The sequence below is a fragment of the Campylobacter gastrosuis genome (assembly GCF_030249845.1).
GTDB lineage: Bacteria > Campylobacterota > Campylobacteria > Campylobacterales > Campylobacteraceae > Campylobacter_A > Campylobacter_A gastrosuis.
In genome coordinates this window covers 204,562-385,311 of sequence record NZ_JANURM010000001.1, presented here as the reverse complement: position 1 = coordinate 385,311, position 180,750 = coordinate 204,562, and the positions used below count along the sequence as shown (strand labels likewise).

Sequence of the window (180,750 nt, the reverse complement as noted above, 5' to 3'; positions counted from 1 at the left end):
TTAGGTTGGTTCTTAGCATATTTGAGATTTCATCGCCAAGGGCGTTTGTAACCATTTCAACCTCGCCTTTTGGGTTTTGGATTTTGCTTGTGAAATTTGAGTTTCGGTAGCTGTTAAAGACCTTTTGGATCTCGTTTAAATCAGAGCCGACTTTAAGTTCAAGCGTATCAAGCATCTTATTTAGGACATTTTTAAGCTCAATTAGCTCCGGATTTGCTGGGTTTTGAGTGATTCTAGCTTTTAGGTTGCCATTTTCAATTTGTTTTGCGGTATCAACCGACTGACTTACGGCTATGTTATCCTGATTTGTGGATTGTTCTACTTTGGCGATGTTTTCGTTGATTAGGGTTGCCATTACGCCAAATTCATCTTGTGTGGCTACGTTTGTTTTTACCGGCTCTTTTGTTTCGTAGTTTAGGAATTTAAAGAATGATTGTAAGCCAGTTGAGATAGCCGAAAGAGGGCGTAAAAAGAAATTTATAGCATAAACTAAAACGCCAACGATGATTACGATAAATGCAAGTGAGAATAGGCTTTGATCTCTTATTACCTTATTTAGGGCTTCATCGTAGTCGCTTAGCTCGTTTGCTGAGCAGATTAGCCAGTTGGCTTCATCAAATTTCTGACAAGCTGCGATTTTATTAACGCCGCCAAATTTATATGTAAAGCTCTTTGTGCCGTTTTGATTGTAGGCGTCGTTAAAACTTGCGATTAGGTCTTTTACGCTTTGTAAATCTGACATAACGTAATCTTTATTTGGGTGGTAGATTATGTTTTTGCTGACTAAATCAATAACGGTGCTAACGCTTGTTTTGCTGTCTTTCATTTCGCCTATTTTTTCAAGCTCATTTAAGAATACATCGGTTACGACCACGCAAAGTAGTTTGCCATTTACATAAATTGGATTTGCAATGCTAATTACAACTCGTTTTGTAGTTTCATCAACGTAAGGCGTGATGAATGACATTTTGCCGTTTGCTACGGCTAGTTTGTAGTAGGCTTTCTCTCTGCCGTCGTAGTTGTCTTTTGCGACTGAGTAATGAACTGGCTCTAATTTGCCATCGCCAAAGTTATCAACGCCAATTAAGTCGCCGTTATCGGCTCTGATGATATAAATGCCGTTTGAGGCTGGTGAGGTTGAAATTTTAGTTAGCTCCTCGTTTAGTCTATCTAAATCATTGATTAAACTCGGGTCTTTTTGAATCACTTGACTAAAAGCCGCAACGGTTTTGATGTTTGGCGTGAAATAATTTTCAACAAACAACTTAATTGAGTATGATGAGACGACCTTAAAATCCCTTTGAATGCTCATCATAGAAGACTCAGACTCTTTATAGCTTATGAACGAAAACGCCCCAAAAGCCAAAGTAAGCATAACTAAAATCACCACTGCGATTTTATTTGCAACCTTTTTCACGTTTTTCTCCTTAGAAATTTGGTTTAAAATCGCTAATTATACTACTAGAATTTTAAATATGTTTTTAATGTATTATTTTAAAATCAATGTAAAAAAGATAAGGTCTTGATAGATTTGGAATTTTGCGTTTTCGGCAACGCTCTTTAAAAATTTTATCCATTTTTGTCTTTACAAATGGCGTGATAAAAATTAGGTCATCTCTAACGCCAACTGCCATTTTACCGCTAATAACGCAGTCGCTTAGGCAAATTTTTCTTTGATTCTCACTCATTAAAATGCCAAAAATTTTAGCCACTTTATCAATGCCACGAAGTGCGTTTTTGTCATTTTTAATGAGATAAAACTGCTCTTTTACTCGCTTTATTTTTGGCTCTAAATTCCTAGCGTCTTCGTTTAAAAACTCAAAGCTTTTTTTAACGCCACTTTTAAATTTAGCCAAAAATGGCTCGCTAAATTCGTGCCTGAAAAAATTTCGTTTATAGTCTGTTTTTAGGTTCGTTTCATCAACAAAATACTCTAAATTTCGCCTGTTTAAAAAGCCTAAAAGCTCATCTTTGCTAACGCCTAAAAGTGGGCGAATTAGCGTGAAATTCTCACGCCTCTCACACTCTTTCATACCGACAAGCTCGCTAAGCCCAGCTCCTTTGCTAAGTTGCATTAAAAACCACTCAAAAAGGTCGTTTAGCTGGTGCGCTAGGATTAAATTTGTATATCCGTGAGTTTTGCAAAGCTCATTAAAAAAGGCGTAACGCTCATCGCGTGCGTTTTTTTCAAAATTTGAACTGCCTAAAAAAACGCTTTTTGTGTGGCAGGTTTTATTAAATTTCAAGGCTAATTTTTGTGCTTTTTTAACTTCATTTTTACTCTCATCTCTTAGATTATAATCAACAATTGCGATGTCAAAATTTATGCCAAACTCATCTAAGATATAAAAAAGTGCCGTGCTATCAACGCCGTGAGAAAAGGCGAGTAGGTTTTTACCGCCTTTTAAAAGCTTTATAATTTGTGCTGAAATTTCTATCTCGCACAAGGCTAATCTGCCATTTTTAAAATGGTCGCAACTAGCTTATCGCCAAGTGATTGCGTGATTTTGCAAACATAGCGTTCGCCAATTTTTAGGTCGCTAACTTCGCTCTCGTTTATTAAAATTTCGCCGTCAATATCCTTATCCCAAATGTCAAGCTTAGCCGCATAAAACATCTCGCCCTCGCTACTCTCGCCTTCAAGCGACGCCACACACAAGCGATCTATCATCGCCTCAAAGCTCTCATTTATAGCAGTTTTGATGACTTTTTCAATGACGCTTAAACGCTTTGAGATCGTTTTTGTAGGCACCTGCGTCATCTCGTAAGCCTTGGTGTCCTCTTCTTTTGAGTAGGCAAAGGCTGAAATTCTATCAAATTTAAACTCGCTTAGAAATTTCACAAGCTCGTTAAAATCATCATCGCTCTCTCCGGGGTGTCCTACAATCACGCCAGTTCTTAAAAATGAATTTGGTGCGTTTCTCATTAGGCTTAAAAGCTCTTTAAGCTTAGCCTCGCCACTGCCACGACGCATAATTTTAAGCATATTTTCGCTTATGTGCTGAATTGGCATATCAAAGTAGTTATGAAAGACTTTTGAAGCGATGATTTTTTCAATTAACGCCCTACTCGTCGTGCTTGGATAAAGGTATAAAATTCTAGCACTCTTTACGCCATCTATCTTTTCAACTTCATCTATTAAGCTTATAAGTCCGTCGCTAACGCCAAAATCACGCATATACGAGCTAGAATCCTGCGATAAAAAGCTAAAATCATAATACCCTTTTTGCACGAGTTTTCGCACTTCATCTACGATATTTTCAAGACTTCGCGACTTTAAACGCCCCTTAAAAGTAGGTATGGCACAAAAGCTACATTGTTGATTGCAACCCTCTGAAATTTTAATGTAAGCGTGATAGTTTGAGCCAGTTATCACGCGCTCATCGTTGCTTTGTAGATAGGTGTCTGGACTAAAAAGATTTGTCTTTTTAAGTAAAATTTCATCAATCTTATCATAATCGCCCACACCAGTAAATAAATCAACCTCTGGTAGCTCGCGCATTAGCTCGTCGCGGTAGCGTTGCATTAAACAGCCAGTAACGACAAGCGTTGCGTCCGATTTTTTTGCGTCTGCTATCTCTAAAATCGTGCGAACGCTCTCCTCTTTTGCAGAGGCGATAAAACCGCAGGTATTTACGATTATCACATCAGCTTGCGCGGCGTCATCTGTAAGCTCGTAAGCCTTTAAGCGACCAAGCATTATCTCGCTATCAACTAAATTTTTGTTACAGCCTAGTGAAATTAGATGAAGTTTTGCCATTTTTAAACCCAAAGATTATCAATCAAACGCGTTTTGCCAACGTAAGCGGCGACTAGGATTATCGTATTACCAAGCTCTACGGCGCTTAGCTCTTTAAAATTTCTATCAACTACCGCAACATAATTAACCTGCAACGGCTCTAACGTGCCAAGCATTTTTTCTTTAATCTTTTTAGTGTCAAACTCGCCAGATTTTATTAGGTTACTTGCGTTAAAAAGCGAGCGTGAAATTCTTAGAGCGTTGCACTTTTCTTCTTCACTTAGGTAGGCGTTTCTGCTTGAAAGTGCTAGTCCGTCGCTCTCTCTAACGATCTCGCAAGGCACGATATTTAAAGGCATAAACATCGTTTTTACCATATTTTGCACGATTACTAGTTGCTGGGCGTCCTTTTTGCCCATATAAACGTTATTTGGCTTTACTAAATTAAATAGCTTTGTTAAAACCCTTAAAACGCCGTCAAAATGCCCCGAACGCGTCTTGCCCTCTAAAATATTAGCAAGTCTAGCAGGTGCTACGACTAATGGCTCATCGTCAAAATAAAGCCCATTTTCACTTGGCATAAAAATCGCTGCCGCACCGCAAAGTTCGCAAATTTTAATGTCCGCCTCCTCGCGTCTTGGATACTTTGCCAAATCTTCGCCCGGTAAAAACTGAGTTGGATTTACAAAAACCGAAACGATGACATTTTCATTTTCGCTAACTGCACGTTTTATAAGGCTCATATGCCCGTCGTGCAAAGCCCCCATTGTAGGCACGAAGCCGACACTGCCGTTTAAACTCGCTCTAAAATTTAAAAGCTCATCTACACTTTTTAAAACTACCATTTTTACTCTTTTTCAAAATTTTTAACCGACCATTTTAGCAAATATAAGATAAATTTTGATAAAATCTGCCAAAAATTTAAGGATAAAATGTGGATAACTACGAATACACCGAACTTTTAAAGAGCCTAAATACAAAGGTAAAAAACATAGCCGGAGTTATAAAACCTGATGAAATTTCAAAAAGACTTGATGAAATTTCAGAGCTTGAAAACGACGTGAGCTTTTGGCAAGATATCGCAAAAGCTGGGGCGATCGGCAAAGAAAAGGCGAAGCTAAATGCGATGCTTGAAAAATTTAACTCCGCAAAAAATGCGCTAAATGACGCAAAAGAGCTTTATGAACTTGCAAATTCCGAAAACGACCTTGATACGATTGAGATTTTATTTAAAGAAGCGGGCGAGCTTGAAGATAAGATCGTAAATTTAGAAATTTCAATGCTACTTAGTGGCGAAGATGACGCTAAAAATGCGATAGTTAGCATACATCCGGGCGCTGGCGGCACGGAGAGTAACGACTGGGCGAGTATGGTTTATAGAATGTATTTGCGTTTTTGCGAAAGGGAGGGCTTTAAGGTTGAAACGCTTGACTTTCAAGAGGGCGATGAGGCTGGGCTTAAAGATGTAAGCTTTATCGTAAAGGGCGAAAACGCTTATGGGTATTTAAAGGCTGAAAACGGCATTCACAGGCTTGTTAGGACAAGTCCGTTTGATAGCGCTGGTCGCCGCCACACTAGCTTTTGTAGCGTTATGGTAAGCCCTGAGCTTGATGATGACATTGAGATTGAGATTGACGAGAAGGATTTAAAGATAGACACGTATCGCGCGGGTGGCGCTGGCGGTCAGCACGTAAATAAAACCGAGAGCGCGATCAGGATAACGCACGCTCCAACAGGCATAGTCGTGCAGTGTCAAAACGACAGAAGTCAGCACAAAAACAAAGCCACAGCGATGAAAATGCTAAAATCGCGCCTTTACGAGCTTGAACTTATGAAGCAACAAGAGGCGAACGCAAACGTAGAAAAGAGCGATATCGGCTGGGGTCATCAGATACGCTCATACGTGCTTTTCCCTTATCAGCAGGTTAAGGACAACCGAAGTGGCGAGGCTTACAGCCAAACCGACGCCATACTTGACGGGGATATAAAAAAGATGATTGAAGCGGTTTTGGTAAGTCAAAAATCAGCAAATAAATAATAAACACAGAATAAACAAAACGCTGTTTTAATTATTTTTAATGCGTTTTTAGCTAACATAGGCAGATTTTATTTTTAGGAGATTTATGAGCTTTTCTATCCGCCGTATATTTTCAAATCTATTTTTAAGCGTGGTTATAGAAGGTTCAGAGTGCCTATTTTATGGGCGTGTGTTTAAAAATAACAAGGTCATAAAAACCCTAAACGCAAAATTTACCGAGATAAATCCAAACGAGATTGATGATAAAATTTTAGCCTACATAAAACGCCAAGAAGAGGCTTATTACGCCGTTTATATCTCGCTTTTTTACACCGACAGCTTTCAGGGAGCCTTGCCTACCTTAAACAAAGATGAGTTTAAAAAATACAACATAAAGACCGAAAATACGCTAATTATTAGCGTGAAAAATTCTAGCATTTATGCCGATAGTATCGCCGTTGCAAGGGCTAGGGATACCTTTGGCGAATACAGCGTTGATCTGCTTTACTCGCCAATTTCGCTTATGTTTTATGAAATTTCAAAAAGTGGCGCTAGCGATAAGACCACGCTGTATCTTTACACTCATCAAAGCAATGTCGCGCTTGCGATTTTTAAGGATAAAAAGCTGAAATTTGCGACATTTTTTAAGCTTGACACAAAGGCTGAAACGACACCAGCCGATGTGCAAAATTTCAAAAAAGAGGACATAACCGACATTGATAACCTAATCGTAAAAGATGAGAACGAGATGAGCTCGCTTGATGATTTTAAGAGCCTTGATGAGCTAATGGGTAGCGAAAAACCAAAGGAATTTGAGGACTTAGGCTATGATATAAATATGCCTACTTCAAGCGATGTCGCCACCTCTGTTACGATTTTTGGCAGGGATATGAGTATGTATAGATATATCTCATCGGCGATTAAGGAATTTTACACAAATCAAATTTACGCTGGTGATTTTATAGAACAGGTCATTATTTTTGAAGGCACAAAGACAAGTGCGACCTTTTTACAATACCTGCAAACCGAGCTTTTTGTAGATACCCAAGTCGTGCCGGTGGATACATTAATGATTATGAACGAGCTAATGCACGAGGAGATTAAGCTATGAGTTTAAGCCTAATAAAGCCAGAGCCTCGCCCAATTTTTAGCATTTTTAGCAAAATTTGGCTAATTTTAATCGCATTTTTAATTATTATTTTAACAGCTATAAATTTATTTATAATCTATAAAAACTACTCACTAAAAAACCAAACGCAAGAGTTAGCCACGACGCAGATAAGCTTAGGCGAAGAAACCGCAAAAATAGATGAAATTTCAGAAATTTTAGGCAAACAAATTGAAATTGCAAGTGGCATAAACGCCTCAAATGCCATTTTAAAGCAGAGTTTGCATAATCTTTTTGACCTAGTACCAGATAGCATTACGCTTGAAGAGGTGCTAATGGATAGGACATCTCTTATCATTCGTGGCGTGACACCGACAAAAGATGTCTTTAATCAGCTCCTAGCATCGCCGCTAAAATCAATCTTTAACACCTCAAACAACAGCTTTTATCAGATAAAAAACGGCTGGTATGGCTTTGTTAGCACAAATAAAATGGATAATTCAGAGGGCTACAATGAGTAAGAAAGATACGAGTTTAGAGCATATTGACCCAGTTAAACTGCTACTTTTTATCTTTATCTTTGCTATCGTTTGCCTTGTGATGATTTTTGCTTTTATCGTGCCAAATATTAAAGAGTATCGTGCCATAAACACGCAAAATCGCTCACAAATGGCATCTTTTGCAAAGGTAAAGCAAATTTATGACACAAAATCAGAAGCACTCTCATCGCTAAAAACAAACAATCAATTTATCCTAAAATCATATGAAACGAAGTTTGATAAGAAAAAATTCATAGACTTTGCTTCTAAATTTTTTCAAAATGTTTCATTAAACGAGCTTGAAATAGAAAATCAAAACGAAGAGTATTTTTTATACGAGCTAAACGTAACAAGCTCTGTTAAAACACCTACAAATTTTTACGATTTTTTAGACGCTCTAAGCAAATATGAGAGCATAATAAAGGCTGAATTCCCAATAAAAATGAAAGGCGATGAGAAAAACATTCACACCACCTTTAACATTAAAGTTTATGGCAAAAAAGATTAACTCTCTTTTACGAATTTTGTAGCGATCAGATCAGCTTTTGCCTTGTCGCTATCCTTTTTTACAGACCTGTAAATTTTATTCATATAATTTTCTAAAATTTCGTGGCTGTTTATGGCGTTTTCGCCCGCTTTTACCTTCTCGTATTCGCCACTATTTGTAAGCTCAAACGCCAAATCATTATCGCTTAATTGAAGCTCTAAAAGCTCTAAGAGGCGATTTTGCAGTCTTTGTTCAAAAATCGGCGTCATAAGCTCTAATCTACGCTCTAAATTTCGTGGCATCCAGTCAGCCGATGAGATATAAATTTTTGGCTCGGCGTGTTTAAAATACAAAATTCTTGCGTGTTCTAGGTATTTGCCAATAATTGAGCGAACACGGATATTTTGGCTTTTGCCAGCGACATTTGGTCTTAGACAACACACGCCACGCACGATTAAATCAATCTTAACCCCAGCATTTGACGCCTTGACAAGCTCATCTATCACGTCCTCATCAACAAGTGCGTTCATCTTTGCTATTATCCGCCCAGCATCGCCCTTACTTGCCTCAAAGCGAATTTTTTCAATTACACGCTCTTTTATCTGAAAAGGCGACATTGAGAGCGTTTCTAGCCTACGATTTTTATTGTATCCAGATAGAATGTGAAAAAACGTAGTCGTATCACTAGCAAACTCATCACGACTGGTAAAAAGGCTAATATCGGTGTAAATTTTAGCCGAATTTGCGTTGTAGTTGCCAGTGCCAAGGTGCATATAAAATTTCAGCTTATCGCCGACTTGACGGATTACTTGGCTTACCTTTGCATGCACTTTAAAGCCAGTGATACCATAAATCACGTGAGCACCAGCATCTTCAAGCGCCTTTGCCCAGTGTAGGTTATTTTCTTCATCAAACCTAGCCTTTAACTCAACCATAACGGTTACTTGTTTGCCGTCGCTAGCAGCATCAATTAAAGCCTGAATTATCGGCGAGTTTTTATCAACCCTATAAAGCGTCATACGAATTGAGATGACTTTTGGGTCTTTACTAGCTTCTTTAATAAACTGAATAACTGGGTCAAAACTCTCATAAGGGTGCAAAAGCAACACGTCCTCTCTGTCAATAACATCAAAGATATTAAAGCCATTACTAAATGGTGGCAGGGTCTTTGGTGCATAAGGTGCTAGTGCTAAGTGGCTAAAATCCTTATTTGTGGCGATCTCCCAAAGTGAGCTAAGGGTTAGCGGGACGCTTGAAAAGTAGATATCTTTGTGAAAAATTTTCATATGTGAGTTTAGAAATTCTAAGATATCAGGGTCGGCGTTTTTATCTACTTGCAAACGCACAAAAGCCCCTTTTCGGCGTAATTTTAGCCCTTGTTCTAGCATTAGCATAAAGTCATCAGCCTCTTCTTCTTCAATCACAATATCAGCATTTCTAGTCACTCTAAACACACACGAGCTAATTAGCTTATAGCCCGGAAATATCTCTTCTGCGTGACGATGAACAATCGTTTCAATCGGCACATAAACATTCTCACTAGCCTGTGTAAATCGTGGCAGGACGCGTGAAATTCTTATCATACCATACTTTAAAATTTCAGGGCGATTTATATCTGAAAGCTTAACAGCAAGTGAGAAGCTAAGGTTGTTTAAATGCGGGAATGGGTGCGTCGCATCAACGGCGATAGGCACGATAACTGGCAAGATGTTTGAGAAAAAATACTCATCGCATTTTGCCTTTAAACTTTTATCAAGCTCATCGTAGTTTTTGATAAAAAGCCCCTGCTTTTCAAGCTCATTTTTTGCGTTTTTGTAGTGCTTTTCAAGGACGCTTTGCTCATCTTGCAGATACTTTCTAATCTCCCTAAGCTGGTCAAGCGGACTCATTTCATCGCTGCCGATATTTGTAAGTCCAGCCGCAAAAAGTTGCTTTAACCCAGCAATCCTAATCATATAAAACTCATCTAAATTCGTGCAGTAAATGGCTAAAAATTTTAGCTTTTCAAGCAGTGGTATATCTTTTTCACATTGTGCTAAAACACGTGAATTAAACCTAAGCCAACTAAGCTCCCTGTTTATAAAAATGCTCTTATCCTCTGCCATACGCTCTCCTTTGTAAATATTTTATAAAATTCTAGCACCTAAAAGCTTACTTTGTTTTGAAAAATTATATTTTTTTGTTAAAATACAAGTTTTAGTTACAAAAAAGGATTAAAATGAACGATTACATTATACTTACAGCTGTGTTTTTAGTGTTTGTGGCGATTTTTGCCATTATCAAAAAGATCTCATTTTAGTCCGATTTTTTAAGCTCATTTATCAAAACACAAGCCTGTTTGTATTCAAGCTTACAGCTTTTATTTAGCAAAATTATGCTCTTTTTTAAAGCTATTGCTTTTTTATCACTCGGTGCGTTTTGATAGGTCGCTAGGGCTATGTTATAACAGCCCACGCCGTCGTTATTTTCACACGCTAATGTATAAAGCGAAAGTGCCATATTTATGTCAGTTTCGCCGTTTAAGCCCTTTTCGTAAATTTGCCCCAAATTCGCACACGCTGTGGCTAAATTTAGCTCACACGCCATTTTGTAAAACTCGCTTGCGTTGTTAAAATCCTTGTTATTTGCGTATTCGTAAGCTAGATTGTTGCACGAAACTGCGTTTTTATCTGCACACTCTTTGCTTAGAATTTGCGTCTTTTCATCATCGCCTAAAAGCCCAAAACTAAGCGTATTTAACGAAACACAACCGCCAAAAACAAGCAAAAACAGCAAAAGTGCAAAATTTCTCATCAATTAACCCCAAGCTTCTTGCCAAGTCGCTTCATATGGGGACAAGACTTGTTAAAGCCCCTAAAACACGCCACTTTATAAATTTCATACGCCCTTAGCTCATCTTTATCAACCCCAAGCCCCTCTTCATACATCGCACCGATATTTGCACACGAAGGCACATCTTCAAGCCTGCACGCATTGACATAAGCATCCATAGCAGCCTTGTAATCTTGCATAACAATCTCACCCTTTCGGTAGGCGTTTGCTAGATAGTAGCAAGATAGTGCGTCACTTTTATTGCAAGAGTTTTTATAAATTTCAATCGCTCTTTGTCCGTTTTTAGCCACGCCAAGCCCCTTTTCATAAAGCATACCAACACCAGCACAGCCCTGTTCTAAGCCCAAATCACAAGCCATTTTATAGCTTATAAGGGCGTTTTTATAATCCTTAACAAACTCATAAGCCACGCCAAGGTCATTACACGCACCGCTATTTTTTGCTTGACACATAGGCGTTAGCGTGTAAATTGTGTTGTAAGCCATTTTGTTATTTATCTCATCTATTTTTGCGTCGCTTTTTTTCTCTTTTTTTGGAGTTGGATCTACAAAATCTGGCTCGGCATTAAAACAACCAGCCACCAAAAAAGCCAAAACTACGCACGAAAAAATCTGTTTAAACATATCTACTCCTTTAAGCTGATTTTACTAAATTTTGCTATAAAATCGGCTAAATTTTAAAGGATAAGCGATGAAAAAACTACTATTTTTACCACTTCTAGCACTTTGTGATAGCTACGAGCTTGAAATTTACAAAGATATAAGTATTTTAAACCAAACATTAACAAACAGACCAAGCGAATTTAAAATAAAAGTCCCAAGCAGTTTAAATGAAAACTCGTTTGAAATTTCAAGCGATTGTGGGCTAAAATCAAAAAATTTAAGCAAAAATATCACGCAAAATTCGGCTTTTACAGATGAAATTGCAAAAATCAAAGATGAAATTTTAACACTACAATTTAGCAACGAAATTTTAAAAAATGTCCAATTTGAAGCTAAAAATTTAGATGAAATTACTAAAAATACCGCTTTGATATTTGCTAAAAATTTAGAAAATATTAATGAATTAAATAAAAAATTAGAGAGATTAAACGAGTTTGAAAATTTAAGCTTTAAAGAGCTTGATTTGAAATTTTACTGCACTCCAAAAAGCGTAAAAATCAGCTATCAAAGCGACTTTTTAAAAGAGCTAAATACGCTAGTTTTAGGCGACACAAAGGCAAATAACGTGCAAATTAGGCAAAATTTAAAGCTAAAAAACAACCTTACAAACGATATTTCGGACTTAGAGATTAAAATTTATCCAATTAGCTTTCATCAAATCATCGCTCCAAGCCCATTTGAGCCAAAATATCTAGGCGATGAAAAGCGGATTTATAAAGCCAGTGTTATGATGGATAGGAGCGTTGGATTTGTGGAGCAAAACGCATTTTTAAACACACACACAATTAAAAACGTAGCAATAAAAAGTGGCGAGGAGGTAGAAATTTTATACCAAAAGCAAGATTTTAGTGCGAATTTTGATATTTTTATTGATGGATACAATGACGCAAACGCCTACACGAGGGCAGTTTTAACCCCAAACTACTCGCTTAATGCAAACGCAATCTTTAAGCTTGACGGCGTTAAAGTCGGCGAATTTGCTCTAAATTTAGAAAAAGATAGGCAAAGCGAGCTGTTTTTTAGTAAAAATTTACTGATAAATGTCAAAAAAGAGAGCTCAAAAAGGTTTGCTGATGTTTCATTTTTTGGGCAAAAAAGCACAAAAGAGTGGATTTATGAGATTAAAAACAACGCAAAAGTGCCTTTAAATGTCGTTTTAACCGAGCGTCTGCCAATATCTGCAAATAGCGATTTTAAGGTAGCTATGCTTAAAAACTCAAAGCCAGATTTTATTGAAGCAAAAACTGGCAAAAGTGAGTTTAAATTTAAACTAAATCCAAATGAAATAAAAACGATTGAGTTTGGTTATGAAATAGATGAGCCAAAAAAATAACTCTCAAACATCTACCACTTGGGATAGCAACGGCAATATGCAAACAAATGTAAGAACGCCAAACGGCTATATCACAAACGATAGCAACGGCATTTCTAGCCAAACATTCACAAACGGCAACAGCCAAACGACTTACAACAGCGATGGCAGTTTGCCACTATGTATTTTACAAAATAGATAAAAATTTCTAGGCTTTAAGCCCACAAAAACGTGGGCTAAAACTGGCTAAATAGGTCGTTTAACGCCTCACTCGTGCTTGGATGAGTAAAAATCTGCCCAGCCAAATCACTAGCTTTTGCCCTAAATTTCATCGCAATGGCAATCTCGTTTATAATCTCGTGAGCATTAGCACAAATAAAACTAGCACCCAAAATTTCGCCACTTGCCTTATCGCAAATCGCCTTTAAAAAGCCCGTGTCGTTGCCTAAAATTTTCGCATTTGGCACGTTTTGCATCATCACTTTTAGCACCTTTACATTTTCACCCGCCTCACGCTCACTTAGTCCGATTTTAGCAAACGGCGTGTCGGTAAAAAGCACCTTTGCATAAGGACTTCGGTTATTTTTCGTGCGAGTTTTATCGCCAAAAAGATAGGAATTTACAATCCTAAAATCATCAAGACTAATGTAGGTAAAAAACTCATCGCCCCTAGCATCCCCAACGGCAAAAATATCTGAAATTTCGCTTCTTAAACACTCATCTGTCGCCACGCCACCACGCTTATTTACTAAAACCCCAGCGTTTTTTAGCTCTAAATCATCAATATTTGGCGTCCTACCAAGCGAAAGCAAAAATGCGTCCGCTTCTAAAAAGCTATCGTTAAAGTAAATTTTATCGCCATTAATCTCACTGATTTTGGCATTTTGTATGAAATTCACACCCTGATTTTCTAGGTTTTTAATAAGCACCTCACGCACATCATCATCTTCGTTTTTTAAAATTTCAGAGCGTAAAACAACGCTTACTTTTGAGCCAAAATTTGCAAACATTGAAGCCATTTCAAGTCCGATAAATCCGCCACCAACGACAACTAAGTGCTTTGGTAAATGCCCCAACTCTAAAATCTCATCACTTTGATAAACGATATCGCTTTTGACGCTAAAATTTGGCTTAATGCTCTTTGAGCCGGTGTTTATGATGATTTTATCAGCTGTGATTTTTTCGCCACTTGGGCTTAATAAAATGGTATTTTTATCCACGAAACTAGCCGTTTGCGTGATGACTTCAACGTTTTTTAGGCTATCAAGCATCGCAAAATTTTTAGCCCTTAACGCCAAAATTAGCTCATTTTTTAGCCCCACTGCCTTTTTGAAAAATTCATCTTTATTTTCGTGAAATTTTGCCATTTTGCTAAGCGTGATTAGCTTTTTTGTCGGGATACAACCGACATTTATGCAAGTCCCACCATACATTTGTGCCGATTTTTCAACGACTGCCACGCTTTTATTTAACGCATTTGCCCTAACTGCAAGGGTTTTACCAGCCTTACCAAATCCTAAAATAGCAATATCATAGTGTTTCATCGCTCAACTCCTAAAATGTAAAAAGTCGTTTCATTTACCTTTTTTAGCCCCATTTTGTGCTTGTTTGCCCAGCCTAAAATCATCTCATCAACAGCATTTTTTATCTCGCCACTGGCTACATTTTTAATCTTTAAACGATCTTCGCTACTACTCATAGCAACAAAGCAAAGATGCGGTTTTAAGCGGTCATTTAGGGCGATTACATCGTTTGGATTTAGCCCGTCGGTGTTGTTTAAAATCCGCCTCATTTGTGCTAAATTTGTATCATCAGCGTTGTAGCCAAGCTGAACTAAAAGTGCGTTGTAGTCCATTTTTTCTCCTTAAAAGTTTGTAAATTTCTAAGATTATAAGCAATTTTTAACTAAAATCGCCTAAATTTTAAAGGTAATTTTATGAAAAAACTTCTATTTTTTGCACTTTTACTCACTTTTTTTGCTGGTTGTGGTTTTTTTAACAAAGAAATTTTAGTAACAAATCCAAAGGTAAATGAAATTTACAAAGGCGTTTTAGCCAAAGAAAATGGCGAATATAAAAGGGCGTTTGATATCTTTGAAAAAGCCAGTAAAAACGGCAACGAAATTGCAATGTACGAGCTTGGCAGGCTCTATTTTAACGGACTTGGGACGCAAAAAGACTACAAAATGGCACTTTATTACTTTAAACTTGCAGGCTTTAATCAAAATTCAGACGGACTTAGGGCAGCTGGGCAGATTTACGAGCTTGGGCTAGGCACGAGAAAAGATATAAAAAAGGCGATAAAATTTTACGAACTCGCCCAAAAAATGGGCAACAACCTAGCAATTTACGACCTAGCAAACCTATATCTTGACACAAACGATATGCCAAATGCGAAAATTTACTTTAAAATGGCGTGTAAAAGTGGCGTAAAAGAGGCGTGTGAGCGTATAAAATAAATTTGTTTCATTTTTAGCAAAATAGCTAAAAATTTCGCCTTTTTGCGATTTTATCGCACTTTTGAGTAAAATTTTAAAACCGCACTTTTTTGATAAAATCAAACAAAAATTTAACAGGGCAAAAATGAGTAAAGAGTATTTTGTAAATGACGATGATTTTTTGGTCTCAAAAACCGACACAAAGGGCATAATCACCTACTGCAACGAGCCGTTTATAAATATCGTAGGCGCAAGCCAAAGCGAGCTACTTGGCAAACCACACAACATAATCCGCCACCAAGATATGCCAAAAGTCGTATTTTGGCTACTTTGGCAAAGGGTGCAAAGCAAGCAAGAAATTTTTGCCTACGTTAAAAATAGGCGATTTGACGGCGGATTTTACTGGGTTTTTGCAAACGTAACCGCCTCGCTTGATGAAAACGGCAAAATCATCGGCTACTACTCGGTAAGACGTCGCCCAAACAAAAAGGCGATAAATTTCATATCGCCTATCTATCAAATACTCTTAAACGCCGAAAATTCAGGCGGTTTGGAGGCATCAAAAAGGCTATTAGAGCAAATTTTAAAGGATAAAAACATAAGCTACGATGAGCTAATCATTAACCTTCAAAGAGGGCTAATTTAAGGCTTTTTCAATCCTTAAAAACCCCTCGTTTATCTCTTTTTTGCTGATATTTAGTGGCGGTAAAAGCCTAAGCGTCTTTGCCCCAGACCTAAGCACCAAAACGCCGTTTTCTAGGCACTTTGATACGATTTTAGAAACATCAATATCATCATTTAAAACAGCCCCAAGCATCATACCAAGCCCCTGTTTTTTGGCAAAAATTTTTGGGAATTTTGCCACTAATTCATCAAGTTTTGCGTTAAAAATCTTTGAAATTTTATCAAGTTCGCCACTTTTTTTAAGGCGTTTTAGCTCTTTTAGTGTCGTATTTGCTACGGACGTGGCTAAGAAATTACCGCCAAAAGTTGAGCCGTGATCGCCCTTAGTAAAAATGCTCTTTTGGCTCACACAAGCACCAATGCTAACACCGCCGCCAAGCCCCTTTGCAAAGGTTATGATATCTGGTTTTATGCCGTATTTTTGGCTTGTTACAAACTCGCCAGTCCTATAAACCCCACACTGAACTTCATCTGTAATTAGCAAAATTTCACGCCTTTTTAGCTCATCTGCTAGGCGTTTTACCTCGTTTTTACCAAGTGCTTTTATCCCACCCTCGCCCTGCACTAGCTCAATAATCACGGCCGCTGTGTTGTCGTTTAAATTTTTAATCACCTCATCAATCGTGTTAAAAAATTTAAAACCATCAATGTAAGGGGCAAAAATTTCAGGATGAAATTTATCCTGTCCAGTCGCACGAAGCGTGGCAAGGGTGCGTCCGTGAAATGAGTTGCCAAGCGAGATTATCTCGTAGCGTTTTTGCTTAAAGTGCGTTGTGCCGTATTTTCTGGCTAGTTTTAAAGCGCATTCGTTTGCTTCTGCACCAGAGTTGCAAAAAAATGCGTAAGTTTTAAAGCCAAGCAGCTTTGATATGCGTTTGGCTAACTTCTCTTGCGGTTTTATGCGGTATAAATTTGAGGTGTGAAGTAGGTTTTTTGCCTGATTTTTTATCGTTTTTACGATTTTTTTGTGTGCGTAGCCTAGCGAATTTACGCCAATACCAGAGGCAAAATCCACATAATCCCTGCCATTTTCATCAAAAAGCGTAGCCCCAACGCCACTTTTAAACGCAACATCAAACCTAGCATAAGTATCCATTAACATTTTAATCCTTTAACGCTGGTAACGACCAGCCTTTGTAATAAGCAAGCATTCGCACCAAAATCCCAAGTCCAAGTAAAAGCATCGTAAAAAATATGCCGTTTAATCCGAGTAAATTTAAAAAATAATACGCCACGCCAACGCCAAAACTAATAGTCCCATAAAGTCCAGTGCGTAAAAACCAAGGCACTTCATTTAGCAAAATATCTCTTAAAATTCCACCGCCAACGCCGTTAAAAAACGCCAAAAACGCCACGCCAAAGACATTGTAATCAAACTCAATGGCGACCATAGCACCAACGATAGAAAAGCAAATCACATCAATGGCGTCCGCAAAAATAAAGATGAATTTTTTCTCTAATTTTTCACGCTTTGTGTGTAATTTTGTAAATTTTGAAACAAAAAGCATTAAAATCACGATAATAAGTGGCATATAATGTGTAAATGAATAAACTGCCCTGCCAACAAGCATATCGCGTAAAATTCCGCCGCCAAGCGCCGTCAAAAACGCCGATAAAAATATCCCAAGCCAATCACAGCCCTTTTTAACCGCAAACAAAAATCCACTCAAAGTCGCCGAAGCGATACCCAAATACTCAACGTAAAGTAAAAAATCCATTATCCAAACTTGCAAAAATTTCTAACATTTTATAAATAATTGCCATAAATTTAAATAAAAATTTTACAAATTTATCTTTTTTTATTTAAACTTATAATATAATCAGCCAAAAATTTCACAAAAAAGGTGCTTAAATGAGATCTATTTGCAAAATTTTCTTTGCAGTTTCACTGCTTTTTGGTGTTTTAAATGCCGATGTTACGCAAAATCAAATGGTAAAAAACGCCATTAACATAATGAGTGGATTTTTACAAAACGTGGATAGCCAGAAGCTAAAAGACGTCAAAGGCGTGATTGTTATACCTGATTTGGTTAAATCTGGCATTGGCTTAGCACTTAGCAACGGCAAGGGTGTATTTATCGCTAAAAACGATGATGGTGGCTGGTCATCGCCGTTTTTTATTGATTATCACGGCGTGAGTGCTGGGATTCAAGCTGGTTATTCATCAACGGATGTCGTGATTTTACTTAGAAATTCTAGGGCGTATAAGAAAATTTTTGAGGGAGATGACACGATAAGTCTAAAAGCCACAGCCGCTATCATAAACAAAGGCGAAAGTGCAGCTACGACTACAAATCTACCTGAAATTTCAGCCTACATTTCAGAGCGTGGCAAGAGTGCTGGTGCTTTTGTGGGCGCTAGTTTGGATATTGCAAGAGTGAGCATAAATAGACAAGACACAAACGACTACTACGACAGAATGTATGACTATCAAGATCTTTACTCAAACAGCATAAAAAACAGCAAATACACCACAAAACTACACGAAATACTAAATTTCTAACACTACGGGTTAAACCCGTAGTTTATTAAACTGCTCAATTACATTTTAATTTATTTTGACTTTTCTTGCTTTAATAAACAGCTAAATCACTTAATTTTTCTTAGCAATTAAAGTAGCTAAACCCCTGATTTACAGAGTTTTAATGAGCTAGAATTTATATCCGTTGTAGTATTTCTTGCCACTTCTTGCTTTTACACCAAAGTTTTGAGTTACTAAAAAGTCAGAAAACGACTAAAAATAACAAAATAATTTAGCTTTTTGCTTTAATAAAACAACTACCTAGCAATTAAAAAAGTGGTATAAAAAAGTAGATAAACCCCTGATTTACAGGGGTTTAGTGAGTTAGAATTTATATCTAAGTCCAAGTGTGCCATTGTAGTATTTCTCGCCACTTCTTGCTTTTGCACCAAAGTTTATGTTTGTTGATAAATTTGGAGTTATTGCAAAATCAGCACCAGTTTGAATTACAGCATAGCCGTGTTTTTTCTCGCCAGAGCCTATGATTATATCGTAATCTGAACCGACATAATTTAAGCGAAGGTCGTTATTCTTTTTGTAAATTTCTTGCTCGTAAGCTGGTGTGATATAAAGATAACTACCATCAGCTACGTATTTTCTTAGCTCTACACCGGCTTTAAGACTTAGAGATTTTTGTGTATTTTTACCCCACTTTATAGCAAATGTACCACTCTCATCAAACGCCTTGCTTGAAGCGTATGTGTAAGCAACACCAGCTAGTGGTTTAGCATAAATTTCACTACCTAAATCAAAAATGTAGCCGTATGTAAGCTCTGCTGCAAGGAATTTTGTATCATACTTGCCTGTTTGTTCGCTTTGATTTTGTATCCTTTTTAGCTCATTTTTACCGACGCCAAATGACAATTTCGCGTCTATTTCGCTATTTTGGATAAAGCTTCTTGAATAAACTCCAAACTGATAATTATCGGCCTCGTTGTTGATTATGCTATTGTTTGCCTTTGTTTTTGCGTATGTTAGGTATGAGCCAACAATTGTGTTATCAAAGGTTTTATCATAGCCTATATTAAAGCCGTATAGTTTGCTATCTACGCCGTTTTTAACGCTACTTTTTGAGCCGACAAGTGTCGCCCAAAGGCTGTTATCGTGGCTAAATCTATTTGTATAGCCTCTTACCACGCTTGATAGACTATCACCACCATCAGCAAATGCCTCGCCTTTTAAATTTGAGATTGCATAAGCTAGGGCTAGGTCATCGTTAAATGGATTTGATAGCTTTGCTAAGCGTGTATTTGTCGCTATATCGGCTGAGAATTTTATAATATCAGTGCCTACCTTGCTATTTAACGTCTCAGAAGCTGTCTTTACAGAATTTACAGCGTCTTTTACGGCACTTATTATGCTATCTTTATCGCCTAATAAAAGCTCTGCTACATCATCTTTTGACACTATACTTGCTAATGCTAGTGCGACTGATTTTTCGGTTTGTTCTAGCTTGTTAGCTGAGTTGTTTGTGATAGCTTCTATTTTTTTCTCTATGGCTTTATTTTGAGCCTGTTTAGCTTCATTTAGTGCTGTTTGTTTCTCTTTTACGAGATTTTCAAGCTCTGTTTGTTTGGCTAGGGCTTGTTCTTTTTGCTCTGTTGTAGCGGTTGGGTCTGCGTTTATTTTTATTACATCAAGCTTTGCTTGTGCTAGATTATTTTGGGCCTCTGCTACTTCGCTTTTTATCCCGTTTGTCTTGCTTACAGCCTCATTTGCACTATTTATGGCTTCTGTTTCTGCCTTTGCTTGTTCTTGTGGGGTTACTGGGTCTGTTGTAGTGGTGCCACTTAGAATTTTATCAAGCAAACTCTTATATTTTTGCTCATCAGCCAAAGCCTCGTCGCTATCTTTTACGTAGGTTTCATAGTTTTGTTGCTCTTTTTCTAGCACAGCTAAGATTTCATTTAAATCATCATCGCTTATGCCAGTGGCTGCTTTACTTACATAACCATCTATTAAGTATTTATTATGTACTCCAAATGAGAAGTTATTTTCTACCAAAAATTTATCAAGCTCTTTTAGCTTTGCACTCTTATCACCTGATATGTTTTTTATCTCGTTTAGTTTAGAGATAGTCTCCTTTATCAGCTCTAAATACTTTTTATCTCTTTGAGTGTTTGATTTTAGAGCGTTTAGGATATCTTGTGAGTCGCCAAGTTTTTTGATATCTTCAAGTATAGCTTTAAATTTCGCATTATCTTTATACTCACTCTCATCTTTTTCAACAGCCAAATCTAAAAGACCATAATCAAGTATGCGGTTTTTAAATCCATCCACGCTACCTTTTATGCTACTCTCTACCAAACCTGCTAATTTTACTAAATCATTTTTGCTTAGACCGCTTTTAAAGATTGTATTTGTTTGAGCATTACTGCCTTCGCCATAAGTGTTTGCAACTAACTTTCCATCTTTGCTTAACTCAATTAAATTGCCCTCACTATTATCAATCTTAATGAAAATGCGACCGCCACTAGAACTTATATTTACATTTCTGCCGTCCTCTGTGGTAAATGTAAGTGCCTTTGCGATGCTTACCCAGCCACCACTTTCTATGTCTGTTGGGTCATCAAGTTCATCGTATGAGCCTATGCTACCTTCAAGCCCTGCTTTTGCGTAGTTATCTAAAACAAATTTAAACATATCGCCAAGCACTTCATACTTACCGCCAGTATTTAGCTCATCACTAGTTACATTTTTTATATCGCCATTTATCTTGCCTAGCTCTTGTGCTATGTTGGCTGAATTGTCTTGTAGGCGGAGATAAAAATCATTGTAAGCTTTTAAATTTTTTTCTATCTCATCAAGCTTTTGGCTTACTGAGTATCTAGGTGGCTGTAAGTTAAAAAATTTATCAAGCATAGCTTTCATATCATTAGAAGCCATATAGTCTTTGCCGAATTTTATATCCTCTTCATAGTTTTTTTGCTCTGCTTTTAGCACATTTAAGATTTTATCTAAATCATCATCGCTTATGTCAGTGGCTGCTTTATTTACATAACCATCTATTGAGTATAGTTTATCTACTCCAAGTGAGAAGTTATTTTTTACCAAAAATTCATTAAATTCTTTTACTTTTGCACTCTTGTCGCCTGATATATTTTTTATCTCGTTTAGTTTAGAGATACTATCTTTTATCAACTCTAACTTTCTTGCAGTTGCTTCATAAAATAGATCCACAGATTTTAAGACATCGTCTGAGTTGCCAAGTTTTTTAATCTCATTAAACATAGCTAAAAATTTCGCATTATCTTTATACTCACTCTCATCTTTGTCCGCAATAAACGTTGTCAAACCATCAACAAGCGTTTGAACTTTAAACATATCTACACTATTTTTTACGCTATTTTCTACTAAACTTGCTATTTTAGCTAAATCATTTTTACTTAAACCGCTTTGAAAGATTGTGTCGCCACTAGAAGATGAGCTTGCATATAGCTTTCCATCTTGACCTAAACTAATTATATTCTGCTCGCCGTTATCAAACTTAATCTGAATATTATCATAATAACTTATACTTACATTTCTACCATTTTCAGCAGTAAATGTAAGTGCCTTTGCTATACTTGTCCAGCCACCGGTATCTCTGCCGTCATCTTTGTAAAGGTCAGGGTTCTCATCATCGTAACTGCCAATACCTACTTTAAGCCCTGTTTTTGCGTAGTTATCTAAGACAAATTTAAACATATCGCCAAGCACTTCATATTTACCGCCAGTATTTAAATCATTAGTGGTAACATTTTTTATATCACTTTCTATCTTGCCTAGTTTTTGTGCCATATCAGCCGACTTATCTTGCAATGGTAAATAAAAATCGTTGTAAGCTTTTAAATTTTTATTTATCTCATCAAGCTTCTCATCGACTGAGTAACCAAAAGTAGAGCTAACACTAAGCGAAACGCCAAATAATGTAGCACATACCACACGTGAAATTTTCATTATTTTCTCCTTTAAAAAAATATGCAGGTCATTATACCCCCCCCCCTTAAATTTTTACTTAATTATTTATTAAATATTAAAAATTATTTTTATTTGTATAAATTTTAAATATTTTTATTTATGAAGTGTTAGATTAATGGTTAAAACCTATCAAAAAATAGGTTTTAACTCTTTAAGAAGTTATTTTAAAAGTCCAGCTTCTTTAAATACGGCTTGTGCTGCTGGATGAAGTGGAGCTGATAAGCCTTCAAGTAGGCTCTCTTTTGTTACGGCTTTTAGTGCTGGATGAAGAGTTTTATACTCGTCAAAATTATCAAGTATCGCCTTTACTACAAGCTTTACCGCTTCATCACTTACACTATCATTTGTAACAAGCACGGCTTTTACGCCAACACTTTGCACATCTTTATCCACGCCTTCATAGCTACCTTTTGGTATCACGCCCTTAGCAAAATATGGATTTTTAGCGATTAATTCATCTATTTTCTCACCGCTTATATCAAGTATATCTATTGGCAATGAATTTGCAGCGTCTGTGATATTTGCTGTCGGATGTCCGACCATAAAGCTATATCCGTCTATCTTTTTATCTTTTAGTGCGTGTGGGCACTCTTGCACGGTTAAAACGCCACGATGACCAAGACTTGCCACGTCAAAGCCAACAGCGTTAAATACCGCCAAAGTCGTTACTTCATTGCCACTGCCCGGGTTGCCTACGTTGTATTTTTTACCTGCTAAATCAGCGATCTCTTTAACCCCACTCGCTTTTGATACGACAAAGGCTAAAAGCTCTGGATATATTGATACCACCGAACGAAGCTTCGTGTCGCCCATATTGTTAAATTTACCTACGCCGTTGTATTTCTCATAGACCACGTCGCTTTGCACGAAGCCAAAGGTTAGCTCGTTTTTTAGGACATTATTTACGTTATACACCGACCCGCCAGTTGATTGGACTGAGCATTTTATCTGTGGATTTTTATTTACCAAGCGACAAATCGCGCCACCTATTGGATAGTAAGTCCCAGTCATACCGCCAGTGCCGATACTTACGAATTCTTTGGCATTTAGCGAAGCACTTAGCAAGAGTGCTGAGATTAAAACACTGCTTTTTTTCATCATCTCTCCTTTAAAATTTTTGTCATTTTTGCATTTTTGTATTTGTAATTTGTTTAATGTGTAAAAATGTTTTAAATTTTAAATAAAAAATGTATAAAAATGAAACACTTGCAATTTTAAAGCCTTATTTTTATATTTTGTGATATAATCGCTAAAAATTCAAACTATGGGAGTTAATTAATGTTAAATCCGCGAAATTCTACGCTTAAAAGGGCTGTTGTCCTTTTACTCGCCACAGCGTTTTTTAGCACGAGTGCTTTTGCCGAGTGTCAAGTCATAAACGGCGTTAAGGCAATTAGTGGGCTTAAAATGTTTGTTTATAAAGGTCACAAAGATATAAATAATTTAAACAATGTCGCCTCTTGGACTGACAATATTCAAACAACCATAAACACAACAAACCAAACAGCCAAAAATTTATATTTAAGCGATACAAACCGCCTAAAATCATACCCTGACGCAAATAAAAACGGACAAAGATTTTACGTCGGCAAGGATACAAGATTTTCATTTACCCAAAATTTCTTTGACCTTTACCCTGAAATTACTGGCGATTTTACGATTTACCTTGAAGGTAATATTCAAATACCAAATTATATGTTAAGAGCTGGTGGCACAAACGGCACTTATGTTTATGATTTTAGAAACAGCAAGCAACACGTAAGCTCTTTAAAATACAACACTTCAAAAAGCTTTGATGATAACGTTAAAGATATGCTAAAAAATGTAACTACTTCATATACTTTAAGCCAACAAAATATATTAAATATTTTTCAGCAAAACATTTATGCACTTCATTCAAATTTAAACGGCAACTATAAAATTTTAATTGATGGACAGCAATTTGTGTGTAGTGGCATTGACTGCAATAAAGACATATCATCAACAGAAAAAGGCAAAGACGGCGAAACAAGAAGCATTACAAGAGATATTTTAAGACACAATCACCCTATGGTGCCGGGCAATTATAAATTCCAAATAGCAATCAAAAGTAGCAAATCAGCAAATAGCTACTTCGCCCTAGCAATGCAACAATCAATGGGCGATTCAGCTATCCCAAATACAAACTTTTACTCGCCTAAAACTGACGGCTTTTGCACCGAAGAGCCAAAGGCTGGGGTAAAATACAAGATAGCAGATAAGGAATTCCTAGACGCATTTAAAAGCGGTGGCAAGAGCCTTGACTGGCTTTGGGGTAGTCCGCTAAGAGCTAGGCAGGTGGGTAAAAGTGGGCAATTTTGCATAATCGCCAAAGATGAAAATGGTGGAACAAGTCTAACAAGTGGCGATGAGCCAGTCATCGTAGCACTAAAATATAACGCAAAATACTCAGATGAAAGCGATGAAAACAATCCGATAAAACACGAAACAAACGAATACGACTTCATCTACGGCACAGGCAACCTACCAGTAATAAATGTCCCACAAGGCGGATACTGCTTTGATATCCCAAATATGGATAAAAAGCTAACGACAAAGGCACAATTTTTCATCTATCCAGCCACGAATGGGCAGTTTAATAAAAACGTGATAACTGGCACAGCCGTAAGCGAGTCAGATACATTCTCAATCCGCCCAGCAAATTTATCGTTTAATATTTACAATAGAGACCAAAATGGCAAACTACCAGTAGGTAACCCACTTGATAAAATGAAGCTAATCGCTGGTAAAACCTACTATTTTAGTATAAAAGCAATGGGTGCAAACGGCACTGCCCTACCAGTCAAGCACGATAATCAAACGCACGTAGCACAAGGCTCGTTTGATTCAATTAGAACTGGCAAATACGATAAAGAATACAACTTCCCATTCTCAACCAAAAAGCACCAGCCTGATTGTGCTAGCACAGCCGTGCCACTTAACGATCATAATAAAATAAATTTCACAAACAACGAAGCAAGAACTGGCGTGTTTAGCTACTTTAATCTAATGGAATTTGGACTTAGGGTGCTTGACCAAGAATGGACTGGCGTAGATAACAAAGGCACATCTCAATACGGCGGAGAGTGTAGGCGTGGTGGCGGTGCTCAGCCATTTAATAGGGATTTGGTTGATTGTGACATTGAGCTAGCCGATACATTAAAATTTATCCCAGCTGGTATAAAAGCGACATTTAATGGCATTACAAATGCAAACAACGGCTACACGTATTTAGATGATTTTAACGCAACTTCAAGCGATGAGAGCTTAAAGCAAAAAGCCACGCTAAATTTAAGCATAAAAGCAGTCGCCCAAAACGGCACAGAATTATCAAATTTCACAACCAACTGCTACGCCGAGCCAGTTAGCTTTACGCTTAACTACTCAAACGTAGGCGATATAAACTCAACCGACCCAACACTAAGAAGCAACATAACCGCAAAACGCACACGCATACCATTTATAGATAACTCGCCAAACAAAGACCAGCCACTAGCTAAACGCATAGCACTAGCGACAAACACGACTGGGCTAAATTTAGATGATACAAGCACAAATTACAATGAAGCAAATAAACTACGTGGCATAAGCAACGGCTATTCAAAATTCTATCCAACAGAAAACAAAAACAAAATGCCACTAAAAGCCGAAACTGCCTTTTTTGACACGGCTTCAACGGCAAATATATACATAAACGTAAGCCCACGTTACAGACAAAATCCACAAACCCCATTTGTCATCTCATCGCAAGAATTTTTCATCAGCGACTTAAAGGTAAATGGCTCGGCTGACTTTGAAAAAGATGATGGCACAAGACAAGCCTACACGCTCTCAAACAGCTACTCGCAAACCACAGCCAACATAAACACAACCCACGACGCCCTAATGATACAAGGCAAACTCTACGCACCTTACTACGAAGGTCCGTCAAGTGGCTTTGACGCTAAGCTTTATTATGGATTTTACTGCAAAGACTGCCAAGCAAACGGCACACTAATGAACGACCTAAGCACAACCGGGCTAATCCTAAACTCAACGCCAGAGTTTGCAAGTGAGAATTTAAAAGATTGGTTTGTAAATCAAGCTGAAAACAATCTAGACCCAAGAGCTTACTGGACAGACCAAAGAGCCCTAAACACCGCTAGAATAAGTGGTATCGGTGCCGTAAATCAGGGCAAACAAGACATCAGACTATCAAGCAACAAAGGCGGTAAGGATAAAATTTTCATCAAACTTGGCGACATTTCGCCGTATCTGTTAGATGAGAGCAACGTCCAAAATGGTGGCATAGGTGAGAACGTCCTAGAAGTGAATTTCTACGGCAAATCAAGCAACTGGGGCGGCAGAAGCTACGATAAAAATGGTAATAAAACCGATGTCGGACAATTTGTCATTGACACCGATAATGTCTCAAACCGCACAAACCGCCGAATTGATTGGTAAGCAGATGATAACCAAAACAATGTTACGACATTGTTTTGGTGGTCTGTGAAAGTGTAAAAAATTTGTGGTTTGTGAGTTATAGCGGAGAGAAAGGAGTGACCCTATTCGCTTTGCTCGTGATAAAAGCAAAATACAAAAGAAGCACTCAAAATAAAATGCAAAATTCTACTTCAAGCCACAGAATTTCTCAAAAAACAGCATATTTTTTAGACTAAAATTTCAAAAACACTAGAACGTAAGAAGACTAAACTAGCGAACGCCGACTTTTAATCGGCAGGTGTTCGCACGATAGAGCGTTGTCGTGGGGGAAGCAAACGAAAATCAAAACAATGTTACGACATTGTTTTGATTTTTTGCGAGTTATAGTTAAGGGAGAAGGGGTACGACCCTACTTCGCTTCGCTCGTAGCTGCAAGCAGAACACAATTCAAGCCCCCTTCTCCCTTAAAATAGAGTGAGCGACACTCAAAATAGAATGCAACGTTCCACTTCAAACCACAAAAATTTTTATCAAAAACAGCATAATTTTTTAGTTTAAAATTTTAAAAACGCTAGAATGTAAAAAAATAAAACTAGCGAACGCCGACTTTTAATCGGCAGATGTTCACCACCTTAGAAGCGTTATCGGGGATAAGGGTTGTTAAGGGAGAAGGGGGTGACTTCGCAATTCAAGCCCCCTTCTCCCTTAAAGAAAAACAAATGGCACTTTTTAAATTTCAAGCAACGTTCTATTGCAAAATAAACAAAATTCTGTTTGTAAGTTATGGCAGGGGCGACCCTACTTCGCTTTGCTCGTTCTAAAAGCAAAACGCAAAAGAAGCCCCCCCCTTTTTTTTAACAAAATACGAAGTTCTACTTCAAATCAAACAAATTTTTATCAAAAAACTGCATAATTTTTTTGGTTTGTAAGCTTGTTTTTTGAGATAAAATACTTTTTAAACGTTAAAGTCAAACAATTATAATTTTGTTATAATATCCAAAATTAACAAGGACAAAAATGCAAACATTAAATGAAGCAAAAAGAAAACTAACTATGCTTAAAGTGTGGCTTGTTGTAATTATTGATGCTTTTATTGGGGTTATTATTTGGGCAGTGGATAAATTTGAGATTAGCGAAAATATCTTAATAAGCCTTGTTTTTTGTCTGCTTATAATTTTATTATTGATTTTTATTTTTCTCGTAAAAAAAGCCAACAATATAATAAAAGAAATCGGCAAAATATAAATCATTTATCGGCTTTATGATTAGCAAAATCATAAAGCCAAATATTTAATCAATAAATCTTTTAGTTAAACCAGCGTAGTTTTCAATCCGCCTGTCGCGTAAAAATGGCCAAATTCTACGCACATTTTCGCTTCGTTTCATATCAATATCCACCAAAAAACACGCCTCATCTTGCTCGTTTGCCCTAAAAATTTGCTCCCCTTGTGCCCCAAAAACAAAGCTATTACCCCAAAATCTAATGCCTTTGCTAACCCCAGAGCTATCAGCTTCAAAGCCAGTGCGATTTACTGCCACGACAGGCACGCCATTTGCCACGCTATGACCGCGCTGCACAGCGACCCACGCTTCTAGCTGACGCGATTTTTCAGCATCTGTATCTTCATCAAACCAACCTATCGCCGTTGGGTAGATTAAAATTTCAGCCCCTTTTAACGCCATTAAACGAGCCGCTTCTGGATACCACTGATCCCAGCACACCAAGACGCCAAGTTTGCCAACGCTCGTTTGTATCGGCTCAAAGCCTAGATCGCCCGGTGTAAAGTAAAATTTCTCATAAAACTGCGGGTCATCAGGTATGTGCATTTTGCGGTATTTACCAGCCAAAGTCCCGTCACGCTCAAAGATAAAAGCGGTGTTGTGATAAAGTCCGGCGGTGCGTTTTTCAAACAGCGAAGTGACCAAAACTACGCCATTTTGCCTTGCCACATTTGCCCAAAATTTCACATCACTCTCCCAGTCATTTGCCAAATCAAAAAAGCCCACGTCCTCGCTTTGACAAAAATACTGCGTTTGATGAAGCTCTTGTAAAATCACAAGCTCTGCCCCGCCCTGCTTTGCCTGTGCGATTAGCTCGCAAGTTTTAGCTATCGTGGCTTCTTTTGTGCCGTGAAATTTCTGCTGAATTAGTGCTGTTTTCATTTTTCTCCTTTATTTGATATTACGCAACGCTCGTCGTTGCCGTGATTTTCGCCACCGCTATCATCAACTGGGTCAAGCTCTGGCGTGATTATCCAAATTTTATCATTAAACCTAGCTTTTATCTCTTTTGTGATCTCATCTGAAATTTCGTGCGCCTTTAAAAGCGAAAAGTTGCCGTTAAAAACTAGGTGGTAGCTTAGATATGTGTAAGCTCCGCTTTGGCGACTTTTTAGGTAGTGAAAGCTTGAAATTTCAGGCTTTGAAAGGATAATTTGCACCACTTCGTTTATGATCTGGCTAGGCAGGGCAGCATCAAGCAAAATTAGCACCCCTTCGCGTATGAGCGAGATTGCCGAGTAGATGATATAAATGCTAATTACTATGCCTAAAATCGCGTCAATTAATACAAAGCCAGTAAATTTTATCACGATTAGAGCGATGATGATGGCTAGGTTTGAATAAAAGTCGCTTTTGTAGTGAAGTGCGTCTGCTTTGATAATTAGGTTGTTTGTTAGGGTTGCGATTTTGTTTAAAAATAGTATCAAAGCACCAGTTAGTATGAGCGAAACTAGCATAACATAAAGTCCGATACTAACATCAAAATTTTGCTCTGGTATAAAAATTTTCTTAACGCTTTGATAAAGGATAAAAAGTCCGATACCAACGATAAAAACGCCCTCAAAGAGCGATGAGAGTGCTTCAAGTTTGCCGTATCCGTAGTTAAATTTCGCATTTGGCGCATCGCTTGATTTTTTAAGTGCTAAGAAATTTAAAAACGAAACCAAGCAATCAAGCATAGAGTCAATGGCTGAGCTCATCACCGAAACCGAACCGCTTAAAAATCCGGCTATAAATTTAAAAATCGCCAAAATTACAGCGGTAAGTCCGGCCGTAATCACGGCTATTTTTTTAAGCAAAAATGGATTTGTTTTGGCTAATTTCATCTTGCAAATCTATTCTCCCGCTTCGCTAAAAACCTGCCTGTCGGCACCGCTTCGCTTGTTTTTCGCTTCGCTAGAAACATTTTGCTTCGCAAAAGCGTGATACTTGTTTTGTGACGAGCAGTGAAGTGAGCCGTTTTGGCGGACAAAAACGAGCGAATTTACGCCAATTACCTTGTGATTTGGCAGGGCATTTTGCAGTATTTCAAGCACGATTTTATCGTTTTTATCATCGTAAGTTGGCACGATTAGAGCGTTGTTTATAAATATAAAATTTGTATAGGTGCAGCCAAGCCTTTTATCATCATAAAATTTCGGGCTAGGCAGCGGCAGAGCAAGTAGCTTAAAGCCGGTATTTTCAAGCTCGGCTCTCATCGCATTTAGCTCGTTAAAATGCTCATCAGCACGATCATCGCAACTTGCGTAAGCTATCGTATCAGGCGTGATAAAACGAGCCAGTGTATCAATGTGATGATCGGTATCATCACCCTTTATGAAGCCATTTTTTAGCCAAATCGTGCGTTTTAAGCCAAAAAGCTCACTTAATTTTGCTTCAATTTGGCTCTTATTTAGGCTTGGATTGCGATTTTCATTTAGCAAACAATGCTCAGTCGTAAGCAAAACGCCCTCACCGTTAAAATCCACGCTACCGCCTTCAAGCACCATATCAACGCTTTCTAGCTCGCCCTTAAAATGCGCGTTTAATGCAGTATTTACGGCATTATCGTTGCTACTTTTAAATTTATTACCCCAAGCGTTAAAGCTAAAATCGTAGCTTTTTATAGCGCCACTACACAAAACATCAATCATACCATAGTCCCTAATCCACGTATCATCGGTGGCAATCTTTAAAAATTCGCAGTTAGAAAATTTCTTAAAACGCTCTAAAATTTGCGTATCCGGACAGATTAAAACGCACTTTTGATATGGCGTAATAGCCCCTACAAGCTCTTCGTAGCTAGCTAAAATTTCATCTAAATATGGCTGCCAATCGGTGTTTTTATGCGGTAAAGATAAGAGTAAGCACTCTTGCTTCTCCCACTCGCCAAATGCTCTAATCATCGCTTTATCCTTTGTTTGTAAATTTTAAAAATCCCAAAAATTGTTATAAAAATCCAAAAAACTTCAATCAAAAATGACCCAAGATTAAAATGCACTAAAAGCGAGATGATGAGTAAAATCGCACCAGCCAAATTTATGTATTGATAGGCTAAATTTTCTGCATTAATCTTGCCAAGTTGAAGCAAAAAATACGCCCCAACAATACAAAGCATACCCAAAAATCCGATAATCTGAAAAATATCCATAAAAACTCCAAATTTTAAAAACGCTCATTTTAGCATAAATTAGCATTTTTTAGCTACAATCACACTTTTAGAAAATTTAGAAGTGGAATTTTATGGATTTTGAGTTTATTAGCGAGTTTTATCCTATGTATGTTAAGGCTGGGATTTTAACGCTCAAACTTGCATTTTTAGGGATTTTCTTTTCAATCGTAATAGGCATTTTTTGTATGTCGGTGCGGTATTATAAGGTAAAATTTCTAATCCCGCTCGTAAATGGCTACGTTGAGCTAAGCCGCAACACACCGCTTTTAATCCAGCTTTTCTTTTTATACTACGGACTGCCAAAGCTTGGCGTTAGCATTAGCTCGTTTAGCTGTGCTGTCATCGGTTTAGCGTTTTTAGGCGGTAGTTATATGGCTGAGAGTTTTAGGCTTGGGTATGAGGCGGTTAGAAAGAGTCAGATTGAAGCTGGGCTTAGTCTTGGGCTAAATCAGGTGCAAATTTTATACCACATAATCACGCCACAAGCGTTTAGCGTTTCGCTACCTAGCATCGCTGCAAACGTGATTTTCTTGCTTAAAGAAACCTCAATCGTTAGCATTGTCGCCCTTGCTGATTTGGTCTATGTTGCAAAGGATTTAATCGGGCTTTATTACAAAACGGACGAGGCGTTGTTTATGCTTGTTATTAGCTATCTAGTCATCATTTTGCCAATTTCGCTGGTGCTTTCGCTACTTGAAAGGAGAGTTCGTGCAAGATAGTGTGCTTTTTAACGCCCAAAATTTGCTTAGACTTGGCGAAGGACTTCTCATAAGCCTTGAAATTTCAATCCTTTCAATCATCATCTCAGTTTTTGGCGGACTGATTTTAGGCGTTTTAATGAGCCTAAAAAACCGATTTTTATACGCCACTCTTAAAATTTGCCTTGAAATCGTGCGGATAATGCCAACAATCGTCTGGCTTTTTATATTTTATTTTGGTTTAGCACGTGCGTTAAATTTGCATTTAAGTGCATTTGGTGCCTCGCTTGTCGTGTTTAGCATTTGGGGAATTTTTGAGATGATGGATATCGTTAGAGGTGCCGTCGTTTCTATACCAAAGCACCAGTTTGAGAGCGCGACTTCGCTTGGGCTAAACAGGCTTCAAATTTACATTTATATCATCATACCACTTGCTACAAGGCGCTTGGTGCCGGGTGCTGTAAATTTGCTTAGCAGAATGATAAAAACAACCTCAATCGTGGTATTAATCGGCGTAATTGAAGTCGTAAAAGTCGGTCAGCAAATCATAGAAAGGCACGTTTTTAGCGATAATCTAGCACCTTTTTGGATTTATGGCTTTATATTCTTTTTATATTTTATAATTTGCTATCCGATATCAAAATTATCGCAAAAGTTAGAGCGCCGTTGGGAGTAGAGATGAAAATTTTAGAGTTAAAAAATGTAAATAAATTTTATGAGCAAACACAAGCCTTAAAGGATATAAATTTAAGCGTAAATCGTGGCGAAGTCATCGTCTTGCTTGGACCCTCAGGCTGTGGTAAATCAACGACTTTACGCACTATAAACGGACTTGAAAATATCCAAAGTGGCGAGATTGTAATTGACGGCGAAGTGGTTACAAAGGACTATAAAAACTGGACAAAAATGCGTCAAAAAGTCGGTATGGTCTTTCAGCATTACGAGCTTTTTGAGCATTTAAATGTGATAGAAAATATCATTTTAGCACCACTAAAAGCACAAAAACGAAACCGTGATGAAGTGGAGCGTGAGGCTGATATGTGGCTTGAAAAGGTCGGCTTAAAGGATAAGAAATTTGCACGTCCTCGTGAGCTTTCAGGCGGTCAAAAGCAACGAATAGCCATTGTTAGAAGCCTTTGTATGAAGCCAGAACTTATGCTATTTGACGAGGTCACAGCAGCACTTGATCCAGAGATCGTGCGTGAAGTTTTAGATGTGATTATAAATTTAGCAAAGGACGGGATGACTATGCTAATTGTCACTCACGAGATGGGCTTTGCACGTGCGGTTGCCGATAAAATCGTATTTATGGACGCTGGACAGATTGTAGAAATTAGCACACCAGATGAGTTTTTTACCAGCCCCAAAAGCGAAAGAGCAAAGAAATTTTTAAATCTATTTAGTTTTTAAAAGTCCGAATAAATCGGACTTTTAATGATTAATCAGAGACTTTCAGCGTCCCACCAGCACCAAGACCGCCTTTTACGCTTTGTGCTTTGTAGTTTTTGACAGCCTTAATTAGGTTATTCATAGAATCTGTAAATGCAGCGACTATGACCTTACCTTGTGGAGTTTTTGAGTAAGCACCAAGTGCACCACCTGCACTGCTACCAAACAGTCCACCAAGACCTGCAAAGTCCATATTGCTTGCACTACCCTCAGCTGCTGCTAATTGAACACCTGATCTGTTTTCTATAAGTGTTAAAACAGTGCCAGCCTCAGCAGTTTGAACGCCACCAGCGACGGCACCAGCAATACCGCCAAATAAAGCACCAACAACACCGCCTATACCGCCTGTGTTGCCTGAACTAAATGTTATGCTTGGAGTAACCGTGTAATCAGCCGCTACCATTTGTCCTTTTTTAAAATTTGAGTTCTTTCTAAGTTCGCCAGATTTCATCAAAGCACGCTCCTCCATCATTTGGTTCATAGCCTTGCCACGCTCAACTATAACAAAACAATTTGACTGCTGTGCTAAAAGCCTAATAACTGGCACGGTTGAAGTTAAGCGATAATCTCTTGTTAATACGCTATACCAGTCAGAATCCCTATCTTCGTATATTGTTAATGTCCCCAATGATTGAGAGCATCTTTCAAGTTGAGAATTTGCATTTTGTGCATTCTCGCCACCAGCTGAGCCAGTAGCGACAGTTTTACCGCCACCCATATTCATTGAAGACATACAGCCACTTAACATAGCCATTAAAGATAGACCAGCAACGGTTGCTTTTACAGATAAAGACATTTTTACCCCTCGTTTAAAATAAATTTTGACAATTTTAACTAAAAAAACTAAAATTTTGCTTTTGTTTAAATGATATTTTATTTACATAGCAATAATATTTAAAAATTTTCTTTACAAGGAGCAAAAAATGAAAATTTTCTTAGTCGCAATAATGCTTTTTACATTTGGAGTGGCATATGATGATTACCGAAACGATGACACGATTATTCTCGTGCCAAAAAAGAAACATTATAAAAAAGATAGATATAGCTATTACAACGATGATAGGCGTCAAAGTTTTTACGATGATGAGTATAATGGCGATATAAATTCAAGATTTGATACATATATCGTAATCAAAGAGCCGTTTAGAGATAGTGGTTACAAGCGTAGGGATTATTTAAGAGATTTTAGAGATAGTGGCGATTATGAGCTAAGAGATGAGCCTGAAATGGTTATTAAAATAAGATAATTTAAAAAAGGCTCATTTTATCTTATTTTTATAAAATTTAAAGTATAAATCAAATCCCATTTTATTTTAAAAGAGAAAGAGTGAAAAAGTTTTTTTCATTTTTGGCAATCATCGCTGCCGTCTTTCTAACGGGTTGCGGTGAGGATAAGGTCGCTGACGCTAAACAGCTTGATAGCGTGGCTAAAATCAAAGAGCAAGGCTTTGTTCGTATCGGCGTTTTTAGCGATAAGCCACCATTTGGCTTTGTGGATAAAGATGGCAAAAATCAAGGCTATGATGTCTATTTTGCAAAGCGTATCACAAAGGATTTGCTTGGCGATGAGAGCAAGGTAAAATTTGAGCTTGTTGAGGCTGCTAGCAGGGCTGAATTTTTAGTCGCAAATAAGGTTGATATAATCTTAGCAAACTTCACGCAAACCCCTGAGCGTTCAAAAATCGTTGATTTTGCGCTGCCTTATATGAAGGTTTCGCTTGGCGTGGTAAGCCCACAAAATGGCGTAATCACCGACATTTCACAGCTTAAAGGCAAAAAGCTAATCGTAAATAAAGGCACGACAGCAGATGCGTATTTTACGAAAAATCACCCAGAGATTGAGCTTGTGAAATTTGATCAAAACACTGAAACCTTTGCTGCCTTACTTGATGGCAGAGGCGACGCTTTATCGCACGATAACACCCTGCTTTTTGCGTGGGTTAAAGAAAATCCGGGCTTTAAAGTCGGCATTGACAGCTTTGGCGATAAGGACGTCATCGCACCAGCCGTGCAAAAGGGCAACAAAGCACTGCTTGACTGGCTAAATAACGAAATTATTGAGCTTGGCAAAGAAAATTTCTTTCACAAAGATTACGATGCTACGCTAAAAAGCGTCTATGGCGATGATATTGACCCTGAGTCAGTTGTCGTTGAAGGCGGTAAAATTTAGTGAAATTTTCAAGGCTTTTTGCCTTGAAAATTCACGCTTTTTTCAAAAAATCAGCGACTAAAAATGCAAGTTCAAGTGCTTGGTCTGCATTTAATCTTGGGTCGCACTGCGTTTCATATCGCTCTTTTAGGCTCTGCTCTGTTACGTTAAATGCGCCGCCTGTGCATTCTGTCACATCTTGACCGGTCATTTCAAGATGAATTCCGCCCGGATAAACACCCTCGCTTCGTGAAATTTCAAAAAAGCTTCTTACTTCGCTTAAAATTTTACCAAATTCACGCGTCTTGTAGCCATTTGTCGCCTTTGTCGTGTTGCCGTGCATTGGGTCAATGCTATAAACAATATTTAGCCCCTCGCTTTTTAGCTCTTTTAGCAGATTTGGCAGTTTATCGCCTATCTTATCAGCACCCATTCTGATGATGATATTTAGCCGTCCAGCCTCGTTTTGCGGATTTAAAATTTTAGCTATTTTTTTAATATCATCAGCACTTGCACTTGGTCCGATTTTAACGCCGACTGGGTTTTTAACCCCACTTAAAAAATGCACGTGAGCGTCATCAACCCCACGCGTCCTTTCGCCTATCCAAAGCATATGTGCCGAGCAGTCATACCACTCGCCACTTAGGCTATCCTCGCGAGTAAGTGCCTCTTCGTAAGGCAAAAGCAAGGCTTCGTGCGATGTGTAAAATGACGTTTGGCTTAAAATTGGCGTATTTTCAGATGTCATACCGCAAGCTTGCATAAACGCCAAAGTCTTGCTTAAACTATCGGTTAGCTCGGCGTATTTTTCATTAATCTCAGCCCTTTTTGTAAAGCCTAAATTCCACTTATGCACTTGGTGTAAATCAGCCAAACCACCACGCGAGAATGCACGAAGCAAATTCATCGTAGAAGCTGATTGATAATACGCATCAATCATACGTTTTGCGTCTGGGACACGGGCATTTTGGCTAAATTCAAAGCCGTTTATAATATCGCCCCTGTAACTAGGCAAACTAACCCCATTAATCTCCTCAAAATCGCTACTTCTAGGCTTTGCAAACTGCCCTGCTACACGTCCGACCTTGACAATTGGCATACTGCCACCAAAGGTTAAAACGATAGCCATTTGAAGCATTACCTTAAACATATCTCTTATGTTATTTGCACTAAAATTTGAAAAACTCTCGGCACAATCGCCACCTTGAAGCAAAAACGCCTTGCCCTCACAAACCCTTTTTAGCTCCTCTTTTAGCCTTCTAGCCTCGCCTGCAAAAACAAGCGGTGGTAGCGATGAGAGCTTGTTTTCAATCTCTTTTAGCTCATCTTGATTTACATAAGTCGGCTGTTGTAAAATTTTGTATTTTCGCCAACTATCCTTGCTCCAACTCATAATTTTACCTTTACTTAAAATTTATAAAAGTTGCGATTATATCATTAAAAGCTTAATTTTTATGCTTTATTAAACAAGATAAAACTATAATCAGCCTTTTATTTTTAAGGCGTTTGATGAATTATAAAGATGAAGCCACTAAGGGCTTTTTTTTAGCTATCGGTGCTTTTGTTATTTGGGGCGTATTTCCGATATTTTTTAAGCTCTTTCAAGGCGTATCGGCGTGGGAGATACTAATTCACCGAATAATCTGGTCAGTCGTTTGTATGGCGATGTTTTTTTATTTTACTGGCGGTTTTGAGCAGATTAAGGCGTTAATTTCAAACAAAAAAACCCTAAATTTACTATTTTTAAGTGGCGTAATGATTAGCTTAAACTGGCTAATTTACGTCTATGCAGTAAGTAACTCGCGAATTTTAGAGGCAAGTTTGGGCTATTTTATGAATCCACTTGTTAATATTTTTGTCGGATTTTTAGTCTTTAAAGAGCAAATCACACCTTGCGGTAAGGCTGGAATTTTCATCGTGTTTTTAGCGATTTTAACGCAAATTTATGGTATCGGCGACTTGCCATTTATCTCGCTTATGTTGCCACTTTCGTTTGCCATTTATATCGGCATTAGAAAATTTATAAAAGTTGCGGCTATGCAGGGGCTTTTTATTGAAACTCTGCTAGTTTTTCCCATTTCAATGGCGTATTTTTTCTATCTTTTTGCCATTGACCAAAACCACTTCAAAGCCGATTTTAACGGCTTTTTGATGATTTGTTCTGGCATTGTTACGATTATACCGCTTGTAATGTTTAATGCAGCCACGACAAGAATGAAGCTAACCACCCTAGCTTACGTTCAGTATCTTTCGCCGACTTTAAGTATGCTAGTTGCTGTCGTGATTTTTAATGAAGAGCTTCAAACTTACAAGCTAATCTCATTTTGCCTAATTTGGACAGCAATCGCCCTAATTAGCATTGAGAGTGCGATAAATTTAAGAAAGGATAAAAGATGAATGAGATAACAATGGCGTTTGTAATCTGCCTAGCCGTGGGCTTTGCACTTTATATGCAGATTACAAAAATGACGCAAAATATTGATAAAAACGAGGCGTTAAAAGATGAAAATTTAGAGCCAAAACGCCAAAATTTAGTGCTAATTAGCGATGATAAAACGCAAAAATACAAGGAATTTTGCGATGAGATTGACGCGCAAATTAGAGCGTTAAGGCAGTTAGCAAACGATGAAAATTTAAAAGATGAGAGCCTAAAAGATGAGTTTTTAGCCGAGCTTTCGCAATCTAGCAGAAAGCTTACTTTTATTCAAAATATGAACTCAAAAAAAGATGAAACCACTTGGGAGAGCGAGCTTTTTGAAATTTTAAGCAGTATTGAAGGTTCGGTCGAACGCTCGCTAAAAGATAGCCAAAATATCAACTACAAAATGCGTGAGAGCCTACGAGAAAGCTTTGCAAGGATTAGGTCGTGAAGGGCATTATTTTTTTAGCCATAATCCTTGCTGTCGGGCTTTATGCCTATTCGTGGCACTTTTTTGTTACGATTTTTATCATCTCGTTTTTGGTATTTTTTCACGAGCTTGGACATTTTTTAGCGGCTCGTTCGCTCGGCGTTTGCGTGCTGACATTTAGCATTGGTTTTGGCGATAAAATTTTCGTTAAACGCATTAAAAACACCGATTATTGCATTAGTGCAATACCACTTGGCGGATATGTCCAGCTAAAAGGGCAAGATGACGCTGACCCAGCCAATAGAAACTATGACGCTGATAGCTACAACACCCTAAGCCCGATAAAACGCATTTACATACTCTTTGCTGGGCCGTTTTTTAACATATTTTTAGCATTTTTGCTTTACATTTTTATTGGAATTTTAGGCGTTGAAAAGCTCTCGCCAGTCGTTGGCAAGGTGCTTGAAAACTCAGCCGCTATGAGTGCAAAAATCGCACCAGATGATAAAATAACTGCAATAAATGGCGTGAAAATTTCAGAGTGGGACGAGATAGCAGAGCTTGTAAAAACCGAGCCAACGACGCTAGAAATTGAGCGAAATGGCGAAATTTTAAATATAACTCTAACCCCAAAAATCGGCGAAAGTAGGAGCATTTTTGGCGAAGTAATCCAAAAACCGCTCATTGGAATTTCGCCAAAGGGCGAGTTTGTAAAAATTTATCACACCGGCTTTGACGCCCTAAAATACGCATTTTCGCAAACAATTTGGGCTTCAAAGCTCATATTTTTAAGCTTTGAAAAGCTGGTGCTTGGTATCGTGCCGATTAAAGAAATGGGCGGGATTGTCCAAATTACTGACATTACTTCAAAGGCTGCAAAGAGCGATTTTGTCGTGCTTTTAGTCATCACAGCACTAATTTCTGTAAATCTTGGCATACTAAATTTACTGCCAATCCCAGCCCTTGATGGCGGTCATATCATCTTTAACGCCTACGAGCTGATTTTTCGCCGTGAAGTAAGCCAAAAGGTCTTTGTGTGGCTTACATACGTTGGCTGGGCGTTGCTTTTAATGCTAATGCTCGTGGCGACTTTTAACGATATTATGAGATTAAGCGGGGTTTATAAATGATAGTTTTAAGCGATTTATTAGATAAAATCAACGCCATTTCAAGTGGTGTCAGGCTTGTTGCAGTGAGTAAAAACGTAACACAAAATGAGGTTAGAAATTTATACTCACAAGGACAGATTGACTTTGGTGAAAACAGAATCCAAGAGATGGCAAAAAAGCAGTCCGAACTTGCCGATTTGCCCATAAAATGGCATATGATAGGGCGACTTCAAGATAATAAAATCAACCAACTAATCGCATTAAAGCCTATTTTATGGCAGAGTTGTGATAGCTTTGAGCGTGCGGTGGCTGTTAATAAACGGCTAAATTTCAAGCTTGACACGCTTTTACAAATCAACTCGGCAAACGAAGATACAAAGCAAGGCGTGAGCGTAGAAATGGCAGCTGAAATTTATCACAAAATCTCGCAAGAGTGCGAAAATATCAACCTTTTAGGCGTGATGAGTATCGGCACTCACAGCGATGAAGTAAGCAAAATTTCAGCTAGTTTTGAAGCTACTTATAAAATTTTTAGCAATTTAAAAGGAGCAAAAATCTGCTCAATGGGTATGAGTAGCGATTATGAAATTGCCATAAAATCTGGCTCAAATATGATACGACTTGGCTCAATTTTATATCTTTAATTGTGTAAAATTGTAACACTTTTAAGAGCAATTTTTTGTAAAATTTTATGTAAAATTTTAAGGATTTTAATGGATGCATTTTTATCTGGATTTGGCACTGGTTTATCGCTTATTTTAGCCATTGGGGCTCAAAACGCCTTTGTTTTAAAGCAAGGTATTTTAAAACAGCACGTTTTTATCACGTGCCTAATTTGTGCCGTGTCTGACGCTTTGCTTATTTTTAGCGGTGTTTTAGGGCTTGGCTACGTTGTAAGTAAATTCCCAGCGATAAAACAGATAGCAATTTATGGCGGATTTTTGTTTCTTTTTTGTTATGCTTTAAGAAGTTTTTGGACAGCATTTAGACAAAATCACGCAATGAAAATTGATGAAAAACCAGCCCAAAGCCTTAAAAAAACGATACTTCTAACACTGGCTTTTACTTGGCTAAATCCGCACGTTTATCTTGACACTATGCTTCTTATCGGCTCAGTTTCTGCTAAATTTGCAGATAAAAATATCATTTTTGGCTTTGGAGCAGCCGCCGCTTCATTTGTGTTCTTTTTCACGCTCGGATACGCTTCAAGAGTGCTTTTGCCATTATTTAAAAAACCAATTTCGTGGAAAATTCTAGAAATTTTCATCGGATTTTTAATGATGTTCTTAGCATTTTTACTGCTTTTTAGCAAATTTTAAAAACAAACCTCTTATCTACTAACCCAAACTTTCATAATTTTTTACTAAAAACAAAAACCAACAGGTGCTTTAAGCACCTATTTTAGCGGATTTTTTTAAAGGTATAAAATTCGGCTAGTTCGCCACTGACTTCATCGCCCTGAGAATCAAGCATTTTTAACGCCCCATTAACAATCTTATACATTTGCTTCTCTTTGTATAAATTTTCAGTCGTTAAAATATCGCCAGCAACGCTATAAACTCCGCTTTGATTATCCGTGTATTTTTGCTGATTTTCATAGGTCATAATGTATGAAAACCTCTTATCGTCTTTTAAAATCAAAGTCGCTTCAATCCCGTCACAATCCGCACACGGCAGAGTGGTTTTATAAACGCCAGTAAGCTCATTTTTCATCTCGCACTTTTGTGCTGTGCTTACGCCACAAGTCCCATTTGGCAGGGCATTTTGCGTATTTGCACACCCAGCAAAAGCCAAAACCGCAAGGGCTAAAAAAACCTTTTGTTTAACTTTCATATATCTATCCTTTATCATAAATTTAGTGTATAATATCAAAAAAATATAAAAAAGGGGTAAAAGTGCAAGACAATGAAATTTTTATCATAATGGCATTTTTGGTTGTGATTTTAGTGGTCGTGTTTTTAAAACTAGCCGTTAAAATCGTCTCACAATCAGATATTTATATCGTTGAGCGACTCGGCAGATTTCACAAGGTGCTTGACGGCGGATTTCACATTATCATACCTTTTATTGACCAAATCAGAGACGAGATTACGATACGAGAACAGCTTGTAGATATTACAAAACAGCAGGTTATCACAAAGGATAACGTAAATATCAGCGTTGATGGCATCGTGTTTTTAAAGGTCACGGATGGCAAAATGGCACTTTATAACGTTGATAGCTACAAGCGTGCGATCGCGAATTTAGCAATGACTACGCTTCGTGGCGAGATAGGCGCTATGAATCTTGATGACACACTAAGCTCACGCGACCGCCTAAATAGCGCACTTCAAGTCGCACTTGGAGATGCTGCAAATAACTGGGGCGTTAAGATTATGCGTGTTGAAATCTCTGAAATTTCAGTCCCTAGCGGGATTGAGGAGGCTATGAATTTACAGATGAAAGCCGAGCGTGAAAAACGTGCCATTGAGCTAAAAGCCGAAGCTGAAAAAGCGGCTTTAATAAGAAACGCAGAAGCCCTAAAACAAGAAAAAGTCCTTCAAGCAGAGGCGATTGAGCGTATGGCTGATGCTAAAAAATACGAGCAAATCGCCCTTGCCACCGCACAAAAAGAGGCTATGGATATGATAAATGCAAGTATGAGCCAGAACCAAAATGCGGCTGAATTTCTACTAGCAAAGGACAGAGTTATGGCGTTTAACGAACTAGCCAAAAACACGAGCAAAGATAAAATTTTAGTCCCTTATGAAGCTAGCGAGCTAATCGGCTCACTAAGTGTGCTAAAAGAATTCCTAGGCAAGAAACAATGAGCTTTTTAATCGCTGGTATCTGCCTAATTTTAGCCGAGCTTATGTTTGGCTCGTTTTATCTGCTCTTTTGTGGGCTTGGCTTTTTAGCGACTGGAATTTTAAGCTTTTTTATTGATTTTAGCTGGTATTTTGGGCTGATTTTATCGGCGATTTTTTCAATAATTTTGATATTTGCTCTAAAAAAGCCATTTAAAAAGAGCCAAAAAAACGAGATAAAAGATGACTTTTTAAACGAGCGTGGCTTTGGCGTGATTAAAAACGATATGGTATATTTTAAAGGTACTTTTTGGCACTTTGATGAGGGGCTAAAATCAAAGCTAAAAGACGGCGACAGGGTAGAAATTCTAAGCACCAAAGATAATTTTGCAGTGATAAAATTCTAGGGGCAAAACCCCCTAAAATTAGTGCTTGTGTTGCATATTTTGATGCATTGGGCAGCCTTGCATTGGCATTTTTTTATCATTCATACCGCAGCCCTCGCCACATTTTTGCATTTGCATACCGCAGTTTGCACTACAACCTTGCATTTCGTGTTTTTTTGGTTCAGGGTTTTTAGCACAACCAACAAAAAGTGCAACACTTGCAATAAAAATTAGAAATTTTTTCATCTTTTCTCCTTTAAAAATTTCTAGCTATTTTACTAAAATTTACTTTTTAAAAGCTAAATTTTGATACACTCACACAAAAATTTAAAAGGTAAAAACTTGAAAAGACTTAGTGTTGATGAAGCGGTTGATTTGATAGAAAACGCCGAGCTTACCGAGCTTGGACGACTAGCACTCGCAAGAAAGCGTGAGCTTCACCCTGATAAAACGACAACTTTTATCGTAGATAGAAATATAAATTACACAAATGTTTGCTGGGTTGATTGCAAATTTTGCGCATTTTACCGCCACGCAAAAGAGGACGAGGCTTACGTTTTAAGCTTTGATGAGATAGGCAAAAAGATTGATGAGCTTTTAGAGATCGGCGGGACGCAAATTCTCTTTCAAGGTGGCGTTCATCCAAAGCTTAAAATCCAGTGGTATGAAGAGCTTTTGGAATTTATAAGTAAAAACTATCCTAGCATTGACGTGCACGGCTTTTCGGCAGTCGAGATAGACTACATCGCAAGAGTGTCAAAAATCTCAACCCTTGAAGTTTTGCAAAGACTAAAAGCAAAGGGACTTTACTCAATACCGGGCGCTGGGGCTGAAATTTTAAGCGATAGAGTCCGTGATATCATCGCTCCAAAAAAATGCGATACCGCTACTTGGCTAAAAATCCACCAAGAAGCCCACAGCGTGGGGCTAAAATCAACGGCAACGATGATGTTTGGCACGGTTGAAACCACACGTGAGATTGTAGAGCACTGGGAGCATATTAGAAATTTACAAGACATTACTGGCGGATTTAGGGCGTTTATTTTATGGAGTTTTCAGGGGCTAAACACAAAATTAATGGCAGAACACCAAGAGATAGTAAAGCAAAGCTCAAATCGCTATCTTCGCCTACTTGCCGTTTCAAGGCTGTTTTTAGATAACTTTAAAAACATCCAAAGTAGCTGGGTTACGCAGGGTAGCTACGTGGGGCAACTTGCCTTGCTATTTGGTGCAAACGATTTAGGCTCAACGATGATGGAGGAGAATGTCGTAAAAGCCGCAGGAGCAGAGTTTAGAATGAATCAAGCACAGATGATAGAGCTTATTAAAGATATAGGCGAAAATCCAGCAAAACGCAATACAAACTACGATATTTTAGAGAGATTTTAGATGAAAATTTTAGATTTAAACGTTAAAAACATAAAAATTCCAGTCGTTTTTGAGAGCCAAAACTCACTACCGATAGTAAGCTTAAAGCTCGTATTTAGGGCTTCTGGCGTGTGTAGTGAGCAAAAAAGTGGTGTGGCAAGAATGTGCGCACTTATGCTAAATGAGGGCGATAAAATTTTAGGCTGGGAGGGCTTTGCAAAGGAGCTTGAAAAAAGGGCGATTAGCCTAAATGTGAGTGCTGGTTTTGAGACATTTTTAATTGAGCTAAACTGCCTAAAAGAGCATTTTAGCTTTGGCGTAAATATGCTAACTAAACTGCTAAAAGAGCCAAATTTTAGCGATGAGATCCTAAAAAAGTGCCAAACTATCACGCTTGGCGATATCGCAAGTAATCAAAATGATAACGACTACCTAGCAAAGTGGGGTTTGTTTGAAATTTTATACCCAAAAACAAATCTAAGCTACCCAAGTATCGGCACAAATGAGAGCGTAAAAAGTATAAATTTAGATGAGATAAGGGCGTTTTTTAGCCAAAATTTGGTGTTAAATAATCTTTTTATCGTCTTTGGTGGAGATGTTAAGGCAAGCGAGCTTGAAATTTTAAAAAGTCCGCTTGAAATTTTAAAAGAGGGCGTAAAAAACGAGCTAACAAGGCTAAAAACAAGCCAAAACGAGCAACTAAAAGAGATAGTAAAACCAAGCGAACAAGCATACATTTATTTTGGTTCGCCATATAATGTAAGCGATGATGAGCGTTACAAGGCTAGTGTGGCGACCTTTGTGCTTGGCGAGAGCGGTTTTGGCTCACGTTTAATGGAGCAAATCCGCGTAAAAAGGGGCTTAGCCTACTCAGCATACGCCAAAAACGTGCTAAATTTAAGCCACTCACAAATTTTTGGCTATCTACAAACCAAAAACGAGAGCAAGGACGAGGCGGTTAGCGTCGTTAAAGATGAGTTTAGCAAATTTATAAAGTCTGGCATTAGCAAAAATGAGCTAGAACAGGCTAAGAAATTTTTAGTCGGCTCACTGCCACTTCGGCTTGAAACGCTATTTCGTAGGCTTGATATCGCTTATGGCGAATTTTACAGGGGCGTAAAGCTAGGCTCATTTTTAGACGAGCTTGAAAAGATAAAAAGGCTAAAACTAAACGAGATTAACGATTTTATCGCCTCTCACGATGAGATTAGTAAGCTTAGCTTTTGCATTTTAAGAGATGAAATTTGAGCCAACTGACAGAGCCGATTTAGCTAAAATCGGCGTCATCTCACTGCTTGATTTGGCACTTTTTTTGCCAAAAAGCTTTGAGGATAGCACTATCTCAAACGAGCCAAAAAATGGCGATGTCTGCGTGGCTGTAAAGGTTTGGCAAACAAGACGGGCTAACGGCGGACTTTTGATAATTAACGCATTTTGTCAGACGTGGGATGTGCAGATTAAAATTGTCATTTTTAACGCAAAGCCTTGGCATTACGGCGTTTTTAAGCGTGATAAGGAGATGATTTTACACGGCAACTGTACGTTTAATTACGGCTCTTATCAAATTACAAATCCAAAAATTTTAACCAAAACAGGGCAGATTAAGCCAAAATTTAAAGCCGATTTAAAAGATGAAAAAATCGCAACTTTAATCGCAAAATACGTAACAAAAGATAATCTTTTGGGCGAGGGATTAAATGAAAATGAAGCCGATTTTTTGCTAAATTTTCAAAAAGCAGATAGTGTGAGCGTAGATATGCTAAACGCTCTAAAAAGCCAAAACGCTGGGCTAGAAACGCTAAAATTTGTTGAAATTTTTAACTACATTAAAAAGCTAAGCGGTAAAAAAACGCACTTTTTAAATAAAATCACAGAGCTTTTTAGCATAGATGAGTGGCTAAGCACCCTGCCATTTACGCCTACAAACGACCAAAAAAACGCCATAAACGACATTAGAGCTGATTTAGTTAGTAGTGAAGCCAAACGCCGTGTCGTAATGGGCGATGTTGGCAGCGGTAAAACCCTAGTGATTTTAGCAGCAGCCCTAAGCGTGTATCCTAAAAAAGCCATTTTAATGGCACCAACTAGCATTTTAGCCGAGCAAATTTACACAGAAGCCATTAGGTTACTGCCAAAATTTATGAAAATTTTACTCGTAAAAAGTGGCGATAAAAACGTAAATTTAGACGAGCCTTGCTTTATCATCGGCACTCACGTGCTTTTGTTTAAGGAGCTACCAAAGGCAAATATCATTATGATTGACGAGCAACACCGCTTTGGCTCAAACCAAAGAGCAAAGATTGACGAGCTGGTAAAAGACGGCGAGAAACGCACAACTTTCGTGCAGTTTTCTGCCACGCCAATACCAAGAACACTAAGCCTAATCCAGTCATCGCTTGTAAATTTTAGCTTTTTAAAACAGATGCCTTTTAAGAAAAACATTAAGACGCAAATTTTACAAAACAGCGGATTTAGCGCATTTTTAGCACATTTAAGAAGCGAAATTTCAAAAGGCAATCAAGCAATCATCGTCTATCCGCTGGTTGAGAGCTCAGAAAATTTTAACTACCAAAGCCTAAGCGAAGCTCAAAATTTTTGGCTAGAAAATTTTAAAAACGTCTATATCACGCACGGCAAAGATAGGCAAAAAGAGCAGGTTTTACTTGATTTTAGGCAAAATGGCGACCTGCTTTTAGCCACGACTATCGTTGAAGTGGGCATCTCACTGCCTCGCCTTAGCACGATTTTAGTCGTTGGGGCTGAGCGTTTAGGACTTGCCACACTTCATCAGCTCCGTGGTCGCGTGGGGCGAAATGGTGGGGACGGCTACTGCTTTTTATACACAAAGCTTAAAAATCCGCCGGAGCGTTTAGTTGAGTTTTCAAACACGCTTGACGGGTTTAAAATCGCCCAGATTGATCTAAAAAACCGCCAAAGTGGCGACATACTTGATGGCACAGCACAGCACGGAGCGACGTTTAATTTTTACGAATACGAAGAAAATTTAGCTGGGATCGCAAAAGATAGACTTGAAAGCTTAAAAAATAAAACTAATTAAAATTAGGCGATTTTTTAAATTTTAAAAAAACAAATCCAGTTAAAAGCGTAGCAAATTAAAGCGGTGCAAGAGCCTAAATATCACAGAAGCAAACCGCAACAGCCATCAAGCCATAATCGTGCAGTGGCACGACAGCAAAGAAGGCAAGGATAAGCAGGTAAAAGTAGGTAGTGCGGAGGGCGCAGGGAGTGGTAACTCAGGCTTGCTGGGCGGATTTTATTCGCCTGCAAAGTCATAAATAACCTATAAATTAAATATCCCAGAGCCAAAGAGCGACAACGAAGCCTTTAAAAAGGGCGAAGCCAAGCTAAACGAGCTACAAAGGGGCGGTATAAATGGGAGTTTAAGCATTGCTGGGCGTGAGATTAGAGCTGGTGGTAAGCTAAAAATTTAGGCGTAGCTGGGCTTGAAAATATAGAATTTAGCATTAAATCAGTGTCACACAACCTAAACGCTACAAGCTACAAAATAGATGTGGAGTTTGAGGGGTGAGCGAAGGCAAATTTTCAAGGCTACAAATTAGCCTTGAAAGCCGTAGCGAAAAATGTTATAGCTTTGCGAAAAATGTTAAAACGCTAAAAATTAGCCTTGAAAGCCGTAGCGAAAAATGTTATGGCTTTGCACAATAAAAAACAAACAACATTACAGGTAAAGCGTAAATATAAGCTCTCAATACGCCCAAGAGATTATAAATTTAAAAGGTATTTAAAGGCATAAAATTTACATTAGAAATCAAAATGAAAAATAGCTCACTTTAATTTAAAAAGCAATAATAAAAATTTAAAGGGGGCAAAACCCCCTTATTTATAGACTTGCGATATAGGCGTAAATCATTAGCCCTAAGAAAACAAGTCCAGTTAAAAGCATAGCAAAACCAGCAAATTTTGCCAGTGGTTTATACCAAGCGTAGTTCTCGTTTGTGTGGTATAAATTTTTAATCTCGCCGTTTTTAACGAGCCTTTCATACCATTTTGCACGCTCTTGCTTAATCTCTTCTTCGCTTAAAGTCCCGCTAAAAATCACCATATCCATTGGGAAGCGGTCAGCCCTAAAATGCGTGTTAAAGAAGTGAATCGCAAAGATAAATCCAGTCGCAAGCAACGCCTCATCTGAATGCACAAGGGTGCTTAAATTTATCATCCAGCCCGGCATAAAATTGGCAAAGAATGTTGGAAACCAAAGCACAAGCCCGCTAAATCCGATGATAAACATACCCCAAAATACCGCTAAATAATCAAACTTCTCCCAGTAAGTCCAGCGGTCAAACTGCGGTCTTTCGCCCCTGCCGATAAACCACATAAAGTGTGCTTTCATATCCTTAAAGTCCTGCCACCTTGGCATTAGCGAATCAGCATCAAACAGGCGTTTAAAAAATCCCTCACCTTTGCGTTTTTGCACCACAATAATCTCAGCAATATGGCTAAAAAACACGCCAAACATCACAACAGCTGCTACGTGGTGAATTAGCGTTGCCATCTCAATACCACCCATTAAATCAATCATCTTAACAGCCCAAGGCGCTGTGTAAAATTTCTGTGGCAAACCAGAAAACGCTAACGCTAAAAATGACGCTGCCATAAAGAAGTGTTGCACCAAGTGAAGTGTGCTAAACCGCTTAATAGTCGTCTTATCAGCGTGTGCTTTGCTTCTTGCCTCGCGCCACTCTTTTGGATATTTTAGTCTTACGCTTATTAGTTTTATGCTCCATAAAAGCGTGTGAAGTCCAAAAAACGCAAACACCGCAATAACAAGCCCAGTCATAAAGATATAAGCAGCGTGTAAAACTGGGTAGTTTTGGCTATCCGTGTGGTCAGCGTGAGCGATGAAGCCGGTGAAATTTAGATTTGAGTTAGGGTGGCACTCACCGCACGTTTTGACACGATTATTTACGTGAATTGTCGAGCGTTCATTTTGCATTGGCAATACATTATGTGTGCCGTGGCAATCAAAACACGCCGCAACCCTAATCGCATCGCCTTTTTTGTTTAAAAGCAATGCCTTGCCGTGAAAGGTCTCGTGATAGAGCGACTGCTGTTTTTCGTGGCAAACACCGCAGTTTTCTTGGCTTAGCTGTTTTAGCTCTTTATGCACCTCGCCACTTTTATTTGCAATATGCACTCCGTGGCAATCAGTGCAGTTTGGTAGCTCCCTATTTGGCTTTAAATCAGTCGTAACAAGCGGACTATGCACACTCTTTTCAAAGTGCGTTTTCTCATCTTTATGACAGCTTTTGCAGTTGTCATTTACAAAAGCCTTGTCCTTAAACAGCTCATCTTTTTGCTCTTTTGAGGCAAAAACGACCTTTGGCGAAGTGTGGCAGTCCCTACACGCTGGGATATTTGCAAACCACAAATGCTCGTGAATGCCGTCTTTGAAATTCTCTATCTTTTTATCTGTTAGCTTTTTTGAGGTAAAAAACGCACTTTGCGTCTGTCTGCCAGATATCGCCCACGCATCAATGCCCTCGGTCATATAAAACAGATTTTCATAGCCCTCATCTTTTAGCACCTTTGCGATGTTTGTCGGCTCACGTGAGCTTGAATTTAGCCCATAGATTACTATCGTGGCGTTTTTATCGCTAGGTAAAAAGCTTAAAACATTGTTTAAATTTACATTTATCGCCCCAGCAATGTGTCTTTGTTTGTAAATTTTCTCATCATTTGTGTCTAAAAAATAGGCAGTTTTGCTTAAATTTTCAGCCTGAGATAGACTTATGGGGCGGACGCCGTCTAAATCTAAATTTACATCCATAGGCATAGAGGCAAATGTCGGTAAAGTCGCCAAAGCGATAAAAGCTAGAATCAATTTTATAAATTTTAACATAGCCTTCTCTCCTTATTTAATATAAAGGGGGAGTTTGCCCCCTTAGTTTTTATTTGCTCTTGCCAGTTGCTATATCTTGTGCTTGTTGTGCGTAAGTTAGCGCCTCATCTACTAGCTTAGCTGCGTATTTTGGTCCATGAACGCCCCAAGAGCCATCTTTTTTAAGCCTATCAAGAATATCTTGTGCCTGTTTTGCAAAGCTTAAAGCCCTTGATTTTGCGTCTGTTGAGAGTTTTTTATTCTCAGCTAAACTCTTATCAACCGAGCGTAAAATTTTCTCAATATTAGCGTAGCCGTCTTTTACCGGTCTTTGCCACTGCATTACGGCTTCATAGATTGTGGCTTGGTCTTTATAGTGAAGCTCTTTTGGCAAGGTTGATTGAATCACACTATGGCAGCCACTCGCACCCGGTTTTACTAGATTTGGGTCTTCAAATGCAGTTCTACCGCAACTCCACATTAAATCCACAAAGAAGCGTCCATCTTCACGTGCTAAACGCCAACCTTTCTCTTTTGGATTTCTATCTTTGCCCGGAGGTGGGTTTAGTGATTTTTTATCTTTATCAACCAAAATTTTCCAAATATGCGAAGCCCTTACGTTATCATAACCAGCCTTATCAGGGTCTTGAATAGCGGCAAAATTTTCACAGCTCATCATATTTGGCATATGACAACCCGTGCAGTTATCTTTTGCGTGTGGGCCACCGAATTTAAACATCTCTTTTTGTGGCTCGTGGCAGTCCTCGCAGGTCTTTTTAAGCCCTGTTAGAGTGTAGTGGTCGCGCCAGTCGTTTGCAGTAACCTCGTGTGGGTCGTGGCAGGTATTACACCTTAAACCTTTATCGTAATGCACTGAGTTATAAAGCTGAGCACCCTCTGTGCCACAAGATGGACAGCTTGACTTAAAGTAGGCGTTAAACGGCTTTCGTGGGTTTAGCTTACCATCATCTTCGTGATACTGAAATCTTTGGTGACAGCGTTCGCAGTTGCTAGCCATACCAGCACCTCTTGCACCATAAAGGTGAGCTCCGGCTCCGTGGCACTCCTCGCAAGAAATTCCCATATTTATAGCGTGTTTTCTAAGCTCTTTTGGTTTGCCAAGTGCGCTTAAAAATTCCTCTTTTGATTTAAAATCAAACTTAAACGAGTGGCAGACTTCGCAGTAAGCACTTGCTGGTTGAAAGCGGAATTTTTTCTGATAGGTAGCACCATAAGAGTTCATACCCCACATATGTGAGCCAGAACCGCCAAATCCAGCCATATCGGTCGGGAAGTTTGGCGAAATTTCAGCCTGAATGCGTTTTGCCACCTCTGGGGTTAAAAATTTTGTCCAATTGACTGAAAACTGGTTACCACCAGCTACGATTTTTGAATTATTATCATCAAGTGTGCCGTCAATTACGTGATACGTGCCACGAACTAGCCATTTATCCAAAAATCCATACTTCGTGCGTGGTGTGCCTAGAATTGCAAATGTATCATCAGGGCGAATGCCAGTCGTTAAAATCGGCACATTTGTGCCATACATACCCTGTTTTGGATCGCCATTAACTTCATCTAAATCCTCTGGGAAGCGGATAGTTTTAGCGTGGCGAGAACGCTCCCACTGGGCGTATTGTGCTGGGTGGCACTCGCCACACTTTGCCGAGCCTACGAATTTATTTGGGAAGTCAAGAAAGCTCTCATAAGCCAAGCGGTAAGTTACAGCCGTTGGGCGACCGACCTTTTGGGCGTATTTTTTACCGCCGCCAAAATCCACAAACTCCTCTTGGCGGTCTGAAAGTGCGTATTCGCCGACAAGTCGCCCCTCTTTTTCAAATTTAAAAATCGGGTGATTTTCTCTAAGATAATCCCAGTAATACTTATCCGCTTCAACGGTGTCAAGCAACGTTCTAGGCTTAAAGCCATCATTTTGAAAGGTTTTTGCAACCTCTTTTTGTTTGCTTTTTGCTACCTCATCGTCTGTTGGCGGATTATCAGCGTGTAAAACACCAAGCGATAAAACCGCCAAAATACAGGCTTTTGATAGCATTTTAAATGAAAAAGTTTTCATTTTTTGCTCCTTTGTTAGGCTAAGCCTAAATGTTTTTTAAATACTCGCAAAAGCTTTAATGCTTTATTAACGCCATTTTAATAATTTCGTTTAAAAATAAACTTAATGAGATTTAATTTGTATGATTATTTTACCTATTTATGGGGCTGTTTTTTAGTTTAAATTTACATTCGCTTTATTTACTTTTTACTTTAATTTTAAAATTTCGTATATTTTTGGTTTAAAATTGAAAATTTTTACTTTGAGTTTATAAACTAAATTTTCTTGATTTAAATCAAGAAAATTTAGCGAGTGTGTAAAAATGTAACACTTTTTAAAATTTTAGCTTAAAATTTTACTTTAAATCTGCCCAATTTTTTGCAATATTTAGCGAGGTTTTTAGTGGGACATTTAGTGGATAGATGTTTTGCATTATCTGCTGTGCGTTTTGACTAAACTCATCAACAAACTCATCTTTAACCTCAAAAATAAGCTCATCGTGAATTTGAAGCAACATCTTTGCATCGTCGTTTAAAATCTCTCTCATCTTAACCATTGCTAGTTTTATGATATCGGCTGCCGAGCCTTGAAATTTCGTATTTACCGCCTCTCTTTCATACATTGCAAGTTGCATTGGCGTGGCGTTTATAAAGTCAAAATATCGCTTTCTGCCAAGCAAAGTCGTAACAAATCCGTCCGATTTTGCCTGTGTTTTTAAGCTATCTAAAAATTCCTTAATGCTAGAAAACGCCATAAAATAACGCTCAATGTAGCTTTTTGCCTCAGCTCTGCTTACATTTATCTGCTCGCTTAATTTACTAGCCCCCATACCATAAATCAGACCGAAATTTATGCTCTTTGCCACTGCCCTATTTTGCGGGTTTAACTCGCCAAAGATATTAATCGCACTTCTAGCGTGAATGTCCTCATCATCAAAAAACGCCTTAATTAAGGCACTATCCTTGCTAAAATGAGCAAGCAGTCTAAGCTCAATCTGCGAATAATCAAGCCCAACAAAGCTAAATCCGGGCTTTGAAACAAAGGCAAGGCGGATATCCCTTGAAAGCTCGCTTCTAGCTGGGATATTTTGCAGGTTTGGATTTTTACTTGAAAGTCTGCCAGTGCTTGTGCCAGTTTGGATAAAATTTGTATAAATTCGTGCGTTTTTATCGCTATTTGCAAGGGCTAAAAGTGGCTCACAATAGGTGCTTTGAAGCTTGTAAATTTCTCTATAATCTAGTAGTTTTTCAATCACTGGATGTGCGTCTTTTAGCTCATTTAGCACGGCTTCATCGGTGCTGTAACCAGTTTTTGTCTTTTTCTTAACTGGTAGTTTTAACTTCTCAAAAAGCACGACTCCTAGCTGTTTAACCGAGTTTATGTTAAAATTTTCGCCGACTAAATCATAAATTTCGTTAGTTAGTTGCTTTAATTTCTCATCGTTTTTAGCGATTAAATAGCGAAGCCTAGGTTTTTCTACACCTATGCCTTCATTTTGCATATCAAGCAGAGTTAGGATAAATGGGAATTCAAGCTCGTCAGCTAGTTTTAGCAGATTTTTATCAAGCAGATTTAAAAAGCTTTTATAAAATTTAAGCGTAATCCAAGCGTCCTCGGCTGCGTATTTTACGGCATTTTCAAGGCTTACGTTAGCAAATGTTTCGCCCTTTTTTACCACGTCTTCAAATTTTATCGTCTCATAATCATAAAGTCGCTTAGCAAGGGCGTCCATACCAACGCTAAGGCTAGGCTCGCTAAGCCACGCTAAAATCATCGTGTCCTTAAAATTTTTAGGCGGATTTAGCCCTAAATTTCGCCTAATAATCTCAAAATCATACTTTAAATTTTGCCCGACAACACAGCCTTTGTAAATTTCGCCCACTGCCCACGTGGCAAACTCAACGCTAATTTGTGCCCCAACGCCAAGATAGCTGTGAGCTATTGGGACGTAATACGCCTCGTTTTCGTTAAAACAAAACGAAAAGCCAACAAGCTTTGCACTTTTTGCGTCAATGTCGGTGGTTTCGGTATCAAAGCTAATTAGCGTATTTTCATCAATGCCGCCTAAAATTTGCTCAATTTGCTTTTCATCATTTAGCAAAATCGCATTAAATCCGAGCGAAATTTTTAGCTCATCTGCCTCGTTTTTTAGGTTTTTTAAGATACGATTCAACTCAAATTCACGCAAAATTTCACTAATTTTTAAAAGCGGATTTTGCTCTGGGAATTTTGCCTTTAATAAATCAATCTCGCTGAATGCATCATTAAAAAGCGTAACTAACTTTTTGCTTAAAAACGCGCTCTCCTTGCCATCAACAAGCATATTTCTTATGCGTTCGTTTAGCACGAGCGATAAATTTTCATAGATATTTTCAATACTGCCTAGCTCATCAAGTAGCTTTTTTGCACCCTTTGCACCGATACCTTTTACGCCGGGGACATTATCTGAGCTATCGCCTGTTAGGGCTAAGAAGTCGCGAATTTTACTTGGCAAGACGCCATATTTTTCAAGACAGCTTTGGCTATTATGCTCAATCTTTGTTTGAGGGCTATAAATGCTAACTTTGCCGTCATCAATGAGCTGATAAAGGTCCTTATCGTGAGTAACAACTCGCACGAAAATCCCCTGCTCTTTTGCGATTTTAACAGCCGTAGCGATGATATCATCAGCCTCGTATCCCTCGCGGCTAATCGCACAAAGCCCCATTTTTTCAATCATATCAATGCAAATTGGCAGCTGTGCTTTAAGCTCTGCTGGTGGCTCGCTTCTGTTTGCCTTGTAGTCGCCTAAAATTTTATGCCTTAGCGTCTCGCCCTTGCTATCAAGTGCGAAAATTATGTAATCACTTTTAAACTCATCGTTTAAATTTGCGATGAAATTTGCAAATCCGCTAATCATACCGCTTGGTTTGCCATCTTTGTTTTTAAGGTTTGGCATAGCGTAATAAAGGCGAAAAAAGAAGCCAAAAGTATCAATAATAGTAAGAGTTTTCATAAATATCCTTTTTTAGGATATTGTAGCTAAATTGGGTTTAATTTATTAAGTGGTTTAATTAAAACCACTTAATTTAAATTGCCTACGCCTTTACTTCGCCAATAACATCAGCTAAAATTTGCGTATCAAAGCCAAAATGCTTAGCTGTATTTATGGCTAACTCAATGCTTTTTTGGCTTAGCGGGTCTTTTACACCGCATAAAATTCTTAAAACATAAAGTGCGGCTGCCACCTTTTGTCTATCATCTGGGGCTGCGCTTGGGTCGTCTGAGTGTCTAATAAAGTCAATCATATTTGGCTCAAAACGCCAGTGGTCAAAAATATCAGCGGTTAGCAAAACGCTAGTCGTGCCAAAATAATCACGCTCAGCCTCGCTCACGCTCATCACGCCAAGGTCGCCCTTAAACCTATCTACGGCATTTTCTCTAATTATCTCATCAGCTAAGATAATCTTGCCAGTATCTTGAAGCAAGGCACACAAAAACAGCTCCTCAACTAAACTTGGCATTATCCTTTTAAACCACCTTTTTGCGATAGCACTTTGCAAATTTGAGATATTTACAAACTGCTCTGGCGTAATGCCATAAGGGCGGACGTCAATCTTTAAAAGCCCTTTAATTGTGGAGTTCATAACGAGTGATTTTGTCATAGTTTTGCCAAAAAGACTAACGGCTTGAAGGACATTTTTGATTTGGCGGTTAAAACCATAAAGCGGAGAATTTGCAGTTTTTAAAAGGTCAGCAACCACCATAGGGTCGCCCTCAATCGCCTTTGCAACCTCATCAATCCCACCATCGCCCTCACACGCTTGTCTGATTTTTTGAAAGCTCTCTGGTAGCGGTGGTAGCGATTTCACCCTAGTTTTTAACTCATCTGTCATATCATCTCCTTAAAAATTTAGCGTGATTTTATCCAAAATAGATTTAAAATTTTATTTTAATCGGACTTTATCTTAAAATTTTGCGTTTTTAAATTGGCTAATTTTTTGTGGCTATAAGTGGCAATATTGTTGAATTTAGGTTAGTTTGTTAAAATGCCAAAAAGTGTTAAAATTAAAAAGTGGCAAGAGTTAATCATAAATGCTTTTATGAATCTAAGTATTGCTCTTATTGCAGGTGGTATATTAAAGTTGGTGCTAGATTTACTAGCATTATATCATCAGTTACGATAGTGTTTTTTGGGGCTTATACTTTGCTTATAACAGCACTCACAGCTAAATACATAGATGAAAGGGGTTGATATGGACACATCAGCATACGTTGCACTAGGTATCGCAGTAGCTGTTACCATCGCACTTTATTTTATAAGAAAAACAGCAAAACCACAACACTAATTTAAATAACTTACCGCTTTAAAAATAAAATTTAAAGGCGGTATTTTGCTTAATCTCTTTCGTAATAGCCATTGTCTTACGGCTTTTGCAGCATAGCCGATAAATTCACTATAAACAAATACCAAAACAAGCGAAGCGTTTTTTGCGGAGCAAAAATGTTTCTTTAAAACAAGCGAAGCGTTTTTTGCAAAGCTTAAATGTTTCTATAAAACAAGCGAAGCAGTGCTACGAAGTAGCAGGTTTCTATAAAACAAGCGAAGCGTTTTTTGCGGAGCAAAAATGTTTCTATAAAGCAGTTTGCGTTCTATTAGCTTCGCTAATTCTTCGTTCGCTCAGTTTCTTCGTTCGCTCAGATTAAATGACAAGACATTGTCGTTTAATTCCTTCGCTCATACTCCTCATATCCGAAATTTCGGATAGTTTTTGCGTTGCCATTTTGGTCTAAATAGACTAAATCAGGTAGTTTTACGCCGTTAAAGGTCGTGTTTTTTACGATTGTGTAGTGAATTTGATCTTCAAAAATAATGCGGTCGCCAACTTTTAACGGCTCATCAAAATAATAATCAGGCAAACCAGCACTAAGTCCCACAATATCCCCAGCCAAGCAGGTGTGTCCGCCAAATCTATAACAAAACGCCCCACTCTCACGCTCTCCACGCACAGCAGGGCGGTAAGGCATAAGCACAGTATCTGGCATATGAGCCTCGGCTGAAACATCAAGTATTGCGATATTTTTGCCGTTTTTAACAATATCAAGCACAGATGCTACAAGATAGCCAGTCTGCCAACCAACCGCCTCACCCGGCTCTAAAATCACGCTCACGCCGTATTTTTGCCTAAAATTTTTAATAAGCTTTATAAGCAAATCAACATCATATCCAGCCCTTGTGATATGGTGTCCGCCACCAAAATTTACCCACTTCATACCCTTTATAAACTTGCCAAATTTTCGCTCAAACTCGCCTAAAACACGCTCTAAACTACTAGCACTCTCCTCGCAAAGTGCGTGAAAATGCAGTCCGCTAATGCCTTTAAGCTCGTTTGGGTCTAAATTTTCAAGCGTAATGCCAAGTCGGCTAAACTCGCCACAAGGATTGTAGGCATCAGTTGGCGAAGCCGAGCTTTCTGGATTTAGCCTAAGTCCGCACTCAACGCCCATTTTTAGGGCTTTATCTCTAAATTTAGCCCACTGGGTGTGGCTGTTAAAGATGACGTGATTTGAGAGCGATAAAATCTCATCAATCTCATCATCTTTAAAGGCTGGCGAGTAGGTGCAAATCTCGCCTTTTACGTATTGTTTTGCAAATTTTGCCTCATAAAGCCCACTGCTTGTAGCTCCGTCAAGATACTGGCTTACAAGCCCCATAGCACCGCTAAATGCAAAGCCTTTTAGGGCGATGAAAATTTTAGCCCCACTCTCATCTTTTACGCGCTTTAAAAGCTCTAAATTCTGCCTTAACTTCGCCTCTTCGCACACGTAGGCTGGGGTTTTGATATCACACTCTCTCATCACAGCCCCATTTTGCCCGGATTTAAGATATTGTTTGGGTCAAATGCCATTTTTATCCGCCTAAAAAGGTTCATCTCGGCTTCATTAAACGCAAGTGGCATAAATTCAGCCTTGCTAATGCCAATGCCGTGCTCGCCACTTAAAGTCCCGCCTAAATCAACGGCGATTTTAAAAATTTCTTCAATAGCTTTGTGTCCGTTTTCTACCTGTTTTTCATCATTTTTATCAACGACCATTACGTTTGTATGGACGTTGCCATCGCCAGTGTGACCAAAACAAGGCACTTTTATGCCGTATTTTTGGCTTACCTTTTCTATCTCATCAAGTAGCTCTGGTAGTTTTGAGCGTGGCACGGTTATATCTTCGTTTAATTTTAGCGTCCCATAGCAGTTTATCGCTTGCGAGCAGTTTCGGCGACTAAACCAAATATCAGCCGCCTGTGCCTCATCTTTTGCTACCTTAAAATCAATCGCCCCATTTTGCATAAAAACATCCCTAATCACGGCTAAATCGGCGTCAAGTTTAGTTTCTGTATCGCCATCAACATCGCTTATTAAAATCGCCCCAGCCTCGCTTGGCAAACCTTTATTAAAGCGGTCATTTACAGCCTTTATGCAAAGCGCGTCTAAAAACTCCATAGCCACTGGCGTAACACCAGCTGCCATTGTCTTATAAACGGCGTTCATTGCCGTTTTTACATCGGCAAAAATTCCCATTGCAGTCTTGCTCATCTTTGGCTTTGCGATTAGTTTTAGCGTGATTTGCGTTATCACAGCCAAAGTGCCTTCGCTTGCGATTAAAATTCCAGCCACGTTATAACCAGCGACATCTTTTATCGTTCGCTTACCAGCTCTAATAATATCGCCATTAGGCAAAACAGCACGAATCGCCATAACATAATCTTTTGTAATGCCGTATTTTGCCGCTCTCATACCGCCAGCGTTTTCGCTTACGTTGCCGCCGATTGTAGAGTAGTCTTGACTAGCAGGGTCTGGCGGATAAAATAGCCCCACAGCCTGCACCGCACGCTGTAAATCCATATTTATAACGCCCGGCTCAACAACTGCGACCATATTTTGCATATCTATCTCTAAAATTTTATTCATATGCTTTTCAAGTGCTAAAACCAAACCGCCATTTACGCTTAAAGCACCGCCAGTAAAGCCACTACCAGCACCACGAGCTACGATTGGGATTTTATTTTCGTTGCAGTATTTTAAAATTTCACTCACATCATTTTCATCTCGTGGGTATAAAACTCCATCAGGCAAGTGGCGTTTTTTAGTAGCGTCATAGCAGTAAGCTAGGCGATGAGCGTCGTCAAAATGGGCATTTTCATCGCCTAAGAGTGATTTAAAAAATTTTATGTGCTTTTGCATTTTACTGCCCTAAAAGTCTATCGTAATGTGCGTCGTAATTGTTTATGTGTTCGCTATTTAGCTTGTAAAAAATGGTGTCAATATCACGCACACGAGTGTAAAATGGTAGCTGATAGCTATCAACCTCGCCAGTTTCAAACTCTTTTATGACCTTAAAACTCTGACAATCAGCAAAGACGCTTTTTTTATCCATACCGATAAAAATCAGCCCAGCCGCACTTTGTGAGCACATTTTACGAAAATCATCACGGCTTGGGTTTGGCTTGTATTCATAGCTTAAATACGCCCCAACAATATCTGGATGAATAAACATAACATCTTTAAACGCCGACACGACCTCATCGTAAATTTCTCTATTTGGCACGACAATTAACGCCCTATCATACAAGAAATTTAAAATCGCCAAATCGCCACTTTTTGGCTCAACGCCGGGCAGTGGCAGGGCTTTTTGCTCTAAGCTATCAAAGACCTCAAACTGCAATTTAGCAAAGCCACCGCCCTTTGATATGACGCTCACACGAGCGATGATTGAGCTATCGCCAACACCAAACTGACGCATAACAACCCCACTTGAACCAACCACAATCTCTGGGCTATCAACAATAGTCGCCGACCCATCATCATCAATGCTAATTAGCGGAGTTTTGTATTCTTTCATACTAAAACTAGCACCAAAAGCAAAGCTAAACATAAGCATAAAAACAAGCAAAAACTTTCTCAACGCACAATCCTTTAATTTGAAATTTTTGGCGATTATAGCCTAAAATGCTTTATTTTTTGCAAAATTTAAAGAAAATTTTAGTAACATTAGGGCTATTTTTTTACAAAGGATTTTAATGCCAAAGGTGCTACTTCTCATACTTTTAACACTAAATTTATATGCGTTAAAACCAAGTGTTGAGGAGCTTAGCTGGCCTAGTGGCACACCTTTTTTAAATTTCTTAGAGAGCAACCGCCTGCCACTTTCGCTATTTTACAACCTTTCTGGCGAAGATAAAGAGCTAGCAGAAGAGATTTCAGCTGGGATAAAATATCAGGTTTTAAGAGATGATAAAAACAGCATAAAGCAAATTTTAATCCCAGTAAATGATGAGCTTCAAATGCATATTTTTTTAGATGAAAAGGATAATTACAAGCTAGAATTTATACCTATTTCATATCAGGTTGAAGATAGAGTTTTAAACATCAAAATTGAACGCTCAATCACAGAAGATATCTATGACTACACCGGCTCAATGCAACTTGCCGTGAGTTTTAGGGACGCATTTAAAAACGAAGGCATTGACTTTAAACGCATAAAAAAAGGCGATAGAGTAGTCATAATCTACACGCAAAAAAGGCGTTTAGGCAGAATTTTTGGCACACCAGATATTAGTGCGGCTATGTTTATTACAAGGGATAAAAAGTATTCAGTTTATAAATTTAACGATAAATTTTACGACAGAAGCGGTAAAGATAGAGAAAAGGTGGTCTTTATTCGCCCACTTGCAAATGCAAGAATAACATCGCCATTTACCCTAAAAAGGTGGCACCCAGTCTTGCAAAGATACAGGGCTCATCTTGGCGTTGATTACGGCGCACCTCGTGGCACACCAGTAAAATCATCTGGCGATGGCGTGATAAAATTTGTAGGCACAAAGGGGGGTTATGGCAAAACCATAATCGTATCTCACAGCGGTGGTTACGAAACGCTTTATGCGCATTTAAACGGCTTTGCAAAAGGGATAAAAACTGGGCTAAAAGTCCAGCAAGGCAAACAAATCGCATATGTAGGCAATACCGGTATGAGCACCGGCCCGCACCTGCATTTTGGTCTTTATCGCGGGCAAAAGCCACTAAATCCAGAGAGTATGATGAGAGTTATAAAAAGCGTTCTTGAAGGCAAAGAAGGGGTGAAATTTAAATCTATCGTGCAAAAATTTGATGGTGAGCTAGGTAAAATTTTAAACAGCAATGAAACTAGTCAAAAAGAGGAGAAATTCCCAGATGTCGTTAGCTTTTAGGAGCAAAAATGAGCGTTGATTTAGAAACGGCAAAAGAGCAACTTGACCTGCACCTTGATGAGAATTTAGAGAGCGACCTTACAGCTTACGATATCGCTCATCACTTAAAGACACTAAAACACCACGATGACGAGCTTTTTAACGACTACGTAAAGCAACTTGACCCTGAAACGCTAGGCGACGTGGCTATGGAGCTACCTGAGTCGCTTTTAAAAGACGTGATTGAAAATGTGCCATCAGAGCAAATCGTAAATGCCCTTGCCGAGCTTGAAAGCGATGACGCAACCGACCTTTTACAGCAGATTGAAGAGATTGATGAAGATAAGGCAAGGGAGATTTTTGATAGGCTTGACAAGGACGATCAGGCTGATATTTTACGCCTTAGAAGCTACGATGAGAACGAAGCTGGCGCATATATGCAAACCGAGCTATTTAGTGCAAATTTAGCCGAAAGGCTAGGCGATGCTGTGGCTAGACTTCGTGAGCTAAAAGCCGCTGGGGAGCTTGAAAACATCTCACAGCTTTTTATCGTGGATAATCATCACATTTTAAAATACGCAATCCCGCTTGAAGAGCTGATTTTATTTGATTTTTCAAAGAGCCTAAGGGCGATTATTGATGAAAAAGAGCCAGATTTTTACAAGCCCCACACCGCACTTGATAGCGATAACATAAAAGATGTCGTTGGTATCGTGCAAGATTATGATTTAAACGTAATTGCTGTTGTTGATTCTAGGGGCGTTTTGCTTGGGCGTATCACGGCTGATGATATTCACGATATTATTGAAGAGAGTGCGACCGAGCAGATTTATAACCTAGCTGGTGTTGATGATGACGCCGAGGATGAAGAGACGCTAGTAAAGGCTGGCAAGGCGCGTGCTATTTGGCTACTTATAAATTTATTTACCGCTATTGTCAGCTCTGCAATAATCGGACTTTTTGATGAAACAATAGCAAGTTACGTAGCACTTGCTGTGCTAATGCCAATAGTTGCTTCAATGGGCGGTAACACCGGCACACAAGCCCTAACGGTAACGGTTCGTAGGCTTACTCTTGGCGAGATTGAGTTTAAGGACGCAAAGCACGTTTTAAAGCGAGAGGTCGGAATTTCAATGATAAATGGCACGATTTTTGGCTTTGTTATGGGCGTGATTGCGTGGTTTTGGTTTGATAAGGCACTCCTTGGCGTTGTGATTGCTGGGAGTATGGTTATAAATTTAAGCCTAGCTGGGTTTTTTGGCACGATTATACCGCTTACATTAAAGCGTTTTGGCATTGACCCAGCAGTCGGCTCGGCTGTGGTTTTAACGACCTTTACCGATTGTATCGGATTTTTTAGCTTTTTAGGACTTGCAAAATGGATACTATTATAACTGACCTTGAAATTTTACCCTTTGTCGGCTCAAAATACTTAGAGCCATTTACGATGAGCTTTAAACAAAACGGCAAAAGACGCACTTGGGACTGCGTAAAGGTCTTTAACTGCGTTTCAATTTTTATGTATCACAAGCAAAAGGACGCATTTTTATTTGTCAAGCAGTTTCGCCCAGCTGTGTGGTATTCGCAAAAAAAGAGCGGATTTTTTAGCGATGAGCCTGGCTATACTTACGAGCTTTGTGCTGGGATTTTAGATAAAAATTTAAGCGATGAGCAAACCGCACTTGAAGAGGTCATTGAAGAAACTGGCTATAAACTGCCAAATTTAGAGCGAATTAGCCGAAACTACGGCTCACTTGGCTTTGGTGGCAACACGCAAACTATGTTTTACGGCGAGATTGATGAGAGTATGAAAGTCAGCGAAGGCGGTGGGATAGATGATGAGAGCATTGAGCTTGTCTTTATCAAACAAAAAGATATGCAAAATTTCATCTACGATGAGAGCAAGGTTAAGGGCTTTGGGCTTATGTTTGCTTATTTGTGGTGGAGAGAATTTAAGGGGGCAAAGTGAGAAATTTTCTACTTTTTTTAGCTATTTTTAGCGTGGCTTTTGGCGGTGGGAGTGAGCAATTTACTGGTGGCGTAAAGCCAAGTGGCGAGGTCATACTTGAAAACGAATACGCAAAATCGGCTAAAATTTTCAAAGAGAGTTGCGAAAAAGGACACGCCTACAACTGCTATAACTTGGCTGAGTTTTATGCAAAGGGGTTAGGCGTGATAAAAAGCGATGAAAACGCCTTAAAATACTACCAAATTTCGTGCGATTTAAAGCTGCCTTATGGCTGTTTTAAGGTCGCAAATATCGCCTTAGAAAAGGGCGAAAATCAAAAGGCGTTGCGTGATTTTACGGCTTCTTGCGAACTTGGCGATGATATGGGCTGTCTTTGGCTGTCTAAATTTTATGAAAATAGCGACAAGCAAAAGTCATCAAACTACACCCAAAAAGCCTGTCAAATGGGCAACGATAGTGCGTGTGCGAGTTTAAAGTAGATTTTTTAGTATAAAATCTATCTTTTTAGCCCTAAATTTTCGCTCGTTTTTTAGGGCTAGGATTTTATCATTTAGGGCTAAAATTTTGCCGTTTAGCTCCAACTCTTTGGCTTTTAAAATTTTAAAAAATGAGCGTCTGAAGTGATTTACTAGCGCCGTTTTAAAAATTCTTGCCGTATCTTTTTTGCTCTTAAAAATAGTGTTGTTTTTGATAAAAACTTCAACTAAAAATATCTCATCAACGCTTTTAATCCCCAAACGCCCCAAAGAAATCTCTAAAATTTTAAGCCTTCTAAACTCGCAAAATGCCTTAGATTGTTTAAAAGCTCATCTTGCATTTGTTTATTAAAAATATATTTAAAAAAATACAAATCCGTTTTTAAGGCGTATAACTTTAAGTTTGCAAAGTCGTAAAATATGCTTTTTGACTATTTTTTGTTTTAACTTAATGTGTTTTGAGATTTGCTTTAATGTGCGTGGGCGTGACAAAAATGCCAAAATTTTATCACATTTAGTCATAAATTTATGTGATGCTGTTTGCAAAAACTCCATCTTTTTTTCTCTACTTAGTGTGATATAAGTGCCTACTTTTGACATTATAGCGATAGAACAATCATCACTTGTAGCCATTGAAACAACATTTTCAAAGCTCTGTTTTAAGCCAATTTCTATCTCTTTTGTATCCACATATTTTAAAGCATTAACAATACCCAAAAGTGCCGTAGCTAGGCGTTTTTCTCTTTTGTGATAAAGCGAATGCTCTGCTCCATCAGATAGCAACAAAAATCCATCAATGCCGTTTAATAGCTCTCTTTTTACTCTCATCTCATCAATGGCATTTTTAGAGCTTAAAAATGTAGTTTCATTGATAAATTCTCCATTTTGTGGTGTGCTTAAAACGTATATGTCGCCATTTTTTGTGTATCCTATCACGCCATCGCCAATATGAAGCATAATAAACCTGTCATCTTTAACCCCAATCGCTAAAAGTGTGCTAGTCAAGTCCTTTAAATCGCATTTTAGCTCATCTACCTTTTGATGTAATGTCTCTAAAAGCACAGATAAAATTTGCCTTTTTACATCACTTTCATTGTCATTAAAAAGTTCATCAAAAGATGAAGCTAAAATTTCACATATTTTATCAGTAACAATATCAGCTCCAAAATGCGATAATCTAGCCGAACCAGCACCATCAGCTAAGCTAACCACGCTTACGCCGTTTTTAAAAAGTGAGCTAGTTTTATCCTGAGATGGTAAATTTTTAGCAACGTGTGCTCTCCCAGCAACTACACACGTAGCCATAGCCCAGCTATTTTTAAACTCAATCATTAAATTTCGCCCCACGAATTAATCCCGTCAGTATCAAGCCTAACCTTCTCGCCCGGCGTTGAGGCTGATACTCTTGATACGCTCTTACTAAGCCACGAGAAAAACTCACGAAAATGTAGCCCTTTTAATTTTAGCGGTTGGCGTTCTGGCGATAATTTTGCTAAAACATTCATATCAGCTGCCTCGCCAATACCGATAGGAAATATCGTAAGTTTTCTTTGCTTAATTAGGCTATTTGTGCGTTCTATGGCTCTTTCAAGCTCCATTTTATCCCCATTTGGTGCACCATCAGTCATCACGACAAGCCAAGGCTGGTAGTAATCCACCCCGCTATCACTATACTCGCTTTTTCTACGCTCTAACATATCAAGTGCTAAATTTACAGCCTCACCAAGTGGCGTGTAGCCGTCAGCCACTAGCGTTGGGGCATTTGGCTCTAAGGTCAAGCTTGAAAAATCCTGAATACACTTAGCCCCACCTGCTCCAAAGCTAACAATACTAATCTCAGCCGAATAAAACGCTATTTCATCGGCTTTTATAGCCTCATAAAAAAGCCTAACTCCTTCATTTAGAAAGTAAATTTGAACTCATTTTTTCTCCTTTTTTAAAAAATATTTATCAATACAAAAATAAAGAACAATAACGCTATACTCCAAATATAAAATCTATAATCTTATCTATAATACTAGGTTTATTTGTATTATCTCTACACGTTTCGCAACGCTTTGGCATATCATAGTTTTTACGCCTATAAAATTCATATTTGCCCTTAGTTAGCGTTAATTTTTTGCCACAACCAGCACAAACTCCTTGCCAAACTATATTATTTTTTGAGCTGTTACATTCAAGGCAGATATTAAATTTTGGTTGTTTTAAAATAAACCTTTGATAATTTGTATAAAGCATATCCTTATTACATATTTTGCATTTATATGGCTCACCTTTATCATACAAACAGGTGTTACAAATCCCCATTTTAGCGCTATCTTCTTGGACTTCATTACCACAAAGAGAGCATTTTATGTAGTTAAAGTCTTTATGTTTTTTATGCCTTGTCGGATAAATTTCATTACTCATCTCATCTGTATCAATAAGTTTATCAAACATTTTTTGATAATCTTTAAAAATTTCTATCCACTTATCAACATTTAAACGAGTATTTTCATAACTATATTCTTCACCACTTGCAAACGTTTTATAAAACGCCTCTTTTAAGCGATAAGGTAAGTGAGACCATATAAAACGCCAAGGTCCATCAGGCGTTTTTTTATTAGAGTTATCGCCAAATGGATATGAAAAGTCCATATTTGTTATATTTTTTGCTGGGTCACCACCGCCTTGCTGTGAATATGGCGGTTTGCCCGGCACCATTATCATAAAAAGCAGTGTTGCAAGAGCGAAATTTTCATTGCCTTTTGTTCGTAAAAAATCAGGGTAGTGTTTGCCTTGAATTTCAGGAGCTGTATAATTAATTGTCCCGACAGGACAAGGGAAATTTTCAATCTGATAGCTGTCCGTATCTACAAAATATACCTCATTTGGCGAAACGAGCAGGATATTTTCAGGATTTATATCGCCTAAAATAATATTTTTATTGTGTAAATAACGTATTTTTGTGAGTATATTAAGACAGAGATTTACCATATCTTGCTTTTTAAAATTTGGAAAATTTTTAAGAAAAAGAGGCTTGGCTGCAAATATGCTTCTACCGAGTGTCTTACCGCTTGCCTTTGGCATTAAATAGCCTACAAATTCGCCATTTTGATTATACAAAAGCCTTGTTGGATAGCAAATTCCATTAAAAGATATATTTTTGCTAGTCATTAATTTTAGCTTTTCAAATCGGCGTTTTGTGTTTGAGTGAGCATTGTAAATTTTTGCTACCTCATCTTTAAAATCTATCTCATAAACAGCCCCTTCGCCACCTTCTGCTAATTTTTTAACAAGTCTTATTTGTTTGTTATCGCTAGTTATTACAATCTCATTTTGGCTAGGTATTTGGCTTATGTTTAAAGGCGTATCAACTACATTTGTTACATCAGAGCAGATTTTAAACGGCAACTCTTGCTTATTGTGAGGGGGGGGGTGCAGTCTGTTTTTAAAATCGTAGTAGGCTCAACTTTTTTACATTCTTGTGCTTCAAAGTTAAACTTAGCTAAAAAACCATTTTTTGGATCTATTCGCCTTACAAAAATTTTATGCCCTTTGACCGATTCGTTTTCATTTTTACTTAAAATCTCTTTGGCAAGTTTATTATCCTGAGTGATTAAAAGCAGTTTATGTTGTATCCTAAATTTTTCAAAAACGTAATGAAAAACAGCATCAGCAAAGGGGTCATTTTTCTCTCCGTGAATTTTAATAAGACCTTCATCTTGTAAATTTGGCAAAATTTCATCAAGCATTTTTATAGCGTTTTTAGCTAGTTCTTCTTTGTTTGGTTCGCTATTTTTAGAGTGTTTTTCAAGCTCCTCAATCACCTTTAATGAAATTATGATTTGATTATTGTTGGCTTTAAGACAAGGCTTTATATTTTTTAAAAATATGTAAGCCTTATCATCTAAAAGCGAACAGGTGTCAATGAAAATTTTAAACTCTTTGCAAAAAAATTCTAAAACATTATAGCCTCTATTCTGCATAAAACCAACTTAAATAAGAATTAAAGCTTTGCAAAAAACTGCCTTTTAAAGTAGGCAAAAATGCTAACGCCAAACATAACGGCGAAAATCACGTAAATGTAGTTTGGTATCGGTAGCGGGTCGCCAGCAGCGTATGAATGCATACCAGAAAGGTAAAAATTCACGCCAAAATAGGTCATAATAATCGCCCAGTAAGCAAACATTGAGCTAACGGCAAAGGCGTATTGCGAGTTTAGCTTTGGGATAAATCTAATGTGAAGCACGGCTGCATAAACTAGGATTGAAACCAACGCCCAAGTCTCCTTGCTATCCCAGCCCCAGTAGCGTCCCCAGCTCTCGTTTGCCCACACACCACCTAAGAAGTTGCCAAGCGTAAGCAGTGAAAGCCCTAAAATCATTGCCATTTCGTTTATTCTAGTCGCCTCTGTTACGTTTCTTGAAATTTCAGCACTTGGCGATTTTTTCTTTTGCAAAATCATAAGCACAAGAACAAAAAATCCGAGCAATGCACAAAGCCCTAAAAATCCGTAACTTGCCGTGATAACAGAAACGTGGATTGTAAGCCAGTAGCTTTTTAGCACCGGCGCAAGCGTGGTAATTTGTGGGTCAAGCCAACTAAGATGAGCCACAAATAGCGTAACACCAGCTAGGATTGAGGTTAGTGCCATTGCAATTGGGCTTTGCTTTGAAAACACTATGCCAGAAAGGCTTAACGCCCAAGCGATATAGACCATAGACTCATAGGCATTGCTCCAAGGGGCGTGCTGGGCGATATACCACCTAAGCCCAAGTCCAGCGGTATGGACTAAAAATGCTAGGATATTTAGGTAATAAATCGCCTTAAACACGGCGTTTATATTTGATTTTGGCGATAGCATTTTAACAAAAACAAATATTAAAAGCACAAATCCAGCGATTAGATAAAGTGGCGTTAGGCAGTCAAAAATTTCAAGCTTGTTAAATAAAATTTCTGTATCAATGCGTGATTTTGGCGGTATTATCGCCGCTCCAAATTCTCTTTGATAGCTCTCAATCACGCCAAGTGCCTTATCCGCCTTGCTCCAATCGCCACTAACTATCGCATCATCAACGGCGACAAAATAATCTCTCATCATCACAGCAATGGCGTTTGCTTCATCGCCTTGCATACTCATAAGTGCCGAGCCCGGCGAATACCACGTGTTATTTGGGTCGTCCTTTTTTGGGAAAATTTTAAAAATTTCGCCCATAAAAACCATATAAAACACATTTAAACGCTCATCAACCTTAATCACCTCTTTATCAAAAGTCCCACGAGAGCCGGGGTGTTTGCGGTTTGCAATCTCTGTAAAACGTGTCAGTTTATACTCGCCACCCTTATCATTTGTGGTAAAAAAGTCGTTAAAATTTGCAAATTTAGCACGCTCATCAATGCCAAGCTCACGCTTTAACTCCTTGCTCTGACCAACGGCGATGATATTCTCTTTACGCCAAAATGGCGGGTCTAGCATAATTGAAAGCACGGCTTGATTTGAGTTAAGCTCGCCAATCGTATCTTTTCTGTGAATTTTATTTAGCACCTCTTTGCTTATCGTATCAAACGGCTCTATCCTGCCATCAGGGCTTTGCACAAGCAAACGCCCAAGCCTATCGGCGTGCGTCTTATCAATCTTAGGCAAAAAGTCATCAGCGTGTAAATTTGTAACACCAAACGTAACAAAACTAGCCACAACCAGCAAAATCACGCTCTTAATGCTATCTTGATTTATCTTTTTAGCAAGTTGTCTAAACCTTGAATTTGGATTTATTAGGTTTAAAATCAGCCCAAGCCCGAGCAAAAAGTAGCTAATGTAGGTAGGAATTTTGCCCGGGTCTTTATTTACAGATAAAATCGTGCCACGCTCATCTTGATCATACGAGCTTTGAAAAAAGCGGTATCCGGCGTGATCTAGGACGTGATTCATATAAATTCTATACTCAAATTCAGGCATATTTTTATCCTTTACAATAACATCACTAGCATAGCTCATCGGCGAGTTTGAGCCGGGATAGCGAAGTAGCTCAAAGTCCTTTAAATAAAGGCTAAATGGCATTTTAAGCTGCATAAAACCCCACGAGGCACTAAACACCTGAGCACCGATTATCGCCTTTGCTGGTTCAATTAGATTATGAAAAAGCACCATCTCTTTTTTCTCGCCCTTGTAGCTTAACTCGGCTACAATAGCATCAAACTGGCTCTCTTTAACTGGCACTAGCTTTCTAACGGCACTTGTTGATAGAAATTTAGCCGAAAAATTTACCCCATTTATCGTGAAAAGATGAAGTGGGTCAAACTGGGCTGTGGCGTTTGCTTCAATGGTTGATTTTACATTATCAGCCATTGCAAACTGCGAAATTTGCGTGTTTGAAGTGAGTGTGAATTTATTGTCATTTAGACTAAAAAGCACATATTTTGTGCCGGGGCGTGGGGTGGCGTTAAACAAAAAGCTGACGTTACCAGCGATGACCTCCTCGCCGTCAAGCAAATTAACCTCTTCTCGCTCGGTAGCATTTGAAAGCACAAGCTCAATGACTGGCTTACCGCCCTCGCTATTTACGAATTTATAATCTGCGTTTGGGACGTATTCAAGGTATTTAAGCCTTGCTTCGCCCTCTGGTAGTTTTAGAGCTAAATCAAAGCCGTTTTTACCAAGCACTTCAAGCTCACGAGGGATTGAAATTTCATACTCTTTGCCATCAAATTTGGTCGCAAAATTTATAAATGAGCCACGAGTTGTGATGATATTTGTTTCGCTATTTTCTCTGATATGCACATTACCCTCAAAGCCAAAATAGCGAGTTAAAATTGAGCCGATTAAAATCCCAATAAAACTAAGATGAAAGAGAAAAACGGGCAGTTTTTTTAAATTTATAAGCCTGTATGCGTAGATATTGTAGGCTAAATTTATACCCAAAAGTAGCTGAATAAGCCCAAACCAGCTCGTGCCATAGACATAAGCCCAAGCCGTATCAGTGGAGGTTTTGCTCTCAATTATCGTAGCCACTCCGCTAGCAACGGCAAAAATTAAAAATAAAATAATTGCCGATGTCATACTAAGAAATTTCTTTAAAACCATAGATAACCTTTGAATTTTTTGCGTTGATTATATAATAAATTTATTAAAAAGTAACCCAAGAATGGGCGTGAAGCTTAAAATTTCTAAATTTACTTTAAGCTTACTATCTGTTTATTTTAAGCACCAAGATATTTTTTCTTAATATCTGGGTTGTTTATCATCTCTTGTGCATCGCCTTGCATTACGATCTGACCGCTTTCAAGCACATAAGCGTAATCACTGATTTTTAACGCCCCATAGGCATTTTGCTCAACCAAAAGTATCGTAATGCCCTCGTGTTTTAAACGAACGATAATATCAAAAACTTCGCCGACGATTTTTGGTGCAAGCCCAAGACTAGGCTCATCAAGCATCAAAAGCTTTGGTTCGCTCATTAACGCCCTTGAAATGGCAAGCATCTGTGCCTCGCCACCGCTTAACGTGCCAGCTAGCTGATTTTTCTTGCTCTTTAAGCGTGGAAATAGCTCATACATCGTATCTCTTAAATGCTCATAATTCTCATCGTTGTTAAAAGCACCAATTCGTAAATTCTCCTCAACGCTTAAATTTATAAACACTCGCCTACCCTCAGGCACGAGCGAAATACCCATTTTAACGAGAGTGTGAGTTAGGTGCCTTCTTGTATCATAGCCTAAAAAATTTATCTCACCAGTGCGTTTTACAGCGTTAATTAGAGCATTTAAGGTTGAGGTTTTACCAGCACCATTTGAGCCTAGCATTGATACAATTTGCCCAGTTTTTACCTCAAAACTAATATCTTTAACCGCCCGAATAAGCCCATAATAAACACTTAAATTTTTAACACTAATCATTTAAAAAATCCCCTAAATAAGCCGTTATAACCTCGCTATTATTTATCGCTTCGCTTGGTGTGCCGCTAAAAATCACACGTCCATAATCAAGCACTAAAACCCTATCGCAAAGATGATTTACAAATTTCATATCGTGCTCAATCAATAAAATACTCATATTTCGCTTATCTCGCAATGAAAATATAAGCCTAGCTAGCTCATCGCTCTCGGTGTGATTCATCCCAGCAGCTGGCTCATCAAGCAAAAGAAGCTTTGGATTTGTAGCAAGTGCTCTTGCTATCTCAACCTTTCTTTGCTGTCCGTAGCTTAAATCAACTGCCATTTCGTTTGCAAACTGGCTAATACCAAGCTCATCAAGCAAAGCCATAGCGTCATCGTGAGCCTTTTTTTCAAATTTTTTATATCTGCCAAGGTGCAAAAACGCCTCAATTGCCGTGTATTTTATGGCGTTATCAAAGCCGATAAGGACATTTTGTAGCACACTAAGTGAGCTAAACAGGCGGATATTTTGAAACGTCCTAGCAATGCCAAGATGAACGATTTTATTTGGTTTAAGATTTGTTATATCTTTGCTATCAAAAATCACCTTGCCACTGCTTGGGCTATAATTGCCAGTGATTATGTTAAACATTGTCGTTTTGCCAGCACCATTTGGTCCAATAAGACCAAAAATTTCGCCCCTTTTTATCCCAAAAGATGTTTGGCTAATCGCATTTACGCCACCAAAATTTTTACTAATATTTTCTAAACTAAGTATCATTTTTTAGTCCGTTTTTTAAATTTTAGCTCCGTTAGCTCACGTTTGCCCATTATACCCTCTCTTGCAAATAGCATTACAAGGATTAAAATCAGCGAGAAAACGACCATTCTAAGCCCCGGCAAGGCTGGTGTAGTGTAGCCAAAAAGGCTCATCGGCTCATCTAAAAATCTAAGCCACTCGCTACCACCCATAACCAAAATCGTCCCGATAACAGCACCAGTTGTAGAGCCAAGTCCGCCAAGCACGATGATAATAAGAAGCTGAAATGTAAAGAAAAATGTAAATTGATCTGGCGAAACAGAGCCTAAAAGACAGACTAGCAAACCACCGCCAACGCCCTCAAAAAAGGCACTCGTGCAAAAAGCAAGGGTTTTAATCTTAAACGTGTCAATCCCCATAGCAAGAGCAGCATCCTCATCATCTCTAACCGCCTTCATAGCACGACCAAATTTTGAATAAATAATGTTTAAAATAGCCACAACAGCGATAATTGCCACGCCTCCGGTGTAGTAGATATTTGAGTGCTTTGGGACTTCGTTTAAGCCAAGCGAGCCGTTTGTAAAGGCTGGGAAATTTATGGCAATTATTTGAATGATAAAACCAAATCCAAGCGTAACAATGGCAAGATAATCGCCCCTAACTCTAAACACTGGATACGATAAAATAAGGGCTAAAATCGTTGAGGCAATACCAGCACAAATCAAGGCTAAGATGAAATTTGGCAGATAAAAAGCCAAAATAACCCCAGCCGGATCTTCAATATCAAACTGCGAAATTTTAGCATCTGGACTAAGAAGCATAAGGGCTGTTACATAAGCACCAAGTGCGACAAAGCCGTTTGGCTCTAAGCTAAACTGCCCAGTAACGCCATTTATGAGATTGTAGCTAACGGCTAAGATGATAAAAATTGCAATATTATTAACAATACTTAAATGATACTCATCAAAGATAAAATTTGAAGCATAAACAAAACCAACAGCCAAGGCAAAAAATATCACGTGTAAAATTTTCATCTTAAAACCTACTTCTTTCGTAATTTATGCCTAAAATTCCAGTTGGCTTAAATAGTAAAACAAAGATTAAAAATACAAAGGCAAAGGCGTCCTTAAACCCTGCCATATCGGGGAAAAATGCGACCACGACAATCTCTGTAAAGCCGATGATAAATCCGCCAATCACAGCCCCACCGACTGAGCCAATGCCACCAAGCACCGCTGCTGCAAAGGCTTTTAAGCCGATTAAAACACCCATTAAAGGCTCAACCGATGGATAGCTAACAGCCCAAAAAATACCAGCAATGGCAGCTAGTGATGAGCCAAGTGCAAAGACAATTGCGATGATTAAATTTGCATCAATCCCCATTAAATGAACAGCCCCAATATCAAAAGCAAGCGCGCGAATTGCCATACCATATTTTGTTTTATAAAGGATAAAAAGCACAAAAAGCAGTAAAACAAGTGTTAAAATCGGCACGATAATGGTCGTTAGCGTAATGCTAATCTCGCCAAAATTTATCACTTTTTCTAAAAATTCTGGCACCAAAAATGGTCGTGGAGTGCCGCCAAAGATGACATTAAATAAATTTTCAAGCAAAAAACTAACGCCAATTGCGGTGATTAAAAGCGAAATTCTAGGTGCTTTTCGCAGTGGTTTATACGCCACTCTATCAATGCTAATGCCTAAAATAATGGCTATTGTAACGCTAAAAACTATGGCAAAAACAAAGGGCAGATGAAGGCTAGTCATCGCAAAAAGTCCGACATAAGCACCCACCATCATAATATCGCCGTGAGCAAAATTTATAAGTCTTAAAACCCCATAAACCATAGTATAACCAATAGCAATGAGTGCATACATAGACCCAAGGCTAAATCCATTTACCATTTGTTGTAAAAATATTGAACTATCCAAGAAAACTCCGATGAAAATTTTAAATTTAAAAGCACAAAATGCGTTTAAATTTAAAATTTGCCCCAAAATTTTGGGGCAAAAATTATGGATTTACGATGTCTTTGTAGGCTGGTTTTAAATCTTTTATCTCTTTAATAACAACCGAACGTGTCGCATTACCGCTAGCGTCAATGCTAATAACACCGCTTACACCCTCAAAATTTGAAGTGGCGTGAATTTTCTCATTTACACAAACGCTATCACTTGGGTCGGCACACTCATTCATCGCATTTACCATTATAAAATAGGCATCAGCACCAAGTGCGGTAAAGCTAGCGATTTCTCTGTTACCCTTTTCTTTTTCATAAGCTGCTAAAAACTCCTCTGAACGTTTTGTCGGCGGTCTTGTGTAATCAAAAGTGTCGGTAAACATATAATCATTTACCGCCTCGCCACCAAGGTCAATGAAGGTTTGATTAGCCACGCCGTCGCCTGAGCCAAATTTTGAAGTAACACCGACCTGCTTAGCTTGGCGGACTATCATTGATGCTTCTGGGTGGTAAATTGGCATATAAACCACATCGGCATTTAAGCTTTTAAGCTGTGCTGCAACCGCCTTAAAATCCTTATCGCCAGATGTTATATTTAGCTTTTTAACGACCTTACCGCCCTTTTGTTTAAATTCTTTCTCAAACGCCTTTGCAAGTCCAAGTGAATAAACTTGAGCTTGATCTACCACCAAAACTGCCGTTTTTGCGTTTAGCTTATCGTAAGAAAATGCCGCAAACGCCGAGCCTTGAAACGAATCCATAAAGCAGACCCTAGCTCCAAATTTCTTGCCGTCAAATAGCTTATCAGCCGTGGCTGCTGGGGCGATGACTGGGATTTTTTTCTCCTCTGCTATGCCTAGGACTTGCTGGGTGTTGCCAGTGGTTAGTGCGCCGATTATGCCTACTACTTTATCGCTTGAAATGAGCCTATTTGTCGCAGTTGCTGTCTCTATTTTATCGCCCTTTGTATCAACCAAAACAAGCTTAATCGTATCGCCATTTTTTAGCTTTGGCTCTAAGATATTTGCCATTTTTACGCCCTCATAGGCTGTTTGTCCGTAGGCTGCTATCGCACCAGTAATTGGCATTGGTAGTCCAATAGCTATCTCTTTTGCGTAGCCAAAAGTGCTAATTAACGCCAAAGATGAAGCTAAAACGCTAAATTTTTTCATTTTTACCCCTTTTTTTATTTAGTAAGTTTTGGATTATACAAAAAATTTTTAAAATTTTAATAGATTTTTAATCATAAATTTACAAAATGTTACTTGAAGTAATGAAAATTTAAAAATCTTATGCAATAATTTAGAAAAATTTTTAAGGTAAATAATGAAACAAAACGAGATAGATAGCCTTAGCCTTTTAAAGGCATACGAGCTTTTTGAAAGTGGCAAGATAGACGAAATTGAAGTTGGCACGTTTAAAGGTTTAAGCCAAATTCACGGCTATATTTTTAAGGACTTATATGATTTTGCAGGTAAAATTAGAGAGGTAAATATCTCAAAGGGCGGTTTTAGGTTTGCAAATTCACTCTATTTAAAAGAAATTTTACCAAAAATAGAGGCTTTAAGTGAGCAAAATTTTGACCAAATAGTTGAAAAATACGTTGAGATGAACATAGCGCACCCATTTTTAGAGGGCAACGGCAGAGCGATGAGAATTTGGCTTGACTTAATGCTAAAAAACAGGATAAAAATGCTCATAAACTGGCAAAATGTAGATAAATTTAGGTATTTACAGGCAATGGAAAGAAGCCCAGTAAATGATCTAGAATTAAAAACGCTTCTAAGGGCAAATTTAACCGATAAAATAAATGATAGAGAGATTATCTTTAAGGGCATAGAGCAGTCGTATTTTTACGAGCAGTAGCTCTACTCCCTTGAAAGTGCGTCTATCGGGTTAAGGCGTGAGGCGTTTCTTGCTGGGACAAAGCCAAAGATAATGCCTATCGCCATTGAAGTAACGAGTGCCACCACGATTGAGGCGTTTGAGAAAATCATCTTAAAATCGCCAAAGTTATTAAACACATAGCCAATAGCATACGCCAAAGCAACGCCGATAGCACCGCCGATGATACAAAGCAAAACCGCTTCAATCAAAAACTGCTGTAAGATATTACTCGCCCTAGCACCGATCGCCATTTTTATACCGATCTCCTTTGTGCGTTCAGTTACCGAAACTAGCATTATATTCATCACGCCAATACCGCCAACAACTAGCGAAATAACAGCAATTGATGAGATTAGAAGCCTCATAGTGCCAATAGTTTCTTCAATCGTCTTTTTAATGCTGTCAGAATTTCTAGTAAAAAAGTCCTTTTTGCCGTGCTTTGCGGTAAGTAGCTCAGTTAGACTCTTCTCAGCCACCTGTGCATTTACGCTATCTTTTACCCTAACGGTTATGTAGCGGATAATCTTATCGCCAGTGATTTTATTTATCACGCTTGAATATGGCGCATAAAGCCTAAGCACACTTGGGTCGTCAAAGCCATTATCGGTTGGCGCGACAACGCCGATGATTTTTAGCGGTTTTTTATCAAAAAGCACCACTTTGCCGATAGGATTTTCGTTTTTAAATAGCGTTTTTTTGGTATTTGCGTCTATTAAAACGACACTTGCTGAGCCTTTAATCTCATCATCATCAAACACCCTGCCCTGCTCAACCTTTAAGCCATTTACATCAAGTGTGCTAGAACTACCGCCACGAAGCGAGGCAGAAAATGATAAATTTTTATAAGTAAGTATGCCAGAGCTTGAAGTGTTTGGGGTTACGGAGTCTAAAAATGGCTGTTTTTCAAGGAATTTCGCGTCGCTTACGCTTAGGGTTCTAACGCGGTTTGATCTCATATCGCCAAAGCCTTTGCCAGGCAAAATATCAATGGTATTTGTGCCAATTTTGCTAATACTTGAAAGAATTTGCTCTTGTGAGCCTTTACCAAGTGCGACCACGCTAATGACCGCTGCTATGCCAATTATTATACCAAGCATCGTTAGCATTGATCTAAGCTTATGCGAAAATATCGCAGATACCGACATTTTAAAGCTCTCAATGAGCTGGTCTTTGTAGTAGTTTAATAGGCTTTTTTCTGGCTGTTTTGCTTCGTTTAGATTAAAAATTTCATCTTTTTTTTGCGTGTCGCTTATGATATCGCCGTCTTTTATCTCAATGACTCTGTTTGCGTGAGCAGCGATGTTTGCGTCGTGGGTTACGATGATTATAGTGTGCCCCTTTGCGTGAAGCTCTTTTAAAATTTTCATCACCATTTGCCCGCTCTTGCTATCAAGCGCGCCAGTTGGCTCGTCAGCTAAAATTATCTCGCCGCCGTTTATTAGGGCGCGCGCGATACTTACACGCTGTTGCTGTCCGCCACTAAGCTTGTTTGGATAGCTTGAAATTTTATCCCCAAGCCCAAGTCCGCTTAAAATTTCACTGGCTAGTTTCTCTCTATCTTTTTTAGCCACACCAGCATAAATGCTTGGCAGTGATACGTTTTGCAGGGCGTTCATACTTGAAAGCAGGTTGTATCTTTGAAAGATAAAGCCAAATTTCTCACGCCTAAGCTGTGCTAACTCGTCGCTTTTAAAGTGCGTGATATCCTTGCCGTTTAAAAGATACTCGCCACTGCTTGCGTTATCAAGACAGCCAAGGATATTCATAAGCGTTGATTTGCCAGAGCCTGATTGTCCGATGATCGCGATAAACTCGCCCTTTTTTATGCTTAAATTTATGCCGTTTAAAACCTGTATATCATTATCGCCGACACGAAATTTTTTAACAATATCTTTTAAAACTATCACTAAAATTTCGCCTTTTCTACCATTTTAGCGATCTCTTCGCTGCTACCTTGCGCCGTGATTATCTCGTCATTTTCGCTAACACCGCTTAAAATTTGCGTATTTATGCCATCACTTATGCCGACTTCTACCTCAACCTTTTTTGGCGAGTTTTCAGATAAAATTTGCACAAAATGCTTTTTGCCGTCTTTTTTTACGGCGATACTTGGCACGATGATTGCGTCTTTTGCCTCGTCAATTAGGAGAGAATTTTGCGTTGTCATACCGATTCTTAAAATTCCGTCTTTATTATCAACTATGCTTTGGGCGTAGTAATAAACCGCCGAGGTTGAACTGGTGCTTGAAGTGCTGGTGCTTGTGTATTTGCCGTCGCTTAGCGTGGTAAGACCCGGGTCAATTGAGCTTACGACCGCATAGAATTTCTTATCATCTGAGAGAATTTCATACTCAACCTTTGTGCCGACCTTAATTTTTGTGATATCGCCCTCGGCAATTTGCATTTTAAGCTTGACACTGCTTAAATCAGCGATATAAACGATAGTTGGCGTGGTTTGATTTGCGTTTATGGTTTGCCCCTCTTCAACTGGCACAGAGACCACAACGCCGTTTCTTGGGGCTAAAATTTTGGTGTAGCCAAGATCAATTAACGCCGTATCAAGTGCGATTTTAGCCTGATTTATCTGTGCATTTAACTCGCCAATTTTTGCCTTGGCACTAGCCATAGTGTTTTTTGAATTTTCGTAGTTTTGCTTTGAGGTTGCGTTTGCTTTAAAGAGCGAATTTTCACGCTCAAACTGCGATTTTGCAACCTCATAAGCCACTTTTGCGCTTTCTAGCTGAGCTTCATAGATTAAAAGCTGAGCGCGTCTATTTTCAACGTTATTTTTTTGCGTTTCATCATCTATTTCAGCTATCATATCGCCCTGTTTTACGCTATCGCCTAGCTTTACGTAAAGCTTTTTAATCTGACCGCTAACCTGAGCTCCCACATCAACAAGCTCGGTCGCAAAAATTTCGCCATTTGCTTCAACCTTTTTTGCCAAATCGCCCCTGATTGCCTTTTGCGTGATATACTCGGTCTTTGGCTTTGGTTTTAAAAACTCATAAGCAAAAAATCCAGCCACCAAAACAGCCACAACAAAAATAATTTTTTTCATAATCTATCCAAAATTTTAAGTCTTAAAAGTGTAATTTTAGTAAAAAAATATAAATTAAAAGTTATAAATGATAAGGATTTTTAAATTTGGCAGGATTTACCTGCCAAATTTTAATAGACTACAACGTAAGCAATCTGTGAGCCGTGAACTCCAAGCACTGGCACAAGCTCAATGTCAGCCGTCCTTGAAGGGCCAGCGATAAAGACAACGTTTGTTGGTAATTTACCGCCCTCTTCTTGCTTTATATTATTTAGGGCTGATGAGATTGACTTTGTGATTTTCTCTTTATTAACAAGCATTATGCAAACCTTTGGCGTTAGGCTTAAAAGGCGAGGCTGCTCTTTTGAGCTAGCAATACAGCAAATGCCGTGTGAGCTAACGGCGTGTCTAGCGTTAATAACCGAAACATCGTAGTCAAATACATTCTCTTTAAAGCCATCAATTGGTGTGTCAAACTTAAATTTACCAGCAATTTTTAACGCCTCAATATCAACTGGCAAACCCTCTGGGTAGATTAAATTCTTAACACCCTCTTTTTCAAAAATAGCATTGATATCGTTTGCTAAATTTTCAAGACTGCTCTCTATCACATTTGACTTATGCTCGGCTGAGCGAGTGATGAATTCTTTATACAAATTCTCATCATCTTTAATGTGTCCGACCGGGTCAATCGTAGGGGTGCCGTCTGCACTCTTTATCTTTTGACCCCTTGTTCTAATTGCGTTTAAAATGTATTCTTTACTACTCATATCTCACCCCCGGCATATTTTTAACGTTTTCATAGGTATTAAAGTCAAGATTTTCTAAATCTTTAAACTCAAACCAGTTTTTAAGCACTGGAATTCTCTTACCTTGCGACTGGATTAAGCCGTTGAAGTGTCTTGCGTTGCTCATACCAAGCTTCCACAATCCGCCGTGAGTTGCAACGTAGGTAAAGCCAAAGAAAATGAGCTTTTCAATGGTGTTGCTCTCTAATTTTTCAGTGCCGTGTGGTGGGTTTTTACCCTGTCCGATTTTATCGCGTCTTAGCTGTCTAATCATCTCAGCGAGTGGAATTTTAACCGGACAAACCTCAGAACAGCGACCGCAAAGCGAACAAAGCGTAACAACATCGCCGTGCTTATCCATACCAAAAATTTGTGGGCTAATTACCTCGCCAATTGGTCCTGGATATACAGCCTGATAGCTATGACCGCCGATTTTATCATAAACTGGGCAGAAATTCATACAAGCACCACAGCGGATACAGCGTAAAGCACCATAATAATCCTCGTGTGCTAAAATATCGGTTCTATGATTATCAAGCAAGATAATGTGGCACTCTTTTGGTCCGTCAAGCTCGCCTTCACGGCGTGGACCTGAGATTATGTTGTTGTAGTTTGTGATAAACTGACCAGTGGCTGATGGCACTAAAAGCGTATCAGCAGTAGCAGCGTCTTCAAAGCACTCAACGACCTTTTCAATGCCACAAATGCTAACTAAAACATCTGAAATGGTGGTGCACATTCTACCGTTGCCTTCATTTTCAGCAAGCCAAATCGCACCCTCTCGTGAAAGGGCAAAATTCGCACCACAAAGCCCCATTTTAGCGGTCTTAAACTCGCCTCTCATATGCTCTCTTGCGATTGCATTTAACTTCTCTGGCTCGTGCTCTTTTGGAGCGTTTGGAATTTTCTCGTGAAAGAGTTCGCCGATTTCATAGCGGTTTTTGTGAATTGCTGGGACAACAATATGCACTGGCGGCTCGTGAGCTAGCTGGATAATCACCTCGCCTAAATCCGTTTCAAGTGCGGTTAAACCCTTATCTTCAAGATAGTGATTTAGGTGAATTTCTTCACTTGCCATTGATTTTTGTTTTAAAATTTTATCAATGTTTTTCTCTTTCATAAGATTATAAATAATATCACAGGCCTCTGCTCCATCCTTTGCCCAATGGACTTTAAAGCCGTTTTTAGTGGCGTTTTTCTCAAACTCTTCAAGGCGGTCAGCAAGTGTGTTTAGGGCGTTATCTTTTGCCTTTTTTGCCTTGCTTCTAAGCCCCTCCCAGTCGTTAAATTTGTTGTTAAGCAAATTTTTTCTGTTTGTTTGAAGCGTGTGCATCGCCGAGAATAGGTTGTTTCTTAGCTGTTGGTCTTGAAGTTTTTCACGGACGATTTTTTCGTGTTTCATAGCCTCTCTCCCTCAATTCTTCTTAAAATAAAGTCATAAAGGTGCATACTTTGTGTCTTTGCGTTTTGTCTTTTTAGCGTGCCACTGATATTTAATAAACATCCGCCGTCGCCAGAAACGACATATTTTGCACCAGCATTTTCAATATCTTTTACTTTTTCAACCGCCATAGCATTTGAAATTTCAGGCTCTTTTACCGCAAAAGTGCCACCAAAACCACAGCACTCCTCTTCATATTTTAAATCCACAAGCTCAACATTTGCTAGTTGTTTTAGTAAATTTTTAGAGCTTTCAATGGTTTTTGAAACCCTAAGTGCGTGGCAATTTGTATGCCAAGTGATTTTTAGTGGGTCACCCTTATCTTCGTATTTTACGCCTAAATGCTTGTCTAAGAAAACGCTAAGTTCAATGATGCGTGAGCTAAATTCCTTCATAAACGCCTCATCTTTATCGCCGTGAAATAGCTCGCCATAATCTTGCACCATCATACCAGCACAAGAGCCACTTGGCACGATGATTGGGTAGTTTTCGCTAAATTGTTTAGCGTTATAAAGAGCTATTTTCTTAGTCTCTTCAAAGTAGCCAGTGTTATAGCTAGGCTGACCACAACAGGTCTGTTTCTCTTTATAAATCACCTCAATGCCTTCACGTTGAAGTAGCTTAATGGCACTTACAACGGTTCTGCCCATAACAGCAGAACCAAGACAAGTGGCAAAAAAATAGACTTTTTTACTCATCTTTTCTCCTTACTTTAAAGTAATATAATACCGATACAAACTGCTAATATAACATAAAGCAAACAAGGCAATATATTATATGTAAGCAACCTACTCTCGCCCTTACCAAGAAGTCCGACCGTAGCACACACAGCGACGATATTGTTTATACAAACCATATTGCCTATCGCTCCGCCGACATTTTGAAGCGCAACGATAACCTGTGTAGGCAGTCCAACTAAAAATGCCGTTTCGTATTGAAGTCCGGCAAATAAGAAATTTGAAACGGTGTTTGAGCCTGAAAAGAACGAGCCTAAAACACCAACCAAAGGTGCGACCACTACGTAAGCCTGACCTGAAACATCAGCAAAGAATTTTGCCATTAGTTTTAGCATTGAGTAGTCTTCACTATCTACCTTAACGCCAACATTTAGCATAATCTGCACGAGTGCTAAACCAGCAGCAAGCGGTATAGCAGCCTTTGAAACCTGTGTAAATGTCAGCGACCAGCTAGTTTTTACCTCTTCAAATTTCATCTTGTGAAGCACGATTGTAATTATAGCAACTAAGATAAATGGGATAATGCCCGGCAAATAGCCATAAGCAAAGCTGTAAGCCGTGCCAGAAACCCCAAAAATCGGCTCAAAGCTTAGTTTTAAACCAAGCAAGATTTTCTTTAATCCAAGTGCTGGAATTCTTGTAAGAACCAAAATCACAGAGATTAAAATATATGGTAACCACGCCATAAATAGCGACATTTTGGCGCTTTGAGCGGTGGCTGTGTTTTGCTGTGTTTCATTTTGTGTTGAGCCTATCCAGTAGTCAGCCCAGCTATCACGTGGTGCAAAATCCCAGTTGTCTTTTGGTGTTAGAAAATTTTTCTTTGCAGCTAAAACCAAAACTCCAAGCGAAACAAGTCCGCCAATTAGGGCTGGTAGCTCAATGCCAGTAAATTTTGCCGCTAAAAAGTAAGGCACGACAAAGGCGACTGATGATAATAACGCAAAAGGCAGAACGCCAAAAGCATCTTTAAAGCTTCTATTTTTACCAAAGAGCTTTGTCATCATCAAAACCACTAAAAATGGGATAATCATCGCTCCGATTGAGTGGATTGTGGCTGTGTAAATGCTAACGGTGTTTATATATTCGCCTAAATTTAGTCCATCCGCTTCAACTAGCTTTTGCACGGTTGTTTGGATACCAAAAGTCGGTGTGCCAACAGCACCGTAGCTAACTGGCGAGCTGTTTAAAATAAGCGTAGCAAGTGCAGCTGATAGTGCTGGAAAGCCAAGTCCTACAAGTAGCGGTGCTGCTAGTGCTGCTGGCGTGCCAAATCCAGCTGCTCCTTCAATAAACGCACCAAAAGCCCAGCCGATGATGATTACTTGCACACGGCGGTCGGTTGAGATTTGGTTAAAGCCGTTGTTTATAACCTGCATAGCGCCTGAAAATTTCAAGGTATTTAGAATCAAAATAGCACCAAAAATGATGACTAAGATGTCAAACGCCTTTAAAAAGCCGTAAAGAACATAAGCGCTAATGCTTGTTGGGTCAGCATTTACATTAAATGCACCAAATGAAATGACTACTGATAAAATCATAGCCACGCTAAGCGAGAGCTTTGAGCTCTGCTTAAAACCTATCATCATCACCAAAATAACGATGATAGGCAAGAAAGCTAAAAATGAGTGCATAGCCTTTCTCCTTTGTTAAGTTTTTTTCTTTTCAGTTAGATTGTAATTTAAAAACCTAAAAAGCTACAAAGTAAATTTAAATTATATATTATTTAAACAGCTAAGTGTGTAAAATCGTAACATTTAGGGGTTTTTGCAATTTAGATTTAAGAAAATAAAAAATGCCAAAACAGCCCAAATTTAGGCTATTTTGGCTTAAAATTTTTAAATCGCTGGGATTAGCGATGGGAATAAATTCACAAATGACCAAGTGCAAATACCCATTAAAATTATGAAAATTAACGAGTATTTTAATGTAAATTTAAACAACTCACTCTCGCGACCCACAAGTCCGACAGCCGCACAAGCGATTGCGATACTTTGAGGGCTTATCATCTTACCAACCACGCCACCAACGGTGTTTGCGGCTAAAAATATGACTTCATTAATGCCAAGCTGATTTGCCGTAACTTGCTGTAAAGCACCAAAAAGCAGGTTTGAGCTAGTGTCAGAGCCAGTTAAGAACACCCCAAGCCAGCCAATAACCGGCGAGAAAAACGCAAACGCACCGCCAGTGTTTGCCATTGCTAAGCCCATAGTTGCGGCTTGTCCGCTGTTTTTTGCAATTGAAGCGTAAGCCACAACAAGTCCAACGGTGATAATAGGTATCATCATCTCATTAAAGGTCTCTTTTGCAGCACCGATTACCACTTGCGTTTTTAATTTTAAAGCAAAAATCGTTAAAACAGCAGCTAAAAGTATCGCTGTGCCAGTGGCTTTTAAGATATCCCAAGTATAAATCGCCGCAATTGCCGTATCTTTTGCCTTTATCGGCGCTACTTCAATGACAGCTTTGTGAAGCATAGGTAGCTCAAAGGCGATGTTAAACGAAGTAAGTGCAGTTTTTACAGCCGGTATCGCCCAAACCACGATACAAGCGATTAAGAAAACAAACGGCAGCCACGCATTTACCAGCTCTTTTGTTGGAATTTTTTCGGTGTTTGAAAAATCGGTCGCCCCGTCAAACCTAAATACATTTTTAACCTTATAAAATTTTAAAAATATCGTTGTTAGCGAGATTGAAACCAGTGCCGAAGTGATATCTGGTAGCTCTGGTCCAAGATAGACAGCTGTTAAAAACTGCGTAATTGCAAAGCTAGAAGCAGCGACTAAAATCGGTAAAAACGTCTCTTTTACGCCCTTTACGCCGTCAATTAAAAATACGATAAAAAACGGCACAAAAATGGCAATCGGTGGCAACATATAGCCTGAAAGCTTTGAGATTAGGTTTGGATCAACGCCAACAGCCTTGCCAAGTGCGATGATAGGAATTCCAACCGCTCCAAACGCCACTGGTGCGGTGTTTGCTATCATACAAAGTCCGGCTGCATAAAGCGGACGAAGTCCAAGCCCCATTAAAAGTGCTGCTGAAATGGCAACTGGTGCACCAAAACCTATCGCACCTTCTAAGAACGCACCAAAACAAAAGCCGACTAAGATAACCTGAATTCTGTGATCTGGCGTAATGCTCATAATGCTCTTTTTTAGAATTTCAAAATAGCCCGATTTAACGCTAAGTTTATAAAGAAAAATCGCCGCTAAAATAATCCAAGCGATAGGCCAAAGCCCTGTTAAAAAGCCCTGCGTGAAGCTCATTAGCGTAAGCGACACTGGCATTTTATAAAATAGTATCGCAATGAGTGAGCTTAGTGTTACGGTTAGTAACGCCGCTAGCCAACCTTTAAGCTTAAAAACAACAAGCGAAACCAAAAATAAAAATATCGGCAACGCTGCAACTAACGCACTCAAAAAGATATTTGAGAGCGGATCATACACCTGTGTGTAGCCCATAAATTCTCCTTAATGTGGTTTTACGAGTTAAAATCTATTAAAAAAAGCTTTGTGAAATTTAAAAATAAAAAAATTAAAAATTTTTTTTAAATAGTTTTTAAACTAAAAATAGATGAGAATTTATAAAAACTGCCCTATTTTTGGGCATTTATGAATTTTAAGTAAATTTTTGGCAATAAAAAATAAATTTTTAGAGTTTTACAAAAAGTAACATTTAAGAGCTATTTACTCTCATAAATTTTCATAATTCTCTTATGAATTAGCAAAGAGGCATAAAGCAAAACCGCTCCTAAAATCAGCCTAAACACATCGGTTGGCTTATACCAAAAGAATAAATTTACGATGATTGCTGCTGGGATTAGGGCGTTATTCATAATAGCTAAAACACCGCTATCAACGAGCGTTGCACCGCTATTCCACAAAAAATATCCCAGCCCACTAGCGACAACGCCAAGCCAAAAAAGAACGATGATTTGAGTTAAATTTGGGCTAATCTTATCAAAATTGCCAAAGGCTAAAAATGCAAAAAGCACCACAAAAAACGCACCAAAATGAAAGTAGCCAAAAATTTGCTTTTGATTAATTAACGGCTCTTTTTCAAGCAGAAATTTATAAGCACTCTGCCCTGCCCCAAAGCATAAATTTGCCCCTTGAACTAGCAAAAATCCCTTTAAAAAATCGCCATTTAGCCCTGAAAATTTTATCACCAAAGCACCAAGAACAGCCACGCCAACGCTAATTAGATAAAGCGGTCTAAATTTCAGGCTAAACAAATCATAAACAATCGTAACATAAAACGGCGTAAATATCGTAAATAACGCAACCTCTGCCACGCTAAGATACAAAAATGAGTTATAGTAAAATAGATACATTAGCCCGATTTGCACCGCACCAATAAGCATAATTCTAAGTGCAAATTTCACGCTAATGCCTTTAAATTTCGTAAATGGCAAAAATATCAAAGAGGCAAATAAAACTCGCACAAATACCGAAAAATAGCTATCAATCTTACCAGCTAAATACTCGCCAATAAGACTAAAACTAAATGCCCAAATAAGTGTAACAAGAGCTAAATTTTTCACTAAATCGCCTCTCTTTCATAAAATTTTCTAAACCAGCTATCAAGCCAGTAAGCCGTGCTAAATAGTGCAGGTATGACAAGGAGTGTAAGGATAGTAGAGCTAATTAGCCCAAAAATAATCGCCGTCGCCATTGGCGAGTTTGCCTCGTATCCAGACCCACGAGAAAGTGCAAGTGGGAGCATCGCAAAAATCATAGCAAATGTTGTCATTAAAATGGCGTGAAGTCTTTTTACACCAGCCTTTTTAACCGCCAAATCCGGACTAAGCCCCTCTTTTGCGAATTTATTTGCAAAATCAAGCAGTAAAATGGCGTTTTTACCGACCATACCAAAGAGCAAAATCGCCCCAACCATAACAAAAAGGCTAAATGAATTTGAGCTTAAAAACAGCCCCAGCCCAACCCCAGCAAAGGCAAGTGGCAGCGAAAGCATAATCACAAACGGCAAAATAAAACTCTCATAAAGTGCAGCTAAAATCATATAAATTAGCACAGCACTAAGCAAAATCGTAAATACAAACGCCCTGTTTGTGTCGTGCATAAGCTCAACCTGCCCTGAAAACTGATAGCTATAACCACTAGGCAACTCTAAATTTTGCGATATAAACGAAGCCACATCGCCAAGCGGTCTATTATCAAGATTGGCTAGGATTTTTAGCTGATTTTGGCGGTTATGGCGTGGGATTAGTAAAATTTCACGCTTTTTTGTAAAGGTCGCAAAGTCGCTAAGCATAAAACTCTCGCCCTTGTTGTTTTTTACCTTTAAATTTTTAAGCCTGTCAATGCTGTCTTTTTTATCAAGGCTAACGGCGATATCATATTGATTTACCCCATCATCAAAAATGCTAACTAAAACCTGCGAAAACGACGAATTTATCGTATCTGCCAACGCTTTTTCATCTATGCCAAGAAGCTTTGTTTTTTGCCTATTTAGGCTAAGTGAAATCTCATAAATTCTATCCTCGTTTGGACTTTTAATATCCACAACACCGCCAAATTTCATTAAATCTTGCCTGATTTTGGCATAAATTTCATCAAGTTTAGCAAAATCATCGCCCTTGATAATTAACGAAAATGGCTCGTTATCGCCAACATCAACGACTGGCAAAGAAGCCACGCTCACGTTTAAATCGCTAAATTTCAGGGCATTTCTATACTCGCTCATAATTATCTTTTGCCTATCATTTCGCTCATTAAGGCTTTTTAAATGAACGTAAATTTTGGCTTTATAGGCTGATTTTGCATCATCATAGCCGATTAATAAAAACGCCTTATCCACCCTTTTATCGGCGTTAATCTTAGCTAAAATCGGCTCTAAACGCTCACTCATTTTGCTTACGCTAATGTTTGGGTCGGCTTTAAAAAATATGTTAAATTCGCTGTTATCTTCACTTGGCATAAAGTCGCCTCCGACCTTTAAAGTAAGCGATAAACAAAAGGCAAAAATCAAAAAAGAGATGAGCAAAAAGCTCTTTTTAAACCTTAAAACAAGCTCTAAAATTCGCTCATAAAAGCTATCAAGCTTAGCAAAAAATGGCTCAGAAAGCACGAAAAATTTACCCTTTTTTGTCGTTAAAAAACGTGCTAAAAGCGTTGGCGTTAGCATTATACAGACAAAAAACGACACCACCACGCCACCAGCCACGCTTAAAGCAAATGAGTAAAAATACCGCCCAACAATGCCCTGCATAAAGGCAATCGGCACGAAAACACAGAGCAAAACAGCAGAGATAGCAAGGACGCTAAACGCTATCTCTTTAACGCCTAAAAAACTAGCCATAAGTGCGTTGTTTTGCGTGTCTAGCTTTTTTGTAACATTTTCAATTACAACAATAGCGTCATCAATAAAAACGCCAATGCCAAGCGTTAGTGCAACAAGTGTCAAGCGATTTATGTCAAAACCGAGCAAATTTATTATAAAAAACGTCCCAATAATGCTAATTGGCACGGCAATTGTTGCAATGATTGTAGCGCTTAAATTTCGTAAGAATAAAAATACGATGAGTGCCGTTAAAAAAATGCCTAAAATCATATCAAAACTAGCCTGTTTTACGTGCTTTAAAACAAGCTCGCTCTTATCATAAACCACGCTTATTTGATAATTTTTATCCAAAATTTTAACTAAATTTTCAAGTGAAATTTTAAGCCGTTTTATCACTTCAAGCGTATTTGCAAAGCTCTGCTTTTTAACTTCAAGCAAAACTCCGCTTTTACCCCCAAAAATCGCTAATGTATCGCTATCAAGCCCTGCAAAATCAACACTGGCTACATCTTTTAAAAACACGCCATTTTTTAGCCTAATCTGCCTTAACTCATCTAAATTTTTAGCGTCAAAGTCCGAAATTATGGGCGTTTGGCTCTCATCTGATTTGATTTTGCCAAGCGGGGTTTTTAGGTTTTGCGTGGCGATTATGTTTGAAATCTCAGCGGTGTTTAGATCAAACTTATTTAGCAAAAAGTTATCAAATTTCACATCAACCACTGGCTTTAAAAATCCGACCTCATCAACGCCTAAAACCCCATTTACACGCTCTAAATGGTTTCTTATCACGTTATCAATATCCTGCATTAAAGCCGTTTTATTCTCATCAATCCTGCTTATAAAAACGCTAAAAATCGGCTCATTTGCAGCACTGATTTTTTCTGTTACACTCTTAAAAGCTAGGTTTGCCTTTGAAATTTTATCCCTGACATCATTTAGGGCAACCTCAATGTTTTTATCTAAATTAAACTCAATCAAAATCACGCTAAGTCCGTTGTAGCTGTAAGAATTTAGATTTTTTATCCCGCTAATACCACTGATTTCATCTTCAAGCTTTTTTGTAATTTTTGAGTTTATAAACTCCTTGTCGCCGTTTGCGTGAGTGGTGATTTTAACGAGCGGAATTTCAATCTCGGGGAAGAGATTTACGCTCATTGATTTAATCGCAAAAAGCCCAAAAATCACGAGTGCCATAAAGAGCATAAGCGTGGCAATTGGGCGATTTATCGCTATTTTATACACTCAATTAACCCCTCGCCGTATCGTCCGACCTCTAAATTTTCGCTCATCGCTTCGGCTCTAAATTTTTTCGTTTTTTCATTAATTGTCGGATAAATTAACGAAATTTTTGCCGTTTTATCTATGTCATCAAGTCTAAATTTAAACAAATCGCCCTTTTTAACGCAACCCAAAAAGCTCTCATCAATGTTTAAAACCAGCCTAACTTTTGGGTAGGCAATGATTTCTAAAACCTTTTGATTAAGTGCTACAACCCCACTTGCAATCTCAACATTTTTTTGCGTAATAATGCCGTCATATGGGGCTTTAAGCCGTTTTTTCTCTATTTTATTTTCTAGCTCCAAAATAGAAATTTCAGCGCGATTTTTTGCCAAAAGTGCCTCTTTGTATTCGTAATTTACGCGCTCAAATTCCAACTTTGAAATTTCATCTTTTACAAGCACAAATTTATCCAGCGTGCTTTTTGCAAAATTTAGTGCATTTTTTGCATTTTCAAGTGCGTTTTTTGCCATTTTTAGGGCGATTTGCTCATCTTTATCATCAAGTGCGATTAAAATTTCGCCCCTTTTTACAACACTTGAAACATCAACATTTATAGCATTCACAACACCAGAAATTTCAAAAACAAGCTCTGATTTTTTATCCGCCACGACATTAAAATCAGCGTAAATTTCATCGCCAAAAATGCACTTTAAAACGCAAAAAAGCACGAAAACTTTTCTCACTCATCTATCCTTTTTAAAATTTCAATGCCACTTTTTAGGTAATACCTAGCCTTTTTTATCTCAAAATCGCTCTGTGAAAACGCCAAGGCACTCTTAGCGTCAAAGTCGTTTAAAAGTGCAAGTAAAAACTCGCTATAACCAACAAGTCCAGCGTGATATTTTTTGCTAATTGAGCTTAAAGCGGTGTCTGCTGCCTTGACAAAAAGCTCGTTTGCAGCGATTTTTTGGCGTGAAATTTCTATCTCATTTTGTAAATTTTTAAGCTCAATCTCATTTTCACGTTTTTTGTGATTTAGGTTTAAAATGGCTTGATTTTGCGAAATTTGTGCGATTTGAACGCCCTTTGAAGTGGCAAAAAAGTCAAAAATAAGCCACTCAAAGCCGAGCATAAATTCGTTTTGTTCTGACCTTTTTTGGTTAAAAAACTGCCCAGCATAGCTTCTAAACGGCTCATTTATATCATCAAATCTATTTTTATAAACCGAAAATTTATTGCTTAAAAAAATGCGTGGATAGTGGCTACTTTTGGCTTCATCAATGGCACTTTGGCTCTTTTTAATATCAATTTCTAGCCCTTTTAGCTCGTAATTTTGAGCTAAATTATCAAAATCTGGCATTTTTAGACTTGAAACATTTAGGCTATCTAAATTTTCATTTGCATAAAGCGAAATTTCGTTTAAAATTTTAAGCCTATCTTGTTTTAAAGATAGAAGCTCACTTTGTGCTAGATGAGATTTTGCTAAAATCAGGCTAAGCTCATCGTTTGAGGCAAGTCCAGCGTTTTTTAGGGCATTTAGGCGTTTTAGCTCGTTGTTTAAATACTCTTTTTGTGAAATTTTTGCGTTGATTAGATTATCTGTTAAAACGGCGTTAAAATAGAGCGTGGTTAGCAAAAATGCAAGCTCATTTTTAAACTCGTCGCTCTTTAAAAAATCCTTTTGATTTTCGCTATCTAAAATTTCACGCCTAGCCTCTTTTTTAAAGCCGTCAAAAAGCAGGTATTCAAGCCTAGCATAAACTGCCCTAGCCTCTTTTGGCGAGATTAAAAAGTTATCTTTATCTCGCCTCTCATAGCCACCACCAAGCGTGAGCTGGGGCAGATACTGGCTGTCTAACTGCTCTTTTTTTAGCGATGATTTTAAAATTTCTTGCTCTTTGATTTTTACCAAATCATTTTGGTAAGCTAGTTTTATGATATTTGCTAAATTTTGGCTAAAAAGTGGCAAAACCATAACAAAAATTATGAGAATTCTAAACATTAATGAAAGCTTTTTACGAGATTGCCCACCAGTAAATTCCAGCCATCAACAAGCACGAAGATTAAGAGCTTAAACGGCAGCGAGATCATAACTGGCGGTAGCATCATCATACCCATAGCCATAAGCACGGAGCTTACGACCATATCAATGACTAAAAACGGCAGGTAGAGCAAAAATGAAATTTCAAAGGCAGTTTTTAGCTCGCTTATCATAAAAGCAGAAACCAAAATGCTAAGCGGGACCTCATCAATGTTAGCTGGATTTGACATATTTCTGATACGAAAAAATAGTGCTAAATCCTTCTCTCTCGTGTTTTTTAGCATAAATTCTTTAAACGGCTTTACGGCGTTAGTAAAGGCTTGTTCGTAGCCGATTTGCTCGGCTAAATAGGGCTTTACACCCTGTTCGTAGCCCTGTTTAGCAACTGGCTCCATTATAAAAAATGTAAGCACCATTGCAAGTGAGATTAAAAGCGTAGAAGGTGGCATTTGCTGTGTGCCCATAGCTTGCCTTAAGAATGAAAACACGATGACAAGGCGTAAAAAGCTAGTCATCATAAAGATAAGTCCCGGCGCTAGGGTTAGGATTGTTAGGGCGATTAGGACGTTTAGTGAGGTTACCAGCTGGGTTGGGCTTTCAGGTGCGCTTAGGCTTAAATTTATCGTTGGGATTTGGACATTATCGGCTGCAAAAACCGACACGCCAAAGACAAAAATCAAAGCAAAAATTCTCATCTCACGCTCTCATCAAGCACACTCTTTCTAGTCGCCTCTTTTTTATCCTTATCAAGCGAAACAAAGCGTATCTCAACCCTGTTATTTTGGATATTAGCCTCGTCGCTGCTGCCTAAAACGGCTGGTTCAAACGAAGCCCTGCCAGAGGCGATTAGCCTTTTTGCATCAACCCCGTCCCTTAAAAGCTCAGAAACTACACTTATAGCACGTGCTGATGAGAGTTGCCAGTTATCTTTATAGATTGAGTTTATATCCGGCATAGTGCTATCTGTGTGTCCGACCACATCTAAATCAACCTCTGGGGCTAGTTTTGCTGCTATCATCGCTATTCGTTTTAAGAATAATTTTGCATCATCGTTTGAAATTTCAGCACTGCCTTGCTTAAAAAGCAGGCTAGCTGGCAGCCTAATAATAAAGCCATCCTCGCTGTCTTTTAATGTCACCTCAGGCGAGCCAGATGCGTTTAAAAGCTCATTTATCGCCTTTACGGCTTGTGAAATTTCATCTTGTGATTTTGACTGAATTTTCTCTTTTTTTATGCGTGATTGAAGCTCGGTCTCTTGCTCGTTTTGCACCTCTGGTCTAGCACCGCCCTCTAAAACGCTTAACGCCCCAGCTAGCGAGCCAACTGCTGTTTCAAATTTCTTAGCGTCCATTGTGCTCATTGAGAGCAAAAGCACGAAAAAACAGAGCAAAAGCGACATAAGATCGCCAAAAGTGGCAAGCCAACCTGGCATACATTTAGGGCAATCTTCTGGTTTTATTAGCTTTGCCATTTACTGCTCAAATTGAGATTTTCTATCTTTTGGTGCTAGATAAGAAAGAAGCTTACTTTCAAGCGTTCGTGGGTTATCTCCTGCTTGGATTGACATTATGCCCTCTAAGATTATCTGTTTTTCTAACATTTCGCCGTCATTTCGTATTGATAGGATATTTGCTACCGGAGCACCTAAAATATTACCTATCATCGCCCCATAAAGTGTCGTAAGAAGTGCAACCGCCATTGAAGGACCAATGGCACTAGGATCTGACATATTCATAAGCATAGCAACAAGACCGATAAGTGTCCCTATCATACCCATAGCGCCGGCAAATCCGCCCATTTGATCAAAAATTTTAATATTTGCGCCGTGCCTTGAATTTGTCTGGTCTATGTCAATTTCAAGCAACGCCCTAATCGCATCAGGCTCGTTGCCATCAACAGCCATTGAAAGCCCTTTTTTTAAAAATAAATTTGGCTCGTTATTCACATCACTTTCAAGGGCTAAAATTCCATCACGCCTTGCCTTTGTGGAGTAATCAACTATCTTTTTTATTGTTTCTGGTAGGTTAATTTGTGGCGGTTTAACGGCAATGCCGTAAAATTTACCAATGCCCTTTAAGGTCTCCATTTTAAAGCCGACCATTAAAACACCAATTGTGCCACCAAAAACAATCATCACAGATGGGATATCAATATAAGGTCCAATACCAACGCCAATCGCCATAGACCCAAGCAACAAGACCATAGTTAGCACCCAGCCGACAACGGTTCCTAAATCCATACTCGCTCACTTAATTTTAAAATAGGGTTGTATTTTATTAGTTTTTAGTTAAAAATCTGATAAAATCCTAGCCAAAATTTTAAACAACAAGGCAAAAAAGTGAGTGAAATTTCAGTAGTTATCCTAGCCGCTGGGCTTGGCACGAGAATGAAGTCAGATACGCCAAAGGTTATGTTTAAGCTAAGTGGTGTGAGTATGATTAGACACGTTTTAGCTCGTGCTTATGAGCTTACAAATGACGTTAGCGTCGTGCTTTTTCATCAAAAAGAGCTGATAGAAAAGCACATTTTAGATGAGTTTAAAGATACTAAAATTTACACTCAGGATTTAAAAAACTATCCGGGCACCGCTGGGGCTTTAAAGGGCGTGAAATTTAGCGGTAAAAAGGTGCTTGTAACTTGTGGCGATATGCCCTTAATCACGACTGATGAGCTTAGAAATTTATGCGAGATAGACGCTGATATAGCGATGAGTTCGTTTATAGCAGATGATCCTTTTGGCTATGGCAGAGTGATTGAAGAAAACGGCAAAGTAACTGGCATAATAGAGCAAAAAGACGCAAACGAAGCCCAAAAGCAGATAAAAAGAGTAAATGCAGGCACTTACTGCTTTAAGCGTGAAATTTTAGAGCTTATTTTGCCAAAAATTGATAACAAAAACGCACAAAATGAATACTATCTGACAGACACGATAAAAATCGCAAACGAGCTTGGCTTAAACTGCGTTGCTAGCGATGTTTGTGAGCATAATTTTATGGGGATAAATGACAAATTTCAGCTAAGCATTGCTGAGAGTTTAATGCAGGATAAAATCAAGCAAAATTTAATGAAACAAGGCGTTTTAATGCGTCTAGCAAATACAATCTACATTGACGCAAGGGCGGAATTTGCAGGCGAGTGCGTGATAGAAGAAAACGTAAGCATAATCGGAGCTTGTAAAATCACAAACAGCCACATAAAAAGTGGTAGCGTCGTTGAGAGTAGCGAAATTTCACACTCTGACATCGGACCACTAGCTCACATAAGACCAGATAGCAAGATAACAAACACGCACATTGGTAATTTTGTTGAAGTTAAAAAGGGCATTTTAGACGGCGTAAAGGCTGGACATTTAAGCTATCTTGGCGACTGCGAAATAGCAAGTGGCACGAATATCGGCTGTGGCACAATCACTTGCAACTATGACGGCATAAAAAAGCACAAAACAATCATTGGCAAAAACGTCTTTATAGGCTCAGACACACAGCTTGTAGCGCCCGTAAATATCGGCGACGATGTGCTAATCGCCGCTGGTAGCACAATAACATCTGACGTGCCAAGCGGCGCCTTAGCCATTAGCAGGGGCAAACAGCAAAACAAAGAGGGCTTTTTTTATAAATTTTTTGGACACAAAAATGCTTAAAGACAAAAAAATTCTGCTCGCAGTTTGTGGCTCGGTATCGTTTTACAAGGCTTATGAGATACTCTCACGCCTTAAAAAACTAGGTGCTGACGTGCGTGTAATGCTAAGCGACGGAGCATTAAAATTTACAAATCCCCTAAGCTTTGAAGCACTCACAAACCACCCAATTTTATACACTGGCAATGAAGACTGGCAAAATAAAGTAAGCCACATAGAATACGCAAAAGCCGACCTAGTCCTAATCGCTCCAGCCTCGGCAAATACGATAAACTGCTTAGCAAACGGCGTCGCAACTAGCGTTTTTATGCAGACTTTGCTTGCAACCGACGCTAAAATCCTAATCGCACCAGCTGCAAACAACAAAATGCTTGAAAATTTCGCCACACAAAGAAGCTTTGAAATTTTAAGACAAAATGGCGTTAAAATCATTGAGCCACTGACTAAAATTCTAGCTTGTGGCGACCTTGGGCGTGGTGCGTTAGCAGACGTAGATACAATAATTTACGAAGTAAAAAGAGCATTGTGTGAGACCAAATTTCAGGGCAAAAATGTCGTAATCACTGGCGGCGCAACGAGTGAAAAGATTGATGACGTTAGAGCTATTAGCAATTTTTCAAGTGGCAAAATGGCAAAGGCATTAGCGGACGCATTTTATTTTTTAGGAGCCAATGTCAGCCTAATTTCAAGCGTAGTTTATGAAAATTTGCCATATAAAACCAGTAAATTTACAAGCACAAAAGAGCTTTTATCACTTTGTAAAGATGAGTGCGAAAATGCCAATTTGCTCGTGATGAGCGCGGCGGTTAGTGACTACGTAAGCGATAAAATTTTTAGCGGTAAGCTTAAAAAATCAGAGCTTGGCGATGAGTGGAGCTTAAAGCTTGTTAAAAATTTAGATATTTTGAGCGAATTAAAAGGCTTTAAATGCCAAAAAATCGGCTTTAAACTTGAAACAAACGCACAAAACGCAGAGCAAAACGCCAAAGATATGCTAAAAAACAAGGGGCTAAACGCCGTTTGTTTAAATATTTTGGGTAGTCAAAACGGCTTTGGTAGCGATAAAAACGAAGTGAAATTTATCACTCAAAATGAGAGCGTTGATTTAGGGCTTGATGATAAGTCAAATATCGCTTTAAAAATTGCAAATTTGGCTAGTAATTTATGATAAATGCTATCTCAAAGGTGCAAAAAGTAGCCACAAATCAGGCAAAAACGATACATTTAAACACATCTTTGCCAGTTAGCATACTTGTAAGCGAGAAAGTCGGATTTAACCGCTATATCTTAAAATTTGCAAACCAAAGTATCAGCACAAGAAGCGTAAAATCGCTAAATGTAGGGCAAAACTACTGGGGCGAAATTGAAAATGGCGCTCAAAATATCGTAATTAGCAACCTTTTAGAAAAGCCAAAATTTGATAGCTTTGTCTTAAACGACGGGCTTAGTTTGATTGAAAGGCTAATTAACGAGCCAGATACCGCTTGGTTTAGTAATTATTTAAAAAATGCACTTATTAACTCAAACTCAAAGCACGAATTTAGCGGATTTAGCAATATGCTTTTGGCTTTATCAAAAGGTATCATTTACATACCATTTATTTATAATGAAAATTTTGGCATTTTTGAGCTAAAAAATGGGGCAAAAAATAGTGAAATTTACCTAGTTTTTTCAAATTTTGCCCCGCTTCTTTTTACTTTTAATGCTTCTAATTTAATAAGCATTAAAACTCCATTTAAAAAAGTAGCAAGTTTGTTAAGTGCTGAGTTTAACCTAAATGTAGAAATTTCAAATGTCTTGCCACTTTTAGGTAAAAATGAAAATTTGATTGATTTTAAGGGCTAGTAATGAACGAACTAAAACACCTAGCAATCATAATGGACGGCAACGGCAGATGGGCTAAAAAGCGTGGCTTTATCCGCACAAAAGGACACGAAGTGGGTGCGTTGGCGGTTGAGGCGATGTGTGAGTTTTGCATAAATAATGGCATTGAAATTCTAAGCCTTTATGCGTTTAGCACCGAAAATTGGAAGCGTCCAAAGAGTGAAGTTGATTTTTTAATGAAGCTTTTAAAAGAATTTCTAATCTCTAGACGCGAAAAATTTGTAAAAAACGGGATTTTTTTTAATGCAATCGGCGACATTACGCCTTTTAGTGATGATTTAAAGGTTGAAATTTTAACGCTAAAAGAGCTAACTAAAACAAATAATAAACTAAAATTAAACCTAGCGATAAATTACGGCAGTCGTGACGAGCTGGTTCGTGTTATAAATTCATTAAAAAATAGCGAAATTTCAGAAAATTCTATCACAAACGCCCTTGATGAGAGTGCTGATATTGACCTTTTGGTTAGAACTGGTGGCGAAAAAAGGCTTTCAAATTTTATGCTTTGGCAAGCAAGTTACGCCGAACTCGCCTTTACAGACACACTTTGGCCTGATTTTAACCAAGATGAATTAGCAAAAATCGTAAGCGAATTTAAAGGCAAAAATCGCCGTTTTGGCGGGATTTAGACAATAAAAGCAGATAATTGCTAACAATTCTAATCACACACCAAAGCGAGCAAGTCACTAAACAGACAATTTAATAAAAATTTTATTTTAATGGCTTGGTGCTTTGCTAAATTTTATCCCTGTTAAACCTTAGATTTTATATTCTCTCACTTTTGGTAAATTTTACCAAACAAAAACAATAACTTAAATTACACCCCAAACACCCCAAACACCCCAAAGCACTTCTTATTTAAATTTAATATTAATTTAACTACAATAACCGCTTAACAAATTGTAAAAAGGATATAAAATTTACATTAAAAATTTAAAAGGATTTAAGTATCCAGATGCCGAGCTTATTAGATATTTTTTTAAAAATAATCTTGATAAAACACCGCAAAAAGTCCTAGAATTAGGCTCTAATAACGGCAACAATCTCTCGCTTTTTGCAAGCTACGGATACGAAACAATCGGCGTTGAGCTAGACGCGACAAATATAAAAAATGCAAATTTTAACTTCAAAAACATATATAAATTTAAAAATTACAGCTTCATTAACGCCGATATGAGAGATTTTGCAAGAAACACAAATGGCATAAAAGCCGATATTTTACTAATCCCAAACGTTATAAACTACATTACAAAGCACGATTTTACCGAGCTTTTATCAAACCTACGCCAAAATCAGGATATGGGGGGGGTAGCAGGCTATTTTTAAGAGCAAGAAGCACAAAAGACCATAGATACGGACTTGGTAAGATGATAGAAAACGGCACGTTTTTGTTAGATAGCGATGAATTTAGCGGCGAAAATGGGCTGATTTGTGCTTGTTATAGTCAAAGTGAGCTAGTTGAGATTTTAAAACAAAAATTAAACCTTAGAAATTTCACACTCATAACAAGCGAAAATTTAAACGTAAAAAACGGCGTTTATATCAAAGATAGCGACATTATAATCTACGGAAAAATCAACTAAAAGGGAGAAAAATGTATAAAAATTTAAAGGGTCTAAAATTCCCAGATAGTGCAATCATTAACTTTTTCTTTAAAAATGGTTTGCAAAATCTAACAAATCAAAACGTCCTAGAACTAGCGTGTAGCAACGGCAACAACCTAAGTCTGTTTTCAAGCTACGAAAACCGCTGTGTTGGAGTTGATATAAATCCGATTAACATACAAAATGGCGAATATAATTTTAAAAACGTCTTTGGCTACAAAAATTATGAATTTCACGCTTGTGATATGTTTGATTTTGTGAGCAAAAATGCAAATTTTAACGCCGATATTTTACTAATCCCAAATGTCATAAATTACTTTTTAAGAGCCGATTTTATAAGGCTTTTAAGGCTATTAAAAGAGAATAAAATTTACAAACCAAACGCACTATTTTTTCTAAGGACAAGAAGCATTAGGGATTTTAGATATGGCATTGGCAAAATGGTTGAGAAAAACTGCTTTAAAATGGCTGATGACTACGATATCACTGGCGAGGCTGGGTGTTTAAACACGCTTTACCAAGAGCACGAATTAGTTGAAATTTTGCAAAATGAGCTGTCGTTAAATGATTTTAAAATTTTAACCTATGAGAGTTCAAATATAATGAAAAATGAATATTTAATAAACGATAGCGATATTGTAATTTATGGGAGAATTTTATGAAAATAGCCATTATGCAACCAACTTTTTTGCCTTGGCTAGGCTATTTTTATATAATAAAAAGCGTTGATAAATTTGTATTCTTAGATAGTGTTCAGTTTGAAAGGCGAAGCTGGCAAAGTAGAAATAAAATTAAGCTAAATGATAAGGAGTTTTTCTTATCTCTTTGCTGTCAAAAATCTCCCCAAAAGACCCAAATAAACGATATTTTACTATCAAAAGAACCAAAATGGCGAGAGAAAATTTTAAATACAATTCATCACACCTACTCAAAATCAATAAATTTTAAAAATTACTTTGAATTTTTAAAAAATGAGCTATTTGTAAATGAAAATTTATCCGATTTTAACATAAATCTTATTAAAAAATTTATGAGTGATTTAGGTATTTATACTCCTATTTATCGTGCTAGTAAGCTAAATTTGTCAAACGCAAAACGTGAGGATTTGCTACTTGAAATTTGTTTAAGTTTAAACGCAGATAGCTATCTTTCGCCAGAGGGTTCAAGAAACTATCTCCAAAGCGAGCATTCAAAACAAATTTTTAACGATAATAAAATCAAAATAGAGTATTTGAATTTTGCTCACCCAATTTACAAACAACAAGGTAAAAATTTTGTGCCGTATTTGGGTATTATTGATTTTTTATTTAATATAAAAGATCCAAAATCGGCATTTAATGAGGTATTTTTACAAAATGGGGGGGGGTCGGACGACTTTTTAAAATCACACAAGGAGGCGATTTAGCTAAATTTGCCTCTTAAAACTCGCTTTTACGTTTAAAATTTATACATTTTTTAAACTATTTAAAAGTCAAAATTCTAGATTTTATAATAAAAATTATCCAAAATGGGCTTAATTAAAAGTTCAAAACCTTTGCTAAACCAAAACAAAATGCAAAAACTTATCAAAATATAAGGCTAGAAAAACTAAACTTCGCTAAAAATTATAGGATTTTACTTGCAAAAATACATTTTACTACTTAAAAAAGATAGAAATTTTCGTATCATCAGCATAGTTCAGCTCATCTGCTACTTTGCTGCTTGGTTCTCTCACACAGGCATTTTTACGCTACTTATCAAGCTTAATGCCCCCATTTGGGTTATTACGATAAGTGCGGCGATGGCGTTTTTGCCGGGCATTATTTTAGCCCCATTTAGCGGGATTTTAATAGATAAATTTAGCCCAAAACCAATGCTTTTGACGATGACGCTGGTTGAAGCCATCTCGGTTTTAATGCTACTTTTTATTGACAGCCTCTCGCTTTTGTGGCTACTTTTGACGCTGATTTTCATTCGTATGGGCGTTGGAACGATATATTTTCAAGCCGAAATGAGCCTGCTACCAAAAATTTTAAACGAAAACGAGCTAAAACTAGCTAACGAAATCCACTCAATCATCTGGGCAGTCGCATATTCGGCTGGTATGGGTTTGGCTGGGATTTTTATCCACTTTTTTGGGATAAAAATGGCATTTTTATTTGATTTTTGTTTATATCTTGTTGGCTTTTACTTTTTGTTTGGTTTAAAGGTGCCTAGCCTTGTTAAAAACGCCCCACAAAAGGCAATAACTATGCTAAAAGAGGGGCTAAACTACATCAAAAAACATAGGCTAATCTTGCACCTGCTCGTGCTTCACGCCTTTGTTGGTATTACCGCTTATGACGCTCTCATCGCGCTTTTGGCTGATTATAAATACGCTCATTTACTTTCTGTTTCGCTTGTTATCGGACTTACAAACGCTTCAAGAGCAGTGGCTTTGATGATAGCACCTGCGATTTTAAGCCGTTTTATCACAAAAGAAAATTTAAGCTACTTCTACGTTTTTCAGGGGCTTGGCATCATTATTTGGGCGATTTTGCAGTTTAATTTTTACAGCGGATTTATCGGTATGTTTTGCGCTGGATTTTTCACATCAACGCTTTGGAGCTTCACTTACACGCTGATTTTACAAAACTGCGATGAGAAATTTTACGGACGAGTTATCGCTTATAACGATATGATTTTTCTTGCGTTTAGCACTCTCACTTCACTTTTTATTGGCTTTTTGTTTAAAAATGGCATTGCACTTTGGGCGATTACAGCACTTATGGGCGTTGCGTTTTTCATTGGGGCGTTTTACTATCATAAAATTTCAAAAATTTATGATATAAAGGGCTAAATTTTGGCGTTTAATGCCCTTTCTCGCTCTTTAAAATCGGGCATAATTTTAGCGATAAAATCATAAAATTCACGCTTATGATTTGCATAAATTAGGTGAGTTAGCTCGTGTAAAACCACATATTCAATTAGCTCTTGTTTCTTTTCTATTAAATTTAGATTTAAATTTATATAGCCCTTTTTTGTGTTACAGCTCCCCCAGCGAGTTTTCATACTTCTAATCGTAACGTGGCTTATATTTTTTCTAACAAATGGCAGGAATTTTTGGATATAAATATTAAAAATTTCACTAGCCTTTTCACGCCTAAATCTCTCCCAAGCATCTAAACTTTTAGCCAAAATTTCATCATCTTTTATTAAAATTTCATTTAGACTTTTGCTAAATTTTAGCTTGTAAATTTTACCAAGATAGCTAATTTCATCATCTTTTAGCTGATTTTTTAAAATTTTCTCACGAGTATTTTTAAGCCACAAAGCGTGTTTTTCTAAAAACTCAAACGCCACTTTTTGCGTGGCATAAAAGGGCAAAGTAAGCGAAATTTCGCCCCTAACATCTACTTTTAGGCGAAAATTTTTAACACCACGCCTGAAATTTACCCTGATTTTATAGTCAAGAAAGCTTAAACTAGCCGTTTTGACTGCCATTTTCTGCTTCTCCAACGCCAAGTATTTACAAGCCCCCTAACCCACTCATCAGCACAAAATCCAATCCAAACGCCAATAATCCCATAACCAAGATGAATGCCTAAAAAGTAGCCAAGTGGCAGGCTAAGCCCCCACATAAAGGCGATGCCAGTCATCAGCGGATACCTAGCGTCGCCACTTGCACGAAGGGCATTTACTATTACGATATTAAACGTCCTGCCGATTTCAAGAACGATTGAAAGAGCAAAAAGTGGCAGCATTATCTCTTTTAGCTCGCTACTTAAACCAAGCTCAAAGACGATTAAATTTCTACTAAAATAGACCACAAGCACGACCACAGTAGTGGCGATAACGCCGTATTTTAGGGCGTCAAAGGCTCTTTTGTAAGCACTCTCAAACTCCCTTGCGCCCACCAAATGCCCAACGATGACCTCGTTTGCCACGCTGATACTTGCCCCACAAAGCATAATTAAAAGCGAAATTTGAAAGTAGATAGTCTGCACCGACAAGGACGCCTCGCCCATTGAGGCAACAAAGCTAAATGCGACCATATATTGAGCCATCCAAAGCAGATTTTCGCCAGCACTTGGCAGACCGACGTGTAAAATTTTACGCAAAATATCAAGTGGTAGGCTAAGTAGCCGTTTAAGGTAAATTTGAACTTTTGCAAGGTGTTTTATCATAAAAAATAGCACGATTAGCCCAACAAATCGCCCTATCATAGTAGAAAACGCAACCCCAATTAGCCCAAAATTTGGCAGCCCAAACCAGCCAAAAAGCACAATGGCATTGCCAAAAAGCGTGATTAAATTCATCAAAAGCGACACGCACATCACAGCCGTAGCTCTGTTATAAACCCTTAAAATCGCAGCCATAACCATACCGATGCCGTCAAAACACAACGCCCAGCCAAGAATGTGAAGGTAGTTAAAGCTGTCGCTTCTAAGCTCACTTGGCACATTTAAAAGCTCTAAAATCTCCTCGCCAAAAAAGTAGATAAAAAGTGCCGAGCTAACGCCAAGAAGTGTGTTAAATGCGATACTTGCGTGTATTGCACGTTTTGCTAAGTGCTGATTTTTTGCACCCAGTGCCTGAGCGACCACGATAGAACACCCAACGCTTAAAAAGCTAAAAATAGTCATAAAAAGATCCATTACTTGATTGCCAGCACCCATAGCACCGACAAGATGAATGCTTACCTTTGTAACCATATAGGTGTTGATAATTAGTGTCAAAAAGTGCAAAAGCATATCAATAAAAATAGGCAAAGTTAGCTTTTTAAGGGATAAATTCATACGTAACCTTTCGTTTAAAAGTGGCAATTTTAGCCAAGTAGTTTAAATTTTTTCTCTTAAATTTGCTAAACATAAGTTTTATTAAGTATAATCTAACGAAAATTTTAATTAAATGGATTACAAATGGCAAAACACTCTTTCTCATCTGGCTGGGCTTTTATCATCGCTTCTGTCGGCTCAGCAGTCGGTATGGCAAACGTCTGGGGCTTCCCATACAAGCTAGGCACAAACGGCGGCGGCGCATTTTTGCTAATTTACGTTTTTTTCATCGCTCTTTTTGCCTACGTGGGTCTTTCGGCTGAATATGCTATTGGCAGAAGGGCAAAAACTGGCACACTCGGCTCTTACGAATACGCTTGGAGCTCACGTGGCTTTAATAAAATCGGCAAAATTATGGGCTACTTGCCACTGGCCGGGTCAATGTGTATAGCAATTGGCTACGCTGTCATCATCTCATACGTGCTAAAAGCCCTATTTTGGGCGATTGACGGCTCTTTAATGAGCGTAGATACTGCCACTTGGTTTGGCTCATTTGCCTTTAAGCCCTACTCTGTCGTGCCTTTTCACGCTATCATCATCGTAGGCACACTTTTAACGCTACTTTTTGGTGCAAAAAGCATTGAAAAAACGAATAAAATAATGATGCCACTATTTTTTATTTTATTTGCGATTTTAGCCATTAGAGTTGCCTTTTTTGATGGCACACAAAAGGGTTATGAATTTTTATTTATCCCTGATTTTAGCAAGTTAGCCGAACCTATGGTTTGGGTTAGCGCTATGGGTCAGGCGTTTTTCTCGCTCTCAATTACCGGCTCTGGTATGATTGTTTATGGGGCGTATCTTTCAAAAAAAGAAGATATCGTTGATAGTGCTAAAAAAACGGCATTTTTTGACACGCTAGCGGCACTTATTGCAGCACTTGTGATTATCCCAGCCGTTTTTGCCTTTGGCATTAGCCCAAATGCTGGCCCCGGACTGCTTTTTGAGACGCTACCAAAGGTGCTTCAACAAATGCCCGGCGGACAAATTTTTGCCATTGTTTTATTTACCGCTGTCGTTTTTGGCGGTATCACTTCGCTTCAAAATATGCTTGAAGTGGTCGCTGAGTCAATGATACATAAATTCCCAAATTTCAAACGCAAAAACGTGCTAATTTTGCTCTGTATCATCTGTTTTGGGGTTGGCATCACAATGGAGAATATCCAAAAATGGGGGCCGTGGATGGATTTTGTGGCAAACTACATAATCCCAGTCGGTGCGGTTTTAGGTGCGATTTCGTGGTTTTGGGTAATGCGTAAAGATGAAATTTTAGACGAGATAAACACCGGTGCAAAGAGCAAAATGGGCGATACTTGGTATCAAATCGGTCGCTTCATCTACGTGCCTATCTCACTTGCTGTTTGCATTTTGGCATTTGTGTTTGGGTTTTAGAAAAAATTTTAAGCTCTTTTGGCTAAAATTGTATCTTTAATTTTGTAGGATAACAATGAATAAGAATTTACAAGAAATCATTAAAATTTACTCAACAAAAACGCATATAGACTTCTCATCAGCTTTATTAGGGCTATCAAAAGACAGCCTGATTGCACTTTTTAGTGACCTTTTAACAATATATATAAACGATAAAAACAGCTCAACTATACGTGAATTTCTAACAGTTAGCTTAGCCGGATACACGCACAATACTAAAAAAATAGACTTTAATGGCTTTAAACAAATCACAGCAGATAAAGCTATAAACTGCGAAGCAAAGCCAAAAAATTTACAAACTTCTGATTTTTTAGAATACAAAAATGGTTTAAGAAAAAATGCACCTTCAAAGCTTAATGGTGGCGGAAATTTTACAGATTACACTTGGGCTAGATTTTTAAAAGATAAAAACTCAAATTTAAATATGCTCACTAGTGGTTTTATAGATGGTCAGTTAATTTATCTGCTGGAATTTAGCTTTAACGACCAAAACTTTACCAATAATCTAGAAAAACAACTAAATAAAAAATTCCCGAATGGAGATGTTAGCGGATATTATCTTAGAAGTGCCAGTTTTTCATTTAAAAACTATCAAAACGCAGATATAAAAATTATTTTTAACCAAAGCAAAGAAGTTTTAAATGCAAATAAAGAGTATATTGATAAAATTTTATTTGATTTCTTATATCAAAAGGCTGATTTATGCTAATTTTGGGAAACACATTAGATGAGCTTAAAAAATTAGCCGATGATAGCGTAGATATGGGTGTTACCTCGCCACCATACAACAAACAAGAAAATAAAAAAGGTTGGCTTGTTAGTAACATAAAATATGCAAACGTAACAGATAAAAAACCAGAAAATATCTACCAAGAAGAACAAATCTTAGTCTTAAATGAGCTTTATAGAATTATAAAACCGGGTGGAAGCTTTTTTTATAACCATAAAGTTCGCTGGGAAAAAGGCATTATGCTACATCCTTACGCTTGGATATCAAAAAGTAAATGGAACATAAGACAAGAGATAATTTGGGATAGAGCAATTGCTGCAAACATAAGAGGTTGGCGTTTTTGGCAAATTGAAGAGCGTATTTTTTGGCTACATAAACCAAAAGATAAAAAAGATTTAATCGGCAAAGAATTACTTTCAAAACACGCACTGATGACCTCTATTTGGCGCATTAGACCAGAAGGCAAAAATCCACACCCAGCACCATTTCCACTAACACTCCCTACAAGGTGCATTTATAGTATTTTAGAAAATAATGGTGTTGTTATAGACCCATATTGCGGTAGCGGAACAACATTAGTTGCAGCCAAACTTTTAGGACATAAATTTATAGGCATAGATATTTCAGAGACATATCTACAGCAAGCAAAAACTAGGCTAGAAAATTCTCAAAATGAACTAAAAATCATAGACGATGAAAAAAAATTACACTTTGTAGCGGAAACCTTTTCAGAAAAAAAGGCACGCGGAATGCACAAGAAATTCACACAAAAACAAAAGCTATTATTTGAATAATCCCTAAAAATAGGGATTATATTTATTTTAAAAGCGATTTGAAAATTTCAACGCTATCAAGCTTCTCCCACGGATATTTTGCATTGCCAACTTGTCCAAGAGCTGCTACTTTTGCGTATAAAAATGTATCTTTGCTCGGCTTGTCAAGTCCGAATTTTTGCGTTATCCACTTTGGCGTGAGCGGGAATTTATCCATTACAAATTTTGAGAGCATATCATCATCAATCCCGCTAACTTGCGTCCCCATCGTATCAACGCTAACTGATGTCGGTCTAGCCACGCCGATTGCGTAGCTTAGCTGGACTATGCACTTTTTAGCAAGTCCGGCTGCTACGATATTTTTAGCGATATACCTTGCAGCATAAAGTCCGCTTCTATCTACCTTTGTGTAGTCCTTTGAGCTTTGAGCGCCACCGCCGATTGGAGCGTATCCGCCAAAGCTATCTACGATTAATTTTCTGCCAGTTAGCCCACTATCGTGAAGTGAGCTGTGATTTACATATCTACCAGTTGGGTTTATGTAGATTATGGTTTTATCTTTGTTGTATAAATTTTTAGGCAGTCCGGCATCGTCAATTAGATCCTGAATGAGTGCTCTAAGCGTCGCAATATCCATACTCTGCACGCTTGGGGCTGAAACGACTATGGTGTGAATGCTCTGCGGATGGCAGTTTTCAAAATTCTCTTTTGTGCCATAATCAATCGTAACTTGCGTTTTAATATCCACGCCAAGCTTATCTGGATTTGCTTTTGCAAATTTATAAACCTTATCGCAAAGCATTCTAGCATAAGTAATGGCAGCTGGCATAAATTCCTTCGCCTCAGAACTAGCAAAACCAAACATAATGCCCTGATCGCCAGCACCTATCTCGCCATCTTTTTGATCTACGCCCTGATTTATATCTGGACTTTGCTGATTTATACAGACCTTAACCTCAATGTCCTCAGGGTGCAAGCACTGCTCTTTTGTAAAATATGGCAAACCTTTATAGCCAATGTGAAATAAAGCACTCTCAACAATCTTAGCGTAATCGCCAAAAGATAGCTTGACCTTTGAGTTTATCTCGCCACCGATGATTATATTTTTACCGGCTAAAAAGACCTCACTTGCTATCCTTGCGTTTGAATCTTGCATTAAAATCGTATCAACAATGCTATCAGCAATAATATCAGCACACTTATCAGGGTGACCCGGGCTTACGACCTCAGAAGTAAATAAATACATAAAATTCCTTATTTTTTAAATTGTAGGCGTTATTATAGTTTTTTTAGTTAAAATTTAGGTAAAAATGTAGTTTGCAAGGTGCAAACTACTCGGATTTAAAATAGTGAATTTACACTCTCATTGTGATAAACTCGCCTAATAACCTCGCCAAAAAGCGAAGCCACGCTTAAAACCTTAATGCAACCTAGCTCCTGTTTTAGCGGTATCGTATCGGTTACGATAAGCTCATCAAGATAGCCTTTTGCTAAATTTTCATAAGCAGCACCGCTTAAAACTGGGTGCGTACAAAATGCAATCACGCTTGTTGCGCCCTTTTCTTTGAAAATTTTAGCCGCTTTTACAATCGTCCCAGCCGTGTCAATCATATCATCAACCAAAATCACGTCCTTGCCATTTACGTCGCCAATAACATTCATCACTTCACTCTCGTTTGCCTTTTCACGGCGTTTATCAACAATAACCATATCAAGCCCTAAATTCTTAGCCAAAGCCCTAGCCCTAGCCACTCCGCCTACATCCGGACTTGCCACTATCGGATTTGCAAGGTGCTTTGACCTAACATAATCTGTAAAAACGATACTGCCATAAAGGTTATCTACTGGGATATCAAAAAAACCCTGAATTTGCCCAGCGTGTAAATCCATAGTAATAACCCTATCAATCCCAGCCGTTTGCATCATATTTGCGACTAATTTTGCCGTTATTGGCACTCTTGGGGCTGCCTTTCTATCCTGCCTAGCGTAACCAAAATACGGCACCACAGCTGTGATAGAACTAGCACTGCTTCGCTTTAAGGCGTCTGTTAAAATCAAAAGCTCCATTAAATTTACATTCGCTGGCGCACAGGTCGGCTGAACGACAAAAACGTCCTTGCCACGCACACTCTCGCCTACTTGCACGCTTATCTCGCCATCACTAAAACTCTTAATAATCGCCTCGCTAAGCGGGAGCGAAAGATACTGAGCCACACGCCTTGCAAACTCAACATTTGCATTGCCAGAAAAAATCTTATAACCTCTCATAAAACCGACCTTAGTTTAAAATTTTTGCGATTTTAGCCAAATTTGGCTTAAAATTTTAAATACCGCCTAAACACCAAATGCGTCAAAAATATGACAAAAAAGAGCTGAAAAAACAGCCCAACAATCGGCAAAAGCGATACCAAATAAAAAGCAAACGAAGATAAAACAAACCCGACTCCGCCACCTTCAATCAAGCAAAGTTCAAATTTAGTTTTACCCAAAATATTTGACGCAACATCAACTAATAAAAATTTATAATAGATATAAAAAAACGGGATAATGCCAACAAAAAAGTGCAAAACTGGCACAAATAAAAGTGGCAGACAAACTAATAAAATGCCAAGAAATTTTAAAATCTCAACAACCATTATTTTTGTGATAAAAACAAGCGAAACGTCGTTTTTTAGGATGATTTTGTAGTGGCGTTTATTTATCTCATTTACCACAATCGGCGTTAAAAACCCAGCCACAAAGAGTGCAAAAAAGACGCTTAAAATCACGACCAAATACGCCCCAAAGGCATAAACAAAGGCGTTTATTAGCCAGTTAAAAAGCTCATTTTGCATTAAAAATTTAACTATCTCATACTCGCCAAAATAGCCATTTATGGCATCAAAAATGGCTAAAACGGCTGGTTTTGCACCCAAAAAAAGAGCAAGGCTAAGCATAAAAATGCTAAAAAATAGTGGCAAAATCGCTAAATATATAAATTTTTTGCTCCAAAAATCAGCAATACTTAGCCTAAAAATCTCTATCACGCCCTTTCATACTCCGCTTCTAGGGCAGCATAAATCTCATCAACGCCCCTAATGCCCCTGCTTAAAATCTCGCTCATCACGGCGTTATCTTCACGTCCAGCCCAGATTTTTTTATACTCGCCCTCTTTATAGCCATTATCTTGGCGAAAGCGATTTAGGACGTTTTTAGCGATATAGCACTCATAAAGCGAGTGTAAATTCACGCCACATTTTAGGGCTAAGGTGAAGTAAATTTTTAAAATATCAAAAATTTCATACTCAAAGCCACTGCAACGATTTATCATCATCTCAATATCATTCATAATCTCATAAATGCTCTCGTTTGCCACATCAAACGGCTCTTTGCAAAACTCGGCAAATCCACTTGCTACGCTTATATCATCGGCTAGTTTTTCAAGTCCGCCAAGCCCATTTACGTGGTATTTTTCAAGCATTAAGCTCATCACAAAGTGCCAAATATCAACGACCTCAATGCGTAAATTTTGCTCATCAGTCGGTGCTGTGATATTTTTCCAATGCTTCCAAGCAAAGCTATCAATAAGCTCGGCACACTCCATATAAATGCACCTTCGCCAGCTAATTAGCTTATTTTTATTTGTATATCCATTCTCCCAGCCAGCTCCGTTTGTCTCATCGTTTAGGCTTTGTTGCATTTTTAGCATATCAAAAATCAAATCCCTATCTCTCATCATTACTCCCTTAAATTTTTGAGTGATTTTATCAAAATTTTCTTATTTATTGATATAAATCATCGCAAATTTTAAAGCTTTTTGTATAATTGCCGAAATTTTTTAAGGAGATAGTTATGAGAGATCAAAATTTAGTAGTTTGTAATGTCTGCGGGCTAAAAAGTAGCGAAGATAGCAACGCCGTTTTTATCCGCGCTCACAAAAATGGCGAAGAGGTTGATATTTGCACGAGCTGTGTGCCTAGCGTGATTCACGGCTCTGGTATGGTCGTAAAATCAAACGAGCAGATCAAAGCAGAAGTAGAGTAAGCCATTTTTGGCTTACACATAAAGTGAAAATTTGTTTGTCTGATTTAAGAAATTTTCAAACAATTTATTTGTCTTTAAAAGTAGCTCCCGACCAGCTTTGTTTTGTTCTAAAAGCTTGTCAAACATCTTTAAAACTCCGTCGTTTATAGCGTTTGCGTGATTTAGGTCTTTTGGCTCTGGCAGTGCCGATTTTAGGCTGTTTGCTAGGTTTGAAATTTCTGGATTTGTGTAGTTTTTACCCTCGTTTATATTTTTCATAAAATCATCAATTTTTGGCTGTATCTCTTTTAAGGCTTTGTTAATCTCGTCAATATCATTTTTATCAAGTCCGTTGCCCTCGTATAAGAAGTTATAGCCGTATTCTTGGGTTAGAGTTAGCGTTTGAATGCTTGAATTTTGCGTTTTGGCACTTGCATATTCAATGCTTGTGTTGTTATACATTGAAAGATTTATCTTATCGCCGCTGCTTGTTTTAAATGAAAAGTCAAGGTTGCTAAAATTCTGATTTGAGTAAAGATTTGTTTGCATTTTTTCTCCTTTGATTTTTGCCAAATCGGCAAATTTTTAAGAGTTTTTAGGCTAAAATCGCAAAAATTTTAAAGGTTAGCTATGTGTTGCTTTGGCATTCGGGTCTTTTTGCTATTTTTTATCACGATTTTAAGCTTTATTTTAAATAGATTTTACACACAAATTCCAGTCGTTTTTTTCTATTTTTGCCTAGCAAATTTGCTTAGTTTTATTATGCTTTCGCTCTATTTTAAGGCGTTATTGCCAAATTTTGTAAAAGAAAACTCAATCCATTACTTTTCGCTAATTGGTGGAATTTTTGGCTCACTTTTTGCGATGATGATTTTTAGAAATTTTAGCTCTAAATTTTTACTAATCCAAATTTTTTTAAGTGCTTTTTGGCTGATTTTAACGGCGATTTTATGGCTAAATTTCGCTGAAATTTCAAGCTTTTTAAAAGAGTTTTTAAATGCTTGATGAGAGAATTTTAAAATTTATAAAAAAAGAGCATTTAGCCTCAATTTGCGTCATCAAAGATGATGGCACACCGCACGCATTTAGTGCATTTTACGCATTTAATAGCGATGAAATTTCACTTTTTATCGCAAGCGATGAGAGCACAGAGCATATTAAAGCGATAAAAAATCGCCCTGAAATTTCAGGCACGATCGCCTTAAATACGCTAATTGTTGGTAAAATTAGAGGCGTTCAGTTTAACGGCACAATAAGCGTGGCAGAAGATGTAGAAAATTATTTTAAACGCTTTGTTTTTGCCAAATCAATGAATGCTAAAATTTATAAAATTTTATTAAAAAGTATAAAATTTACAGACAACACACTTGGTTTTGGCACAAAAATTTTATGGCAAAGGAGTTAAGATGACAGAGGTTGATAAGCTAGAAAATGGCTTGGAATTTTGCTTTTACGATTGTGGCGTGGCAGCTAGAAAAGCACGTGCCGTTGGGCTTTGTGCGAAGTTTAACAAAACCGACGCGAGCGATAAAAAGGCTTATAAAAAGGCGTTAAAAAAGCTTTTTGGCAAGGTCGGTAAAAATCCGAGCGTAGCCCAGCCATTTTACTGCGATTATGGCTTAAATATCAGCGTTGGCGATAATTTTTTATCAAATTATAATGTTACGATCCTAGACGTCGCAAGTGTTACGATTGGTAACGATTGTATGATAGCACCAAATGTGATAATCACAAGCGTAACCCACCCAACTTCGCCAAATTCACGACTAAAACACACCGCAATCGCAAAGCCTGTTACAATTGGTAACAACGTTTGGATTGGTGCAAATGCGACAATTTTACCCGGCGTAACAATCGGCGATAACGCCATAATCGCAGCCGGAGCGGTCGTAAATAGCGACGTAGCACCAAACGTAATCGTTGGTGGCGTCCCAGCAAAAGTGATAAAAAAGCTAGATTAAATCTAGTAAAATTTTATCATTTTGTTCATAAAATTTATAAATTTTACCTGCACTTTTATAGCTAATTTGCCTTTTATTTTGGGTATTTTGGCTGATTTTATCAAGCATTTTGTTTAATTCACGTTTAATTAATGTTTTTAAAGACATATCCATCCCGTGTTCTAGCTTTTTTATGAATTTACCATCAACTTGATTTTCATCGGTAATTGCGTAAAGCGTGGCGTCATAGCCAAGATTTTTAAGCTCATTAAAAAGTGCCACCTTATGCTCAAAAGGTGCGATAAAATCGTTATTGCAGTGATAGCTGACAAAAATTGGTTTATTATATTTTGCCATCTCTTTTAGGTGTTCTGGCTCGTAAATATCCCTGATTTTCTCAGCCGATTCGCTAAAATAATGGGGCGATTTTGGATTTAGCGTCCAGTGGGTTTTATCAAAAAAATAGCCCATAATGTGATTAAAATTCCCCTTTAACGCCGCACACGGATACTTAATGTAATCAATCTCCTTGCCAAAACCAATGCTCTGCCACGGCAAAACCGCATAAGCACTATTATCAATCACACCACTAACTAGCCACGGAGCCATTTTAGCAGCCATATACGAAACATAAGCGCCGTGAGAGCTACCTAAAAGCACGGCTGGAATTTCGCCGCACCCCCCCCCATTTTGGCTAAAATTGACATTTTTTCTGATAAAAAGCAGGGCGTTTAAAAGGTCAAGTCCTTGCATTACGCCAAAATTTTGATACTCGCCGTTTGTTGGATAAACCGACATTGAAATTCTTAACAAAAAGTCGTCATTTAGGGCATTTTGACGCTTTTTAATGCTAAGCTCCTCATCAAGATAAAAGAGCAGATTTTTTGCATTTACTGGGTCGTTTAACGCACTAAAAATTCGCTCATCAAGCCAAATGCCAACCTCATCGCACCTTTGTTTTAAAATTTTACAATCAAACTCATCAAAAGCGATACCAGCGCCAACTTGCGGGCGATTGCCAATGCAGTGATAATTAACGCTAACAACGCCCACATCGTAGTTTGAAGCGACAAAACCGGCTAGATTATCTTTGTAGTTACTATCAGCGTCCCCGCCAAGCCCCGGCGTGATAAATAAAAGTGCCTTAATCTGCCTAGTATCATCGTGAGTTATGCGAAATTTCAAAAGCGAATCTCGCCTGATTTTTAACTCGTAATCATCGCACGATGAAATCTCAAAATCTCTATTAATTAACATTCTTGCCCCTTTGTTTGCTAATTATATAAAAATTTTAATTATTTTTTAACTAATACTAACCCCAAACGCCTTAGTGCTTAAAATGACCTCGTCGCCGACCTTGAAATTTCTAGCTTCAATGCTACTTAAAACGACCTTGCAAAGCTGATTTGATACCAAAACAAGAGCGATAAAAACGCCATCATCTTGCGTTAATTCTAAAATTTTGGCGTTAAATGCCAGTTTTTGCGAGCCACGCTGTTTTAAAAACAGCTCCTTTGGCGTGGCAATATCAGAAATTTTGCCCTCATTTAGCACAAAAACAAGCGAAGCTAACTTATAAATCTCGCTAATATCGTGGCTTACGATGATTGTCGTGATTTTTAGCTCGGTGTGAATTTTAAGTAAATAATCTTGCAAACGCTCTCTCATACTAAGATCAACCGCACTTAACGGCTCATCAAGAAGCAGAATTTCAGGGCTTCTCATCAAAGCCCTAGCTAGTGCCACACGCTGTTTTTGACCGCCTGAAAGCTCAGAAATTTTGGCATTTTTAAGTGCATTTAAATCCATAATGTCAAGAAATTTATCTGCCAAACGGCTATCATTTTTGGCAAAAAGCAGGTTTTTTAACACGTTCATATTATCAAAAAGGGCATAATCTTGAAACAAAAATCCAATATTTCGCCTTTGTGGGGCAAGTGAAAATTTCTCGTTACAAAAAAATTTATCGCCGACTTTTATAAATCCGCTACTAGCCCTTTCAAACCCAGCAAGTAGCCGTAAAATCGTGGTTTTACCGCTGCCACTTTTGCCGTAAATACAGACAAAATCGCCACGATTTATCCTAAAATCAACGTCAAGCAAAAACCTACCAGCCGAGCCATTTAGCTCTTTTTTCACGCAAACCTCAATCATAAAATTTCACTTATAAAAATTGAAGTGGATTTAATGTAGGCAAAAACCTGCTGGTTTGGTGCTAAATTTAGAGCTTTTGCCGAGCTTGTTGAGATTAAACTCTCAAACTCAAAACCCCTAAAATCTAGCAAAATCGTCGTTAAAATTTTACCCATTTTTAGGGCTTTTATCTTGCACTCTAATGCGTTTTGCACCGAAAAATCGGCTAGTTTAGAAGTAGCGATGCTAACATCTGAGCTTTTAAAGCCTAAAATCACCTCATCGCCGACATTTAGGCTTAAATTTTCAAGACTAAGCATTGAAAAACTAATCTCGTCAAGCCTAAAACGCACGTGGCTTACGTAGTTTGAGCTTGAAATTTCGCTGACTTTTGCCCTTATCATTTTGGTGTGTTGTATCCAAATTCTCTAAAAATCGCCTTTGCGTTATCGCTTAAAATAAAATCGTAAAACGCCCTTGCCTCAGCGTTATTTTCTGCTCTTTTTAAAAGCACGATACCTTGGTCAATTGGCGTGTAAAGCGCTGGATTTACAAAAACGTAATTTTTGCCCAATTTATACTTTGCCATTTTCTCATCAAACAACGCACTACCAGCGATAAAACCGACATCAGCAGCACTTAGAGCTTGTGAGAGTGTCTCTGAAATTTTTTGTGTATAGACTATGTTTTTTTCTACTTTTTCAAATAAATTTGCATTTTTTAACGCCTCAATGCTTGCCTTGCCATAAGGTGCTGTTGTTGGATTTGCAATTGAGATTGACTTTAAGCCCACAAGTTCGCTTAAATTCTCATCAAGCCTAACGTCCCTAATGCTAAAAATCGCAAGTGCGCCCTGTGCGTAAATAACTGGGCTAGTCACTGCAAATCCAGCATCATAGACCTTTTGTGTAAAACCCATATCAGCTGCCATAAAAATATCTGCTGGTGCGCCGTTTTGAATTTGCGTGGTAAGCCCACCGCTAGCACCAAGACTTAGGCTGATTTTTGTATCCGGATTTGTTTGATTAAATTTTTTAATCAATTTAGAAAATGCATAAGTCGTGTTTGCCGCTGCAAATACGACAACATCGCCACCAAAAGCCAAAACCGCACTAACTGCTAGTGCAAAAAACGCCTTTTTCATTTAAACTCCTATAATGATATCAGATGATTTTACTATCGCTTTTAATCTATCACCAACACCGATTTTTAGGCTCATCACGCTCTCTTTTGTGATGATTGAACTTATCGTTTGATTTTCGTTTAAAGATAGCACGACCTCGGCATTTACAGCACCTACTTTTACCGAGATGACCTCGCAAGAAAGCTCGTTTTCTTCGCTGATTTTTAGCTCATCGCTAAAATTTGAGAGCATTACAGCAGGGGCTTTAAAGATAAAAACAACCCTTTTGCCAACGGCTAAATTTAGCGATTTTTCGCTTTCAAGTGTGATTGTTGCGTTTAAAATTTTGCCGTTGTTTAATTTTGCACTAATTGTTGAGCTAACAGCACCCGATTTAATGGCTACAATCTCGCAGTTTAGCTGGTTTCTAGCACTTAAATTAAGTCCGAGTCGTGAAAAATTTACAATTTGATCTGTTGAAATTTCTAAATCCACGCACATTTTGTTTAAAAATTCACGCTGATTTTGCAGTAAATTCTCATAAATTTCTATCATTTTTTTGCCGTATTGAGTTAGTTCTGAGCCACTATTTTTTTTATTGCCACTAGCCCTTGAAATGAGTGGTAGGTCGCTCTTGTTGTTTAAAATATCAAGGCTATCCCACGCATTTTTATACGAAATCCCAACAGCCTGTGCCGCTTTTGTAATGCTTTTTGTCTCATCAACCGCCTTTAAAAGCTCAATGTGCTTTTTTAGCACCATTACGCCACTCCCTAAAAATAGCTCTAAATTTACATCAGCCTTCATTTTCTCCCCTTAAAATCGCATCGTGTTTAAAAATAATTTTGTAAAGTATAATAAATTATATATATAAAAATCCTTAAAATTTTAAATTTTTTAAGTTTAAAAAAGATAAAATCAGGCTTTTATTTTATGAGGACTAGATGAAATTTTTATCCGTTTTACTGCTTGCATTTTCACTCACTTTTGCCACGCAAACAGCCGATGAGAGTGATGAATTTGAGAGCGAGTTTAAAAGCACGAGCGAGGTTTTTGACCCACTTAGTGGCTACAATAGAGCGATGACAAGTTTTAACGATTTTATGTTTAAAAATGTCCTAGACCCCGTTGTGAGTGGTTATAGATACGTTATGCCAGAAGAGGGCAGAAGTGCCGTTGGCAATTTTTTTGATAATCTTTTATACCCAGTTAGGCTAATTAACAACCTTTTACAGCTAAAATTTAGAGCCGCTGGCGATGAGACGCTTCGTTTTATTGCAAATACAATTGTCGGATTTGCAGGCATTAGCGACGTTGCAACAAAATATTACAACATACCACGCCACGATGAAGATTTGGGGCAGACGCTTGGATATTGGGGCGTTGGGAGCGGATTTCACATAGTTTTACCATTTTTTGGACCTTCAAATTTAAGGGATCTTGTCGGTATGAGCGGAGATTACTTTGCAAAACCGCTAAGTTACGTTGATCCAACATCAGCCGAACTAGCCCTAAAAAGCTACGAAGAGGGCAATAAACTCTCGCTTAATCCAGATATGTATAAAAATTTAAAAAAAGACGCTGTTGATTTGTATCCATTTTTACGTGACGCCTACGAACAAAGGCGTGAGCGACTTATTAAGGAGTAGTAATGAGAATTTTTTTAGCGATTTTAATGCTATTTTCGTTTGCTTTTGGCATTAACAAAGACGAAATAAAGGGCGTTGTAGAGAGCAAGACAAACGAGGCCTTAACGCTTTTAGATGACAAAAATTTAGATGAAAATGCAAAATTAAACCGCCTTTTTGCGATTTTTGACCCACTTTTTGACTACAAACAAATGGCAAAAATCAGCCTAGCAAAACGCTTTAACAACCTAAGCCAAAGCGAGCAAGAGCAGTTTAGCAAGGCGTTTGAGATAAGACTTAAAAATTCTTACATTGATAAAATCAAAAGCTACTCTGGCGAAAAAATCATCATCAAAAACGCCACCGAGCCACAAAAAAATCGCTATTTTTTAAGCGGAGAGCTAGTTAGTGGCGATAAAACCTACGATTTTGTCTATAAATTTTATGATGCAAAAGAGCGTGGTTGGCTAATTTATGATATTGATATCATCGGCGTTAGCATTATTCAAACGTATAGAAGTCAGTTTGCTGATATGCTTGAAAATGCGGACTTTGCAACACTTATGGCAAAACTAAACGAGAAAAATTAACTTGCTTAAAAAGATATTTAAATTTTTAGTCGCCTACCCAAAATTTATCCTAACTGCCCTGCTTTTTTTAAGCCTATTTTTTGGCTACTGGGCGACTAGACTTGAAATAGACGCTTCTAGCGAAACGCTTTTAATTGAAAACGACAAGGATTTAGCCACTTGGCGCGAAATTTCACAGCGTTACAAATCGCCAAATTTCTTAGTCGTAGCCTACACGCCAAAGGGCGATATTTTAAGCGATGAGAGCCTAAAATTCATAGATGATTTAAGCAGCGAGCTTGGCAAAAACGAGCTTGTAAATAACGTAATTTCTATCCTAAACGTCCCACTTTTAAAGAGTGTAAAGGGCGGAATTTCAGCCATTCTTGATCACACGCCGACCTTAAAAGACGCTGATATTGATAAAAATTTAGCACGAGATGAGCTAAAAAATAGTCCGATTTACAGCCAAAATTTAATCAGCAAAGATTTAAAAACAACCGCAATCGTGTTAAATTTAAAGACTGATGAGCGTTTTAACCAGCTCTTAGATGAAAGAAACCACCTTTTAACGCTTGAAAATAACGCCACAGCAGTAAAAAAACTTGAAGAAATAAAGAGCGAATTTAAGGCTTACAGGGACGCTCTTAGGCTTAAAGAGCATAAAAATTTAGACGCTATAAAAGCCACGCTTGCTAAGTTTAACAGCGAAGAAAACGCCCTATTTTTGGGCGGTGCGATGATGATCGCTGATGATATGGTCGGCTTTGTAAAAAGCGACATTAGCACTTATGGCGTGAGCGTGGCTCTGCTTTTAGCACTTAGTTTGTGGCTATTTTTTAGGCAGGTTCGCTGGATTTTGCTGCCGATTTTTATCTGTGTTTTAAGCGTGTTTTTTTCAATGGGGCTTTTTGGCTTTTTTGGCTGGGAGATCACGGTTATTTCATCAAATTTCATCTCTTTGGTGCTAATTATTAGCATATCTGTTGTCATTCATTTAATCGTTAGCTACCGAGAATTTTTTATAAAATATCCGCATTTTTCGCAGCGACAGCTCGTTTATCTAACGCTTCTTGATAAGGCGAGTCCATCTTTTTGGGCGATTTTTACGACTATTATTGGCTTTATTTCGCTAATGAGTGCCGATATTAAGCCAGTTTCAATGCTTGGACTGATGATGAGTGCTGGCATTGGCGTGTCGCTTATTTTGGCGTTTGTCATCTTTTCAAGCGTGGTTTGTCTGCTTAAAAAACTCCCACCAAAACGCACTTTTGAGGATAAATTTAGCTTTACAAAAAAATGCGCAAATTTTGCCATAAACGACAAAAGGCTAATTTATACCGCCTCGTTTGTTCTAGTTTTATTTGGAATTTACGGCATTTTGGAGATTAAAATTGAAAATAGCTTCATTGGATATTTTAAAAAAGATACCGAAATTAGGCGTGGTATGGAGGTTATTGATAATAAACTTGGTGGCACAATCCCGCTTGACATAATCGTGAAATTTAAAAAAACCGATGAGAAAAATGATGAAATTAGCGATGAGTTTGAAGATGAGTTTAACGCCGATAAAAACGACAGCAAATACTGGTTTAACAGCTATCACACGCGTGTAGCAGAGAAAATTCACGACTATCTAACAGGGCAAAATTTCGTAGGTCAAGTAAGCTCGCTAGCAACTCTAATAAAGGTCATAAAAGAGCTAAATAACGGCGTTGTTGATGATTTTTTACTAGCTGCTATGTATGAGAAACTACCAGAAAATTACAAAGAAATTTTGCTTAGCCCTTATGTTATGGTTAGCGATGATGAGCTTAGATTTTCGCTTCGTGTCGTTGATAGCGATGAGCGTTTGCGTAGGGATAAATTTCTAAAAGAGCTAAAAAGCGGACTTGAAAATTTAACGCAAAATGACGGCGTAGAGATACAAATCGCCGGTATGATGGTGCTTTATAATAATGTTTTACAAAATTTAGTAAGCTCGCAGGTTAAGACCTTTGGCGTTAGCGTTTTGGTGCTTTTTGTGCTATTTTGCCTGATTTTTAGGGATTTAAAAATCGCAACAATCGCAATTATGACAAACCTTGTCCCACTTTGCGTGATTTTTGGCATTATGGGTGTTTTTGGCATACCGCTTGATGTGATGAGTATTACCATTGCAGCCATTAGCCTTGGCATTGGGGTTGATGATATTATCCACTACACGCACCGATTTTTGCAAGAAAGACGCACAAATGGCGTCATAAAAAGCATACAAAACAGCCACGCAAGTATCGGCTATGCTATGTATTACACGTCCTTTGGCATTGTGCTTGGATTTAGCGTGATGATGACTAGCAACTTTATCCCGACCATTTACTTTGGGCTTTTAACCGACCTTGTTATGGGACTTATGCTTTTATCAGCCCTTGTTTTAATGCCAAGATTAATAATTAGCACATATTTAAAGGATAAAAGATGAAAAAATTTGCATTTTTAGTGGCTTTTTTGGCTATGATTTTGGGCTGTTCTAGCGAGAATAAAACACAAACGATAAAAATAGGTGCCACAGCTGGGCCTCACGCTGACGTAGTAGAAGCCGTAGCAAGAGAGGCTAAAAATCACGGCATTGACATTAAAGTCGTTGAGTTTAGCGACTATATCACGCCAAATCAGAGCCTAGCTGACGGCGAACTTGATATGGTAAGCTACCAGCATGAGCCGTTTTTAAATAACTTTAACGCACAGCGTAAGACAAATTTAAAAAATATCGGCCGCACAATCCTAATGAGAATGGGAATTTACAGCGATAAATTTAGCTCACTTAATAACTTGCCACAAAACGCCGTCGTAGCCATTCCAAACGACCCGACAAACGAAGGCAGGGCTTTGGTGCTACTACAAAAAGCAGGTCTAATCACGCTAAAAGCAGGGCTTGGCTTTAAAGCAACACTAAGTGATATTGAAAATAATCCAAAAAATTTGCAGTTCTTAGAGCTAGAAGCCGCGCAGCTTCCACGCTCACTAAGTGATGCTGATATAGCGGTGATTACGATGAATTACGTGTATAGTGCTGGGCTTGATGTAGCAAAAACTGGGCTATTTTTTGAAAGCGACGATGAGCCATTAGCGGTGATGATTTTAGCGGTTAGAGGCGAGGATGAAAAGAGTGAAACCTATCAAAAAATCGCTAAATTTTTTGGGTCAAAAAGCGTAAAAGATTATATTGAAAAAACCTACAAAGGCACGATAACTTCGGCTATAAAATAAAAATTTTGCTTTGTTAGCGGCTTGATATGGCTACCAACAAAGCAATAAATTTAAATTAAATATAAATTTTAAAACTAATTTTTCTTTCTAATTTCATTTTTTTTTTTTTTTGATATTATCGCCTTTTTTGGAGCGATAAATGCAGATAAAAGTAAATAAATTTGTTAGAGAATATTTAGAAAATTTTAATGTTTTACTAACCTATCCCAATGGCAAAATTTCAAGATTTAAAGATGATGAGATTATAAACGTCCCACAAAATGGTTTTATGGAGGAGTTTTCAACCATAAATAAAGGCACAAATATCTGTGCTATGGGTAGTTTTAGCTACTCAAATGCTATCATCCCAAGCATTGAGATTAAAATTGGCAGATATTGTTCTATTGCCAACGGATTTAGCCTAATAGCTACCAAACATCCGCTTCAAACAATCAGCACATCAAGCTTTACGTATGACCCAAATTTCTACATTTTTAAAGATGGTGCTATCAATAAAATCGGCAAAAGTTTTGAATTTATCCCACATAACAAGCTAGTCCCACCACCAACACCGACCATCCTTGAAAACGACGTTTATATTTGCACAAATGCCCTTATTAAGCCTGGTATCACGCTTCACACTGGATGCGTCGTAGCACAAAACGCTATCGTTACAAAAGATGTCCCACCATACGCCGTCGTTGGTGGAAGTCCAGCAAGAATTTTAAAGTATAGATTTGATGAAAGCACGATAAAAAGACTTTTAGCGTTAAAATGGTGGGAGTATCATTTTGCGGATTTTAATGGCATTAGTCTTGAAAAAAATATAAATTTTTACCTTGACGAGTTAGAAAAGAAAATCTCAAACAAACAAATCACGCCATTTAAGGCACAAAAAATGGATTTTAGTGAGCTAATAAATAGAAGCAAACAGCAAATTTTAACGCCAATAACAAAACCAGCCCCAACGCCAGAACAGCTAAAAATAACCAAACTAGAAAGTGAGAATCTAGCCTTAAAAGATGAAAATTTAGCCCTAAAAAACGAGATTAAAAAGCTAAAATTTAATCTAGAATTTGGCACGGCAAAAGATAGGATAAAAAATCATCTCTCATATAAACTCGGTTTTGCCATACAAAACTGCCAAAAAAGTCCATTTGGCGTCATCAAAATGCCATTTATATTAAGCTACATAACTGCTCTACACAAGAATGAAAAACCAGCAAAAAATCATCCAAAGCTTAATGAGTATCCAGACTACAAAGAGGCATTAAAAATAAAAGATACAAAGACTTATAAAATCGGACTTAGGCTAATCAATATGGGTAAAAGTGGCAAAATTTGGGGCTAAAAACAGATTTTTATCAGCTTTAAAAACATATTTGGTTAAATTAAGCACGTCAAAGCCTATTTTTGCACTCGCTATCAAGTAAAATAAATTTTTAAAATTAATCTAAAATTTTTAAAAACGAATAAACATCAGCCACGCCCTGCGTGTGTCTAGCATACCAAATGGCGTGCTCTTCTTGCTTAGCGTCAGCTATCACACCGCTAAATACCACATCACAGCCGACCACGCTCACACGCACATTTGTGCCTTCTACACTGCTATCGCTAAATAGCTCACGCTTTAAATTTGCTAGGATATTAAAGCCGTTGCAAGGATACTCATCTTTTTTTATCTTTAAATATGTGTAAATTTTCTTAACGCCGTCAGTCGTTTTTGCGATCTGAACTATCTTTTTTATCATCTCATTATCTTTAACAAGTCCGATTAAATAGACATCGCCATAAAAGCTCTCAATCTCAATGTCCATAAAGCTTAAATCCTTATCAAATAGAATTTTTGACTGGATTTTAGTTTGGATTATCTTATCTTTTGTGATTGAGTAAATTCCACGCTGATCCCTTGAAATTGAGTATGCATCATAGATATTTATTGCGTTTGAAATCGGCGTTAAACGAGCCACGCAACCAGTAAAAAACAGCAAAAAAACTAGCAAAACAAATCTCAAAACGGCTTCTTTTTTTCTAAAATTTTTAAAATTTTAACCGCTTTGAACTAAAATTCAGATAAAAAGGTTATAATGTCAAACTTTTGGAGAGTAAGGTGATCTGGTGGCACTCGCGGACTTCAAATCCGATGACGGGGCGGTTGACCGCTTTGTGGGGAGTTCGATTCTCTCACTCTCTCGCCAAATTATCTTTTTATATTTATCTCGTTTAAAGCACCTTTTATCAAGCTTGTTATAAAATATCAAAAAATAATTTAAGGTTGCAAATGCTTGATTTAACCCCATTTTATCTCTCGCTAAAACTCTCGCTAGTTACGACCATTTTGCTATTTTTTATCACGTTGCCACTTGCTTATTTTATGGCTCGTTGCAATTTTAGATTTAAAAGCGTCCTTGAAGCCATAATCTCACTGCCACTTGTCTTGCCTCCAAGCGTTTTGGGCTTTTATTTGTTGCTGTTTTTATCGCCCTACTCGGCATTTGGTAAATTTATAGAAAGCACCTTTGATATTCGCTTGGTTTTTAACTTCACTGGACTTGTCATAGCAAGTTGTATTTACTCACTGCCATTTATGTTTGCTCCGTTAAAATCGGGCTTTGAGAGCCTTCGCCCTAGCCTTTTTGAAGCCAGTTATTCGCTAGGTAAAGGTAGAATTTCAACCCTATTTTTTGTAGCCCTGCCAAATATTAAGCCAAGCCTGATGAGTGCTGTTGTGATTAGTTTTGCTCATACTATGGGTGAGTTTGGTGTAGTTTTGATGATTGGCGGTAGCGTTGGCGAGCAAACCAGAGTAGCTAGTATTGCCATTTTTGAAGCGGTTGAGATGCTTGATTACGAAAAAGCACAAATTTACTCTGGCATTATGCTACTTTTTAGTTTTAGTGTGCTATCTTTGCTATATTTTTTAAAGGATAAAAGATGAGAGAAATTTTAAAACAGGGCGATTTTGTGGTATTTGTCTATCCAAAAATGGGTAAAAGTGGCGAGTTTTTACCGCAAATTTTAAAGGACAAGGCTGGGCTTACTGGATGTTCGGCACAGACTAAGGGTTATGAAAATTTACAAGCTGAGTTTAACAAACTTGGCTTTAAAATCATCGCTTTAAGCTCACAAAAGTTAGCCGAGCAAGAGCAGTTTAAAGCCGATACAAACGCCACTTTTGAGTTTTTTAGCGATGAAAAATTCAGACTTAAAGATGAGCTTGGTTTAAAAACATTTAAAACAGATGATGGCAAGGAGTTTTACTTTCGCCAGACTTTGATTTTTAAAAACGGCGTTTTAGCCCACAGCCACAAGGTTGCCGAGCCTGAAAATGACGCAAAAAACACGCTAGAAATTTGTAAAAATTTACGTTAAAATCCGCACTTTTTTATTGCGTCTAGCACCATTTTTGGCGTTAGATTTTTCATACATTCGTGCGTTTTTAGGGGGCAAACACGCTTCATACAAGGCATACAGGCTAAATTTAAGCGTAAAATCCTAGCTCTTGGATTACCCCAAGGGCTGGTCTCGCTCCATTTTGTTGGACCAAAGAGCGCTATTGTAGGCACTTTAAAGGCTGCTGCTATGTGCATAGGACCGCTATCATTTGTGATAAAAAGCCCAAGACCACCGATATATTCGCAAAGTTCTTTAATGCTAGTTTGTCCGCAAAGATTTGTAAATTTAATCCCATTTTGGCTTAAAATTTCTGCGATTTTAGTGCAAATTTCACTCTCGTTTTGACCGCCAAAGATAAAAAATTCACGCTCACTAAGCGACATTGCAACACTGGCAAAATACTCTGGATACCACCTTTTTGCAGCCCCATAAGTTGCGCCCGGGTTTAATCCGATAGCGTTTTTTAGCGGTTTTGGCGTGAAATTTAGCTTTAAATCATCGCACACCTTATCAAGCTTTAAAGCCAATTTTATAAAATCAAGATATTTTAGCACCTGATGTTTTTGCTCTTGTGTTTTTTGAAATTTAAAGCTGTTTTTGCTAAGCAAATTAATTAAAATTTTGCTATAAATTGAGCTACGAAAGCTAATAGCAAGGTCAAACTGCCCCAAATTTTTTGCCATTTTATATAGATAAAATAGGCGAAATTTTGCCTTTTTACTCTCATCAACGACGACAAATTCGCAATTCTCGTGCGTTTTAAGAAGCTGTGTGCTTACAAACGAGCCAAAAAAAACAAACCTAGCGTTCTTGTATTTTTGCGCGATACTCTCAATCGCTGGGGTCGCCATAACGCAGTCCCCAAGCCAAGTAGGCAGCTCTATAAAAATTCTCATCTTAAAACACTTTTAACAAGCTCTAAGCTCTCTTTTGCATTTTTTTCTATGCTAAAATTAGTTGCGATTTGGTAGGATTTTTCTTGCTGGGCTTTTAAAATTTCAGGGTTTGTAAGCAAAATTTCAAGCGTGTTTAAAATGCTCTTATCGCTTGGATTTTTCATCACAAACTCTCTACCTAAAATCTCACTCGCACCATTTTGTGCGGTCGTAAATACCACGTTTTTAAAGCTAAGTGCTTCTAAAACGACATTTGAAAACGGCTCGTAGCGAGTTGGCAGAATAAAAATATCAGCCGCCTTGTAATAGTCGCTAACACCATTTTTTGCGCCTAAAAACTGCACTTTTGCGCTTAAATTTAGCTCATTTGCTTTTGCTTCGTAGCTTTTTGCATTTTTGTCTTTGCCGATGATTATGGCGTTAAATGGGGCTTTAATGAGTGAGATTAGCTCTAAAAACTCTGCCACGCCCTTTCGCTCAAATCCGCTACCAACAAACAAAATAAGCGGTAAATTTTCATCACAAACTGCCCTTTTGCTCTCATTTTTATCAAAATTATCTGGGATTTTTACGCCGTTATAGATGACTTTTATCTTTTGACTTGGAATTTTATATGTGTTTATGATTTGATTTTTTACGAAATTTGAGTTTGCAATTATCATTTTTGCGTTTTTAAAGCACCGCTTTTCAAGGTAGCAATAGACCGCATTTAGCGGGTTTAGACGGCTCTTTTTCTCGCTCATATAAACCCTATGCACCCCGTCCCCAGCCCTGTAAATATCGGCGCTACTTATGCGTTCAAGCGAGAAGTAAAAGCTATCTTTTTTAGTGATTTTTGCGTAGGCATTATAGATGAGTGCTTTTATCCACGAGCTTATAAATTTTGGCATTTTTAGGCTTTTTATCTCGCACTCAATGCCCTCGTTTTTAAGGGTATTAACTAGCCTTGATAGATAAATTTCAGCCCCGCCAAGGGCTTTTGGATTAGCGCGTAAGAAGGTGATTTTTTTCATAGGGCAATTTTAGCCAAAATCACAAAAAAATAAAATAAATCCAAATTTATTCATTCTAGCTTCATTTTGTGGTTTTATAATTCGCTCATCCAACTTAAAACAAAGGATTAAAAATGAACAAACTACTAAGCTTTGCTGTTTTAGCAGCAGTTTTAGGCACGACAGGCTTGCAGGCGGCTATCACATACGATGAAGCCCTAAAAATAGCGCAGAAAAACCTACCGGGTTCAAGCGTCAAAGACATCTCAATAGATGTAAAAAACGGCACGACATTTTATAAGGTTGAGTCTTTTAAAGATGACATAAAGCAAAAGATAAAAATTGATGCGACAAATTCTCAAATCGTAGAGCAAAAGAGCAAAAATAAAAAGCTCCTGCCAAGCGAGGCGATAGATTTTTCAAAATTCTCACTTAGCATTGATGAGGCGGCTAGTAAAGCACTAGCGCTTGAAGCTGGCTGGAGTCTTGATGAGGCAGATCTTGATAATAAAAACGGCACTTGGATTTACAAAATAGAGCTAAAACGTGATAAAAGCGAAAGAAAGGTGATCATAAACGCACAAACAGGCGAGATAATTAGCAACCGCACAAAATAAAATCAAAAAGCTAAAATTTGATAAAATAACACGCAAATTTTAGAAAGGCAAAGATGAAAATTTTAGTCATAGAAGATGAGATAGACCTAAATAACGTCATCGTAAAACACCTTAAAAAGAGCGGATATAGCGTAGATAGTGCATTTAACGGCGATGAGGCTATGGACTTTATCGCCGTAGCACACTACGACCTTATCGTGCTTGATGTTATGATGCCAGTAATGGACGGGCTTACATTTTTAAAAAAAATACGCACTAAAAAGCTTGATACTGCTGTGCTAATACTAACGGCAAAGGACGAGATAGACGATATTGTGGGCGGACTTGACGCTGGAGCTGATGATTATTTAGTAAAGCCATTTGATTTTAAAGAGCTTTTAGCAAGAATAAGAGTGCTAATAAGGCGAAATAGTGGCAACGCCGATAATGAAATTTCAGTAGATAGGCTAAAAATCAACCTTCTAAAAAAATCCGTAAAGCTAGATGAGCAAGAGATAGAACTAACCGCCAAAGAGTATGAAATTTTAGAGTTTTTGACACTAAATAAGGGCAGAATTTTAAGCAGAGATCAGATTAAAGAGCACGTTTGGGATTTTGACTACACTGGTAGTTCAAATATCATTGACGTGCTTGTAAAAAACATAAGAAAAAAGCTTGGCAAAAACGAAATAATCCAAACTAAAAGAGGACTTGGCTATGTTATTAAGGATTAAACAAACGGTTAAAAATATCCCAATTACTGCGCGTGTAACGCTTTGGTATTCATTTTTCATTATCGTTTTAGTAACGGCACTTATCATCATATCAGCACTCATAGCAGATGAAATTTTTAAAAGCACCGGTCAGAAAAAACTAGCAAAATCAGTTACAAAAATCGCTAATGATATGAGGGAATTCGAGCCTTATGATGACGGGATATTTTTTATAAAATACGGCGCAAATGGTAGTGTGGTGGGTGGTTTGGTGCCTAAAAATTTTGACGCCTCACTTAAAAAAGATAGCGCAGAAATTAGACTTTATGAGAACAATAAAAACCGCTTTTACTACTACGATATCGCTACAAATGATAGCGGTATTTGGATTAGAGGCGTTATAAATATAGATAATTTTTTTAAAAAAGACGGGCTGTTTTTACTAGCACTTGGCATTTTTGTGCCAGTTTTGTTTATATTTGTACTTTATGGTGGCTATAAAACCATAAAAAACGCAATGAAGCCAGTATCTACAATGTCAAAAACCGCCCTTGATATCGGACACAACAAAGACTTTTCAAAGCGTATAAAACTGCCAGAGGGTAAAGATGAGCTACACACACTAGCAAGTGTTTTTAACCTAATGCTAGACTCTCTTGAAAGTGCCTACAAAAGCGAAAAACAGCTCACATCTGACATCTCCCACGAGCTACGAACACCGCTATCTGTTATCATCGCCGAGAGTGACTACGCAAAAAATTATTCACAAAATTTAGATGAAGCAAAGGAGTCGCTAGACATCATCATAAGGCAATCTAAAAAAATAGCCTCATTAATAGATCAAATTTTAGAGATTTCACGGCTAGAATCAGGCAGAAATTTGCTCCTAAAACGCATAAATCTTAGCTTAGTTTTAAAAAACATTGCCACGGATTATGAAAAATTAGCTGGTATTAAGGGGATAAAATTTAGCCACAATATCGCTGATAATGTAGAAATTTTAGGCGATGAGCTGATGATAATTAGGCTGGTTGATAATTTTTTAAGTAATGGGCTAAAATTTAGCACGAGCAAGATTGAGCTAAATCTAAGCACTTCTAAAACACGGGCTTTACTAAGCGTCAAAGATGATGGGGCTGGAATTTTGCAAAAAGATACCGAGCTAATTTGGCATAAATTTTACCAAGCCGAGAGTTCAAGAAATAAAAATTTAAACGCAGGTAGCGGTCTTGGGCTTGCTATTGCTAAAAATATCGCTAATCTTCACAATGCAAAAATCGGCGTAAAAAGCAAGCCTAACGTCGGCAGTGAATTTTGGGTGGAGTTTTGTTTGGTTTTATAATAAAATTAATAAAAACTTAGCTATAATCTCGCCCAAATGAAAATTTTACTAATTAGAAATGACAATATCGGCGACCTAATTTGCACGACACCAGCCATTTTGGCACTTCGCAAGGCTTACCCTAACGCACAAATAGACATAGTCGTAAATAGCCTAAATGCCTGTGTGGTGGATAAAAATCCATATCTTAACAAAATTCACATCTACACAAAGCCAAAGCACAAAAAATCGCTGTTTGATAAAATAGGTGCATTTTTTAAAAAATGTGCGGTTTTGTTTGAAATTTTTAGGCAAAAATACGACGTGGCTGTGATTTTTAGAAGCCACTATTCTAGCTCAGCAGCACTTTTTGCACAGGTTAGCAGGGCAAAAAGAGTGCTTGGCGTTGATGCTAAAAAACCAAAGAAAATTATAACCGATAAGATAAAATTTAGCGATGATATGCACGAAGTTATGCTTTGTTATGAAATTTTAAAGCCACTTGGCGTGGTTTTTGGCGATGAAAAAACACTTTACCTGCCTAAAAATCCAAGCGATAAATTTAAGGATTTTGTGTTTTTTCATATATCTAGCAGAATGAAAGAGAATAAAATCACGCAAGATAAAATTGTAACAATAGCTAAATTTTTAAAAGACACTTTTAAAAACGTGATAATAACATCAGAAGATAGCAAAGAAGCACAAGAAATTTCGCAAAAAATAGATATACAATACCTTAAAACGGCTAGTTTAGATGATATGGCAAACTATTTGCAATGTGCTAAATTTCTACTCACACTAGAAGGTGGAGCTATGCACTTAGCACCAGCACTTGGAGTTAAAACATTTGCCATTTTTGGCAAATCAAGCACAAAAAGGTGGTGTCCGTGGGGCGATAATGTCGTAGTTATTTGCGGTAAAGATAAAATAGCACAAAATGTTGATTTAGGAGATTTGTTTGATAAAATACAACAATATATTTGATTATTTAAAAATATTATTTTTTGCGGTACTTATATTTTTTCTCCCAATTGGTCACGTAACAGCAGTTCAAAATATAGCCTTAGGCGGTTTTTTGCTTCTTGTTTTACTAGATTATAAGAAATTTAAAATAAAAGATTTTTTGTGCATTAAAGACATATCGTTGGTTTTTTTGCTTTTCTTAATTATCTCATATATTTCTGTATTTTTTTCAATAGACAGACACGAGAGTTTAAAAGAGGTAAATTCCGAGCTGCTAAAAAATATAGTTGTAATGGCAATTATGTTTTTATATTTTAAAAATATAGACCAAAATAAATTAAAACCATATTTAAATACCATTTATCTATCAGTTATATTTCATACAATCATAAATATTTTTATTTGGTCAAGTTTTGGTTTTAGCTTTGAGCATAGAATGGGTGGGCTTTTAGATGGTGCTTTGGATAATGGCGGAGGCGAAAGATTTGGCATATGGGCTACATACGCTTTGGCTTTTGCCATTGCTATTTATAAAGAAAACAAAAAATTAATGATTTTTTTATTATTTTTAACACTTCTTAGCATAGTTTCAACTCAGACAAGAGCTGCATATATCGGTGCTCTTTTAATGCTAATAGCTTTTGTTATTTTTATCGTAAAATCAATCAAGTTAAAATTCGCCATTACTGCTATAATGGTAGTCGTGATTGGAGTTTTTTCTGTATATTCTAGCAATTTATCAAGTAGATATAATCTTTCTCATATAGATGATTATTATAAAATGTTAAGCGATAGCCCTATGCAAATGCAAAAATATGAACAAATGGGCTTTAATCACTCTATTACAAGCAGATTGTCAATGTGGAAATCGGCGATACTATACAGATTAGAAGAGCCATTTATGCCGACTGGATATGGCAGATTTTTATATCATAAAACAATAGTTAAATTAGTAGATAAAGAAAAACAACCATTTTGTGAGTATTCACAAGCACATAATGAATTTGTAGGCATATTGTTTTCACTTGGGATTTTTGGATTTTTATTATTTTTATTAATTTGGGTATATTTTTTAAAATACTCTTATGCATTGATTAAAACAAACACAAAAGAGATAAATACTTTTGGGATATTTACTTTTTTAGGTGCTTTTGGATTTATTGGCAGTCTTTGTTTTGGTAGCTTTTTTGCCGATAGCGAAGCTAGATTTTTCTATATTATTTTTGGTATGGTTTGTGCTATTTTTTGCAATAACAAACAGGATAAAATAGTATGAAAATTTTTGAAGAAATTTTAAAAGCTACTCTTAAAAATAAAAGTGCAGTAAAAACCGAACTTGTCAGTGAGCCATTTAAAGTGGTCTGCTTTTTTAGTAACACAGCCATTGGTGATACCTTGTTTAACACCCCAGTTTTTCGTGCTTTTAAAGAAAAATTCCCAAATGTAAAAACAATAGCGTTACTAAACCCAAAAAATATGGCTTTGTTTGAAAATAATCCAAATTTAGATGAGATTATCCCATATAATGGCAGGTGGAATGGATTTTTAAAGGCACTTAAAATTTTAAAAACAAAAAATATTGACATTTGTTTTTTGCTTCACTCAAACGACCCACAAGCCACACCACTTGCTATTTTAAGCGGTGCAAAGTATGTTTTTAAGATACCAAATTTAAAAAATGAGTTTAATTTTTTACACTCAAATACGCCAAAATACTATGATGAATTTGATAAATATGTCGTATTGGGTAGGCTAAAACAACTTGAATTTATTGGTTTAAAAAATACAAACACAAAATTTGACTTATATCTAAATGCAAGCGATTATCAAAGAGTAGATAATATACTTAAAAAAGATAGACAAACAAAATTTATAGGCTTTCAAATGGGTGCTAGTGTCAGAGCAAAATATTGGGTCTTAAAACACTGGATAGAGCTTGCAAGGCTTGTTTTAAACGAGCCAAATACAAAAATCGTCCTAACTGGTAGCCCAAGCGAAAGGACTATGACTAATGAACTTTTTAGTGTAATAAATGATGAAAGGGTGCTAAATTTGGCTGGGGTTTTTAACGTAAGAGAAGCGGCTGCATTAATAGATAGACTTGATATTTTAATCACCCCAGATACCGGACCACTTCATATTGCCGTTGCATTAAACACGCCGCTAATCGGGCTTTTTGGCGTGACTAGCCCGGAATTATTTATGCCAAATTATGGTCAGGATATATTTAAGTTTATAAAAGCTGATTTTAATATAGATGATAATTTTTCTAGACATAAAGATTATAGTCACGTAATGGAGAAAATTACAGCAAAAGAAGTTTTTGATAACGTAAAACGTATTATTTTTAAAAACTAAGATAAAAAATTATTTTTTTTAGCATTTAATAAGTTTGTGTAAATTTGATAAATTTTCTTAGCCATTATATCTTTTGTAAAGTTATTTTTTACAAATTCTCTTGCATTTTGCTCTAAAATTTCACGTTCGTTGCTGTTTTGCAGTAAATTTTCAAGTGCATTTTGGATTTTTATCTCATCAAAATCAACAAGTTTAAAATTCTTGCCATCATAAAGGTCGCTTACACTACCTACATTAGTAGCGATACTTGCTTTTTGCATTAATAGTGCTTGCATTAGGGATTGTGGGACACCTTCATTTTCTGATATCATCATATAAATATCAATCGCCTTTAAAAACATAGCTGTATTTTCTTGATGTCCTAGCATTTTTACATACTCTTGCATATTGTTATTTTTTATAAAATCACGTATATTTTGCTCTTGTGGTCCGCTACCAGCTATTACAAACAGGGCATTTGGATATTTTTCGTGTAAATTTAGAGCTATTTTTAAAAATATATCGTGGCGTTTTATGGCTCTTAAAACAGAGAGCATACCTATATAAATTTTATCATTTTCTAGTCCAAATTTTTTAAGACACTCGTCTTTGTCGTAAAGCTCAGATTTAAATTTCGTATCATCAACGCCAGTTGGGATTGATAGTATTTTTTGCGGATTTATGCGGTTATTTTTTATCATAGCATCTTTTACGCTCTCGCCAGTTGTGATGATAAAATCAGCTAGTTCATTGATAAAATTTAGCCTTGAACTACTTATCGCATTTGAGAGATGGCGAGTTCTTATGAATTTTATCCCAGCTATTTTTGCCGCTAGTCCGCCCACCCACGTATCTTTACCGCTGTGTGAGTTTAATATATTTATATTGTTTTGCTTGATGAATTTTACAAGGGCAATTATGCTTTTAACGTCAAAAGCCCCCTTAAAATCAAAAAAGACAACACCTAGCCCAGCTTCTTTTGCTTTTGTGGCTATCTTGGCGTTGCTTCTACAAGCGATGATGACATTTACGCCGTATTTTTCTTTAAGAGCTAATGACTCGCTTATTGTGCGTATCTCTTGACCGCCCCAGCCATCAGACCATTCTGTGTGTATAACTTTTATCATTAAAAACCTATTTTTTAGTTAATTTTAGCTAAAATCACAGAAAAATAAAATAAATTCGGAGTTTTTATGGGCGTTGCGGTTTTAATGTATCATCACATTTTACCAGAGAGTGGTTTTATAGCAAGTAGTGTGAGCGAGTTTTTAGCCCAGATGAAATTCCTAGCAGATAATGGCTATAAAACGCTCACTTCTAGCGAGTTTTTAGCCTATAAAAAGGGCGAGTTTGCACCGCCAAAAAAAAGCGTTTTTATAACTTTTGATGATGGTTGGCGGGATAATTTTTACTACGCTTATCCGATTTTAAAGCAGTTTAATCTAAACGCCACGATATTTTTAGTAACCCAATGGATAGAAAAATCAAGCGAACAAAATGCCCTTAAAAAGGCGGAATTTACGCCCTTACACCACGCACAAGCAAAGCAGCAAGCACCCCAAAATCCAGCCTCGCTATTTTTAAACTGGGACGAGGTGGCTAAGATGAGCGAGCTTTGCAACTTTCACTCGCACACGCACGGACACACCGACGGATATTTTGGCGATTTGCCCTTTGAAGCAGATTTAGAGCTTTGTAAAAACACGATAAAAAATCGGCTTGACTTTGATGATACGCACCTTTGCTGGCCACGCGGTAAATTTGATGATGAAAAGCTAAAAATTGCTAAAAATTTAGGCTATGAGATATTTTACACGACAGAGCGCGGGGCAAATTTGGCTGATAAAAATTTAGATTACATTAAGCGAATAGCCGTTAAAAATGGTGCTTTTTGGCTAAAAAAGAGCCTTTTTATATACCAAAATGAGTTTATAAGCAAAATTTACGCAAAGCTAAAAGGCTGAAATTTTCTCTTTTATGAGATTTTTAACGGCATCTAAATCGCTAAATTCCATTAAACAGCGACTGATTTTTGACCCCTCACAGCCATCTTGTCCGCACGGAGCGCACTCCCAGTCTTTTTGAAATACGCTGTGTTTGCCCATTTGTTGGTTACCATTTCTTTTGGTGTAGCCACTTTGCATTAAAGAGTTATCCCACGGACCCCACTCAAAAGCACCGCTTGGGCCAAAAAATGCGATGACTGGCACGTCATTTGCGGCTGAAATATGCATTATCGCTGTATCAACGCCCACAAAAAGGGTGGCTTTTTTATTTAAAGCAGCAACCTCTTTTAGGCTTAAAACGCCCGCGAAATTTAGCGGATTTGACTTGCAAAGCCCCAAAACATCGGCCACTTTTTTCATCTCGGCTTCGTTTTTATCAGCCGTAATTGCTACCTTTATTTTTAGCTCATTTTCACAAAAATCAATAAGACCAGCCATAACCTCATCTTTTACACACTTAAACATCCAGCGACTTGTCAGATGAAAATGGATAAATTTTGGCGGTAAATTTGGGGCTAAGTTTTCATCAAAAAATATGCTTACTTTTTTGCTAATAATGGCTAAATTTAGGGCATTTAGCGTGGCTAAATTTCTATCTACAATGTGAGTAAGCCCCTCTATTTTAGGGACTTTGTGAGTTATGAATTTATTTATCGTTTTGTTTTTGCCACAAAAGCCCACGATTGTTTTGATTTTAGCGTATTTTGCGATGATTATGCCCCTGTCGCCAGTTGTAGTTTGTATAGCGATATCGTATTTTTCTTTTTTGATAGCGTTTATAAATTTCAGCTCCGTTACTATGCGTTTAAAAAGTCCAAATTTTTTAGCATTTCTATCATAAATGTGAATTTTTCGCACGTTAGGATTATCCGTTATCATCGCTTCTGTGCCACTATTTAGGGCAAAATCAATCACAGCGTCTGGGTAGTGATGACGCAGATTATCAATAAGCGGAGTTGTGAGTAAAACATCGCCAATATTTCTAAATTTTATGATTAGGATTTTCATTTAGCGTAAGCCTTTTTGATTGTGTTTATGTTTGAGCTTAAATTTAAAAGCAGCATATCGGCTAAAACTAGCCTTATCATCGCTGTTGCGACCACTGACCCACGCACTCCAATGCAAGGGTCGTGTCTGCCACGAAGCTCAAAGCTCACGCTCTCTCCGTTTAAATTTAGCGTTCTTTGCGGTTTAAAAATTGACGGCGTCGGCTTAAAATAGCTTCTTAAAACGATATCTTGCCCGGTGCTAATCCCGCCTAAAATTCCGCCTGCGTGGTTACTTAAAAAGCCATTTTTGTCCATTTCATCGTTATTTTGCGAGCCAAAAAGCTGCGAAGCTCTCACGCCCTCGCCTATCTCAACGGCTTTAACGCCATTTATCCCCATTAAAGCAGCCGCAAGTCTAGCGTCAAGCCTATCATAAAGCACCTCGCCAAGCCCCTTTAAAACGCCACTTGCCACGCTTAGCACACCAGCACCAACGCTATCGTGCTCGCCCCTTGCTTTCATAATTAACGCCTTCATCTCATCTTCTTTGCCAAGAGAGAAAATTTCAGAATTAAGCGCTAAATCAAAGTCAAAACTATCGCAAACAACGCTACCAACGCTAAAAACGCCACTTTTTACGCTAATGTCAAACTCATTTAAAAGCATTTGTGCAAACGCCCCACAAGCGACCCTAACGGCAGTCTCTCTGGCACTTGCCCTGCCACCGCCCCTGTGATCTCTTATGCCAAATTTAGAAAAATATGTAAAATCAGCGTGTGCTGGGCGAAAAATCTCGCGTAAATTCTCATAATCGTTTGATTTTTGATTTTGGTTAAAAATGGCAAAACCTATTGGCGTGCCGGTGCTAAAACCATTAAAAACACCGCTAAAAATCTCAATTTTATCAGCCTCGTCCCTTGCGGTTGAGAATTTATTTTTACCCGGTCTTCTCCTATCAAGCTCGTTTTGCAAAAAATCAAAATCAATCTTTATCCCAGCTGGCAAGCCGTCAATCACGCCACCAATGGCTAATGCGTGGCTCTCGCCAAAGCTTGTAAATTTTAATCTAGTCCCAAAAGTGTTCAAAATTTATCCTTTTATTTTCTCAATCGCAATCCTAGCAGCAATCTGCTGTGCCTCTTTTTTTGACCCTGCCATCCCACGCGAAATTTCACGCTCATTGATAAAAAGTGCCATTTCAAACTCCTTTTTGTGATCAGGCCCAAAGCTTCTAACTAGCTCATAAACTGGCGTCACACCAAGTCGTGCCTGAGTTAGCTCTTGAAGTTCGGTTTTGTAATCCTTAACAAGGCTTAAATAATCAATCTTTGGATAGCACTTTTGCAGTAAATTTAAGGCTATCTCTTGTGCCTTAAAAAGCCCAGCTTCAAGGTAAATCGCACCCATAATCGCCTCAAAAGCGTCGCTTAAAATGCTTGGCTTTTCACGTCCGCCGTTGTTTTGCTCAGACTGCGAAATATAGATAAAATCGCCTAAATTTAGGGCGTTTGCCATAGTTGCAAAGCTCTTTTCATTTACAAGAGCGGCACGTAATTTACTCATATCGCCCTCATTTGTTTTTGAAAAATTCTTAAACAGATATTCGCCAACAATCAAATCCATAACAGCGTCTCCTAAAAACTCCAAACGCTCGTTGTTGTAGGGCTGTTTTGAGCTTTTGTGAGTTAGCGCCTCTTTTAAAATTTGCTCATTTTTAAACGAATATCCTAAAATTTTTTCTAGTTTTCTTAAATCACTCATTTTTTGCCTTTAATGCTTCATCTCGTGCCATTTTATCGCACTCCTCGTTTTGTGGGTGTCCGTTGTGTGCCTTAACCCACGTGGCTTTGATTTTATGTGGCTTTGAGATTTGCAGGTATTCAAGCCAAAGTGGGATATTTTTGACATTTTTAAAATTTTTCTTAACCCAGCCAGAAAGCCACGAATTTATGGCGTTTGCCACGTATTGGCTATCGGTAAAAAGCCTTACTTCACAAGGCTCTTTTAACGCCTTTAAGCCCTCAATCACGGCACGAAGCTCCATTTGATTATTCGTAGTCATCACCTCGCCACCGCTTGATTTTTTAACGGCATTTTTATACTCTAAAATATACGCCCAGCCCCCAGCTCCTGGGTTGTTTAGACAAGAGCCATCGCTAAAAAGGCATACTATTTTCATCAGTTTTCTCTGTAATTGTTAATGTAATTTTAACACTACCTAAACTAAAACATACCGGACAGCGATAAAAGTGCATTGGAAAGGCGTTTTTACAGCTATTGCAAACATAATTAAAACTCAAATCAGCCCTATCAAATCCAGCCGTTTTTAAATTTCTAATCACATTTAGCTCAAAGCCATTAATTTTACAAGGCTCATCAACCAAGCCCTTTGCGTAAAACAGGGCTTTGTAGTCGCTATTTGCTAAATTTACTGGCTTGTTTTGATGATAAAGTATATCAACAACATCGCTAAAATCTGCAAAATCTCTGAAATTTTCAAGGCTTAGCCCATTTTTTAGCCAAAGTTGCATTGCCATTCGCTTTAAAAGCCTAAAATCGCCACTCAAAGCCAAAATTTCATCGCTCTTTTGCTCAACGCTTAAATTTTTATCATTTAAGATAATATTTGCCCTGACATAAGCCTTAGCCTCTCTTGTATCAAGCCCTAGCTCATTTAGCGAATTTAGCGTATTTAAGGCATCATCAAAGCGTTTTAGCTTCTCATCAATCATCGTTAAATACCTTAATGCAACCGCATTTCGTGGGCTAATCTCAACCGCCTTTAAAAAAATCTCCGTGCTGTTTTGCAAAAATCCAGCCTTAAAATACGCCGAGCCAAGCTCTGTTAGCACAAATTCCTTCTCTTCTTTGATTTTTGCCTTTGAAAGTGCGATTAAATAGACGCTAATTGCCTTTTCAAAATCGCCACTTTTTACAAACATCGTGCCTAAAACCCCCAAAGTAGCGGTATTTACATCAAGGTTTTTAAGTAAATTTATATGCTCATCACTAAGTGAGCTTTTATTTTCAAATTTTTTTATGAATTTTTCAATGCGTCTTTTCTCATCTTTTGAGCGAAAAAGCCCCCAAGCGTAGCTTAAAAACGCAACCATAAAAATAATACCAAAAAGCACGATAACCCCAAAAATCGGATCTCTATGCCCTATAAAAAATATATCCATTTTAAACTCTTTGTAAATTTTAAAGCCACATTATAGCAAAGCCATTGTATAATCTTGCTTATGATTTCACAAAAAAGCATTGAGCGACTTCTTAGTATTGTTGATATTGTTGATACCATTAGCCACTATGTAGATGTGCGTAAAATGGGGGCAAATTACAAATGCGTCTGCCCATTTCACGATGATAGAAATCCAAGTATGAGCATAAGCCCACAAAGGCAAATCTATCACTGCTTTGCCTGTAAGGCTGGTGGCAATGCGATAAAATTTGTAATGGATTATGAGAAATTAAGCTATCCAGAGGCGATTGAAAAACTAGCAAGTATGAATAATTTCACGCTTGAATACACCACAAATCAGCAAAATTTCAAAGAAAACAAGCGAATTTTAGAAAACGTAAATGCCTTTTATCGCTCGCGACTTTATCAAAATAAAGACGCCATAAATTATCTTTACTCTCGTGGGATAAATGACGCTATGATTGAGCGATTTGAGCTGGGATTTGCACCAAGTAGCATTCAAACGATTAGACTTTTAGAAAATGAAAAAATTGAGCCAAAAGAGGCGATTGAAATTGGCATTGTTAAGCAAAATGAGAGCGGAATTTACGCTAGTTTCATTGATAGAATAACCTTTCCCATTTACTCACAAAGCACAAGGCTTGTCGGCTTTGGTGGCAGGACTATCTCAAACCACCCAGCAAAATATGTAAATAGCCCACAAAGCGAAATTTTTGACAAATCAAAGCTACTTTATGGCTTTCATCTAGCTAAGAAAAAAATTTACGAAACAAAGCAGATAATCATCACAGAGGGCTATCTTGATGTGATTATGCTTCATTTTGCTGGTTTTACAAACGCCGTTGCCGTGCTTGGCACAGCCCTAACCCAAAAGCACCTGCCACTTTTAAAGCGTGAAAATATCAGCGTCATTTTGTGCTTTGACGGCGATAGCGCTGGCATAAACGCTGCCATTAAGTCAAGTCATCTTTTAACAACAAACGAAATTGATGGCTCTGTTGTTATCATTGAAGGCGGTGCCGACCCAGCTGATATGGTCTTTGCTGGTAAGACTGAGCATTTAAGAGAGCTTTTTAATAATGGCACCGAGCTTGGCGAGTTTTTTATCAGGCAAATCGCCCTAAAATACGACCTTTCACGCCCACAGCAAAAGCAAAAATGCCTTGATGAGATTATGGCTTACACAAACGAGCTAAAACCGATAATCGCTTCTAGCTACACCTCGCTTATTGCCACGATTTTAGGGCTAAATCCAACTGGGCTAAGCCTAAATAAAACGCAAATCACGCCTAGAAATTTTGCCCCACAAGAGCAGATTATTAAGCCAAAATTTTCAAAAGATATCTTAGAACTTTCGCTTTTAAAAACGATACTTTTAAATGAAAATTTCAAAGATTATGTAATTGATCAGGTAAATGAGAAGTTTTTTTTAAATCACGCCAATATTTTTAGCGAAATTTTAAACGGCAAAAATGGCAGTGAAAGTGCGATTTTAAGAGAGTTAGAGCTTGATAACAGCCCAAAAATTATCACAAATGAAAATAGCCTTTTTGAGGCGATAAAAATTTTAAAGATAAACTACTGCAAAAGACGAAGGGAGCAGATAAAAAACAGCCAAAGTCCGACAAAATTGCAGGATTTAGAAGAGATAAATAAAATTTTAAAAGGATTACAAGAACAAAAATGAAAGCATTAGCATTATTTAGCGGTGGATTAGATAGTATGCTTGCGATGAAAATCATAAGCGAGCAAGGCATTGAAGTGGTGGCACTTTATATGGATACTGGTTTTGGCGTAGAGCCTGAAAAATTTGAAACGTTAAGGCGTAGGGCGGCGATAGCTGGGGCTAGTTTAAAGGTGGTTGATATAAAAAGTAAGTATCTACAAGACGTGCTTTTTAGCCCAAAATTTGGCTACGGCAAGCAGTTTAACCCCTGCATTGACTGCCACGGATATATGTTTAGGGTCGCCCTAAATATGCTAAATGATGAGAATGCAAATTTTATCATCACTGGCGAAGTTTTAGGACAACGTCCGATGAGCCAACGAAAAGAGGCACTAAATCAGGTTAGAAAACTAGCCGATGATGAAGAGGATTTAATCCTTCGCCCAATGTGTGCTAAGCTTTTAGAGCCTACAAAGCCAGAGCGTGAGGGTTGGGTAGATAGAAGCAAACTTCTTGATTTTAGCGGCAGAGATAGAAAGCCACAACTAGCCCTTGCAAAAAGCCTTAATTGGCAGGATTTTGCCACGCCGGGCGGTGGCTGTTTGCTTACGATTGAGAGCTTTGCTGTAAAAATCAAAGACTACTTAAATTATGATAAAGATATGAACGATACCGATGTAGCGTGGCTAAAACTCGGTCGCCACCTACGCCTAAAAAACGGCTCAAAGATGATTATTGGCAGAGATGAAGCCGATAATAACGCACTCTTAGCGACCCCAAATCCAAAATTTCATCAAATAAAACTGCCAGATAATATCGTGGGTGCCATTAGTTTTATTGATAAAACAGCAGATAGGGCGGATTTAGAGTTTGCACTTCGCCTAGCACTAGCTTACACAAGGGCGGATAAGAATAAGAGCGTAAATGTAAGCGTTGGCGATGAAAATTTTAGCGTTTTGCCGTTTGAAAACAAGGCAATCGCACAGGAATTTTTAATAAAATAATTAATTTTTTAGTGCTAAAATTCGCAGATTTTTAAAAAAGGATAAAAATGGATAGGGTTTTTTTATCTCCGCCAAATATGAGCGGACGTGAGCAAGAGTATATAAACGAAGTCTTTAAAAGCAACTACATAGCCCCACTTGGCGAGTATGTGAATAAATTTGAAGCAAGTATCAAGGGCTACACAAAAGCCACCGACGCCCTAGCGTTATCATCTGGGACGGCTGGACTTCATCTTGCGTTAAGGGTGCTTGGCGTTACGCAAGGCGATGTCGTTTTGGCGTCAAGTTTTACCTTTATGGCGTCAGTTTCGCCTATTTTGTATGAAAAAGCCACGCCAATTTTCATTGACTGCGATGAGAGCTGGAATTTAAGTCCAGAGCTACTAAAAAGAGCGATCAAAAACGCTCCAAAAAAGCCAAAAGCCCTAGTGGTAACGCACCTTTATGGGCAAGCCAGCAAGATGAAAGAAATTTGTGAAATTTGTAAAAACGAGGGCATTTTTTTGGTTGAAGACGCAGCCGAAGCACTTGGCGGATTTTATGAAAACAAGGCACTTGGCACATTTGGCGAACTTGGAGTTTATAGCTTTAATGGCAACAAAATCATCACAACTTCTGGTGGCGGTATGCTAGTTGGGCGTGATGATTTGGTTGAGAAAGCTAGATTTTACAGCACACAAGCACGTGAGCCGTTTTTGCACTACGAGCATAAGGATTTTGGCTACAACTACCGACTTAGCAACGTTTTAGGCGCTATTGGCGTTGCTCAAATGGAGGTTTTAGAAAAACGAGTGGAGCAAAAAAGGGCAGTTTTTGAAATTTATAAAAATGAGCTAAGCGATGTTTTAGAATTTATGCCAGAGATCCCAAATTCTCGCGCTAACAGGTGGCTTACAACTGGTGTTTTTAAACAAAGTGGAGCGCATTTAAGGGTTATTGACGCACTAAATAAGGCAAACATTGAGAGCCGTCCGCTTTGGAAGCCAATGCACGTCCAGCCCGTATTTAAGGGAGCTTTATGTGAGATAGACGGCACAAGCGAAAATTTATTTGAGCGCGGAATTTGTCTGCCAAGCGGTAGCGACTTAGACCCTAAAACGCAAGAGCGAGTGATAAAAATCGTAAAGGAAAACGCATAAATGTTAAAAGCTACGAAACTAAAAAGGCTAGTTTTCTTTCTTTTTAGCGATACTATTATCTTTTCGTTTAGTATTTATTTTGCATTTTTACTTAGATTTAACGGCAATATCCCTGAAATTTTTACCGATGGACTTATTTTAACCCTGTTTTGTTTAGTTATCATTAAATTATCATTAATGTGGCTATTTAAAATTTACCGAGTGCCGTGGCGATTTTTTGGCTTAAATGAAGCACGTAAAATTTTCTTAGTTCATCTCTTTTCATTGCTGACTTTTTGGCTCATTTACTTTTTGGCACAAGATATTTTTAACCCATTCCCACGAAGTGCGGTCTTTATTGACTTTGTCATTTCATATTTGTTAATCGGCGGTTTAAGAATTTCAAAGCGTATGTTCTTAGACTTCTCAACCAAACCACGAAAGGGTGAGCCTTGCATAGTTTTTGGTGCGACAAGCAAGGCACTTCACGTTTTAAAAGGGCTAAAAAGTGGCTACATTGACTTTTATGCTGTTGGCGTGGTTGATGGCAGAAGTGAGCTTGTTGGGACTTATTGCGATGGATTTTTGGTGCAAGATAAAAAAGAGATCGTAAATTTAATCAAAGAATACAACGTAAAAACCGCAATCATCGCCCTAGCCTTAGAGCAAGATGATTTGCAGGTGCTTTTTGATGAGCTTACTGGCTATGGCATTCGTGATGTCAAGCTATTTTCGCTAGTTGGCAAAGAGCCGATAAAAGACATCTCAATTGAGGATTTACTAGCTAGAAAGCCAAAGGATTTAAACTCCGATGTCGTTAGAAATTTCTTACAAAATAGGTCGGTTTTAGTAACTGGTGCTGGTGGTAGCATAGGCTCTGAAATCGTTAAGCAGTGCCTGAAATTTGGCGTTAGAGAGCTTGTTATGGTTGAAAATAGCGAGTTTAATCTTTATAAAATCACAGAAGATACAAACGATAAAAGGTGCATTAGCAAAATGGTAAATATCGCAAATTTTAGCGATTTAGCCGAAGTTTTTAGCCTTTATAAGCCAGAGATTATAATCCACGCAGCCGCCTACAAACACGTCCCACTTTGTGAGCTAAACCCGCACCAAGCGGTGCAAAATAACATAATCGGCACAAAAAACGTCATTGATTTAGCCAAGAAATTTAACGCACAAAAAGTAGTCGTCATTTCAAGCGATAAAGCCGTCCGCCCAACAAACATAATGGGTGCTACAAAGCGAATTTGTGAGCTTTATGCGCTAAATTCAAACGAAACTGGTGCTTGTGAGATAGTTTGCGTCCGCTTTGGCAACGTGCTTGGCTCATCAGGCTCTGTCATACCAAAATTTAAAGCACTAATCGCAAAAAACAAGCCTTTAAGCGTTACTCACCCTGATATCACTCGCTATTTTATGCTAGTAAGCGAAGCCTGTCAGCTCGTGCTTCAAGCCGCCTCAATCGCACGTGGCGGCGAGCTTTTCGTGCTTGATATGGGCGAGCCTATAAAAATTGTTGATTTGGCTAAAAAAATGCTGATTTTATCAAATAAAGAGCATTTGGGCATTGAATTTAGCGGACTTAGAATGGGCGAAAAGCTTTATGAGGAGCTTTTAATTGATAAAAACGACGTTAGAACCGAGTTTGAAAGCATTTTTGTAACGCACTCAGAGCCGTATGAAATTTCAAAGCTAAATGAGCAAATCAGCACTCTTTTAACGCTAAAAGATAGCGAAATTTCAGCCTGTTTAAAAACCATTGTGCCAGAGTTTAATCATCAACTAAATTTAAAAGGATAATTTTGATAATAAAAGAAATTCAGCGTTTTAGCGACATTAGATACAAAGCAAGGGCATATTTGTGCTATCTTTTTGAGCGAAATATCCCAAATAGACTGCCCGGCGTTAGCATTGAAAATGTCAGGGCTGGGTTTGATAAAATGGCTCACGAGATTGAGAATTTTGACGCATTTTACCTACTTGATAAAAACGGCATTCAGCTTGGCAACACTTATAGTCTAAACGAGTGCTACATCATCGGAGATGGCGAAAACAGGGCAAATAAAGCCTATTATTACTCGGCTGTCAGGCTAAAAAGGTGCTTTTTAAGCGACCCATATCCGTCAAGCCTAAATGGCAAACTTTGCGTAACTGCAAGCGTGCCAATTTATGATGAAAACAACGAGCTAAAATTTATCGCTTGCATTGACATTAGCCTTGAAAATTTACTAAATATGATTGATGACGGGCGAATTGAGAGCTATTTTGGGATATTTTTACGCTCGGTTTATACGCTATTTTGCGTGGCTTTGTTTATGGTTTGTGCGTTTTTATTTTGGGACGGCGTTGAGAGCTTTATCTCTCACACCTCAAATGTTGAAGTTGAGCATATCTTTGAAAGCACGATACTTCTAACCCTAGCGTTAGCCATTTTTGACCTTGTTAAGACGATTTTTGAAGAGGAGGTACTTGGCAAAAACCGAAATGAAGCCAGTATGCTTTATAAAACAATGGTTAGATTTATCGGCTCAATCATCATCGCCCTAGCCATTGAAGCACTTATGCTCGTGTTTAAATTTGCAATCACAGCACCGGAAAATATCATAAACGCCATTTATCTAATCGGTGGCGTCGCACTTTTAATGATTGCGTTAAGTATTTATTTAATTAGCGTTAAAAAACAGGAGGGGCAATGATAGCCATTATTGATTATGGTGCTGGCAACATAAAAAGCGTGATAAATGCCTTTGAAAATTTAGGCAAAAGTGCGGTTTTAATCTCAAATCCAGATGAGCTAAAAAATTATGATAGAGCCGTTTTGCCTGGCGTTGGTGCATTTGGCGAGGCGATAGAGAAGCTAAAAAAGGCAAACCTAGACCTTGCGATTTTAGAATTCATAAAAACTGGCAAACCATTTTTAGGCGTCTGTCTTGGTATGCAACTTTTATTTGAAAAAAGCTATGAATTTGGAGAAAATCACGGACTTGGCGTGATAAAAGGTAGTGTTGTTAGATTTGATGAGACTAAATTTAGCACACCGCTAAAAGTACCTCACGTTGGCTGGAATAGCATAAATTTTACACAAAAAACGCCGATAAATCGTGGGCTCAATGATAGCGAGTATCTATATTTTGTCCATAGCTTTCACGCTATTTGCGATGATAAAAGCGCGATTTTAGGCACTAGCGAATATGGTTATGATTTCGTTAGTGCTGTGGCAAAAGATAATGTCTTTGGCTTTCAGCCTCACCCTGAAAAATCCCACGAAGTTGGGCTTAAAATTTTAGAAAATTTCACGGAGTTATAATGCAAATTTTACCAGCGATTGACCTAAAAGAGGGCTTTGCCGTAAGGCTTTTAAAAGGCGAGATGAGCAGCGCTAAAATCTACTCAAACGAACCTGAAATTTTGGCTAAAAATTTCAAAGATTTAGGTGCAAAGTGGCTTCATATCGTTGATCTTGACGGAGCATTTGCTGGTAAGCCAGTAAATTTTAAAGTGATTGAAAAAATCGTAAAAAGCACCGATTTAAACGTGCAAATTGGCGGTGGGATTAGAGATGAAGAGCGCATTAAACGCTACTTAGATTTAGGCGTAAAACGCCTAATTTTAGGCTCAATAGCACTAAAAGAGCCAAAATTTGTAGCAAATATGGCTAAGCTTTATCCGATTGTCGTCGGCATTGACGCAAAAGACGGCTACGTGGCGACCGAGGGCTGGGCTAGTGTTTCAAATATCAAAGCCACCGAGCTTGCTAAGAAATTTGCAGATGTTGGCGTAAAGGCGATAATTTGCACCGATATCGGCAGGGACGGCACACTTAGCGGGGTTAATGTTGATTTCACGCTAGAAATAGCAAAAGAAAGTGGTATTGAAACAATAGCAAGTGGCGGAGTAAAGGACATAAACGACATAATCGCCCTAAAAAATACCGATAAAATCGGCGGCGTGATTGTCGGCAAGGCGTATTATGAAGGCAGGATTGACCTAAAAGACGCATTTTTAAGGCTGGGCTAACCTAGCCTTTTTAAATAATTTTTAACATAAAATAAACAAAACTACACCTAAAATAAAATAACAAATTAAATTTTCTTTAATTTTAAAATTAAATTTTAAATCTATTATTCGTTTTAAAATAATTATGCTAAATTAGCATAAACGTAAAATTCAGCATTAGTTGCCCTTTTGGGCTTTTAAAATTTTGCTATTAATAAATATGCAAATTTTACATATTACAAGGTTGTTAAGATGAAACAGACCAGACGTGATTTTCTTAAAAAATCGCTCAAAGTTGGTGCCTTAGCCACCCTTACTACTTCGGCGTTTGCCTCGCAAAAAGTGGCAAGCGAGCCTGATAGTAACGGCGTTGTCGTTGGCAAGTCAAAGAAAAAAGAGGTGCTTTATGCCAAATCAGAATTTTGGGATAAATACTACAAAATCGCCTATTAAGGAGTTATTATGAGCGAAGTAATTGCAAGGCGTGCGTTTTTAAAACTAGCAGCACTTGGTGCGACAAGCACTATGGCGTTTGCAAACTCAAACGACAAGCTAAAAAAGGTTGATGAGCTAAAAGTTGAGCCGTATCCGGGCAGCAAAAAAGTCCGCACGATATGCTCTATTTGTTCGGCTGGTTGTGGCATTGAGGCCGAAGTAAAAGACGGCGTTTGGATTCGCCAAGATATGGCTATTTCACATCCGATTTCGCAAGGTAGCCACTGCTGTAAGGGCATTGATCAGATTGATTTAACAAAATCAAAACAACGCATAAAATATCCGATGAAAAAAGTAAATGGCAAGTGGGAGCGAATTAGCTGGGAGAGCGCTATAAATGAGATCGGCGATAAGATGCTTGAAATTCGCAAAAAGCACGGACCAGATAGCGTTGAATTTTTAGGTTCTGCTAAATTTAACAACGAACAATCGTTTTATTTTAGAAAATTTGCTGCATTTTGGGGCACAAATAATATAGATCACGTTGCACGTATCTGACACAGCGCATCAGTCGCAGGAGCTGCGAATACTTGGGGTTATGGCGCTATGACAAACCACTTTGGAGATACGGCAAAACATTCAAAAGCAATTATGGTCTTTGGTGCAAATTCAGCCGTGGCAAACCCAGTTGGCGGTATGAAACACTTCTTACAAGCAAAAGATAGAAACAACGCAAAACTAATAGTCGTTGATCCGATTTTTACAAAAACAGCGGCAAAGGCTGACCACTATCTTAGAATTCGCCCGGGCACCGATATTGCATTCGTTTATGGTATGCTTCATCTTATCTTTAAAAATGGCTGGGAGGATAAGGACTTTATCGCTTCACGTGCTTATGGTATTGATGAAGTTAAAAAAGAAGCACAAAAATGGACACCAGAAGAAACAAGCGATGTTACTGGAATTCCAATTGATCAAATCATTCAAATAACAAGACTTTTTGCCACGACAAAACCAGCCTGTATAGCTTGGTCGCTAGGCATTACTCAGCACTCTGTTGGTAGCTCAAATACGAGAATTCTCTCAATCTTACAGCTAGTTTTAGGCAATATGGGTAAAGAAGGCGGTGGCTGCCAAATAATAAGAGGACACGACAATGTCCAAGGTGCGACCGATATGGGTAACCTAGCCGATAGTCTCTCAGCCTACTACGGACTTAGTGACAAGGCGTGGAGACACTTTTGCAAGGGCTGGGGCGTTGAGTTTGATGAGTTTATCAAACGCTTTGCCGTTTCTGTTAAAGAGCCAAAAAGCGGTGGTGCGGTTAAAAACACGAATTTTAACGAGTATTTTTACTACGATAAAGAAAATCCAGAGGAGCGAAACTGGCGAAATGAAAAGGGCTGGTCGCTTTCAAAATGGTGGCAGGGTGTTTTAAAAGAAGAAAAAACCTTTTCAAGTGGCGATTTAAAGGTGCTTTGGGTGCAAGGCACTGGCATTACTTCAATGGCACACTTAACTAAAATTCAAAAAGCCATTGATGAGCTAGAACTTCTAGTCGTTGCCGAGCCATTTGTAAATGAAGTGGCAATCCTAAGCGACAGAAAGGACGGCGTTTATATCCTGCCAGTGGCGACCCAGTTTGAAAACGAAGGCATTGTCGTATCAACAAACCGCTGTGGCCAGTGGCGAAGCAAGGTCGTTGATCCGCTTTATGAGAGCAAGGGCGACCACGAAGTTATGTTTATGTTTGCCAAAAAATGGGGCTTTTATGATGAATTTGTAAAAGCATTAAAGATGAATGATAATCTTGAAGTTATAAAAGATGATTTCATTTGGCCAGATGATGCAACACGAGAAATGGCAAGAATGTCAAGGACAATCGGACTTACTGGCTGGCAGCCAGAACGCCTTAAAAAGCACCAAGCAAACTGGCAAAATTTTGACCCAGACACGCTTATGGGCATTGGTGGCGATGTTAAAGGCGAGTATTACTCACTGCCTTGGCCTTGCTGGGACGCTAAACACCCCGGCACTCCGATACTTTACCGCACAGATTTGCCTTACACAAAGGGTGGTAGCGGATTTAGAAACCGCTTTGGACTTGAACACAACGGCGTTAGCCAGTTAGCTGATGAGAGCGTGCAGTTAAAGGACGCAAAGGTAAAAGGTGGCTATCCGCAAATTACAAAAGCCAACATTGAAAGTGTGCTAAATATCAAGCTAAGCGACGATGAAAAGGCAAAAATGGGCGATGACTGGACGACTGATTATAGCGGTATAATCCTAGAAAAATGCCGTGAAGCTGGCATTACGCCTTATGGCAACGCAAGAGCTAGGGCTATCGTTTGGGAATTTAGCGACCAAGTGCCAAAACACAGAGAGCCACTGCACTCGCCACGCTGGGATTTGGTGCAAAAGTATCCATCTTTTGATGACCAGCCTAGAAATTTCAGGGTTGAAACTAAATTTAAATCAGAGCAACAAAAGCAAGATTGGAGCAAGGAATTCCCAATCATCATAAGCTCAATGCGTCTAGTAAATTTAAGCGGCGCTGGTATGTTAGAGCGAACCAGCAAATACCTAGCGGCTATTACGCCAGAGATGTTTGCTTATGTAAATCCAGAACTAGCGCTTGATTATGGCATAGCACACGGCGATTTTATGTGGATTCACAGCCCACAAGGCACAAAAATCAAAGTCAAATGCTTTCACAACCACAGCGTAACGCCAGATAGAATTTGCTTACCTTACAACTTTGCAGGCATTATGCAAGGCGTTGATTTAAGCTCTCGCTACCCAGAAGGCACAAAGCCCTACACTATCGGCGAAAGCTCAAACACAATCACAAACTACGGCTTTGACCCAGTTACGCAAATTTCAGAGTTTAACGCTGGACTTTGCAGGATTGAAAAGGCAACGCCGTTTGAGTTTAAGACAAATTTCTTAGATGAAATTTCAAAGTAAGGGGGTAAAAATGGCAAGAATGAAATTTTATGTAGATAACAATCGTTGCATTAGCTGTTTTGCCTGTCAGGTTGCGTGTAGCTCGGCTCACGAAGTCCCAGTTGGCATAAATCGCCGAAAGGTAATCACACTAAATGATGGCGTTTTAGGCAAAGAAGTAAGCACCACACTTGCTTGTCAGCACTGCACGGACGCACCTTGTGAGCAGGTTTGCCCAGTAAAGTGCTTTTATATCCGTGAAGACGGCATTGTCCTTCACGATAAAAATAAATGCATAGGCTGTGGCTACTGCCTTTATGCTTGTCCTTTTGGTGCGCCACAATTCCCACGCGACGGTGCCTTTGGCATTAAAGGCGAAATGGATAAATGCACAATGTGTGCAGGAGGCCCAGAAGAGACATTCTCACACGCTGAATTTGAGCTTTACGGACAAAACCGCATAGCAGAGGGCAAAGTGCCAATGTGTGCTGCTGTTTGTTCTACAAACGCCCTACTTGTTGGCGATGCCACCGAAGTTTCAAACGTTTATCGCAAACGTGTAATGATACGAAATGCAAACACTACCTTAAAATTTTAAGGCAAAAAGGGGTTTAAACGCCCCTTTTTACTTCATCAAATCAAAATCACTCTCTTTTTGATAATAGTTTTTATTTTATATAAAGCAATTATTTGCTAAATTACCACTTTTAATTTTAACTTTTAAGGCTTTTTTATGAGAAATTTACGAATTTTCTTACTTTTGTTTTTACTGCCGTTTATGCTTTTTGCAAACGAAAAAGATTACGAAAAAATAGTAAAAGATATCAAAATCGCTTTTGATAATGTCTTAGTTGAGTATCAAAATGGCAACACACAAAAAGCCGTTATGGATACGCAAAACGCCTATTTTGGGCTATTTGAGGACATTGAGAGTGCCATTAGGATAAATATCTCAGCCAAAAAGGCTTACGCACTTGAAAAGCAGTTTGGGCAAATTAGAAAAGCCATAAAAGCAAACGAAACGCCAGAGCAGATAAAAGAGAGAATTGATAAGCTAAACGCCGAAATAAACGAAGTTTTGCCAAAAATTTTAGGCGGACACAGGCTTGTTGGCGAGTATTCAGAGACACCACAAAATACTCCAAGTGATTTTGATACAAGCAAATTCTCAAAAGAGTGGAGATTTGTATTTACTAGCATTAAAACCAGCCTAGAAAACGCCATAAATAGCTATGAAAATGGCGATTTAGCCGCTGCTAGAAAATTTATTGAAGACGCAAAATTTATCCATTACAGAAATACAAAATTTGAGATTGCCATCCGCCAGTTTTTAGACAAAGGTCAGAGCATTGATGGCGATATTCAGCGGAAGATGAGCGAAGCCATAAGTGGCATTAAAAACGGACTTAGCAAAGATGACTTTAAAGCCAAGCTTAACGCCGTCACACTTGCCATTTATGACGCTGCTAACAAGCTACCAAGTGATAGCGTAAGCGTGGCAAAGGTGGAGCTGCCAGCTGAAATTTTAGATGATGATAGCGATGAGAGCGGTGCTGATTTTAGCCAAGTGGTGGCAAATATCAATCAAAAAATGCAAAACGTGCTTGAAATTTACAAAAACGGCAAGGTTGATAAGGCGATGAGTAACGCTCAGGATATCTATTTTGATGAGTTTGAAGCCAGCGGTATGGAGAATAAAGTCGGCGCAATTGATGTAAATTTAAAGACGGCAATTGAGGGCACATTTAGCCAAATCGTCGCCCTAATGAAGTCAAACAAAGATGAAAATACCATTAAAACGGCTATGGATACGCTAAATTCACAGCTTTTAACCGCACTTGAAAAGACAAGCTCTGAAAGCTCACCTTGGGCTTTATTTATCTGGTCGCTTACGATTATTTTAAGAGAGGGCTTTGAGGCACTAATCATCGTCGCTGCCGTTGTCGCCTATCTTTTAAAGACTGGCAACGCCTCAAAAATGGGACGCGTCGTTTATAGCTCTGTTGGCGTGGCTGTGATTTTAAGCTTTGTTATGGCGTGGATTATGAATGTCATCTTTGGCAGTGCCGCTGGGCAAAAGCGTGAGCTAATGGAGGGCATTACTATGCTTGTTGCCGTTGGCTTGCTGTTTTATGTTGGCTTTTGGTTACTTTCAAATGCTGGCGCTAAAAAGTGGAGCGAGTATATTAAAAATCAGGTAAATGAGAGCATTTCATCAAATTCAGCCACCGCGCTTTGGTGGACGGTGTTTTTAGCTGTATTTAGAGAGGGTGCTGAAACGGTGCTATTTTATCAAGCACTCATTTTTGACGCTAAAAACGCACTTGGACACACGATGATAGCCACTGGTTTTGGCGTGGGATTAGTGGTGCTTTTAGTTGTTTATTACATATTTAAAATTTTTGCTATTAAAATTCCAATCAAGCCATTTTTCTTATTCACCTCAGCCATTATTTTTTATATGTCAATTGTCTTTGTCGGCAAGGGCGTTATGGAGCTTGTTGAGGGTAAAATTTTTATCCCAACGACAATTGAAGGGCTTAAATTCCCAGAGTGGGCTGGTAGCTGGTTTGGCTTACAGCCATATTATGAGAGCCTTGTGCCACAAATTTTAATGATTTTAGCCCTAGTAATTGGCGTTTTAATAATGAAATCAAAACAAAAACAATCTTAATAAAGGAGAAAAAATGAAAAAAATTTTAGGTTCAGCCTTGGCGTTAAGCCTTATTAGCAGTGCCTTAGTGGCTGGTGAGTATCCAATAGGAGAGCCTGTTGAGATAAATGGTATGGAGATCGCTGCTGTTTATTTGCAGCCAATTGATATGGAGCCAAAGGGCATTGACTTAGCGCCAAGCCTAGCCGATATTCACTTAGAAGCTGATATTCACGCACTTGAAGGCAACAAAAACGGCTTTGGCGAGGGCGAGTGGATACCATATCTAAAAGTAAGCTACGAGCTTAAAAATTTAGACAACGGCAAAACTAAAAAAGGCACATTTATGCCAATGGTGGCACAAGATGGCCCGCACTACGGCGCAAACGTGAAAATGGACACTGGCGTGGGTAACTACGAAGTAAAATTTAACATTGAAAGCCCAGAAACACAAGGCTTTGGTCGCCACGCCGATAAAGACACTGGCGTTGGCAAGTGGTTTGAGCCATTTACAACGACCTACACATTTCAATGGACTGGCGGTCCAGTTAAATAAAAATTTTGGGTGATTTTTCACCCAAAAATCTAAATTTTAAGGTTTTTTATGTCTATTTACTTTTATCAAGTGGCTTTTATTTTTATACCATTTATCATTTTTGCTAGTTTAAATACCAAAAAAGATGAGCTAAAATCCATATCTTTATCAATTTTCATCGGCATTTTTTTAGGATTTTTTATCTTTAAAACGGCTAGAAATTTACTCATTGACAGCACGATAAAACTCGCTTTTGACACTATTTGTTTGCTATTTTTAGCCCTATCTCCGCTTGTTTTAGCACTTAAATTTAAACTACCAAAATTGATAAGCTTTTTTATCTTAGCCACTGCCTTTGGCGTAAGTTACGGCTCATTTAGCGCATTATTTGCCGTATTTTCAGGCGAACTTTTAGATACGACATCAATTATTAGCCTATTTTTATTACTGCTTGCTGCTTTTTTACTAATCGTTTTATACTTTTTAGTCTTTAATCTAAACGCACTAATCTCGCCAAAAATGGCTATATTTTTTAACGCCCTAACAATCATCACGCTAATCTTACAAAGCCTATTTTCTACCACGCTTGAAATGATGAGAGCTGGGTTAATTAAAACCTATCCGTGGGCATTATCAATCGTGGCAAAAGGGATTTATGCAAGCAGTTTTGCTGTATATTTTTACCTATTTTTACTTGCCGTTTTGTGCGTTATCTGCCTTGTAAAACGCCCTAAATTTTTTGCAAAAACCGAGCAAAATCACATAAAATTTCGCATAAATATGGCAAAAATTTCAAGGGTTTTAAACCTAGTAAAACTCACATTTTTAGCCATTTTTATAAATTTAGCGTTCTTGCTTTACTACGATTTATACGCTTCAAGACCGCCACAAATTGATGATGCTAAGATTATTGAGCCAGTAAATGGCGAGTTTGTCTTTGACGCAAACGCCCTGCTAGATAACAACCTTCATCGCTATGCCTATATCACAGATGAGGGCAAAGAGGTCAGATTTTTCTTGCTTAACCGCTTTGCTGACCGCCTATCGCCAGTTGCCGTTTTTGATGCTTGTATGATTTGTGGCGATATGGGTTATGTTAAAAAGGGCGATGAGTTAATTTGTATCTCGTGCAATGTGCGAATTTTCTTGCCTTCTGTCGGCAAAGAGGGCGGGTGTAATCCAATCCCAATGGATTTTATCTTTGATGGCAAAAATATAAAAATCAAGCAAGAAACCATAGCAAATGGTGCAAATTTCTTCTCAAAGGTGGTTGAAAAAATGGTGCTTGACCCAGTTAGCCGTAAAAAAGTAAGCAACCTTGAAGCAAAATCGTATCTGTATTACGGCAAACTATACTTTTTTGAAAATAATCAAAATTTAGCCGAGTTTGAAGCAAACGCCTCAAAATACGTAGATATAAACGGGACTTTAAAATGAAAAATATGCAAATTTTAATGATAAAAAACTCGCTTTATGGACAAAAAACGCAAAAGTTTATGGCATTTATCACGATTAGCCTAGCTACAATCCTAATCTCTTGTATGCTAAATATCACGCTAAAAATCGGCGATGAAGTTTCAAGCGAACTTAGAAGCTATGGCTCAAATATCGTGGTTTTGCCTCGTGGCGAGAGCCTTAGCGTTGAGATTGAGGGTAAAAATTTCACGCCATTAAAATCGCAAAATTTCTTGCCAGAGGACAAACTTCACAAAATCAAAGAGATATTTTGGCGAAATAATATCGTAGCAATCGCTCCATTTTTAAGCGTAAAAGTTAGCGTTAACAACAAAGAAATTTCACTTCTTGGGACGTATTTTGATAAAAATTTAGGCGTAAAAGATGAGCCAGAGTTTAGCAGCGGCGTTAAGAGATTATTTGGATTTTGGGGCGTTAGTGGCGAGTGGGTTAAAGATGACAGCGTTGATGAAATTTTAATCGGCGAAGCCCTTGCAAAGCGTGAAAATTTCAAGCTTGGCGATATTTTAGAGCTAAAAACGCCAAATGCCACTTTAAAGGCAAAGGTGGTTGGAATTTTAAACGGCTCAAACGATGAGAGCCAAAAGATAGTCGCCTCGCTAAAAATGGCTCAAATTTTAGCAAACAGGGCTGGTGAGTTTGAAAAAGCCGAAGTTTCAGCGATGACAATCCCTGAAAATGACCTCTCGCTTAAAGCTAGGCGAAATTTAGATGAGCTAAACAGCATTGAGTATGATAAGTGGTATTGCTCGGCTTATGTAAGCTCAATTGCGTATCAAATTGAAGAGGATTTTGCTGGTGTTTGGGCAAAGCCAAGCCTTCAAGTAAGCGAGGCTGAGAGCAATATCGTAAAGAAAATTCAGAGCCTAATGGGTATTGTTAGCGTGATCGCCCTTGTCGTTTCAGCCATTGGTATTACATCATTAATGACAAGCGAAATTCATCGCCGAAAAAAGCAAATCGGACTTTTAAAGGCACTTGGGGCTAGTAATATTGAAATTTACGCACTCTTTGCTAGTGAGAGCCTTGTTGTCGCACTTATTTCTGGTGTCGTTGGGGCATTTTTAGGATACGCTTTAAGCTACGGCGTGGCATTTAGTATATTCTCTCACGGCATTGGCATTGCGTGGATTGTTTTGCCTTTATCCATTGCGTTTGCACTTTTAATCTCAATTTTAGGCTCACTTTTACCTATGAGAAGCCTAATAAAACTACTCCCAGCCGAGGTGCTTTATGACCGCAAATAAATTCTTTCTAAACACCATTTTTAAAAGCCTAAAAAACGGCTCATCAAGAGTTTTTGTAATAGCCATTTCAATCCTGCTTGGCTCAGCTGTTTGCTCGGCGTTTGTAAATGTCTATCTTGACATTGACCAAAAGGTCTCTCGTGAGCTAAAAACTTACGGCGCAAATATGATCTTTGCCCCAGCAAATATGAGCGAAAATGACTACATTAGCCAGAGCGATTTTGAAGCACTTAGCCTTAAAATTCCAAGCAAAAACCTGCTAGGCAGCAGTGGTTACATATTTACTCAGGCAAATATCGGACCAACAAACGCCATTTTAATGGGCGTAAAATTTAGCGATTTAAAGGTAGTTAAGCCATTTTTGGATTTAAGAGATGGTGCGTTAATTAACCTTGATTTTGATGATAAAAACGTCCTAATCGGCGTTGATTTAGCAAAGCAAACTGGCTTTAAAGTAGGCGATACGATAGAGATAAGAGCAATTGGAGCAAACAAGGGCGAAAAGGTAAAAATTAAGGGCATTGTTGCCAGTGGCGATAAGGAGGATGCACTTTTAATCGTATCTTTAAATTTAGCCCAAAAAATAGCAGGCAAGCAAGATCTGATAAACTACGCCGAAGCCGTTGTTTTAGGCTCGTTTGATGAGATAAATAATTATGCTAAGCAGATTAGCACGGCTGAAATTTCAGCCAAACCAGTGGCAAAAATTTCAAAGACCGAAGGACTTATCTTAGATAAGATAAAGTTGCTAATGGCTATCATTTCGCTCGTAATCTTGCTAATTACCTCAATGTGCGTAAATACCACGCTTTCGGCGATTTTGCTCTCACGCTCACGTGAGATTGCCCTGCTTAGAGCCATTGGGGCTAGTAAAAAAAATATCGTAAATTTATTTGGATTTGAGACATTTAGCGTCGCATTTTTATCGGCTTTAATTGGTGCTATTTTAGGCTATGTTTTGGCTCAATTTATCGGCTATGCCGTGTTTAAATCAGCCATTGATTTTAGAATTTTAAGCATTTTTATCGCTATGATTTTATCGCTCATTTTTGCAGCCATTGCGGCGTTTTATCCGATAAAAAGGGCGTTAAAAAACAATATGGCAGAAATTTTAAGGGGAGAGTAATGAAGGCTATTGAAGTTAAAAATTTATCAAAACACTTTGGCGAAGTAAAGGCGCTTGATGATATAAATTTTGAAGTAAAAAAGGGCGAGTGGGTCAGCGTAATGGGTCCAAGTGGCAGCGGTAAAAGCACGCTTGTAAATATCCTATCTTTAATGGATTTGCCAACGAGCGGTTCGTATTTAGTCGGTGGCGATGATGCAAGTCGTTTAAACGCCGATGAGATGCTAAAATTTCGCCGTGAAAAGATAGGGCTAATTTTTCAGCAATTTCACCTAATTCCATATCTAAATGCCCTTGAAAACGTGATGATATCGCAGTATTATCACAGCAGCGTTGATGAAAACGATGCCAAAAACGCCCTAATCGCCGTAGGTCTTGGACATAGACTTGACCACAAACCAAGCCAGTTAAGCGGCGGCGAACAGCAACGCCTTTGTATCGCTAGGTCGCTCATAAACGACCCTGAAATTTTAATCGCTGATGAGCCAACTGGCAACCTTGACGAGGCAAATGAGAAAATCATACTTGATCTGTTTTGCAAGCTAAAAAGCGAGGGCAAAACGATTTTGCTTGTTACTCACAACCCAGAACTAGGCGAATACGGCGATAAAATCGTGTTTTTAAGACACGGCAAACTTGAAAAAATCAAAGAGATACAAAGATGAAAATTTTACTATCTACGCTATTTTTACTGCTTTTTAGCGGTTGTTTAAACGAATACGAAAAGCACCATATCACAATAAATGATGATAGTGGCATAAAGACGCACTTTTTTGCCAAAGATAGGCGCCTTGTGATTGATGAGAAGCCATATTTACTATTTTTCTTTGGGGCTGATTGTGGGGTTTGTAAGGCACAAATTCCAGACCTAAACGCACTTTATGAGAGCTATAAAAACGATATAAATTTCATCGGCGTCCTTGGCCCAAGCAAGGGTTTTGATAAGGATATGGCACTTTTAAACGAGCATAAAGTCAAATTTAAAACGACAAGCGATAAGGTTTCAATTGACTACTTTTCAAACGCAGTCGGCGGTGTAATGGGTGTGCCAGTAATCTACATTTTTAACAAAGATGGAGAGATTAAAGAACGCCTAATCGGACTCACGCCAAAATCGGTTTTAGAAGCAAAAATAAGAGCTGTTTTATGAGTTTAGTTGATGATTTTGTAAGAGAATTTTACGTTGAGCGAAAGGGGACAAACTCGCTTAAACACGATGCCCTAAAAAGGCGTTTTGGCGATGAAAATTTACTTGGTATGTGGGTTGCTGATATGGATTTTAAAACCCCAAACGAGATAACAAACGCCCTAAATGAGCGTGTAAATCACGGAGTTTATGGCTACTCTTTTGTTGGCGATGAGTATTTTGACGCCTTTTTTTCGTGGCAAAAGGATAATTATGGCGTAGAGCTAAAAAGAGAGTGGATTAGATTTAATACCGGCGTTGTAAGTGCCATTTACCTAGCTATAAACGCCTTTACAAAGCCAAACGATAGCGTGATGATAATCACACCGGTTTATTATCCGTTTAAAAATTCAATCATTGATAACGACCGAAACCTAATCTGCTCAGAAGCCCTGCTAAAAAACGGCGAATATGAGCTGGATTTTGATGATATTGAGCAAAAAATAAGGCAAAATAATGTTAAACTTTTTATCCACTCATCGCCTCACAATCCGCTTGGCAAAGTGTGGAGCGATGATGAATTATCAAGGCTTTTTGAAATTTTAACACGCCACAATGTCTTAATTATTAGCGACGAAATTCATCAAGATTTTATGATGAGCTCTAAGCCATTTATCTCCGCCTTAAACGTTCAAAACGGCAAATTTAGCGATAATCTAATCGTAATGACCTCAGCTTCAAAGACCTTTAACCTAGCCTGTTTGCTACACTCCGTTACGATTTTTAAAAACGAAAAACTAGCCAAAATTTACGATGAAATGGCAAAAAGATTTCATCAAACTGAAACTAGCATTTTAGGCGTGATAGCCGCTACTTTTGGCTATAAATACGGCAAAAAATGGCTTGAAAGCTTAAAAGTTACAATTAATTTTAACTACGAAATTTTAACAGAGAGCTTTAAAAACGAAAATATTGAAATTTTCATCGCACCACTTGAAGGCACCTATTTAGCGTGGCTTGATTTAAATCCATACACAAAGGACACAAAGGATTTTATGCAAAGGCGTTGCGGTTTAGCCATTGATTATGGCGAATGGTTTGGCAAAAACGCTAAGGGCTTTATCCGCATAAATTTAGCCACAAAGCCAGAGATTATAAAAACAGCGACCACTCGCATTATAAAAGAGATTAAGGCAAACTTTTAGCAAAAATTTTATATAATCGCCCCTTTTATTAAGGAGATTAGATGTTTGAGTGGGTTTTTTCGCCAGAGGCGTGGATTTCGCTAGTTACGCTTACTGGACTTGAAATAGTTTTAGGTATTGATAACATTATTTTCATTGCGATTTTGGTTGGCAAACTACCAGCAAATGAGCGTGATAAAGGGCGTATCATCGGTCTAGCACTAGCAATGATTACTAGGATTATGCTACTTTTATCGCTATTTTGGATTATGAAGCTTACCACGCCGCTATTTAGCCTATTTGGCTTTGAGATTACTGGACGCGATATCGTGCTAATTTTAGGCGGACTTTTCTTAATTGCAAAATCAACAATGGAGATTCACAGCAGTGTTAGTGGTGAGCAAGAAGAGCACCACGAGAGCAAGGGCAAGGCTAGTTTTATCGCTGTAATTACGCAAATTGCGATTATTGACATTGTATTCTCGCTTGATAGCGTTATCACTGCTGTTGGTATGGCACAGCACATTGAGATTATGATTCTAGCCGTGATTTTAGCCGTTGGCGTGATGATGTTTGCTTCAAAATCAATCTCAAATTTTGTTGATAACAACCCTACAATTAAAATTCTAGCACTTGCATTTTTGATTTTAATCGGCTTTGCACTCGTTGGCGAGGGCTTTGATATGCATATCTCAAAGGGCTACATTTACTTTGCTATGGCGTTCTCGCTGTGCGTTGAGCTAATTAATATTTACGCAAGAAAAAAGGAGATAAAAGATGAAACAAACAATAACTGAAAAAATTTTCTCAGAGCACGTTGGAGAGGCGGTTTATGCTGGGCAAATCGTGCAAAGTCCCATTGATATGGTCATTGGCAACGACATTACCACGCCAATATCAATCAAGCAGTTTGAGCGAAGTGGCGCTAAAAAACTAGCAAACCCAGACGGCTTTTCTATCGTAATGGATCACTACATACCAGCAAAAGATATTTTAAGTGCAAATCAGGCTAAAATTTCTCGTGATTTTGCCTACAAACACGATTTAAAAAACTATTTTGACGAAAAAGATATGGGGATAGAACACGCGCTTTTGCCTGAAAAGGGACTTGTGGTGCCGGGTGATGTGATAATCGGTGCTGATAGCCACACCTGCACACACGGCGCGCTTGGGGCGTTTGCGACTGGTATGGGCTCAACCGACTTAGCTTACGCGATGATAACTGGTAAAAACTGGTTTAAAGTCCCACAAACCATAAAGGTCGTTTTTAAAGGCAAGCTTGGCAAGCACGTCTATGGCAAGGACTTAATCCTTGAAATAATCCGCCAAATCGGCGTTGATGGCGCTTTATACAAAGCCCTAGAATTTACTGGCGAAACGATAGCTGGGCTTGATATGGATAGCAGATTTTCTATGTGTAATATGGCGATTGAAGCTGGGGGTAAAAGCGGTATAATCGCTTATGATGAGATTACAAAGGAATTTTTAAAAGATAAAAATTTAAGCCGTGAGCCAAAAATTTACCACTCAGATGAGGGTGCAAATTATGAGCAAATTTTAGAGATAGACGTAAGCAAACTTGATCCAGTCGTGGCTTATCCGTTTTTGCCAAGCAACGGCAAGAGTGTGCGTGAAGCGGTTAAAGATGATTTAGCGATTGATCAGGCGTTTATCGGCTCTTGCACGAACGGCAGATTAAGCGATTTACGCATCGCAGCACAAATTTTAAAGGGACGCAAGGTCGCTAAAAAAACACGCCTTATCATCACCCCAGCCACGCAAAAAATCGCCCTACAAGCACAAAAAGAGGGGCTAATGGATATATTTGTTGAAGCTGGTGCGGTTGTGAGCAACCCAACCTGTGGTGCCTGTCTTGGCGGATATATGGGAATTTTAGGCGTTGGCGAGAGGTGCGTTGCCACCACAAACAGAAATTTCGTAGGCAGAATGGGCGATAGGACAAGCGAAGTTTATCTAGCAAACTCAGCAGTCGCCGCCGCTAGTGCGATAATGGGCAAAATCGCCGACCCAAGGGATTTATAATTTGACTAACTGCGTGATTTTAGCCGGTGGCAAAAGCTCTCGTATGGGGCAGGATATTACGCTTTTGCCATTTGCATTTTAAAGCACAAATTTAGGGCGTAATTACAAAAATTAGCCCTAAATTTTATCTACATTATCTAGAATTTTTTAAACAAATTAAGTGTTTTTAAGTTGATAAAATTGCCGTATAACTTTTTAAAAATTAAAAAAATAAAAGGTGAGACGAACTCACCTTTTACAAAAGGAGTTTTGTTTTGATTGCTTGATGAAATTATATAATAAATCGGTAAATCAACGGCTAATCAAAACTGATTTTTATCTCTTTTGCTGGATTTATGCCAGTTTTTGTTGGGGCGGTTTTGCGTTTTATAGCTGTTTTTGTGTTTGCTTCTTTGATTAAAAGCATTGATTCTAGGCGTTTGCCAGTAAAGGTAGCATAGATTAAGTCGCCCTTGTTGTGCCAAAATTTTGGCGAACAAAAATTCGCACTTTTTAGCTTGTAATTTGCAGTATCAGTCGCCGTGATTGTGTAGCAGTAAAGCTCATCTTGATAAACAAGCTCAGAAATCACGCCCTTTATTGCCTGTTTTTGCTCTATTTTTGGCTTTATTTGCTCCTTTTGTGGCGTGATTTTTTGCGGTTTTGGCTCCCAAAAAAATCTACAACCAGAGAGAAAAACCAGCACAAAAATGGCAGTAAAAATTTTAAATCTCACATCTATCCTTTAAGCTTTTATCCTGCTCTCAATCGCCTTTAAAAGCGAGAGCATATCAATGTTTTCAAGGCTTACGCCAGTTGGCACGCCCTGTGCGATTTTGCTAAATTTTAGTCCGTCTTTTGCGATTTTATCCTCAACAAAAAGCATTAAAGCGTCAGAATTTAGCCCCGGCGTAAAGGCAAAAATAATCTCGTTTGCGCCATAAAATTCAATCATATTTTTAAGCGATAAAATCCGCTCATCATCAATCTCATCAAGCACAAAATAGCGACCGCTAAAAATTTTACTCTGCTCTAAAACCAGCACATCTTTTGGGCTTTCAACCACCGCAATCAAGGCGTCATCACGGCTCTCATCGGCACAAATATCGCAAAGCTCATCCTCGCTAAGACTGCCACAACGCTCACAGCGTTTGATAAATCGCACCGCATCTTCAATGCTTTGAGCGAGTTTTAGCCCACCAAAACTATCTTGCAAACTCACAAAATAGGCAAACCGCATAGCCGTTTTTTTGCCCACTCCGGGCAACCTGCCAAAGGCATCAACAAGCTCATTAAATTTCTCTAAACTCTTTTTCATTATTGTGTGTTAAATTTTTTGCGTTTTTACGATAAAGCAGTGAAAGCCATCTTTATACTCGTAGCAAAGGCTAAATTTATGCATATCGCAGATTTGTTCAATTATATAAAGTCCAAGTCCCATACCGCTGGTCGTTTTTGAGCTTGTAGCCCCTCGCACAAAGGCTTGTTTGTAGTGCTCTATATCGTATTCTAAGGCTTTGCCGTGATTTTTGACAATGATTTTATCGCTTTGACACTCAACAATCGCCTTCTTATCATCAGCGTATTTTAAGGCGTTGTCTATTAAATTTTTAAGCATTAGCGAAAAAAGCTGAAAATCAACGTAAAGCAAAACATCATCTTTGATGTCACATTTTACACGCTCGTCAAAATTTTCAAGCATTAAAAGATCAATAGTCTGCTCTAAAATCAACGAAAAATGGCACTCCTGATATTCAAGCGAGTAGCTTTTTGAAAGTAGCTGCTCAACCTTACCAAACTCATTTATAAGCATATCAAGGCGTTCAAAAACGCTAATTAGCCTGCTTTTTTGCGTTTCGTTTGCTATCATTTCAGATACGATTCTGCCCTTGCCGATTGGGGTTTTTAGCTCGTGCATTATGGCTCGTAAAAATAGTTGTCGTGAGTGGATTAGCTCTTTTATCTTGCCAACGGCGTTGTTAAATTCATAAGCCACCTGCCCTATTTCATCCTTATTTTTAGCATTTGGCAGACAAATTTCAACCTCCATATTGCCAGAGGCAAATTTTCTAATATCGCTATTTAGCTTTTTAAGTGGCGAAAGACTTCTGATAACCGAAACGTAAAATGTAATCAAAAATAGCGACGAGATTAAAAATCCGACTAAAAGCGGGTCGTAAATGCTCTTTGTGTCATTACTTTCAAGAAGCAGTGAAAACGATACGTTTTGAATTTGTAAATACAACCTGCCGTCATAAAATATTGAGCGAACGGTGCCGACTGGCGTGTGCCTTTGAAACTGCACCTCGCCCTTGCTTAAAACAGCAGCGGCTAACATATTGCTACTTACACTTTCAAAGCCGAAATTTCTAAAATAGTGGTTAAAATCCTGTGGGAGTTTTGACTTTTCATACAGAGATAGCAGATAGTTTGTCGCACTAATCTGCCTATCTCTGACCTTCTCTATGGCGTGATCTCGCTCAATCCTAGCTAAGGTTAGAAACAAAACGCACACCAAAGTAAAGGCAATGGCAAAAATAATAGTTATTTTTGTCGTTATTGAGCTTTTCATCCGACGAGTTTATACCCTATGCCACGCACTGAAAAGATATGTTTTGGCGACTTTGAGCTATCGCCGATTTTAGCACGTAAGCGACCGATGATGACATCAAGGCTCTTTGAATCCTTATCTTTTAGGCTTTTGCAGTTATAAACTAGCTGTTCTCTTGAAACTGAAAAGCTATGTTGTTTAATGAGATAAGTTAAAATTTCATACTCAGCCGGAGTTAGGATTAATGCCTCGTTGTTAAAGTAAATTTCGTGGCGTTTCTCATCAATCCTAAACGCACTTTCAACTGGCTCTTCTGCTATCTCTTGGCTCTTTTTATACCTGCGAATAAGGCTCATAATACGCGCATACATCTCTTTTGGATCATATGGCTTTGGTAGGTAATCATCAGCACCATAACCAAGTCCGATGACCTTATCTGTAACATCTGAACGAGCCGAGCTTATGATGATAGGTATGTCGTATTTTGCGCGAATTTCTTTACAAACTTCAAGTCCATCAATGCCCGGTAAAGTAAGATCAAGGATCAATAAATCATAGCTTTTAATCCCAGCACTAAGCCCTAAATATAGGTCTTCAAAGCTTGTTACCTTAATGTTAAAATTTTCAAGATATTCAGATAAAATCTGTGAAAATTCCGGATCATCTTCAATCATTAAAACGTTAATCATAATAATCTCCTTGTGTAATTTAAAATTTAATTAGTGATTATACAACAAAAAATCAAAATTTAAACAACTTTTTGGCAAAATAAGCCCTTTTAAATTTAAAAAGGGACAATATGTTAGAAATTAAGGGACTTACGCAGAGATTTGCTAGTAGTTTGCTCTTTGAAGATGTAAATTTAAAGCTTAATCGCCATAACCGATATGGCTTAATCGGTGCAAATGGTGCTGGTAAATCAACGTTTTTGAAAATTTTAAGTGGCGAAATAGAAGCAAGTAGTGGCGAGGTCGTGATAGAAAACGGCTTGAAAGTTGGCGTTTTGGGGCAAGATCAGTTTGCTTTTGAAAATTTCACGCTAAAAGACGCCGTTTTATACGGCAACAAACGCCTTTATGACGCCGTAAAAGAGAAAGAAAAGCTCTATTTAAGCGAGGAATTTACAGATGAAATAAATGAGCGTTTAAGTGAGCTTGAAGTGATTTGTGCCGAAGAGGATCCGACCTATGAATACGAAACTAGGATTGAGAAAATTTTAAGTTCGCTTGGGCTAAATGAGTTTGAAAAGCTAATGAGCGAGGTTGAAAATTCCGATAAAGTCAAGGTTTTGCTCGCGCAAGTTTTATTCCCAAAACCAGATATTTTGTTTTTAGACGAGCCGACAAATAACCTTGACATTGACGCTATTGCTTGGCTTGAAAACGAGCTAAATCGCCACGAAGGCACGCTGGTGGTAATCAGCCACGACAGGCACTTTTTAAACAGGGTTTGCACGCATATTTTAGACGTGGATTTTAAAAAAATCCGTGAGTTTAGCGGTAACTACGATGAGTGGTATATGGCTGCAAATTTAATCGCAAAACAGAACGAAATGGAGCGCGATAAAAAGCTAAAAGAGAAAGAGGAGCTTGAAAAATTTATCGCTCGTTTTAGTGCAAACGCAAGTAAGGCAAAACAAGCCACAAGTCGCGCAAAACAACTAGCAAAGCTTGATATCGCCGAGATCGCCGTATCATCAAGGCGAGATCCTAGCATTTTATTTCGCACAAATAGAGAGATAGGCAACGAGCTAATTGAGATTAAAAATTTAAGCAAAAGCTTTGGCGAGAAGGTAATTTTTAACGACTTAAATTTCAAGCTAGAAAAGGGCGATAAACTAGCAATTATTGGCGTAAATGGCGTTGGTAAAACCACGCTTTGTAAATTACTAATGGGCGAGTTAAAGCCAGATAAGGGCGAAATTCACATAGGAGCCACCATTGAGCTTGGGTATTTTGCACAAGATGTGGTAAATAAAATTAGTGGCGATTTAAAGCTTTATGAGTATCTGCAAGACGCCAAAAATAAGGACATTGATGAAATTCGCAAATGCCTTGGCAGAATGCTTTTTAGCGGTGCTGATCAAGAAAAAGCAGTTGGTGCTTTAAGCGGTGGCGAAAAGCACAGAGTCCGCCTAGCCCAGCTAATGCTTCATCGCCCAAATTTGCTAATAATGGACGAGCCAAACAATCACCTTGACCTTGAAGCGATCATCGCACTTGGCGAGGCGTTTTATAATTTTAACGGCAGCGTGATTTGTGTAAGCCACGACAGAGAGCTAATTGACGCATTTGCAAATAGAATTTTACACCTAAAAGGCAACGGCGAAGTGGTGGATTTTAAAGGCACATACGAGGAGTATCGTGCTAGTTTAGGGCTTGAAAACTAAAAGTGGCAAAATGCCACTTTTTAATGGTCGCCCTTATGCAGAAAATAAAGCCCCAAACACAGCGCTAAAATGCTACCAGCAAGGTATGCCATTTCAAGCGGAGTGCTAAAATTAGCGTGTAAAACTCGCTGAAAGAAATTTACAATAAGCACCATTACGATGACCTTTGCTATCTTATCTTTTAGCTCATCAAGCGAATGCACTTCAAGGACTTTTGAGTGTTTTGAGAGCTTCATCTCCTCAATCTCGCTGATAAAAAGCTCGTAAATTCCAAAGCTAAAAATAAACATAACAAGTGCCATAAGATACAAATCCACAGCCCCAACAATCGCCCCAACCACATCAGAATGAAAATTTTCAGGATGTACGCCCTTAAAAAAGTAGCTATAAACACTACCAAAAACAGCAAATATGTCGTAACTTGCAATCACAAAAAGCACAATCGCACCCAAAAGCCCAAAAATGACTGGCAAAACGGCAAAAATCCTGCTATGCCACATCAATTTCTCAAAAATTTTCTCTATCATCTCTACCCTTTTTTAAAAAATAAAGCGGGATTTTATAATAAATTTTATTTATTTTTGCTTTTTTACAATAAGTAAAAAGTAGCTGATTTTGTAGCTGTCATCATCGTAGCTTCGGCTAACCTCATTTATCTCTAAAATTTCAAATTTATTAAATATTCGTTTAACTTCGTCCCTGTCAAAGTAGTAAATCTCAACGCCGTTTTCATCAAAGCCCATTTTGCCTTTTTGCTGATTTGTGATGACCTCGTATTTTGACTTTAAAATCCCAGTTTTATATCTATCATCACCCAAATTTCTAAACTGAAAAAACGCCACACCGCCAGTTTTTAGCACCCTGTAAATTTCATCAACAGCCCTTAAAATTCGCTCTTTGCTCCCAGCATACATTAAAACGCCATAATTTATAAGTCCGTCAAAACACTCATCTTCATAAGGCAAAGATAACATATCGCAAACCTTTAAATCCGCACTTAAATTTTGACTTTTTAGCAGGTTTTGCGTGCTTTTTATCCCATCTTTTGAGTAGTCACACCCATACGCTTTAAAGCCATTTTGCGCTAAAAATCCCACGTGCCTACCAGCCCCACAGCCTAAATCAAGCACTTTTGCTTCGCTTTTTAAATAGCTAAATGCAAAATCTGCTACATAGCTTACTGGATAGGTCGGATTTTGGCTATTTTGGTAGTTTTTATCCCAGTAAATCAAGCCGTAACCCCCCCCCATTTTTTGATTTTTCAAGATTAATCCTTTCTGGCAATTGCCACGTAAATTTTATGAAGCTCGGTGCTATTTTTTGCGTTTAAAACGATACTTTCAATCTCTAAACAGCTAAAATCATTAAGCATTTTTCTAATCTCATCTTTGCTAAATGGCGTAATATTTTTAGCCCTAAAATCATCTTTATCAATAAAGCAAAAAATGGCTTTTGTGCCGTTTTTTAGGGCATTAAAGGCATTTGGTATCAGTTTTATATCAAAGCCAACAAAGCCAAAAATACCATCAACTTTTTTACTAAAATCAGCGGTCGTTTCAAAGCCATTTTGGTTTAAAAAATCGGTGTAAATTTTATCGCTACTTAGTGTTAAAATTTGACTGCCTCGTTTTAGATTTCTAAATACAAAAGCAGCAATATTATCATCTGCAAATTTTTTCATCTTACTCCTTTAAAAGTGTGTTTTCATCGGCTTTTACGACACTTTGAAAAGTATCATAATACCTAGCTAAATCAATTAAAACCATATCGCCTCCGCCAAATTTTGCGTAGTTAAAATTACCGCTATCTTTTAGCATTTTTATCTGTTTTTGCTTATCAAGAATGCTTTTAGCTTCAAGCTTTCTTACAAAATATTTTATGCTTTTGTGGCTTTTTACGCCGTTTTCATCAATAAAATCACCGCTAAATTCCTTAAAATATCGGTAGCTAACGCCAATTTTTTGCTCAGCATAAAGATAAAATGTCCAGCCCTTACTAGCATCGCCAAAGCAAAGAAACTTAGCCCCCTTTTTGTGTAAAATTTCATAGACGCAACCATTGCCAAAACAGCTAGTTGTAGGCTTTAAATACTCATCTTTATCATCTCCAAAAATAGCAAATGAAAAAATCGGATCATCAGTTCTTACAACACCGCTTAAATGCCTAAAATACTCGCTTAAAACCCCAACGGTGCTTTTTGAGTTTAGCTTATCATAGACCTCATTACGACAAAAACTATATGTAAATGTTGGCATTACTATCGTGCCGTTTTTACCCACCACACTAAAAAAACAATCAACCAAATCGCCTAAAAATCGGCTCTTATCGGTGATTTTACCAAGCCTAAACAGCTCAGCGTGGATTAAAAGAGTATCGCCATTTTTAATCCCAAGCGATTTTAGCGTGGCAATTAGCTCATCTTTTGTGTAAATTTTGCCTTTGAAACTAAGCATTTTTCACGCTTTCAATGAGATTTAAAATGGCGTTAAAATCGCTGAAATTTTCAGCTCTAATGAGCCTTGAAGGCACGGATTTACCGCTAAGCTCTGCTATCATCTCAATAAGCTCCATAACATCAAGGCTGTCAATTAGCCCACGCGCTAAAATATCGGTATCATCGGCTTTTATGTGGCTTTTGCCAAGCCTTTTAAATAAATTTTCAACCTCGTTCATTTAAAATCCTTTGCAATCTGTTTTAAAATTTTTCTGTCAATTTTTGTATTGTTGTTTAACTGAAATTTACTAACTCTAATAAAATGGCGTGGGAGCATATATTTTGGCAGTTTGGTGCTTAAAAATTCTCGTAAATCAAGCTCAATCTCGCTCTCATAAAAGGCAAAAATTTGAGAATTTTCAAAGACGCAGGCCACGTTTTTAACACCCTCGTGTGTGCCTAAAACGCACTCAATCTCGCCAAGTTCTATCCTGTGTCCTTTTAGTTTAATCTGATTATCAGCACGTCCAGCACAAACTAGCTCGTAGTTTTCATTAAAATAACCAATATCGCCGGTTTTATAAACCAAATCAATAAATTTATCGTTTAGCGGATTTTGCACGAAAGCCATTTTTGTAAGCTCATTATCATTGTAATATCCGCTAGAAACGCAACTGCCACGAACGTAAATTTCGCCCTTTTTATATGGCGTGAAAATTTGGCTTAAATCATCGCTAAGCAGTAAAATTTCGGTGTTTTCACACGCCTTACCAATGGGCAGTATCTCATCATCTTTAAGCTCTCTTTCGCACACAAAATACGAGCAAATCCCAGTGATTTCACTAGCACCATAAAGGTTGATGATTTTGGCGTTTTTGTAGGCATTTATCCAAATTTTTACCTGTTTTACCGGCGTGATTTCGCCAGAGATAAAGACACGCTTTAAATGTGGCAGGGCGATTAGGGCGTTTGTATTTGCAAAATAGTTAATGATTTGTGGTGTAATGCCAGTTTGCGTGATATTTTTATCCTTAAAATACCCCATAATTTTATCTGGAAACGCCCAGTCTTGACCCTTTAAAATGTGAAGCGTAGCACCGCTAAGAATGCTTGGGTAGATATCAAGGACTGATTTATCAAAGTGAAAATGTGCCTGATTTGCCACGTTATCAGTGCTATTTATGCCAAAACACTCAACTGCCCACGTGGCATAATCAATTAAATTTTTATGATTTACAGCAAAGCCCTTTGGTGTGCCAGTTGAGCCAGATGTAAATAAAATATAGGCTAAATCAACGTCTAAAAATGTGGATTTTGCGGTGTTTAAAAGTGCCGTATCAGTTTTGAAATTTTTAAAATCGCTATCAAAAATCGTTTTGATATTTAAAAAGCTAAAATCAAAATTTTTACTTGTAATTAATAGCTTTGGTTTAATCTTGCAAGTTACGCTTAAAAGGCGTTCTTTTGGGCTGTTTTCATCAATTATGGCGTAAAAATTCCCACTTTTTATCACGCCAAAAAACGCCACAATGCACCAAATATCCTTTGGTAAAAGAATAAAAATCGGCTCTTTTTTGATATTTGCTCTTAAAATTTCACTTGCAACCTTATCGCTTAACTCATCAAGCACCTTAAAATTAATGCTCTTATCGCCACAAACAACTGCTGTTTTAGTACTAAAATTTTTAGCACTAAGCCTTAAAAACTCGCTAACGTGTTTCATTATGCCACCCTTTCATAAGGGGCGTTATAAACTCGTGCTACCCCCCCCCATTTGTGTAAATTTCGTGCTTTGTTGTGCTTTATGTCATCAGCTATTATCTCATAAGCCCTGCTTAAATTTATGATTTTTGCTTCGCTTTCGTAAAATTTATTAATTTTCATTGCGTTTTTGTTTATAAAAATCGCTTCAAGCGGAGCAAGTTCAGTTAAAACGCTCTCTTTTCTAACGAACATTGAGTAGGTTTTAATCTTGCTAACGCCGTTTTCATCGGTGTAAGGGGCTGTGAAATTTTTAATAAATCTATAAGAAACGCCATTTCTTTGCTCGGCGTAATGCACAAAGGTAAATGAGTGATTTAGCTCTAAATCAAGCACTATCATCTTTGCATTTTTTTGATGAAAAAAGGCAAATGGGCTATCGTCGCCAAAGGCGTCTGTGTTGTTTAGCTTTTTTAAATCATCTTTAAATTTACCATAAACACAAAATGAGTAAATCGGGTGCTTTGTGCGGATAAATTCGCTCATTTTTAAGGCTAAATTACCAACGCTACCAGTCATTGAGGGCGTGTTTTTTATATCAAATATAGTACCTTTACAAAAGTCCCAGTTAAAGGTTTGAAAAGCAAGTGTGCCATTAGTACCAACTGCGTTTTTTAGGGCTAAAATGATATCGTTTTGAATGGTTTTAATATCAAAATTTTGCCTAATTTTATGCCTTAAAAATTTTCTAAAATCAGCGGCGATTAGGATAAAGTCGCCCTTTTTTATCTCAAAGGCGTTAATCAACTCTCTCATTTTACCTCTTTTATTAAATTATTTTTTAATAAAACTTCAATGATAGGGCGGAGTTTATAAAGCTGTGAGCCTAAAATTTCTGCGATTTTTAAGGCGTCGTTTTTGCCGTTACAAAATGCTAAAAAGTCGCGTAAAATCATATGTGCTTCGTGGTTTTTGCCTAGACTTAGCGTTCTTATTAACCCACGACTGCCTAAATTTGGCTCACAAATGGTGTTTAGCAGAAATTTTGCGTTTGTTTCAAGGTTTAAAATGCAGTTTCTAGCGTATAAAAATCCGCCATTTAGCCCCTTTTGGCTAATAAAACTAAGGTCATCAAGGCTGGTGTGATACTCTTTGTATTCGCCAAATTTTGAGCGTGAGAGTGCTACGACGCCTAAATCTAGGGCTGGTGTGTTGTATTGTCTTTCATCGCTGCCACGCTCTTTAAAGCTGTAAATTTTTGGCTTGTTTGTAAGGTGCTTTATCGTGTGAAGTGCGATTTTATCGCTTAATCTTTGCTCATCTGGGCTTAAAACAAGGCCGTATTCACGCTCATCGCCTATGCAAGTTAGCACAAAACCGCCCTTTACGTTTTGTTTTAAACGGCTGAAATTTTCGTGAATATAGCAGATTGAGCCGATTGTTTCAGGAGTGATTACAAACTCGTAATTATAACGGCGAGTGTTTAGACTTTTTACAAAACGCACCAAATTTGCCCACACGACGGGTCCAGAAAGCTCATTGTTTGCCATTTGTGGGTGGCAAAGGTAGGTTGAGATTAGGATAGTTTCATCGGTTTTTTGCGTGGCTGGGATGAAAATTCTAGCGTATCTTAGGTGTCCGTTTGGATTAAAGCTTGACTTTATCACGGCGTGATAAGTGCCAGCTTCTAGCGTGTCAAGCTCGTTTTTAGCGATACAAAAACCCCAACGTCTCTCATAGTAGCTAGTAGCGTAAGGCACGGCGTTTGGCAGGTCTTTTAGGGTGTGAAGGTGTGCTTTTAGCTCATCTAGGCTTAAAAGCTTATCCACCGCTTCTGAATAGCCTAAAACGTGTAAATTTAGGCGTTTAAAGTCGCAGATTTTCTTGCCACTTGGCGTGATGATAAAAGCATCATCAATATCCCACTCATCAGGCACAACCCAGTCGTAAATTTTTGTGCCTGATTTTACGTTAAAAATCTCTGGCTTTATCTCATAAAATCTGAAATTTTTAGCGTTTTTATGGGTTTGGGGTTTTAAAAAACACGCGCTACCCCCCCCCCATTGCGTGATTTAGGATAATGTCTAAGCTCGTGTTAAAGCCTTTACCAGTAATGCTTCTGTGAATTTTAAAGAGGCTTTTTGCAAGACTAAACATATCGTGCGACCCCCCCCCCATTTTTACTCCTTAATCTAGTCCGCTAATAGCACCAGTGGCTGTGTCAATGTGCATTTTTAGGGCGTTTGGCACGGCTGGCAGCCCCGGCATTAGCATAATCTTGCCACAAATGGCGACTATAAACCCAGCCCCAGCCCTAATCTCTAAATCCTTAACGCTAAATTTAAAGCCAGTCGGGCGGCCAAGTAGCTTTGCGTCATCGCTAAAACTATACTGGGTTTTAGCCACGCAAACATCAAAATGCTCAAAGCCTAATTTTTTGATATTTTCTAGCGAATTTAGGGCGTCTTGCTCAAAAATGACCTCGCTAGCGCCGTAAATTTTTGTAGCGATTTTGGTGATTTTTGTCCTGATATCATCGCTTTTTTCATAGCTAAATTTTATATCTTTTGGCGAATTTATGGCGTCAAGGACGTAATTTGCAAGCTCTATCGCACCAGCTCCGCCCTTGATAAAATTCTCACAAACTGCCATTTTTACGCCTAAATTTTGGCAAAACTCACGCACAAAATTTATCTCATTTGGCGTGTCAAAGCTAAATTTATTAAGTGCCACGACTACGTTTAAATTTAGAGTTTGGCTTAGATTTTTAATGTGTCCGCCTAGATTTTTAATGCCCTCGCTTAAAGCTTCTAAATTTGGCTCATTGATCTGCTCTTTACTAACTCCGCCGTTGTATTTTATTGAGCGGATTGTCGTTACTAGCACGCAAGCGTCTGGCTTTAAATCTGCGTTTTTGCACTTTATGTCAATGAATTTTTGAGCACCTAGCTCTGAGCCAAAACCAGCTTCTGTTACGACAAAATCGGCTAAATTTAGAGCTGTTTTGGTGGCGATTATTGAGTTGCAGCCGTGGGCGATATTTGCAAATGGGCCGCCGTGAATTAAACAAGGCGTGTTTTGCAGGGTTTGAAAAAGATTTGGCTTAATGGCGTCTTTTAAAAGTATCGTAACGGCGTCCTCACAGCCTAAATCACGCACGTAAATTGGCTCTTTTTTGGAATTTAGGGCGACGATTATGTTTGAAATTCTACTTTTTAAATCGCCCAAATCACTTGCAAGGCACAAAACTGCCATAATCTCGCTAGCTGCCGTTATATCAAAGCCATCCTTTCGCTCAACGCCGTCAAATTTACCGCCCTGCCCTATCGTGATATGCCTTAACGCCCTGTCGTTCATATCAAGACAACGCCTCCATAAAATCTCGCTCATATCAAGCGGATTGCCGTTAAATAGGCTGTTATCAATAATCGCTGAGATTAGATTATTTGCCGAAGTGATAGCGTGAAAGTCACCAGTAAAGTGTAAATTTAGATCCTGCATAGGTGCAATTTGCGAATATCCGCCACCAGCCGCGCCACCTTTAATGCCAAAAACTGGCCCCAAAGATGGCTCACGAAGTGCTAGGCAGACCGATTTATCAAGCATAGCAAGGGCGTCGGCTAAGCCAATTGACGTGGTCGTTTTGCCCTCGCCAAAAGGGGTCGGATTTGTAGCGGTAACTAAAATTAGCTTTGAGTTTGATTTTTGTAGCTTTGGGGTGATTTTGGCTTTAAAATTCCCATAAAGCTCAATGTCGTTTTCATCTATATTTAGGCGTTTTGCAACGTTTATAATCTTATCAAGTTTGGCATTTGTTGAAATTTCAATATCGCTTAGCATTACCACTCCAAATAGGTTTTTGCTTTTTTGATATTTACGTAATCAATCTGAATTTTGCCGTCGTTTGTTTGTAAATTTATCGCCTCATCGCTAGCGTCAAGAAGTCGCCCCTGCACCGATAAAACGGCAGTTTTTATCTTAACTAGCTCTCCGATACTTGACTTAAAATGCTTTGGCTTTTCAAGCTTTCGCTCCAAGCCCGGACTGCTTACTTCAAGGCTATATTCGCCAGAAATTGGGGGCGTAACATCAAAAATGGGCGATAAAAGGCGACTTACCTTTTCGCAATCATCAAGGCTGACTCCGCCGTTTTTTGTGATATAAACTCTATAAATTGCCCTGCCGTTTTCGTTTGCTATCTCGGTGTCGTAAAGCTCTACGCCACACTCTTTTACTAAATTTTCAAGATTGTCCATTTAAATCCTTTGAAATTTTCTCAAAAAGCCTGTCCATTTTGTTTTGATACTCTAATCTATCATCAAATTTGAAGTGAAAATTTGGGGCTCTATACCAGCCCTCAGCTGCCATACAATGATTTTGCAAATGGCGACTAACTCGCTTTAAATGCGATAAAATGTAGGCTTGTTCTCTATCATCAAACGCCATTTTATCAAGATAGACAAAGGCGTCATATCTGCCCTTTTTACACTCCACATCAGTAACGCAAAGCCCCTTTAAAAGCTCATCTTCAAGGGTCGCTAGGGCTTCTGGGATAAGCTCTTTTAAGACACTCTCAGTCCTTAGTCTTTTTATCTCGTTTGCGTTCATAAAACAGCCTGTTCTTGTATCTGCTTAAAGCTCTCAATGTAGTCATTTTCTCTGATATCATTATATCCTTCAATGCCAACACCACACTCATAGCCCTTTGCGACCTCTCTTACATCATCTTTAAAGCGTTTTAGTGAGCTTATCGTGCCTTCGTGGATTACCACGCCATCTCTGATTAGGCGAATTTTAGCGCCTCTATTTATCGTGCCTTCTGTCACGATACAGCCAGCGATAGCTCCGATTTTTGGCACATTTATGACTTGGCGGACTTGGGCTTGTCCGAGCTGTTCTTCTCTAATAACTGGCGACATTAATCCGCTTAAAAGGGCTTTGACATCATCAATTAAATTATAAATTACATTATATGTTTTAATCTCAATGCCACTCTCTTTTGCTTTCTCTTTTATCTCGCCTGTTGGGCGTATGTTAAAGCCTAGAATTACGCAGTTTTTTGAAGCTGTGGCTAGGGCGATGTCACTTTGGGTTATGCCACCGATACCTGAGTGAATGACTTGGACTTTTATCTCATCATTTGCTAGTTTATCAAGGCTGACTTTTAGGGCTTCAAGTGAGCCTTGCACGTCTGCTTTTACGATGACTGGTAGGGTTTTTAACTCGCCCTCGGCGATCTTAGCACTAAGCTCATCAATGCTAACTTTTGTTGATTTGCTAAGCTCTTTTTGGCGTAGGTATTCAGCCTTTTTTGAGGCGTATTCGCGTGCTTCTTTGTCGCTTTTTACACTTATTAGGGTCTCTCCAGCGTCTGGGACTTCGCTAAGTCCGACAATCACGCCACACTCGCCCGGCTTAATCTCTTTAAGTGCCTTGCCTTGGTCATCAAGCAAACTTCTAAGACGTCCATAAGCCACACCAGCTACGATAGTATCGCCTACTTTTAATGTGCCGTTTTCAACGATGATGGTAGCGACCGCGCCGCGCCCTTTTTGCAGTGAGCTTTCAACAACGGTAGCTTTTGCGTTTGCCTTTGGATTTGCTTTAAGCTCTAAGATATCAGCTTGCAGCAAGACAATTTCAAGTAAATCATCAATACCCATACCAGTTTTAGCCGAGATTGGCACAAATTCATAGCCACCGCCCCACTCGGTTGGGATTATATCAAGCTCGGCAAGTCCGGTTTTTACAAATTCTGGATTTGCGGCTTCTTTATCCATTTTATTAATTGCAATTATTATAGGCACGCCAGCTGCCTTTGCGTGGCTTATCGCCTCTTTTGTTTGTGGTTTTACGCCATCATCAGCAGCCACGACAACAATAACAATATCCGTAACACCAGCACCCCTAGCTCTCATCGCCGTAAATGCTTCGTGTCCGGGCGTGTCAATAAACGTGATATTTCTGCCGTTTCTATTTACCATATAAGCGCCAACGTGCTGGGTAATACCACCAGCCTCACCGCTAGCCACGCGTGATTTTCTAATATAATCAAGCAAAGAGGTCTTGCCGTGATCAACGTGCCCCATAATGGTAATAACGGGCGCTCTTGGCGTTAAATCGCTGTCATCTTGCTCCTCTTCATACGCCTTAACATAGTCAAACTCCCCAGCCTCGTCAATGATATTAACCTCAACATTAAACTCATCGGCTAGAATTTCTATCGCATCTTCATCTAAAAAGTCGTTTTTTGTAGTCATCATACCAAGCATAAATAGCTTACCTATAATTTCGCTTGGCTGTTTATTTAGCTTATCGGCAAACTCATAAACGCGAATTTCTTTTGGAATTTCAATAGAAGTTACGGCTTCGCTGTTTTGTTTATGCTCTGGTTTTTTGTGCTTTTTGCGTGAGCGACGCTGAATTCCCCCCTCCATAAATGAGCCCATTGAGTTATTTACCGCTGTTCTTAGGGCATTTGGCTGTTTTGTCTTTTGCGGAATTTGCACACTTGGGGCTTTAAAGGTCAGATCTGGCAAAACCACCTCATTTTCATCTTCAAGCTCAATATCCTTAAAGTCGCTAAATCCGAGCAGATCAACCTTTTGTGTGCTATCTTTTTTAGTGGCAACTGGCTGTTTTTTATCCTTTTTCTTTTTGCGAGTGGCGTTTTCGTCTAAATTTGAAAACATATTTTCAAGGCTGATTTTTGGGGCTACTTGTGCCTCTTCTTGCTTTGGTTTTTGTGCTATCTTTACCTCTGGCTCGCTTCGTTTTTTAACGATAACTAAACCACGCCTTTTTTGAAGACTAACATCAGCTAGGCTCTCTTTTGGCTTTTCGTCGCTAATTTTTGGCTTTTCTTCATCTTTTTTAGGCGTTTCTTGTGGCTTTATCTCATCTTTTTTCTTAGAATTTGCAGGTTTTATCTCGTCTTGCTTCTCTTCTTTTGCTATTTTTGGCTCTTTTTTACTCTCTTTTGTTTCGGTTTTTGGCGTTGATTTTGGCTTTGGCTCTTTTTTGGCTGGGCTTTTTTTCTTTTTGAAATTTTCTGGAATTTCGCCAGTTCTAATAAAATCATAAATGGCTTGTGCCTCTTCTGGTGTTACAGCGTTTGAGTGTGTTTTGACCTTTGTTAAACCTAGCTCTTGCGCCTTTGCGATGACCTCTTTATTTGAGTAGCCAAGATCACTTGCAATCTCTGAAATTCTAACATTTGACATCTAAGAAAATCTCCTTTAAGCTTGATACGTCTAAATTTGCACCTTTTGTGTGCCTATCAAGTATTTTTTTTACTATTTTTTCATCTTTTTTTAAGCAATCGCCACAAAGGTAAAAACTGCGTCCTTTGCCTTTGCCATACTCTAAATTTTTGCCGTTGTAGCGGTATCTGTATAGGGCTGATTGCGAAAATTTTAACCTACATAAAACGCAGGTTCTTATTGGATTATTTTTATTCATTATATCTTTATTTTTCTTTTTTTTAGCTTTGCATTAGGATAAATCCGTCATTATCAAAATCTAAAATTTCAACCCTAAAATCGCTAAATTTCTCGCTTAATTTTTTTTGTAAATTTTTAGCGTCATCTGCATAAACGATATTTAAAAAGCTTGAACCAGAGCCTGAAAGCGAGCTCATTAATGCATTATTTTCATAAGCCATTTTTCTAACTTCAAAAAGCTCACTAAGTGCGTTCATACGGCGTTCTTCGTGCATAACATCCTTGCAGGCTAGTCTTAATAAATCATATCTTTTTGCACCAAAGCAAGATGTCAAAAAGGCTGCGTGAGAGAGGTTAGAGACACACTCTTTGATTGTGTAGCTTTTTGGCAAAATCTCCCTTGCTTGGCTCGTGCTCATCGGCTTATTTGGGATAACGACCACCGCTTTTAGCTCGTTTGAAATTTCAAATTTATTAAAAACAACGGCGTTATTATTAATCACAGCACTAATAAAACCTCCAAAAACAGCTGGGGTTATGTTATCTGGGTGATTTTCATAAATTAGGGCTTTGTTTAAAATCGTCTGCTTATCAACCTTAAATCCAGCCATAAAATAGGCTGCTGTAATGGCTGAAATAATCACGGCTGATGAGCTACCAAGTCCCCTTGAAAATGGAATTTTGTTATCAAAAACTATTCTAAAATTCTCATCACTACCGCTTAAATCTTTGAAAATTTCGTTAAAAACGCTGATAAAAAGGTTATTTTTTCTAAGGGCTACGTTATCGCTACCCTCGCCGTTTATGGATACCGAACTAAGGCTTGATTTTGTGATTTTTACTTCGTTATATAGCTTTAAACTAAGTCCTAAGGCGTCAAAGCCGGGACCTAAATTTGCACTTGTGGCAGGGACTAATATGGTCATTTTTCTCCTAAACAGCTTGTATTATATAGTTTGGTAGTGTATCGTTTTTTAGATTTAAAACTTCTAAATTTAAAGGCAAACTAAACTCGCTTGGCGTGGCTACTTCTAGCAAAATCTCATCATCTTTTTTAACAAAACAGAGCTTTTTATTTGCCCTAATCGCACCGCCACCATTTAGCTCAAATCCGCTAACTGCTAAAAATTCACAACCCTTTACGATACTAAATGTTTTAAGCACGACATAGGCGACTTTTAGCCCCATAAAACTGCCGGGCGTGTTTGCATAAATTAGCCGTTTTATGTTGAAATTTTTAGACACGTCTTCAAGCAAAGATACCAAAAAATCGCTACTTTTCTCATCGGTGCTAATCTCTTTAAATTTCACGCCGTTTTCGTAAAATCCGACTAAAATCGGCGATGAGAGCGAGATTATTAAAAGCTCAATCTCTTTTATGCAAAAACCTTTCCATACTCTTTTAAAAGCTCGCCACTTAGCGTTGCAACTTCGTAATTTTTAGCGTCGGCTAGGATTGCTAATGTAAGCTTGTGATTTAACTCGTGACTACCTGCAAATGCGGTGTAATCGCCCATTAAAGGCGCACCCATAAGGCTTAAATCGCCAATGGCGTCTAAAATTTTATGCCTTACAAACTCATTTTCAAAGCGAAGCCCCTCTGGGTTTAAAATATGCGTATCATCAAGGGCTACGGCGTTATCAAGCGAGGCTCCAAGTGCTAAATTTTGGGCTTGAAGTTTTTGCAAATCCTTTAAAAAACCAAAGGTTCTAGCACGTGCTATCTCTTTTATGAAATTTGATTTAGAAAACTCAAAAACATATCGCTGTTTGCCAATAACTGGGTGCGTAAAATTTATCGTGTAGTCAAATTTTGGGTTGTTTGAAGGGCTGATTTTTACAAATTTATCGCCCTGCTTAACCTCAACCTCTTTTCTAACCAAAATGACCTTTTTTGGGGCGTCAAGCAGCCTAATGCCAGCCTCATCAAGTAGCATACAAAAGCTAATTGCAGAGCCATCCATAACAGGCACTTCGTTTGCGTCAAGCAAAATTCTCACATTATCAATCCCATAAGCATTAATCGCACTTAAAAGGTGCTCAATCGTGCTTACAAAGCCGTTTTGATTGCCAACAACGGTCGCCATTTGCGTGTTTATGACATTTTTTGGCTCGGCTTTAAAGCTAATGCCAAGATCAGTTCTTACAAAAACAATGCCCATATCAGCGTCAAGCGGTTCAAGCACGAGCTTTATCGGCTCGCCCTTGTGAAGTCCGATACCAATGGCTTCAACACGCTTAAAAATCGTAGTCTGTTTCAAAATTTTACCTTTTAATTTTTATCTATCATCTCTTTTGCGGCGTTTAAAACGCCAGTTATATTATCTTTTATCCATTTTTTATCAAGCCACTGCTGAGGTCTAACCTCTTCGCCGTGGATTAAAATTCCAAAATGCAAGTGGTCGCCAAGTGCAAGTCCGCTCACGCCGGTGTTTGCAATCACGCTACCAGCCTTTATTGCATCGCCTTGTTTGACATTTACGCTAGAACAATGTGCATAAAGCGAATAAAAGCCAAATCCGTGGTCAATCACGACATTTAAACCATAAATTCCATTATCGCCTACAAACGCCACCACGCCGTCGTTGCTAGTAATGATCGGAGCGGCTGCCACACTTGCTAAATCAAGCCCCATATGCCAGCTTTCGCTTACTTGCTCGCCGTTGTAAGTGTAGTAGCGATGATCTGCAAAATCGGCTACTTTTTTGCCATTTTTAAGCGGATAAAAGACGTTTGGAGCGAATTTTTCAAGCCTGTCGGTTGAAATAAATGATGAAATTTCAGATAGCTTTTTGTCATTCTCATCACGCAAGGTTTCGTTTATAAATTTCATCTTTTCAAGGCGTGAGAGTGAGTTTGGATCTTTTGCGTATTTCTCGGTCAGCTCGGCGATCTTGCCGTCAATAAAGCCATCTTTTAAGGCGATTGTTGAAACCTTATATTTTACATTTTCATTAAAATATCTCACGTGCATTCTGCTCTCGTTACCAGCGTTATCCACCGCTACGACATCGGCACTAAAATTCTCAACACTAACTGGCCAAACGACCAGTGAAGCGTAAAATCCATCCTTGTAAAACGGCGTGGCTTTGAAATTTTTGCCGTAATTTGTCCTTACATAAACATCTTTTATGTCGTTGTCCGTGGCTTTAAAAACGACAATGGCACTGCCACCTTTTGAAATAGAATATGAGTTTGAAAGTATGTATAAATCGGGCTTTGTCGTATCAAGCACGACTTGTATGTCTTT

Annotated in this window: 178 protein-coding genes and 1 tRNA gene (1 of these 179 only partly in view); 83 read left to right on the top strand and 96 right to left on the bottom strand. The window is 38.2% G+C overall.

Going from position 1 to position 180,750, the window contains the following annotated elements; translation table 11 throughout:
* The 4 genes from NYG85_RS01925 to panC form a co-directional block, all read right to left on the bottom strand.
* A partial coding sequence (locus NYG85_RS01925) for a PDC sensor domain-containing protein (RefSeq protein WP_284936770.1) occupies nucleotides 1-1,417 on the bottom strand: 1,417 nt, incomplete at its 3' end.
* 64 nt (nucleotides 1,418-1,481) lie between these two features.
* Nucleotides 1,482-2,447, bottom strand: coding sequence for a tRNA lysidine(34) synthetase TilS (gene tilS, locus NYG85_RS01920; RefSeq protein ID WP_284936769.1), 966 nt, complete (start codon nucleotides 2,445-2,447; stop codon nucleotides 1,482-1,484).
* Nucleotides 2,448-2,449: 2 nt separating this feature from the next.
* Complete coding sequence (gene rimO, locus NYG85_RS01915) at nucleotides 2,450-3,760, bottom strand: 30S ribosomal protein S12 methylthiotransferase RimO (protein WP_284936767.1); 1,311 nt, start codon at nucleotides 3,758-3,760, stop codon at nucleotides 2,450-2,452.
* Nucleotides 3,761-3,762: 2 nt separating this feature from the next.
* Nucleotides 3,763-4,584, bottom strand: a complete 822-nt coding sequence (gene panC, locus NYG85_RS01910; RefSeq protein ID WP_284936766.1) for a pantoate--beta-alanine ligase — start codon at nucleotides 4,582-4,584, stop codon at nucleotides 3,763-3,765.
* 89 nt (nucleotides 4,585-4,673) lie between these two features.
* Here panC and prfB point away from each other — a divergent pair, with 89 nt between their 5' ends.
* From prfB to NYG85_RS01890, 4 genes are all read left to right on the top strand, one after another.
* Nucleotides 4,674-5,777: a peptide chain release factor 2 gene (gene prfB, locus NYG85_RS01905; protein ID WP_284936765.1), complete on the top strand. Its 1,104-nt coding sequence runs from the start codon at nucleotides 4,674-4,676 to the stop codon at nucleotides 5,775-5,777.
* Between the two features lie 85 nt (nucleotides 5,778-5,862).
* A complete protein-coding gene (locus tag NYG85_RS01900; protein ID WP_284936763.1) occupies nucleotides 5,863-6,867 on the top strand; it encodes a DUF8341 domain-containing protein in 1,005 nt (334 codons plus the stop codon).
* Nucleotides 6,864-7,385 (top strand): hypothetical protein, encoded by a 522-nt coding sequence (locus NYG85_RS01895; protein WP_284936762.1) that lies wholly within the window; start codon nucleotides 6,864-6,866, stop codon nucleotides 7,383-7,385. The genes NYG85_RS01900 and NYG85_RS01895 overlap by 4 nt, the downstream gene beginning before the upstream one ends.
* Nucleotides 7,378-7,911: a hypothetical protein gene (locus NYG85_RS01890; protein WP_284936760.1), complete on the top strand. Its 534-nt coding sequence runs from the start codon at nucleotides 7,378-7,380 to the stop codon at nucleotides 7,909-7,911. Before NYG85_RS01895 ends, NYG85_RS01890 begins: the two co-directional genes overlap by 8 nt.
* Here the strand turns inward: NYG85_RS01890 and NYG85_RS01885 are convergent.
* The 3 genes from NYG85_RS01885 to NYG85_RS01875 all read right to left on the bottom strand — a co-directional run bounded on the left by NYG85_RS01885 (nucleotide 7,908) and on the right by NYG85_RS01875 (nucleotide 11,345).
* A complete protein-coding gene (locus tag NYG85_RS01885) occupies nucleotides 7,908-9,995 on the bottom strand; it encodes an RNA degradosome polyphosphate kinase (protein ID WP_284936759.1) in 2,088 nt (695 codons plus the stop codon). The two genes, NYG85_RS01890 and NYG85_RS01885, sit on opposite strands and share 4 nt — an antisense overlap.
* 190 nt (nucleotides 9,996-10,185) lie before the next feature.
* A complete protein-coding gene (locus NYG85_RS01880; RefSeq protein ID WP_284936757.1) occupies nucleotides 10,186-10,683 on the bottom strand; it encodes a tetratricopeptide repeat protein in 498 nt (165 codons plus the stop codon).
* Entirely contained in the window at nucleotides 10,683-11,345 is a 663-nt protein-coding gene (locus NYG85_RS01875; RefSeq protein ID WP_284936756.1) for a tetratricopeptide repeat protein, read from the bottom strand. Before NYG85_RS01875 ends, NYG85_RS01880 begins: the two co-directional genes overlap by 1 nt.
* A 67-nt stretch (nucleotides 11,346-11,412) precedes the next feature.
* On the opposite strand from NYG85_RS01875, the gene NYG85_RS01870 reads away from it, so the two are divergent.
* Nucleotides 11,413-12,717: a DUF4139 domain-containing protein gene (locus NYG85_RS01870; protein WP_284936754.1), complete on the top strand. Its 1,305-nt coding sequence runs from the start codon at nucleotides 11,413-11,415 to the stop codon at nucleotides 12,715-12,717.
* The gene (locus NYG85_RS01865; protein WP_284936753.1) at nucleotides 12,701-12,898 is read left to right on the top strand and encodes a hypothetical protein; all 198 of its coding nucleotides are present in this window, start codon (nucleotides 12,701-12,703) and stop codon (nucleotides 12,896-12,898) included. Before NYG85_RS01870 ends, NYG85_RS01865 begins: the two co-directional genes overlap by 17 nt.
* A gap of 34 nt (nucleotides 12,899-12,932) precedes the next feature.
* Here the strand turns inward: NYG85_RS01865 and NYG85_RS01860 are convergent, their stop codons facing one another.
* Together NYG85_RS01860 and NYG85_RS01855 are read right to left on the bottom strand one after the other, a co-directional pair.
* On the bottom strand, nucleotides 12,933-14,240 hold the full coding sequence (locus NYG85_RS01860) for a dihydrolipoyl dehydrogenase family protein (RefSeq protein WP_284936752.1): 1,308 nt from the start codon (nucleotides 14,238-14,240) through the stop codon (nucleotides 12,933-12,935).
* A complete protein-coding gene (locus NYG85_RS01855; protein ID WP_284936750.1) occupies nucleotides 14,237-14,551 on the bottom strand; it encodes a type II secretion system protein in 315 nt (104 codons plus the stop codon). Before NYG85_RS01855 ends, NYG85_RS01860 begins: the two co-directional genes overlap by 4 nt.
* Nucleotides 14,552-14,632: 81 nt before the next feature.
* Between NYG85_RS01855 and NYG85_RS01850 the strand changes: the two genes are divergently transcribed.
* Both NYG85_RS01850 and NYG85_RS01845 read left to right on the top strand, forming a co-directional pair.
* Nucleotides 14,633-15,154 carry a tetratricopeptide repeat protein gene (locus NYG85_RS01850; protein ID WP_284936749.1) on the top strand — a complete coding sequence of 174 codons (522 nt, stop codon included), beginning with the start codon at nucleotides 14,633-14,635 and terminating at the stop codon, nucleotides 15,152-15,154.
* A gap of 124 nt (nucleotides 15,155-15,278) precedes the next feature.
* Nucleotides 15,279-15,779, top strand: a complete 501-nt coding sequence (locus tag NYG85_RS01845) for a PAS domain-containing protein (protein WP_284936748.1) — start codon at nucleotides 15,279-15,281, stop codon at nucleotides 15,777-15,779.
* Here the strand turns inward: NYG85_RS01845 and NYG85_RS01840 are convergent.
* Together NYG85_RS01840 and NYG85_RS01835 are read right to left on the bottom strand one after the other, a co-directional pair.
* Entirely contained in the window at nucleotides 15,771-16,919 is a 1,149-nt protein-coding gene (locus NYG85_RS01840; RefSeq protein ID WP_284936747.1) for an aspartate aminotransferase family protein, read from the bottom strand. The two genes, NYG85_RS01845 and NYG85_RS01840, sit on opposite strands and share 9 nt — an antisense overlap.
* Before the next feature lies 1 nt (nucleotide 16,920).
* The gene (locus tag NYG85_RS01835) at nucleotides 16,921-17,535 is read right to left on the bottom strand and encodes a trimeric intracellular cation channel family protein (protein WP_284936746.1); all 615 of its coding nucleotides are present in this window, start codon (nucleotides 17,533-17,535) and stop codon (nucleotides 16,921-16,923) included.
* Between the two features lie 134 nt (nucleotides 17,536-17,669).
* Here NYG85_RS01835 and NYG85_RS01830 point away from each other — a divergent pair, with 134 nt between their 5' ends.
* Nucleotides 17,670-18,320, top strand: a complete 651-nt coding sequence (locus NYG85_RS01830) for a lipid-binding SYLF domain-containing protein (RefSeq protein ID WP_284936745.1) — start codon at nucleotides 17,670-17,672, stop codon at nucleotides 18,318-18,320.
* Between the two features lie 342 nt (nucleotides 18,321-18,662).
* On the opposite strand, the gene NYG85_RS01825 is transcribed toward NYG85_RS01830, so the two are convergent.
* Both NYG85_RS01825 and NYG85_RS01820 read right to left on the bottom strand, forming a co-directional pair.
* Nucleotides 18,663-22,277 carry an autotransporter domain-containing protein gene (locus tag NYG85_RS01825; RefSeq protein ID WP_284936743.1) on the bottom strand — a complete coding sequence of 1,205 codons (3,615 nt, stop codon included), beginning with the start codon at nucleotides 22,275-22,277 and terminating at the stop codon, nucleotides 18,663-18,665.
* A gap of 180 nt (nucleotides 22,278-22,457) precedes the next feature.
* Nucleotides 22,458-23,396, bottom strand: a complete 939-nt coding sequence (locus NYG85_RS01820; protein ID WP_284936742.1) for a TAXI family TRAP transporter solute-binding subunit — start codon at nucleotides 23,394-23,396, stop codon at nucleotides 22,458-22,460.
* Between the two features lie 180 nt (nucleotides 23,397-23,576).
* Between NYG85_RS01820 and NYG85_RS01815 the strand changes: the two genes are divergently transcribed.
* Entirely contained in the window at nucleotides 23,577-26,759 is a 3,183-nt protein-coding gene (locus NYG85_RS01815) for a hypothetical protein (protein ID WP_284936741.1), read from the top strand.
* Between the two features lie 996 nt (nucleotides 26,760-27,755).
* Nucleotides 27,756-27,983 carry a hypothetical protein gene (locus tag NYG85_RS01810; protein ID WP_284936656.1) on the top strand — a complete coding sequence of 76 codons (228 nt, stop codon included), beginning with the start codon at nucleotides 27,756-27,758 and terminating at the stop codon, nucleotides 27,981-27,983.
* 45 nt (nucleotides 27,984-28,028) lie between these two features.
* Here the strand turns inward: NYG85_RS01810 and NYG85_RS01805 are convergent, their stop codons facing one another.
* The 4 genes from NYG85_RS01805 to NYG85_RS01790 are packed head-to-tail and all read right to left on the bottom strand — an operon-like array spanning nucleotide 28,029 to nucleotide 31,149.
* A complete protein-coding gene (locus NYG85_RS01805) occupies nucleotides 28,029-28,901 on the bottom strand; it encodes a carbon-nitrogen hydrolase (RefSeq protein ID WP_284936655.1) in 873 nt (290 codons plus the stop codon).
* Nucleotides 28,898-29,845 (bottom strand): cation diffusion facilitator family transporter, encoded by a 948-nt coding sequence (locus tag NYG85_RS01800; RefSeq protein ID WP_284936654.1) that lies wholly within the window; start codon nucleotides 29,843-29,845, stop codon nucleotides 28,898-28,900. The genes NYG85_RS01805 and NYG85_RS01800 overlap by 4 nt, the downstream gene beginning before the upstream one ends.
* Nucleotides 29,846-29,854: 9 nt before the next feature.
* Nucleotides 29,855-30,901, bottom strand: coding sequence for an agmatine deiminase family protein (locus NYG85_RS01795; RefSeq protein ID WP_284936775.1), 1,047 nt, complete (start codon nucleotides 30,899-30,901; stop codon nucleotides 29,855-29,857).
* Nucleotides 30,901-31,149 (bottom strand): CBU_0592 family membrane protein, encoded by a 249-nt coding sequence (locus tag NYG85_RS01790; RefSeq protein WP_284936652.1) that lies wholly within the window; start codon nucleotides 31,147-31,149, stop codon nucleotides 30,901-30,903. The genes NYG85_RS01795 and NYG85_RS01790 overlap by 1 nt, the downstream gene beginning before the upstream one ends.
* A gap of 92 nt (nucleotides 31,150-31,241) precedes the next feature.
* Here NYG85_RS01790 and NYG85_RS01785 point away from each other — a divergent pair, with 92 nt between their 5' ends.
* Genes NYG85_RS01785 through NYG85_RS01775 form a run of 3 tightly spaced genes read left to right on the top strand, consistent with a single transcriptional unit; the run spans nucleotide 31,242 to nucleotide 33,278 of the window.
* Nucleotides 31,242-31,889 carry an amino acid ABC transporter permease gene (locus NYG85_RS01785; protein ID WP_284936651.1) on the top strand — a complete coding sequence of 216 codons (648 nt, stop codon included), beginning with the start codon at nucleotides 31,242-31,244 and terminating at the stop codon, nucleotides 31,887-31,889.
* Nucleotides 31,879-32,544, top strand: a complete 666-nt coding sequence (locus tag NYG85_RS01780; protein WP_284936650.1) for an amino acid ABC transporter permease — start codon at nucleotides 31,879-31,881, stop codon at nucleotides 32,542-32,544. Before NYG85_RS01785 ends, NYG85_RS01780 begins: the two co-directional genes overlap by 11 nt.
* 2 nt (nucleotides 32,545-32,546) lie before the next feature.
* Complete coding sequence (locus tag NYG85_RS01775; protein ID WP_284936649.1) at nucleotides 32,547-33,278, top strand: amino acid ABC transporter ATP-binding protein; 732 nt, start codon at nucleotides 32,547-32,549, stop codon at nucleotides 33,276-33,278.
* 28 nt (nucleotides 33,279-33,306) lie between these two features.
* On the opposite strand, the gene NYG85_RS01770 is transcribed toward NYG85_RS01775, so the two are convergent.
* Nucleotides 33,307-34,113, bottom strand: coding sequence for a CsgG/HfaB family protein (locus NYG85_RS01770; RefSeq protein WP_284936647.1), 807 nt, complete (start codon nucleotides 34,111-34,113; stop codon nucleotides 33,307-33,309).
* Nucleotides 34,114-34,240: 127 nt separating this feature from the next.
* Between NYG85_RS01770 and NYG85_RS01765 the strand changes: the two genes are divergently transcribed.
* Both NYG85_RS01765 and NYG85_RS01760 read left to right on the top strand, forming a co-directional pair.
* Complete coding sequence (locus tag NYG85_RS01765) at nucleotides 34,241-34,564, top strand: hypothetical protein (protein ID WP_284936646.1); 324 nt, start codon at nucleotides 34,241-34,243, stop codon at nucleotides 34,562-34,564.
* 80 nt (nucleotides 34,565-34,644) lie between these two features.
* Complete coding sequence (locus tag NYG85_RS01760; protein WP_284936645.1) at nucleotides 34,645-35,487, top strand: cysteine ABC transporter substrate-binding protein; 843 nt, start codon at nucleotides 34,645-34,647, stop codon at nucleotides 35,485-35,487.
* A 31-nt stretch (nucleotides 35,488-35,518) separates the two neighbouring features.
* Here NYG85_RS01760 and NYG85_RS01755 read toward each other — a convergent pair whose 3' ends face one another.
* Nucleotides 35,519-36,859 (bottom strand): class II 3-deoxy-7-phosphoheptulonate synthase, encoded by a 1,341-nt coding sequence (locus NYG85_RS01755; RefSeq protein WP_284936644.1) that lies wholly within the window; start codon nucleotides 36,857-36,859, stop codon nucleotides 35,519-35,521.
* A 116-nt stretch (nucleotides 36,860-36,975) separates the two neighbouring features.
* Here NYG85_RS01755 and rarD point away from each other — a divergent pair, with 116 nt between their 5' ends.
* From rarD to NYG85_RS01730, 5 genes are all read left to right on the top strand, one after another.
* On the top strand, nucleotides 36,976-37,863 hold the full coding sequence (gene rarD / locus NYG85_RS01750; protein WP_284936643.1) for an EamA family transporter RarD: 888 nt from the start codon (nucleotides 36,976-36,978) through the stop codon (nucleotides 37,861-37,863).
* Nucleotides 37,860-38,336, top strand: coding sequence for a hypothetical protein (locus tag NYG85_RS01745; protein ID WP_284936642.1), 477 nt, complete (start codon nucleotides 37,860-37,862; stop codon nucleotides 38,334-38,336). The genes rarD and NYG85_RS01745 overlap by 4 nt, the downstream gene beginning before the upstream one ends.
* Nucleotides 38,333-39,445 carry an RIP metalloprotease RseP gene (rseP, locus tag NYG85_RS01740; protein WP_284936640.1) on the top strand — a complete coding sequence of 371 codons (1,113 nt, stop codon included), beginning with the start codon at nucleotides 38,333-38,335 and terminating at the stop codon, nucleotides 39,443-39,445. Before NYG85_RS01745 ends, rseP begins: the two co-directional genes overlap by 4 nt.
* Nucleotides 39,442-40,068, top strand: a complete 627-nt coding sequence (locus tag NYG85_RS01735) for a YggS family pyridoxal phosphate-dependent enzyme (protein WP_284936639.1) — start codon at nucleotides 39,442-39,444, stop codon at nucleotides 40,066-40,068. The genes rseP and NYG85_RS01735 overlap by 4 nt, the downstream gene beginning before the upstream one ends.
* Nucleotides 40,069-40,137: 69 nt before the next feature.
* Entirely contained in the window at nucleotides 40,138-40,743 is a 606-nt protein-coding gene (locus NYG85_RS01730) for a LysE/ArgO family amino acid transporter (RefSeq protein ID WP_284936638.1), read from the top strand.
* An 82-nt stretch (nucleotides 40,744-40,825) separates the two neighbouring features.
* Here the strand turns inward: NYG85_RS01730 and NYG85_RS01725 are convergent, their stop codons facing one another.
* Nucleotides 40,826-41,257, bottom strand: a complete 432-nt coding sequence (locus NYG85_RS01725; RefSeq protein ID WP_284936637.1) for a copper resistance protein NlpE — start codon at nucleotides 41,255-41,257, stop codon at nucleotides 40,826-40,828.
* A gap of 89 nt (nucleotides 41,258-41,346) precedes the next feature.
* On the opposite strand from NYG85_RS01725, the gene NYG85_RS01720 reads away from it, so the two are divergent.
* Both NYG85_RS01720 and NYG85_RS01715 read left to right on the top strand, forming a co-directional pair.
* The gene (locus tag NYG85_RS01720; RefSeq protein WP_284936773.1) at nucleotides 41,347-42,234 is read left to right on the top strand and encodes an SPFH domain-containing protein; all 888 of its coding nucleotides are present in this window, start codon (nucleotides 41,347-41,349) and stop codon (nucleotides 42,232-42,234) included.
* Nucleotides 42,231-42,617, top strand: coding sequence for an NfeD family protein (locus NYG85_RS01715; RefSeq protein WP_284936636.1), 387 nt, complete (start codon nucleotides 42,231-42,233; stop codon nucleotides 42,615-42,617). Before NYG85_RS01720 ends, NYG85_RS01715 begins: the two co-directional genes overlap by 4 nt.
* A gap of 18 nt (nucleotides 42,618-42,635) precedes the next feature.
* Here NYG85_RS01715 and NYG85_RS01710 read toward each other — a convergent pair whose 3' ends face one another.
* The gene (locus NYG85_RS01710) at nucleotides 42,636-42,842 is read right to left on the bottom strand and encodes a hypothetical protein (protein ID WP_284936634.1); all 207 of its coding nucleotides are present in this window, start codon (nucleotides 42,840-42,842) and stop codon (nucleotides 42,636-42,638) included.
* A 96-nt stretch (nucleotides 42,843-42,938) separates the two neighbouring features.
* Between NYG85_RS01710 and NYG85_RS01705 the strand changes: the two genes are divergently transcribed.
* Genes NYG85_RS01705 through recG form a run of 3 tightly spaced genes read left to right on the top strand, consistent with a single transcriptional unit; the run spans nucleotide 42,939 to nucleotide 47,022 of the window.
* Nucleotides 42,939-43,985 carry a dehypoxanthine futalosine cyclase gene (locus NYG85_RS01705; RefSeq protein WP_284936632.1) on the top strand — a complete coding sequence of 349 codons (1,047 nt, stop codon included), beginning with the start codon at nucleotides 42,939-42,941 and terminating at the stop codon, nucleotides 43,983-43,985.
* On the top strand, nucleotides 43,986-45,212 hold the full coding sequence (locus NYG85_RS01700) for a M16 family metallopeptidase (protein ID WP_284936631.1): 1,227 nt from the start codon (nucleotides 43,986-43,988) through the stop codon (nucleotides 45,210-45,212).
* Nucleotides 45,202-47,022: an ATP-dependent DNA helicase RecG gene (recG, locus tag NYG85_RS01695; RefSeq protein ID WP_284936630.1), complete on the top strand. Its 1,821-nt coding sequence runs from the start codon at nucleotides 45,202-45,204 to the stop codon at nucleotides 47,020-47,022. The genes NYG85_RS01700 and recG overlap by 11 nt, the downstream gene beginning before the upstream one ends.
* An 804-nt stretch (nucleotides 47,023-47,826) precedes the next feature.
* Here recG and NYG85_RS01690 read toward each other — a convergent pair.
* The 7 genes from NYG85_RS01690 to NYG85_RS01660 form a co-directional block, all read right to left on the bottom strand.
* Nucleotides 47,827-49,845, bottom strand: a complete 2,019-nt coding sequence (locus tag NYG85_RS01690) for a rhodanese-like domain-containing protein (protein ID WP_284936629.1) — start codon at nucleotides 49,843-49,845, stop codon at nucleotides 47,827-47,829.
* 49 nt (nucleotides 49,846-49,894) lie between these two features.
* Nucleotides 49,895-51,898 carry a cytochrome c3 family protein gene (locus tag NYG85_RS01685; RefSeq protein ID WP_284936628.1) on the bottom strand — a complete coding sequence of 668 codons (2,004 nt, stop codon included), beginning with the start codon at nucleotides 51,896-51,898 and terminating at the stop codon, nucleotides 49,895-49,897.
* Between the two features lie 334 nt (nucleotides 51,899-52,232).
* Nucleotides 52,233-54,872 carry a DNA polymerase I gene (gene polA / locus NYG85_RS01680; protein ID WP_284936626.1) on the bottom strand — a complete coding sequence of 880 codons (2,640 nt, stop codon included), beginning with the start codon at nucleotides 54,870-54,872 and terminating at the stop codon, nucleotides 52,233-52,235.
* 82 nt (nucleotides 54,873-54,954) lie between these two features.
* Nucleotides 54,955-55,752, bottom strand: coding sequence for an HDOD domain-containing protein (locus NYG85_RS01675; RefSeq protein WP_284936625.1), 798 nt, complete (start codon nucleotides 55,750-55,752; stop codon nucleotides 54,955-54,957).
* A gap of 829 nt (nucleotides 55,753-56,581) precedes the next feature.
* The gene (gene nspC, locus NYG85_RS01670) at nucleotides 56,582-57,715 is read right to left on the bottom strand and encodes a carboxynorspermidine decarboxylase (RefSeq protein WP_284936623.1); all 1,134 of its coding nucleotides are present in this window, start codon (nucleotides 57,713-57,715) and stop codon (nucleotides 56,582-56,584) included.
* Nucleotides 57,715-59,094, bottom strand: a complete 1,380-nt coding sequence (locus NYG85_RS01665; protein ID WP_284936622.1) for an FAD-linked oxidase C-terminal domain-containing protein — start codon at nucleotides 59,092-59,094, stop codon at nucleotides 57,715-57,717. Before NYG85_RS01665 ends, nspC begins: the two co-directional genes overlap by 1 nt.
* Before the next feature lies 1 nt (nucleotide 59,095).
* Nucleotides 59,096-59,815: a plasminogen-binding N-terminal domain-containing protein gene (locus tag NYG85_RS01660; RefSeq protein ID WP_284936620.1), complete on the bottom strand. Its 720-nt coding sequence runs from the start codon at nucleotides 59,813-59,815 to the stop codon at nucleotides 59,096-59,098.
* Nucleotides 59,816-59,930: 115 nt separating this feature from the next.
* On the opposite strand from NYG85_RS01660, the gene NYG85_RS01655 reads away from it, so the two are divergent.
* From NYG85_RS01655 to NYG85_RS01640, 4 genes are read left to right on the top strand one after another with little or no spacing between them, the layout of a single operon-like run.
* Nucleotides 59,931-61,097, top strand: coding sequence for a peptidoglycan DD-metalloendopeptidase family protein (locus tag NYG85_RS01655; protein ID WP_284936618.1), 1,167 nt, complete (start codon nucleotides 59,931-59,933; stop codon nucleotides 61,095-61,097).
* A gap of 8 nt (nucleotides 61,098-61,105) precedes the next feature.
* A complete protein-coding gene (gene mgtE / locus NYG85_RS01650; RefSeq protein WP_284936617.1) occupies nucleotides 61,106-62,470 on the top strand; it encodes a magnesium transporter in 1,365 nt (454 codons plus the stop codon).
* Nucleotides 62,455-63,045: an NUDIX hydrolase gene (locus NYG85_RS01645; protein WP_284936616.1), complete on the top strand. Its 591-nt coding sequence runs from the start codon at nucleotides 62,455-62,457 to the stop codon at nucleotides 63,043-63,045. The genes mgtE and NYG85_RS01645 overlap by 16 nt, the downstream gene beginning before the upstream one ends.
* Nucleotides 63,042-63,524: a tetratricopeptide repeat protein gene (locus NYG85_RS01640; protein ID WP_284936614.1), complete on the top strand. Its 483-nt coding sequence runs from the start codon at nucleotides 63,042-63,044 to the stop codon at nucleotides 63,522-63,524. The genes NYG85_RS01645 and NYG85_RS01640 overlap by 4 nt, the downstream gene beginning before the upstream one ends.
* On the opposite strand, the gene NYG85_RS01635 is transcribed toward NYG85_RS01640, so the two are convergent.
* From NYG85_RS01635 to NYG85_RS01585, 11 genes are all read right to left on the bottom strand, one after another.
* On the bottom strand, nucleotides 63,516-63,782 hold the full coding sequence (locus tag NYG85_RS01635) for a hypothetical protein (RefSeq protein WP_284936613.1): 267 nt from the start codon (nucleotides 63,780-63,782) through the stop codon (nucleotides 63,516-63,518). The two genes, NYG85_RS01640 and NYG85_RS01635, sit on opposite strands and share 9 nt — an antisense overlap.
* A gap of 99 nt (nucleotides 63,783-63,881) precedes the next feature.
* The gene (locus NYG85_RS01630; protein ID WP_284936611.1) at nucleotides 63,882-64,853 is read right to left on the bottom strand and encodes a PP2C family serine/threonine-protein phosphatase; all 972 of its coding nucleotides are present in this window, start codon (nucleotides 64,851-64,853) and stop codon (nucleotides 63,882-63,884) included.
* Complete coding sequence (locus NYG85_RS01625) at nucleotides 64,853-65,299, bottom strand: vWA domain-containing protein (protein WP_284936610.1); 447 nt, start codon at nucleotides 65,297-65,299, stop codon at nucleotides 64,853-64,855. The genes NYG85_RS01630 and NYG85_RS01625 overlap by 1 nt, the downstream gene beginning before the upstream one ends.
* Before the next feature lie 199 nt (nucleotides 65,300-65,498).
* On the bottom strand, nucleotides 65,499-66,914 hold the full coding sequence (locus NYG85_RS01620) for a protein kinase domain-containing protein (RefSeq protein WP_284936609.1): 1,416 nt from the start codon (nucleotides 66,912-66,914) through the stop codon (nucleotides 65,499-65,501).
* Complete coding sequence (locus NYG85_RS01615) at nucleotides 66,887-67,489, bottom strand: PIN domain-containing protein (protein WP_284936607.1); 603 nt, start codon at nucleotides 67,487-67,489, stop codon at nucleotides 66,887-66,889. The genes NYG85_RS01620 and NYG85_RS01615 overlap by 28 nt, the downstream gene beginning before the upstream one ends.
* A 20-nt stretch (nucleotides 67,490-67,509) precedes the next feature.
* On the bottom strand, nucleotides 67,510-70,584 hold the full coding sequence (locus NYG85_RS01610; protein ID WP_284936606.1) for a cytochrome c biogenesis protein CcsA: 3,075 nt from the start codon (nucleotides 70,582-70,584) through the stop codon (nucleotides 67,510-67,512).
* A gap of 116 nt (nucleotides 70,585-70,700) precedes the next feature.
* Nucleotides 70,701-71,396 carry an ABC transporter ATP-binding protein gene (locus tag NYG85_RS01605; RefSeq protein ID WP_284936605.1) on the bottom strand — a complete coding sequence of 232 codons (696 nt, stop codon included), beginning with the start codon at nucleotides 71,394-71,396 and terminating at the stop codon, nucleotides 70,701-70,703.
* On the bottom strand, nucleotides 71,389-72,156 hold the full coding sequence (locus NYG85_RS01600; RefSeq protein WP_284936604.1) for an ABC transporter ATP-binding protein: 768 nt from the start codon (nucleotides 72,154-72,156) through the stop codon (nucleotides 71,389-71,391). Before NYG85_RS01600 ends, NYG85_RS01605 begins: the two co-directional genes overlap by 8 nt.
* A complete protein-coding gene (locus NYG85_RS01595) occupies nucleotides 72,153-73,169 on the bottom strand; it encodes a branched-chain amino acid ABC transporter permease (protein ID WP_284936603.1) in 1,017 nt (338 codons plus the stop codon). Before NYG85_RS01595 ends, NYG85_RS01600 begins: the two co-directional genes overlap by 4 nt.
* A gap of 1 nt (nucleotide 73,170) precedes the next feature.
* Nucleotides 73,171-74,067, bottom strand: coding sequence for a branched-chain amino acid ABC transporter permease (locus tag NYG85_RS01590; RefSeq protein ID WP_284936602.1), 897 nt, complete (start codon nucleotides 74,065-74,067; stop codon nucleotides 73,171-73,173).
* An 82-nt stretch (nucleotides 74,068-74,149) separates the two neighbouring features.
* Nucleotides 74,150-75,268, bottom strand: a complete 1,119-nt coding sequence (locus tag NYG85_RS01585; protein WP_284936601.1) for an ABC transporter substrate-binding protein — start codon at nucleotides 75,266-75,268, stop codon at nucleotides 74,150-74,152.
* A gap of 154 nt (nucleotides 75,269-75,422) precedes the next feature.
* Between NYG85_RS01585 and fic the strand changes: the two genes are divergently transcribed.
* Nucleotides 75,423-75,962, top strand: a complete 540-nt coding sequence (fic, locus tag NYG85_RS01580) for a protein adenylyltransferase Fic (protein ID WP_284936600.1) — start codon at nucleotides 75,423-75,425, stop codon at nucleotides 75,960-75,962.
* A gap of 2 nt (nucleotides 75,963-75,964) precedes the next feature.
* On the opposite strand, the gene NYG85_RS01575 is transcribed toward fic, so the two are convergent.
* From NYG85_RS01575 to NYG85_RS01510, 14 genes are all read right to left on the bottom strand, one after another.
* Nucleotides 75,965-77,890, bottom strand: a complete 1,926-nt coding sequence (locus NYG85_RS01575; RefSeq protein WP_284936598.1) for a MacB family efflux pump subunit — start codon at nucleotides 77,888-77,890, stop codon at nucleotides 75,965-75,967.
* On the bottom strand, nucleotides 77,890-79,044 hold the full coding sequence (locus NYG85_RS01570) for an efflux RND transporter periplasmic adaptor subunit (RefSeq protein WP_284936597.1): 1,155 nt from the start codon (nucleotides 79,042-79,044) through the stop codon (nucleotides 77,890-77,892). Before NYG85_RS01570 ends, NYG85_RS01575 begins: the two co-directional genes overlap by 1 nt.
* Before the next feature lie 110 nt (nucleotides 79,045-79,154).
* Nucleotides 79,155-79,793 (bottom strand): LutC/YkgG family protein, encoded by a 639-nt coding sequence (locus tag NYG85_RS01565; RefSeq protein ID WP_284936595.1) that lies wholly within the window; start codon nucleotides 79,791-79,793, stop codon nucleotides 79,155-79,157.
* Nucleotides 79,786-81,213 carry a LutB/LldF family L-lactate oxidation iron-sulfur protein gene (locus NYG85_RS01560; RefSeq protein WP_284936594.1) on the bottom strand — a complete coding sequence of 476 codons (1,428 nt, stop codon included), beginning with the start codon at nucleotides 81,211-81,213 and terminating at the stop codon, nucleotides 79,786-79,788. Before NYG85_RS01560 ends, NYG85_RS01565 begins: the two co-directional genes overlap by 8 nt.
* Nucleotides 81,210-81,950 (bottom strand): (Fe-S)-binding protein, encoded by a 741-nt coding sequence (locus NYG85_RS01555; RefSeq protein ID WP_284936593.1) that lies wholly within the window; start codon nucleotides 81,948-81,950, stop codon nucleotides 81,210-81,212. The genes NYG85_RS01560 and NYG85_RS01555 overlap by 4 nt, the downstream gene beginning before the upstream one ends.
* Before the next feature lie 14 nt (nucleotides 81,951-81,964).
* A complete protein-coding gene (locus tag NYG85_RS01550; protein ID WP_284936592.1) occupies nucleotides 81,965-83,623 on the bottom strand; it encodes an L-lactate permease in 1,659 nt (552 codons plus the stop codon).
* Between the two features lie 204 nt (nucleotides 83,624-83,827).
* Nucleotides 83,828-85,453 (bottom strand): lactate permease LctP family transporter, encoded by a 1,626-nt coding sequence (locus tag NYG85_RS01545; RefSeq protein ID WP_284936591.1) that lies wholly within the window; start codon nucleotides 85,451-85,453, stop codon nucleotides 83,828-83,830.
* A gap of 221 nt (nucleotides 85,454-85,674) precedes the next feature.
* On the bottom strand, nucleotides 85,675-86,535 hold the full coding sequence (locus tag NYG85_RS01540) for an EamA family transporter (protein ID WP_284936590.1): 861 nt from the start codon (nucleotides 86,533-86,535) through the stop codon (nucleotides 85,675-85,677).
* Nucleotides 86,535-89,537: an efflux RND transporter permease subunit gene (locus tag NYG85_RS01535; RefSeq protein ID WP_284936589.1), complete on the bottom strand. Its 3,003-nt coding sequence runs from the start codon at nucleotides 89,535-89,537 to the stop codon at nucleotides 86,535-86,537. Before NYG85_RS01535 ends, NYG85_RS01540 begins: the two co-directional genes overlap by 1 nt.
* Nucleotides 89,525-90,259 (bottom strand): efflux RND transporter periplasmic adaptor subunit, encoded by a 735-nt coding sequence (locus tag NYG85_RS01530; RefSeq protein WP_284936588.1) that lies wholly within the window; start codon nucleotides 90,257-90,259, stop codon nucleotides 89,525-89,527. Before NYG85_RS01530 ends, NYG85_RS01535 begins: the two co-directional genes overlap by 13 nt.
* A complete protein-coding gene (locus NYG85_RS01525; protein ID WP_284936586.1) occupies nucleotides 90,256-91,518 on the bottom strand; it encodes a TolC family protein in 1,263 nt (420 codons plus the stop codon). The genes NYG85_RS01530 and NYG85_RS01525 overlap by 4 nt, the downstream gene beginning before the upstream one ends.
* Nucleotides 91,518-92,252 carry a flagellar type III secretion system pore protein FliP gene (gene fliP / locus NYG85_RS01520; protein ID WP_284936584.1) on the bottom strand — a complete coding sequence of 245 codons (735 nt, stop codon included), beginning with the start codon at nucleotides 92,250-92,252 and terminating at the stop codon, nucleotides 91,518-91,520. The genes NYG85_RS01525 and fliP overlap by 1 nt, the downstream gene beginning before the upstream one ends.
* Nucleotides 92,249-93,028: a flagellar motor protein MotB gene (locus NYG85_RS01515; RefSeq protein WP_284936583.1), complete on the bottom strand. Its 780-nt coding sequence runs from the start codon at nucleotides 93,026-93,028 to the stop codon at nucleotides 92,249-92,251. Before NYG85_RS01515 ends, fliP begins: the two co-directional genes overlap by 4 nt.
* Nucleotides 93,029-93,796, bottom strand: coding sequence for a motility protein A (locus tag NYG85_RS01510; RefSeq protein WP_284936581.1), 768 nt, complete (start codon nucleotides 93,794-93,796; stop codon nucleotides 93,029-93,031). It lies immediately after the preceding gene.
* 99 nt (nucleotides 93,797-93,895) lie between these two features.
* On the opposite strand from NYG85_RS01510, the gene glmU reads away from it, so the two are divergent.
* The 9 genes from glmU to NYG85_RS01465 all read left to right on the top strand — a co-directional run bounded on the left by glmU (nucleotide 93,896) and on the right by NYG85_RS01465 (nucleotide 101,500).
* Nucleotides 93,896-95,197, top strand: a complete 1,302-nt coding sequence (gene glmU / locus NYG85_RS01505; protein WP_284936579.1) for a bifunctional UDP-N-acetylglucosamine diphosphorylase/glucosamine-1-phosphate N-acetyltransferase GlmU — start codon at nucleotides 93,896-93,898, stop codon at nucleotides 95,195-95,197.
* On the top strand, nucleotides 95,190-96,362 hold the full coding sequence (gene coaBC / locus NYG85_RS01500) for a bifunctional phosphopantothenoylcysteine decarboxylase/phosphopantothenate--cysteine ligase CoaBC (RefSeq protein WP_284936578.1): 1,173 nt from the start codon (nucleotides 95,190-95,192) through the stop codon (nucleotides 96,360-96,362). The genes glmU and coaBC overlap by 8 nt, the downstream gene beginning before the upstream one ends.
* Entirely contained in the window at nucleotides 96,359-97,039 is a 681-nt protein-coding gene (locus tag NYG85_RS01495) for a hypothetical protein (RefSeq protein ID WP_284936577.1), read from the top strand. Before coaBC ends, NYG85_RS01495 begins: the two co-directional genes overlap by 4 nt.
* Nucleotides 97,040-97,041: 2 nt before the next feature.
* Nucleotides 97,042-97,707, top strand: a complete 666-nt coding sequence (uppS, locus tag NYG85_RS01490) for a polyprenyl diphosphate synthase (RefSeq protein WP_284936576.1) — start codon at nucleotides 97,042-97,044, stop codon at nucleotides 97,705-97,707.
* Between the two features lie 289 nt (nucleotides 97,708-97,996).
* On the top strand, nucleotides 97,997-98,404 hold the full coding sequence (locus tag NYG85_RS01485; RefSeq protein ID WP_349252793.1) for a class I SAM-dependent methyltransferase: 408 nt from the start codon (nucleotides 97,997-97,999) through the stop codon (nucleotides 98,402-98,404).
* Nucleotides 98,405-98,445: 41 nt separating this feature from the next.
* Complete coding sequence (locus NYG85_RS01480) at nucleotides 98,446-98,661, top strand: hypothetical protein (protein WP_284936575.1); 216 nt, start codon at nucleotides 98,446-98,448, stop codon at nucleotides 98,659-98,661.
* 11 nt (nucleotides 98,662-98,672) lie between these two features.
* Nucleotides 98,673-99,344 (top strand): class I SAM-dependent methyltransferase, encoded by a 672-nt coding sequence (locus tag NYG85_RS01475; protein WP_284936574.1) that lies wholly within the window; start codon nucleotides 98,673-98,675, stop codon nucleotides 99,342-99,344.
* Nucleotides 99,341-100,087 (top strand): WbqC family protein, encoded by a 747-nt coding sequence (locus tag NYG85_RS01470; protein WP_284936573.1) that lies wholly within the window; start codon nucleotides 99,341-99,343, stop codon nucleotides 100,085-100,087. Before NYG85_RS01475 ends, NYG85_RS01470 begins: the two co-directional genes overlap by 4 nt.
* Before the next feature lie 213 nt (nucleotides 100,088-100,300).
* On the top strand, nucleotides 100,301-101,500 hold the full coding sequence (locus NYG85_RS01465; protein ID WP_284936572.1) for an MFS transporter: 1,200 nt from the start codon (nucleotides 100,301-100,303) through the stop codon (nucleotides 101,498-101,500).
* Here the strand turns inward: NYG85_RS01465 and NYG85_RS01460 are convergent.
* Together NYG85_RS01460 and NYG85_RS01455 are read right to left on the bottom strand one after the other, a co-directional pair.
* Entirely contained in the window at nucleotides 101,497-102,144 is a 648-nt protein-coding gene (locus tag NYG85_RS01460; RefSeq protein ID WP_284936570.1) for a M48 family metallopeptidase, read from the bottom strand. The genes NYG85_RS01465 and NYG85_RS01460 overlap by 4 nt on opposite strands.
* Entirely contained in the window at nucleotides 102,120-103,439 is a 1,320-nt protein-coding gene (locus NYG85_RS01455; RefSeq protein ID WP_284936569.1) for an MATE family efflux transporter, read from the bottom strand. Before NYG85_RS01455 ends, NYG85_RS01460 begins: the two co-directional genes overlap by 25 nt.
* A gap of 123 nt (nucleotides 103,440-103,562) precedes the next feature.
* Between NYG85_RS01455 and NYG85_RS01450 the strand changes: the two genes are divergently transcribed.
* From NYG85_RS01450 to NYG85_RS01440, 3 genes are read left to right on the top strand one after another with little or no spacing between them, the layout of a single operon-like run.
* A complete protein-coding gene (locus NYG85_RS01450) occupies nucleotides 103,563-104,870 on the top strand; it encodes a sodium-dependent transporter (protein ID WP_284936568.1) in 1,308 nt (435 codons plus the stop codon).
* 55 nt (nucleotides 104,871-104,925) lie between these two features.
* A complete protein-coding gene (locus tag NYG85_RS01445; protein WP_284936567.1) occupies nucleotides 104,926-105,618 on the top strand; it encodes a hypothetical protein in 693 nt (230 codons plus the stop codon).
* Complete coding sequence (locus tag NYG85_RS01440) at nucleotides 105,612-106,433, top strand: DNA-methyltransferase (protein ID WP_284936566.1); 822 nt, start codon at nucleotides 105,612-105,614, stop codon at nucleotides 106,431-106,433. The genes NYG85_RS01445 and NYG85_RS01440 overlap by 7 nt, the downstream gene beginning before the upstream one ends.
* 22 nt (nucleotides 106,434-106,455) lie before the next feature.
* Here NYG85_RS01440 and metK read toward each other — a convergent pair whose 3' ends face one another.
* The 4 genes from metK to dut form a co-directional block, all read right to left on the bottom strand.
* Nucleotides 106,456-107,658: a methionine adenosyltransferase gene (gene metK, locus NYG85_RS01435; RefSeq protein WP_284936564.1), complete on the bottom strand. Its 1,203-nt coding sequence runs from the start codon at nucleotides 107,656-107,658 to the stop codon at nucleotides 106,456-106,458.
* A 95-nt stretch (nucleotides 107,659-107,753) separates the two neighbouring features.
* The gene (locus tag NYG85_RS01430; protein ID WP_284936563.1) at nucleotides 107,754-108,680 is read right to left on the bottom strand and encodes a ribose-phosphate pyrophosphokinase; all 927 of its coding nucleotides are present in this window, start codon (nucleotides 108,678-108,680) and stop codon (nucleotides 107,754-107,756) included.
* A 47-nt stretch (nucleotides 108,681-108,727) separates the two neighbouring features.
* The gene (locus NYG85_RS01425) at nucleotides 108,728-109,438 is read right to left on the bottom strand and encodes an EI24 domain-containing protein (RefSeq protein WP_284936562.1); all 711 of its coding nucleotides are present in this window, start codon (nucleotides 109,436-109,438) and stop codon (nucleotides 108,728-108,730) included.
* Nucleotides 109,435-110,127 (bottom strand): dUTPase, encoded by a 693-nt coding sequence (dut, locus tag NYG85_RS01420; RefSeq protein WP_284936560.1) that lies wholly within the window; start codon nucleotides 110,125-110,127, stop codon nucleotides 109,435-109,437. Before dut ends, NYG85_RS01425 begins: the two co-directional genes overlap by 4 nt.
* Nucleotides 110,128-110,243: 116 nt before the next feature.
* Between dut and NYG85_RS01415 the strand changes: the two genes are divergently transcribed.
* Nucleotides 110,244-110,435 (top strand): hypothetical protein, encoded by a 192-nt coding sequence (locus NYG85_RS01415; protein WP_284936559.1) that lies wholly within the window; start codon nucleotides 110,244-110,246, stop codon nucleotides 110,433-110,435.
* Between the two features lie 12 nt (nucleotides 110,436-110,447).
* Here the strand turns inward: NYG85_RS01415 and NYG85_RS01410 are convergent, their stop codons facing one another.
* Entirely contained in the window at nucleotides 110,448-110,963 is a 516-nt protein-coding gene (locus tag NYG85_RS01410; RefSeq protein ID WP_284936558.1) for an ATP/GTP-binding protein, read from the bottom strand.
* Nucleotides 110,964-111,044: 81 nt separating this feature from the next.
* On the opposite strand from NYG85_RS01410, the gene NYG85_RS01405 reads away from it, so the two are divergent.
* Genes NYG85_RS01405 through NYG85_RS01395 form a run of 3 tightly spaced genes read left to right on the top strand, consistent with a single transcriptional unit; the run spans nucleotide 111,045 to nucleotide 112,375 of the window.
* Nucleotides 111,045-111,419 carry an L-arabinose ABC transporter gene (locus NYG85_RS01405; RefSeq protein ID WP_284936557.1) on the top strand — a complete coding sequence of 125 codons (375 nt, stop codon included), beginning with the start codon at nucleotides 111,045-111,047 and terminating at the stop codon, nucleotides 111,417-111,419.
* Nucleotides 111,412-111,819: a pyridoxamine 5'-phosphate oxidase family protein gene (locus NYG85_RS01400; protein ID WP_284936556.1), complete on the top strand. Its 408-nt coding sequence runs from the start codon at nucleotides 111,412-111,414 to the stop codon at nucleotides 111,817-111,819. Before NYG85_RS01405 ends, NYG85_RS01400 begins: the two co-directional genes overlap by 8 nt.
* Before the next feature lies 1 nt (nucleotide 111,820).
* Nucleotides 111,821-112,375 carry a sugar O-acetyltransferase gene (locus NYG85_RS01395; RefSeq protein ID WP_284936555.1) on the top strand — a complete coding sequence of 185 codons (555 nt, stop codon included), beginning with the start codon at nucleotides 111,821-111,823 and terminating at the stop codon, nucleotides 112,373-112,375.
* Here the strand turns inward: NYG85_RS01395 and NYG85_RS01390 are convergent.
* From NYG85_RS01390 to NYG85_RS01370, 5 genes are read right to left on the bottom strand one after another with little or no spacing between them, the layout of a single operon-like run.
* The gene (locus NYG85_RS01390) at nucleotides 112,367-113,611 is read right to left on the bottom strand and encodes a DUF2920 family protein (RefSeq protein ID WP_284936554.1); all 1,245 of its coding nucleotides are present in this window, start codon (nucleotides 113,609-113,611) and stop codon (nucleotides 112,367-112,369) included. The genes NYG85_RS01395 and NYG85_RS01390 overlap by 9 nt on opposite strands.
* A 45-nt stretch (nucleotides 113,612-113,656) precedes the next feature.
* On the bottom strand, nucleotides 113,657-114,508 hold the full coding sequence (locus NYG85_RS01385; RefSeq protein WP_284936553.1) for an ABC transporter ATP-binding protein: 852 nt from the start codon (nucleotides 114,506-114,508) through the stop codon (nucleotides 113,657-113,659).
* A complete protein-coding gene (locus NYG85_RS01380; RefSeq protein ID WP_284936552.1) occupies nucleotides 114,505-114,891 on the bottom strand; it encodes a TOBE domain-containing protein in 387 nt (128 codons plus the stop codon). Before NYG85_RS01380 ends, NYG85_RS01385 begins: the two co-directional genes overlap by 4 nt.
* The gene (gene modA, locus NYG85_RS01375; protein ID WP_284936551.1) at nucleotides 114,888-115,631 is read right to left on the bottom strand and encodes a molybdate ABC transporter substrate-binding protein; all 744 of its coding nucleotides are present in this window, start codon (nucleotides 115,629-115,631) and stop codon (nucleotides 114,888-114,890) included. The genes NYG85_RS01380 and modA overlap by 4 nt, the downstream gene beginning before the upstream one ends.
* On the bottom strand, nucleotides 115,632-116,417 hold the full coding sequence (locus tag NYG85_RS01370; protein WP_284936550.1) for a TOBE domain-containing protein: 786 nt from the start codon (nucleotides 116,415-116,417) through the stop codon (nucleotides 115,632-115,634). It lies immediately after the preceding gene.
* Between the two features lie 137 nt (nucleotides 116,418-116,554).
* Here NYG85_RS01370 and NYG85_RS01365 point away from each other — a divergent pair, with 137 nt between their 5' ends.
* The 5 genes from NYG85_RS01365 to NYG85_RS01345 all read left to right on the top strand — a co-directional run bounded on the left by NYG85_RS01365 (nucleotide 116,555) and on the right by NYG85_RS01345 (nucleotide 122,386).
* Nucleotides 116,555-117,259: an MlaA family lipoprotein gene (locus tag NYG85_RS01365; protein ID WP_284936548.1), complete on the top strand. Its 705-nt coding sequence runs from the start codon at nucleotides 116,555-116,557 to the stop codon at nucleotides 117,257-117,259.
* A 2-nt stretch (nucleotides 117,260-117,261) separates the two neighbouring features.
* A complete protein-coding gene (locus NYG85_RS01360) occupies nucleotides 117,262-117,828 on the top strand; it encodes an MlaC/ttg2D family ABC transporter substrate-binding protein (protein WP_284936547.1) in 567 nt (188 codons plus the stop codon).
* 1 nt (nucleotide 117,829) lies between these two features.
* Entirely contained in the window at nucleotides 117,830-120,268 is a 2,439-nt protein-coding gene (locus NYG85_RS01355) for an efflux RND transporter permease subunit (protein ID WP_284936546.1), read from the top strand.
* Nucleotides 120,265-121,056 (top strand): MetQ/NlpA family ABC transporter substrate-binding protein, encoded by a 792-nt coding sequence (locus NYG85_RS01350; protein WP_284936545.1) that lies wholly within the window; start codon nucleotides 120,265-120,267, stop codon nucleotides 121,054-121,056. The genes NYG85_RS01355 and NYG85_RS01350 overlap by 4 nt, the downstream gene beginning before the upstream one ends.
* Nucleotides 121,057-121,195: 139 nt before the next feature.
* On the top strand, nucleotides 121,196-122,386 hold the full coding sequence (locus NYG85_RS01345; RefSeq protein ID WP_284936544.1) for a DUF8374 domain-containing protein: 1,191 nt from the start codon (nucleotides 121,196-121,198) through the stop codon (nucleotides 122,384-122,386).
* Between the two features lie 97 nt (nucleotides 122,387-122,483).
* On the opposite strand, the gene NYG85_RS01340 is transcribed toward NYG85_RS01345, so the two are convergent.
* Entirely contained in the window at nucleotides 122,484-123,050 is a 567-nt protein-coding gene (locus tag NYG85_RS01340; protein ID WP_284936543.1) for a BON domain-containing protein, read from the bottom strand.
* An 85-nt stretch (nucleotides 123,051-123,135) separates the two neighbouring features.
* Here NYG85_RS01340 and NYG85_RS01335 point away from each other — a divergent pair.
* From NYG85_RS01335 to NYG85_RS01325, 3 genes are all read left to right on the top strand, one after another.
* Nucleotides 123,136-123,233 (top strand) — tRNA-Sec (locus NYG85_RS01335).
* Nucleotides 123,234-123,316: 83 nt separating this feature from the next.
* Complete coding sequence (modB, locus tag NYG85_RS01330) at nucleotides 123,317-123,973, top strand: molybdate ABC transporter permease subunit (RefSeq protein WP_284936541.1); 657 nt, start codon at nucleotides 123,317-123,319, stop codon at nucleotides 123,971-123,973.
* Entirely contained in the window at nucleotides 123,970-124,407 is a 438-nt protein-coding gene (locus NYG85_RS01325) for a redoxin family protein (RefSeq protein WP_284936540.1), read from the top strand. Before modB ends, NYG85_RS01325 begins: the two co-directional genes overlap by 4 nt.
* Here the strand turns inward: NYG85_RS01325 and waaF are convergent.
* The gene (gene waaF / locus NYG85_RS01320; protein ID WP_284936539.1) at nucleotides 124,404-125,327 is read right to left on the bottom strand and encodes a lipopolysaccharide heptosyltransferase II; all 924 of its coding nucleotides are present in this window, start codon (nucleotides 125,325-125,327) and stop codon (nucleotides 124,404-124,406) included. The two genes, NYG85_RS01325 and waaF, sit on opposite strands and share 4 nt — an antisense overlap.
* Complete coding sequence (locus NYG85_RS01315) at nucleotides 125,324-126,340, bottom strand: glycosyltransferase family 4 protein (protein WP_284936538.1); 1,017 nt, start codon at nucleotides 126,338-126,340, stop codon at nucleotides 125,324-125,326. The genes waaF and NYG85_RS01315 overlap by 4 nt, the downstream gene beginning before the upstream one ends.
* A 113-nt stretch (nucleotides 126,341-126,453) precedes the next feature.
* On the opposite strand from NYG85_RS01315, the gene NYG85_RS01310 reads away from it, so the two are divergent.
* The 6 genes from NYG85_RS01310 to NYG85_RS01285 all read left to right on the top strand — a co-directional run bounded on the left by NYG85_RS01310 (nucleotide 126,454) and on the right by NYG85_RS01285 (nucleotide 132,270).
* Nucleotides 126,454-126,936: a PepSY domain-containing protein gene (locus NYG85_RS01310; protein WP_284936537.1), complete on the top strand. Its 483-nt coding sequence runs from the start codon at nucleotides 126,454-126,456 to the stop codon at nucleotides 126,934-126,936.
* Nucleotides 126,937-126,989: 53 nt separating this feature from the next.
* Nucleotides 126,990-127,649, top strand: a complete 660-nt coding sequence (locus NYG85_RS01305; protein ID WP_284936535.1) for a response regulator transcription factor — start codon at nucleotides 126,990-126,992, stop codon at nucleotides 127,647-127,649.
* On the top strand, nucleotides 127,633-128,970 hold the full coding sequence (locus NYG85_RS01300) for a sensor histidine kinase (RefSeq protein WP_284936534.1): 1,338 nt from the start codon (nucleotides 127,633-127,635) through the stop codon (nucleotides 128,968-128,970). The genes NYG85_RS01305 and NYG85_RS01300 overlap by 17 nt, the downstream gene beginning before the upstream one ends.
* 36 nt (nucleotides 128,971-129,006) lie before the next feature.
* A complete protein-coding gene (locus NYG85_RS01295) occupies nucleotides 129,007-129,933 on the top strand; it encodes a glycosyltransferase family 9 protein (protein WP_284936533.1) in 927 nt (308 codons plus the stop codon).
* 91 nt (nucleotides 129,934-130,024) lie between these two features.
* On the top strand, nucleotides 130,025-131,188 hold the full coding sequence (locus NYG85_RS01290; RefSeq protein ID WP_284936532.1) for an O-antigen ligase family protein: 1,164 nt from the start codon (nucleotides 130,025-130,027) through the stop codon (nucleotides 131,186-131,188).
* Complete coding sequence (locus tag NYG85_RS01285) at nucleotides 131,185-132,270, top strand: glycosyltransferase family 9 protein (RefSeq protein ID WP_284936531.1); 1,086 nt, start codon at nucleotides 131,185-131,187, stop codon at nucleotides 132,268-132,270. Before NYG85_RS01290 ends, NYG85_RS01285 begins: the two co-directional genes overlap by 4 nt.
* On the opposite strand, the gene NYG85_RS01280 is transcribed toward NYG85_RS01285, so the two are convergent.
* A complete protein-coding gene (locus tag NYG85_RS01280; RefSeq protein WP_284936530.1) occupies nucleotides 132,267-133,376 on the bottom strand; it encodes a glycosyltransferase in 1,110 nt (369 codons plus the stop codon). The two genes, NYG85_RS01285 and NYG85_RS01280, sit on opposite strands and share 4 nt — an antisense overlap.
* A 66-nt stretch (nucleotides 133,377-133,442) precedes the next feature.
* On the opposite strand from NYG85_RS01280, the gene NYG85_RS01275 reads away from it, so the two are divergent.
* Entirely contained in the window at nucleotides 133,443-134,213 is a 771-nt protein-coding gene (locus tag NYG85_RS01275; RefSeq protein WP_284936528.1) for a polysaccharide deacetylase family protein, read from the top strand.
* Here the strand turns inward: NYG85_RS01275 and rfaQ are convergent.
* From rfaQ to NYG85_RS01250, 5 genes are read right to left on the bottom strand one after another with little or no spacing between them, the layout of a single operon-like run.
* Nucleotides 134,202-135,263, bottom strand: coding sequence for a putative lipopolysaccharide heptosyltransferase III (gene rfaQ / locus NYG85_RS01270; protein ID WP_284936527.1), 1,062 nt, complete (start codon nucleotides 135,261-135,263; stop codon nucleotides 134,202-134,204). The genes NYG85_RS01275 and rfaQ overlap by 12 nt on opposite strands.
* A complete protein-coding gene (aroC, locus tag NYG85_RS01265; protein WP_284936525.1) occupies nucleotides 135,260-136,330 on the bottom strand; it encodes a chorismate synthase in 1,071 nt (356 codons plus the stop codon). The genes rfaQ and aroC overlap by 4 nt, the downstream gene beginning before the upstream one ends.
* Nucleotides 136,331-136,333: 3 nt before the next feature.
* The gene (rnc, locus tag NYG85_RS01260; protein WP_284936524.1) at nucleotides 136,334-137,005 is read right to left on the bottom strand and encodes a ribonuclease III; all 672 of its coding nucleotides are present in this window, start codon (nucleotides 137,003-137,005) and stop codon (nucleotides 136,334-136,336) included.
* Nucleotides 136,998-137,423 (bottom strand): ribonuclease HI, encoded by a 426-nt coding sequence (gene rnhA / locus NYG85_RS01255; protein ID WP_284936523.1) that lies wholly within the window; start codon nucleotides 137,421-137,423, stop codon nucleotides 136,998-137,000. Before rnhA ends, rnc begins: the two co-directional genes overlap by 8 nt.
* Nucleotides 137,401-138,426, bottom strand: coding sequence for a tetratricopeptide repeat protein (locus NYG85_RS01250; protein ID WP_284936521.1), 1,026 nt, complete (start codon nucleotides 138,424-138,426; stop codon nucleotides 137,401-137,403). The genes rnhA and NYG85_RS01250 overlap by 23 nt, the downstream gene beginning before the upstream one ends.
* A gap of 60 nt (nucleotides 138,427-138,486) precedes the next feature.
* Between NYG85_RS01250 and dnaG the strand changes: the two genes are divergently transcribed.
* The 20 genes from dnaG (at nucleotide 138,487) to leuC (ending at nucleotide 161,004) form a co-directional block, all read left to right on the top strand.
* Nucleotides 138,487-140,133 (top strand): DNA primase, encoded by a 1,647-nt coding sequence (gene dnaG, locus NYG85_RS01245; RefSeq protein ID WP_284936520.1) that lies wholly within the window; start codon nucleotides 138,487-138,489, stop codon nucleotides 140,131-140,133.
* Nucleotides 140,130-141,116: an argininosuccinate synthase domain-containing protein gene (locus NYG85_RS01240; protein WP_284936519.1), complete on the top strand. Its 987-nt coding sequence runs from the start codon at nucleotides 140,130-140,132 to the stop codon at nucleotides 141,114-141,116. Before dnaG ends, NYG85_RS01240 begins: the two co-directional genes overlap by 4 nt.
* 47 nt (nucleotides 141,117-141,163) lie before the next feature.
* Entirely contained in the window at nucleotides 141,164-142,255 is a 1,092-nt protein-coding gene (pglE, locus tag NYG85_RS01235) for a UDP-N-acetylbacillosamine transaminase (protein ID WP_284936518.1), read from the top strand.
* Nucleotides 142,256-144,037 carry a UDP-N-acetylglucosamine 4,6-dehydratase family protein gene (locus NYG85_RS01230; RefSeq protein WP_284936517.1) on the top strand — a complete coding sequence of 594 codons (1,782 nt, stop codon included), beginning with the start codon at nucleotides 142,256-142,258 and terminating at the stop codon, nucleotides 144,035-144,037.
* A 2-nt stretch (nucleotides 144,038-144,039) separates the two neighbouring features.
* The gene (locus tag NYG85_RS01225; protein WP_284936516.1) at nucleotides 144,040-144,933 is read left to right on the top strand and encodes a PDC sensor domain-containing protein; all 894 of its coding nucleotides are present in this window, start codon (nucleotides 144,040-144,042) and stop codon (nucleotides 144,931-144,933) included.
* The gene (hisH, locus tag NYG85_RS01220) at nucleotides 144,930-145,544 is read left to right on the top strand and encodes an imidazole glycerol phosphate synthase subunit HisH (protein ID WP_284936515.1); all 615 of its coding nucleotides are present in this window, start codon (nucleotides 144,930-144,932) and stop codon (nucleotides 145,542-145,544) included. Before NYG85_RS01225 ends, hisH begins: the two co-directional genes overlap by 4 nt.
* Complete coding sequence (gene hisA / locus NYG85_RS01215; RefSeq protein WP_284936514.1) at nucleotides 145,544-146,254, top strand: 1-(5-phosphoribosyl)-5-[(5-phosphoribosylamino)methylideneamino]imidazole-4-carboxamide isomerase; 711 nt, start codon at nucleotides 145,544-145,546, stop codon at nucleotides 146,252-146,254. The genes hisH and hisA overlap by 1 nt, the downstream gene beginning before the upstream one ends.
* A 231-nt stretch (nucleotides 146,255-146,485) precedes the next feature.
* Nucleotides 146,486-146,686, top strand: a complete 201-nt coding sequence (locus tag NYG85_RS01210; protein WP_284936513.1) for a twin-arginine translocation signal domain-containing protein — start codon at nucleotides 146,486-146,488, stop codon at nucleotides 146,684-146,686.
* A gap of 9 nt (nucleotides 146,687-146,695) precedes the next feature.
* Nucleotides 146,696-149,635 carry a formate dehydrogenase subunit alpha gene (locus NYG85_RS01205; RefSeq protein ID WP_284936511.1) on the top strand — a complete coding sequence of 980 codons (2,940 nt, stop codon included), beginning with the start codon at nucleotides 146,696-146,698 and terminating at the stop codon, nucleotides 149,633-149,635.
* A gap of 10 nt (nucleotides 149,636-149,645) precedes the next feature.
* Entirely contained in the window at nucleotides 149,646-150,212 is a 567-nt protein-coding gene (gene fdh3B, locus NYG85_RS01200) for a formate dehydrogenase FDH3 subunit beta (RefSeq protein WP_284936510.1), read from the top strand.
* Nucleotides 150,213-150,347: 135 nt separating this feature from the next.
* The gene (locus NYG85_RS01195; protein ID WP_284936509.1) at nucleotides 150,348-152,288 is read left to right on the top strand and encodes an FTR1 family iron permease; all 1,941 of its coding nucleotides are present in this window, start codon (nucleotides 150,348-150,350) and stop codon (nucleotides 152,286-152,288) included.
* A 13-nt stretch (nucleotides 152,289-152,301) separates the two neighbouring features.
* A complete protein-coding gene (locus tag NYG85_RS01190; protein WP_284936508.1) occupies nucleotides 152,302-152,823 on the top strand; it encodes an iron transporter in 522 nt (173 codons plus the stop codon).
* Between the two features lie 48 nt (nucleotides 152,824-152,871).
* Entirely contained in the window at nucleotides 152,872-154,239 is a 1,368-nt protein-coding gene (locus tag NYG85_RS01185) for a Fe-S-containing protein (RefSeq protein WP_284936506.1), read from the top strand.
* Nucleotides 154,236-155,525, top strand: a complete 1,290-nt coding sequence (locus tag NYG85_RS01180; protein ID WP_284936505.1) for an ABC transporter permease — start codon at nucleotides 154,236-154,238, stop codon at nucleotides 155,523-155,525. The genes NYG85_RS01185 and NYG85_RS01180 overlap by 4 nt, the downstream gene beginning before the upstream one ends.
* A complete protein-coding gene (locus tag NYG85_RS01175; RefSeq protein ID WP_284936504.1) occupies nucleotides 155,512-156,651 on the top strand; it encodes an ABC transporter permease in 1,140 nt (379 codons plus the stop codon). The genes NYG85_RS01180 and NYG85_RS01175 overlap by 14 nt, the downstream gene beginning before the upstream one ends.
* A complete protein-coding gene (locus NYG85_RS01170) occupies nucleotides 156,651-157,316 on the top strand; it encodes an ABC transporter ATP-binding protein (RefSeq protein ID WP_284936503.1) in 666 nt (221 codons plus the stop codon). Before NYG85_RS01175 ends, NYG85_RS01170 begins: the two co-directional genes overlap by 1 nt.
* A complete protein-coding gene (locus tag NYG85_RS01165) occupies nucleotides 157,313-157,801 on the top strand; it encodes a TlpA family protein disulfide reductase (RefSeq protein WP_284936502.1) in 489 nt (162 codons plus the stop codon). Before NYG85_RS01170 ends, NYG85_RS01165 begins: the two co-directional genes overlap by 4 nt.
* Complete coding sequence (locus NYG85_RS01160) at nucleotides 157,798-158,982, top strand: MalY/PatB family protein (protein WP_284936501.1); 1,185 nt, start codon at nucleotides 157,798-157,800, stop codon at nucleotides 158,980-158,982. Before NYG85_RS01165 ends, NYG85_RS01160 begins: the two co-directional genes overlap by 4 nt.
* 41 nt (nucleotides 158,983-159,023) lie before the next feature.
* Nucleotides 159,024-159,758, top strand: a complete 735-nt coding sequence (locus NYG85_RS01155) for a TerC family protein (protein ID WP_284936500.1) — start codon at nucleotides 159,024-159,026, stop codon at nucleotides 159,756-159,758.
* Nucleotides 159,739-161,004: a 3-isopropylmalate dehydratase large subunit gene (gene leuC, locus NYG85_RS01150; protein WP_284936499.1), complete on the top strand. Its 1,266-nt coding sequence runs from the start codon at nucleotides 159,739-159,741 to the stop codon at nucleotides 161,002-161,004. Before NYG85_RS01155 ends, leuC begins: the two co-directional genes overlap by 20 nt.
* Nucleotides 161,005-161,302: 298 nt before the next feature.
* On the opposite strand, the gene NYG85_RS01145 is transcribed toward leuC, so the two are convergent.
* From NYG85_RS01145 to NYG85_RS01130, 4 genes are read right to left on the bottom strand one after another with little or no spacing between them, the layout of a single operon-like run.
* A complete protein-coding gene (locus tag NYG85_RS01145; protein WP_284936498.1) occupies nucleotides 161,303-161,719 on the bottom strand; it encodes a hypothetical protein in 417 nt (138 codons plus the stop codon).
* A gap of 9 nt (nucleotides 161,720-161,728) precedes the next feature.
* Nucleotides 161,729-162,301, bottom strand: a complete 573-nt coding sequence (gene recR, locus NYG85_RS01140) for a recombination mediator RecR (RefSeq protein WP_284936496.1) — start codon at nucleotides 162,299-162,301, stop codon at nucleotides 161,729-161,731.
* Between the two features lie 9 nt (nucleotides 162,302-162,310).
* A complete protein-coding gene (locus NYG85_RS01135; protein ID WP_284936495.1) occupies nucleotides 162,311-163,555 on the bottom strand; it encodes an ArsS family sensor histidine kinase in 1,245 nt (414 codons plus the stop codon).
* Nucleotides 163,552-164,223, bottom strand: a complete 672-nt coding sequence (locus NYG85_RS01130) for a response regulator transcription factor (protein WP_284936494.1) — start codon at nucleotides 164,221-164,223, stop codon at nucleotides 163,552-163,554. The genes NYG85_RS01135 and NYG85_RS01130 overlap by 4 nt, the downstream gene beginning before the upstream one ends.
* Nucleotides 164,224-164,333: 110 nt before the next feature.
* Here NYG85_RS01130 and NYG85_RS01125 point away from each other — a divergent pair, with 110 nt between their 5' ends.
* Nucleotides 164,334-165,923, top strand: a complete 1,590-nt coding sequence (locus tag NYG85_RS01125) for an ABC-F family ATP-binding cassette domain-containing protein (protein WP_284936493.1) — start codon at nucleotides 164,334-164,336, stop codon at nucleotides 165,921-165,923.
* 20 nt (nucleotides 165,924-165,943) lie between these two features.
* On the opposite strand, the gene NYG85_RS01120 is transcribed toward NYG85_RS01125, so the two are convergent.
* The 18 genes from NYG85_RS01120 to pgp6 all read right to left on the bottom strand — a co-directional run.
* Nucleotides 165,944-166,450, bottom strand: coding sequence for a YqhA family protein (locus NYG85_RS01120; protein ID WP_284936492.1), 507 nt, complete (start codon nucleotides 166,448-166,450; stop codon nucleotides 165,944-165,946).
* Between the two features lie 48 nt (nucleotides 166,451-166,498).
* Nucleotides 166,499-167,188: a class I SAM-dependent methyltransferase gene (locus NYG85_RS01115; protein ID WP_284936491.1), complete on the bottom strand. Its 690-nt coding sequence runs from the start codon at nucleotides 167,186-167,188 to the stop codon at nucleotides 166,499-166,501.
* A 2-nt stretch (nucleotides 167,189-167,190) separates the two neighbouring features.
* Complete coding sequence (locus NYG85_RS01110; RefSeq protein WP_284936490.1) at nucleotides 167,191-167,604, bottom strand: hypothetical protein; 414 nt, start codon at nucleotides 167,602-167,604, stop codon at nucleotides 167,191-167,193.
* 1 nt (nucleotide 167,605) lies between these two features.
* The gene (locus NYG85_RS01105; protein ID WP_284936489.1) at nucleotides 167,606-168,376 is read right to left on the bottom strand and encodes an AAC(3) family N-acetyltransferase; all 771 of its coding nucleotides are present in this window, start codon (nucleotides 168,374-168,376) and stop codon (nucleotides 167,606-167,608) included.
* Nucleotides 168,369-168,596, bottom strand: a complete 228-nt coding sequence (locus NYG85_RS01100) for a hypothetical protein (RefSeq protein ID WP_284936488.1) — start codon at nucleotides 168,594-168,596, stop codon at nucleotides 168,369-168,371. The genes NYG85_RS01105 and NYG85_RS01100 overlap by 8 nt, the downstream gene beginning before the upstream one ends.
* Nucleotides 168,593-170,080, bottom strand: coding sequence for an amino acid adenylation domain-containing protein (locus NYG85_RS01095; RefSeq protein ID WP_432264835.1), 1,488 nt, complete (start codon nucleotides 170,078-170,080; stop codon nucleotides 168,593-168,595). Before NYG85_RS01095 ends, NYG85_RS01100 begins: the two co-directional genes overlap by 4 nt.
* Nucleotides 170,080-170,874, bottom strand: a complete 795-nt coding sequence (locus NYG85_RS01090; protein ID WP_284936486.1) for an AAC(3) family N-acetyltransferase — start codon at nucleotides 170,872-170,874, stop codon at nucleotides 170,080-170,082. The genes NYG85_RS01095 and NYG85_RS01090 overlap by 1 nt, the downstream gene beginning before the upstream one ends.
* On the bottom strand, nucleotides 170,871-171,995 hold the full coding sequence (locus tag NYG85_RS01085; protein WP_284936485.1) for a DUF4910 domain-containing protein: 1,125 nt from the start codon (nucleotides 171,993-171,995) through the stop codon (nucleotides 170,871-170,873). The genes NYG85_RS01090 and NYG85_RS01085 overlap by 4 nt, the downstream gene beginning before the upstream one ends.
* 112 nt (nucleotides 171,996-172,107) lie before the next feature.
* A complete protein-coding gene (locus NYG85_RS01080; protein ID WP_284936484.1) occupies nucleotides 172,108-172,236 on the bottom strand; it encodes a hypothetical protein in 129 nt (42 codons plus the stop codon).
* A 9-nt stretch (nucleotides 172,237-172,245) separates the two neighbouring features.
* Nucleotides 172,246-173,898 (bottom strand): formate--tetrahydrofolate ligase, encoded by a 1,653-nt coding sequence (locus NYG85_RS01075; protein WP_284936482.1) that lies wholly within the window; start codon nucleotides 173,896-173,898, stop codon nucleotides 172,246-172,248.
* A complete protein-coding gene (gene rimP, locus NYG85_RS01070) occupies nucleotides 173,898-174,314 on the bottom strand; it encodes a ribosome maturation factor RimP (protein ID WP_284936740.1) in 417 nt (138 codons plus the stop codon). Before rimP ends, NYG85_RS01075 begins: the two co-directional genes overlap by 1 nt.
* Nucleotides 174,301-174,666, bottom strand: a complete 366-nt coding sequence (gene rbfA / locus NYG85_RS01065; RefSeq protein WP_284936739.1) for a 30S ribosome-binding factor RbfA — start codon at nucleotides 174,664-174,666, stop codon at nucleotides 174,301-174,303. The genes rimP and rbfA overlap by 14 nt, the downstream gene beginning before the upstream one ends.
* Nucleotides 174,663-177,281: a translation initiation factor IF-2 gene (infB, locus tag NYG85_RS01060; protein ID WP_284936737.1), complete on the bottom strand. Its 2,619-nt coding sequence runs from the start codon at nucleotides 177,279-177,281 to the stop codon at nucleotides 174,663-174,665. The genes rbfA and infB overlap by 4 nt, the downstream gene beginning before the upstream one ends.
* Nucleotides 177,268-177,519, bottom strand: coding sequence for a DUF448 domain-containing protein (locus NYG85_RS01055; RefSeq protein WP_284936736.1), 252 nt, complete (start codon nucleotides 177,517-177,519; stop codon nucleotides 177,268-177,270). The genes infB and NYG85_RS01055 overlap by 14 nt, the downstream gene beginning before the upstream one ends.
* Nucleotides 177,520-177,541: 22 nt before the next feature.
* Complete coding sequence (gene thrB, locus NYG85_RS01050; protein ID WP_284936734.1) at nucleotides 177,542-178,426, bottom strand: homoserine kinase; 885 nt, start codon at nucleotides 178,424-178,426, stop codon at nucleotides 177,542-177,544.
* A gap of 7 nt (nucleotides 178,427-178,433) precedes the next feature.
* A complete protein-coding gene (locus tag NYG85_RS01045) occupies nucleotides 178,434-178,811 on the bottom strand; it encodes a glycoprotease (protein ID WP_284936732.1) in 378 nt (125 codons plus the stop codon).
* Between the two features lie 65 nt (nucleotides 178,812-178,876).
* Nucleotides 178,877-179,761 carry a UDP-3-O-acyl-N-acetylglucosamine deacetylase gene (gene lpxC / locus NYG85_RS01040; RefSeq protein WP_284936731.1) on the bottom strand — a complete coding sequence of 295 codons (885 nt, stop codon included), beginning with the start codon at nucleotides 179,759-179,761 and terminating at the stop codon, nucleotides 178,877-178,879.
* An 11-nt stretch (nucleotides 179,762-179,772) separates the two neighbouring features.
* Nucleotides 179,773-180,750 carry the 3' portion of a peptidoglycan metallopeptidase Pgp6 gene (pgp6, locus tag NYG85_RS01035; RefSeq protein ID WP_284936730.1) on the bottom strand. It continues 393 nt past the right edge of the window, so only the last 978 of its 1,371 coding nucleotides appear in the window; its start codon lies beyond the right edge, outside the window — the gene reads right to left on this strand; the stop codon is at nucleotides 179,773-179,775.

What these genes read in the sequence shown, in the direction of transcription:
- NYG85_RS01380 (WP_284936552.1), bottom strand. Translation starts at nt 114,891, where the DNA reads ATGATAAGGGCAAAAGTCAGCGAAATTTCAAGCTCAAACTACGTAAGC.
- NYG85_RS01855 (WP_284936750.1), bottom strand. Translation starts at nt 14,551, where the DNA reads ATGGACTACAACGCACTTTTAGTTCAGCTTGGCTACAACGCTGATGAT.
- NYG85_RS01755 (WP_284936644.1), bottom strand. Translation starts at nt 36,859, where the DNA reads ATGAGTTGGAGCAAGGATAGTTGGCGAAAATACAAAATTTTACAACAG.
- fliP (WP_284936584.1), bottom strand. Translation starts at nt 92,252, where the DNA reads ATGAGAATTTTTGCTTTGATTTTTGTCTTTGGCGTGTCGGTTTTTGCA.
- NYG85_RS01275 (WP_284936528.1), top strand. Translation starts at nt 133,443, where the DNA reads ATGGGCGTTGCGGTTTTAATGTATCATCACATTTTACCAGAGAGTGGT.
- modB (WP_284936541.1), top strand. Translation starts at nt 123,317, where the DNA reads ATGCTTGATTTAACCCCATTTTATCTCTCGCTAAAACTCTCGCTAGTT.
- NYG85_RS01210 (WP_284936513.1), top strand. Translation starts at nt 146,486, where the DNA reads ATGAAACAGACCAGACGTGATTTTCTTAAAAAATCGCTCAAAGTTGGT.
- NYG85_RS01710 (WP_284936634.1), bottom strand. Translation starts at nt 42,842, where the DNA reads ATGAAAAAATTTCTAATTTTTATTGCAAGTGTTGCACTTTTTGTTGGT.
- NYG85_RS01155 (WP_284936500.1), top strand. Translation starts at nt 159,024, where the DNA reads ATGTTTGAGTGGGTTTTTTCGCCAGAGGCGTGGATTTCGCTAGTTACG.
- NYG85_RS01595 (WP_284936603.1), bottom strand. Translation starts at nt 73,169, where the DNA reads ATGAAAATTTTACACGTGATATTTTTTGCCTTGGCTGTTGGTTTTGTT.
- NYG85_RS01585 (WP_284936601.1), bottom strand. Translation starts at nt 75,268, where the DNA reads ATGAAAAAATTTAGCGTTTTAGCTTCATCTTTGGCGTTAATTAGCACT.
- NYG85_RS01825 (WP_284936743.1), bottom strand. Translation starts at nt 22,277, where the DNA reads ATGAAAATTTCACGTGTGGTATGTGCTACATTATTTGGCGTTTCGCTT.
- hisH (WP_284936515.1), top strand. Translation starts at nt 144,930, where the DNA reads ATGATAGCCATTATTGATTATGGTGCTGGCAACATAAAAAGCGTGATA.
- NYG85_RS01240 (WP_284936519.1), top strand. Translation starts at nt 140,130, where the DNA reads ATGAAAGCATTAGCATTATTTAGCGGTGGATTAGATAGTATGCTTGCG.
- NYG85_RS01125 (WP_284936493.1), top strand. Translation starts at nt 164,334, where the DNA reads ATGTTAGAAATTAAGGGACTTACGCAGAGATTTGCTAGTAGTTTGCTC.
- NYG85_RS01735 (WP_284936639.1), top strand. Translation starts at nt 39,442, where the DNA reads ATGATAGTTTTAAGCGATTTATTAGATAAAATCAACGCCATTTCAAGT.
- NYG85_RS01805 (WP_284936655.1), bottom strand. Translation starts at nt 28,901, where the DNA reads ATGAAAACAGCACTAATTCAGCAGAAATTTCACGGCACAAAAGAAGCC.
- NYG85_RS01450 (WP_284936568.1), top strand. Translation starts at nt 103,563, where the DNA reads ATGGCAAAACACTCTTTCTCATCTGGCTGGGCTTTTATCATCGCTTCT.
- recR (WP_284936496.1), bottom strand. Translation starts at nt 162,301, where the DNA reads ATGAAAAAGAGTTTAGAGAAATTTAATGAGCTTGTTGATGCCTTTGGC.
- NYG85_RS01165 (WP_284936502.1), top strand. Translation starts at nt 157,313, where the DNA reads ATGAAAATTTTACTATCTACGCTATTTTTACTGCTTTTTAGCGGTTGT.
- modA (WP_284936551.1), bottom strand. Translation starts at nt 115,631, where the DNA reads ATGAAAAAGGCGTTTTTTGCACTAGCAGTTAGTGCGGTTTTGGCTTTT.
- rnc (WP_284936524.1), bottom strand. Translation starts at nt 137,005, where the DNA reads ATGAGTGATTTAAGAAAACTAGAAAAAATTTTAGGATATTCGTTTAAA.
- dnaG (WP_284936520.1), top strand. Translation starts at nt 138,487, where the DNA reads ATGATTTCACAAAAAAGCATTGAGCGACTTCTTAGTATTGTTGATATT.
- NYG85_RS01475 (WP_284936574.1), top strand. Translation starts at nt 98,673, where the DNA reads ATGTATAAAAATTTAAAGGGTCTAAAATTCCCAGATAGTGCAATCATT.
- NYG85_RS01545 (WP_284936591.1), bottom strand. Translation starts at nt 85,453, where the DNA reads ATGGGCTACACACAGGTGTATGATCCGCTCTCAAATATCTTTTTGAGT.
- NYG85_RS01365 (WP_284936548.1), top strand. Translation starts at nt 116,555, where the DNA reads ATGAAATTTTTATCCGTTTTACTGCTTGCATTTTCACTCACTTTTGCC.
- NYG85_RS01305 (WP_284936535.1), top strand. Translation starts at nt 126,990, where the DNA reads ATGAAAATTTTAGTCATAGAAGATGAGATAGACCTAAATAACGTCATC.
- NYG85_RS01090 (WP_284936486.1), bottom strand. Translation starts at nt 170,874, where the DNA reads ATGAGAGAGTTGATTAACGCCTTTGAGATAAAAAAGGGCGACTTTATC.
- metK (WP_284936564.1), bottom strand. Translation starts at nt 107,658, where the DNA reads ATGTATTTATTTACTTCTGAGGTCGTAAGCCCGGGTCACCCTGATAAG.
- NYG85_RS01185 (WP_284936506.1), top strand. Translation starts at nt 152,872, where the DNA reads ATGTCTATTTACTTTTATCAAGTGGCTTTTATTTTTATACCATTTATC.
- panC (WP_284936766.1), bottom strand. Translation starts at nt 4,584, where the DNA reads ATGGTAGTTTTAAAAAGTGTAGATGAGCTTTTAAATTTTAGAGCGAGT.
- rnhA (WP_284936523.1), bottom strand. Translation starts at nt 137,423, where the DNA reads ATGAAAATAGTATGCCTTTTTAGCGATGGCTCTTGTCTAAACAACCCA.
- polA (WP_284936626.1), bottom strand. Translation starts at nt 54,872, where the DNA reads ATGAAAACTCTTACTATTATTGATACTTTTGGCTTCTTTTTTCGCCTT.
- NYG85_RS01550 (WP_284936592.1), bottom strand. Translation starts at nt 83,623, where the DNA reads ATGCACTCATTTTTAGCTTTCTTGCCTATCATCGTTATTTTGGTGATG.
- NYG85_RS01175 (WP_284936504.1), top strand. Translation starts at nt 155,512, where the DNA reads ATGACCGCAAATAAATTCTTTCTAAACACCATTTTTAAAAGCCTAAAA.
- NYG85_RS01615 (WP_284936607.1), bottom strand. Translation starts at nt 67,489, where the DNA reads ATGCAGAATAGAGGCTATAATGTTTTAGAATTTTTTTGCAAAGAGTTT.
- NYG85_RS01310 (WP_284936537.1), top strand. Translation starts at nt 126,454, where the DNA reads ATGAACAAACTACTAAGCTTTGCTGTTTTAGCAGCAGTTTTAGGCACG.
- NYG85_RS01690 (WP_284936629.1), bottom strand. Translation starts at nt 49,845, where the DNA reads ATGTTAAAATTTATAAAATTGATTCTAGCTTTTATCGCTTTGGCGACT.
- NYG85_RS01700 (WP_284936631.1), top strand. Translation starts at nt 43,986, where the DNA reads ATGAAAATTTTAGATTTAAACGTTAAAAACATAAAAATTCCAGTCGTT.
- NYG85_RS01560 (WP_284936594.1), bottom strand. Translation starts at nt 81,213, where the DNA reads ATGAAACACGAAAAAATCGTCCGTGAAAAACTTCAAGACCAACAGCTA.
- NYG85_RS01135 (WP_284936495.1), bottom strand. Translation starts at nt 163,555, where the DNA reads ATGAAAAGCTCAATAACGACAAAAATAACTATTATTTTTGCCATTGCC.
- NYG85_RS01480 (WP_284936575.1), top strand. Translation starts at nt 98,446, where the DNA reads ATGATAGAAAACGGCACGTTTTTGTTAGATAGCGATGAATTTAGCGGC.
- NYG85_RS01280 (WP_284936530.1), bottom strand. Translation starts at nt 133,376, where the DNA reads ATGATAAAAGTTATACACACAGAATGGTCTGATGGCTGGGGCGGTCAA.
- NYG85_RS01665 (WP_284936622.1), bottom strand. Translation starts at nt 59,094, where the DNA reads ATGCAAAAGCACATAAAATTTTTTAAATCACTCTTAGGCGATGAAAAT.
- NYG85_RS01250 (WP_284936521.1), bottom strand. Translation starts at nt 138,426, where the DNA reads ATGGATATATTTTTTATAGGGCATAGAGATCCGATTTTTGGGGTTATC.
- NYG85_RS01810 (WP_284936656.1), top strand. Translation starts at nt 27,756, where the DNA reads ATGCAAACATTAAATGAAGCAAAAAGAAAACTAACTATGCTTAAAGTG.
- NYG85_RS01495 (WP_284936577.1), top strand. Translation starts at nt 96,359, where the DNA reads ATGATAAATGCTATCTCAAAGGTGCAAAAAGTAGCCACAAATCAGGCA.
- NYG85_RS01765 (WP_284936646.1), top strand. Translation starts at nt 34,241, where the DNA reads ATGAAAATTTTCTTAGTCGCAATAATGCTTTTTACATTTGGAGTGGCA.
- NYG85_RS01900 (WP_284936763.1), top strand. Translation starts at nt 5,863, where the DNA reads ATGAGCTTTTCTATCCGCCGTATATTTTCAAATCTATTTTTAAGCGTG.
- NYG85_RS01770 (WP_284936647.1), bottom strand. Translation starts at nt 34,113, where the DNA reads ATGTCTTTATCTGTAAAAGCAACCGTTGCTGGTCTATCTTTAATGGCT.
- NYG85_RS01880 (WP_284936757.1), bottom strand. Translation starts at nt 10,683, where the DNA reads ATGAGAAATTTTGCACTTTTGCTGTTTTTGCTTGTTTTTGGCGGTTGT.
- NYG85_RS01190 (WP_284936508.1), top strand. Translation starts at nt 152,302, where the DNA reads ATGAAAAAAATTTTAGGTTCAGCCTTGGCGTTAAGCCTTATTAGCAGT.
- NYG85_RS01385 (WP_284936553.1), bottom strand. Translation starts at nt 114,508, where the DNA reads ATGATTGAGGTTTGCGTGAAAAAAGAGCTAAATGGCTCGGCTGGTAGG.
- NYG85_RS01860 (WP_284936752.1), bottom strand. Translation starts at nt 14,240, where the DNA reads ATGAAACACTATGATATTGCTATTTTAGGATTTGGTAAGGCTGGTAAA.
- NYG85_RS01080 (WP_284936484.1), bottom strand. Translation starts at nt 172,236, where the DNA reads ATGGGGGGGGGGTCGCACGATATGTTTAGTCTTGCAAAAAGCCTCTTT.
- NYG85_RS01180 (WP_284936505.1), top strand. Translation starts at nt 154,236, where the DNA reads ATGAAAAATATGCAAATTTTAATGATAAAAAACTCGCTTTATGGACAA.
- NYG85_RS01160 (WP_284936501.1), top strand. Translation starts at nt 157,798, where the DNA reads ATGAGTTTAGTTGATGATTTTGTAAGAGAATTTTACGTTGAGCGAAAG.
- NYG85_RS01315 (WP_284936538.1), bottom strand. Translation starts at nt 126,340, where the DNA reads ATGAAAAAAATCACCTTCTTACGCGCTAATCCAAAAGCCCTTGGCGGG.
- rimO (WP_284936767.1), bottom strand. Translation starts at nt 3,760, where the DNA reads ATGGCAAAACTTCATCTAATTTCACTAGGCTGTAACAAAAATTTAGTT.
- NYG85_RS01875 (WP_284936756.1), bottom strand. Translation starts at nt 11,345, where the DNA reads ATGTTTAAACAGATTTTTTCGTGCGTAGTTTTGGCTTTTTTGGTGGCT.
- coaBC (WP_284936578.1), top strand. Translation starts at nt 95,190, where the DNA reads ATGCTTAAAGACAAAAAAATTCTGCTCGCAGTTTGTGGCTCGGTATCG.
- NYG85_RS01510 (WP_284936581.1), bottom strand. Translation starts at nt 93,796, where the DNA reads ATGGATTTAGGAACCGTTGTCGGCTGGGTGCTAACTATGGTCTTGTTG.
- recG (WP_284936630.1), top strand. Translation starts at nt 45,202, where the DNA reads ATGAAATTTGAGCCAACTGACAGAGCCGATTTAGCTAAAATCGGCGTC.
- NYG85_RS01685 (WP_284936628.1), bottom strand. Translation starts at nt 51,898, where the DNA reads ATGAAAACTTTTTCATTTAAAATGCTATCAAAAGCCTGTATTTTGGCG.
- NYG85_RS01120 (WP_284936492.1), bottom strand. Translation starts at nt 166,450, where the DNA reads ATGATAGAGAAAATTTTTGAGAAATTGATGTGGCATAGCAGGATTTTT.
- NYG85_RS01325 (WP_284936540.1), top strand. Translation starts at nt 123,970, where the DNA reads ATGAGAGAAATTTTAAAACAGGGCGATTTTGTGGTATTTGTCTATCCA.
- NYG85_RS01785 (WP_284936651.1), top strand. Translation starts at nt 31,242, where the DNA reads ATGGATTTTGAGTTTATTAGCGAGTTTTATCCTATGTATGTTAAGGCT.
- NYG85_RS01055 (WP_284936736.1), bottom strand. Translation starts at nt 177,519, where the DNA reads ATGAATAAAAATAATCCAATAAGAACCTGCGTTTTATGTAGGTTAAAA.
- NYG85_RS01715 (WP_284936636.1), top strand. Translation starts at nt 42,231, where the DNA reads ATGAGCTTTTTAATCGCTGGTATCTGCCTAATTTTAGCCGAGCTTATG.
- NYG85_RS01285 (WP_284936531.1), top strand. Translation starts at nt 131,185, where the DNA reads ATGAAAATTTTTGAAGAAATTTTAAAAGCTACTCTTAAAAATAAAAGT.
- NYG85_RS01835 (WP_284936746.1), bottom strand. Translation starts at nt 17,535, where the DNA reads ATGGATTTTTTACTTTACGTTGAGTATTTGGGTATCGCTTCGGCGACT.
- NYG85_RS01230 (WP_284936517.1), top strand. Translation starts at nt 142,256, where the DNA reads ATGTTAAAAGCTACGAAACTAAAAAGGCTAGTTTTCTTTCTTTTTAGC.
- NYG85_RS01170 (WP_284936503.1), top strand. Translation starts at nt 156,651, where the DNA reads ATGAAGGCTATTGAAGTTAAAAATTTATCAAAACACTTTGGCGAAGTA.
- rarD (WP_284936643.1), top strand. Translation starts at nt 36,976, where the DNA reads ATGAATTATAAAGATGAAGCCACTAAGGGCTTTTTTTTAGCTATCGGT.
- NYG85_RS01890 (WP_284936760.1), top strand. Translation starts at nt 7,378, where the DNA reads ATGAGTAAGAAAGATACGAGTTTAGAGCATATTGACCCAGTTAAACTG.
- NYG85_RS01100 (WP_284936488.1), bottom strand. Translation starts at nt 168,596, where the DNA reads ATGAACGAGGTTGAAAATTTATTTAAAAGGCTTGGCAAAAGCCACATA.
- NYG85_RS01130 (WP_284936494.1), bottom strand. Translation starts at nt 164,223, where the DNA reads ATGATTAACGTTTTAATGATTGAAGATGATCCGGAATTTTCACAGATT.
- NYG85_RS01075 (WP_284936482.1), bottom strand. Translation starts at nt 173,898, where the DNA reads ATGCTAAGCGATATTGAAATTTCAACAAATGCCAAACTTGATAAGATT.
- NYG85_RS01870 (WP_284936754.1), top strand. Translation starts at nt 11,413, where the DNA reads ATGAAAAAACTACTATTTTTACCACTTCTAGCACTTTGTGATAGCTAC.
- NYG85_RS01300 (WP_284936534.1), top strand. Translation starts at nt 127,633, where the DNA reads ATGTTATTAAGGATTAAACAAACGGTTAAAAATATCCCAATTACTGCG.
- thrB (WP_284936734.1), bottom strand. Translation starts at nt 178,426, where the DNA reads ATGACCATATTAGTCCCTGCCACAAGTGCAAATTTAGGTCCCGGCTTT.
- NYG85_RS01105 (WP_284936489.1), bottom strand. Translation starts at nt 168,376, where the DNA reads ATGCTTAGTTTCAAAGGCAAAATTTACACAAAAGATGAGCTAATTGCC.
- uppS (WP_284936576.1), top strand. Translation starts at nt 97,042, where the DNA reads ATGAACGAACTAAAACACCTAGCAATCATAATGGACGGCAACGGCAGA.
- NYG85_RS01645 (WP_284936616.1), top strand. Translation starts at nt 62,455, where the DNA reads ATGGATACTATTATAACTGACCTTGAAATTTTACCCTTTGTCGGCTCA.
- NYG85_RS01675 (WP_284936625.1), bottom strand. Translation starts at nt 55,752, where the DNA reads ATGACAGATGAGTTAAAAACTAGGGTGAAATCGCTACCACCGCTACCA.
- leuC (WP_284936499.1), top strand. Translation starts at nt 159,739, where the DNA reads ATGAAACAAACAATAACTGAAAAAATTTTCTCAGAGCACGTTGGAGAG.
- NYG85_RS01730 (WP_284936638.1), top strand. Translation starts at nt 40,138, where the DNA reads ATGGATGCATTTTTATCTGGATTTGGCACTGGTTTATCGCTTATTTTA.
- NYG85_RS01460 (WP_284936570.1), bottom strand. Translation starts at nt 102,144, where the DNA reads ATGGCAGTCAAAACGGCTAGTTTAAGCTTTCTTGACTATAAAATCAGG.
- NYG85_RS01395 (WP_284936555.1), top strand. Translation starts at nt 111,821, where the DNA reads ATGACAGAGGTTGATAAGCTAGAAAATGGCTTGGAATTTTGCTTTTAC.
- NYG85_RS01455 (WP_284936569.1), bottom strand. Translation starts at nt 103,439, where the DNA reads ATGAATTTATCCCTTAAAAAGCTAACTTTGCCTATTTTTATTGATATG.
- NYG85_RS01440 (WP_284936566.1), top strand. Translation starts at nt 105,612, where the DNA reads ATGCTAATTTTGGGAAACACATTAGATGAGCTTAAAAAATTAGCCGAT.
- NYG85_RS01610 (WP_284936606.1), bottom strand. Translation starts at nt 70,584, where the DNA reads ATGGTTTTAAAGAAATTTCTTAGTATGACATCGGCAATTATTTTATTT.
- NYG85_RS01850 (WP_284936749.1), top strand. Translation starts at nt 14,633, where the DNA reads ATGAAAAAACTTCTATTTTTTGCACTTTTACTCACTTTTTTTGCTGGT.
- NYG85_RS01295 (WP_284936533.1), top strand. Translation starts at nt 129,007, where the DNA reads ATGAAAATTTTACTAATTAGAAATGACAATATCGGCGACCTAATTTGC.
- NYG85_RS01655 (WP_284936618.1), top strand. Translation starts at nt 59,931, where the DNA reads ATGCCAAAGGTGCTACTTCTCATACTTTTAACACTAAATTTATATGCG.
- NYG85_RS01865 (WP_284936753.1), top strand. Translation starts at nt 12,701, where the DNA reads ATGAGCCAAAAAAATAACTCTCAAACATCTACCACTTGGGATAGCAAC.
- waaF (WP_284936539.1), bottom strand. Translation starts at nt 125,327, where the DNA reads ATGAGAATTTTTATAGAGCTGCCTACTTGGCTTGGGGACTGCGTTATG.
- NYG85_RS01720 (WP_284936773.1), top strand. Translation starts at nt 41,347, where the DNA reads ATGGCATTTTTGGTTGTGATTTTAGTGGTCGTGTTTTTAAAACTAGCC.
- NYG85_RS01360 (WP_284936547.1), top strand. Translation starts at nt 117,262, where the DNA reads ATGAGAATTTTTTTAGCGATTTTAATGCTATTTTCGTTTGCTTTTGGC.
- NYG85_RS01775 (WP_284936649.1), top strand. Translation starts at nt 32,547, where the DNA reads ATGAAAATTTTAGAGTTAAAAAATGTAAATAAATTTTATGAGCAAACA.
- NYG85_RS01845 (WP_284936748.1), top strand. Translation starts at nt 15,279, where the DNA reads ATGAGTAAAGAGTATTTTGTAAATGACGATGATTTTTTGGTCTCAAAA.
- hisA (WP_284936514.1), top strand. Translation starts at nt 145,544, where the DNA reads ATGCAAATTTTACCAGCGATTGACCTAAAAGAGGGCTTTGCCGTAAGG.
- NYG85_RS01350 (WP_284936545.1), top strand. Translation starts at nt 120,265, where the DNA reads ATGAAAAAATTTGCATTTTTAGTGGCTTTTTTGGCTATGATTTTGGGC.
- NYG85_RS01800 (WP_284936654.1), bottom strand. Translation starts at nt 29,845, where the DNA reads ATGAAATTAGCCAAAACAAATCCATTTTTGCTTAAAAAAATAGCCGTG.
- NYG85_RS01885 (WP_284936759.1), bottom strand. Translation starts at nt 9,995, where the DNA reads ATGGCAGAGGATAAGAGCATTTTTATAAACAGGGAGCTTAGTTGGCTT.
- NYG85_RS01895 (WP_284936762.1), top strand. Translation starts at nt 6,864, where the DNA reads ATGAGTTTAAGCCTAATAAAGCCAGAGCCTCGCCCAATTTTTAGCATT.
- NYG85_RS01745 (WP_284936642.1), top strand. Translation starts at nt 37,860, where the DNA reads ATGAATGAGATAACAATGGCGTTTGTAATCTGCCTAGCCGTGGGCTTT.
- mgtE (WP_284936617.1), top strand. Translation starts at nt 61,106, where the DNA reads ATGAGCGTTGATTTAGAAACGGCAAAAGAGCAACTTGACCTGCACCTT.
- NYG85_RS01600 (WP_284936604.1), bottom strand. Translation starts at nt 72,156, where the DNA reads ATGATACTTAGTTTAGAAAATATTAGTAAAAATTTTGGTGGCGTAAAT.
- NYG85_RS01430 (WP_284936563.1), bottom strand. Translation starts at nt 108,680, where the DNA reads ATGAGAGGTTATAAGATTTTTTCTGGCAATGCAAATGTTGAGTTTGCA.
- NYG85_RS01370 (WP_284936550.1), bottom strand. Translation starts at nt 116,417, where the DNA reads ATGAAGGCTGATGTAAATTTAGAGCTATTTTTAGGGAGTGGCGTAATG.
- NYG85_RS01445 (WP_284936567.1), top strand. Translation starts at nt 104,926, where the DNA reads ATGAATAAGAATTTACAAGAAATCATTAAAATTTACTCAACAAAAACG.
- rbfA (WP_284936739.1), bottom strand. Translation starts at nt 174,666, where the DNA reads ATGAACGCAAACGAGATAAAAAGACTAAGGACTGAGAGTGTCTTAAAA.
- fic (WP_284936600.1), top strand. Translation starts at nt 75,423, where the DNA reads ATGAAACAAAACGAGATAGATAGCCTTAGCCTTTTAAAGGCATACGAG.
- rfaQ (WP_284936527.1), bottom strand. Translation starts at nt 135,263, where the DNA reads ATGAAAATCCTAATCATAAAATTTAGAAATATTGGCGATGTTTTACTC.
- nspC (WP_284936623.1), bottom strand. Translation starts at nt 57,715, where the DNA reads ATGAGAGAGTGTGATATCAAAACCCCAGCCTACGTGTGCGAAGAGGCG.
- rimP (WP_284936740.1), bottom strand. Translation starts at nt 174,314, where the DNA reads ATGGACAATCTTGAAAATTTAGTAAAAGAGTGTGGCGTAGAGCTTTAC.
- NYG85_RS01820 (WP_284936742.1), bottom strand. Translation starts at nt 23,396, where the DNA reads ATGAAAAAAAGCAGTGTTTTAATCTCAGCACTCTTGCTAAGTGCTTCG.
- NYG85_RS01815 (WP_284936741.1), top strand. Translation starts at nt 23,577, where the DNA reads ATGTTAAATCCGCGAAATTCTACGCTTAAAAGGGCTGTTGTCCTTTTA.
- NYG85_RS01555 (WP_284936593.1), bottom strand. Translation starts at nt 81,950, where the DNA reads ATGAGTAAAAAAGTCTATTTTTTTGCCACTTGTCTTGGTTCTGCTGTT.
- NYG85_RS01525 (WP_284936586.1), bottom strand. Translation starts at nt 91,518, where the DNA reads ATGTTTAGAATTCTCATAATTTTTGTTATGGTTTTGCCACTTTTTAGC.
- NYG85_RS01470 (WP_284936573.1), top strand. Translation starts at nt 99,341, where the DNA reads ATGAAAATAGCCATTATGCAACCAACTTTTTTGCCTTGGCTAGGCTAT.
- NYG85_RS01630 (WP_284936611.1), bottom strand. Translation starts at nt 64,853, where the DNA reads ATGATTGAGTTTAAAAATAGCTGGGCTATGGCTACGTGTGTAGTTGCT.
- NYG85_RS01345 (WP_284936544.1), top strand. Translation starts at nt 121,196, where the DNA reads ATGCAGATAAAAGTAAATAAATTTGTTAGAGAATATTTAGAAAATTTT.
- NYG85_RS01400 (WP_284936556.1), top strand. Translation starts at nt 111,412, where the DNA reads ATGCTTGATGAGAGAATTTTAAAATTTATAAAAAAAGAGCATTTAGCC.
- NYG85_RS01405 (WP_284936557.1), top strand. Translation starts at nt 111,045, where the DNA reads ATGTGTTGCTTTGGCATTCGGGTCTTTTTGCTATTTTTTATCACGATT.
- NYG85_RS01195 (WP_284936509.1), top strand. Translation starts at nt 150,348, where the DNA reads ATGAGAAATTTACGAATTTTCTTACTTTTGTTTTTACTGCCGTTTATG.
- NYG85_RS01095 (WP_432264835.1), bottom strand. Translation starts at nt 170,080, where the DNA reads ATGAAACACGTTAGCGAGTTTTTAAGGCTTAGTGCTAAAAATTTTAGT.
- fdh3B (WP_284936510.1), top strand. Translation starts at nt 149,646, where the DNA reads ATGGCAAGAATGAAATTTTATGTAGATAACAATCGTTGCATTAGCTGT.
- NYG85_RS01515 (WP_284936583.1), bottom strand. Translation starts at nt 93,028, where the DNA reads ATGGCAAAGCTAATAAAACCAGAAGATTGCCCTAAATGTATGCCAGGT.
- NYG85_RS01110 (WP_284936490.1), bottom strand. Translation starts at nt 167,604, where the DNA reads ATGAAAAAATTTGCAGATGATAATATTGCTGCTTTTGTATTTAGAAAT.
- NYG85_RS01840 (WP_284936747.1), bottom strand. Translation starts at nt 16,919, where the DNA reads ATGTTAATGGATACTTATGCTAGGTTTGATGTTGCGTTTAAAAGTGGC.
- NYG85_RS01570 (WP_284936597.1), bottom strand. Translation starts at nt 79,044, where the DNA reads ATGAAAAAAATTATTTTTGTTGTGGCTGTTTTGGTGGCTGGATTTTTT.
- NYG85_RS01565 (WP_284936595.1), bottom strand. Translation starts at nt 79,793, where the DNA reads ATGAGTAGTAAAGAATACATTTTAAACGCAATTAGAACAAGGGGTCAA.
- NYG85_RS01605 (WP_284936605.1), bottom strand. Translation starts at nt 71,396, where the DNA reads ATGATTAGTGTTAAAAATTTAAGTGTTTATTATGGGCTTATTCGGGCG.
- NYG85_RS01830 (WP_284936745.1), top strand. Translation starts at nt 17,670, where the DNA reads ATGAGATCTATTTGCAAAATTTTCTTTGCAGTTTCACTGCTTTTTGGT.
- NYG85_RS01790 (WP_284936652.1), bottom strand. Translation starts at nt 31,149, where the DNA reads ATGGATATTTTTCAGATTATCGGATTTTTGGGTATGCTTTGTATTGTT.
- infB (WP_284936737.1), bottom strand. Translation starts at nt 177,281, where the DNA reads ATGTCAAATGTTAGAATTTCAGAGATTGCAAGTGATCTTGGCTACTCA.
- dut (WP_284936560.1), bottom strand. Translation starts at nt 110,127, where the DNA reads ATGAGAGATAGGGATTTGATTTTTGATATGCTAAAAATGCAACAAAGC.
- NYG85_RS01725 (WP_284936637.1), bottom strand. Translation starts at nt 41,257, where the DNA reads ATGAAAGTTAAACAAAAGGTTTTTTTAGCCCTTGCGGTTTTGGCTTTT.
- pglE (WP_284936518.1), top strand. Translation starts at nt 141,164, where the DNA reads ATGGATAGGGTTTTTTTATCTCCGCCAAATATGAGCGGACGTGAGCAA.
- NYG85_RS01390 (WP_284936554.1), bottom strand. Translation starts at nt 113,611, where the DNA reads ATGTTAATTAATAGAGATTTTGAGATTTCATCGTGCGATGATTACGAG.
- NYG85_RS01415 (WP_284936559.1), top strand. Translation starts at nt 110,244, where the DNA reads ATGAGAGATCAAAATTTAGTAGTTTGTAATGTCTGCGGGCTAAAAAGT.
- NYG85_RS01410 (WP_284936558.1), bottom strand. Translation starts at nt 110,963, where the DNA reads ATGCAAACAAATCTTTACTCAAATCAGAATTTTAGCAACCTTGACTTT.